The following is a 219,446-nucleotide window of genomic DNA, read 5'->3' as shown; positions in this document are numbered from 1 at the left end:
CCCGGCTTTTTGATTGCCGGAGGTCATGGACATATCGGAACCGGCTTCTGTATTATACTGATCGGATGAATTTTGCTGGTTTTTCTCGGATTGTGCTGATACGCCTTGTACACTGTTTTTCCCGGTTTTTTGAATACGGGAAGCAAAGGACATATCGAGGCCGGCTTCTGTCCCATATTGGTCAGTTGGATCTTTTTGTTTTTTCTCAGCTTTTGCGGCTTCGCCTTGTTTATTCTTTTTATTTTGCTCATCAGCCGGTTTAACAGAAATATCAGAGCCGGCTTCGGTTTGGTATCGGTCCACAGAAATGGTTTTCTTTTTCTGGTCCTGAATCACAGCGCCCTGCTGATCAATATTGGCTTTATTAATGGCAGGCCTAATCGCCATATCTGATCCCGCTTCAGTTTGGTATTTATAAGTAGAAACAGCGTTATTGGCATTTTTGTTGTCGTTTTGGCCGCCGGTGTTTTTCTTATTTTGCTGGGATTGTCCAGCCGGCCCCTGCTTCAGCATATACATATGGAAAAAGTACTCGCCAATTGCAATCACAACGGCGGATAAAAGAGCAGCTGACCATAACGAAATACGCGGTTCGAATAAAATGGATCCCAGCAGCCAAACACCAATCAATACAAGAACTAAATCTGCCGCAGCCGCAGTGGGATTACCGTAGCGTGGTAAAATAAATAAGTCCCCAAGAAGAAAGCCGGCGGCGGTCAGCACAACGCTTGTTGTAAGGATGTCACCTAAGGAAATACCAAACATTAAACCTAAAATAATCCAAAGAACAACGGTCACCATGACAAATTTTATTAACAATGCTGCTACATATTTCATCGTATTTGCTCCTCTCCCTCTTTAAAGTCGTTGCCATCGTGCTTTCTTTTGCTTGATAACGGATGAAAAATAAACGGATGACTCATCAGCTGATTTGTCATGCCTTTGAGTAGGATGTGAAGTTGAAAGCGAAAATATTTAAATTATTTTGCTTTTTGCTTTCCAGTAAGTTTAAACGGCAAAAATGCCGGCCCTTGTATTTGTAAAGGACCGGCATTTTGTATAGAGGGAATCCGTTTTACTAACAGCATAAAATCATTTTATTTGGAGGAAAATAACAAAAAATGCAGCTGTCTTTCTAAAGGGACGACAAAACAACTAAATGAACCGATTCTAAAGGAATGATGCGTTTTACTTTTTTGGGGGTGACAATAGTAACGGTTTCTTCGTTGACCTCATGAATGAAGCCGATTATACTTTTTTTGGATAAAACGATTTTTACCTTTTTATCGATACAGCCTAATAAAAAAATCGGAAGCGTTATTTTAAAAAAAAGATGAATCAATTCAGGAGAGGAAGCAACCGTTTCTCCGAATTTAAATGTAAGACATCGCCGGAGCAGGGGATCAATATCAATCAATGCCGGCTCCTTTACAAGTCCGGGGTGGCGTGTAAAAGACTTTATAGACTGTATTTTTGAAAAAGGAATGATTATTTCTTGTTCTTTCTTCTTTAAAACAACAAAGTCACGTCCAGCAATGTGGACACGTCCCGACTGCTTGTAAAGAAGAGCCCTGCTTGTTGGCCGTGTTTTTTTAAGAAGCTTTTTTCGGCTGGCATGTGCTTTCGACCATACAATGCCGCTTTTTTTCTGTTTTCTGGCTGCTCGTTTTCTCTTAAGTAAACCATCCTTACTGCTTTTTGTTTTTGTTCCTCTTTTAACGGCCGGCAGGTCTGCTTCACTTTCGCGTGTAAGAATGACCTCTGCCCACTGGCCTACCAAACCTTCAAATGATACTCTGCGTCCTTCCTCTGACTGTTCGTTCGATAAAGCAAGGTTAAGCAGAAGCGCGTTTGTTTCGTCAATTTTTGCTTCAAGCTCCTCCTGCTCTTGTTCCGGGAGACAGGAAGGCGGTGAAGGGAAAGCTGGTCTATTTTCGCCCTTTGAACAACATTCCTCCTGCTCAAAAGAACCTTCAAAATCTGAATGTTCCTGCATAGAATCACTTCCTTTTTAGCACAAGTAAAAACCACGTTATTCTTTCTTCATATCGTATGTAATGGATTTTTAGTGGTGACTTGAAAATGAATTCTATTTTTTTGCAGAAAAGGGCGGTAGTTTATTCGTGTTTACTAGTCAAGCATAAGATAATAGTAGGCTGTAAGAAGCAAAGCAGCTTTTATTCGATGCTTTTATCAGCTGACTTATAAAGAGAGAGGAGGAGAAAGATGACTATATCAAACTGTGGTTGTCACGATTTCGGAAAACATGATCACCATTCCTGTGGCTGCAAAAAAAACCATCATTTCGGCTGTTTTCACACACAAAACCATCATCAAGACCACCACTTCACGCATCAAGGCTTATGCAGCCGCTGTGGACATGGACACATGAATGATCATTTTAATAAATGTCTATGTGACAACCGATTCCGCATTCGCTTGAGCGGATTAAGAAGCAGCATGGCGTTTCGTCTGCGTCAGCTGATCGGCTGCCGTGTTAAGATTGGCCTTGAGGAAGAAACAGTCGTTCAAGGAAAAATTACCTTTGTAGGAAATGATTTTGTCGAGGTGGTTGTGAAAGTCAAAGAAGCGAAGCATAAGCATGAATTCAAGAAAAAAGTTTTTCTTGTCCAATTTGATAAAATCAAATGGGTAGAACAGTTAGACAAATTTTAAGCTTTCCGATGTGAAAATGTATGAAAAAGCGGTAATCCGTAAGGATTACCGCTTTTTTATGGGAAAACGAACCATTCGATGATTCTGCAAACATCAATGAGACAAAGGCGGCAAATGAGGCTGTACTTTACTGTGAACCCGAATAATTCCCCACATTCCCTGCTCAATATCCCAGCGAATGTTTCCGGCCCGGTACATATAATCTCCTGGGTAGTTATACGTTCCGCCAGCACCGCCGATTAAGAGGAGATCTTCCGTTACACCTACAACCATATGGCCTGTGTATGAATCAATACGGGATTCAATATCTCTCGGATCAAATTTCCAATTATGTCCATGGATGTGAAAAGTATGTGCTCTTCGACGTTCTGAAGGAGTGGTAAGCCGGACAACAATAGGATCACCGGGATACGCTTCAAAAACAGGTGTGGCCGGATCACCGTGTACCTCTGAACTAAATAAGTCACCTAAAACAGGGTGTTTTCGGAAGCGGTTAATAAGCCTTTCCGTCCGGTAATTAAAGCCGCGCGAACCAAAATCATAAGTGTCTACTTCATCATCTTCAGCTTCGTCGGGTTCTAGAAGGACACCATCCAGTGGATCGATAATCACTTTACCATGCTTATCCTCTAAACGAACACCGTCATGCATCACCAGCACAAATTCTCTAAACCTGTCGTTGAGTGGGTGTTGAAGCAGCACATTGGTGCCTGTTCGGACAGGCTCCAGCGTGTAAGGATCAAGGTACGTAGTGAAGCGCGGTTCTGCGATAAAGGCGCCAAATGTTCCAAAGGAGCGGTGGTTCCGTAAATCAGCCAGATCCCACATGGCGCAGGTGCCCATGGCGTCCTGCACATGCCAGCGGTACGTAATCGTTTCACCAGGACCTACCGTTTGATCAGGATTAAAACCGACAGTGCCGCCGCTCGAAGTGGTCACATCATAATCGAGCATATTGACGTGCAGGGAAATCCGCAGAGAAGGCGGATAAAAAGCCTGTTCTTTTACCGGCGGGTAAGGGTGGATGCCATCCGGAAACGGGAATAAATCAAACTTTAGTTTGCTGGTCAGGGTCACTTCCACAAGATCACCAGAATTTCCGCGAAGAACAAGCGGCTCTGGATTTTTTTTGCCCGACAGGATGTCGTCTACGTCTTCTTCTAAAGCAAACACGATACCATATGGATCATGGTCTCCGAACGAGTTGTATAAAATTGGCGTTTGAAAAGCGACGACACTGTATCGGCGAATCGGCGCATTGTGCGCCACTTCAGGCGGAAGGGTAGACTGCGGATCGGCAGGAGCCGGCGGCTTTCCGGTTACCTCAGGCAGCGGCCGTGTTCTTGGCTCCGGCAAGGGCTGGTCAGACAGCGGAATCAAGTCTTCTACTTCCTGGTCATAAGCGCGAATCAGTCCCCACGTACCGTTCCAGATATCTTCTTCTGTTTCAAAAGCCCACAAATAATCACCGGCTCTTGGAATATCCATTTCAAATGTAAAAGATTCTGAAATGCCGATATGCTGCTGCGAACGCATTTGTGAATCATTGCTCGGCCGTTCAGACTTCCACCTTAATCCATGCAAATTAAAACTGTGTGATTCTTCATGGGCACCCTGCAGCAGCCGAATGCGGATGGAATCTCCTTCATAAGCCCGAAAAACAGGGGTGAGGGGGTCTCCATTCACATAAGAGCTGAAGGAATAAGCAGGGTCACATTCTTTCCCGAGCCGGAACTGCAGCGGTTCATTTTTGTAATTGACCGCAAAAATACCGGGATCGTCCTGTGAACCGGGAAACTGCGGCGGCTGAATCGGACAGCCGTCTTTATCAAACAACAGGGCAAAATCCTGGACAAACAGGGTGAAGTCACGGTAATCAGCAATTAGCGGGTGATGGACAGTAATCTCGGCTCCTTGGTCGGTTTCTTCACCTGTTTTAGAATCCAAAAACTGAGAAAAGCGAGGCTGCACGACAATTGTTCCAAAAATCCCATGCTGCTGATGGGAAACAGGAAACAGGTGATCGTGAACGAAAAAGGCTTTTAATTCCGTATCGGCAAAATATTCATATCGAGCGGTTTCATTCGGAAGAACGGAGCTGTCATAATTCCAGCCTACGTTAGCACCATCACATACAAGAACATCGAATTTTACGAAATGAATGTGAAAACCGACCTCATAGGTCCGCGTCACCAGCTGAAAAGCGTCACCATCTAAAATATGGGGCAGCCGATTCGTAAAGTTGATTCGAATACAGGTGCCGGCGGGTACATGTAAAACAAGCGGTTCTGGTTCTTTTTTTCCGGACCGTACATCATCTAAATCTTCATCGAGTACATATAGTCTTCCTTTTGGGTCGTACCAGCCTTGTTTGTTATAAACGATCGGCATTTCAATGACCGATATATTAAACTCGACAACAACCGGATTATCCAGGCACGGATCTACAAACACGGCGCCTGGTCTTGCATTGGGTACCGCCGCATTTTTCTCAAGCTCGGTCATGTCCCGGCCACCGACAATGCCGAGAGGCGGCCGTGGCGCCTTGCAGCCGACTTTTCCGGGAATGAAGTTTGGAAATCCCGGTCTTTCTTTTGTCGGACGCGGCGGAAAAGGACGGTCGGGAAGCGGCTGAAGTGGTGCGATTGGTATGCCATTTGGATAGCACTGGCTCCCGTCCTGCAATGTGTCAAAAATGCGGTTCATCCCCCACATGCCGGCTTCAAAATGCGGGTATAAATGGCAGTGAATAATCACATCCCCGATCGTGCCAGGCAGACTTCCAAGTCCGTATAAAGGCTGTATGCTATAGTGAGACTGCGGGCTGATCGCCTGCGCATCCACAATTTCAGACTGAACGTTACCCGGATCTCTCAGCCATTGATGCGCATGGTAGTGAAAAACGTGTGTTTCTTTTGAAGCCGCATGAATAAGGCGGATAATAGCCGGGTCATCCCGGTATCCGCGCAGAATAGGTGTTGCCGGATCACCGAACATCCAGGAGTCATGATGAACCTCTTCGCCTTCAACCTCGGGAGAGACAACTCCTTCTTCCACCAGCCTTAAGCGGTTGTGAAGGGGTTCATACCGGTAGTTCACCCCGTGAAACGATTCGCTTTCCTGATTGGTCATCGGGTTCAGCGGACGGTTGCCCGTTAAATCATCGACCTCCATTTCGTCATGGAAAAACCATGCATACTCACGGAAGGAGGGAAGGAAAGGATTGTGAATATCCGCAAACGCGCCACTGTTGATCGGTCCGCCTGTTATGGGATCGGTCCACCAGGAGCCTCTTTTTTCAACGAGCAATGTGCCGAACAGGCCCTGGATACTGGAGCCTTTCTCTGTGCTCGATACATTGCCAACATCGGTGAAAAAACAAATTCCTTCAAACGTAGCGTCCAGCTTGTAAAGAAGCTGTTCACCGCATTCAGCCAGTGAGCTCGGGTTAAATCCGACATTGGCTCCATCTGATGTCAGCACGTTATAATCAAGATCTTGAAAGTGCATGCCTGCTGCAAAGGGAAGCTGATTTTCAAAGAGAATTTCAACAACATCACCTTCGTTCGCCCTGATCGTAAGCGGCTGCACCAGGTCTACGGGAGTAAAAGGATTTTTGCGGATCAGTTCTTTCACCTTTGACTCATTTTCCTTCAGCACATACATTTGTCCATCAGGGTTATGGTCGCCAAAATTGTTGACGACCATCCGGATGGGAATCGCGACTACATGGAAACGCCGTATCATCGTTTTCCCTCCTTGTTACACCATATCATTTAACTCTGGAATGCACGGTTCACCAGGAAATTCGATGTAAAACACCTCTATATTTTGTACGTTGATGATCCAGGTGCGGTTTTCCAGCTGCGCAAAATGTGTTGTTTCAACAAGCAGCTCAACATGGTTGTCAATTAAAGAAACGATTTGTCCAATAAACATAAATGGGTAGGAGGGTGTTAATATAAAGGCTTTCTGGCCAATACCTGCTGCAAAATGGTCGATGAGCGCTGCGTTATGAATACCGGCAAAGTCTACTGAATTTGGAAGAGAAAAGGTCATCTTGTTTACACACCCCTTATCTGTTTTTTTAAATAAGTGGGAATCGCTCTCCACAATCAAAACAAGGTGTCAGCTGAGCAATCTTTTCTATAGGAATAGACAACGGTGTTGGGAATTGAAAAAACGGAGCATTTAAAATTTTAATGGTAACCGGATCAATCGTCAGATGGCCTCCGTCAACTTCAACGATAGGCCCGCAAAAAATTGGCCTGAATGTCTGCCCAAGCAAATTTAGCTGAGAAGCCTCTGTCACAATCAAAACACTTTCGCCAATTAAACCAGTTAATTCTTCAATAAAATCGTCCTCGTCATCCTCTTCTTCCTCATCCTCTTCTTCCTCGTCATCCTCTTCTTCTTCTTCTTCCTCTTCTTCCTCTTCTTCCTCTTCTTCCTCTTCTTCCTCTTCTTCCTCTTCTTCTTCTATTTCCTCAACCTGTTCTTCGTCGTTTTCTTGCTCTTCTGGATGTTCTTTTTCTTCCGCGTTGTCCGCTGATCGTTCTAGTTCATCGCTCGTGCTTTCGCTTTCTAGCACTGCCGTTTCATTTTCCTCGGCAATCAGGTTTTCATCTCGTTTTTCTTTTTCATCCTGTTTTTTGCTCATTTTATTTCTCCTTTACTAAATGGTTTCGCCGACAAGCGTGCGATGGGAGAATGAAGACCACATTCACCTGGTAATTCTTTGAAATAGCCTTGATACAATTAATGGAAATAGGCTTATGTAACGTATGCTTCGGATTGAGACAATATGCGCAGCGTTAATTTCATATTTTTCCTTCCCAAAAGACAGTCGGAGGATCTGGCCGTCTGTATCCTCAATTTTTCCGAGTAAAGTTTTTTTCTCAGTCTCGACTTTTACCCAGAATGACTTCCAGGAATTCAAGTTGGTTAAAAGGGTTTCTTCATAAAACTGCTGAATGAGCACGTCTCTTGCGGCAACGGTCTCGCCAAAATTGGAAAGTAAACGCTGTTTGAGCTGGTTATCATAAATAACGTTTTGATGGGTGGTGGAATAAAGAGGAATGCCTGTTGGAATATTAGCAGATTCAATGGCTTGAAAAGGAATCCAGATCCGCTCTTTTATACTTGTGAGCATGACAAAATCACGGCCAACTGCATTCACCTTGCCTGTTATTTCAACAACTTGGTCATTCTTTTTCAAAAAAACAATAACCTGCTGATTCCGTCTCATTTTAAGAAACTTCTTAAGCATTAAGAACTTCTTTTTTTCGGGCGCTGATTTTGCGATTTGCAGCAGGTTTGCCTGTTCCTTGTATTCAGTAAACAAGCGTATTTCTTCTGTAGGCACTGATCCGGAAGGGGAGCTGAAGCTTACTTTTTTTTCAATTATTTTGCTTTCAGTCCGCGGTTCATGCTTTCTTTTTTCGAGTAAAACGGAAAGGTATTGGTCAAATCTCATACCGGTTTTCATTACATTCCCCCTTATGCCAGACTACAGAAAATTTATATGTACACCTGGAATGATTATGCTGATAAAAAAACAGCCTGAACAGCAGGTTGTTTTTTGCTTTGCGGGATAAGAACTTTAAAGAATAAAAGAAGATTGCTTAAAAAAGTTAGCAAAATTGGTTAGACGCATTATACGGGCGTGTTGGCAGGTTCATACGATGTAGAACCAAGAAAAAAACTTGGAATAAAAAAAGGAAGGAGGTTAGCGCACACATGCATACCTGGAAATGCAACCACTGCCGATACAAGAATAATCCTAAGGCAAAAAATTGCAAACGTTGTAATGCGTATCATTACAAAAAAAATCTTGATCATTATAAAAAGGAGGAAAAGAAAATGGAATGTAAAGATAAAAAACACAAGAGAGTGTATACGTCAGGACCTATTTCAAATGCAACATCCGCAGCTGCTCAAGCTGCCCAAGAACTATGGGTATCTGTTACAAACTTTGATAAAAATGCAGTTGAGGTGAAAGTAGAGGTGTTAAACTGGGGTGACCCTGCTATTTCTGCTGGACTTGCAACTACACCTGTTGGTATGGCCGTTCCAATGAAAGCGATGGCTGTACCGGTCATGCCTGCAGAAAAAACAAAAATTCCGTGCCATCAGACACAGCACTTTTTTGGGGACTTACTAACAGGCGGTCCTTTGGCAACACCAGTTCTTTCATTTGAAATTCGCATCACAGTACTGAGTAAGGATGATGATGCAAAAGTTGTTTTCAATGCTGTTTCCTACAGCGCAGAAGCAGCAGAGCCGGAAGAAGAGGAAGTCGACGTGCTAGGGCTGGAAGAAGAAGAGGAAGAGCCGGAAGCAGCCGCAACAGTAACAGCCGCTATGTTCACATTCAAAGATTTTGTTTTGCTGGAAAAGAAATAAAGCAGCCCCTTTAAGGTTTGGTAAGACCCCTGAGCTGAAAGGGGTCTTATTTATATTTATGACCAAAAGAGATATCTGCTTAACAACACGCATAGCTATAAAAAGCAAAAATGGCACAGCAGCTGTTTTTATTAACTTATTCAGCCAGTGAACGTGAGGTGCGAAAATGAAGGAAATTACCCTGGCATACCTTTTGGCGATAGACTTATTACTATACAGCATTTTATTTGTTTATGTATTCCGCCGGAAAAAGTTGATTGGTATTCAGCTCGGAATGAATATCAGTCAGGTAATGGGCGGAGTTGCAGCCCTGCTGGCTGGGATTGTTTTTATTTTATTGTTTCCCTTTCACTTTACACTGATTACGATCATTTCCGCAGCAATTGGTGTGGCGGCAGGCGCAGCATTCGGGCTGCTTTTTGATTATCAAACCTGTTTGGCCGGGTTAACAAATGGCTTTATTGTCGGCCTGATGGCTCCCATGCTGGGGTCAGTACTGGATATGCCGGGACAACTAATTTGGTTTATTCACGGTCTTTTTTTGTTCTGTATTCTTTTTATCGTTATTTCTATTCAAAGGTCGTGAAGGAATTGATGTTTACTTTGCTTTTAAGCGGTTGGAGCGGAATTGGATTATACCGGGTTTATCATTTGTTAAGGAAAAAGCGGCTGCTTTTCGATGATCATTTTACGCTGGTCATTTGTATGTCCATCACCATGCTTGCGTCTTTTCTTTTTAGCATGTACACCATTCTGCTTTTTCCGGATCTATATGCTGCTTCTTTGCTTCTTGGTATATGGATTGGCTGGAAATTCGGTGCTTTGCTGCGAACACCGGCCCAATTAACGGGATTGTACAATGGAGCGATGGGCGGAGCAATGGGTACAATGTTTGGAGCTGTGCTGCAAAATCCAGCTTTATGCAGAATTCCTGTCGAATCAGCGGCTGCTGTCGATTTGTACAGTATCCCATTTGTGGCTGCTTGCTTTTATTCGTGCGTATTACTGTCCATTCGTCATTCATTGCGGTTGTAGAAAGGGGAATCAGGAAGTGAAGCAGGTCATCGTTTCGGCTGCTGCATTAGCAGGCTGCTTGTTCATTTTTTACGTGTGGACCTCTTTATCAGACTTGCCGAAGCTTGGAAAAGTGGAAGGAGCCTCCTTGCAGGAAGTGAGTGGAAGTGATTTTTCACTAGAAGGAAAGCCCATGCTGGTAGCTTTTTTTTACACGAAGTGCCCGGATATCTGTCCGTTTACAATGCAGGATTTAAAAAAGCTGCAGCAGGCATTGGCTGAAAAAGGAATATCAGAAAATCAATATGGTATTTTATCGGTCACGCTTGACCCGGCATTCGATACAGCTCCAGTCATTTTGCAATATAAGGAAGCGTTTGGGATTACTTCACCTAACTGGCTGTTTTTGAGAGGCTCCGAACAGGAAACAGAAAATTACGCCAGGCAGTTTAATATGGTATATGAAAAAAGCGAAGAAGGCGTGATTACTCATTCAACATCCATGTATATTGTAGATGCGGGCGGCCAGATTAGAGCGGTGCATGAGATGGCATCAGGAACGGAAAGAGTGGATATTGAAAAAACGACCGAGCATCTTATCCAGCTAATAAAATGAAAAGTCAGCCCAAACGCATTTGGGGCTGACCGGGATATTTATTATGCTTTTACCCATTCTGTTTCTAATTCAACGCCGGCTGCTCTCAACAGTGTCAGGACAGGGCAGCGGGCATCTGTTTTTTCTTTTAATTCTGCCAGTCGCTCTTCGGACTCATTTGTTGAAACTTTTGCTTTAAACCAGACTTTCTCAAAAAACACCTGGACTTCCGGCTCTCCACGCATGCCGAGTGGGTCCAGCTGCCCTTTTGCATCTATTTCCATAGACTGAAGGTCAAAATTCATTTCCTGCGCTACCATGTAAGCGACAATATTTTCACAGCCGGCTAAAGAAGCAAGAAGATACGAAAGGGGATCGGGCCCCTTATCACCGCCGCCAACTGCTGGTGGTTCATCCAATATGATTGTGTGCTGCTTTGATTGAATAGTCGTTCTTAATTTTTCCGTTGTACCGGTTACATGAAAAGTCATTTTGTCTTTTAAATCCATGTATCGATCCTCCTGTTGTATGGCATGCTCGTATAGCTTGCCGCAGTTCAGAAAAATTAAACACGAAATGGGCTGCGGAGAAACCGCCTAGCGAGAAGTTGTTTTCAGACCGGCTGCCCAGTTTTCCGCTGCCAAATCCCCGTTTATTTTTACGGCGGCTTCATAGCCCTGACTCGCAGCACCGACCAGGCTTGTAAATGTGTTTTTAGCATCTCCGATAATAAACAAATCCTTTAATTCTGTTTGTCCATGCTGTCCGGTTACGTATTCATTTTTATCATTGAGCGGGATGCCAAGCCGGGCTGGAAGAATAGAGCTCTGGCGTTCTCCAGTGGAAGCCATAAATCCACCACTGCGATGGATACTTTCTCCGCTCTGTAAAATTACTTTTTTTAATTGGCCGTCTGTAGACTTCAGCTCGGCGATAGGTGTTTCAATCAGTGGAATGCCGTAGTGCTCAAGCTGTTCTCTTTCCTCTGCTGTTATGCCGGCAGGTCCGTTTGAAAAAATCATTAAGTCATGGCTCCAATTGAAAATAAGCTTCACAAAAGGAAGGAGTGCTTTTCCTTGAGCAAAAAGTGCAATAGGATCATGCTGCCGTTCCCAGCCGTCACAGTACGGGCAGTGAAAAACTGTTTTTCCATAGACTTCTTTTAAACCCGGAATATTGGGCAGATGGTCCTTCATTCCGGTGGCAAAAATCATTTTTTTGCCGGACGCTGTTTTTCCATTTTTCGTTTTTACATAAAAAAGACCGTTTTTTCGTTCAACGTCTTCTATAACATCCATCATAAAAGTGACATTTGGATACGTTTTTAATTGCTGTCTGGCAATTTCTCTGATCTCGTTCGGGCTCGAGCCGTCTCTTGTTAAAAAACCGTGCGATACCAGTGTAGCGCTGTTTCTTGGCTCGCCCTCATCAATAACCAGCACTTTTTTCAACGACCTGCCCAAAACGAGCGCTGCATTTAACCCGCCCGGTCCACCGCCTGCAATGACGACGTCCAATTGCTCATTATCCATGTTTATGGCCCCCGTTTAGTCTTATTATCGTTTCGCCTGTTCCCTTAATAACGCGAAATCAAACGTTAAAACAACAGTATTGGTCACACTCATTTTGGTCATACTAAAGTCCAGGAGGTGTAAACCAATGGCGAAAGACGTTCTTTGCGAAGTGAATAACTGTAAGTACTGGAATTCCGGAAACAAGTGCGGCGCAGAGTCTATTTACGTAGTGAGTCATAAAGGCAAGCAAGCCTCCAAACAGGAAGAAACCGATTGTAAAACATTTGTACCAGAAGTGTAAGTTGTAAAAATGGAGGGGCAGCCATCGGGCTGTCCTCTTTTTTAGTATTGATAATTCCTTCCTTTTCATACATGGGTACAATTTATTTTGGGGTGTTTGTTTTGAAGAGAAGATAAACTTTTGCTTTTGTTGGTTGATTCACATGCGGAAGTGGTATGATACTAGAAAGAGCTAGAAATGAAAGGGGAATTCTTGTATCATGCGTGAATTACAAAAAGAAATCATTGAAGAACTGCAAGTGCAGCCGCAAATCGATCCACAAAAAGAGATTCGCCGAAGCATTGATTTTCTCAAAGACTATCTCCGGCAGCATTCTTTCTTGAAAGGATTTGTTCTTGGTATTTCTGGCGGACAGGATTCAACACTTGCTGGACGTCTCGCGCAGCTGGCAGTCGAGGAACTTCGTGAAGAAACGAACAAGGATTATACGTTTTATGCAGTACGCCTTCCATACGGTGTTCAAAAAGACGAGCCGGACGCTCAGGATGCTATGGACTTTATCGGCGCGGATGAGCGTCTGACAGTTAATATCAAAGGAGCAGTGGATGCAAGCGAAGCAGCAATTGAAGCTGCCGGCATTGAAATTTCCGACTTTGTTAAAGGAAACGATAAAGCACGTGAACGGATGAAAGTTCAATTTGCGATTGCAGCAGCAAAGGGCGCAGTTGTAATTGGCACGGATCATGCAGCAGAAGCGGTCACTGGCTTTTATACAAAGTTTGGCGACGGGGCAGCAGACATTGTGCCTTTGTTCCGTTTAAATAAACGCCAGGGGCGGTCAATGCTGAAGGAGCTGGGAGCGCCAGAGCACCTGTATATGAAAGTGCCGACGGCTGACCTTGAGGACAATAAACCGCTTATTCCTGATGAAACGGCACTGGGTGTCACGTATGAGCAAATCGATGATTACCTTGAAGGAAAAGAAATTCCAGTTGAAGCCGCCGAAAAAATCGAAGCTCATTTTACAAAAACACGTCACAAACGTCATTTGCCGATTACTATTTTTGATGACTTTTGGAAAAACTAACGCTTTCCGGCATAGGCCGGAAAGCTTTTTTATGGAGAAAAGAAAATGATGTAAACGGTATCCGTCGCAGAGCTGTGCACCTTATTACTTTTTGAATTTTCAATAAACAGAACAATGCCTTGACCGTCTCCTTTGAACCATATAAAATGAGGTCAAAATGTGTGAACACGAACAAAAAATAGATAAGTGTTTCCGATAATACGGAATTGAAGGGAAGAGAGTAAAATCATGACAGGGAAATCAGAATTGCAGCACCAGGAAATGATTCTTGTACTTGACTTTGGAAGCCAGTACAACCAGTTGATCACACGTCGTATTCGCGAATTTGGCGTATACAGCGAGCTTCATCCGCACACAATTACAGTTGAAGAAGTTAAAGAAATGAATCCAAAAGGGATTATTTTCTCAGGCGGCCCAAACAGCGTATATGCAGATGACGCCTTTCATTGCGATGAGCGCATCTTTGACTTGAATGTGCCGATTTTCGGTATTTGCTATGGTATGCAGCTGATGACAAAACACTTTGGCGGTACGGTTTCAAAAGCGTCGCACCGTGAATACGGAAAAGCTGCTATTACCGTTCAAAATGAGTCTGCTCTATTTACAGATCTTCCGAACGAACAGGTGGTGTGGATGAGCCACAGTGACCTTGTAACAGAAGCGCCAGCTGGTTTCACAGTTGATGCGGTGAGCCCGTCGTGCCCTATTGCTGCAATGAGCAATAAAGCTGAAAACCTGTACGCAGTTCAATTCCACCCAGAAGTAAAGCATTCTGTATACGGAAACGAGCTTTTAAAGAACTTTGTATTCGGTGTATGCAGCTGTACAGGCGACTGGTCTATGGAAAACTACGTTGAAATTGAAGTGGAAAAAATCCGCCAGATCGTCGGCGATAAAAAAGTGCTTTGCGCGATGTCCGGCGGTGTAGATTCATCTGTTGTAGCGGTTCTGATCCATAAAGCAATTGGTGATCAGTTAACATGTATTTTTGTTGACCACGGCCTTCTTCGTAAAGGGGAAGCTGAGCAGGTTATGGATACATTTGCTAACGGCTTTAACATTAATATTATTAAAGTCGATGCGAAAGAGCGCTTCATGAACAAGCTGGCAGGCGTATCAGATCCAGAACAAAAACGTAAAATTATCGGCAACGAGTTTATTTACGTATTTGATGATGAAGCATCAAAACTTCAAGGGATTGAATTCCTGGCCCAAGGAACACTTTACACGGATATCATCGAAAGCGGTACAGCTACGGCGCAGACGATCAAATCGCATCACAATGTAGGTGGACTGCCGGAAGATATGCAGTTTAAGCTGATTGAGCCGCTTAGCACGCTGTTTAAAGATGAAGTGCGCGCGCTTGGAACAGAGCTTGGTATTCCAGACCACATCGTTTGGCGTCAGCCGTTCCCGGGTCCTGGACTAGGTATCCGTGTGCTTGGAGCCATTTCAGAAGAAAAATTAGAAATCGTTCGTGAATCTGATGCGATTTTGCGCGAGGAAATTGCCAATCACGGTCTTGAGCGTGAAATTTGGCAGTACTTCACTGTCCTTCCAGATATCCGCAGTGTAGGGGTCATGGGAGATGCTCGCACATATGATTACACAGTCGGTATCCGTGCTGTTACATCCATTGACGGTATGACATCGGATTGGGCGCGTATTCCATGGGATGTGCTTGAAGTGATTTCTACGCGTATTGTCAATGAAGTCGCACACGTAAACCGCGTTGTGTATGACATTACGAGCAAGCCGCCTGCAACAATCGAATGGGAATAAGCGAACAAAAACAATAAAAAAATAATTTTTGTTCGTGTTTTGTATTGACGAACAAATAGTATATCAGTAAAATGAAAGAGTACATTTATTACTTTTACATGCATCGTATATCGTCGAGAATAAGGCTTGACAGTTTCTACCGGACTGCCGTAAATGGTCCGACTACGAATGAATGGAAAGAGAATGTCTCTTTCTATATTCTTTTGTTAGTCGTACCCGGAGCATCCATTGCTCCGGGTATTTTTCGTTCGTATATAAGATCGAAGGGAGAAAAAAGAATGAGAAAGTTTTTCCATATGGATGAACTTGGAACAACGTACCGCCGCGAGATCATTGGCGGCTTGACGACGTTTTTATCTATGGCGTACATTTTGGTGGTCAATCCGCTGACATTATCGCTGCAGTCTATACCGGACCTTCCGGATGCGATGAGAATGGATCATGGGGCGGTCTTTACAGCTACGGCATTGGCTGCCGCAATTGGATCGATTATTATGGGACTGCTTGCCAAGTATCCGATTGGCCTTGCGCCAGGCATGGGGTTAAATGCATTTTTTGCATATACAGTTATCTTAACGTATGAAATTCCTTGGCAGACAGCGCTGACCGGTGTTTTATTCTCGGGTATTATTTTCATTATTTTAACGATGACAGGCTTGCGGGAAACGATTATTAACTCGATTCCGCTCGAGCTTAAATATGCGGTTGGAGCAGGGATTGGTTTATTTATCACATTTGTCGGCTTTCAAAATGCGGGCATTATCGTCAATGACGACGCTGTGCTTGTTGGACTTGGGGATTTGAGTTCTGGCCCGACACTTCTGACGATTTTTGGTTTGATTATTACGGTTATTATGATGACTAAAGGAGTCAACGGCGGCATTTTTTACGGTATGCTGATCACAGCAGTAGTCGGCATGATTTTTGGCCTTGTGGAGCTGCCGGCTAAAATTGTTTCAGCGGCACCGAGTGTAGCACCGACATTCGGCGTAGCACTTGAAAACATTTTCCAAACGCCGGGCGACATTTTCACACTGCAAATGCTTGTAATTGTTTTAACGTTTTTGTTTGTTGATTTTTTTGATACAGCAGGAACACTTGTCGCAGTTGCTACTCAAGCAGGCTTGATGAAAGACAATAAGCTGCCGCGGGCAGGAAAAGCGCTGTTAGCTGATTCTTGCGCAACCGTAGCAGGAGCACTTCTTGGAACATCAACTACAACGTCGTATATTGAATCATCTGCTGGTGTAGCTGCTGGAGCGCGAACAGGTCTTGCGGCTGTAGTAACAGGTGTATTGTTCCTTTTATCTATTTTCTTCTTCCCGCTATTATCCGTTATCACATCACACGTAACAGCACCGGCGATCATTATTGTCGGCGTGTTGATGGTATCGTCTTTAGGGCTAATTGACTGGAAGAAGTTTGAAATTGCCGTTCCGGCGTTTTTAACGATTATCGCAATGCCTCTTTCTTACAGTATTGCAACTGGGATTGCAATGGGCTTTATTTTCTATCCGATTACAATGCTTGTAAAAGGACGCGGAAAAGAAATCCATCCAATTATGTATTTCTTATTTATTGTATTTGTGCTTTATTTTGTATTTTTAAAATAGTTCTCTAACACCTCTCTTCTAAACAGAGAGGTGTTTTTTTGCGTCGTCCTCATGCTATACTGTAAAAAACAAAACAACGGGGATGTGCTATGGAAAAATTTTTTGTGAAAAAAGTACTAAATAACAATGTGCTGATTGCAGCCGCAGATGATGAGACAGAGGTTGTATTAATTGGCAGGGGGATCGGTTTCGGACGGCAGCAGGGGGATAGCATCGTGCGAAGCTCAGTGGAAAAGCTGTTTGTATTAACAGATAGAAACGAACAGGAACAGTATAAAAAGCTGCTGCCTCATTTAGATGATGAAACACTAAAAGTGATTATTGCGGCAGTAGAACTCATTCGTGAGCGGGTAGGGAAAACGCTGAACGAACACATCCACGTTGGCTTAACGGATCACTTGTTGTTTGCCGTCAACCGTATGATGCGCGGTATGGGCATTCGCAATCCTTTTTTACTGGAAACGAAAGCGCTCTATCCGTTCGAATACGAGGTAGCTGAGGAAGTGACCAGGCTGATTAACAGTAAGCTGACAGTAAGCCTGCCCGAAGGAGAAACCGGGTTTATTGCCCTTCATATACACAGTGCTATTGCAAACAAGGATGTCAGAGATTTGAGCCGCCATTCCGAGCTGATTTCCACACTGATTGAAATGATTGAACAAAGACTCGAAGTGCAGTTGGACAAAGAAAGCATCGACTATATGCGGCTTGTACGTCATATCCGCTATACCATTGAGCGGGTCGTCCGTGGGGAAAAGGTCGAAGAACCAGAAAAAATTGCAAACCTATTGAAAGCGGAATATCCGGTGTGTTATAATCTGTCGTGGAAGCTAATCAAAGTAATGCAGCAGACTTTAAAACATCCCGTGTATGATGCAGAAGCGGTTTATTTAACGATGCATCTGCAGCGGATACAGACAAAAATGAAATAATTACATTGTTCTTTACGTGTTACTGATACGATCAGGCATGAGTAAGGAAGATACAGGGAAAATAGGGGTTTTAGAACTTCTATTTCCTAATGTCTTCTTTTCTCATGCCTTTTTTCGTGTTGTCTGTCTGATTCACCTTTGAGATGCACATACTAATCAATATAGAGGAGGAAACACACATGTTTAAAAAGCTTTTCGGTGTGCTTCAGAAAATCGGTAAAGCACTTATGCTGCCTGTAGCAATTTTGCCGGCTGCCGGACTTTTGCTTGCTTTTGGTAATGCGTTGCAAAATCCAGCCCTAACTGATTTGGCACCGTTTTTAACAGCTGACTGGGTTGTTACAGTCGCATCTGTTATGGAAAACTCAGGTGACATTGTTTTCGGAAACTTACCGATACTCTTTGCGGTCGGTGTAGCGATTGGTCTTGCCGGCGGAGACGGAGTTGCCGGTCTTGCTGCAATTGTCGGATATTTAATTATGAACGCGACAATGGGTACAGCGCTTGGGCTTGAAAGAATTGCTGTTCTAGAAGCAGGGGATCCTGCTCACGCACTGATTCTTGGCATTCCATCCCTGCAAACAGGTGTATTCGGCGGGATTATCATGGGGGCTATTGCTGCCTACATGTATAACAAATTCTTTAACATTGAATTGCCGTCTTACCTGGGCTTCTTTGCGGGCAAACGGTTCGTCCCAATTGCCACAGCGGCTTCAGCAGTAATCCTTGGTCTTCTTATGATCGTAATATGGCCTCCAATTCAAAGTGGTTTAAATGCTTTCTCGCATGTGTTATTAGGAGGCAATCTTGCTATATCGGCTTTTATTTTCGGTGTAATTGAACGGAGCTTGATTCCATTCGGTCTTCATCACATTTTCTACTCACCATTCTGGTATGAATTTGGTCAGTATACAACAGCAGCGGGTGAGATTGTTCGTGGTGACCAGCCAATGTTTATGGCGCAAATTAGAGACGGTGTAGAAAACTTAACAGCGGGTACATTTATGACAGGTAAATATCCGTTTATGATGTTCGGTCTTCCGGCAGCAGCGCTTGCGATTTACCATGAAGCGCGTCCGGAGCGTAAAAAAGTAGTGGCGGGTCTTATGGGTTCTGCTGCACTAACGTCTTTCTTAACAGGGATTACAGAGCCGCTTGAGTTCTCATTCTTGTTCGTAGCGCCTGTTCTTTTCGGTGTTCATGCGATTTTTGCGGGTCTATCATTTATGACAATGAGCTTGTTGGATGTAAAAATTGGTATGACATTCTCCGGCGGTTTGATTGACTATACATTATTCGGTCTTTTGAATCCGCAGACAAATGCATGGATTGTTATTCCAGTTGGTCTTGTACTTGCTGTTATTTATTACTTCGGTTTCCGCTTTGCGATCCGCAAATTTAACCTGGCAACACCAGGGCGTGAAACGGAAGATGAGGATAGTGAAGAGAGGCCAGCAGTTGTAGCAGGCGACCTTCCATATGAAATTTTGGATGCAATGGGCGGAAAAGAAAACATTGCCAATCTTGATGCATGTATTACACGTCTTCGTGTATCGGTAAATGATATTGGCAACGTAGATAAAAAACGTTTAAAACAGCTTGGAGCGGCAGGTGTTCTTGAAGTGGGGAACAACATCCAGGCGATCTTCGGGCCAAAATCAGATGGTCTTCGCCACCAGATGGCTGATATTATGAAAGGCAACAATCCTCGTCCGACAGCAACAGTAAAACCGGATCAGGAAGTGCAAAAAGAAGTAGAAAATGCGGCTCCAGCTGCAATCCGTAATGATGTAGAAGATAAATTTGTTGCACCTATATCAGGTGAGCTTCTGCCAATTACAGAAGTGCCAGATCCTGTTTTCTCAGGGAAAATGATGGGCGACGGCTTTGCGATCAAACCAAATGACGGTACAGTTGTATCTCCGGTAAACGGTAAGATCATTAATGTCTTCCCGACAAAGCATGCGATCGGTATTACTGCGGACAGTGGACGCGAAATTCTGATCCACTTCGGTATCGATACAGTAAAATTGAACGGAGAAGGCTTTGAAGCTCTTGTATCAGAGGGTGATGAAGTCAAAGCAGGCCAGCCTCTTCTTAAAGTGGATCTGGACTACATTGCGAAAAATGCCACATCGACGATCACGCCGATTATTTTCACAAACCTTGCAGAAGGTCAATCTGTAACGGTTGAAAAGCCGGGAACTGTGACAAATGGCGACGAGAATATTATCACTATTAAATAAGAAGCAACCCGCCCCAGCCGAATATTCGGCCGGGGCTTTTTTAATGAGCGTCGATATGGTAAACTGCCGTGGAAGAGGAGTGGATAATTGTGATGGATAATGCGTTATTAATGGTTGTCATTATTTTGCTGATCAATATTGTATACGTTTCATTTTTTACGATCCGCATGATTTTGACACTGAAAGGCTACCGGTATACAGCAGCTTTTGTAAGTATGATTGAGGTTGTTATTTATGTTGTAGGTCTTGGACTTGTACTCGATAACTTAAACGAAATACAAAACCTGATTGCTTATGCGGTCGGCTACGGTATAGGCGTGATTGTCGGCATGAAGATCGAGGAAAAGCTGGCGCTCGGATATATCACGGTAAATGTGATTACAAAGGAGTATGACAAAGATCTGCCGAAGCAATTGCGCCAGGAAGGCTATGGCGTGACCAGCTGGGCAGCAAACGGTCTTGAAGGCGAACGGATGGCCCTGCAGATTTTGACACCGCGTAAATATGAGCTGAAGCTGTATCAGAAAATTAAAGACCTCGATCCAAAAGCATTTATTATTGCTTATGAACCGAAAACCATTCATGGCGGCTTCTGGGTAAAACAAGTGCGAAGAGGAAAATTGATGCCATGAGCAAAAAAAAGAATTTTTACGTGGAAGAAAATGAAACAATTGACGAATGCCTGGAACGAATGAAGCGTGAAGGCTACGTGCCGGTTCGGCGGATAGAAAAGCCGCTCTTCGAAGAACGGAAGGAAAACGGGGAAACAATTCATGTGCCGATTGGCCGTGAAATCGTCTTTGAAGGAAAAATAATGACTTAAATACGAACATTAAAATATAAGTAATAAATATCGTTCGATTTTTTATTGACAACCCCTTCGATCGGTTGTTAATATGTAGAGGACAAATAAAGCACCTCATATAATAGCGGGAATATGGCCCGCGAGTTTCTACCGGCCGCCGTAAACGAGCCGACTATGGGGAAAGCATTCGTACTCTCGATCGACTACGGGCGAATCGCTTTCTCCTTTTTACCGGAGAAGCGGTCTGCCCGTTTTTTTATGGCTAGCTCCGGACACCATCAGTTTAAAGTCATAAGCCAATCCCTTATGGAGGCACAAAACGCCTTCAACAGGGATTATCTTATGCTCATCACTTAAAGCTGGGCGTCCTGCGCTTTTCTTTTGTAAACAAATCTCACAATGGAGGATCAAGATGACGATTGAAGTTGGCGTTATTATGGGAAGCACATCAGATTGGGAAACAATGAAGCACGCATGTGACGTACTCGATGAACTTGACATTCCCTATGAAAAAAAAGTGGTGTCCGCACACCGCACTCCTGATTTGATGTTTGAATATGCCGAAACGGCACGGGAGCGAGGCATTAAAGTAATCATTGCAGGAGCAGGAGGGGCTGCTCATTTGCCAGGTATGACAGCAGCTAAAACGACTCTGCCGGTTATCGGCGTCCCTGTTCAGTCAAAAGCGTTAAATGGACTTGATTCTCTTCTTTCTATCGTTCAAATGCCAGGCGGCGTGCCTGTTGCTACAACAGCGATTGGCAAAGCTGGTGCAACCAATGCCGGTCTGCTGGCAGCGCAAATTTTGTCGATCGCAGACGCAGGTGTAGCAGCGCGATTGGACAAGCGCCGAAAGGAAACCCAAAAAACGGTCCTCGAAAGCAGTGATCAGCTTGGCTAGAAAAATCATTGAACCGGGAAAAACGATTGGCATTATCGGCGGCGGACAATTAGGACGTATGATGGCACTGGCCGCTAAAGAAGCGGGCTTTCGCATCGCCGTTCTTGAACCGGCAGAAGGAGCTCCGTGCACGCAGACAGCGGATATCGTCATCCAGGCGCCTTACAATGACCAGGACGCACTTCAGCGCCTGGCACAAGTAAGTGACGTGATTACCTATGAATTTGAAAATATTGACTATGAAGGTTTAAAAGAGCTGATGAAAACGGCCCATATTCCGCAGGGAGCAGAGCTGATCCGTATTACGCAAAACCGTGTTTACGAAAAAGAAGCGATCTCGAATGCAGGCGTACCGGTTGCCCCTTACCGGGTGATTCAGTCTGAATCTGATCTGCACAAAGGGATCGAGGCGCTCGGCCTGCCGGCTGTATTGAAAACCGCAACCGGCGGATATGACGGCAAAGGGCAGTTTGTGTTAAGAGAAGTGAACCAGGCAGCCCAAGCAGCCAAGCTGCTTACGCACGGTGAGTGTGTACTTGAACAATGGATTCCATTCCAAAAAGAAATATCGGTCATTGTAACACGCAATCCAGAAGGGGAAACAACATTTTTCCCGGTGGCAGAAAACATCCACGTAGAGAACATTTTGCACGAATCAATTGTACCGGCTCGTATTTCAAAAGAAACCGATCGAGCAGCACACGAGGCAGCAGAAAAAATTGCTTCCGCTCTATCGCTTGTCGGCACCCTGGCTGTTGAAATGTTTGTAACAGAAGAAGGCGGCATTTACATTAATGAGTTGGCACCACGGCCGCATAACTCCGGGCATTATACGATCGAAGCGTGTGGAATCTCTCAGTTTGGCCAGCACATCCGTGCTGTTTGCAACTGGCCGCTGAAAAGCACAGCGCTTTTAAAGCCAGCTGTCATGGTCAACGTGCTCGGTGAACATGTAGAAGGTGTTGTGAGCGCCATTGTGGACAAGCCGGAATGGTCCATCCACTTATACGGAAAAGATGAAGCAAAAGAAAAACGGAAAATGGGGCATGTAACCATTTTGACAGACAATATTGATGAAACCTTAACCGAAATCCAGGAAAGCCGGATTTGGACAAAATAAACGACGATTAATCGGAGGATGACAACTAATGATCGAACGCTATACACGACCTGAAATGGGCAGCATTTGGACAGAAGAAAACAAATTCAAAGCATGGCTTGAAGTAGAAATCTTAGCTTGCGAGGCATGGTCTGAGCTTGGTGAAATCCCAAAAGAAGATGTTCAAAAACTTCGTTCAAACGCAAGCTTTGATATCGATCGCATTAACGAAATTGAACTGGAAACACGCCATGACGTAGTGGCATTTACCCGCGCTGTATCCGAAACACTTGGAGAAGAGCGCAAATGGGTGCATTACGGATTAACGTCAACAGATGTAGTCGATACAGCCCTTTCTTATCTATTAAAGCAGGCGAACGACATTTTACGTAAAGACATTGAGAACTTTATCGACATCCTTCGCGACAAAGCAATTGAACATAAACACACGGTAATGATGGGCCGCACACATGGTGTTCATGCAGAGCCGACAACATTTGGTCTTAAGATGGCCCTTTGGTATGAAGAAATGAAACGGAACCTTGAGCGCTTTAACGATGCAGCTGACGGGGTTCAGTACGGAAAAATCTCGGGCGCAGTCGGTACGTATGCAAACATCGATCCATTCGTTGAGCAATATGTATGTGAAAAACTTGGAACGAAGCCAGCGCCGGTTTCAACGCAGACGCTTCAGCGTGACCGCCATGCGCATTATATGGCCACTCTTGCACTTGTAGCTGCATCAATCGAAAAATTCGCTACGGAAATTCGCGGCCTGCAAAAGTCGGAAACACGCGAAGTAGAAGAAGCATTTGCAAAAGGACAAAAAGGTTCATCAGCAATGCCGCATAAACGTAATCCAATCGGATCTGAAAACATGGTTGGCCTTGCGCGTGTGATTCGCGGCCACATGGTTACAGCATATGAAAATGTATCGCTTTGGCATGAGCGTGATATCTCCCATTCATCTGCGGAGCGCGTAATTCTGCCGGATGCAACGATTGCCTTGAATTACATGCTGAACCGTTTCGGCAACATTGTAAAGAATTTGACGGTATTCCCGGAAAACATGAAACGCAATATGGACCGTACGCTTGGTCTTATTTACTCACAGCGTATTCTTCTTGCCCTGATAGACAAAGGCATGGCGCGTGAAGCAGCTTATGACACTGTACAGCCGCGGGCGATGGAAGCATGGGATAAGCAAGTTCAGTTCCGTTCACTTGTGGAAGCAGATGAAACGATCACATCGAAATTAACACCGGAAGAAATTGCTGACTGCTTTGACTACAACTACCATATCAAACATGTCGACACGATTTTTGACCGCATCGGCCTTTAATTAAACCGGAACCTGGGAGGATCACATCATGCAAAAAGGCAAGCAGCTCTACGAAGGAAAAGCAAAACGCATTTATGCAACAGACCAGGAAGATATCGTCTGGATCGAATATAAAAACTCGGCTACCGCATTTAACGGGGAAAAAAAAGCTGAAATTGACGGAAAAGGACGCTTAAACAACTTAATTACAGGGCTGTTGTTTGAAAAACTCGCCGAAAAAGGCATTGAGTCTCATTTTGTTAAGCAGCTGTCCCAAAATGAGCAGCTCGTGAAGCATGTTGATATTATCCCACTCGAGGTTGTCGTACGCAATGTTGCCGCTGGCAGCATTGCCAAGCGCCTCGGCTTTGAAGAAGGCGTGCCGTTTGGGGAGCCAATCGTTGAGTTTTATTACAAAAATGATGATCTGGGTGATCCGCTCCTAACAGAAGATCATATCCGTCTGCTAGAAGTGGCAGCACCTGAAGAAGTGCAAATTTTGAAAAAAGAAGCTCTTCGTGTAAACGACGTATTGATTCCGCTGTTTAGCGAAATGGGTGTAGACCTCGTTGACTTTAAAATCGAATTTGGCCGTCAAAAGGATGGCAGCATTTTGCTGGCCGATGAAATTTCGCCGGATACATGCCGCCTATGGGAAAAAGGCACAAACCGTAAACTCGATAAAGACTTGTTCCGCCGGGATCTTGGCGGACTGACAGAAGCATATACCGAAATCTACAATCGACTTGGAGGAACTAATAATGTATAAAGTGAAAGTTTACGTAACACTTCGTGAAAGTGTATTAGACCCGCAAGGAAAAGCAGTACAGCAATCTCTGTCAAACCTTGGCTACCAGGGAGTAGAAGAAGTGCGCATCGGCAAATACATGGAGCTTCAATTCGATGATTCTGTCCGTGACGTAGAAGGTACAGTCAAAGAAGTATGTGAAAAACTTTTGTCAAACCCGGTTATTGAAGATTACCGATATGAAATCGAGGAGAGTGCGAAACAGTGAAATTTGCAGTCATCGTATTTCCAGGATCCAACTGTGATGTGGACATGTACCATGCAGTAAAAGACGAATTAGGCGAGCAGGTTGATCTTGTCTGGCATGATGCGGACAACCTTGATGAATATGACGGTATTTTGCTTCCAGGAGGCTTTTCATACGGCGACTACCTGCGTTCAGGCGCGATCGCTCACATGTCAAACGTAATGGCCGCAGTTAAACGTGCTGCGGAAGCAGGCAAGCCGATTCTTGGCGTCTGCAATGGATTTCAAATTTTGCTTGAATCCGGCCTTCTTCCAGGAGCTATGCTTCGCAACAAAAACTTGAAATTTATTTGCCGGACGGTAGAGCTGTCTGTTGAAAATAATGAAACGATGTTTACTTCTTTATACGACAAAGGCGAAAAAATCAGCGTCCCAGTTGCACACGGTGAAGGAAACTACTACTGTGATGAAGCAACACTTGCCAAGCTGAAGGAAAACAACCAAATTGCCTTCACATATGCAAGCGATGTAAATGGAAGCCTTTCTGATATTGCAGGTATTACAAACGAAAAAGGCAACGTACTTGGCATGATGCCGCATCCGGAGCGGGCTGTTGATGAGCTTCTTGGCAGCGCGGATGGCCTTAAACTTTTCCAATCAATTGTAAAGCACTGGAGGAATTCTCATGTCGTTAATGCTTGAACCAAATCCACAGCAAATTAAAGACGAAAAACTATACAGCACAATGGGCTTAACGGATGAAGAATTTGCGAAAGTAGAAAAAATTCTTGGCCGTCTGCCAAACTACGCAGAAACAGGTCTTTTCTCGGTTATGTGGTCAGAGCATTGCAGCTATAAAAATTCCAAGCCTGTGTTAAGCCGTTTCCCTACAAAAGGCGAGCACGTTTTGCAGGGACCGGGTGAAGGCGCTGGTATCGTGGATATCGGTGACGGCCAGGCTGTTGTGTTTAAAATTGAAAGTCATAACCACCCATCTGCTATTGAGCCATACCAGGGCGCAGCAACAGGTGTCGGCGGTATCATCCGTGATGTATTCTCAATGGGTGCCCGTCCAGTTGCGATTTTAAACTCACTTCGTTTCGGTGAACTTGAAACAGCACGTGTAAAGTATTTGTTTGAAGAAGTTGTTGCCGGTATTGCTGGTTACGGAAACTGCATCGGGATCCCAACAGTCGGCGGTGAAATCGGCTTTGATCCGTCTTATGACGGCAATCCGCTTGTGAACGCAATGTGTGTGGGACTGATTGATCATAAAGATATTCAAAAAGGCCAGGCAAAAGGCGTTGGCAACACTGTAATGTATGTAGGAGCGAAAACAGGCCGCGATGGTATTCACGGTGCAACATTCGCTTCAGAAGAACTAAGCGAAAGCTCAGATGAAAAACGCCCAGCGGTACAGGTTGGCGACCCGTTCATGGAAAAATTGCTTTTAGAAGCATGCCTTGAGCTTATTTATAACCATCAGGACGTTCTTGTCGGGATTCAGGATATGGGTGCAGCCGGCTTAACAAGCTCGTCAGCAGAAATGGCGTCAAAATCCGGATCAGGAATCGAAATGAACCTTGATTTGATTCCGCAGCGCGAAACAGGCATGACACCGTATGAAATGATGCTGTCTGAATCACAGGAGCGCATGCTGATCGTTGTGAAAAAAGGACATGAAAAAGAAATCGAAGATCTTTTTGCGAAATACGGTCTTGAAGCGGCATCTGTTGGTGTCGTAACAGACGACAAAATGCTTCGTTTGATTCATAAAGGTGAAGTAGCAGCAGAAGTACCGGTTGATGCGCTGGCAGAAGATGCACCAGTGTACCACAAGCCATCTGCAGAGCCGGAATACTTCCGTACGTTCCAGGCAATGGAAGACGTAACACCGGACGTTACAGATTACAAAGAAACACTTGTGAAATTGCTTCAGCAGCCGACAGTTGCAAGCAAAGAGTGGGTGTATGACCAATACGATTACCAGGTTCGTACAAATACAGTGGTAGCACCAGGATCAGACGCAGCGGTAATCCGCCTGCGCGGCACAAACAAAGCACTTGCGATGACAACAGACTGTAATGCACGCTACATTTACCTTGATCCGAAAACAGGCGGTAAAATTGCCGTGGCAGAAGCGGCTCGTAATATCGTAGCTTCTGGTGCCCGTCCACTTGCGATTACAGACGGCTTAAACTACGGAAGCCCTGAGAATCCAGGCGTATTCTGGCAGCTTGAGCAATCAGCAGACGGAATTAGTGAAGCATGCCTTGCGCTTCAATCACCAGTTATCGGCGGAAACGTATCTCTTTATAATGAAACAAACGGTACAGCTATCTACCCGACACCAATTATCGGCATGGTCGGATTGATTGAAGATGTGAACCATATTACGACACAAGCAGCGAAGCGGGCTGGCGATCTCGTATACGTAATCGGGGACGCAGCAAGTGAATTTGGCGGCAGCGAGCTGCAAAAATTGATGAACGGCGGCGAAATTTCCGGTAAATCACCAGCCATTGATCTGGAAGTGGAAAAAGCACGCCAGGATGCGCTTCTTGCAGCGATTCAATCGGGCCTTGTTCAATCAGCTCATGACATTTCAGAAGGTGGATTTGCGGTAGCACTTGTGGAAAAATTATTTGGCACAGGCCTGGGTGCAAGCGTTTCTCTTCAAGGTGAAGCAACAGCTGCCCTGTTCGCAGAAACACAGTCACGCTTTGTGGTCACAGTAAAACCAGAAAACAAAGAAACGTTTGAGGCAGCTGTGCAGGATGCAAAACAAATTGGTGAAGTAACAGCTCAGCCAGTGGCATCAATTAGAATTAACGGAGAAGAAGTGGTACAGGCACCGGTTAGTGAACTGGAGGATGCCTGGAAAGGAGCTATTCCATGCTTGCTGAACTCAGAGGCTTAAATGAAGAGTGTGGCGTCTTCGGAGTTTTCGGACACGAAAATGCATCACAAATCACCTATTATGGCTTGCAAAGCTTACAGCACCGCGGACAAGAAGGCGCCGGCGTCGTAATGAGCGACGGTGAACGCCTTCGCGGCCATAAAGGTGAAGGACTTGTTACAGAAATTTTCAACCAGGACATTATCAACGGCTTAACAGGATCAGCAGCAATTGGGCATGTTCGTTACCAAACAGCAGGGGGCGGCGGCTATCAAAACGTACAGCCGCTCCTGTTCCACTTTCAAACAGGCAGTCTCGCACTTGCTCATAATGGCAACCTAGTGAATGCAACATCGCTGAAGCGCGAGCTGGAAGCACAGGGTAGTATTTTTCAGACAACATCTGATACAGAAGTGCTGGCCCACTTAATCCGCCGCAGCACATATGGCACGATCAAAGACCGTTTAAAAACAGCTCTTTCCATGGTCAAAGGGGCGTATGCGTTTTTGATCATGACGGAAAATGAAATGCATGTGGCACTTGATCCGCAGGGGCTGCGTCCGCTTTCAATCGGAAAGCTTGGCGATGCTTATGTGGTTGCCTCGGAAACATGTGCATTTGACATTATTGGTGCGGAGTTTTTACGTGATGTAGAGCCGGGCGAACTGATTACCATTAATGAAGACGGTCTTCATTCCGAGCAGTTTGCCGCAGCAATCAGCGACGCCATGTGCACAATGGAATACGTTTATTTTTCCCGTCCAGACAGCGATATTCATGGCGTGAATGTTCACAGCGCCCGCAAGCGTCTCGGCAAAATGCTAGCAAAAGAAGTAGACCCGGCTGTGCTTGACGCAGACGTTGTAACGGGTGTGCCCGATTCCAGTATTTCAGCAGCTATCGGCTTTGCGGAAGCGACAGGCATTCCATATGAGCTTGGTTTAATTAAAAACCGCTACGTTGGTCGCACATTCATTCAGCCGTCCCAGTCTCTTCGTGAGCAGGGAGTGAAAATGAAGCTTTCTCCGGTACGCGGTGTTGTTGAGGGGAAAAAAGTAGTTATGGTTGATGACTCGATCGTCCGCGGCACAACGAGCAGACGGATCGTTACGATGCTCAAAGAAGCCGGGGCAAAAGAAGTACACGTTGTCATCAGCTCACCAGCGATTAAGCATCCGTGCTTTTACGGCATTGATACATCTGAAAAAGGTGAATTGATTGCCGCGCACCATACAAACGAAGAATTGCGCGAATTGATCGGAGCTGATTCGCTTACGTATTTAAGCGTAGAAGGTACAATTGAAGCAATTGGCCACCGCAAAAGAGAGCTTGGCGAATGCGGCCAGTGTATGGCCTGCTTTACAGGGGAATACCCGACGGAGATTTACCCAGATACACAGCACCCGCATGACAAAGAAATCATGTGCTAACAGGAGGAACAAAAATGGCAAAATCGTATGAAGCAGCCGGTGTAAACATCGAGGCAGGGTACGAAGCAGTAGAACGGATGAAAAAACATGTGGAGCGGACAAAGCGCGCCGGTGTAATGGGAGCGCTTGGCAGCTTCGGCGGCATGTTTGATCTGTCTGCACTGCAGTTAAAGGAGCCGGTTCTTGTTTCCGGGACAGACGGCGTTGGCACAAAATTAAAGCTTGCGTTTATGATGGACAAGCACGATACGATTGGCATCGACTGTGTAGCGATGTGCGTGAATGATGTTGTGGTACAGGGAGCAGAGCCGCTGTTTTTCCTTGATTACATTGCATGCGGAAAAGCGGTGCCTGAAAAAATTGAACAAATCGTTAAAGGCGTAGCGGACGGCTGCGAGCAGGCGGGCTGTGCCCTCATTGGCGGAGAAACAGCAGAAATGCCGGGACTTTACGATGAGGAAGAATACGATATGGCCGGGTTTACGGTTGGCGCTGTTGAAAAGAGCAACGTTGTAACAGGTGAAAATGTAAAAGAAGGCGACGTGCTGATCGGTCTTGCCTCAAGCGGGATTCACAGCAATGGCTATTCACTCGTTCGCAAAATTTTCTTTGACACACATAACCTTGATGTAAACGCGCAGGTAGAAGGCCTTTCCGTGCCGCTTGGAGAAGCGCTTCTTGAACCAACACGTATTTATGTGAAGCCGGTTCTATCCGTACTAAAGCAAGCGGCTGTAAATGGGATGGCGCACATTACAGGTGGCGGATTTGTGGAAAATATTCCGCGTGCTCTGCCAAAAGGTCTTGGAGCTGCCATTGAAGCTGGTTCATGGCCGGTACCGGACATTTTTAATGTACTTGAGACGTATGGAAAGCTTGACCGCCAGGAAATGTACAATATTTTCAATATGGGCATCGGCTTTGTATTGATTGTATCGAAAGAAGAAGAAGCAAACGTAAAAGCAGCACTCGAAGCAGCTGGTGAAACAGCTTATACAATTGGACGTGTTGTGAGCGGCGAAGGAGTTACCGTTCAATGACGAAAATTGCTCTGTTTGCATCCGGTAGCGGAAGCAACGTGCAGGCAATTGCCGAGGCGGTGGCAGCAGGAACGGTTCCTGCTGAAATCGCCCTGCTCGTCTGCGATAAACCGGATGCATACGTACTTGAACGCGCAAAAGCACTCGATATTCCGGCGTTTTCATTCCAGCCGAAACAATACGAATCAAAAGCAGCGTTTGAGAGTGAAATTGTGGACCGCTTGCAGGAGGCAGGAGTCGAATTTATTTTTCTGGCCGGCTATATGCGTTTGATCGGCCCTGTTTTACTGAATGCATACCGGAACCGGATCGTAAACATTCACCCGTCTCTTCTCCCCGCGTTTCCAGGGAAAGATGCAATTGGGCAGGCATTTGATGCCGGAGTGAAGATTTCCGGCGTTACGGTTCATTTTGTCGATGAAGGTATGGATACCGGCCCGATTATTGACCAGGAGTGTGTACGAATCGATTCTGGCATGACACGCAATGATGTACAAAAAGCGATCCAGCGAATTGAACACAATCTTTATCCGAACGTAATTACCAAACTTTTGAATGGATTTAGGGAGGAACAAACACGATGACGAAACGCGCATTAATCAGCGTATCAGATAAAAGCGGCGTAACTGAATTTGCGAGAGAAATTGCGGCGCTTGGCTATGAAATTGTGTCAACAGGCGGCACGAAAAAAATGCTTGCAGAAGCAGGTGTACCGGTAAAAGGTGTAACCGATGTAACTGGATTTCCGGAGATTTTAGAAGGTCGTGTGAAAACGCTGAACCCGCTTATTCACGGCGGTCTGCTTGCGAAACATGGCGAGCCGGATCATCAAAAGCAGCTTCAAGAGCACAATATCCAGCCAATCGATATCGTCTGTGTGAATTTGTATCCTTTTCAACAAACGATCGCAAAGCCGGATGTGACAACAGAAGATGCGATTGAAAACATCGACATCGGCGGCCCGGCGATGCTTCGTGCGTCTGCGAAAAACCACGAGTATGTAACTGTAATTGTGGATTCAAATGATTACGATCAAGTATTGTCCGAGCTGAAAGGCGAAGGGAAAACAACGCTCGAAACGCGCCGGAAGCTTGCAGCAAAAGTGTTCCGCCATACAGCGGCTTATGACGCGATGATTGCCGGCTTTATGACAGATCTTGCCGGGGAAGAAAACCCTGAAAAGCTGACCGTTACGTATGAATTGAAGCAGTCACTTCGCTATGGTGAGAATCCGCATCAAAAAGCAGCGTTTTATTCACAGCCGCTTGGCTCTTCTTTCTCTGTGGCACAAGCTAAGCAGCTGCATGGAAAAGAGCTGTCGTACAACAACATCCGCGATACTGACGCTGCACTTCAAATCGTCAAAGAGTTCGATGAGCCGGCTGCAGTAGCCGTGAAGCATATGAACCCTTGCGGTGTCGGTGCAGGAGCAACAATTGAAGAAGCGTATGCTCGCGCCTATGAAGCAGATCCAACTTCTATTTTTGGCGGCATTGTGGCACTGAACCGTCCGGTATCGAAAGAGCTTGCCGAAAACCTGCATGAAATTTTTCTTGAAATCATTGTTGCACCATCTTTTGATGCTGACGCGATTGACATATTGTCGCAAAAGAAAAACATTCGTCTTTTGACACTTGATTTTGCAAACGGCAAAAAAGGTGAAAAAGTGTTAACATCTGTGGAAGGCGGCTTGCTCGCGCAGGATCTGGATGAACTGTCTCTTGCAGATGCAGATGTGAAAGTTGCGACAAAACGTCAGCCGACAGAAGAAGAATGGACAGCTATGAAGCTTGGCTGGAAAGTTGTGAAGCATGTTAAGTCAAACGCCATTGTTGTTACAGATGACAAAATGACTCTTGGCGTTGGCGCCGGGCAGATGAACCGCGTCGGTGCTGCGAAAATTGCGCTTGAACAGGCCGCTGAAAAAGCAAAAGGGGCTGCTCTTGCGTCAGATGCATTTTTCCCAATGGATGACACAGTCGAAGCAGCTGCTAAAGCGGGCATTACAGCAATCATTCAGCCGGGTGGATCAATCCGGGATGAAGATTCCATTAAAAAAGCGGACGAATATGGTATTACAATGGTAATGACAGGCGTTCGTCACTTTAAACATTAAGAGGGGGCTTTTCTCATGAACGTACTCGTTGTAGGACGTGGCGGACGCGAGCACGCCATTTGTAAAAAAGTGGCGGAAAGCCCGCTTGTTCAAACTGTTTTTTGTGCGCCGGGAAATGCCGGTATCGCGCAGGATGCAAGAATTGTTGATATTGATGAAATGAATTTTGCCGATCTTGCTGCTTTTGCAAAAGAGCAGGGGATTGACCTTGTCATTGTTGGTCCGGAAAATCCGCTTTCTGCTGGTATTACGGATTATTTAGAAGGCGAAGGACTAAAAGTATTCGGTCCTAAACAAAATGCGGCTATTTTAGAAGGCAGTAAATCCTTCTCGAAAATGATGATGGAAAAGTACAATATTCCAACGGCACGCTATCAGTCTTTTGAAGATTACGAAGCAGCCAAAGCATATATCCAGCAGGAGGGTGCACCGATCGTTTTGAAAGCGGATGGCCTGGCTGCCGGAAAAGGCGTTACCGTTGCGATGACGATGAACGAAGCGCTTGCGGCGCTGGATGATATGATGCTCGATAAAAAATTCGGTGATGCTTCTGCACGCGTTGTTGTAGAGCAATTTTTGCAGGGAGAAGAATATTCTCTTATGGCATTTGTTCACGGCGAAAATGTATATCCGATGGAAGCAGCACAGGATCATAAGCGTGCATTCGATAATGACGAAGGTCCAAACACAGGCGGCATGGGTGCTTATTCACCGGTTCCGCATATTTCGCAGGCCATTCATGACCAGTCGGTAGAAGAGATTCTCCGTCCGATCGCAAAAGGCATGGTTGCGGAAGGCCGTCCGTTTACGGGAATTATCTTTGCCGGTTTAATGTTAACAGAAGAAGGACCAAAAACGATTGAATTCAATGCCCGCTTTGGTGATCCGGAAACGCAGGTGGTACTGCCGCGTCTTCAAAATGACCTCGTTCAGGTGATGCTTGATGTGCTTGATGGCAAAAATCCTGAACTAGCCTGGAAAGAAGAATCCGTTCTCGGTATTGTTCTGGCAGCGAAGGGTTACCCGGAAGCATACGAGAAAGGCAATGAGCTTAAAGGGCTCCAGGCTATTGATGCAGGATCGGTTATCCATGCTGGCACGTATGCAGATGGAGGCGTGATCCGTGCGAATGGCGGCCGTGTACTTCTTGTTGCTGGAAGTGGGGCAAACCCGGTGGAAGCTCAGCAAAACGCGTATGAAAAAATACAACATATCGATACGGAACATTTCTTTTTCCGTAAGGATATCGGCAGCCGCGCTATTGCGAAAGCCCGTTTATAAAAGAAAGCAGGGGGAGTTTCCTCCTGCTTTTTAATCTATAGACAAATTATATGGATGACCGTGTAAATGAAGGGAATGGAGCAACGGCGTCGAGGTAGCTCCGCTTTCCATGGGACAGGCGCTGAGCCCGACTTCGCCTAGCGGCTCTACCGGTCTCCGCTGCCCTCCCGCCGCCAAGTGGCTTGCGACAAGATGGTATAAAGCTAATAAGGTCGTATTTTTCTGTTTAAAAAAGAGAAAACGTCTACTCGATCCTTGCTTATGGATCTTCTCCACCACTTATCGGCTCTTTTTTAAAAGCGAAAGATTTTGTCTGCATACAAAAAGCAGGGGGGAGTTTCCCTCTGCTTTTTGTGCTAAATCGGGACAAAAAAAGAAGGGAATTTACCTGTTTTGTCCCGAAAATCAGACTAATGCAAGTTTCTTGCCAAAAGTTCGAACTTTTTTCACAAAATCGATGATTCTTTAATGCTTTACTGTGTGATCTATGTTACGATGGAGTTCAATCGCATAGTTGAAAGCGATCTCATTTTGAAAGGAACGATTGGTATGTCTGATTTAACACATAGATGGAGAAACAAAAAAATACGTGAACAGGTTGCCGTAGTAGACCGGAAAAAAGCGCCGACACTTGTTTTGAAAAATGCACGGTATCTACACTCGGCGATGAAGCGGTGGCTGCAGGGGAACATCTGGATTTATGAAAACCGTATTGTCTACATCGGTGACGAACTGCCGGACCAAGCGGATGAGATCGTTGACTGCACAGGAAAAACAATCGTGCCCGGCTATATTGAGCCGCACGTTCATCCATTTTTGATTTATAATCCAAAAACATTTTCTGAATATGCGGCAAAGCGCGGAACAACTACTCTTATTAATGACAACTTGATGATGCTGCTGGCTCTTACAAAAAAGAAAGCGTTTTCTTTGATAGAGGAACTAAACAAACAGCCGGTTTCGACGTACTGGTGGTGCCGGTATGATGCCCAGACGGAACTTGATAATGAAGATGATGTATTTGCAAATGGTAATGTCAGCGCATGGCTGAAACATGATTGTGTCATTCAAGGCGGCGAGCTGACTGGCTGGCCGAAGCTATTAAATGGCGATGATATGATGCTGTACTGGATGCAGGAAACGAAAGCGGCGAATAAACGAATTGAAGGTCATTTTCCTGGCGCCTCTGAAAAAACCCTTACAAAAATGACTCTGTTTGGGGCGGACGGTGATCACGAATCCATGACTGGAGAAGATGTAAGAAAGCGCCTGATGAACGGTATGATGGTGACGCTACGCCATTCATCCATCCGTCCAGATCTTGAAAAGCTGCTGACCGAAATGAAGGAACTCGGGCTGGATCAGTATGATATGATGATGCTGACAACAGATGGACCGTCTCCTGCTTTTTGCGCAGATGGATTAACGGACAAATTAATCCGCATTGCCATCGAAAATGGCGTACCGCCGATTGAGGCCTATCATATGGCATCATATAACGCTGCTCGGTATTATCGAATGGAACATATACATGGTATGATCGCACCCGGCCGCCTGGCAAGTGTAAACATTTTAACAAGTGAATTTGATCCAACACCCGAAGCAGTACTGTCAAGAGGCATTTGGGTGAAAAAAAGCGGATTGGAAGCGAGCCCATTCCCATCTGTTGCCTGGCAGAGGTTCGGTCATACAAAAATGAGGATGGACTGGGAGCTGCAAGAAGATGATTTGCAATTTTCAATGCCATTCGGTATTGAAATGGTTAACAACGTGATCACCAAGCCGTGCAGTGTCGTGAAAGACGTGGCCGGTGAGCATTTTTATATGGAGGATGATCAGAATTACCTCGTTCTTCTTGATTACGAAGGCAAGTGGCGGGTAAATACAACTATCAAAGGGTTCGCAACAAACGTACAGGGGTTTGCTTCCTCGTTTTCAAGCACAGAGGATATTGTTTTAATTGGTTCATCTAAAGAAGAAATGAAGCGGGCGTTTAACCGGGTGAAAGAGCTTGGCGGAGGTATTGTTCTTGCAGAGAATGGGAAAATCATCCATGAAATCCCGCTGACACTGTCCGGCATCATGTCTGACCAGCCATTTGAAACGGTAATGAAACAGGAAGCCAAGCTGCGGGAACTCTTATCAGCACGCGGCTATCCATATGAAGATCCGATTTATTCCCTGCTTTTTTTAACGTCTACTCACTTGCCTTATATTCGTCTTACTTCACAGGGGATATATGACGTCATGAAGAAAACGATACTCTTTCCAACGATAATGCGTTAAAATAGTAAAGTAAAACTATTTTCGGAGTGTCGATATGAAAAAAAAATGGATGGCAATGGCTGCAGCAGCCGTTTTAATTAGCGGTTGTTCAAGCGCCGAGCCTGCCAGTACGAATGAACAGCGTAAACTCAATCCTTTAACAGGGATCCAATCGCCTAATAATGCACACCGGGCTGTAGCGGTTGTTATTAGTAATCATCCGTCAGCCCGTCCACAGACAGCGCTTGAAAAAGCAGATATTGTATACGAAATTTTAACAGAAGGCGGCATTACTCGTTTTTTAGCCATCTACCAAAGTGAATATCCGGATAAAGCCGGCCCGGTCCGAAGTGCACGTGATTACTTTGTAGAGCTTTCACAAGGATATGATGCGTTATTTTTAGCCCATGGCTATAGCCCGGAAGCGCAGGATATGCTGCTTTCGGGTGAAGTCGATCAGATCAACGGCATTCAACATGACGGCGATGTATTTAAACGGGATGCATCGCGAAAATCACCTCACAACTCATACGTAGATATGAAAGAGGCGTTTCATGCTGCCGAGGAAAAAGGCTATAGTTTAGATGATGCACCGCCGCGGCTGTCTTTTTTATCGGATGGAGAAGCGGAGAAGTTAACCGGTGATTCGGCAGCTGTGTTTTCCATTCGTCCGTCAGCAAATGACTTGTTTCAATCGAGATACGAGTACGATGGTCATACATACCACCGTAAAATAGACCAAATCGATATTGAAGCAGAGAATGTTTTTGTTATTGAAGCAGACCACCGGGTAGTCGATGCAAAAGGGCGCCTCGATATTGACTTAGCATCTGGCGGTGATGCGTTTCTTTTTCAAGAAGGTGTGATGAATCTGGTGAAGTGGCGCAGCCAAAACGGGCGGATTGTGCCCAATACAGAAAGCGGCCCAGCCTTCGTGCCGGGAAAAACATGGATTCACGTTGTACCGGCTTCAACAGGTTTAAATAAAGCAGTAAATGTAGAAATAGATGGTGAAGGGAATGGAAGTTAATTATGCAGATAGATAAGTTGCGGGGAAAGGAGCTGGATCAGCTGTTTCAAGCGGTCCTCTCGCTGAATGATCTAGAAGAATGCTACCGTTTTTTTGATGATCTGTGTACAGTAAATGAAATTCAATCACTGGCCCAGCGTCTTGAAGTGGCACGTATGCTTCAGGAAGGTAAAACTTACCATAAAATTGAAACGGAAACGGGTGCGTCAACCGCTACCATTTCTCGTGTAAAACGATGCTTAAACTATGGAAATGACGGCTATGAATTTGTGCTGAAACGTGTTTATGATAAAGAGTAAAGCAAAAAGCAGCTCCCTATAGGGCTGCTTTTTTTTATTCAAAGGATGCTTTTTTCAAAAGTCGACGAACAATAAAGGCATGTTGGACAAATGAAGCGCGCGCTGTTTCATGATATAATACGAAGTTGTAGTTGAATGAATGGAGGAAGTACACATGTATGATGTTCGCGAGTGGCGGCATGTGTTTAAGTTAGATCCAAATAAACAGATAGATGATGAATTGCTCGAGCTTGTATGCGAATCTGGAACAGATGCTATTGTAGTAGGCGGTTCTGATGGCGTGACATTAGATAATGTGCTGGACTTAATGGTGCGGGTGCGTCGGTATCCACTACCATGCGTGCTGGAAGTTTCATCTCTTGAAATCGTGACGCCCGGCTTTGACCTGTACCTAATTCCGACAGTTCTCAATACAGATAACGCAGATTGGATTACGGGCCTGCACGTAGAAGCGATGAAAGAATACGGTGATTTAATGGACCCGAACGAGTTGATCGTGGAGGGTTATTGCATTGCTAACCCCGATTGCAAGGCGGCGAAACTAACCGGTGTTTCAAAAAAGCCGGATACAGATGAAATCATTGCCTGTGCGCGGCTGGCCGGGCACTTATGGAGGCTGCCTATTTTTTATTTAGAATACAGCGGCACCTATGGTGATCTCGAAGTCGTGCAGAAAGCAGCCGACGTATTAAAAGAAACTGAAACGGTATTTTTCTATGGAGGCGGTATTCAAACAGCCCATCAGGCGAAAGAAATCGGACAGTTTGCAGATGTAGTTGTTGTCGGAAATGCGGTGTACGAGAAACCGGAAGAGGCATTAAAAACCGTCGCGGCGGTTCAAAAATAGTGTATAATAAAGAACAAACGTTCCGAATGGTGGTGGCAGGATGCAATTTTTAACAGATCGATTATTAAACGGCTTAAATCCAGAGCAGCAGGAAGCCGTCAAAACAACAGAAGGGCCGCTTCTTATTATGGCCGGCGCAGGATCAGGCAAGACGCGTGTGCTGACACACCGGATTGCTTATTTAATTGTTGAGAAAGAAGTAAATCCGTATAATATTCTGGCGCTTACATTTACCAATAAAGCGGCGCGCGAAATGAAGGACCGAATTGGGGTACTGCTTGGCGGCGCAGCTGAAGAAATCTGGATGTCAACATTCCACTCGATGTGCGTGCGTATTTTGAGGCGGGATATTGACCGGATCGGCTACAGCCGGAATTTTACGATTTTAGATACGGCGGATCAATTATCCGTCATTAAAGCGATTTTAAAAGATTTAAACATTGATCCGAAAAAGTTTGACCCGAGAGCACTGCTGGGCGCGATCAGCTCTTCTAAAAACATTTTAGTTGATGCGGCAGCATTTGCGCGTCAGCAGGGCGGCTATATGGATAAAGTAACATCTGATGTATATACGGAATATGAAAAGCGGTTAAAGAAAAACAATGCACTTGATTTTGACGATTTGATTATGTTGACGATTCGCTTGTTTGAACGGGTGCCGGAAGTGCTGGAGTTTTATCAGCGCAAGTTTCAGTACATCCACGTGGACGAGTATCAGGATACAAACAAGTCCCAGTATACCCTTGTCAAACAGCTGGCGAGCCGGTTCCAAAATTTATGTGTAGTCGGCGACAGTGATCAAAGTATCTACCGGTGGCGCGGTGCAGATATTGCCAATATATTATCTTTTGAAAAAGACTATCCACAGGCAAGGGCTATTTTTCTTGAACAAAACTACCGGTCAACAGGGCGTATTCTGCAGGCTGCCAATGAAGTGATTGAAAACAATTCAAATCGGAAGCCGAAAAAGCTCTGGACAGAAAATGCAGATGGAAAGAAGATTGCATACTTCCGGGCTGATAGTGAACGAACAGAAGCCGAGTTTATCGCCGGCAAAATAAAAGAGCTTTCCGCCTCGGGAAGAAAGCCCTCTGATTTTGCGGTTTTATACCGAACCAATGCTCAGTCACGTTTAATTGAAGAAACGCTTATGAAGTCAAACATTGACTATACAATTGTCGGCGGGATTAAGTTCTATGATCGGAAGGAAATCAAAGACCTTCTTGCGTATTTGCGCTTGATTGCCAATCCGGATGATGATATCAGTTTATCGCGTGTCATTAATGTACCAAAGCGGGGACTTGGTTCCACATCTCTGGATAAAATTGCCCGCTATGCGCAGGAGCATGACATTTCTATGTTTAGAGCTCTTGCAGAAGTGGATTTTATTGGTTTAAGCGGTAAAGCTGCAAATGCTGCGGCCGATTTTCGTGATCTCATTAACATTTACACACAGCAGCAGGAATATTTGTCTGTTTCAGAGCTTGTGGAAGAAGTGATTGACCGGACAGGATATGTCGATATGCTTGCAGCGGAAAAAACGATTGAATCACAAACGCGAATTGAAAATATCGAAGAGTTTTTATCGGTAACCAAGTCATTTGAAGAATCGAGTGAAGACAAAACACTCATTGCTTTCTTAACCGATCTGGCACTTGTAGCGGACATCGATCAGCTTGGCAAAGAGGAAGGACCGACAGAATCGGTCGTTCTTATGACACTGCATTCCGCCAAAGGACTTGAATTCCCTGTGGTGTTCTTGATCGGATTGGAGGAAGGTGTCTTTCCACACAGCCGCTCGCTTATGGATGATGAAGAAATGGAAGAAGAACGCCGTCTCGCATATGTCGGCATTACTCGTGCGGAAAACGAGCTGTATATAACGAATGCTGAAATGCGGACACTGTACGGGAAAACAAATATGAATCCCGTTTCGCGCTTTATCAGCGAAATTCCGGAGGACCTGCTTGAATCGGAGAATCCAAAACGTCAGCCGAGAAAAGCGATGCCGTTCGGCCAAAAAACACGTCCCGCTGTTATGCGTCCGCAAACAAGCGCAGCAGCAGGACTGAATTGGACGGTTGGTGATAAAGCAGCGCATAAAAAGTGGGGTACTGGAACGGTTGTGGCCGTAAAGGGAAGCGGCGACAGCACAGAGCTTGATATTGCTTTTCCAAGTCCGACCGGTATTAAAAGGCTTCTTGCGCAATTTGCGCCGATTGAAAAGGTATAAAGGATCAAAAGCTAAACAAGCCGCGTTCTGCGGCAGCGCTTTTGTAACCACAGCTTGTGGACCTGGGGAAGGAGATTGTATATGGATATAAAAACAGCCGAACAGCGTGTAAAGGAGCTGCATGACACGCTGAATAAATACAGCTATGAATATTATGTGATGGACCAGCCTTCTGTGCCTGATTCAGAATACGACCGGCTGTTAAAAGAGCTGAATGACATTGAAGCACAATTTCCGCAGCTGCAGACACCGGACTCACCGACGCAGCGTGTCGGCGGTGCTGTTCTCGATGCTTTTCAAAAAGTCCGTCATGATACACCGATGCTTAGTCTCGGGAATGCGTTTAACGAAGCAGATTTATATGATTTTGACCGCCGTGTCGGGCAGCTTGTCGGCCACACGGACTACTCCTATGTATGTGAGCTGAAAATTGATGGACTGGCTGTGGCACTTAAATATGAGAATGGCATGTTTGTACAGGGAGCTACACGCGGCGATGGCACGACAGGCGAAGATATTACGGCAAATTTAAAAACGATTCATTCGATACCGCTTCGGCTGTCCAGGTCGCTTACCATGGAAGTACGCGGTGAAGCTTTTATGCCGAAGCAGTCGTTTATCGCCCTTAATGCGATTCGCGATGAAAAAGGGGAAGAGCCGTTTGCGAACCCGCGCAATGCGGCGGCCGGTTCTCTTCGTCAGTTGGATCCGCGCATTGCGGCTTCACGGAATTTGGACATTTTCCTATACGGTATTGCCAATCCAGGGCCGCTCGGCATCAGCGCACATAGCGAAGGGCTGGACCTGCTGGATACACTTGGTTTTAAAACAAATAAAGAACGGCGCGTCTGCAAAACGATTGAAGAAGTTATTTCTTATGTGAAGGAACAATCCGAAAAAAGGAATCAGCTTCCATATGAAATTGACGGAATCGTGATTAAGGTTAATTCGCTTGATCAGCAGGACGAGCTTGGATTTACGGCGAAAAGTCCGCGCTGGGCTACTGCTTTTAAATTTCCGGCAGAGGAAGTTGTCACAAAGCTTGTTGACATTACACTGAGTGTAGGACGCACCGGAGTGGTGACGCCAACAGCGATTTTGCAGCCAGTTCGAGTAGCGGGAACGACAGTTGGACGTGCTTCTCTTCATAATGAAGATTTGATTCGGGAAAAAGACATTCGAATCGGCGATATGGTGGTCGTGAAAAAAGCGGGCGATATTATTCCGGAGGTTGTTAGTGTGCTGGCCGACCGCCGTACCGGTGAGGAGAAGGAATTTCGCATGCCGGATACATGCCCAGAATGCAGCAGTGAGCTGGTCCGTCTTGAAGAAGAAGTAGCACTTCGCTGTATGAACCCACAGTGCCCGGCACAAATTCGCGAGGGGCTGACGCACTTTGTGTCACGCAATGCAATGAATATTGATGGGCTTGGAGAAAAAGTAATTGCACAGCTATACCGGGAAAAGCTGATTAAAGATGTGGCCGATTTATATACGCTGAAGCGTGAGGACTTACTTGAGCTTGAGCGAATGGGAGAAAAATCGGTGGATAACCTACTGTCTGCCATTGAAGCTTCTAAAAGCCGTTCACTTGAGCGCTTGTTGTTTGGCCTTGGCATTCGTCATGTGGGTGCAAAAGCTGCGAGAACACTGGCAATGGAATTTAGTACGATGGATCGCTTGAAAAAAGTGTCAGAAGAAGAATTAACAGCGGTTCACGAAATTGGAAGTAAGATGGCTGATGCGGTTGTGCTTTATTTCAAGCAGCCGGAAGTAGCAGAGCTTATGAAAAAACTAGAAGCTGCAGGCGTTAACATGTCATATGAAGGTCCGGTCCAACCGGTAATCGCAAAAGGAGAGTCACCATTTGCGGGTAAAACAGTTGTGCTGACCGGGAAGCTGACACAGCTGACACGCAATGAAGCAAAAGAGCGGATTGAAGCGCTCGGCGGCAGTGTGACCGGCAGTGTAAGTAAAAAAACAGATCTTGTTATTGCAGGGGAAGAAGCAGGGTCCAAGCTTGAAAAAGCAGAAAAACTCAGTATTGACGTTTGGGATGAGCAACGATTCATGGATGAACTTACAAAATAAGAGGTGGCTTTTTTGAAAAAGAAATGGGTTCTGGCGGCGGTATCCGCCATGCTGCTTGTAGGCGGGTGTGCACCGGCGCTGCAGAACAATGATGAAGTAACGCAGGAAAATGGGGATGAAAAAACAGCGGTTATTCCAACGTACCAAATCTCAGAAAACTTTTATCGGACAATCGTACCGTTCGAGCCGGGCAAGGCACGCGGCCTTGTCGTATCTAACTTAAACACGCGCTATGATATCGTTGAATTTGAAACGGGGCTGATGCGTATTGCCCAGGAAAGCTTTTCGCCAGAGAAGTTTCTCTTTCAAGAGGGACAGGTGCTCGAGGAAGATGTGATCAGATCGTGGCTGAGCCGAAAGTATACAGATGCACAGCTGAAAGAAAATGAACTAACAGCAGATAAAAACCTTGGCTTGAATCCAATTGATACAGGAGAAGGTTCAGTTGATGAACGAAATGAAAGAGCACCGATTTATCTGGCACATATTATGGAGCAGGATTATTTAACAAAAAAAGAAGATAATTCACTGCAGCTTGATGGCATGGTCATTGGGCTTGCGCTGAATTCTGTTCATTATTATCAAAAAGAAGAGTACGGTGCACAGTATGAATTTAAAATGAAAGATGAAACGATTGAAAAAGAGGGAAAAAGAATCGCCGCAGAGGTAGCTGCCCGGCTTCGCGAGATGGATAAAACCAAAAATATTCCGATCACCATTGCCCTGTTCAAGCAGGCACCACAAAACTCAGTGACGGCGGGCAATTTTATTGCTTATACGCATCTGGACCCAGGAGATGCAGACACGTCTGACTGGAAAGCTATGAATGAAAAGTATGTCTTGTTCCCATCCAGCTCGGCGGAAGAAGACCACCGTGAGGATTCTACGTATTTTGCGAACTTTAAACAGGATATTGAATCGTATTTTGACAGCACAAATGGTGTGATTGGACGTGGGCTTTACAGCGGGGAAGAGCTTACAAGCTTGAAAGTTGAGATTCCCATTCAGTTTTACGGAAAAGCGGAAGCAATTGGCTTTACGCAGTATGTAACCGGCCTTGTGATGGAACATTTTCCAGCTTATATTCCGGTAGAAGTAAGCATTACTTCTACGGGCGGTCCGGAAGCACTTATTGTGAAGGAAGCGAATGCGGAAGAGCCTTATGTTCATATTTACGAATAAAAAAAGCTTGAATTCATCCACATGGTTGAATTCAAGCTTTTTTATTTGCCTAAACAAAAAAAGTTGCATATAAGCAACTTCTGTCATACACTAATAAAAAAAACAAAGGAGGGCGCATATGGACGGGAATGTATGGCTCGCGTTCAGCTTAACACTGTTGGCTGGTCTCGCAACGGGTATTGGAAGTGCGCTGGCATTTTTTACATCGCGTACAAACACAAAGTTTCTCGCTTGGGCGCTCGGATTTTCAGCTGGGGTTATGATTTATGTATCGATGATTGAAATTTTTGTGAAAGCGAAAGACGCACTTGTTTTAGAACATGGAGACAAGACGGGCTATTGGCTGACAGTGATCGGCTTTTTTGGTGGTATCCTTTTGATCGCTGTTATCGACAAGTTTATTCCTTCAACAGAAAATCCTCATGAAACCAAAACGGTAGAAGAATTTCACCGGGAGCCGGAGCGGGATGAATACGCGAAACTAAAAAAGATGGGGATGTTTACAGCACTAGCAATTGCTATTCATAATTTTCCGGAAGGGATCGCCACATTTACTTCCGCTCTTCAAGATCCAAGTCTCGGCATTGCCATTGCAGCAGCAGTTGCCATTCACAATATCCCTGAAGGTATTGCGGTCGCTGTTCCGCTTTATTTTGCAACAGGGAATCGGAAAAAAGCTTTTCAATGGTCTTTTTTATCAGGCTTATCAGAGCCGGTCGGCGCATTGGTCGCCTGGGTTATCCTAATGCCTTATTTAACAGATACGATGTTCGGCATTATTTTTGCCGGTGTCGCTGGTATCATGGTTTTTATTTCGCTGGATGAATTGCTGCCAGCCGCCCAAAAGTACGATCAAACCCATATGGCTATTTATGGATTAGTAGCAGGGATGGCAGTTATGGCTTTGAGTTTGCTGCTTCTTTTATAAAATGAAAAACCGGAGGAGTTTATTCTTCCGGTTTTATTTTTTGAATTTTTTAAAAAGTAGTTGGCAACCTGGAAAATCTGTTATATAATACAAAGTGTATTAAACAATCTGTTTTATAACAAAGGGGATGTTTTAAAATGGGGAAAACGGATCAAGAACGGGTAAATCAACTTCAGCAATTATGGCAAGACGAAGCAAGATGGAAAGGCATTGAACGTCCGTATTCAGCAGAAGAAGTAATCAAGCTTCGCGGCTCTATTGATATTGAGCATACACTGGCTAAACGCGGTGCTGACAAACTATGGAGTCTGATTAACGAAGAGGGATTTGTAAACGCACTCGGTGCCTTGACTGGAAATCAGGCAGTACAACAAGTAAAAGCTGGATTGAAAGCGATTTATTTAAGTGGCTGGCAGGTTGCAGCTGATGCCAATCTTTCTGGCCATATGTATCCGGATCAAAGCTTATACCCGGCAAACAGCGTGCCGAGTGTAGTCAAACGAATTAACCAGGCACTTCAGCGCGCGGATCAGATTGCTCATATGGAAGGGGATGAGTCAATCGATTATTTCGCGCCAATCGTAGCCGATGCAGAAGCTGGATTTGGGGGACAGCTAAACGTATTTGAGCTTATGAAAGGCATGATTGAATCGGGTGCCTCCGCCGTACACTTTGAAGATCAGCTTTCTTCTGAGAAAAAATGCGGTCATTTGGGCGGGAAAGTATTGCTTCCTACTCAAGTAGCAGTGAAAAACTTGATTGCAGCCCGTCTTGCAGCTGATGTTATGGGAACACCGACCATCATTATTGCCCGTACAGATGCGGACACGGCTGACTTAATCACCAGCGACATTGATCCTGTAGATGCCAGGTTCCTAACTGGTGAACGTACGTCAGAAGGTTTCTTCCGGACAAAGGCAGGGCTCAATCAGGCGATTGCAAGGGGCCTGGCGTACGCGCCATACGCGGATATGATTTGGTGCGAAACATCTGAGCCGAATTTGGAGGATGCACAGCGTTTTGCGGATGCGATTCATGAAAAATTCCCTGGCAAATTGCTTGCGTACAACTGCTCACCTTCCTTTAATTGGAAAGCGAAACTCGATGATAAAACAATTGAAAAATACCAAGTGGAACTGGGAAAGATGGGTTACAAATTCCAATTTGTTACACTTGCAGGCTTTCATACGTTAAATTACAGTATGTTCCAGCTTGCGAATGAATACAAGACGCGCGGTATGGGTGCTTACTCGGAGCTTCAGCAGGCAGAATTTGCTGCCGAAAAGAAAGGCTACACAGCAACTCGTCATCAGCGTGAAGTAGGGACAGGCTATTTTGATGCCGTGTCGATGACCGTAACAGGAGGCCAGTCTTCAACGACTGCACTGAAAGGGTCAACAGAAGAAGAACAATTCCAGATAAACTAACCGGATACGAACAAAGGGATCTGTCTTGCATTGGGGGATGCGAAATAGATGAGGGCCGTCTTCATTTTGAAGGGCGGTTCTTCTTTTTGTTCACGCAGACTGAAATCGTGGTAAAATAAACTTTGTGCAATTAACAGCGTACAAATTTTTTACGGAGGTGGATTCCATTGACGCGAATTTCAGAAGAACAAGTCCGGCACGTGGCCCATTTGGCACGCCTTGCCGTTACAGATGAAGAAGTGCATACATTTACAGAACAGCTCGATGCAATCATTACATTTGCCGAGCAGCTGAATGAACTCGATACATCAAACGTGCAGCCGACATCACACGTTTTAAATATGAAGAATGTATTGCGAAAAGACGAATCAGCACCGGGACTTGACCGGGAAGAAGTATTGAAAAATGCACCGGATCAGCAGGACGGCCAAATTCGGGTTCCGTCTATTATTGAGTAAGGAGGAGAGACCGTGTCATTATTTGATCACAAATTAACCGAGATTCAATCGATGATCGAAAGAAAAGAAGTATCAATTCCGGATCTCGTGGATGAATCATTCAAGCGCATCGCCGCTGTAGACGGAGATGTAAAAGCATTTCTTGCATTAGATGAAGAGCATGCCCGCAAGCAGGCGGAAGAAGCGCAGGCTGCAGGGAAAACCGGTATTTTATCAGGGATTCCGATTGGCGTAAAAGACAATATTGTGACAAAAGGCCTCCGCACAACTGCTGCCAGCCAAATCCTTCACAATTTTGACCCGATTTACGACGCGACTGTGGTCAATAAGCTTCGCGAAGCAGGAACGATCACTGTCGGCAAATTGAACATGGATGAATTTGCAATGGGGTCATCAACTGAAAACTCAAGCTTCCAAAAAACACGCAACCCATGGAATTTAGCTCACGTGCCAGGCGGTTCATCAGGCGGCTCGGCTGCGGCTGTTGCAGCAGGCGAAGTACCGTTTTCACTTGGCTCGGATACAGGCGGCTCGATTCGCCAGCCGGCTTCTTTCTGTGGTGTAGTCGGCATGAAACCTACATACGGACGTGTATCCCGCTTTGGTTTGATTGCTTTTGCATCGTCTCTTGACCAGATTGGGCCGATTACACGCAACGTAGAAGACAATGCACACCTTTTAGAAGCGATTGTCGGGGTTGATCCGTACGATTCAACCTCTGCGAATGTGCCGGCTGAAAACTTTGCTGCCGGGTTAACAGGCGACATTAAAGGCCTGCGCATTGCGGTACCGAAAGAATACCTTGGAGAAGGTGTTTCAGAAGAGGTAAGACAGTCTGTTCTTGCAGCGCTGAAAGTGTTGGAAGGTCTCGGTGCTACGTGGGAAGAAGTATCTCTTCCGCATTCAAAATACGGTGTGGCCACGTACTACCTGCTGGCGTCATCAGAAGCATCATCCAACCTGGCCCGTTTTGACGGTATCCGCTACGGTTACCGCGCAGAAGGTGCAGAAAACTTAATCGATTTGTACAAAAAAACACGTGCAGAAGGATTCGGTGACGAAGTAAAACGCCGTATCATGCTTGGTACATTTGCGTTAAGCTCAGGCTATTATGATGCGTACTATAAGAAAGCGCAGCAGGTTCGCACGCTGATTAAAAAAGATTTTGAAGATGTGCTTGAAAACTACGACGTCATCATTGGCCCAACAACACCAACACCGGCGTTTAAAATCGGGGAAATCATTGATGATCCGTTAACAATGTATGCAAATGATATTTTAACGATCCCAGTAAACCTTGCAGGGGTGCCGGGTATTTCTGTTCCTTGCGGATTTGCAGAAAACGGTTTGCCGCTTGGCCTGCAGATTATTGGACGCCACTTTGATGAAAAGAACGTATACCGTGTTGCCCATGCGTACGAGCAGGCAACTGATTTCCATAAAGAAAAGCCGAAGCTGTAAAGGAGGGACCACCTGTGCAATTTGAAACGGTAATCGGACTTGAAGTCCACGTTGAATTAAAAACAAACTCGAAAATCTTTTCATCGGCCCCGGCCCATTTCGGTGCGGAGCCAAATACAAATACAACAGTGATTGACCTTGGATATCCGGGCGTTTTACCGGTGATGAATAACAAAGCGGTTGAATTTGCCATGAAAGCGGCTATGGCCATCAATTGCGAAATCGCTGAGGAATCCATTTGGGACCGGAAAAATTATTTTTATCCAGACAATCCGAAAGCGTACCAGATATCACAAAATGATAAGCCGATCGGCGAACACGGCTGGGTCGAAATCGAAGTAAACGGTGAAACGAAACGCATCGGCATCACGCGTCTTCATTTAGAAGAAGATGCGGGTAAGCTGACGCATGCCGGCAAGCATTCCCTTTGCGATTACAACCGTCAGGGAACACCGCTTGTAGAAATCGTATCAGAGCCGGATATCCGCACGCCAGAAGAAGCGTATGCATTCTTGGAAAAATTAAAAGCGATCATCCAGTACACAGAAGTATCCGACTGTAAAATGGAAGAGGGATCGCTTCGCTGTGACGCGAACATTTCAATCCGCCCATTTGGACAGGATGAATTTGGAACCAGAACAGAATTGAAAAACTTAAACTCTTTTAACTTTGTGCGCAAAGGGCTTGAGTATGAAGAAAAACGCCAGGCAGAGGTTATATCTTCAGGCGGAAAAGTAGAGCAGGAAACACGCCGCTTTGATGAATCAACAGGCAAAACCATTTTGATGCGTGTAAAAGAAGGATCAGATGACTACCGTTACTTCCCAGAACCGGATCTGCTTCCAGTTTACATTGACGACGAATGGAAAGAACGTGTCCGCGCATCGATTCCAGAGCTTCCAGATGCACGCAAAAAGCGTTATATGGAAGAGCTTGGACTGCCAGCACATGACGCGAAAATTTTGACGATGTCAAAGGAAATTGCTGATTTCTTTGAAGCAACAGTAGCAGCCGGTGCAGCCGCAAAACTTGCTTCCAACTGGATGATGGGCGAAGTGCCGGCGTACTTGAATGCAGAGAACAAAGAGCTGGCTCAAACGAAGCTGACACCAGAGAACCTTGCTGGCATGATCAAATTGCTTGAAGAAGGAACCATCTCTTCTAAAATTGCTAAAACCGTATTTAAAGAAATTATTGAAAACGGCGGCGATGCCGAAGCGATTGTAAAAGAAAAAGGCCTTGTGCAAATTTCTGACGAATCAGCGCTTTTAAAATTTGTAAACGACGCTTTAGACGCGAACCCGCAGTCTATTGCTGACTTTAAAGAAGGCAAGAAAAAAGCGATCGGCTTCCTTGTTGGACAAATTATGAAAGCGTCCAAAGGACAGGCGAATCCGCAGGCGATCAATAAGCTGCTTGCAGAAGAAATTCAAAAAAGATAATAATTGATCAGACAGAATGGCGCGATTGGAGTTCAATCGCGCCATTTTTATATGGAATTTAGCTGTATTTTCAAAAGAATGGCTTTCTTTTTGGGTTAATTCCAACTTGACTTGTCGGATAAGATCCTTTAAAGTATATATATCTTATAAAAATAATCGGAATTAAACGGAGGCCGGATCATGAGCGAAGAATATACTGTTATCCCAGGTGCTGAATCATTTTATTTAGAAGGAAACGAAATCGGTATCGTTCTTTCCCATGGATTTATTGGTACGCCGCAAAGTGTCCAGGCGGTAGCAGAAGCGTTGAACCAAAAAGGTTTTTCGGTTATTGCTCCACGGCTGAAGGGGCATGGCACGCACCAGGAGGAAATGGAAGCATGTACACGTGAAGATTGGTATCATAGCTATTCAAATGCTTATCGTTTTTTGAAAAAGCGCGGCAAGCGTATTTTCTTAATGGGCCAGTCCATGGGCGGTACACTGACGCTTAAATTTGCGGCCGCTCATCAGGATATTGAGGGTATTATTACGATTAATGCAGCTCTTACATTGCCGTCACTTGATTACTTGCAGCATGATCCGGCTCCTCGTTTTATCCCGGAAGGAGCGCCGGATATAAAAAAAGACGGTGTCCATGAAATCACGTACGAGGAAGCGCCTGTTGCTTCTGTCCGCGAGCTTCAAAAGCTGATGAAAGAGGTGCCGGGCGTACTGCACCGTGTCCGCGTTCCGGCGCTTTGCATTAAATCAGCAATAGATCACGTCGTGCCGCCGGAGAATACATCGTTTATTTACCAGGCGATTTCATCCAAGCAAAAGAAAATCGTCACGCTGCCGAATTCTTACCATGTAGCCACCATGGATCATGATGCGGGACGCATTGTAGAAGAAGCCGCTGCATTTATTGAAGAAACTATCCGAAAACAGTCGGCATTTCGAAAGGTATTGTAAAAAGCGGTCTCCGGATGGAGACCGCTTCAGACTGTAGGCAAATTATATAGATGACCGTGCACATAAATGGAGTGGATCAGCGGCGTTCAGGCAGCTCCGCTTTCCATGGGGCAGGCGCTGAGCCCGACTCCGCCTGCGGCTCCACCGGTCTCAGCTGCCCGCTCGTCCCATAGGAGTCTGCGCTGCCCTCCCGCCGCCAAGTCGCTTGCGACAAGATTGTATGGAGCGAGCAATGTCGTATCTTTCAGTTTAAAAAAGAGAAAAGGTCTAATCAGTCCTTGCTTGTTGATCTGCAACACCACTTAGTGAAGTCCGACAGGCTTCACTTATCGGCTCTCTTTTAAAAGCAAAAGACTTTGTCTATACACTAAAGCGGTCTCCGGATGGAGACCGCTTTTTTAATTGGTTAAAATATTGGCAATCACGTTCACAGCTGTTTTAATTTCATCCTCTGTTACGGTAAGAGGCGGAAGAAGGCGGATTACGTGGGTTCCGGCTGTTAAAATAAGCAGGTTTTGTTCACGCGCTTTGGCTAAAAACGGCCCCGCTTCTTCATTCAGCTCAATACCTACCATTAAGCCGCGTCCCTTTAGCTTTTTAAAAGCAGGATTCTCTTCCAGTGCTTCTTGTAGCAGCGAGTGAATCAGTTCGCCTTTTTTCATCACGTCGGCTAAAAAGGATTCATCGAAAATGGTGTTCAATGTTTCTTTGGCCGCTGCAAGCGCGACCGGGTTGCCGCCGAATGTCGAGCCGTGTGAACCAGCAGAGAACGCTTCGGCAAGGGACGCTTTACCGATAATCGCACCGAGAGGGAAGCCGCTTGCAATTCCTTTTGCAACCGAGATAATATCCGGGTTCAAGCCGATATGCTGAAAAGCAAAGGGCTTTCCGGTACGGCCGATTCCTGTCTGGATTTCATCAATAATCACAAGAGAGCCGTTTTGATGAGCCAGTTCTTCGGCTTTCTTTAAAAAGTCTGCATTTCCTTCATTAATACCGCCTTCACCTTGAATCACTTCAAACATAACAGCTGCTGTATTGTTATCAAGGGCAGCTGTCAAGGAATCAAGATCATTCATCGTCACATACTCAAATGATTCGAGCATCGGGCCGAAGCCGGTTTTAATTTTGTCCTGTCCGGTCGCCGCCATCGTGGCAAAAGTGCGGCCATGGAATGAATCAACGAATGTAATCACTTTTGTCCGGCCAGTTGATTTGCGAGCGAGCTTTATAGCTGCTTCATTTGCTTCAGCGCCGCTGTTTCCGAAAAACACAAGATCAAGCCCGGATGCATCTGCCAGCTGCTTTGCTACTTCTTCCTGCAGCTCAATTTGAAACAAATTTGACGTATGCCAGAACTGGTTTAACTGCTCTTCAACTGCTGTTTTGACATTATCCGGTGCATGGCCAAGGTTGCATACGCTGATGCCAGATGTAAAATCTAAATAGTCCTTGCCGTCTTTTGCTGTTAAATAAGAGCCTTTTGCTTTGACGGGTGTAACATCCCATCTCGCGTATGTAGGAAATAAATGACTCATACCGTTTCCTCCTTTTGAAATAAAGTGCCATGCCAAGTTTCGTTTTCGTAGAACGGCTTCTTGCCGGAGACAATATGAACATGTCCGCAGCTTTCGAGTGCTTTCAAGGCGGTATGAACCTTTGGAATCATCCCGCCGCTGATAACACCAGAATCAATGAGCTCATTTGTCTGGGAAGCAGTGAGAGATGGAATTAGTTCACCATCTTTTAAAACACCGGGCACGTCTGTCACCATAAGAAGGTGGTCAGCTGCAAGAGCATAAGCAGCCGCACCTGCCGCATGGTCTGCATTTACATTCAGCACCGTTCCGTCCGGTCCCTTCGCAATCGGTGTCAGAACGGGAAGAAGGCCAGCTCCAAGGAACAGCTGGAGCACTTCTTTGTTAACAGCTGTCACGTCGCCGACAAAACCGAGCTCTTCCTGGTTGATAAAGTCGGCCTCAAGAATCCCCTGATCGCTTGACTGTACACCGATAGCTGGAATACCTTGTGATGCAAGCATACGAACCAGCTTCCGATTCATGCTTCCAGAAAGAACAAGCTCTGCCGCCTGAAGCACTTCCTCTGATGTAACGCGCAGGCCGTTTTTAAATTCACTTTTTACATCCATTTTTTCCAGCATAGCATTAATTTCCGGACCGCCCCCATGAACAAATACAATTTTGTATCCGTCTGCAATCAACGCCTTCATGCTGTCAAAAAAGCTTTGCGACAATTCTTTTAAAACACTGCCGCCGCACTTTACGACTACGGTTTTCATTGTTCTCCTCCTTTATGGATACATCGGGAGGCCTTTAAGCCCGGCCGTTTCCTCAAATCCAAACATAATATTTGCATTTTGAACGGCTTGTCCCGCTGCCCCTTTTACTAAATTGTCGATCACGGATACAATCACAAGGCGATTTGTCCGTGTATCCACATCAACGGAAATATCACAGAAATTCGAACCAGCAACTTCTTTAATGCCAGGGAACTGCTTTACTGGACGGACGCGCACAAACGGGTCGTTTTTGTACGTGTCGGCATAAAGAGCGTGTGCTTCTTCTGTTGTCATACTACGTGTGAGCGGTGCATACATCGTTGCCATGATGCCGCGTGAGACTGGCAGAAGATGTGTAGAAAATGTAATAGGAGCGGCAGCGTCGTTCCACCAGGAAAGCTGCTGTTCGATTTCAGGAATATGCTGATGTTCATTTACTTTGTAAATACGGAAGTTATCATTCATTTCCGCAAAATGAACAAGAGGAGACAGGCCGCGTCCAGCACCCGATACACCGGATTTAGCATCAATAATAATATTTTTCATATCAATTACACCGTTTTGCACAGCGGGAGCAAGCCCTAAAAGCGTCGCAGTCGGGTAACAGCCTGGATTGGATAAAACCTTCGCTGCTTTAATATTTTCACGGTTCCATTCTGTCAGACCGTATACGGCATCTGCGATAAAATCTTTTGGTGCCGGTTCTTTCTTGTACCATTTTTTATAATCTTCTGTTTCTTTTAAACGAAGATCGCCCGATAAATCAACTACTTTAGCCCGTCCGCCTGCAAGCTTCGGAGCAAGTGAGGCTGCAGCGCCGGATGGCACAGCTAAAAATACAACGTCTGACTCCTGCTTGATTGCTTCTGTATCGATCTTTGTTAATGGAAGCGGGCAAATCTCGGCAAGATGCGGATATTCTTCTGTGACGGGGACACCATCTTTACTGGATGAATAAACAGCATGAAGCTCAAATTGTGGATGATTGGATAAAAGACGTATAAGTTCAATTCCTCCGTAGCCGGAAGCGCCAATAACTGATGCTTTCATAGGAAAACTCCTTTGTATTTTTATTTATATTTATTAATAATTATAAGTTCATTCTTTTTTATTATAGAATTGTACCTGTATGAAATCAACCGATTTTGTCAAATCGGTAGTTTTTGTGCATAATGGAGGGTAGGATGTTTTGAAAATCCGCAACGGAGGAACGAAAAATGAATCTGCAGGAATGGTTTGAAAAAGGACTGACACCTGAAGAATATATAAACAATATGTCGAAGCATAAAGAAAATCTTCTTTATGTATTAAAAAATTTTCATTTATCCAGTGAAGAAGCTTCTCTTATTCATAAAGTAAAAGAAGCTAACTGGCGTGTTATTGTCCTGACGGAAGACTGGTGCGGTGATGCCATGGTAAATATACCAATTTTGCTTGCCATGACAAAAGCAGCGGACATGGACGTCAGGATGCTGCATCGTGATGAAAACCTGGAACTAATGGACCAATATTTAACAAACGGTACATCGCGGGCAATTCCCATTTTTATTTTCATAGATGAAGAAGGAACGGAACAGGCGGTATGGGGACCGCGTGCTCCCGCTGTACAGGAGATGGTGACGCAATACCGTTCATCACTTCCACCGCGTGATCATGAAGATTTCGAGAAAAAAAGCCGCGATATGATCGAAGCGCTGACTGAAACCTACCGGACGGATGAGGCCATCTGGCAGGAGATATACCGCAGCCTTAAAACGACACTTGCGGAACGATTATATTAAGCAGAAAGACTGGGATAATGATGACGAAACGAGCACGAATTATTTACAATCCAACCTCCGGACGCGAGCTCTTCCGCAAGCATTTGCCGGAAGCGCTCGAAAAGCTTGAAAGAGCCGGGTATGAAACATCTGCGCATGCAACGACAGGGGAAGGGGATGCGACCGAAGCGGCGCGAATTGCCTCGGAACGGAAATTTGATGTCGTGATTGCCGCAGGTGGTGATGGAACATTAAATGAAGTGGTGAACGGCCTTGCCGGACAAGAACATCGCCCGAAATTTGGCGTTATTCCCATGGGTACAACAAACGACTTTGCCCGTGCATTGCATATACCGCGTGACATTCAAGGCGCCATTGACGTCATCACAGCGGGTGAAACGATTCCGGTAGACGTTGGGCGCATGAATGATCGTTATTTCATTAATATTGCGGGTGGCGGACGTTTAACGGAGCTTACGTATGAAGTACCCAGCAAGCTGAAGACAATGCTTGGGCAGCTCGCTTATTATTTAAAAGGCATCGAGATGCTTCCTTCGATCAAGCCAACGGATCTCAGAATTGAATATGACGGTGAAGTGTTTGAAGGGGAGTCTCTTCTTTTCCTGATTGGGCTCACGAATTCTGTCGGCGGTTTTGAGAAGCTGGCCCCTGATTCATCGGTTAACGATGGATTGTTTACACTCATTATTTTAAAGAAAACCAATCTGGCAGAATTTATCCGGATTGCAAGTCTGGCCCTTCGAGGAGATCATTTAAATGATCCTCATGTTATTTATACAAAAGCAAAGCGGATTCACGTTCAGTCTGCGGATCCGCTGCTTATTAATCTTGACGGAGAGCTCGGTGGGGAAATCCCGGCTGACTTCGAAAACTTGTACCGTCATCTTGATGTATTTGCACCTATTGAAAAGCTTCGTCCGCAAGATCGAATTTATTAATGAAAGCTGCTTCGGTATCACCGAAGCAGCTTTTTTTTATGTAATATATTTCGTGTGCCGAAAAGGTATGATACAATTAGTTACCTAAGTAACTAATTGGAGGATTGCATGGAAACACACGGATTATTTCATACGATTCATCAGCTGTCGCGCTTGCTGACCAAGCTGGTAAATGAAACCTTGCAGCCGTTCGGGCTTTACAGTGCGCAATGGGCGGTTTTATTTGTATTGAAAACAAAAGGAGCAATGCCGCAGTCAGCGCTGTGTGAGTATCTTGCCGTTGAAGCACCGCCTATGACACGGACGATCCAGCGCCTTGCCAAGCAAGGGTATATCCGGCAGGTGCCGGGTGAAGATAAGCGGATAAAAGTGATTCACTTAACCGAGAAAGCACGTGAGGCCTATCCGGAGTGGGAGCAGGCTGTTTTGTCAATGAATGACCGTCTGCTTGAGCGGGTGCCGGAAGAACAGCGTACGCTTGTACAACTGGCACTTTACGATTGGCTTGGGAAATTGAAAGGGGATTTGCATGAATAAACCAGCACTATGGACAAAAAGTTTTATCGGTATTTCATTAACAAATTTTTTCTTATTTATGACGTTTTATTTTTTGCTTGTAACATTGCCCGTTTATGTACTCCATGAATTGAAGGGTTCAGAAACCGAGGCAGGGCTGGCAACGACTGTTTTTTTAATTTCAGCCATTTTGATTCGATTCGTTTCTGGACAATGGGTGGAGCACTTTGGTAAAAAAAAGGTGCTGATCGCTTCATTGGTTATTTTTTTTATCGCATCTATTTTATATCCATTCACGAATGGATTAGCTGCCCTGCTTGTGCTCCGCTTTTTCCACGGTATCGGCTTTGGGATGGCGACTACTGCCGCTGGCGCTGTTGTAGCAGATATTATTCCAAACTCGCGCCGTGGAGAGGGAATGGGCTACTATGTGATGTCCATGAATTTAGCGATGGCTATCGGTCCATTCACCGGCCTTGCGATTATGAACAAGTGGGATATTCAAGCGGGCTTTACAGTGTGCGCTGCCGTTGCATTGATTGCGCTGTTAATCGGCTTTTCGATGAAAAAGGATACGGTGGACAGCAGACAGCCGGCCAGCCGGTTTAAGCTGGATCTTTCACCAGGGAATTTAATTGAAAAATCCTCCCTGCCGATTGCTCTAACCGGCACATTTTTTGCTGTTGTTTATTCAGCTATTTTATCATTTGTTTCGGTTTATGCCGAGGAGCTACAGATTGGTGCTGTATCCGGGTTCTTTTTTGTGGTGTACGCGATTGTGATTGTACTGTCACGTCCATTCACCGGCCGCTGGTTTGACCGGTACGGGGCGAATGCTATTGTATACCCGTCAATTGTTTTATTTGCAGCAGGACTTCTTTTGCTGAGCCAGGCAGGCGGAGCCGGGCTTTTCCTCGTTGCAGCAGGAGTGATCGGGCTTGGCTGGGGTACTTTATTTCCCGGATTCCAAACGATCGCCATATCGAAGGCGCGCCCCGAGAAAAAAGCGCTGGCGACTGCTACGTTTCTGTCACTCTTTGATCTTGGGATCGGCTTCGGTTCCTTTATTATGGGCATTGCCGCCTCGGGCCTTGGCTTTAAAATGCTTTATGCGGCAAGTGCGGTTTATGTGCTGGCTGGTGTGATCGTTTACTATTTCGTACAAAAAAGCAAAAAAGACCCGGATCATTTTCCGCAATTATAAGCTTTCAGCCTGCCTGCATCGTTTTATTCGATGATGGCAGGCTGTTTTATTTATAAAAAGGGAAAATCGGAAATTAATGCTTTGGATACAAACAGTTTGCAAAAACCAATCGGCCAAGTAAAATATCGGGCACTTCACAAAATGTATATGCTCATTTTTACATGTGGGCCGACGGGTGGATGATGCAACAGGTAAAGATTCGACTTAACCGGCGGTTGTTTACAAAAATTAGCCAGGATAAAAAATGGGCTTTCACCTCTTATCAAAAAAGAAATAAGCTATATATAAAGGGGCTGGAGGAGGAGAGGGAATGACCTGTAGAAGGGGGCTTGGCTTTTTTCTTAAAATATTGAAAGAACAGCAGGATCAATTAAAAGGAATGAAGACAGACATTTGCAGCAGCTTGCTGGCGAAAATATTTGATGCGGATACTATTCCGATTATGCTGAAAACAGGGGATGAGTACTTTGAAGCTGTCGGATCGAAGGATGATCGTCCGTTTACAACAAATTACTTCCGTATTGAACATCTAGATGAAAAGCGAAAAACGGTGACTCTTTCGCTGCTCCAGCCATTGGACGTGAGCTGCGGTACAGCTGTTTGCTTTCACCAACTTTCTTTTTTAGAGCGAACTGATTTATGCGTAACCGTCTGCATTGAAGGAATCAGCGCGATTCAATGTTTGGACATGGAACTGATGATTTAAAAAAACTTTATTGAACCGAAACGGTAAAGAGTTTCTCCGGCTGTTCATTAAACGGGCTGGAGGTTTCTTTTTTCATTAGCCGGACAAGCACAACGGATGCTCCTTGAAAGGAGCGATTTTTTTTTATGTTTGCTACACTAAAGGAAACAAAGAATTGGAAGAAGGAATGGGGATGAATCATGTTTGGGCTTTGTTAGTGCCGTATCGTCTGAGAATGGCCGCTGCCTGGGGATTAATGCTGCTTGAGCTCGCAGTTGAGCTTGTGCTGCCAATTTTAATGGCGAAAATGATCGATGACGGTATTGTGGCAGGAGAAGTGAATTCGATTTTGTTTTGGGGCAGCATTATGATCGGTCTATCACTGTTTTCCTTTGCAGCCGGCATTACCAATTCATTTATTGCCGCCCGGATTGGTCAAAATTATGGATTTGACATCCGGAAAAAATTAATTGAAAAAGTGCAGTCTTTTTCATTTGGCCAATATGGCCACTTTGACACATCTACTTTAATTACGCGAATGACAAACGATGTAACCCAGCTGCAAAATGCCGTGTTTATGAGTCTGCGCATTATGCTGCGTGCACCGCTTATGATCATTTTTGGTACAGCAATGGCACTGTTCGTTCATTTTAAATTAGCGCTTGTACTGCTTGTAACGGTGCCGTTCATGACCTTTTTTATGCTGTTTATGATGCGCAGGGGTGCAGGAATGTTCCGCCGTGTACAGATCAAGCTTGATAAAGTAAACAGTGTCATGCGCGAAAACCTAACGGGCATCCGGCTGATCAGGGCATTTGTCCGCAGCCGGTACGAAACATCCCGGTTTGAGCGGGCCGGCAAGGCGCTAATGGAAGATACAATTGGCGTCATCCGCACATTTGAAAGCATTGTGCCCATTTTAATGCTTGTTATGAATGGCGGTCTTCTTTTTATTTTATGGCTTGGCTTTATGGAGATGCAAAATGGCACGGCTACCACCGGTGAAATTGTCGCGGTCATTAACTACGCGGCTCGGATTATTATTTCATTATCCATATTCACATTTATTACACTTGCTTTTGCGCGCGGAAAGGCATCGGCTGTTCGCATAAACGAAGTGCTCGCAGTGGATCAGGAGCAGCTCCCGGCTGTAACAGAGTCCTATCCGGCAGAAGGGGATCTTTTCTTAGAAAACGTCACTTTCACATATCCAGGCGGTAAAACACCTGTACTCCATTCGCTTTCAATGCGAGTTGAGCGCGGCAGTATAGCCGCTATTTTAGGAGAAACGGGCTCGGGGAAATCAGCGCTGCTTTCCTTGATTCCGCGCTTGTACGAGCCCTCAGAAGGCCGCGTGGCCATTGGCGGGCGGGATGTGAGCCAAATGGATGTCAGGCAGCTCCGGCGTCAAATTGGCTTTGTGCCGCAGGAGTCCCATTTGTTTACAGGATCAATTATTGACAATATCCGCTGGGGAAAAAAGGATGCTACTGATGAAGAGGTAGTCGAAGCCGCACAAAAAGCCCAAATACATGATACAGTCCTTTCACTGCCAGACGGGTACAACACTGTTATTGGCCAAAAGGGTGTCACACTGTCAGGCGGGCAGAAGCAGCGCTTGTCCATTGCCCGGGCCCTGGTCCGCCAGCCGGATATTTTACTGCTGGATGACAGTACGAGTGCACTGGATGTAAAAACGGAAGCAGCGCTAATCAACGCGATTACTTCGCAAAACTGCACGGTGCTGATTGTCACGCAAAAAGTGTCGACCGCCGAACAGGCGGATTGCATTTTTATGATTGAAGACGGCCAAATTGCTGCTTCCGGTACCCACCGGGAACTGGCACGTAAAAACAGCTTATACAGACGCCTGCTGGAGTCACAGGGCAGAGGAGGTGGTATTCATGAAGCATCCGGGTCATAATAATGGAGACGTAAAGCCGCAAATTGGCAACATGTCTCTCACACTAAAGCGGATCGGCCATTATCTGTTGAAGCGAAAAGGAAAGCTGCTGCTGACAATGGTAATGGTGGCGCTCAGCTCTCTACTTGCTCTTGCCGGCCCTTTTTTAACTGGAAAGGCCATTGATGATTATATTGCATCAGGAGATGAGCGTGGGCTGATTGGGCTGCTCGCCGGTTTGGCGCTCGTGTATATCGGCTATTCGGCGGTCAGCTTTTTGCAAAACTACTGGATGGTGGAAATTGCACAAAAAACGGTTTATGAGCTTCGTGATGATTTGTTTCGTCATTTTCATAAGCTGCCGATTTCTTTTTTTGATAAACGCCGCCATGGCGAGCTGATGAGTCGTGTGACGAACGATATTGATAACATAAGCAGTACACTAAACAGCTCGATTATTCAGATAGCATCCGGACTTTTAACACTGGCTGGGTCTATCGCAGTCATGCTTTACTTAAGCCCGCTGCTGACTGCTGTTACCCTGCTTATTATTCCGCTAATGTTTTATGGAATGAAATGGATCACCAGCCGGACGGGACCGAAATTTAAAGAGCAGCAGCGCCATCTCGGTGATTTAAATGGATTTATTGAAGAAGCTATTTCAAGCCGGCATATTGTTAAAATGTTTTCACGGGAAGAAGAAATGATTCATGAGTTTATGGAAAAAAATGAACGGCTGCGTGAAGCGGGCTATATGGCACAGGCGTACTCTGGCTTTATTCCAAAATTAATGAATGTATTAAATAACACCGGTTTTGCAGTCATTGCGCTTGTCGGAGGTATTTTGGCACTGAATGGGCAGGCGACGGTCGGAACCATTGTTATTTTTACTGAATATGCCCGCCAGTTTACGCGTCCGCTTAATGATCTTGCCAATCAATACAATACGATGCTGTCAGCGGTCGCCGGTGCGGAGCGGGTGTTTGATATTATGGATACGGATGAAGCTGTAGACAGAGGAGAAGGAAAGATTCCGCCTCTGGCGGGAGAAGTCACCTTTGACAATGTATCATTTTCCTATGATACGGATAAAAAAATACTATCCAATGTTTCGTTTCATGCTTCACCAGGAGACATGATTGCCTTGATCGGGCCAACCGGGTCCGGTAAAACCACCATCATGAACCTGCTTGCCCGGTTTTATGAGCCAAATGAGGGCCGTATTTTATTTGACGGTATAAACAGCCGGGAGATAAGTGGAAACGCGCTTCGCAGTCAAATGGGGTTTGTACTGCAGGATACGGTCCTGTTTGAGGAAACCGTCATGGAAAATATCCGCTACGGTAGACTGGATGCGACAGACGAAGAAGTAATAGAAGCTGCCAGACAGGCAAATGCCCATTCATTCATTGAAAGAATGCCAGAGGGATATCAGTCTATGCTGCGGCAGGATGGATCAGGAATCAGCCAGGGACAGCGTCAGCTTCTGGCCATCGCCCGGGCGATTTTGGCCGATCCGGTTCTGCTCATTTTAGATGAAGCTACCAGCAGTATCGATACTATTACAGAGCTGCACATTCAAGAAGCACTGGGCCGGCTGATGAAGGGCCGGACCAGCTTTGTCATTGCCCACCGGCTAAATACAATCCGCCGCGCTGACCAGGTAATCCGGCTGAAAAATGGCTGTATTGAGGCTATCGGTTCGTACGAAGAAGTAGCAGCTGCTCAATAAAAAGCACCGCCTTTTTAGAAGGCGGTGCTTTTGGGTTTGGGTCACAGCTCCAATGTTTGTGGAGGCTGTCCTTTTTTGTTCATTAAACGGATTTGCTCGGGTGTGATCTTCAAAATCAATAATTTTGGATCTTCCGGTCCATCAAACCACGATTCTAAATGTTCGTTCCATACTTTTTGTTTTAAGCTTTCGTCATCGGATTCTTGCACTTTTCCTTCAATTTCCACATACTCATCGCCGATCCCTTCGCCATTATAGCCAAGTAAGATATGTGTATACGGATTTTGCTCTACATCTTCTGTTTTATGGGTGTCTTTGCTTGTTGCTGTATACAGCGTTAAATTGTCATTAAAAAAAGTCATATAGCGTGAACGTGGCTTGTTATCATGAATAGTAGCCATCGTCCCCACAAGGTTGTTGTCGATAATGGATACAATTTGATCTTTTAATGAACTCATTTTTATCACTCCTTATGTAAAGTACTATTCCACTTTACAGCAGTTCTAAACAAAAAAAGCACATCCGTGGCGGATGTGCTTACTTTTGTTTAAGATTCAGAATGCAATTTAACTAAAATTTCAACTGTTTTTTTCCTTCATCAACGCTTCGAACCCTTCTGTTACTACATCATCAAGTGAAATAAGTTTTATTACAAGCTTTTCCTCTTGAAAGTAACCTAGCTCCATAACGGCCAGGAAAATATAACGGTATGCAATAATGCCTTTTACAGTCCGTTCCTGCAAAACAACATTTAGTATTTATAATACAAACTATACCAAAAAAGACGAAACTAAAAACGTTTGCCTTGTAAAACTATCATTCACCCCACCGTTTATTTCTGGTGCTGCGCTCTTGACGAAATGGAAGCGAGGGTACTTTTTCAGTTCAATCTAATAGAAGATGATTGCACCAAAAGTCATACACGTTTTTACCGATTAAGGAGACGGTCACAATAATAAACAAAAGCCTTACGTACGAGGTACCTTTTTGAATCGCAAATTTTGATCCGGCCAATGCGCCGAGGACCATGCCACCGCCCATTACAAGGCCGTGACCGACATATACCATGTCGGTCAGCAGGAAAAGCAGGAGAGCCGCAATGTTGCTGCCGAAGTTCAAAAGCTTCGCATTGCCGGCAGACTGCATAAAGTCAAAACCAAGCAGCAAAAAAGCAAACAGCATAAAAGAACCGGTGCCGGCGCCAAGAAAGCCATCGTAAAAACCGATCACCAAAATTGCTGACGCAAACAGAATCGCTCTTTTTCCGCTTCCTTTTTGATAAGTGGAAACGCTGCCCCAGTCCTTTTTGAAAACTGTATAAATCGCTACCACAGTCAGCAGAATAAGAATGAGCGGCTTCAACAAATCTGGTGAAACATGCTGAACGGTTAGCGCCCCGAAAATGGAGCCGATAAACGCAAGTGGAAACAACCGGCCTGCGAGCCGGAAATCCACTTTTCCTGCCCGCACAAATGCAATTGTGCTTGTGAGCGCCCCCATTGTGCTGGCCAGTTTATTCGTGGCGACTGCTGTGGCCGGTGGAAGCCCTGCCGCGAGCAAAGCGGGAATCGAAATCAAGCCGCCGCCTCCGACGACTGCATCGATAAAGGCGGCTAAAAAGCCAAAAAAGAAAAGCATGATCATAACGGACTCGTCCAATCATCTCATCTCCTGTTAGATAGTTACTACTATAATAGTAACTAATATTTTTTCGGTTGTAAACATGATATGATGGAATCAAGAAGAGGCCATGGAGGAGAACATGAACGGAATGATCGAGAAAATACAGGAGATGGGCTTTAATCAGTATGAATCCCAGGCGTATGTGACGCTTGTAAAATGCGGTACCTCAACAGCGTATCAGGTCAGTAAAGAATCCGGTATTCCGCGGGCGCGGGTATATGACGTATTAAAAAGTTTAGCCGCACGAGGAGTCGTCATTCAGGAGAAGAGTGGCAAAAGTACGCTCTATTCACCGCTTCCGGTAGATGTATTTTTGGCTTCCATTCAATCAAAATGGGAAGCGACGTTTTCATCGGTCGGTGAATCATTAAAAGCACTAGAAATTGTGCAGCCAGAGCCGGACAAACGGGTTGCTTCCATTCATGGGGAAGAACCGATTTTGGCATTTTGTGAAACAATGCTGCAAAAAGCTGAACGAAAAGTGATTCTTTCCATGTGGAGCGGGATGTACAAAATGCTCCAACCGCTCTTGAAGAAAGCCGCACATCGTTGTAAGATGAAGGGTATCGTTTTTCAAGTAGAGCAGCCAATCAGGGGACTCGATGTACATCGCCAGACAAGCTTCGTTGAAGAAATCGGACAGGACAAATGGTTTATTCTGTCGATTGACGGTAAGGAAATGCTGTATGGACCGTCTGTTGAGCAGCGGGCTACCGCATTTTATACGGATGATCCGGTTCATATTTATTTGTTGGAAAATTACGTCTGGCATGATATTTTAGTGAATCGTCTTGTAAAGGAAAAAGAAATGGAAAAATGGATTTCGGCTGAGCGGGAATCGTTTTTCAAATAGAAAGAGGAGAGTAATTGTGGCAAAGATTCAAGCTCCGGTTCAAAAAGGTGATATCGTTCATGTAACGGTGGCCGATTTGACACATGAAGGAAAAGGGGTAGCCAAAGTTGACGGCTATCCATTATTTATAGAAGGTGTTCTGCCAGGGGAAACAGGAGAAATTCAAGTAACAAAATTAAACAAAGGGTACGGATTCGCCAGGCTGATCCGACTGGACAAGGCGTCACAGGAGCGGGTTGAGCCGCCTTGTCCCGTATATGATGAATGCGGCGGCTGCCAGGTGCAGCACTTATCCTATGCAGGACAAATGGATATGAAATACAACCAGGTGCGCAATGTGATCGATCGGATCGCCAAGCTGCCGGACGTGCCTGTGCATCCAGTGCTTGGCTTAGAGGACCCGTGGCGCTACCGAAACAAAGCACAGGTCCCGGTGGGGCTGTCGGCTGAAGGCCGGATTGTCGCTGGCTTCTTCAAAAAGCGCTCACACGACATTATTGATATGACAGAATGCTTGATTCAGCACACGGAAAGCGATGTTATCATTCAAAAAGTAAAAGACGTCTGTGCCGCTAATGGGGTTATGCCTTATGACGAAGGCCGCCATAAAGGCGTGCTTCGTCATGTGATGGCACGGATCGGCTATCAAACCGGCGAAAAAATGGCTGTGCTGATCACACGCACCAATGAAATTCCAAATAGGGAGGCTATTATTGAAGGCATCCGTCAGGCCATTCCGGACATTACCTCTATCGTCCAAAATGTGAATGCAGAAAAAACGAATGTTGTTTTTGGCAATGTGACCCGTACTTTGTTTGGAGAAGATGTAATTTACGATACAATCGGCGATATCAAGTTTGCGATTTCGGCCCGGTCGTTTTATCAGGTTAATCCGGTCCAGACGGAAGTGCTGTACAATAAAGCGCTCGAGTATGCCCAATTAACTGGTGAGGAAACCGTGATCGACGCTTATTGCGGCATTGGTACCATTTCTCTGTTTCTTGCGCGAAAAGCAAAGCAGGTGTACGGAGTCGAAATTGTACCGCAGGCTATTGAAGACGCAAGGAAAAATGCGGAGCTCAACGGCATTAAGAACGCTTATTTTGAGGCGGGAAAAGCAGAGGAAGTCATTCCAGCCTGGTACAAGCAGGGCATCAAGCCGGATGTGATCATGGTGGACCCGCCGCGCAAAGGCTGTGACGAAGCATTGCTGGAAACGATTTTGAAAATGAAACCGAGCCGGGTTGTATATGTATCATGTAATCCAGGTACGCTTGCCCGTGATCTTCGTGTTTTAGAAGACGGTGGATATAAAACGCGTGAGGTGCAGCCGGTGGATATGTTTCCGCAGACGGTGCATGTAGAGGCAGTAGCTGTTTTAGACTTATTGTAACAGGGTTTTGAAGCAGGGAAGGACAGTTAACCTCATTCCCTGCTTTTTTATTTTGTTTATGAAGCGCTATCTAAATGTAGAGCGATTAAAGGGTATAGGCAGCTTTAAATATGCTGTTTTAAAAAAGAAAAAGGTTCTACATTGGACAGGTTTTTCGGCAAAAACTATAATGGGTATACTGTGTATAAAAAGTACTTATTCAACATAAAGGGGCATGCATAAATGGCAGTAAATTCACATATCACAATTGGCGGGCTTACATTTGAATGGGATTTAGAGAAAGGGAAATTTTTGTTTGAACAACAAGATGCAGTCCTTTTTTGGATTTCTTCTGCCATGAAAACTTTTTTTGACACGATCGAAGAAATTTCCGGAGAAGAAGCCTCCAACCTTGTATTTGAAACAACAGGTTTCCGCCAGGGGTTGGTTGTAGGACAATACTTTGAAAAAATAAAAGATGTAGACGCTGCGCAGGCAGCGGAGCTTATTACGAATACTTATGCCTCCGCAGGCTGGGGCCGCACAACGATCAAGAATTTGGATTTTGGAGCAAAAACACTTACCGCTCATATAAAAGACAGCTGGGAGTTTAAAATCAACCAGGCACAGGGCAAAAAGCAGGGTGGAAATTATCTTCCCGCTCATTATGCGGGTATTTTCAGCGGGCTGTTTGGACAAAACATGTGGTACAAAGTCGTACAGGATCAGCTTGCTGGACATGAGTACAGCATCATTGAATATTTCCCGTCAGATGTGACAATTTCAAATAACATTCATCAATTAGCGCGTAAGAAAGAAGCGGAAGAAATCCTGCGGCTGGAAACAATTGTAGAGGAAAAAACAAAAGAGCTGAAAGAATTAGTCAGACAGCTTTCCTCGCCCATTATTCCTGTACTCGAAGGAATTGTCGTCGTTCCGCTGATTGGAAAATACGATGAAGACCGCTCGGAAGAACTTGTCGTGAAAACGCTGAATAATCTTCCGGCGCACAAAGCCAATTATCTAGTGCTTGATTTAACGGGTCTCGACAGGGATATTAGCGGTCATACCGTCAGCTTAATTGAAAAAATTGGTTCCGCTGCTTCCTTAATTGGAACGGAAACCATTCTTGTCGGTATTTCTCCAGAGCTTAGTTTGATTATTTCACAATCAAATATTAACCTGTCTAAATTCGACTGCTTTCAAACGCTGCAGCATGGTATCTATTTTGCTTTGGGTCAGCATGGAAGAACGATTGTTTAAAAAATCAAGCGGTGCTTTTGCAAAAGCGCCGCTTTTTGTTTTGCTCAAAAAAGGAAAGAGGCATAAAAGAACCGGAACAGGGCACAATTTTGATAATGAGTTTTTTGGGGAGGAAGACACGATGAATGCACAGGAAAACACATTATCTATCTTTGCTTTAGGCGGCGTAAATGAAATCGGAAAGAATATGTATGCCGTGCAGTATGCGGATGATATTGTTCTGATTGACTGCGGCTCAAAGTTCCCGGACGAAAGTTTATTAGGCATTGATTTAATTATTCCAGATATTACGTACCTGCGTGAAAATGAAGAAAAAATCAGGGCGCTCGTTGTCACACACGGACATGAGGATCACATTGGAGGCATTCCTTATTTTCTTAAACAGCTTAACGTGCCTATTTACGCAACGCGGCTGACAATCGGCTTGATCGAAATTAAGCTGAGAGAGCATGGATTGCTCGGCGATACAAAGCTGACACCGATACATTCCGATTCGGTCATTGAGCTTGGAACGATCCGTCTTACGTTTTTTAAAACAAATCACAGCATCCCGGACTGTTTAGGAGCCGCGTTTCATACACCGGAAGGAACGGTTGTACATACGGGTGACTTTAAATTTGATTTAACACCGGTTAACGATCAATATCCGGATATTCACAAAATGGCCGGGCTTGGTGAGAATGGGGTGCTTGCCCTTCTTTCAGAAAGTACCAACGCGGAGCGGCCTGGATTTACCCCGTCTGAAAAACACGTCGGACGGCATATCGAAGAAGCGTTCAGCAAAGCGCAGGGCAAAGTGTTTATCGCCACATTTGCTTCGAATGTTCACCGCGTTCAACAGGTCGTTGATGCAGCAAGAAAAACAAATCGAAAGCTTGCCCTATTAGGACGGAGTATGGTGAATGTAGTATCGGTGGCGATCGAGCTTGGCTATTTGGATATCCCGGATGAGATGCTGATTGATGCGGAGGAAATCAGTGACCAGGATCCAGAGAGCGTTGCGATTCTTTGTACGGGAAGCCAGGGAGAACCAATGGCCGCCTTGTCCCGCTTATCAAACTCAAAATATCGGCAGGTGGAAATTTATCCTGGTGATACCGTCATCCTGTCTTCATCGCCTATTCCAGGAAATGAACGAAATGTAGCACGTATTATCGATAATTTATTTCGTCTTGGCGCCCATGTCATTTATGGATCAGGGGCTGCTACCGGTATGCACGTGTCCGGTCATGGCTGTCAGGAGGAGCTGAAGCTTATGCTTACCTTGATGAAGCCGAAATACTTTATTCCGATCCATGGAGAATTTAGAATGCTGCAGCAGCACCGGCTGCTGGCAGAGTCTGTTGGCGTTCAGCCGGAGAACATTTTCGTTGTAGGAAATGGGGATGTAGTCGACATCCGTCAATCTGAAGCCCGGCAGACACGAAAAATCCCGGCTGGAAATATATTTGTGGACGGACTCGGAATTGGAGATGTGGGCGATATTGTGCTTCGTGATCGCAAACAGCTTTCCGAAGATGGGATGCTTGTGATTGTCATTACTTTAAGTAAATCAGAAAACAAAATCGTTTCCGGACCTGATACGATTTCACGAGGGTTTGTCTATGCCCGCCAGTCAGAAGAGCTGTTGAATGATGTTAATCAAATTGCCGCTTCTACGATTCAGAAATTACAGGAAGCGCATGTAACTCAATGGAAAGTGATGAAGCAGCATTTGAAAGAATCCGTTGGGAAATTTTTATACGCCCAAACGAAAAGGCGCCCAATGATTGTTCCTATTATCATTGAAGTGTAAGAAAATCAAAAACCATCCCCGTCAGAGAGTACGGGGATGGTTTTTTTACAAGGCTTTACTGAATGTAACGGCGTGCGCCTGCGTATTCCTGTTTGTAAGCCGCGGTATTCATCGAAATAATCTCTACCCGCTTACCGGCTTTTGGTGCATGAATCATCTGGCCATTGCCAGCATACATAGCTACATGATGGACACGGCCTTTGCCTTTATTGTAAGCGAAAAATAAAAGGTCACCCGGCTGTAGGGCAGATTTTGCGACTGCTTTGCCTGCTTTTGCCTGTTCAGAAGCATCACGCGGGATACTAATGCCGTGATAGCGGTAAACAGAGGAAGTAAAGCCTGAACAGTCAAAGCCGTAAGCCGACATGCCCGACCATAAATAAGGAAGACCGAGAAACTGTTTTCCGGTTGCTAAAAGCGCAGAGCCGGTTGGTTTTGGAATGTTCGGTATCGCAGCAAGCACACGGATATCACTTTTTTTGATCCATTTGGCTCCGTTTGATGGTGTCATGACCTGTACCCAATTCGTTTCTGATTTAATAATGGGCAGTTCCGTATTAAAGCTGATTTCCATAAACGATTTTTTCTTGTCATGAAAAAGGTACGCTGTCTTGGATTTTACCCAGGCTGTCCCACAGTTTTCATAAGAAGCAGGCTGCGTGGTGATCTGCGATTTAGGCAGCCAGCCTGGATAGCCTTTTTTGTTTTTGGACGTAATTTGATCCTTGACAGCCACTTGTGCCCAGCTGCCGCTGGTTTTTAAAATGACGACTTCCTGCCCATAAAGTGCCTGTGTTTCTGCTCTTCCAGTCAGCCAAATACGGTCTTTTACAGTTGCCATTTTGGATGTCCAGGCTTTTATATTCACAGGGTTTGAGAGAGATGGCTGATCGATTTTCCGTTTTGCACTCGTGTCTTTCCACAGAGTGGCGACAGACACATTAATATATGTTTTATTAGCGGCTTTTTTAGGAGAACAAGCAGCAGTGGATTCAGCGGCTTTTGCAGCGGGAGACAGGAGTGATAAAGCCATTACGCAAAGCATGATCGCTATCATCACCTTTTTAAAGGTCATATCTTAAAGCTCCTCTATTCATATGGTATTTGTTGTCATGACTATACCATGATTTAAGAGTATTGTTAATAGAATTTTTGTGTCCATATGCCTACGGCAGAGCATTTAAGATGTATTTATAGTATATGTGTGGCGCATAAAGAGGTTGAATGGAAATTGACTGATAGGCGCCTGCATCATGTATAATAGAGGAAATTGAAAAGGAGGCGTTTGTATGGGAAGACAATTACCAGTAGCAGAACAGGTGCTTCTTGCTTATTATGTACAATATTATTTGGAAAACAAACCGGATGTAATGTATGAACTTCATGAACGGATCAGTGAAAATATGAAGCCGGCAGTTTATGAGATTGCCATGAATGACTTGTTTGACCAGGGGCTTATTAATGGGCTCCAAAAAATCCGCCATTATAATGAAACAGACGGACATGTGATCAAACCGATGATTACAAATGAAGGCATTTTATATATTAATAACATCCTTAATATTCAATCGTATGCAAGTGACGACAACAAGCTTCAGTATGTGCAAAACAGCTTATCAACAAGCGGTCTGGAGCTTTCGGTTCCAGTGATTGCCGACTATATTCAAGAAGCAGCTGCAAAAAAATAAACCTTCTTCTAAAAGAGAGTGGAAAACGTCGGTACGTCGGGAAAGCAAGCGTATGCCGACAGCTTGATACCTCTTTTAAAGAGGTTTTTTTATATGGATGTTCAAGAGGAAAGAAAAGAGGATTAAAACGTGAAAAGAAGGGTGACACTGATTCTATGTGCAACTGCAGCTTTGTTTCTGTCAGCTTGCAGCTTAGAAGAAGTGAGCGATGTTTTAGAAGTAACAGAAGATGTGTTAACAGCAATCGAAAAAGAAAACCAGCAAACAGAAAAAGGCTCGAATAAAGCAGAGGAGCCAGTCGATGAAGCGGGAAGCATCTTAAAAACAAAAGGAGTGATAGAACCTATTCCGGCGAAGCTTGTGCGCCCGGTTGACGGTGACACCGCTGTTTTTGCTTTTGATGCGGATAATGATGGAAAAGCAGAAGAATTTAGTGCTCGCTTCCTGCTTATTGATACACCTGAAACCCGCCATCCACAGCTGGGCAGGCAGCCGCTCGGTGAAGAAGCAAAGGAACGAACAGCAGAACTGCTTCAAGGTGGAGATATTACAATTGAATTTGATATTGGCCAGCGCCTGGACAAGTATAGCCGCATATTGGTGTATGTGTATGTGAACGGGAAAAGTGTGCAGGAAACTCTTTTAGAGGAAGGTTTTGCGCGGGTTGCTTATGTATATCCGCCTAATACGCGCTACTTGAACGAGTTTGAAACAAAAGAGGGAATTGCCAAGAAGAAGAAAAAAGGTATTTGGTCAATGGAAGGGTATGTAACCGACCGGGGGTTCAACTCAAAATAAGGGGGAAGCAGAATGATTCACTTATGGGAAGATGAGGTTCCTTTTAAACTTGATGGGGAAGAAACACCCTATATGACATTTTACCCTGCTGGTTCTGAAACAGCACCAGCTATGCTGATTTTTCCGGGAGGAGGCTATGCGAGACGGGCTTTTCATGAAGGAGAACCTGTCGCGAAATGGCTGAACCGTCTTGGCACTCATGCATTTGTTGTCCAGTATCGCACAGCGCCTTACCGGCATCCGGTTCCGCTTTTGGATGCTTCCCGTGCCATTCGTCTTGTCCGGCATCATGCGCCGTCGTGGAAGGTAGATTCAGAACGGGTCGGAGTACTCGGTTTTTCAGCAGGAGGCCATCTTGCATCAACGCTTGCAACCAAATACGACCAGGGAATGAAGGGTGCTGCTGATCCGGTGGAACAACAGCCATCTCGTCCGGATTTGCTTGTTTTGGGGTACCCGGTCATTACCTTTGGGGAGCATCGGCATGACGGCTCAATGGAAAACCTGCTTGGAGCTGGTTCGTCTGGGGAGCAGCGGCTGTTTTTGTCCAATGAGCGGCATGTAACGAAAGAAACGCCCCCTTCTTTTTTATGGCATACAGCAGATGATGAGCCGGTTCCAGTTGAAAATAGCTTACTGTTTGCGGCTGCTCTGAGCCGTGCTTCTGTTCCGTTTGACCTGCACATTTTTGAGAGCGGCCGGCATGGGCTTGGACTTGCCACTGATCATAAAGAAGCGTCTAAATGGACGTCTGTATGTGAGAATTGGCTTCGCAAACAGGGGTTTTAGGAAGCTCCTGGCCTACAAAAAAGATAAAAACCAAACCGCATGACGCTGCTCATCGGCAGCCGCCCGGGCAAACACTTTCTTCACGTAAGGAAGATGAGAGGAATCGGCTGTTTCCTGATAAAACTCGGATGTCTCCTGCTCATCCTGAAAAGCCTGCAGAATGCCCTGTTTGAACGTTTTCGGGGAGGATTCAGTAAGGACAGGAGAAGGAGCGTTGCCGGTTAATGCATGATAAAGAGCGGAAAATGTTTCAAAGTGTCTGAGTTCATCAGCGCGAATGGCTAAGAGCCGCGATTTTTGGGAAGGTGTAGAAGCCATGTCCGCCAGTTTCTCATAAACATGAATGGATGTATATTCTCCATTGATCGCTTTCATCAGTTTCTCGGTCAACATCACAAGCACATCCTTTTTGGCATCATAATGCTATATCGTATGCAGAGGCATGTTTTCTTGTTAAAATGAACGGGTAAACGCAGAAAAATGTCGAACAAAGGAGGAGAAGGTAATGAAAGCGATGCTATTGCAGGAAACAGGCGGACCGAACGCAGTAAAGCGTACAGAAATGGAAAAACCGGCTGCGGGCAGCTGGGAAATTATTGTGAAGCTAAAAAACGCGTCCCTAAATCGGCGCGATGTTTTCATTACATATGGAATGTATCCCGGTATGAAGCTGCCAGCTGTTCTTGGAGCAGATGGAGCGGGAATTGTAGAGTCGGTGGGAGACGGGGTAGAAAGTTTGCGGGCAGGGGATGAGGTTGTGATTAATCCAGGTCTTCAATGGGGAGAAGACATTCGGTTCAACCATCCGGACTTTCATATTCTTGGCATGCCTACAGACGGAACTTATGCCGAATACGTAAAGATTTCATGTGAGAATGTATATAAAAAGCCGTCTTATTTGACATGGCCGGAAGCAGCGGCACTTCCTCTTTCTGCTCTTACGGCTTACCGGGCACTGATAACCCGTGGTGAACTAAAAAAAGGGGATACTGTGTTTATTCCAGGTATTGGCGGCGGTGTGGCTCTGTTTGCTTTGCAAATTGCTGTTGCAAAAGGAGCACATGTATTTGTTTCATCAAGCAGTGATGAAAAATTAGAGCGGGCCAGGCAAATGGGTGCAGCCGGCGGCATCAATTACCGGGCCGATAAATGGGCTAAAAAGCTAAAAAGCGAAATGGGCGGTGCTGATCTTATTATTGATGGAGTCGGTGGAGAAACCTTTAACCGTTTAATTGACCTTGCCAAGCCGGGAGGACGAATTGTAAGCTTTGGCGCGACAACAGGACCGGTACCTGAGCTAGTGCTGCCACGCGCATTCTTCAAGCATCTGGATATACGCGGGACAACCATGGGCAGTCCGCAAGAATTTGCAGACATGCTGACGCTATTTGAACAAGAAAAAATCCGTCCGGTTATTGACAGGCATTTCCCGCTTGAAGAGGCGGCGGAGGCTCTTCAGTACATGGAACATGGTGACTCATTCGGAAAAATTGTACTCGATATTTAATGTAGTACCCCCGGTACACTCGGAAGCAAAAGTGGGCAGCTCCTTAAGAAGGACTGTCTATTTTTTCGTTAAAAATATACAGAACCGGCTTATGCGTATGATCGAGGACAAATGCGTCCGGCTTTACACGGCGCAGTTGTTTGTACATGGAGAAATCACCGGCTGCTCCCCCAATCAAAGAAGCACCTACAATAATCAAAAGCACGCTGTTTAGCCAGATGCCTGCTGCGAACGGAAGCAGCCCGGTTATCCAGAAGGGCAGCAGCAGCGCTCTTCTCATCGCATGGACGGGAAGTATTTTTTTTGTCCCGGCATAAGCAATACCAAGCTCCCGGTTAACTCCATATAGCAAATCTTCTTTTTTGCATTTTCCCCAAACGATAAATCCGATCAAATGGCATATTTCATGAAGAATAATGAGCAGGATGTATAAAACTCCCCATAGCAATACATCAAGCAGAGAAAAGGAAAAGCGGCTTTCTCCGTAAAAAAGAATAGTGAAAAAACCGCCTGCTAAAATCAATAAGAGAGTAAGCACGATCGACCAAATATGAATACTCTTCATGTTGAGTTGAATCGTATAGTCAGGTTTGCGCGGAAGATTCATAACCGGCCTCCTATGATCGTTTGCTGTCTGTTATGCTACGTGCTCACGCAGCTCACGTTCTTTTAGCTTCTTCGTATACCAGCTGTGCAAAATCATACCAATAATAATCAGTGCCAGGCCAACCGATGCTGACAAACCAGGAAGCGCAGCACCGAAAAGCAGCACTTCACCGATTAATGTAAAAAGCACCTGGGCAGATTGAGTGGCTTCAACGGAAGCAAGCCGGCCAGGATTGTTTCGTGAACGGTCAGTTGCAATAAAAAACAGTGTAGTGGCAATGACTCCGGATGACAAGCCGACAATAAATGTTTGTGTCAGCTGGCTTGATGAAGGAGCTCCGTCCATTCCCCACCCCAACGCGCTAAGCAGGAGCCAAAATGGAAGACTTGCCAGAATCATCCCGAGAATGCGTGAAAACGTATCAATCCGTCCACCGCACAGCTCCATCATTTTCCGGTTGCCAAGCGGGTAGGCAAAAGCGGCAATTAAAACGGGCAGGACGCCGGTAAGAAAGCCAGACAGGGTTAAGCCATCGGACTTTTCCAGCTGCAGCATAGCAATCCCGACTAAAATCACACAGGAGATTGCCAGCGCACCGAGAGGAATTTTATGACGAACCATTTGTCCATTTTTTCTTTCTCCAAAAAGCGGTGTTAATAAAACACCAGCTACAATCGTCAGCTGCCATGTACCGCCAATTAGCCAGCCGGGACCTGACGCGGCTGCGTACGTAATCGGTGCATAAAAAAGTACAAAGCCGAAAAAACTCCATACGATCCAGGCGGCGGGGTGCTGCTTCATTTCAGAAAGCAGCTGCCGTAATGTACCGCGCATGGCAACAATTACAACAAAGAAAGGCAGCATAAATAAAAAGCGAAGAGATGCACTCCACATCCAGCTGCCGCCGGACAGCTCCATCGAACGGTTTAACACGAAGGTAACCGCGAAAAAAACAGAAGCTAAAAGACCAATTGCTATTTCTTTCATCGTATCGCCTCATTTTGAAGCCTTCCGGTTTTTAGCAGATTGCAAGAACACGGAATTCCAGGCTTTGTCTATATGTATGTTAAAATCATAACATATTGACAGAATAAAGGGGGAATTTCATGAAAGCGATCCTGCATAAAGGCGCGCCAGGACTTTTAGGCGTTTGGGCCGGACAGGTCGAAAAGCCGGCAACCGGTCCGGGGGAAGTGCGAGTGCGGTTAAAAGCAGCTGGATTAAATCATCGCGACCTTTTTGTGCTGCACCGCCATAAGGAAACAGAGCCGCCGCTCGTGATCGGATCAGACGGCGCTGGCATTGTTGAGGAAGTCGGTGCTGGTGTAACAACGATCCAAAAGGGAGACGAAGTAATCATCAATCCGGGTCTGGGATGGCCAGATAAAAGCGATGCTCCGCCGGAGGGCTTTGAAATTGTTGGTCTTCCTTTTCATGGAACATTTGCTGAGTTTATTACGGTGCCGGCAGAAAATGCGATGCCAAAGCCGGCTCACTTATCGTGGGAGGAAGCCGGTGTTCTGTCGCTTGCTGCCCTGACCGCTTACCGGGCTCTTTTTACAAGAGGAAAAGTAAAGCCGGGCATGACTGTTTTGATTCCCGGGATTGGAAGCGGAGTAGCCACTTTCTTGCTGCAGTTTGCCAAAGCAGCCGGTGCTACAGTGTATGTAACATCCCGGTCAGAGGAAAAGCGCCAAAGAGCACTGGAACTCGGTGCGGATAAAGCAATTGATTCAGCTGCTGATTGGCGCGAAGCACTTGACGGAGAAAAAGTCGATCTCGTCATCGAGTCTGTCGGAGCAGCCACATTTAACCGGTCACTTGAGCAGTTAAAAACAGGCGGCACCATTGTGACATTTGGCGCCTCTGCCGGCGATGAAGTAATGATCAATTTGCGTACATTTTTCTACGGGCAGTTTAATATGTACGGCTCCACGCTTGGGAGCAGAGAAGAAATGAGAGAAATGCTTGCGTTTATTGAGACTCATAATCTGCGTCCGGTAATGGACCGGACCTACACGTTAGACCAATTTGAAGACGCATTCATCCGAATGGAAAGAGCCGAACAAATAGGTAAAATTGCATTTACTATTGAATGAGATGCTTTAGTGTGATAAAACTAGTATCAAGATCAAATTAAATAGAAATCACCGCTGGGGGTGCCCTTAACTGGGCTGAGAGAGGCGATCTGCCTTAACCCTTATAACTTGAACCGGTTCGTACCGGCGTAAGGAAGAGGTGTTTTGACGCTTTATTTCTACTTGTCATAACAGCCGTTTCTTCCATGCGAAGAAGCGGCTTTTTTACGTTCAAGAAAGGAAGAGTGCCTTGAAAGAAACGATCGAAGAAATACATACACAAATTGACGGACGAAAAGAAGAGCTAATTGAACTGTTGAAGACGTTAATTTCATTCCGTACACCAGCACCGCCAGCACGTAATACGGAAGAAGCCCAGCAGTTTATCGCCCGGTTTTTGGGCGAAAAGGGCTTTGAAATTGACAAATGGGATGTATATCCGAATGACCCCAATGTGGTGGGGACGTTAAAGGGCACAAACAGCGAAGGTCATAAAAGTCTTATTATTAACGGTCATGTGGACGTGGCAGAAGTAACGCCCGATGAGAAATGGGAAACAGACCCATTCACACCGACCGTGAAGGAAAATGCAATTGTCGGACGTGGAGCCGCAGATATGAAGGGAGGGCTGGCTGGAGCTCTGTTTGCGATTCAGCTTTTTCATGAAGCGGGAATCAAGCTCCCGGGTGATGTAATCTTTGAATCGGTTATCGGTGAAGAAGTCGGCGAGGCAGGCACGTTGGAGTGCTGCAGACGCGGCTATCGTGCTGATTTCGCTCTTGTAGCCGATACGAGTGAACTGCACATTCAAGGGCAGGGCGGTGTCATTACCGGCTGGATTACGTTAAAAAGTGAGCAGACCTTCCATGATGCTACGCGCCGGCAGATGATTCATGCAGGGGGCCGGCTGATGGGTGCCAGTGCGATCGAAAAAATGACAAAGATTATTCATGGTCTGCAGGAGCTTGAGCGGCACTGGGCGGTAATGAAGAGCTACCCGGGCTTTCCGCCGGGAACAACAACCATTAATCCTGCGGTGATCGAGGGCGGACGCCATGCGGCTTTTATTGCGGATGAATGCCGTCTATGGATCACGGTTCATTTTTATCCGGATGAAACATACGAAAGTGTGGCAAAGGAAGTGGAAGAATTTATTAGAAATATTGCTAAAGGAGATTTATGGATGCAAAAGAACCCGCCGCAGTTTGAATGGGGCGGTACGTCTATGATTGAAGACCGGGGCGAAATCTTTCCTTCATTTGAGGTGGATCCTCATTGTACGGCTGTACATACATTGATGAACGCCCATCAAGCTGTACTGGGGGAAAAACCTGTCTTAGATGTGTCTCCTTCTGTGACGGACGGCGGCTGGCTTGCAGATGCCGGCATTCCAACAGCTATTTACGGACCAGGCGCTCTTCGTCATGCACATGCGGTGAACGAGCAGCTCGACATTGATGAACTTGTTCACTATACAAAAGTGATGGCAGCTTTTATTTACAATTGGACGCATCAAAAGAAAGGAGAATACTAAGATGAAATTTAGTGATCATTTGCGGGAGAAATGCCTGCCGATCTGGCAGCAAAACCACCAGCATCCATTTGTGCAGGGAATGGGAGATGGAACGCTTCATCCCGACCGGTTTCGTTTTTACATGGTGCAGGATTACTTGTACTTGATTCAATATGCGAAAGTGTTTGCGATTGGAGCAGTAAAAGCGGATGATGTGGCGACGATGGGCCGGTTTGCTGCGCTTTTAGACGGAACGTTAAACGAAGAAATGGCTCTGCACCGGCAGTATGCGGCACGCTTTGGTATTACAGAAGAAGAGCTTAAAGCAGCAAAGCCGTCGCCGGTTACACTTGCTTATACGCATTACATGCTGCACGCGGCTCAAAATGGAACGCTGGCGGATGTAATGGCGGCCGTGCTTCCATGTGCCTGGAGCTACTGGGAAATTGGCAAGGAATTAAGTAAACGGCCGGGCGCTGCGGACCATAAGCTGTATGGCGAGTGGATTCGGATGTATGCCTCAGAAGAATTTGGCCAGCTTGCCCAGTGGTGCATTGATTTAATGGACGAGCAGGCGGAAGGAAAGTCAGAGCGGGAGCGTGCGCGGCTTGAAGACATTTTCTTAAACACAACCCGGTTTGAATACATGTTTTGGGACATGGCATACAACGGAGAAATGTGGCCTGGCGATGCGTAAGCCGGTTCTCCAGTTTCAGGATGTGTCGTTTTCGTACGGCGGCAAAAAACTAATCCTTGATCAGTTGAATATGACGGTGTACGACCGTGAATTTGTCACGATTATTGGAGCGAGCGGTTCCGGAAAAAGCACCCTGTTTCGGCTGATTACCGGACTGGAACAGGAGGAGGCGGGTGCTGTTTGGTTAAATGGAGAGCAGTTCGAAAGCCGGCATGGCCGTACCGGCTACATGCCGCAGCAGGACTTGTTAATGCCGTGGCGGACAGTGCTTGAAAATGCGTCTGTTCCGCTTGAGCTGGCCGGCATATCTAAAAGAGAAGCAGCCAAACGCATTATACCGCTGCTGGATGAGTTTGGACTTGAAGGATCAGCGGACAAATACCCGTCTGAACTTTCCGGCGGCATGCGCCAGCGTGTATCCTTTTTACGCTCTGTTTTGACCGGTTCCAATATTCTGCTTCTTGATGAACCGTTCAGTGCATTGGATGCCATTACACGTTTGTCCATGCAGGAATGGCTGTTGGATCAATGGGAAAAGCGGGAAAAGACGATCCTGTTTATTACTCACGACGTGAACGAAGCGCTATTTTTGTCAGACCGTATTTTCATTTTTCAGGATACACCGGTCCGTACACTCCAGGAGGTAGCCGTTCCACTTGATCGTCCGAGGTCGCAGCGGGACTTGAATGATTCGGCCGTCTTAAAACTGAAAAATGATTTGATTGACCAGCTGCGGAGCGGAGTGAAAAAGCCATGATGAAGAAGTATGGGCCTGCCCTGCTGATTGTGCTTCTCCTATTCGGCTTATGGGAGCTGGCCGCCCGCCTGGTGAATCTTCCGTTTATTTTTCCATCTCCGTCTGGTGTAGCGGTTCGTTTTTGGGAGCTCCGGGAAACACTTTTTCTAGAGCATCTGCCGTCTACACTGTCGATCATTTTAATCGGGCTTGCCATCTCGATTGTGCTTGGCGTGGCGCTGGCGGTCTGGATGGCAGCAAGTGAAACGGCAGAACGGGCTTTTTATCCGATTGTGATTTCATCGCAAATGATTCCAACCATTGCGCTGGCGCCTATTTTTATTTTGTTTTTCGGCTATGGGATTTGGAGCAAGGTTGTCGTAACGGTGCTTATTACATTTTTTCCGATCACGGTCAATACATTTGACGGGTTAAAATCGAGCAGTAAAGAACTGCGTGAATTGATGCTCACAATGGGCGGAACAAAAAAGGATATTTTCTTTAAAGTGCAGGTGCCTTCTGCAAAGCCGCACTTTTATTCAGGATTAAAGGTCGCTGTCACATTAAGCGTCATTGGTGCAGCAATTGGGGAATGGCTCGGAGCACAGGCCGGGCTTGGTTATTTCAGCCGCCGCATGATGACCCAGTTTGATGGAGCGGCTGTTTTTGCACCTGTTGTGCTGCTCTCGATTGTAGGCATTGTGTTATTTGTAATGGTTAAACTGCTTGAAAAGCGGTCAATGAAATGGAGGAAAAACGAATGAAAAAATGGATAGCGGGGGCACTCGCTGCGGCTATGCTCGCAGGATGCGGAGCCAATGAAGAAAAACCAACGGAAACAGCAGAAGAGGGCGGCAAAAAGGAGATGCAGGATGTCAGCATTATGCTGGACTGGTATCCAAATGCCGTACACAGCTTTTTATATGTAGCGAAGGAAAAGGGCTACTTTGAAGATGAAGGCATTAACCTGGACATTCAATTCCCGGCAAATGTGACAGACCCGATTGGAATGGCCGCGTCTGATCAAGTAACAATGGCCATTACGTATCAGCCGGACGTGATTGTGGCACGTACTGAGCAAAATGTTGGCGTGAAATCAGTCGGCGCCATTGTACGAGAGCCGCTGAACCGGGTTGTGTCGCTTGCAGAAAGCAATATTAAATCGCCGAAAGATTTAGAAGGAAAAACAGTTGGCTACACAGGAATTCCATTGAATGAATCGATTGTAAAAACGATGGTGGAGAAAGACGGCGGCGATCCGTCGAAAGTAGAATTGGTAGATGTCGGCTTTGAATTAAACGCATCTCTTATCAGCAAAAAAGCGGATGCAGTTGTAGGGGCTTATATTAATCATGAAGTTCCGCTTCTGGAATTTGAAGGATACAAAACCGCTCATTTTGATTTGACTGAATATGGTGTACCGCCTTTTTATGAATTAATTGCGGTCACAAGCGACAAAACATGGAAAGAAAATCCGGAACTGATCGAGGCATTCTGGCGTGCAGCCGACAAAGGATTTGAAGATGTAAAAAAGGATCCGGACGGCGCATTGGATATTTTAATGGCGAACCAGGAGCAGGAAAACTTCCCGCTTGAAGAAAAAGTGGAAAAAGAAAGCCTGGATATTTTGCTGCCGCTTATGGAATCAGAACAGGGCTTTGGCTATCAGGAAGAAGAAACATGGCAAAAAACAGCCGATTGGATGGAGCAGGCAGGATTGGTTAAAGGAAAACCGGCTGTAGACGAAATGTTTGTTAATATGCCGAAATAAGAAAAGAAGAGCTGTCCGGAAAAACGGGCAGCTCAGACTGTAGACAAATTGTATGGATGACTGTGCACATGAATGGAATGGATCGGCGGCGTCCAGGCAGCTCCGCTTTCCATGGGGCAGGCGCTGAGCCCGACTTCGCCTGACGGCTTCTCCGGTCTCAGCTGCCCGCTAGTCCCATACGAGTCTGCGCTGCCCTCCCGCCGCCAAGTGGCTTGCAACAAGAGTGTAGAGAGCTTATAAGGTCATATCTTTCTGTTAAAAAAGAAGAAAGTTTTGTTTAGTCCTTGCTTATTGATCTTTAACACTTTAGTGAAGCCTGCCGGACGAAGACTTCTGTGAGAAGTACAGTGAGTCGGGAGACCCCGCAGGCGCAGCCGAGGGAGCTCCCGCACTGCCCGCGGAAAGCGTAGTCCGGCCGGCTTCACTTATCGGCTCTTTTTTTAAAGCGAAAGAATTTGTCTACACACTAAGCTGTCCGGAAAACCGGGCAGCTTTTTCTATTCTTTTTTTGCATATTTGGGCAGTGGAGGGGAATGAAAAAAGAGACGAAGAAACAGTCGAGAAAAGGAGTGAAGAAGGTGGATACATATGAATGGACGAAGCGGCCCATTGGGGTAAATGGGATCAACCTTTACACCGAAATGGCGGGGCCGGAGAATGGAGAGCTTGTTTTATTGCTGCATGGATTCCCGGAATGCTCTTATGGCTGGAAGAAGCAGGCTGATGCTTTAGTGGAACAAGGCTATCGGGTGGTCGTACCCAATATGCGGGGCTACTCAAAAAGCAGCAAGCCGGAGCCGCTTGAGGCTTATACACTCGATGTAATTGCGAAAGATATCATAAGCCTTATTCAATCTTTCGGCTTTGAAAAAGCTCTTGTGGTGGGTCATGACTGGGGAGGCATTGTCGGCTGGTTTTTAGCTTCTGTTCATCCTGATTTTGTCCAAAAGCTGGTCATTTTGAACGTTCCGCATCCAGCTGTTTTTGCCAAAACCGCTCCGTTTTATCCCCTTCAATGGCTCAAAAGCGCTTATATTTTCTTTTTTCAGCTTCCGTTTTTGCCGGAATGGCTGCTCAAGCGAAATGAGTACAGCCTGCTCGAAAAGCTGATGAAAGCAACTGCCCAGCCAGGAACCTTTGATGAGAAGGATATGCGGGTGTACAAAGAAGCATGGGCGAAAAAAGGATCGGTCACCGCTATGCTCAATTGGTACAGAGCGATGCGGCAGCAGGCACTTTTCGAAATTCCCACTCCTGGTCCGGCTGTACCCGTGCGTATGCTATGGGGCCGAAGAGACGCCGCGTTGTCTCTTATACTGGCCAAAAAAAGTGTCGAGCAATGTGGAAATGGACAGCTTGTACTAATAGATGAAGCAACTCATTGGCTTCATCATGAATATCCTGAAATTGTAAGTGCATGGATCAGCCGATTTTTAAAAGAAGAAGCATCCCAATCATGAACAATATGAACAAAAAAAATAAAATGGCAATAACCTGTTTTTGAATAAGCCTCTATGGTACGCTTGTTTTATCCCCTGATGTGAACAGAAGTGTCTCACATCCCCAGGGAAAACGGAGCGCCGCGCTCCGTTTTCTTTTTTTGACTATATGGAGGCGTTTTCACCATGATTGTGTTTGCTAGTGTGTTCCTTCAAATAATTTTACCTATGTTTTTACTGATTGCTGCCGGCGCTTTCCTGCATCGGAAGTATACGCTGCATATGCCGACTTTGTCAGGGCTGACCATTAACTTTTTTCTGCCAATGGTTTGCTTTGTCAATATATATGAAACTGAATTATCAGGCAAAACAGCTGGTATTGTATTCGTTTATTTACTTTTGTTTAATGGACTTTTAATTATCGCAGCCCTTTTTATTTCTAAACTGGCTGGTTTTGACCGAAAGCTGTCCTCGAGCTACCAGAACAGCGGGGTTTTAAGCAACTCGGGCAATTACGGCTTGCCGGTAAGCGGCCTTGTTTTTGCCGCGAATCCGCTGGGCCTGTCGGTGCAGATTATTATCTCGATTTTTCAAAATCTCCTAACATATACGTGGGGGTTTTACAATTCCGTTTCTGCGTCTGCTGACAGTGACAAAGTGTTGAAAAAAGTATTAAAACTGCCGGTGCTTCATGCTCTTATAGTGGCAGTGATCCTTAAAGCGGCTGGTGTTGGAATTCCTTCTTTTTTATGGACGCCAATCGAAAATGCATCAAATGCATTTTTAGCAGTGGCGCTGATTACATTGGGCGCCCAGTGTGCATATATGAAGATTACGTCCTTTTCAAAGCCGCTCGTACTGGCTGTTGTAACCCGGCTTTTTCTTTCTCCCGCGATTGGCCTGCTGGTCATTATCATGCTTAATGTGCATGGCACGCTGGCACAGGCAATGTTTATTGCCAGCTCGTTTCCAACCTCACGGAACAGTGCATTATTGGCATTAGAATATGATAATTATCCAGAATTCGCTTCACAGGCGGTCATCGTTACCACAATATTAAGCAGTGTAACGGTCGCCGTTGTTATTTATCTTGCCCAAATATGGTTCCCTGCGTAAGCGCTGTTTTTTCAAACCGCGCTCTTTTTTGTTGTGGTAAAATAAAAGGGACGAGGGAGGGGTAGGGATGATTGAAAACTGGATGGCTGAAGTGCAAAAAACGCGCCGGGCACTTCGCTGTACGATGCTTGAAACGGTGCTGAATGAGTTTGACTCGCGGATTACCGGTCTGAGTCAGGAAAAACGAAAACAAAAATACCGTCAAATGGCGGAAAATCCATTCCGTTTTTTTCGGGGAAGCGCTTATTTATTTTACTATGATATAGCGAAAATTCCATTTTCTTTTCATACACCGGAAAATAAACCAACGTGGATTCAAGGTGATATGCATGTGGAAAACTTCGGAGCGTTTCAAAACAGCGAAGGGGACCTTGTTTATGACGTGAATGATTTTGATGAAGGCTATATGGGTTCGTATGTATATGATTTGCTTCGAATGACAGTCAGCATTGCCCTTTACTGTGAACAATACGGATTTAATGACTCTGAAGAAAGAATGCGTACGTTTCTGCAAGCTTATTATAAGCAGCTGAAAAAGTTTGTAAAAGGAAAAGAAGATCCTGTGACGCTTTTTTTCACGGAAGAAAACACAAAAGGACCGATCCGGAAAGTGCTGAAAAAGCTTGAGAAGCGTGACTCTTCCAGACTGCTTGACCGCTGGACGGTAAAAGAGGAAAGCAAGCGGATATTTGCGCTTTCCGAGGAACTTTCGTCTGTTACACAAAAAGAGCAGGAAAAAATAGAGGCAGCCTGGCAGGACTACGTGCAAAGCCTCGATGAAGAAGACCGCAAGCGTAGCGAATTTTATGAAATCAAACACATTGTTCGTAAAAAAGGGTCCGGAACAGCTTCGATTGGCCTCGACCGCTTTTACATTTTAATAGAAGGAAAAGAAGAATGCGAACAAGAGCTTGATGATATTATTTTAGAAATGAAGGAAGTACGGGCGCCGGTTCCCGCTTACTTTATGCCGTATGATGAAGAATTCTGGCTGAGATATGGCCATCAGGGGGAACGGGTGGTGACGACCCAAAAAGCGATGCATCACCATGACGATCCGTTTTTAGGTTTTGTCACGATTGACAACCGCCACTTTTACGTGCGGGAACGTTCGCCATACAAAAAAAGAATCAAGCCGGAAGATATCGAGAATAACCAGGAGTTTGATAAAGTACTTGAAGTGTTCGGCGGCATTGCGGCAAAAATTCATGCTCGTGCAGACCGTGACATTGAACATTTATTGCTTGACTACCACAGTGAGGAAGAAATTTTAAAAGCCATTGGGGATGAATATGACGCATTTGAAACACAGCTTATTTTTATGTCTATGGCGTACAAGGAGCGTGTAAAAAGCGATTACGTCCTGTTTTGCGGCTGGCTTAATACGAAGTTCACATAAAAAAACTGCCAGTTCAGGCAGTTTTTTTTTACGAAACAAGTTTTAAGCCAATGACTGAACCAATAATCATGGAGATAAACAGAATCCGTCGGGTATCCCGGGACTCTTTATAAACAATCATGCCGACCAGCGCGCTGCCGACGGTTCCGATACCTGTCCAGACACTGTATGCTGTTCCCATTGGAAGGGAGCTCATCGCAAGGGTGAGAAGAAGAAAGCTTAAGCCAAAGCCGCCGAACATAATGAGAAAAGAACGGACTGTTTTTCGCTCGCTGACCATGGTCATTCCGGCAACGCCAACTATTTCTAAAAAACCGGCTGAAATTAACAATATCCAGCTCATGAAGTACTCACGTCTCTTTCAACCGTAACCGTTTTTAATCCGATTATCCCAACGAGAAGTACGGCAATCAGGCCAATTTTTATCCAACTGAAGGGCTCGTCAAAAAGTGTCATTTCAAGCAGAACGGTACCAGCAGAACCAAGGCCGACAAAAGCGGCGTAAACCGTCGTGGCCGGCAGCTGGCTTGAGCAATACAGCAGAAGAAGGAAACTAATCATAATCGCTGCTACGGTCAGTATCCATTCAAACAGCGAATCGGCATGCTTTAATCCCGACGCCCATCCAACTTCAAAAAATCCCGCTACGAGAACGAGAAACCATTTTACATTCATCTTTTTTTCTGTCCTTTCATAAAAGCCTGTTCATACACACGCCATGCTGTATCGAGCCGCTTCTGCGAGCGTTCCCGCGTTCCATAGCACAGCTCAACCAACAAACTGTCTAAAATAATCGTATACATAATGGCCGCGTCTTCTGTATGAACAGAATCAGACGGCAGCACCATTTTTACTTTTTCTTCGAGCGACTGAAGATATTCATCATACTTTTTTAAAATACGCTTCTTTAAAAAATCAGGCGGAAAAAAAGAACTGGTCAGCAAAAAACGAAACAGCGCATCTTCTTCATAAAGGAAAAGATACGACTCGAGAAGCTTGTATAAATCGTCGGCTGCTTCCACTCGTTTTGTTTCTGCGTCAAAAGCATCTTGAATGATGCACTCAAACAGATGGTCCTTGCTTTTAAAATGAGCATAAAGGGACGGCTTTTTAATGCCGACTTTTTCACTGATCTGTGCCAATGACGTTCCCGCATATCCATGCTCGGCGAAAAGAGCCGCTGCGGCTTTTTTTATGGTTTCTTTCATATCTTTCCCTTCCTACCGGTCGTTAGTTAAAAGAATAACACAGATATTTAAAAAAAGCAAAAAAGCCCGCCTGTATAAGGCGGGTGCAGACTATAAAAAAATGATTCATGACCGTCATATGAATGGGATAGATCGGCGGCGTCCGGGTAGCTCTACTTTCCATGGGCAGGCGCTGACCCGGGCGCCGCCAAGTGGCTTGCCACAAGATTGTATAGAGTGAATAAGGTCGTATCTTTCTGTGTAAAAAAAAGAAAAAGTCTATTAAATCCTTGCTTATAGATTTTGAACATCACTTATCGGCTCTTTTTTGAAAGAGACAGACTTTGTCTACAAACTGAGCCCGCCTGTACGAGGCGGGCGGACATCACGTTGTATATTCACCATTAATTTTTACATAATCGTAGGAAAGATCACAGCCCCATACGGTAGCAGCGCCTGTTCCTGTTCCAAGTGATACTTGAATAAGTACTTCATCTGTTTTTAAATATTCTTCCAGTTCAGCACGTTTGTCGTCTGTCGGTGCGCCGTTTTGGAACACATACACGTCAGCAAAAGCAACGGAAACAGAAGAGGTATCGACCGGATCCTCCGAATTTCCAATGGTAGACATGATTCTGCCCCAGTTTGGATCTTCACCGAAAAGAGCTGTTTTCACAAGCGGTGAGTTGATAAGCGACTTGCCGATTTTCTTCGCTACGGTATCACTGTCAGCACCCGTGACCTGTACTTCTATAAGCTTTGTCGCACCTTCTCCATCCCGGGCAATTTCTTTCGCCAGTTCAATGCAAAGCTCCGTTAAGACCGCTTCAAATTGGACCAGGTCCACTTCACCTGCCAGACCGTTCGCCATAATCGCTACTGTATCGCTTGTGCTTGTATCACCATCTACAGATACACTGTTGAACGATACGTTTACGGCATTTTGAAGCATTGTTTTTAAATCATCGGCTTCTATTCTGGCATCCGTTAAAATATAACTAAGCATTGTCGCCATATTCGGCTCAATCATGCCAGATCCTTTTGCCATCGCGGCAAGGGTGACATTCCCGATTTTGCGAGTTCTGAATTTCGGGTAAGTATCAGTGGTCATAATCGCTTTTGCCGACTGCTCAAGCCCGTCTGCACGCAGCTGCCCTTTTAAACCTGGAACAGCCGAGACAATTTTGTCAATGGGCAGTGGAACACCAATGATTCCTGTAGAAGAAGGAAGCACATCAGAAGGATCAATCTCAAGCTCAGCTGCTACCGCTTCCGTTATTGAACGGGCATCTTGAAGGCCTTTGTCGCCTGTCGCCACATTTGCATTTTTACTGTTCACAGCAATAGCCTGCAGATAGCCGTCTTTTATATGCTCTCTGCCAATGACGATCGGCGCGCCGCAAAATTGGTTTTTTGTAAACATCGCCGCTGCTGCTGCGCGGATCTCTGAGTAAATAATAGTAAAATCGAGTGTCTCGTCTTTGATTCCTGCATTAATAGAGCAGGATGAAAATCCTTTTGGAAAGTGAGTCAAAGAAAATCCTCCTATATGTTTATGTCAATGTTTTTATTATACAATGAAACGAGCAGCTTCGTGAAGAATATTTGAATAATTATTCAAATAATATGAATATGTAACCTTGACTTCTCCATAAAATCCAGTAAGATAAAAGGATAATAGAATGGCAGAAAGGGTGAGAAATCATGATCGAAGTACGCAAAGCTGTGCTGGGTGACGTGGAGCAAATATTTGAACTTGTGAATCATTATGCAAAAGAAGGGCTGATGCTGCCACGAACGAAAGAGTCACTTGTTCTAAATTTGCAATCGATTTTTGTTGCGGAAGAACAGGGGGAGGTCCTTGGCGTTGCAAGCCTTGCGATACTTGGTCACGATCTCGCTGAAGTACGTTCGCTCGGTGTAAAAGAAAATGCTAAAGGACGCGGAATTGGAAAGCTATTAGTGAAACGTATTATAGAAGAAACAGAATTAATCGGTATTCCCAAGTTGATTTCCTTAACTTATCAAGTCACTTTTTTTGAAAAATGCGGATTTGAAATTATTTCAAAATCAGAAATGCCTCAAAAAGTATGGACTGATTGTGTACACTGTCCGAAATTCCCGAGCTGTGATGAGATTGCTATGGCAATTAAAACTGCTTAACTTAACAGGCTGAAGACAAGTACGTGCTTTCTAACTTTGTCTGCATTTTTAAAGCTGCTCATTCCGGGCAGCTTATTTATTTTTTTTAAAGCTGATGATTTTCCTTTGAAAATGGGTATAAAGAGTTTATACAGTTTTTCACAAGGAGAAGACAGGAGAGATGAAGATGGAGCGAAATCGTACAATGATGCAGTTTTTTGAATGGCATTTGCCGGCCGATCAAAAGCATTGGAAAAGGCTTGCTGAGCGGGCAAAAGAATTAAAGGAAGCAGGCATCGGCGCTGTTTGGGTTCCGCCGGTTACAAAAGGGCAGTCGGCAGAGGACCAGGGGTATGGCGTGTACGATTTATTTGATCTGGGTGAGTTTGATCAAAAAGGAACAATTCCTACAAAATACGGGACAAAAGAAGAGCTTCAACAAGCGATCAAAGCATGCCACGAAGCCGGTATTCATGTTTACGTTGATGTGGTGATGAACCACAAAGCGGGAGCGGATGAAACCGAAACATTTGCGGTTGTGGAAGTGGACGAGCTTGATCGAAAAAAAGTCATTTCAAAAGCGCCATTCGATATTGAAGGGTGGACTAAATTCACATTCCCCGGGCGAAAAGGAAAGTATTCTGATTTTATTTGGACATTTGATCATTTTAATGGCACTGATTATGATGCTAAAGAGGATCGGACCGGTATTTTCCGAATTGAAGGCGAGCATAAGAAGTGGAATGAAAATGTAGATGACGAATTCGGCAATTATGATTATTTAATGTTCGCTAATATTGATTATCGCCACCCGGCAGTACGGGAAGAAATGATCAAATGGGGAAAATGGCTGGCAGAAGAACTGGATTGCGACGGATATCGGCTTGACGCAATCAAACATATCGATCATAAATTTATCGATCAATTCACAAAAGAAGTAGAAGAAGAACACAATGGAGATTTCTTTTTTGTCGGTGAATTTTGGGTACCCGATTTGGAGTCATGCGCCCATATGATCGAGGCAACCAACGGCCGTATTCACTTGTTTGATGTGCCGTTAAAGTATAATTTATACAGTGCCTCGCATGAAGGCGCCAAGTATGATTTATCTAAAATTTTTGAAGGTACAGTAGTAGAAAATTTTCCGCAAAATGCGGTGACATTTGTAGATAACCATGACACACAGCCGGGAGAATCACTTGAATCGTTTCTCGCAGACTGGTTTAAGCAAAGCGCTTATGCCCTCACGCTGCTTCGCCATGATGGATACCCATGCGTCTTTTATGGTGATTATTATGGAATTGGCGGGGAGCATCCAGTAGAGCCTAAAAAAGACGCGATTGATCCTCTTTTGTATTGCCGCTTACATAAAGCATACGGCGATCAGAAAGATTATTTTGATCATCCGAATACAATTGGCTGGGTACGTCGGGGAGTCAAAGAAATCGAGCGATCCGGCTGTGCGATTGTCATTAATAATAGCGAAGAAGGCGGAGAAAAGCACATGTGTGTCGGAGAAGAACGTGCCGGCGAAAAGTGGGTAGATATGCTGAATTCCCGCGATGATATTATTGAAATTGGCGCAGACGGCTGTGCAACGTTTCCTGTTAATGCAGGCTCTGTTGCTGTTTGGGCCCTTCCAGAAACAGATGTAGAAGAACCAGATCATAAAGAAGACCGAAAGCATGAATTGCTCAAAGACTTTATGCAGGAAGTAAAGCAGGAAATCAAGCAGGAAATCAAGCAGGAGCTAAAAGAAGAAGTAGAACAGAAAGTAAAACAAGAAGTAAAAGAAGAGCTAAAAGAAGAAGTGAAAGAAGAAGTAGGGCAGGAGATCAAGCAGGAAGTAAAAGAAGAAATTGAAGAGGAAACAATTAAGGAAGCAAAGCAGGAAATAAAAGAAGAGTTGAGTAAGGAAGCAAAATGGAACCAGGGAGAAACAAAAAAAGTAAGACCAGGCAAAGGAAGCAAAAAATCAACAGGAAAAAACAATAAAAAATAAACGAACAACCCGCCTTTTTCCCTAAGGCGGGTTGTTTATGATTACAATCTAAATGAGCTTTTTAAAGAAACAATTCGGTTGAAAACAGGATTGCCAGGTGTTGAATGCTTCGGATCTACATTAAAGTAACCATGGCGGAAAAACTGTAGTTTTTCCTGTACATCTACATCTTTCAAGTTTGGCTCGATAAATCCGCTTAATGTTTCAAGCGAGTTTTTATTCACATAATCGAGGAACGTTTTGCCTTCTGTATCCTCGCCCTCTTCGCTGTCCATAATGAGTGGCTCATACAAGCGGAACTCAGCAGGCACTGCGTGTGTTGCATCTACCCAGTGAATGGTTCCTTTTACTTTCCGTTCATTAAAGTCAGAACCGCTTTTCGTCCGCGGATCGTACGTGCAATGAATTTCAACTACATTGCCGTTCTCATCTTTAATGAAGTCTTCGCATTTTACAAAGTAAGCATGTTTTAAGCGAACTTCATTGCCAGGGAAAAGGCGGAAGTATTTTTTCGGCGGGTTTTCCATGAAGTCTTCTTGTTCAATATAAATCTCACGTGAGAATGGAATTTTCCGCATTCCCATTTCCGGGTTTTCCGGATTGATTTCCGCATCGAGCCATTCCACTTGTCCTTCCGGATAGTTCGTAATCACAAGCTTCAACGGGCGCAGAACACCCATCGTACGAGGTGCTTTCAGCTTCAAGTCTTCTCGAACAAAATGATCCAGCATCGCTGCATCTACAACCCCAGAGCCCTTTGATACACCCGTTTCCTTTACAAACTCACGAATAGCGTCTGGCGTAAATCCGCGGCGTCTCATGCCGGAGATAGTTGGAAGGCGTGGGTCATCCCAGCCGTCTACATGCTTTTCATCAACAAGCTGCTTTAACTTCCGTTTGCTCATAACCGTATTCGTGATGCCCAAACGGCCGAATTCGATTTGCTGCGGCTGCATATCCATTTCACATTCACGCACAACCCATTCATAAAGAGGGCGGTGGTCCTCAAATTCTGTGGTGCAAAGAGAATGTGTTACGCCCTCGATCGCATCTTCAAGCGGATGAGCAAAATCATACATCGGATAAATGCACCATGCATCGCCCGTATTGTGATGGGACGCATGAGAAACGCGGTATAAAACAGGATCACGTAAATTTACGTTTGGCGATGCCATATCAATTTTGGCCCGAAGCACTTTGGCTCCGTCTTCGAATTCGCCTTTTTTCATCTGTTCAAACAGATCCAGATTTTCTTCTACAGTCCGGCTGCGGTATGGACTTTCTTTTCCTGGCTCTGTGAGAGTACCGCGATATTCTCGAATCTCCTCAGCAGACAAATCGTCTACGTAAGCCAGCCCTTTCTTAATGAGAAGCACAGCACGTTCATACATTTCGTCAAAATAATCGGACGCATAGCGGAGTTCATCCCACTCGTAGCCAAGCCAGGCTACGTCCTCTTTAATTGAATCTACGTATTCCTGATCCTCTTTTAATGGGTTTGTGTCGTCGAAGCGCAAATTTGTTTTACCGCCAAAATCGTCAGCCAGCCCAAAATTGATGACAATTGATTTCGCGTGTCCGATATGCAGATAGCCGTTCGGCTCAGGCGGGAAACGGGTAATCACGTGATCCCGTTTGCCTGACTCCAGGTCCTGTTTAATGATCGTGCGAATAAAATTAGATGATTGTTCCAAGTGAATCCAGCCTTTCTCTGTTAAGGTCATGTATGCCTATTATATTTCACTGACCGCACGAAAGAAAGGGCTGGCCCTTATTCTTTCATTTTCGCGGTAAATTGGTCGAATCGTTCCTCCGTTTTGCCCTCTGTTTTTGTCAGCAGACTGACGATGACAATCGCTGCTAAAGAGATGAGGAATCCTGGAATTAATTCGTAAAGAAAATTCGCAAGCACCGGTACTTCTGACCAGACAATCACCGTAACTGAACCTGCAAGCATCCCGATAAGGGCACCCCATTTTGTCATTCGTTTCCAGTACAAGCTGAGCAGAATCGCCGGCCCAAATGCAGCACCGAATCCGGCCCACGCATAGCTGACAAGTCCCAAAATCGTATCATTTTTCTCCCAGCCAAGCGCAAGCGCGATAACCGAAACAGCCAGCACAGCTGCACGGCCGAGAAAAACAAGCTCTTTATCAGAGGCATTGCGGCGGAAAAATGTTTTGTACAAGTCTTCCACAAGCGAACTTGATGTAACAAGAAGCTGTGAAGAAATGGTGCTCATAACAGCCGCTAAAATAGCTGACAGGATAAAGCCTGTAATCACTGGGTGGAATAAAATTTCACCCAGTTTAATGAAAATGGTTTCCGGATCTTCAATCGTAAGACCATTCATTGAGTAATAAGCGATTCCAAGGAAACCAGTAAGCATTGCTCCAACGATAGAGAAAATCATCCAGCTCATGCCGATCCGGCGCGCTGTTTTCACATCTTTTTTGGACGTGATCGCCATGAAACGGACGATGATGTGCGGCTGTCCGAAGTAGCCGAGTCCCCATGCAATCAATGAAACAATACCCAGCGCACTTTGTCCCTGAAATACATCCAGCATTTTTGGATCAATGGAGCGTACTTCTGACACGGCTGTGCCAAGTCCGCCCATTTCAATCAGCGTGACAATTGGTACAAGAAGAAGTGCCAAAACCATAATAATTCCCTGTACAAAATCTGTCCAGCTAACTGCGAGAAAGCCGCCGAACAGTGTATATGCGACAACAATGACCGTTACAAGAACGAGTCCGACATGGTAATCAAGTCCAAACGTTGTATCAAACAATACGCCGCCGGAGACCATACCGGAAGATACATAAAACGTAAAAAACACTAAAATGACAATCCCGGAAACAAGACGCAGCATTTTTGAACGGTCATCGAAGCGATTCTCCAAATAACCAGGAATGGTAATGGAATCGTTCGCTACTTCCGTATAAACGCGAAGCCGCGGTGCTACATAAAGCCAGTTTGCCCAGGCGCCAAACGTTAATCCAAAAACAATCCAGGAAGAACTGATCCCTGACATGTACATCGCACCTGGCAGGCCCATAAGAAGCCAGCTGCTCATATCGGATGCGCCGGCAGAAAGTGCCGTAACAGCAGGACCTAACCCACGGCCGCCAAGCATGTAGTCGGTTAAGTTAGACGTTTTTCGATACGCTAACCATCCGATCAGCAGCATAACAGCCATATAAATACCAATTGAAAACAACAACCAAAAATTCATTGAAACATCCTTTCTTCATTTTGCGTAACGGTAACCATTATAACGGACTAAACAAAAATGTAAAAAAAAACAGGCCCTCCGGCACTGGTCCGAAAAGCCTTTCATTCCTATTACACTATGCTTTGGCAGTTTTTTTATTTTTTATTGGATCCACCGCTGTTTTGGCAAAAAATTTCGCGTTTTGCGGAATTTGTTTTGCTTCATTTACAGTTAATGTAACCGCCTGTTTTGCATGATCCACATCTGCCATAATGTGTTCCTGATGAACCTTCAATTCATCCGTTTCGCCTTTGATCTTATCCGTTTCGGTTTGAATACGCTGCTGCGCAGCTTTTAAATGATCCACTTTTGGTTTGATCGATTTAAACGCTTTGACCGCTGAAACGGCCAGATAAATAAGTGCAGCCACAAAAATAGCAAGGCTGATCCAGCCAATCCATTCCATAAACATAACCTCCTGAAATTCGAGCTTTCTTTTACTGTACCCTGAATATGCGGAAAAGTAACAGAAAATGTTTTGAAAAACAGTGAAAACGGAAAAAAGAAGGAAGAGGTGGTTTTATGATCAAAGACCGGACAAGATTAAATTTATCAAGGCACATCTGGATTGTCCCCGGAATATACAGCATCGGCGCTCTTCTTTTGGCCAGTTTAGTGGTTTGGATGGATATTTCACATTACGTAGAGCTTAAAAGGTGGGTGCCGGACCGGCTTTTAACCAGCACTTCTTTGTCTGAGACCATTCTCGGCTCTATTGCAGGCTCTCTTTTGACGATGACCTCGATTACTTTTTCTACACTGATGGTTGTATTAACCACTTATTCAGGACAATTTTCACCGCGTATTTTACAAAACTTTATTCATGATAAAGTCACGCTTCGGGTGCTCGGTGTATTTATGGGCGGGTTTGTTTACTCCATGTTTTCTCTGTTGTTTATCCGCGAAGTAAATGAAGATGACCCGGTTATTTCCGCGGCAGTAGGAGTATTTATTGCGCTTGTTTGTCTTGGTTTTTTTGCTCATTTCCTGCAGCACGTGGCTGATTCTATTCAAGTAACCAAATTAATTGACCGCCTGGCAGATGATGCAGTGGAAACCATTGAAAAAGTGGAAGTTGCAGGAAGGCGGGTGGATGAGCATCCTCCTGTGCCAGAGGGAGAACCGGAAGTGCTGGTCTCCGGTAAAAAAGGCTACATTCAATTGTATGAATGGGAAAAGCTTTTAGAGACGGCAAAAAAATACGATTGTGTAATCCAATTTCTGGAACCGATCGGGGCTTTTGTAACAAAAAAAACGCCTCTCGTTAAGCTGTACCGCTCTCGTTCGTTTCATCAGGATGTGCGCGATTACGTAAAAGTCGGCGAAGAGCGAACGCCGGTACAGGATGTGGAGTTTGCTGTTCAAAAGCTCGCTGAAATTACGCTGCGGGCCCTGGCTCCGGGAGCGAACGATCCGAATACAGCCATTGACGGCATTCGCCATATTGGGCTGGCGCTTGATGAAGCAAGCCGGCTTGATGGAAAGTATACTGTTTTTGAAGACAGAGTCATCATCCCTCGACGTCCGTTTGAAAAGATTTTATATGAAACGTTTTACGAAATTTGTTATTCAGGGCGAGATCGTGTGTCTGTTCTTTTAGCTGTATTTGAAGCATTAGAGATGATTTCGGATAACAATACCCCGGCCATTCAAGAAAAGGTGCGCGATTTCGGCAGCTATGTCCGGGCAAAAGTAGAGGAGGATATCTTAAATGAAGCAGACCGGCAAAACATTACAAAACGGTTTGAACAGCTATAAGCCGGTTAGTGACGCGTTTTTTCATGCACCGACGCTGTCTCTGGCCCGCGATTTACTCGGCTGCCTGCTGGTGAAGGAAACAGAAGAAGGCACAGCCTCGGGTTTTATCGTGGAAACGGAAGCATACCGGGGGCCATTAGACCGTGCAGCGCACAGCTATAACAATAGAAGAACAAAGCGCACAGAAGTCATGTTCGCGGAGCCCGGGCGCGTGTATACATATTTGATGCATACACATTGTCTGGTCAATGTGGTGAGCGGCGAAGAAGGCACACCGGAAGCTGTATTGATCCGGGCAGTGGAACCGTATGATGGGATCGATTTAATGATGGAGCGGCGGGGAGAAATGCCGATGAAAAATTTAACGAGCGGTCCCGGCAAGCTCACAAAAGCACTTGGCATTCATATGATCGATTATGGGCGTCGCTTTGATGAACCGCCCCTGTTTATTGCTCATGGCTTTACACCGGAAAAAATCGCCGTCGGTCCAAGAATCGGCATTCCAAACAGCGGAGAAGCAAAGGATTATCCATGGCGTTTTTGGGTGGGGGGGAATCCATACGTTTCCAGATAAAAAGCAGCGGCCAGGCAGCCGCTGCTTTTAATCCGGATATTTTTCTTCGCTTGAAGAAGAGTCCTTTGTTTTATGCTTGTCCTTTTCTTCGCGCTGTTCCATTTTCAAATCTTCCAGCGGGATGGCATCTACATTTTGCTCTTCTTCAAATTTATCGTACAGGCTTTCTTTTTCAGTATCGATTTGCTCTGGATTGTCCATTTTACCTTGATCAAGCTTTTTATCCATTTGCTTCATCTCCTAAAAAATCGTTTTTTGTACTGTAACCTTATTTTGTCATTGTTAAACATGAGAAAAAAATGGATAATAAACAAAAAAACATTGAAGGAGCTTTTATGTCAACAAAACCCGCTTTTTTATCATCACTGCAGCCATTTTTACAGGAATCCTGGGAGAAAGCCGGCTTCAAGCAGGCTATGCCGGTTCAGGAAGAAGCGATCCCGCTTTTACTCGATGGACGAGATGTGATTGCTGAATCACCAACTGGAACCGGAAAAACACTGGCTTATGTTTTACCGATGCTGGAAAAAATCGATCCGAAGCGCAATCAAGTCCAGGCTCTTGTTATGGCATCGTCACGTGAGCTGATTATGCAGATACAAGAAGAGATCCGTACATTCGGAGGCGGTGTTATTACATCCGCCGGCATGATTGGCGGTGCCAATATTAAACGTCAGACGGACCGATTAAAAAAGCCGCCTCATATTATTTGTGGAACACCGGGACGGCTTTTAGAACTCATTCAAATGAAAAAGCTGAAAATGCATGAAGTAAAATTGATTGTACTGGATGAAGGGGATGAATTATTTACAACTGCCCTTTTTGAGCCGGTTCAATCCATTATTAAAGCAACCCAAAAGGATCGCCAGCTCGCCCTGTTCTCGGCTACACTGCCCGCTGCGGCGGAACAGAAAGCAAAAGAGCTGATGAATGATCCAGAAACGATTCACGTAAAAAAAAGCAGCCTGCCTCAAGAAGGAACGGTCCGCCATCTGTATTTTACCTGCGCATGGAAAGAGAAGCAGCAGATGATCGAGAAGGTCATGCGCGTATTTGAACCGGAGCGGATGCTTGCTTTTGTAAAAGATATAACAGATGTAAATGTTATGTCAGAGAAGCTTGCATATAAAGGGCTTAAAAATGGTGTGCTGCACAGCGAGTTACGCAAAGAGGAGCGAGTAAAAGCAATCCGGGATTTTCGAAGCGGCAAAGCACCGCTTCTGTTTGCTACAGATGTTGCCGCACGCGGACTTGATGTGAAGGGACTGACTCACGTGCTTCATTTTGAAGCGCCGCATAACGTGCGTGAGTATACACACCGTTCAGGACGTACGGGGCGCGCCGGGGAAGACGGCACGATTATTACACTGATCACGAGTGAGTTTCAAGAAAAAGAACTGAAAAAAATGGCACGCCAGATGGGTGTAGAGCTCGAAAAATACGAATTTTTCAAAGGAAAAGCATTTCCATCCCGAAAATAAGCCGGATGGCCGGACTATTCTTTTTTAGTCCATGCTTCATCAAATAAAATCTAAATGTAAATAGAAAAAGGGAAACAGCCGCGGCTGTTTCCCTTTTTCTTATATAAATAATTCCAGGCGGCAGGAAAGATCTGATTCTACAATATCTCCTATCCGAATCGGAATCGGATTTTGAAACAGCGGTCCATCGTAAACAAATGTATGAAACTCGCCATTCTCGCCCATTGGACAGCAATCTGTCTGCGCGATATCCGCCGCAAAAGAGGCATCGAGTGTCCGGCCGAGGAATTCCTGGCTGATCACGCCTTTACGAGTACGGATGATTACGGCTTTATATTGTGTATCAAGAAATTCTTCAAGCATGCGGAAAGCTTGTTCCGGCTCCGCACGAAGGGGGAAAAGGGCGGAAAGTCCTGCGGAAGCCGCTGTGTTTTCTCCCCATTCAAAGTGAGCATCCGTGTAAATATCCCCATATGCAATGCCGTCTAATTGAAAGAATTCTTTCAAGGTGTTCAAATCATGTATAAAGTCTTCCGTGTAATGGTCGTAGCGGCACCGGATAAAATGAACCGGAAGACCGAGCATTTTACTTTGTGCTTCAATCAGTTCCGTTTTTTCGTCGTGTCCGAATGTGCGGCCGGTTTCAATCGGTACTGTTGTAATCAGGCAGGCAATATCGACCTGCTGCTTTTTTAACGTATGAAGGACCATCATACAGTCTTTGCCGCCGCTCCATGAAAGTGCATACCGTTTAACCACTTATTTTTCTCCCGTGTTTTCTTCATATTGTGTGTCGATTTCTTTGCGAACCGATTCGTAATCATTTTCTATCTGCTCGCGTTTTTTCTCATAATCTTCTTCAGCCATGCTTCTTACTAATTCGTAATAGTCTTCCAGGTCTTTACGGACTCCATCATATACGTCAGGGTCCAGGCTGTACTCATTATTTGCTTCGATAAGTGTGTTCACAGATGTGTTTTTAAAACTAATCATCCGGTTGGTAAATTTATTTTTCAGGTTAATTAAATCAGTGGTATCATTGTTTTTCTGGTAGATCGCGTCTACCGTATGGGAATTGCGCCAGTAGATCCATTCCACCATCGCATCATTTGATTTTTGAAACTCTGCTTTGAGTTCCTGCTCGTCATCCGCTTCAATAAATTCTCCATCTGCCGCGTCTGCAATGGCTTTTAAAGCGGCCTGATCGGCGTCTTCAATTGAGAAGCCAATAACGTTAATAATGGGTTCAATATCAGAGGCAGCCAGCCCTTTTGCCGTTTCCGCCGGGTTGCCGTCACAGGTTTCTTTACCGTCTGAGACAATATAAATAACATTTGTCGCCTCTTGACCGGCTGATGCCGCCTTTAAGGAATCACCTGCCTTGGCAAGAGCCGCTGAGATAGGAGTCCAGCCGCTTGCCTGCACAGATTCTACCGCCTGGGTAAATGAGCTTTGGTTGTAAGTGCCGAGCGGATATACTTCCTCAATAGCACTGCACGAAAGACCTTTATCGGAATCGGCACTTGTTCCCTTATGTCCGTAAATAGAAAGAGATACGCTTGTGCTCTCCGGCAGGTTAGCTGCAAATTCAGAAATCGCTTCCTTCGCAATGTCCATTCGGCTTTTTCCGTCGATTTCTGCTTTCATAGAACCGGAGGCGTCAAGGATCAAAGCGACATTTACATGTTCTTTTACTTCACGGCCGTTTAACTTGATGTTAGAACCGGTATCCAGCTCCTCCAAAGAGATTTTTTCCTGCGGAGTAAATTCATTGATCGCTGGAAGTTCAGGGTGAAAGGTATCAAAGAGCAGCTTGCTCACCGCCGCCTGCCGGGATTCTTCACTCGTTTCCGCTTTATCAATTTCTCCGATTTGCTGTACGATATCTTGTTTATCTTGCTCTGTCAGTTCATCATCTTCAATTTTTTCCCACCATTTTCCTTGCTTGGCTACTGCTTTTTCAAGTGTATCCGGATAAGAAAAAGTTGTTTCTTCTGTTACTGCAGCTTGTTCTGCCGCTGACTCTGCGGCTTCTTTTGTTTCCGTCTCCTGTGAGCCGCAGCCGGCCAAAAAAGCAGCAAAAACAAAAGGGAGTAATCCAGTCCTCTTCACAAGTTATCCTCCTTATCACATTTTCCTTTAGTGTAGCGAAAAGAAAAATCGAAATGTGTCGAATATTGTCAGGAGAATGGAAAATGATAGAAAAGACCTGTTTGTTAAAAGACTTTAGTCGTCCACGATTCACCGTTCCAAATGTCTGTAACTACATCACGGTAAAATTCAGGCTCGTGAGAAATCAGCAGAACGCTTCCTTTGTAATCTTTTAATGCCCGTTTTAATTCATCTTTTGCATCCACGTCCAGGTGGTTGGTTGGCTCATCGAGTACAAGAATATTGGATTCCTGATTAATCAGTTTACATAAGCGAACTTTCGCTTTTTCACCGCCGCTCAGTACCGAAACTTTGCTTTCGATATGTTTGGTTGTCAGGCCGCATTTCGCCAGAGCTGCCCGAATTTCGTATTGGGTGAACGACGGGAATTCTGTCCAAAGCTCTTCGATGCACGTATTGCCGGTATCTGTTTTTATTTCCTGCTGGAAGTAGCCGATCAGCAAGTTTTCGCCGCGCTCAACTGTACCGGAAACCGGCTTGATTTCGCCAAGCAGACTTTTTAGCAGTGTCGTTTTTCCAATTCCGTTTGCACCGGTTAATGCTATTTTCTGCCCGCGCTCCATGCGTAAGTTTAAAGGGCGTGACAACGGCTCATCGTATCCAATGACAAGATCGCGTGCTTCAAAAATCAGCTTGCTTGGTGTCCGGCCTTCTTTAAAGCGGAATTCCGGTTTTGGACGTTCTGCCGCAAGCTCGATCACATCCATTTTATCGAGCTTTTTCTGGCGTGACATCGCCATATTTCGTGTGGATACACGCGCTTTATTGCGAGCTACGAAATCCTTCAAACCAGCGATTTCCTGCTGCTGTTTTTTGTAAGCCGCTTCAAGCTGCTGTTTTTTCATTTCATATACTTTCATAAATTCATCGTACGTGCCGGCATAGCGGTTCAACTCTTGATTTTCCATATGGTAAATCAAGTTGACGACGCTGTTTAAAAATGGAATATCATGCGAAATAAGTACAAATGCATTTTCATATTCCTGAAGGTAGCGCTTCAGCCATTCGATATGCTGTTCATCAAGGTAGTTGGTCGGCTCATCCAGCAGTAGAATTTCCGGCTTTTCGAGCAGTAATTTAGCCAGAAGAACTTTTGTCCGCTGTCCGCCGCTCAAATCATGTACATCACGCTCAAGGCCGATGTCGTCTAAACCAAGGCCGCGCGCCGTTTCTTCAATTTTTGCATCAATCACATAAAAGTCATTGTTCGTCAGCAAATCCTGCATCGTTCCGGTTTCTTCAAGCAGCTTCTCAAGCTCTTCCGGTGTAACATCGGCCATTTGGCCAAACAGCTCATTCATTTTTGTTTCGATATCAAATAAATATTGAAATGCCGTGCGAAGTACATCGCGAATCGTCATGCCCTGTTTGAGCACAGCATGCTGGTCAAGATAGCCGACACGGACATTTTTAGCCCATTCTACTTTTCCCTCATCCGGCTGCAATTGTCCGGTAATAATATTCATAAAGGTCGATTTTCCTTCGCCGTTTGCTCCGATCAGGCCAATATGTTCTCCTTTAAGCAGGCGGAATGACACATCATTGAAAATAGCACGGTCGCCAAAGCCATGGCTCAGGCGGCTTACTGATAAAATACTCATCTATATAAACTCCTTGTTCTTTTTTGATCATTATATCATTTTCCGAAAAAATCGGGAGAAAACTGTTAAACAGCGGATACTCATTGTAAAATGACTGTATGAGAAAATGCGGGAGGGATGACGGATGCAGGAAAAACAGCAAATCGACATCAACGGAACGAGCCTTCGCTGGGACCGGGCAGAGGGGTTATTCCAGTTTGAGGGAGCAGATGTAGTCCTTTTTTGGACAAAAACAGCGCTCAAAACGTTCATTGATACGATTGAGGAAGTAACAGGTGCAGAATCCGCCCGGGTTGTCATGGAAACCGCAGGATACCGGACAGGAAAAATTGTCAGCAATTTTTATAAAGAAAATTGGAGTGTGGAAGAAGCACTGGAGCTGCTGCCGAATCTTTATGCAGCAGCCGGCTGGGGAGCGACAGCATTCAAGCGGCTCTGCTTAACAGAACGCCGTGCTGTTTTGTCGATTCGCAATGATTGGGAAAGCAAAGTTGTGCAGGCACAGGGGAAAGAAAGTCCGGGCACATTCCTGGGAGGCCATTGGGCCGGTGTGTTCAGCGGACTGCTAGGTGAAACCGTTTGGTATAAAATAAACGAGTATACATCAATAGATGAAAGTTCATATAAGGAAATTGAATTGTTTCCGTCTCCAAAAACACCATCTGAAAATGTTCGCGAACATATTCAAACGCAGGAGCAGCAGGTGATCACTCAGCTTGAAGCGATGGTGGAAAACCGGACGATTGAGCTGCGCAAGCTGATCCGTGAGCTTTCATCACCGGTCATTCCGGTTCTTGATGGTATTTTAGTCACACCAGTTATGGGCCGCTTTGACCAGGAGCGGTCTGATGATTTTACCGAAAAAGCGCTTCAGGCTATCGTTGAACACAAAGCAGGCATGTTGATTTTAGACGTAACGGGTATTAGAGCGATGGATAATTTAATTTTAAGCACGCTCGAAAAAGTTACGCAATCCGTTCAGCTGATTGGCGCGGTGCCGATTGTGGCCGGTATTTCACCGGAGCTGGGGATGGAAATGGCATCGAAAGGTATTTATTTAAACGATTTAAAGTGCTTTGCGACCTTAAAGCATGCGATTCATTATGCGATTGCGCTTGAAGGTATGCAAATTGTGAAAAAGGAAGACGAATTATTATAAGAAACCCTTTGCTATTTGGTATGATGAAAGAAAATACGGTGATAGAAAAAATTATTTTTTGCCTCGGGAGGTGAGAGGGAAGGGTGGCAGGACTGCTCTTCCCGCATTTTGATAGACGGAGAAATTGCGATTAAATTATTAGCGTTCGCGCTGCTCATTGTGTTAACTGGCTTTTTTGTAGCAACTGAATTTGCCATTATTCGTGTGCGCCAGTCACGCATCAATCAGCTCGTCGAAGAAGGAAACAAACGGGCCATTGCTGCACAAAAGGTCACGGGGAACCTGGATGAATATTTATCTGCCTGCCAGCTCGGCATTACTATTACGGCGCTGGGGCTTGGATGGCTCGGTGAACCAACAGTAGAAGCCATCTTGCATCCGCTATTCGAACACTTTGAAGTCGGTGCATCGGCGGCAAGTGTCTTATCGTTTATTATTGCGTTTTCAGTGGTCACATTTTTGCACGTAGTAGTAGGGGAGCTTGCGCCAAAAACGGTTGCGATTCAAAAAGCAGAACTGGTAACATTAACATTTTCGCCGCTTATTATTATTTTTGATAAATTGATGTATCCGTTTATTAAAGCGCTAAATGGTTCTGCGCGCGGACTTGTCGGTATTTTCGGACTAAAGCCGGCATCCGAGCATGAAATGGCACATTCAGAGGAAGAGCTGCGAATTATTTTATCGGAAAGCTTTAAAAGTGGAGAAATTAACCAGTCGGAGTACAAATATGTGGACCGTATTTTTGAATTTGATGAGCGCGTTGCAAAAGAAATTATGGTTCCGCGCACCGATATGGTTACCCTTTCGAAGGATTTAACGTGGAATGAAATCACATCCATTATTGAACTGGAAAAGTATACACGCTATCCGGTGGATGATGGGGATAAAGACAATATTCTCGGCATGGTTAATATGAAGGAACTGCTTTCTTATTATTTGAACCGCAACAGTGATCGGAGCCGGCCGCTTGAAGAATTTGTCAAGCCAGTGATTCGTGTTATTGAGACCATTCCCATTCATGACTTGCTGTTGAAAATGCAAAAAGAGCGTATCCACATGGCTGTGCTGATGGATGAGTACGGCGGCACGTCAGGACTGGTTACGGTTGAAGATATTTTAGAAGAAATTGTCGGGGAAATCCGGGATGAGTTTGATACCGATGAAAAACCAGACGTTCAAAAGCTTGGAGAAAAGCATTATTTATTAAATGCCCGTCTGCTTATTTCGGAAGTAAATGACCTGTTAGGCACCGATCTTTCAGATGAAGAAGTGGATACGCTGGGCGGCTGGGCACTAACAGAAAATATTGACGTAAAGCTTGGCGATTCCATTAAGCAGGATGGCTACGAATTCATTATCCGCGATGCGGACGGTCATCATATTCATGCAATCGAAGTAAAAAGAGCCAAGCCAATGGAAACTGAAGCTGCATCGGCTGAATAAAAAAAGAGTCTGCGATTTTTCGCAGACTCTTTTTTTAAAAGGCGAAACTGGGCAACAATGCTATTGAGTTTACTGGCCATCAAGCTTGTTTGAACAGAGCGATCGGCTACCGATTCAATGGCGGAAAAGGTTTGCTGGGCGGCTGCTGATATGTCTGCCGTTCGGTCTTCAATATCCCGTACAGAAGCAGCCAGCCGGCTGATCAACTGAACCACGCCCGCGGAATGAACCGCTTCTTCATTGGTCAAGCGGGATACCTCGCCGATTTCAGCCATCGCTTGGGGAACGGCTGCGAGTCTGTCAGCGCCCGGGCAGTAAAATGGACCATCTGGTTTCCGGCTTCAACAAAACCTGTATTTTCACTCATCGCGTTTACTACATGATCCGTATGCCCGATAATATCCTGGACCAGCTTTTCAACCTGGAGCACTTCTTCATTGGACTGTTCGGCCAGCTTGCAGACTTCCTCGCCGACAACGGCAAATCCTTTTCCATGCTCACCTGCCCGTGCCGCTTCGATCGAAGCATTCAAGGCCAGCAGGTTTGTTTGAGCAGCAATTCCCGCAATTGTTCCGGCAATTTGATTGATTTTTGCCGTAGATTCGCTTAGCTGCTGAATCTTTTTATCGCCTGGTTTCATATTGGCTCATGACAAAAACAGCCCAGTATAATTGCTGGGCTGTTCAGACCGTAGACAAATAATTGATAACCGTGTACATGAATGGGATAGATCGGCGGCGTCCGGGCAGCTCCGCTTTCCATGGTTCAGGCGCTGAGCCCGATTTCGCCTGACGGCTCCACCGGTCTCATCTGCGCGCTTGTCCCATAGGAGTCTGCGCTGCCCTCCCGCCTCCAAGTGGCTTGCACCAAGGGTGTATAGAGCTAAAAAGGTCGTATTGTTTCTTTTTTTAAAAAAGAAACATATCTATCCAGTCACTGGCTGATGGGTCTTCAACACCACTTAGAGAAGCCGGCCGGACGGGGACGTACAGTGAGTCGGGAGATCCCGCAGGCGTAAGCCGAGAAAGCTCCCGCACTGCCCGTGGAATGCGAAGTCCGGCAGGCTTCTCTTATCGGCTCTTTTTTTGAAAGAGAAAGACTCTGTCTACACACTAAACAGCCCAGCATGCCTGCTGGGCTGTTTTTAGCGAAGTGTCTCTAAAAGTGCATCTCCGTTTTTGGCGACGCGGACAATAGCATGGGTTTTTTGTTCCCACTGCGTACCCGTGTTTTCAGGGATAAAGAAATGCTCAATGCCGAGCGTCAATGTTCCATACTCGCCCGATCCTTTTATAAACAGGCCGTTTGGTTTCTGGTGCGTAAATTCACCTGCTTTAAAAACAGGAATTTGTTTTCCATCATAAGAAATAGAGTCAGCTGATGGTTCCAGAGAAACATGAATCCTTCCTTCCGGCGGCGCAGCAGAGCTATTGAAAAACTGATCGTTATAAGCTGTTCCTATTGCATAGCCAAGCTGAACGTAGTCTCCTTGAATAAGCGAGCGAGGATCAACCGGTGCAAGTTCCAATGCGACCATTTCTCCGTTTTGAAGAAGCTGTTCTTTCTGCCAGGCAGTTATGATCACAAAGCCAGTTTGCAAAACAAGCACAACTGCGAACAAACCCGTACTCCATTTTTTTGCAACAACAGGGGTGGTATGATTTCTTCCCCAAAGAAACCAGAGAGCGAAGAAAAGCAGGCTTATTAGTAAAAACGATAGTGATTTATGCAGGAGCAGCCAGGCGTATTCGTAGTATTTCCATATAAAAAAGCCGACGAACGCTGCCCACACTGGCCAGTTGTACAGTCTTGTTTCCAAAGCAGGCTTGAATAGGTGCCAGAAAATATACAACAGAAACGCTGCATGAAGAAAAAGAGAATCCCATCCTTCTTCAGTGAGTGAATAAAGCATAAAGACGAGTGACAACCAAAAACCAGCTAAGCCGACAGGCCATTCTTTAAGAGAAAGAAAGACAACTGCATTTCCTACAGCAGCTGAGAATAAAACCCATGTGCTGACAGAAAGGGAAACATCATTTTCAGCAAGCAGGCGCAAAATACCATATAGAAGTGCAGCATTGGCCGCTATATAATAGAGGATTGATTCCTTTCGTTTAAACAGCAGAACAGTCAGGAGAACGAGCGGAACGGCAAGGAAAAATGCAGTCCAGATAACCTCCCATTCAACTGCCAGATAAGAAAATGAGAAAATAAGGCCGGTAATTTGCAGTGTGAGGCGGACAACCTGCCATGATTCTTTCTTGATGGCTAAACCTGTAGCGGTGCAAACAATGGCTAACATGATAAAGCTAAGTGAGAAATTTCCGCTGAACCCAAAAATCATACCGACGAAAGAGCTAAGAGAAAAAACGGCAATGAGCGTACCGATTAACGCCAGAGCTCCCGTAAAAAACGTAACGGTATACCGTCTCCATTTTTGATCGTGTGAGCTGCCTGAAGCGGCAATTTTGCGAAGGCCGATAATGCTAAATGCAAAAAGTAAAAGCAGCATCGGAAAACCTGTGTAAAAAATAAATTCACCAAGCAGCTGGTAGGTCATATAAAACACATTTGGAACCGCATACAACCCGAAAAACAAAAGATGAGCGCCTAATTCAAATGGATGGCTTTTTTGTGAGCCGATAAATGCTCTCCAAAACAAAACGATGAATACAATATATGCAGCATGAAGCAGCAGAAAAACGGCCCGGTAATCCATATTGCCGGCAAGCACATCATAAAGCATATGCGTATCGAGCAAATAAACAGCACACCCCTGCATGATGGCCAGAGAAATAAACGAAAGCTTTTCTTCCTGGAGTCTGCGCCAGAAAACGTAAATCACTCCGTGCAAAAGAATGGCCCCTACATAAATAAGCAACTGCTCGCCATCCGTATAGGTAATAAAGACACCGGTCGGATACAGCTTCAGCCAGAAGGTAAGCTCAAATAATAAAAATACCAGCCAGTACAGCGGCCGATATCGTGTAAAAGCGGCCAGCAGCACAGCAGGAATAAGCGTGACTAAAAACAGGATATATGAATCCGCATGTGAGTTGTACATTTGGCCTATAAGAGCCACGGCAACTCCAAAAGCAACAACCGACAGCAGCAGCCACCAGTTGCTAAGATAAGCAAAAGTACGGCTTTTTCGGTAGATAAGAGCCAGCAGCGCACATAGAAGCAGAATGGATACACTTAAACCGATTTTTACTGGACGCTCAAGCCCGGGCCAATTGGAGGCAAAAAAATAAATAATGGCAGCAAAGAAAAAAATGAGGCCAAGTAAATAAGGAATATCGCCCTTTTTTTGTGCAAACATGTATGGTCCCCCTCTTCTTTTTCTTTTAGTATACTATTTTTTTGCGGGAGAAGAGAGCAGAGAGAAAAACAAACAAAGCTGCTGCGACTGCTGTATAAGCAATGAAAGGTTCAGCTGTCCAATTCCGGACAGCAATACCAGCAAGGGCCCACACAAATACAAGCGGATACACGCGGTCCCTGTATGAAAAGCGGAATGTAACAGCCAGCACTGAAGCTGCTATGAGCAGTATAAACGTCCAGACAACAGCCGAAAGACCAAAGCCATTCCATTCATAATAGGTTAAGGTATAGCTGATATTGGCCATTACAGCCACGCTGACCCAGCCGAGATAAATAGAAAACGGAAATCGATCCCAGAATGAAAAGCGTTCCCTTTCCACACGTGTGTAAATGATGATAAGTGACACGAGCAGAGTAAGGATCACCATTGTACTGAGTGCGAAAAATTCATAGTGCCAGAGAAAAATCCATGTGGCATTAAAAATGCAGCTCAATAGGAATGGCACATGAACTTTCCGGTCAATGTGGGATGGTTTGTAGCCTCGAAGCAGCCAGACAAGAAGCAGTAAATAAATCAGTCCCCAGATGGAAAAAACGTAACCTGCCGGTGTAAAAAGGACGGTTATTTTGTCGGAGATGTCACCTGTCGTCTGGCCGTTAAGAGGGAGAGCATTTGCCAGGCTGTTCACAGCGACAACGACAAGAAAACCAATTAAATTAAGCCAAAAAATTCGCACAAAACCGCCTCCTTTTTTCGTTCTATTCCCTTTCACATATATGCGCTAACCCTTGTCCTTTTTCTGGTTGCTATTTTAAAATAACTTTTAGTCGTGTGATATAATAGAAGCAGTGCACCAATAGGAAGGATGGTTATATGAGCAAAACTGTTGTACTCGCAGAAAAACCATCCGTTGCCCGTGATATTGCCCGCGTTCTAGGATGCAGCAAAAAAGGGAACGGATTTTTGGAAGGAAATCAATATATTGTCACGTGGGCACTTGGCCATCTTGTGACGCATGCAGACCCTGAGAGCTACGGTGATCAATACAAAACATGGAATATAGCGGATCTGCCGCTTATGCCAAATAACTTGAAAACGGTGGTCATCCGTCAGACGAGCAAGCAGTTTCATGCAGTCAAAGCACAGCTTGTACGAAAAGATGTCTCCACTATCGTCATTGCGACCGACGCAGGGCGCGAAGGAGAGCTGGTTGCGCGCTGGATTATCGATAAAGCACATGCGAAAAAGCCAGTGAAACGCTTATGGATTTCATCAGTGACGGATAAAGCGATCAAGGAAGGGTTTCAAAAACTTCGCGATGGCCGTGAATACGAAAACCTGTATCGATCTGCCGTCGCCCGGGCTGAAGCCGACTGGCTTGTTGGGATCAACGCGACACGAGCTTTGACAACAAAGTACAATGCGCAGCTTTCATGCGGACGGGTGCAGACACCAACGCTTGCCATTATTGCCAAACGGGAAGAGGAGATCAAGAATTTCCAGCCGAAGAGCTACTATGGCATTCAAGCATCAGCAGGCGGTATGAAACTGACGTGGCAGGATGTAAAAGGAAACAGCCGGACGTTTTCAAAAGAAAAGCGTGATGAGCGGATAGAGACAATCGAAGGTGCCAGGGCAGTGATTACGAATGTGAAAAAAACAGCAAAAAAATCATATGCACCAGAGCTGTATGATTTAACAGAGTTGCAGCGTGACGGACATAAGCTGTTTGGCTACTCAGCAAAGGAAACACTGAATGCCATGCAAAATTTGTATGAGCGCCATAAGCTTGTCACGTATCCACGTACAGACTCACGCTACCTGCCGCAGGATATGGTGTCCACTTTAAAAGAGCGGGTAGAAGCGGTAGAGGTGCGCCCTTATACACCGTTTGCGGCAAAAGTACTGCGCCGCGGTATTCAGCCAGGAAAATCGGTTATTAACGACGCAAAAGTGAGTGATCACCATGCCATTGTACCAACCGAGCAGCCGCCGATGCTGAATGAGCTAAGCGATAAGGAACGGAAAATTTATGATTTGATCGTCAAGCGTTTTTTAGCTGTTCTTCTCCCGCCGTATGAATACGAGCAGACCATAATTGAAGCCAATATTGGTGGAGAGACATTTACCGTTAAAGGCAATGTAGTCAAATCTGCCGGCTGGAAGGAAGTATATGGACAGGATGAAGACGCGGAGCCGTCACTACCGGTTGTCGAAAAAAATCAGGAGCTTCCAGTGAGTAAGCTGATTCCAACAGAAGGCGAAACAACGCCGCCGCCGTTTTTTAACGAAGGCACCCTTCTGTCCGCTATGGAAAATCCGGCAAAATTTATGAGTGTGGACCAGGACGTGAAGAAAACTTTAACCGAAACGGGTGGACTTGGAACGGTTGCGACCCGTGCGGATGTGATCGATAAATTGTTTAATACGTTCTTAATCGAAAAGCAAGGACAAAATATTCGTGTTACTTCTAAAGGAAAACAGCTGCTTGATCTTGTTCCTGAAGACCTGCAGACGCCGGCGCTGACAGGGGACTGGGAGCAAAAGCTTGAGAAAATCGCGAAAGGAAAGCTGAAATTTGAGACGTTTATGGCGGAAATCCGCACTTATGCAAAAAGCGTCACAAATGAAATTAAAAACAGCGATGCGAAATTCAAGCATGATAATGTGACCGGAAAGCAATGTCCTGAATGCGGCAAGCTGCTGCTTGAAGTAAATGGGAAAAAGGGTAAAATGCACGTGTGCCAGGACCGCGAATGCGGCTATCGCAAGCAGATTGCCCGTGTAACAAATGCCCGCTGCCCGAACTGCCATAAAAAGATGGAAATGCGTGGAGAAGGAGAGGGGCGCCTATTTGTCTGCAAATGCGGCCACCGGGAAAAACTATCTGCGTTTGAGAAAAGAAAACAAAACAGTGGCAAGGGTGCAGCAAATAAGCGCGATGTGAATCAGTACCTGAAAAAACAAAATCAGGATGAGCCGATTAACACGGCGCTGGCAGACGCTTTGAAAAACTTAAAGTTATAATCGAACAACCGCTTTGGATTATTATTTGAAAATAATAATTTGAAGCGGTTGTTTTTTTCAGAAAAAGGTGTCTATAATGATTTGAGAAACAAGAGCAGGGAACACCCACTCGGGTACTGCTTTTATTGATTGCTTGTCCATTCTGACTTGTAGGGAGGAACATTATGCCGATTAATATACCGCATCAGCTGCCAGCACGCGAGGTGCTGGAAAAAGAAAATATATTCGTCATGGACGCGGATCGTGCCAGAATGCAGGATATTCGTCCCCTTAATATTTTAATTCTGAACCTGATGCCGGAAAAAGAAAAAACAGAAGCACATCTTTTGCGTCTGCTTGGAAATACACCGCTTCAGGTAAATGTCTCATTTTTATATACGGCCACATACGAATCGAAAAATGTAAGTAAGTCCCATTTGGAGCAATTTTACATTACGCTTGAAGAAGCGAAAAGCCGCCGTTATGACGGTTTAATTATTACCGGTGCCCCGATTGAATTAATGGAGTTTGAAACGGTCAGCTACTGGCCGGAGCTGCAGGACATTATGAACTGGGCAAAAACAAATGTCACGTCTACCCTGCATATTTGCTGGGGGGCACAGGCAGCGCTTTATCACCATTACGGCATTGGCAAGTTTGAACTGCCGAGAAAGTGCTCTGGTGTATATGCGCACACGATCACTGATCCGACTGTGAAACTGCTGCGCGGCTTCGACGATGAATTTTGGGCACCGGTTTCCCGTTACACAGATGTCAGCCAGGAAGCGATCGAAGCGAACGATGAGCTGATTTTGCTTGCTTCTTCACCAGAAGCAGGTCCGCTGCTCGTCATGTCAAAAGATGCGCGGAATATTATGATAACGGGTCATCTTGAATACGATGCAACGACACTGGCAGAAGAGTACGAGCGTGACTGCGCGAAAGGCGTGGAAGTGGATATGCCGGAAAACTACTTTCCAGGTAATAACCCTGCTCAACGGCCGCCGAACAAATGGCGCTCTCATGCTCATTTGTTGTATTCAAACTGGCTCAATTACTACGTTTACCAGGAAACACCGTACGAATGGAAATGAAAGAGCAAGACCGTCCATGCATAATGGGCGGGTTTTTTACGTTCAGGGAATACAGCCGGTTACATAAAAAAGCGCTGCCAGCTTAAATCGGCAGCGCTTTTGCTTTTAATAAAATGACGTTCTTCGATCTTCAAAAACAGGGATACGGCTGCGGATTTCATCGATCGCATCAAAATCCACTTCACCGACCAGCATTTCTTCTGCTTCACCTGCTTCGGCAATTACTTCGCCCCACGGACCAATGATAATAGAATGACCGGCAAATTGATTGGCAGGATCAGAACCAGCACGATTGCAGGCGACTACATAAGCCTGGTTTTCAATGGCGCGTGCCATAAGCAGTGTGCGCCAGTGATCCAAACGGGCAAGCGGCCACTCCGCCGGAACAAACAAAACGCGAGCGCCATTTACAACCTGTTTGCGAAACCACTCCGGGAATCGAATATCGTAGCAGATAAAGCCGGCCATCGTTTCACCGGCAAGCTCGAACAGGCCATCTCCATCTCCGTCGATTAAATATTTTTCTTCCTGCATCAGCCGGAAGAGATGCAGCTTGCTGTATTCATGAACGAGGCGTCCATCCTTATCAACAATGATCATTGTATTTTTAACGCCGCTGCCCGTATCGTTCGCTACCGATCCGCCGACAATGTGCATGCCGTATTTTTGAGCAGCCTCTGTTAAAAACTGCTTGGCCCGCTCGGCTCCGCGGTCCGCAATTTCATCCAGCCGTGTTAAATCATAGCCGGTTGTCCAAAGCTCCGGCAGCACAGCCAGCTCGCAGCCAGCCTCACTTGCTTCTGTTAAAAAGTCTGCCGCCCGGCGGTAATTTGCTTCCGGGTCGCCAAACACGATATCCATTTGCAGACAGGCAATTTTCATTCTTTTCATCTCCGTTATCTTTTTAGAAATTGTAACATGGTTGACAGGGAAAATGAAACATGGCATAATCCTCCTTAACAAATAAACGGACAACTATATACATCTTATCAAGAGCAGGTGGAGGGACAAGCCCTATGACACCCGGCAACCGACCTATAGCAGGCACGGTGCTAATTCTTGCAGCGAAAGCTGAGAGATAAGAAGATTCAATGAAAAACCTTTCTTCTTATTTCGTGAAGAAAGGTTTTTTTATTTTAAAAAGGAGGCGTCGGTCATGACCGTCAAAAATAAAACAGACAAGCTATTAAAGATTGAACAAGGAAATTTGTACACTACTATCCAACCCCAGCAGGGAGAACGGGTCATGATTATCGGCGGCTCCGAGACACTCACAGCAAGATGTTCAGATGCCGGTGCATCTGTTTTGCCAGCCGCTTCTTTTTCACAGGTGAAACAAGGTGAATTTGATACAGTCGCAGCACCGCTTTCTATTCACCCTTATGCAGATGGTGCGCAGTGGACAGCTAAAGCATATGAAGCACTCAAAGAAGGTGGACGGTTTGTTGCTGATTTTGCTGAATCAAGTTCGCTTCCGGCATCGTCAGATTATCCATATGCAGAATCGCTTGCTGGTTACTGGGAAAGAATAAAGGCAGCCGGCTTTTCCACGATTCTCTTTCAGCAGCTGTCTGCCCAGACAGCGCAGGAAGCTGTATTAAACGGCTGGACAGAGCTGGTGTCTTCCCAGTACCCGGTCAAAGTGAACCGTTTCGTGGCGGTAAAATAACATTTTCAAAATGAGAGCCGCCGTATTATGATAAGGGCAACAATATGCGAAGGGTGGCACCACGTGAACATTTTTTACCGAAAAACGTCATACACACATGAACAATTTTTTTACCAATATACAGCACTTTCGAATAACGAACCCTATCATGCGCTGCTTGAAAGCGGCCGGGGCGGCCGGTACAGCTTTGCCGGCATTAAGCCTTCTGCTGTAGCGGTTTCAGATAAAGAAGGACTTACGTTAAAAAAAGGAGGAAAAGTGCAGCGAATAGCTGGCAACCCGGTTCATACGCTTGTTTCGCTTCTTGATGAACGTAAAGTGCCAAGGCAGGATGAGTTGCCGGATTTTCAAGGTGGTGCGATTGGCTGGATCAGCTACGATTACGTCCGGTTTATCGAGGAGCTTCCGAACTGCGCTCAAGATGACATTGGCCTTCCAGACACATGCTTCCTGTTTTTTGACCAGTGGGCAGCGTTTGATCATCAAACGAATGAGCTTTTTGTGATGCAGCTTGCCCAAACGGATGCAGGGCTGGATGACTGGTTTGGAAAATGGCTCGATCCAGCCGATCAGATCGATTGGAAAAACGGGCATAGAACCGATAAAACGGATGTTTCTTTTCCAGAGGATCAGTTTAAAGAAGCGGTTGAACGGATTCGTGAATATATTGCAGCGGGAGACGTATTTCAGGTGAATTTGTCTGTTCGCCGGGCCCGTCCGCTTACGGTGCCGCCGCTTGCTGTGTATACGGCGCTCCGTACATTCAATCCTTCTCCCTATATGGCTTACATTCAAACACCGGACTTTCAAGTAGTATCCGGATCACCTGAGCTGCTTGTAAAAAAAAGCGGACAAAAGCTGTCAACTCGTCCCATTGCCGGAACACGATCACGTGGAAGAGATGATGCCGAGGATGAGCGTCTGGCCGCTGAATTGATTAACAACGAAAAAGAACGGGCTGAGCATGTGATGCTTGTTGATTTAGAGCGCAATGATCTGGGGCGGGTTTCCCGTTATGGATCGGTGCATGTCGATGAATTTATGGTTATTGAAAAGTATTCACATGTTATGCACATTGTATCTAACGTATGCGGGGAGCTGGCAGACGGTAAAACGAATGCAGACGTAATTGATGCGGTTTTCCCGGGCGGTACCATTACGGGAGCGCCGAAAGTTCGGACAATGGAAATTATCGAAGAGCTCGAACCGGTGAGACGGGGAATTTATACAGGATCCATTGGCTGGATCGGCTATAACGGGGACATGGAATTAAATATTGTGATTCGCACAATGCTCAGTACGGATGGTTACGGGTATGTACAGGCCGGTGCTGGTATTGTGATTGACTCAAAGCCGGAATATGAGTATAAAGAGTCGCTGAAAAAAGCAGCTGCCATGTTAAAAGCGATGGAACTTGCGGAGGATGCGCTATGATTTTAATGATTGATAATTATGATTCATTTACGTATAATCTCGTTCAATATCTGGGGGAGCTTGGTGAAGACCTTGTTGTCCGGAGAAATGATGAAGTAACGGTTGCCGGAATCGAAGAAATGAAGCCGGATTTCGTCATGATCAGTCCGGGACCGTGCACACCGAACGAAGCGGGTATCAGTCTGGAGACCGTTGAAAAATTGTCCGGCCGCATTCCGCTTTTTGGTGTTTGTCTCGGCCAGCAGTCGATTGCCCAGAGCTTCGGCGGTGATGTTGTACGAGCTGAGCGGCTTATGCACGGTAAAACGTCGCCTGTTTTTCATGACGGCAAAACCATTTTTAAAGGCCTGCCAAGCCCATTTCGGGCAACCCGTTATCATTCGCTTATTGTAAAAAAAGAAACCCTGCCTGACTGCTTTGAAATATCTGCTTGGACTGAAGAAGGCGAAGTCATGGCGATTCGCCATAAAACATGGGCGGTAGAAGCAGTACAGTTTCATCCTGAATCAATTATGACAGAATACGGGAAAGAAATGCTGCAGAACTTTATGGACACGTATAAGGAAACAACATGTTCACGTACGTAAATGGCCAAATTGTTCCTAATAGCGAAGTGCGTATTTCTCCGTTTGATCACGGCTTTTTATATGGCATTGGTGTATTTGAAACGTTTCGTACATACAACGGAACACCTTTTTTACTCGATGAGCATTTGAACCGGTTAAATAAAAGCTTACAGGAGCTTCAGATTGATCTTTACATTTCACGGGATGAAGTGCTTGATATTTTAATGCAGTTGAAAAGGGCGAATGGCTGGAGTGATGCGTATATTCGATTTAACGTATCAGCCGGTGAAGGAGATATCGGGCTGCAAACTGTTCCATATCAAAAACCGAATGTAATTGTTTTTCAGAAAGAACTGGCGCCGGCCGGACCAATGACTGAAAAACGGGGGATCTGGCTCGAAACGCGGCGCAATCGCCCGGAAGGAAAAAGCCGGCTCAAATCACACCATTACTTAAATAATATCTTCGGCAAAAGAGAAGCCGGAAGCGATCCTGCTATAGAAGGATTGTTTTTGACCGAAAATGGTTTTGTGGCAGAAGGTGTTGTATCCAACGTGTTTTGGACAAAAGAGGGAACGCTGTACACACCAGCGCTCCAAACAGGCATTTTAAATGGTATTACCCGTGAGTTTGTCATGGATATAGCCCGGGATACAAACCTTCAGGTAGAAGAAGGGCTGTATACAAGAGCTGAAGCAGAAGCAGCTGACGAAGTATTTGTGACCAATTCGATTCAGGAAATTGTACCTCTGCAGGCGCTTGGAGGGCGAGTGTTTCCTGGTGCTGCCGGCGAAGTGGTCCAGCGCTTATTTACACAGTACCGGTGTGCTGTTCGTCTGTGACGAGCAGCACTTTTTCTTTTGCAAGCTCCTCATGATATTTTTCCGCATCTTCTTCAGACAAACCAAAATCAATAAGCGCGTCTTTCACCGGCTTTTCCCGGGTAAAAATCGACTTTACTTTTTCTTTTAAGGAAGGGCCCGCGGTTTCTACATTTGCTTCCGTACGGTTTTGGATGGTTAAATATACATCCGCATCCTTCGTAAGAGCTGTCATCTTAGATGGGTCATACCCCTCCACTTTTAAATCTTCTATCTGACGGATAACATCAATTTCTCCATCAAATAAGCCAAGTACATATTTCATAATAAGCCTCCCTGCAAAGTGAATTATCATTCTTTTCCCTGTGATTTCTACGTGAAAACCTGAAGGGAATCACCCGGTATTTATCGAACCTAAATAAAAAGGGAGATGATAAAATTGGTTAAAACAGCTGATTTATGTGATGAATATGCAGAAGAACTAACGCTCGTCGGACTTGAGCTGAAATCGTACGGGGGCAGGAAACAATTTCATGGGCCTATTTCGACGGTACAAGTATTTGAAGACAATGTACTCGTAAAAGAGGCGCTTCAAACCATTCCGTCCGGGCATGTTCTTGTTGTGGACGGAGGCGGCTCGAGAAATTGCGCACTCGTCGGGGATTTGCTCGGTGCCATTGCGGAAGAAAGAAAACTTGCCGGTATGATTATCAATGGATGTGTACGTGATACGGCGGAGCTTGCCGAACAAACTATTGGTGTTTTAGCTCTTGGCAGTAATCCGTTTAAAAGTGTGAAAAAAGGTGAAGGAGAAAGGGATATTTCCGTCACATTTGGCGGAGCTGAATTTGTACCGGGACAATATGTTTATGTAGATGAAGACGGTGTTCTGCTCGCTGAAAAACCGGTACATGAAAAGTAAGAGTTAAAAAGTCCGCTTTTCTTCCTTATTATCATTTTTTAAAACGTGCAGATATAAAGACGGCCTGACTATCTTTTTTTACGGTCGAGCCGTCTTTTTCTCGTTAAAGTTTGTCATCATGTGAAGGGTCACGATGATTAATAAATTGTTCATCTTCCTCCGGTGCCCTTTCAGCGCGGGGCGTATCTGCAGGTTTCGATGAACCGCGGATAAAGCGAATCAGGATAAAACCAACAATGATTAAAACAGTGAAAAGCAGAAAAGCTGTTAATCCGTCCATTGAACCCGCCTCCTTTCTTCCTCTTCTTCCACCTATTTTGAACAATAAACCTTTGTCTCACTCTTCCAAACGGAATCTTTAAAAAGTATTCAGTTTGGCGCCTTCTTCGGGTATAATGAGCGATGACGGAAAACATATATGAAATGAGTAAGGTGAAGCCGCTACGTGCGGATTCTGAAAAGGGAAGCTGGTGAAAATCCAGCGCGGTCCCGCCACTGTAAATGGGAGCAGCCGGTAAATACGTCACTATGCTTTAAGCATGGGAAGGCGCCGGCTGTGATGAACATAAGCCAGGAGACCTGCCTTAGTCATGCACCAAAGACCTGCGCGGATAGGTGGTGTGATGAACGGCAAGTTCCTGTTCTTCATGCACCTTTCTCCCCGTAGAGGTGCTTTTTTTGTGTGTTAAAAAAGGAGGAAATACAGTATGAAAAAAACATGGATCACACTTGGCTTATCAGCAGCACTATTGGCAGGCTGCGGCGGCGGAGAAGAAAAAACATCTGACACAGCCAAAGAAAACAACGCTGCAAAAGAAACAGCTGCTTTTCCGGTGACTGTAACAGGGGCAGACGACCAGAAAGTAGAAATCGATGCAGCGCCGAAACGTATCGTCACACTGGCGCCGAGCAATACAGAGATTGTATATGAGCTGGGGCTGGGTGAAGAAGTTGTAGGGGTCTCGGACAATGATACATATCCAGAAGATGTGAAAACGAAAGAAAAAGTTGGTGGAATGGAATTTAACGTGGAAAAAATCATCAGCTTAAAGCCGGATTTAGTACTGGCGCACGATTCTGCTGGTGCTGCTGCAGAAACAGGCATTCAACAGCTTCGTGACGCGGGGATTGATGTACTTGTGATCAACAATGCAGCCAGTATTGACGAAATGTATCAATCGTTTGAGCTGATTGGTGAAGCAACAGGAACAACGGCAGAAGCGGAAACAGAAATAAAAGAATTAAAAGCAGGATTTGCAGATCTTGAAGAAAAAGCTGCTTCTATTAAAGAAGACGACGAAAAAAGCGTATTTTTTGAAGTGGACCCAACACTGTATACAGCAGGAAATGGCACATTTTTAAATGAAATCTTCGACATGCTCCATATTAATAATACTATGGCCGATCAAGAAGGCTGGCCGCAGGCAACAGAGGAAGCAGTTATTGAAAAAAATCCAGATGTCATCCTACTGAACTATGGAGGCTACGTTGAAAATGCGGTGGATGGTGTGTTAAAGCGTGAAGGCTGGAGCAATGTAAATGCAGTGAAAAACAAAGAAGTGGTCGAAGTAAATGCAGATATTACAAGCCGGACTGGCCCGCGCCTTGTAGAAGGAGCTGAAGCCATTGCGGAAGCGGTCTACCCGGACGTTTTTGCTCAATAAAAAAACGGCTTATACCTTTGCACTGCTTTTTCTTGCGGCTGCTGTATTTGCTGGAACAGCAGCTGGCACTATTCAAGTGCCATTTCATCAAATTGGAGCTATTTTAGCCCATCATATAATAGGAACGGAAGCAATGATAGATACATCTATCGACAACATTGTATGGGAAATACGATTTCCTCGTGTTGTACTGGCCGGGCTGATTGGGGCATCGCTGGCCATTGCAGGAGCGGCTTTTCAAGGTCTGCTTCGTAACCCGCTGGCAGATCCCTATACGCTTGGTGTGTCGTCAGGGGCATCAGTAGGGGCAGTTCTTGTACTGTTTTTTCACGTATCTATTCCGTTTCTTGGCAGATTTACACTCCCGGTTGTGAGTGTTACAACAGCTGTATTGACGATTTTTTGTGTGCTGCTGTTTGCACAGGCGATTGAACGATCCATGAAGCTTGAAACCATTATTTTAACTGGAATTATTTTCAGCTCGTTTTTAGGCTCATTTATTTCGCTTATGATTGCACTTACAGGAGAAGAGCTCCGCCAGATTATCAACTGGCTGCTTGGGAGCGTTTCGATGCGCGGCTGGCCTTATGTTCAGCTTATGCTGCCGTTTTTTGTCGGAGGCTCGCTGCTTCTGCTATACCTGGCGCCAGAGCTGAATGCCATGTCATTTGGGGAAGAGAAAGCGAAGCATCTCGGCGTAAATGTTCAGAGAAAAAAAATGATGGTACTGATTGCGGGTTCTGTTTTAACAGGGGCAGCAGTGGCGGTATCTGGCACAATTGGTTTTGTTGGACTTGTTGTTCCGCATTTTATACGGATTTTAATAGGCCCTGACCATCGGCATTTGCTCCCGTTGTCTATGATCGCAGGCGGTGGTTTTTTGATTATCGCAGATCTTGCCGCCCGCACGGTTATTTCACCGACTGAGCTGCCCATTGGCGTGATTACCTCACTCATTGGAGCACCGGTGTTTGCACTTATTTTAATCAATCGAAAAAGAAAAGGAGGCGTCGCGTGATGCTGCAAGTGAATGAGCTTTCAGGAGGATACGGAAGCGGGCTTATTGTCCGCGGCGTATCCTTTTCTGTTAAACAGGGAGAATTGTTTGGCATTTTAGGGCCAAACGGGAGCGGGAAGTCCACGCTGCTGAACATGGTTAGCGGGCTTATAAAGCCGGCTACAGGAGAAGTTCTCATCAAGGGAAGACCGGCTGTTTCATATAGTCCAAAAGAGCTGGCACGCGTCGTGGCCGTTCTTCCGCAAATGACATCCAGCCAGTTTGCGTATACGGTAAAAGAAACGGTATCACTCGGGCGGTACGCGCATCAAACAGGTTTTTTCAAATCATGGACGGAGCGGGATGAAGAAATGGTACAAAAAGCGCTGGAGCGGACAGGAACAACAGCGTTTTCCGAAAAGCCGCTGTCTGCCCTGTCCGGCGGTGAACGGCAGCGTGTTTTTCTTGCACAGGCACTGGCCCAGGAGCCGGAAATCCTGCTGCTTGATGAACCAACGAATCATTTAGATCTGTCTTTTCAAAAAGAGCTGCTCGATTTGTTAAAAAGAATGACAGTCGACGGCCTCACTGTTATCTCCATTTTTCATGATTTAAATTTATCTTCCTTGTATTGCGACCGGCTCCTGCTTTTGGATAAAGGAAGCATTCATAAACTTGGCCAGCCGGCTGACATTATGATAGAGCAGCACATTCAACGTGTATACCAGACCGAGGTGCAAAAGCAGCCACATCCGGAAGTGCCAAAGCCGCAAATGAGCATTTTGCCGGAGAAGGGCCGGCAAAAGAAGATCGATATTGATGCTCATTTGCTTGAACACCATGGCAACTATCTGTCGCTTCGCCCGCCTGTGCCGCTTAAGTCCTTATCATCAGGTGTTATCGGTGCAGGCTGGGGATGGAGAAGTGCTTTTGTAAATCGTCACGTTGACCAGCATTACAATATGGAAAACTTTGAGCAGGAAGCGGCTGATTATTTTGTTCAAAACGGTTTTGATATCCAGGATACTGTGGGAATGATGACTGCTGTGCATATGGATGATGCAGCATGGAGAAAAGAAGTACAGGAAGATGTATCCGTTTTTGTTGTGGCAACAGCGGGTGCCGGCAATGCAATAGATGTCACGCAGCCGCGCAGCAGCTGGAAGCACCCTTCACCGGGGACGATCAACATTTGGGTCTTCGTGAACGGAAAATTATCCGAAGAAGCATTTGTACAAGGTATTATGACGGCCACCGAAGCAAAAACAAAAGCGCTGGCAGATCAGGGAGTTTATGATGCAGGCACGGGAACGATCGCGACAGGCACATCAACAGACAGTATTTTGCTCGCAGCTACACAGCGCGGCTCGTACCAGCAATTTGCCGGCTCCATTACGCCGCTTGGCATTGCAATTGGACGGGCAGTATATGAATCTGTGACAGCGTCCCTTCAAAAAACAGCCCTTAGAAAGGCCAGTTTATGATTGGGCACGCTGCGGCGATTGTGATCGCCCTGTTTCTGGACCGTCTCGTTGGTGACCCGCGCAACTGGCCGCATCCGGTCAAATGGTTTGGCGCGTTGATTGCTTTGTTGGATAGAAACTGGAATAAAGGAAACCGCCGTTTTGAAAAAGGACTGGCAATGCTGATCGTTGTTCTTTTCATTACCGGCATATGTTCATTTGGCGCACTGGCACTCGCCGCCCGCATTCATCCTTTCCTCTCTATTGGTTTGGAAGCCGTCATGATCTGGGCATCCATTGCACCGAGAAGCTTGAAAGAAGCGGGAATGGATGTATACCGTCCGCTGGTTGCAGGTGATATAAAGGAAGCGCGCCATAAGCTGTCATGGATTGTCGGACGTGATACAGAAGAGCTTGATGAAGAAGAAATTACGCGCGGAGCAGTGGAAACCGTTGCAGAAAATACGTCCGACGGCGTTATTGCTCCACTTTTTGGGGCGATGATTGGTGGAGGTGGAGCTGCTCTCCTGTACCGTGCCGTCAATACGTGTGATTCGATGGTTGGATATCGAAATGAACGCTATGGTCGCTTTGGCACAGCATCTGCCCGTTTTGATGATCTGGTCAATTTTATTCCTGCCCGCTTAACTGCTATCCTGCTTATTCTGGCTGCCCAAAAGCCGCCGGGAGGAAGAAGACACGCCTGGAGCATTGTTCGGCGCGATGCGAAAAAGCATCCGTCTCCAAATAGCGGGTGGTGTGAAGCGGCGGTGGCGGGCCTGCTTCACATTGAGCTTGGCGGATTAAATACATACAAAGGAATCGTATCAGACCGCGCGCGAATGGGAGATGCTATTTGTCCCCGTCGTGCAGAGCACATCATTGAAGCCGCTAAATTAATGGAACGAGCTACTTATTTATTTGTAGTGTTGTTTCTTGCAGGAGTGATTATGTATGAGGCTGCCATCACATGGGGCTAATCCTATTCATTTATACGAAGCATCAGGAATAAAAAAACCGGAACACACCATTGATTTTAGTGTTAATACAAATCCACACGGACCGCCCCGCTGGCTAAGAGAAGCATGGCCGTCTTTTTTCGAAGCAGTAGAGGGTTATCCGGACCCATCGGGGAAAGCAGCCAAAGAATCTATTGCTTCCCGGTTTTCGATTAGCACAGAAAATCTCTTGCTCGGCAATGGGGCGGCTGAAATTATTCATTTTATTGCACGCCGAGCAGCTGGCCGTAAAGCGGTCATTGTGACGCCGGCTTTTTCCGAATATGAAGATGCCTGCCGGGCTTATGACTGTGCGATCCAGCACGTACCAGTAGCCCCGGAGAACTGGGTGCTGCCGGTGGAAGAATTGGTGGAACAGGCGAAGGAAGCGGCCGTCCTTTTTCTTTGCACGCCCAACAATCCCACAGGTCAGGTGTTTCAAAAAAAAGAGCTGCTTGCACTGCTCCAGCAGACTCGGACGCTTGGTACGCTGATAGTTATAGACGAAGCTTTTTATGATTTTAATAGCAGCGAGTCTTTTATTTCGGAATTGGCTTCATTTCCTCACCTGGCTGTTTTGCATTCTATGACGAAAATGTACGCAGTCGCCGGGCTTCGCATTGGTTATGTGGCCGCTTCACAGGAGACGATTCGTGAGCTGTCGCGGTATCAGCCTCATTGGAATGTGAACGCCATTGCTCTTCAAACCGCCGAAAAAATTGCCCGGGATACGGCCCATGCTGATAAAACAAGAAAATGGATGGAGAAGGAACGTCAGTGGGTCATTAATGAAATTGTACAGGCAGGCTACACTGTTCTTCCATCTGCCGTCAACTTTTACTTGATGAAGGACCCCGCCATCGACGATCAAACGCCACTTCTTCACTTTTTGCTTGAGCGCGGTATCGTGCTGCGGCATACCGAAAACTTTCATGGGCTGGATGGGAAATGGCTTCGTTCTGCTGTGAAAGGAAAAGTAGAAAATGAGCAGCTTCTGATGGCACTAACGGAGTGGAAGAAGCCATGATCATTTTTATTACCGGGGGTGTGCGAAGCGGAAAAAGTGGTTTGGCGGAAGAGCTGGCGATGCAGCAGACTTATAAGGATGGCCGCCTCGTTTATATAGCATGCGGCCGGCGGACTGACAGTGAGATGGATGCCCGTATCGGGCACCATCAGGAGCGCCGGGCAAGGTCTGGCGCCACATGGATAACGGTCGAACAGTCCGTTGACCTGGGGCAAATACATACAACAGCGTCTGATATATTGCTGATCGATTGTGTGACCACGCTTTTGGCTGGTGAATTTTTTCGTGAAGACAAGCCGTCCTGCGGGGCGGACGAACGCGTTGTAAGAGACTTGCTTGCACTGGCCGGGCGGGTGCGTGCGGTCATACTCGTTTCAAACGAGCTGTCGTTCGAGCCGATGTCCGGCAGTATGACAGTACAATACGCAAAAAAGCTCGGCTTGATTCACCAGCGGCTTGTACAGGAATGCGAGATCGCTATTTTAGTAGAGCACGGCATTCCAGTTGTAAAGAAAGGAAGGATTTCATGCGTGGAATTATGATTCAGGGCACGTCTTCCGATGCAGGAAAAAGCTTCGTTGCGACTGCTCTTTGCCGTCTTTTATTGAAGAAGGGGTACCGGCCTGTTCCATTTAAACCGCAGAATGTGTCCAATAATTCGTATGTGACAGCGGATGGGAAAGAAATCGGACGGGCACAGGGGCTGCAGGCGGAAGCCGCGGGTCTTGAAGCGAGCCCGTTTATGAATCCACTCCTTTTAAAGCCTTCAGGAAACGGTGCATCGGAAATCGTGCTGTTTGGAGAGCGGCTTGAAGTAATGTCCGGTATGGCATATAGAAAATCATATTACAAGCAGGCTATCGCAGCTATTCAAACGGGTTTGAAGGAAGTGGAAAAGCTCGGTGATACCCTTGTAATCGAAGGGGCGGGCAGCCCGGTTGAAATGAACCTGAAGAAGCGGGAAGTCGTCAATATGAAAACAGCGGAGCTTGCTGATGTACCAGTTGTTTTAACGGCGGATATCGACCGGGGCGGTTTGTTTGCTTCAATTGTCGGAACACTCGCTCTTTTAAACGAAGGGGAGCGCAAAAGGGTAAAAGGGTTGATCGTCAACCGGTTTCACGGTGATCCGGCTTACTTTGAAGAAGGAAAAAAGTGGCTTGAAGACTATACAGGTCTGCCTGTTCTGGCGGTTCTACCGTTTTTGCCGGGTCATGCGCTCGAAGGGGAGGACTCTTTGTCAATTCGCAACGTGCGCCGGGAAGGCCCCGGGATAGAGATAGCGGTTATACGTCTTCCGTATGTATCGAATGGAAGTGATATAGAGCCCCTTGCTTTTGAAAAAGATGTGAGTATACGCTGGATTAGCAGTCCGGATGAATTCAGGAATCCGGACGCTGTGATTATTCCAGGAACAAAAAGCGCATTTGCAGACCTTTCTTTTTTAAAAGAAACAGGCCTGGCCGACAAAATCTGCTTCTTTGCCGGAAATGGGGGGACAGTTATCGGCTTGTGCGGCGGTTTTCAGCTGATGGGAAGACAGCTCGCCGACCCCGCGGGGCGTGACACCGGTGTGCCGGGTTCAACCGAACAGGCACTTGGTCTTATTCCTGCCGACACAGTATTTGCAAATGAAAAAACAATCGTTCGGACAAAAGGAGAGGCAAATGGAATTCCGTTGTCGGGCTATGAAATTCATTTTGGGCAAACAAAAGTAGACGGCCCTCCGTTTTTAACATCGGCTTCTCATACGGAGGGTTATCGTTCTGATGACGGGCGGCTCTCTGGCACGTATTTGCACCATTTGTTTTATAATGATGCTTTTCGGGCCGAATGGCTGAACAAGCTTCGTCTGGCAAAAGGCCTGTCGGTAAGGCTGCCGGCAGATATCAACCGGGACGATACTTATGACCGAATCGCTGCTCACCTTGAGGAGTATCTTGATTGGGCAGCGTTCGAAGCTATTTTGGAGGGGCAGCAATGAAATCTTATCTTTATGCTGCGGGAATCCTCGTACAATTTTTCACGGTTTTTCCGCTGCATCGGACTCTCCCAATGGAACAGGCAGAGCGGAGAGCGGTTCTTCATCTGCTGCCACTGCTTGGTCTGATCAAAGGAACGATCTATGCGGGCGCTTTTTGGGTGCTGCTGGAATGGAGTCCATTTTCAACGCTGTCGATCGCATTCCTCGTCTGGCTTCTGCCCATCGTCCTGACAGGCGGCCTGCATCTGGATGGCTGGATGGACTGGGCCGATGCTCATTTTTCCTTTCGTGATAAAGAAAAGCGGCTCGCTATCTTAAAAGATCCTCATATGGGTGCGTTTGGAGTGCTTGCTCTAATTGTGCTTTTAGCGTCCAAGTTTTTATTTATTTATGAAACGGTGCATGCCGGGAGCCGACACACATCCACTATTGTATTAATTCCTTTTTTTGCACAGACGCTGACCGGTTTACTGCTCCAGTATGCACCGTCTGCGAAGCAAGAAGGTTTAGCTGCTTTTTTTCAAAAAGGGCGTTCGGGCTCTCTGCCGGCTATATACAGTATTTTTTTCGTAATGATGATGAGCGTTTATGCACTGCATCTACTATTTTGGATTATGGCCGGCGTTTTCTTCTTATATTTTATATGGGTGAAAGCGACAGCGGCAAAAGAATTTGGTGGTATTACGGGTGATTTACTCGGTGCCTCTCAGGAAGGAGCGGAACTGCTGTTATGGATGATTGTGTGGCTGTCGGTCTTTTTCGGCACGGGATAACAGAAGCAAACCTTAAAAAGCAGTTTTGTGGCTGGACCAATGTGCCGCTCAGCAGCACAGGGAGCGCGGCGCTCCGCCAGCCGATGGCGGATTATGAGTGGATTGTAACGAGTGATTTGGTGCGGTGCAGGCAAACCGCCTCTGCTTTTTGGCCGCATCCGCAAACAGTATCCCACAAGCTGCGTGAGTTTCATTTTGGAGAGTGGGAAGGGAAAACGCATATTGAGCTGGAACACGAACCTGCTTATCAGCGCTGGCTCGAAGATTACTCTCTTCCAGTGCCAGGCGGCGATTCGTATGCTTCCTTCGCGGAACGGGTAGAAGAAGGATTTCACGATGTATTAAACCAGATGGCTGAGCGGAATATTCAACGCGCAGCAATTGTCACCCATGGCGGTGTCATCCGTCATTTGCTGTCGGTCTGGGCGCCAGAAGCGAAAGGGTTTGGTGACTGGACATCAGAAAATGGACATGGATTTGAGCTTTCGGGAAGCCTGGCCCATATGAGGAGGGAAAAGCGATGCATTTCGTTACAGGCGGTGCCTTTAATGGCAAGAAAAAATGGGTAATTGATTTTTATGGGCTGGAAAAAACACCGCACCAGTGGCATTCCTTTTATAAGAAAACAGAAGCACCGGCCTTCACAGAGGAAATTGTGGTACTGGAAGGAATAGAGCGGTATGTGCGTATTCTGCTGGAGCGATTTGAAACACCGGAGAAGGCCCGGCTGCTGTTTCGAAAAGAACTCGAAAAATGGAAAAAAGAAGATCGGACAGTAATTTTAATTGGAACTGATATAACCAAAGGCATTGTGCCAATGAATGCTTTCGACCGTTTTTTTCGTGATACAGCGGGCTGGTGTTTTCAAGATGTGGCAGCTGCTTCTGGGCGAGTAGACACCGTTTGGTACGGCATTGGGGAAACAATAAAGGAGGAAGCAAAATGAGACTTTATACACGAACAGGCGACAAAGGAGAAACAAGCATTATTGGAGGACGGGTCGGAAAAGATGATGTTCGGGTAGACGCGTATGGCACAGTGGACGAGTTAAATTCCGTCGTGGGCATGGCGATGACGGAGCTTGATCGGGTGAAATTCCGTGACATTTTAGCGGATTTAGAGACCATTCAGCATGAGTTGTTCGACTGCGGTGGCGATCTGGCCACGATTAATGGAAAGCGTGGCTTTAAGCTGCAGCAGGAATCGATTGATAATATGGAAGCGAAAATCGACACTTATATTCAAGAGGCGCCGGAGCTTGAACGGTTTATCCTGCCGGGCGGCTCAAAAGGCTCTGCCCATATCCATTTGGCGAGAACAGTAGCGCGCCGGGCGGAACGTCTTGTTGTAGCCCTTATGCGGACGGGTGAAGAAGTGCATCCGGTAACGCTTAAATATTTAAACCGTTTATCAGATTACTTTTTTGCTATTGCCCGTGTCATTAACTTTCGTGAAGGTGTGAAAGACGTGGAGTATGTCCGGAGTGCCAATGTTTTCCGCAAAGGAAAACGGAAAGAGGATAAATAATGAAAGCGGGAAAAGTGAGCTGGCTGGCGCTGTTTATTGCGCTGTCTGCAGCAGGCGGTATGATGAAAGTGCCGGCACCCGTTTCGAGTGTGGCACTTGATTCATTTCCGGCACTGATTGGTGCGGCTTTGCTGGGTCCGGCCGCAGGTGCCTTGATCGGTGCTTTTGGTCATATCGTCTCAGCGCTGTTTGCCGGCTTTCCGATGGGCCCGCTGCACGCTGTTGTTGCCGCGGAAATGGCAGCTGTGATGTGGGTATTTGGCAAGATGTACCGGTCGGGCTGGAAACGAAGTGCCCTGCCGATCTTTATTCTTTTAAATGGACTCATGCTGCCGGCACTATTTATTCCCTTTATGGGTATGGCTTTTTACATAAGCGCGATGCCCGCCATTGGAATGGCAGCTACGATAAATGCTATGACCGCTTATGTATTGCTTCCACGCCTCGTGCCTTTATTTAAAAAGAGGTATGGTCGTTTTTATGCGTGATGTGATTCGGACAAACGGGCTTGTTATCGCGGCAGATAACAGCGGCGCTATTGGACAAAAGGAGCAGGATGCTGTAGAGGCTCCTTATGAAGTAGTCGGCTACTTTTCTGCACGGGTCGCGTTAATGGAATGTATCGCTGCTGGTGGGGAACCATTTGCGGCGGTTCTTCATAATTTTTCCGGGGATACGGCATGGACGCCTCTTCAAGAAGGGGTTCAGCGGGCAGCCGCAGAGCTTGGCTGTAAGCTGGAGGTGACCGGGAGCACTGAATCGAATTTCAGCATGCTTCAATCAGCCGCCGGCATGGTGATCATCGGCCGGCATGTTCGAGATACCGACCGGGTAGAAGGGAGCAGGGTGCAGTACGGTATAGTCGGCAAGCCGCTTGTTGGCAGTGAGGTATTGGAATATCCAAAAGACGTAGCCTCTCTTTCTGTTTTTCATAAAGTCGTTAAAATGGAAGGCGTGCGGGCGGTTTTGCCGGTCGGGTCAAAAGGTATTTCCTACGAGCTGCGTCAGCTTTCCGGCAAGGAAGGCTGCTGTGAGCTGGATATGGAAAAATCAGCGGGGCCGTCCACCTGTTTTTTGGTAGCATTTGAAGAAAAAGCAGCTCAGCGGATAGAACGAGCAGCGGGCCAGCTTTACCGGCTGAACATCTTTGAATAAATCTATTCTTCATCGGTTTCGCGCCGGTGAAGTTTTTTTATGAAAAAGTGAATCTATTTGCTTCTGTTTTTCGTATAGTAGAGAACGAAAGAACAGGAGGAAATAAGATGATCCTAAAATGGGCTGCAGCGGCCGGGCTGTCTGCTGTTTTATTAAGTGGATGCGGACTGCTGGAGCAAGCCAATGACACGTTAACATATGCCAGTGATATGACAAACTTTTTAAATGAAACACAGCAGTTTGCCAGTGAGGTTCCTGCATTGCTTGAAGAAGCTGCCTCGAATCCAAATCTGGTCGGGGACGCGCAGGCACAGCTTGAAAACATGCAGCAGGAGATTGATCAAGTGCAGCAGCTGGAAGCGCCCGCTATTGCGGAAGGGGTCCATGAAAAGCTCCTTGACTACAGTGGTCAGCTTGAGTCAGGTTTAAGTGAAATAAACAATAAAATAGAAAATGGCATGCTCGATCCAACGGTACTTTTAGAGGATACAGAATTGCTGAAAACCGTCCAGGAACTTCAAGAGCTTCGGACAAATATTGAAAAACTAGGCCAATAAACAAGCGTACAGCAGCTGCGCTTGTTTTTTTATTTTCCTTTATGCCTCTATTTTTCATGTAAGGAAATATAACATGAAAAGAGAAAGCGAGACGCTAATTTGCTAACTTAGAAAAATAGAGAGTGAGAGCAGAAGGAGGAAAGGTTATGGGAAAACAAGGTAAAGCAGCTGCACTATTTGCAGCAAGTATCACGATGGGGCTAAGTGTATTTGCTACAACAGCAGGAGCACAGTTTTCAGACATAGAAGGCCGCCTGGCAAAAGAAGTAACAGAAGCAAAAGAACGTGGTTTAGTCAGTGGATACAAGGATGGCTCCTTTAAGCCGAAGCAAGCTGTTACAAGGGGAGAGTTTGCGCGATTAGTCGTTGCTACATATGAATCAGCCAGTGGTGAAGGGCTGCCTCAGGGGTCGTCGAAAACGTTTAAAGATGTTCCGGCTGCAAGCACATTGGGGCCTGCTATTTTAAAAGCAGCAGAGCAGGGCTGGATTGCCGGATTCAGTGACGGAACATTCCGGCCGAATGAACCGGTTTCACGTGAGCAGGCCGCAAGAATTTTAGCCGAAACAGCCGAACTTGCTCCTGCAGCGGAATCATTTGCTGACGTGAAAAATGATGGGACATTTGCTGGTTCAATCGGTGCAGCTGAAACGGCTGGGCTGATGTATGGTGATACAAGTGGGAAATTCAACCCGGGATCACAGATTACACGTGAGCAATCTGCCGCAACCATTTTACGGCTGTTCCATTTTCTCCAAAAAGAACTGGTTGAGCAGTTTGATATAGAAGAGGCCACAATCTCTGAAATGAGCGCCGCGATGGAGGAAGGGAAATTGACCTCAGAAGAGCTTGTACGCTTTTATTTGGACCGTATCGAAAAGTTCGATCAGCAGGGTCCAAAAATCAATTCAATGATTTCATTGAATGAACAAGCGATCGAAACAGCGCAACAGCTTGATAGGGAACGGGAAGAGGGGAAAATTCGTGGAGCGCTTCATGGCATTCCCATTGTGTTAAAAGACAATTATGACACTGTCGATATGCCAACTACGGCCGGCTCTTTATCACTGGAGGGATCCATGGCGCCGGATGACGCATTTCAGACGGCCAAACTGCGCGAGGAAGGTGCGATTATAATCGGTAAAGCCAACCTGCATGAGTTTGCTTTTGGCTTTAATACATACAGTTCATTGGGCGGGCAGACTTTGAATCCGTATGACTTGACGCGTTATCCAGGCGGCTCAAGCGGTGGAACCGGCGCTGCCGTTGCTTCAAATTTTGCTGCAGCAGGGCTGGGAACAGATACGGGAGGGTCCATAAGGATACCAGCAACATTTAATAGTCTCGTGGGCATTAGGCCAACTATGGGCCTTGCCAGCCGGGATGGCATTATCCCACTTGCCTTAACACAGGATGTAGGCGGACCGCTGGCTAGAACCGTAGAGGACGCAGCGCTTGTACTTGATGCTATTGCTGGCTACGATGAAGCAGATCCTGTTACCGAGAAAGGAAATGGCCACATTCCAGACAGCTACACAGATTATCTAGATAAAGACGGATTAGACGGGGCGCGTATCGGGGTAGTCAGAGCGCTGTTTGGAGAAGATGAGCAGGTGATTAAAGCAACCGAGCAGGCGATTGATGATATGGAAGCGCTCGGAGCAGAAGTAATAAATGTGGAAATTCCAAACCTGGACAAAATTATGGCATATCCGAGCTTAAGCTCTTATGAGTTTAAGTTCCAGCTAAACGATTATTTAGCTTCACTTGGAGAAAAAGCACCGGTAAAGTCATTGAGTGAAGTAATCGCAAGCGGTAAATATCACCCGAGTTTAGAAGAAGCTTTAAAAGCACGTGAAGCCAAAGTATCGCTGGACGATCCTGCTTATGTAGATATCGTGACGAACCGTCCTAAAGTAACAACTGAAAACCTAATGACCGTTTACAGCAGTCAAGATGTAGATGCATTAATGTATCCGACTTCTACAATGCTGCCGCAAAAAATTGGTTCAGATCAGGGGGCAGGAACAAATAACCGCCTGAGCCCATTCTCTGGATATCCGGCGATGTCCGTTCCGATCGGCTTCAGTAAAGAAGGACTGCCGATTGGCATGGAGCTTTTGGGAACAGCTTTTAGTGAACCGACGCTTATTAAGCTCGCTTATTCTTATCAAGAAGGAACCCACCACAGAGAAAAACCAGACTTTAAATAATACAGCAAAACCACGGACCAAAAGATCCGTGGTTTTGTTTTATTAAAGAACATAAATAAAAATACTCCAAAAGTGAGCGAGACTGCCAAGTAAAATAAAAATGTGGAAGATTTCATGGAAGCCCATCTGCCCAAATTGCATCCAGGACGGCTTCAGCCCATAGATGATGCCGCCGATTGTATAAAAAATACCGCCGCTTATAAGCAGGACAAGCCCGCCTGTTTCCATGCTTGAAGCAAGCGGGGAAAACACAAACACAGCCATCCAGCCCATGAATATATACAGAGCGGTTGACAGCCATCTTGGGCAGGTGAACCAAATCAATTTAAACAAAATACCTAAAACAGCTGCCGCTGAGACGATCCAAAATAAAATCAACCCGGTCCGACTATGTAGGCTGATCAAGCAAAAGGGTGCATAAGAGCCGGCGATAAGTACAAAAATCATCGAATGATCCAGGCGTCTGAAAAGGGCGATCACCGCGTCAGACGCGATAACGGAGTGATAAAGCGCAGAAGCTGTGTACAAAAGAATTAAGCTGATGCCAAAGGCCGATACAGCTAAAAGAGCCAGTGCAGAGCCGGTTGTAGAAGCCTTGAGCAGCATCGCAGCAAGAGCAGCTACCGATAAAATCGCTCCAAACCAGTGGGTAATGGCATTAATTGGTTCGCGAATAAAAGAGGTCATGAATGTTCCTCCTGTTATATGTAGTTTTAATAACTATATATTATAATATTACTATTATGTTATATAGTCAAGTTTTACATATAAGGAATATTCCCTTATAATAAAAGAAATATAACGATCTAAAAAGCAGGTGTTTATGTGGGAAAACTGACAGACATATTAAATGAACTTCATCTTGATAACCAGTTGACACCGGATAAGATACCGAGTATTGACCTATACATGGATCAGGTTATTCAATTATTTGAGCGAACATTTGAAAGCTCGACTCGGAATGAAGAAGAAAAAGTATTAACTAAAACGATGATTAACAATTACGCAAAAGGAAAATTGCTGTTTCCGATTCAACAAAAAAAGTATTCGAAAGAGCATCTTTTGTTGATCAGCCTCATTTACCAGCTTAAAGGCACGCTTTCGATCAATGATATTAAAATGACGCTTTCCGGCATTAATGAGCGGATCGATGACATTGATCTGGATGCTTTTTATGAAGAATTTTTAACAGTTGCAGCTGATAACGTAGAATATGGAAGGGCGGATATTGCTGGACGTATGGAAGAAATTACCACGCACACTGGCGAGCTTGGCCAGATTATGCAAATCCTGTCGCTTGTTCATATGAGCAACATGTACCGCAAAACAGCAGAAAAGCTGGTGGATCAGCTGGCAGAAAAAAAGAATCTCTCTTAAAAAGGAGATTCTTATTGTGTAGACAAAGTCTTTTTCTTTCAAAAAAGAACCGATAAGTGGTGTTGAAGATCAATCAGTCAGGGACCAGATAGAGATTTTCTCTTCTTTATAAAAAGAAAAAATACGACCTTATAGCCCTATACAATCTTGTTGCAAGCCACTTGGCGGCGTCTGGGCAGCGCCTGCCCCATGGAAAGCGGAGCTGCTCGGATGCCGACGATCTCTCCCATTCATGTGACGGTTATCAATCATTTGTCTACGGTCTAAGAATCTCTCATAAAAAGGAGGTTCTTTTTTCTTTTTGCATACAAGCCTGCTGAAAAACAAAAAACCAGGAGGGGACTCCTGGTTCAGGTTATTTTATACTTGATGCGCCGATAAGGGATTCAGGTGAACGGCCCAGCGCAAGCAAGCTGATTTTTGCGTAGCCGGTTTCTTTGAATGACTGGAAAAGCTCTTTCAAAGCTCCAATATGCTCATCATTTTTCAACATCTTAACCTCTCTTTTATAAAGACGAAGAACAGAACTGTATGGGATGTTCGGAAGGCAGTCATCAGAATTCTCATCCATAATCAAGCAGCCCATATACTGATATTTCAGCTGTAATGAACGTGTCAGGCCGGCCACATGAACAAATTTTTCACAAAGGATAGGATAAGAATCCTGCAAGTCAGCAAGAGCTTTTTTCGCTTCTTTTAGTTCATCAATGCTGCGTAATGTCGTAATCATTCTCATTCCTCCTTTATCTGTCCCAGGGTTTTTTTAGCGTCATATATTCTGCGAGTTCTTTGCTTTTTGTTCTGCGGATTTTACGCATTTCCGCACGGTCTTTTGCTGTTTCGAACAAAAACTTTTCTTCCTCGGTTTCGGGAATAACATCCGGTACTTCAACTGGTTTTTTGTCTTCGCCAATGGCTACAAAGGTTAAAAAAGCAGTGGCTGCAATACGGCGTTCGCCTGTGCCGATATCTTCGGCAATTACTTTACAGAATACTTCCATTGATGTCCGTCCTGTGTAAGTGACAAACGATTCAACGCAAACCGAATCGGTTTCGCGAATGGAATCTAAAAAGTCAATCGAATCGGTTGAAGCAGTTACGCATTGCTTTACGCGAGAATGGCGTCTTGCAGATAGGCAGGCAGCACTGTCGATTTTTTTCATCAGCACGCCGCCGAATAACGTTTGATAATTATTTAAATCGCATGATAATACCTGGTCAGTGTGTACAATGCGGCTTTCACGTGTTTTGATCGCTTCTTTTACTGCGCTCATGATTTTCAATCCTTCCATGTTGGAATCACGCTCTCAGTGTACGCCCGTTTACAATGTAAGTAAAATGGTTCTTTTTCATTTGTAGTATAGCTTTTGTCTATGTAAATGTTTTCATTCATAAACAAAAGGCATGAAAAAAGCAGCTTCAATGGGAAGAAGCCGCTTTTGAAAGCTCTTTCTTGGTAAATGAAAGCCATTCCTTGGCCGCATAGGATAAATATTGATTTTTTCTCCAAATAATAGCCAAATTCCAACTGATCGATGGGTTTACTACTCTCACTGTACAAACGTGATCGCTCAAATGCCGGCATATGCTTTCTGGAAGAAGAGAAATGCCAAGCTTTGAAGCAACCATTTCTTCAATAAATGACCATTGCGAGCTTTCCGAAATCACGCGGGGCTGAAATCCGGCATCGTTGCAGGAGGAAATGATCCGATCGTTCAACGCAAAGTCTTTATTAAATAAAATAAAGGATTCAGATGAAAGTGATGCCAGGTCAATTTCCGCACGTCCGGCAAGAGGGTGGGATATTGGCAGGATCAGCATTAAATCTTCTTCCATGAAAGCAAAATGATCAAAAAGCTCATTTTGTGTGGGGAGGACAACCACTCCGACATCCAGCTCGTTTTGCTCCACGGCCTCTTCAATAGATTTTGACCCCTCTTCTTTCAGCTGAAATGTAATGCCAGGGTGCTTTTCGTGAAACAATCCGACGACCTTTAAAAAAAAGTGCGCATCAAAAATGGGCGGCAGGCCGATTCGAATGTGTCCGGTTTTCAGCTCCAGTAGATTATCGAGCTCGGTTTCCAGGTTATGAAATGCTTTGCTGACGAGCTTTGCCTGCTCCAATAAAATGTTGCCCGCATCGGTGAGTATCAGCTTTTTGCGGGAACGGTCAAACAGTTCCACGCCAAGCTCCGCTTCCAGATTTTTAATCATTTTACTGATCGTCGGCTGCGTGATAAACAAGTGATCAGCGGCTTTTGAAAAGCTATTGAAATTTGAAACCTCGATAAAATACTGTAGGTGTTTAATATCCATTTGTTATTCATCCATTTCTTCCGTAGTCGCTCCATTTTCAAACAAAAAGTGAGCAGTGATTGCGATGGACCGTACACATCTCGAACTTGAGCTTGTGCATGCACCCAATGATAATATTATTGTAACGGATGAAAATGCTATTGTGTTGTGTGCTATCAAAAATAGTCATGAAATTTTCGGTAACTCATTCAAGTTAATAATTGGCCGATCTGTACATGAATTAAATCCAAAAATATCTTTCGTGTTGTCAGACGTATCTTACATTTGTGCATCGGCTCTGTCATGCTTAAAATCAGTCCTGCGCACCAGCTCCAGTAGTATTCAATAGATTCCTCGAAGTCACAGCTATGTTTTAAATTTGCTCAATACTGGCGGAGAGAAACCATGTAAAGCACCAGAGCGAAAAATCTTACATTCGTAACAGCTCTATTTTCTTTTTTCTGCTATACTGACAGAGTATTCAGAACCGAATGGAGGAATAAAGATGGCTTATTACGCAGCCCTGTTGCACATGATCGATCCAGAGAAAAACAAGGAAGTACGCCCGCTTCACCTTGATTATTTGGCGGAGCTTGAAAAAGAAAATAAAGTGTTTGCAAAAGGACCTTTTGCTGACGGATCCGGTGGGATGGTCGTATACGTAGCCGATACATATGAAGAAGCACTCCAGCTGGCCGAAAATGATCCGGCTGTTACCCATCAAGTACGCCGCCTTGAATTAAAAGAATGGATAAAAAATTAAAAGAAAGACACCTGCGCACATGCCAGGTGTCTTTTTTATGTTTAATAGTACTAAATAACTGAAAAAAGGGTATAAGACAGAGGAATATGTAGAGTCAGGACTAATATATCGATTCTAAAGAATCATTTGTTTGGACTGTCAAAGAAGCCTCTTATAAAAAGAGCAGTTTGTAATCAGAAGAGACGGCAGAGGCATCACAAACCGTTTAAAAAGCACTTACAGCAATGACACAAAGAAAGATGGGGAAACGGTATGATGAATATGAAAGAATTTATCACGAACGCATCAATATTAATGGCCATCATTACGATGGCAGGCTTGTTGTACAAACAATTTTTAGTAAGCGCCGGAACAAAGCTGAAAAACGCTCTTCTTTTGGCAATGGTCATTTTTTCGGGATGGGCTTCCATGTTGCTTGGCATTCAATTAGATGATCAGGTTATTTTTGATCTTCGATTTGTGCCGATTATTGTAGCGGTATTGCTTATGCAGAAAAAGAGGCTTATTTTACTGGCTGGATTGGGCATTGGACTGGCCCGGTTATCTTTTGGTGTAAGCGAAGCAGCTGTCTCAGGCTTTTGGACGGTAATAGCTGTTTCGGCAGCAGGTGCTGTGCTGCATATTATGTTTTCAAAATGGACTTCACGAAAAAAAGTGATTTGGACGGTTTTGTTCTTAAATAGTGTAAATGTTTTATTTATTGCTTTTTTGGGTGTGACACCCGCGCGTATATATTTAGTTGAAATAACACCGATTGCTTTGCCAACGAGCCTCCTGCTAAGCTTTTTAATTGTTTGGATGATTAGCGATCTGCGCCGCGAGTTCCTGTCCAAGCAGCACTTACTTGAGTCGGCCAGAAGAGATCCATTGACGAAGCTGTATAATCGCCGGGCGTTTATGGCTTATTTCCAGCAGTTTTCTGACGGAAAGCGAGGAAAAAAGCCATTTGTTTTGGTTTTTATTGATATCGATCACTTTAAGCAGGTAAATGACACATATGGACACATTGTCGGTGACTGCGTGCTGAAGGCAGTGAGCGGAAGACTGCTAAATAATTTGCGTAGTATCGATATTATAGCCAGGTATGGAGGAGAAGAGTTTGTTGTGATTCTGCCTGACTGCACGAAAGAAAATGCGCTGTTGGCCATTGAACGAATCCGTGAGATAATTGCCCGCCAGCCGGTCTTTGTGAATAACGTCCAGGTGTCCGTTACGTTTTCAGCAGGACTGGCTTCCTCGGTTGAGTTTGCCTCCGACCAGCTGCTGAAAAAAGCGGACCATGCACTTTATGAAGCGAAGCAGGCTGGCCGCAACCGAACCATCTGTGCAGAGCCGGCAGCAGCCTGCTCTTAACTTATTGATTGATTTTCACATAGCCGGTCTCCTCAATCAATTGCTGTCCCTGCTCACTTTGCATCCACTGGAGAAAAGGAGCAACGGACGGTTTTTTATTTTCTTTTAGCGTGATAGCGTAAAGAGTAGCGGTAAAAGGATAGCTTCCATTTGCTATATTTTGTGGAGCAGGTGCGACACCATCAATGGACAAAAAGCGAAGCTGCTCGTAGCTTTGCATGCCGGAAGCAAAAAAACGAAAAGAAAAGCCAATTGCTCCTTTGTAATTGCGGTAGTCAGCGACTTCTTCTAAAATGCCGCCCATCCCTTCTGGCACCTCTTCTTTTACAGGAGTCATAAGCGGTTTGCCCGCCATGATTTTCTGCAGCCACGTCTGGCTCCCCGAATTTTCAGGGCGTTGAAAAGCAAGAATATGCTGGCTGTTTCCGCCTGCTTCTTTCCAGTTTCTCGTCTTACCGCTGTAAATGGATTGAATTTGTTCGGTCGAAAGGTTTTGAACCGGATTGTGCTGATTAACAAAAAACACAAACGCCTCTTTGCCAATCGGAGTCATTATTAACTCGACCCCGGCATCACTGGCCATTTTCAGCTGAGCTTTAGACGGTTCGGCACCAAAATAAATATCTGCCTCCCCTTGAAGCAGCCGTTCATAGGCATGGATTGTATTGGTAAACGTAATAAAATTGCTGTTTTGATTGGCGTTTTTATAAACGGCCTGTGCAAAAGCAGAGTAAACAGGAAACGCCGCTTCTGCACCGTCGAGTACAAGCATATTCTGCCGCTTATCGATCCAAAAGGAAGACTTTTCATTCAGTTTGGGAAGAATGTTGTCTGGATTGGTCACGTTATAAGGAGTTAAATCTGTACTCGAATTGCCTCCTTCATACTCAAATCCATGAGAAGGAAGGACCGTTTTAGCACGCTCCCATGTAATAAACAAGCCTGTTCCGGCAAACATGACGATCGCTGCTGCTGTCAGAACCGTTTTTTTCACAGCTTGAATATTCAGCTTTCGATTTCTGACCAAAAAACCCATAAAAAAAGCGAGTTCATACAGTACAGGAATCAGAATAAATAAATAGCCAATTCCATAAAGCGAAGAGAAAAAGTATGCAGGCCCAAGCGGAAGATGCAGCAGAGCAAACAGGGACCATGCATCGGCTCCGTAAAAGCCTTCGCTTATGATCATACACGCTGCCCATAATCCAAGTGTGTAGAGAAGCGGATAAAGAAAGGTGTCCAGCGGCCTGACGATTGCTTTTTTGCCTGAACATATGCCGGCAGCAAAACCGCCAATTGTAAAGACGGCACCACAAACCACTGTTAACTGCTCAAAAATCAAAAGTCCTCCAGCAGCAAAAAAAGCAAGTGAAAATGGAACCAATCCATAATTAATAAAATAAAAAGCCCCTTTGTTTGTATTCATCCGTATTTACCCTTTCATTTTAATACATCTAACATCCTATCATTTTGCATTTCGTATATTTTCACTTTTGATAAAAATAAATTCATTTAGTGTAATAATACACTATTTGTGTTTTAGCAGCAATAGGGATGTAAAGTAAGACAGAGGTTAGAAAAACAGGAAATTGAAATATTTGTTATAATGAAAAAAGTTTGTAGAAAGAAGGGTGGTTAAGATGAATCCATATACAAAAGCTGCTTCCGGCTTGTATGTAAATTATTTGTTGCTTGGCATGGTCAATATTATTCTCTCGTCTAATATGACCTCCTTATCTGAGCAATGGGATACAGACAAGGCGGGGATCAGCTATATTATCAGTGCAATCGGGATCGGCAAGCTGCTTACTTACGCATTATCCGGCCATCTTTCGGACCGGTTTGGGCGGAAGCCGCTTGTGATTTTTGCGGCGCTGGCGATGGGGATTTTTCTTGTCGGCATTCCACTGTCGCCCGTTTATGAAGTAGCCTTTATGTTTGCGCTTTTAGCAGGAGTCGCAAACTCAGCCATGGATGCAGGCTCGTATCCTGGCCTGGTGGAAATTTTTCCGCGTTCGAGTGGCTCTGCCAATGTAATGGTGAAGGCGTTTATCTCTCTCGGGGCGGCACTGCTTCCATTTATGATTTTGTTTTTTGCCAATCAAGGCGCATCATACAGCTATGCGTTTTTTGTGCCGGCAGCTATTTTCTTTGTAAATATGCTGTTTCTCATGACCGTTACATTTCCGAATCACCGGGCTATTGTGGCCAGCCAGGCAGCCGAGAATGCCGGAAAGTCGAAGTTTTTATCAGAACCGAAATTTTCACGTGAAGGAATTGCGCTTGTAATCATCGGGTTTACGTCGACAGGATTGTTTACAGTCGCGCAAATCTGGCTGCCAAGCTTCGGGGAGGAAGTGCTCGGAATGGCCGCAGACAGTGCGGTGAAATTGTTGAGCTACTACAGCATCGGGGCGCTTATTTCAGTTCTCTTATTATCTATTTTGTTGAAAAAAATAGTACGTCCGGTTACTGTGATTGTTGTTTACCCGATTATAACCTTTATTGCGATCACAACGATTTTAACGGTGAAAATTCCAGCGGTCGCCGTTATAACAGCTTTTTTTATCGGCTTTTCGACAGCGGGTATTTTCCAGCTGGCGATTACCATTATGACAGAGCTTTTCTGGCAGAAAAAAGGCACCGTTACCGGCATTGTCGCAACAGCAGGAGGACTGGCAGCTATTGTCATGCCGCTCGTGACTGGACTTTTATCCGAAACCGGCAACATCGCAATTATTTTTATTTTTGATGCTTTTTTAGCTGTGATCGGCTTTGTATCCGCAGCGTTTGTTTACTATCGATATGGAAAAGTCGTCAGAAAATCAAAGAACGCAGATATGGAGCAAAGAGCGCTCTCTTAATCTAGCTATAAAGATTCATTTTTGAAAACAGGATTGACTGAATAGAAGTTCATTTACTATACTTTCTTTGAAAGGAAGGAATGAGCTTCTTTTTTTGCTCCAAAATGCAAACGTTTGCACAAAACGAAGGGGGTTGTGTTAAATGAAGAAAGTGTTGTATGGATGGATGCTGTTCAATGTATTGTTTGTTTCTGGGGTTCTGGGCATACAGCCGGCTCAAGCGGATGTACAGAAAGAGTACAAGCTTTATGTAATGGCACCGTTAACCGAAATTACCGACTGGGAAGCATTTGAAGAAAAACTTAAGACAATGAAGGAAAACGGTGTTTATGCACTAACCACGGACATTTGGTGGGGAATGGTAGAAGGTGAAGGAGATAACCAATTCGACTGGTCCTACTATGAGAAATACGCACAGACTGTCGAAGCGTCCGGGTTAAAGTGGGTGCCAATTATGTCCACTCATCAATGCGGAGGCAATGTCGGGGATGATTGCAATTATCCTATTCCGTCATGGCTGTGGAAAAAAGACAGCGCTGAAAATATGGCATTCAAAAGTGAAAGCGGTTACGTAAATAAAGAAGCGCTGGCCCCATGGTGGAAAGGGACGGCTAAACAGTATGAGGAATTTTACCGTGCTTTTGCGAAGCAGTTTGCCGATGAGGAAGACTTGATTGTTAAAATATACTTGAGCGGCGGACCGGCCGGCGAACTTCGGTATCCGTCTTATCAATTTGCAGACAACTGGAAATGGCCTGAGCGCGGGCAGCTGCAGGCTTATACAGAAGGAGCCAAGAAAAGCTTTCAAGAAGCAATGCAAAAAAAATACAAAAATATTAAGAAGCTGAATGCAGCCTGGGGTACAAGCTATAAAAAATGGAGCGATATTCAGTCTCCAGCCTCGGGAGATACATTTTTCACAAGCGGACAGGCGTATAATACAGCATATGGGCAGGATTTTATGAACTGGTATCAGGGTGCTCTTGAAACCCATATGGCTTCTATCTCAAAAGCCGCCCATAAGCAGTTCGACCGGGTATTTGACGTACCGATCGGCGTGAAAATTTCAGGCGTTCATTGGAAAATGAATGATCCAGAAATGCCGCATGCAGCTGAATACAGTACGGGCTATTACAGTTATGAGCGTTTGCTGGACAAGGTGAAGGAAGCGAACCTGGCCCTGACATTTACATGCTTAGAGATGGATGATGCGAACGCCCAGGCTGCGCCGTACTACAGCGCTCCTAAAACGCTCGTAACCCAAATCGCCACACTGGCAAATGAGCGGGGCATTTCTTTAAACGGGGAAAATGCACTGGCAATGATTAATAATGAATGGGGTTTTGACAATTCTGCTGAAATGACATTTAATTACGGGTTTGATGGTTTTACATTGCTTCGCATGAATTATTTGTTTGATAATGTAACAGGCAATCCTACAAAAGAATTCCATATGATGGTTGATAAGCTGGCTCTAACACAAATGCCAGTGACTTTTACAGTCTCAAAAGTTCCAGAAGATGCCAAGCATGTATATGTGATTGGGAACCGTGGAGAAATCGGCCGCTGGCATCCGGACCAGTATAAATATGAGCTGACTAAAAATACGGATGGCAGCTGGAGCGGTTCCGTAAATCTTGCAGCAGACCGTTCATATTCATTTAAGTTTTTGTATGAAAATGCAGATGGTAAACGGTTTTGGCAGAACGGCGAAAACAATAAATATACAACACCTTCCGCTGGAGAAGCGTTTTTTAACGGCGAATGGTAATACTAAGAGCGATCAGAATTTTTTCTGGTCGCTCTTAATTTTTCTTGCATTCCATTTTTCTGATAATTATAATGATTCTATATTCCGAAAATAAGAATTATGATTCCGATATTTGGAACAAAGGTGGTGAGAAAGATTCAAACGATGAAAAAAAACCTAGAAGAGATTCAAATGAAGCCGTTAGGAGAGTCGGCTTTGACCGTTCAATTTGGAACAGAAATCAGTTCGTTCATTAATAAAAAAGTGAAAGCGCTAGCAACAAAACTTCATTCTGAATCATTCTCTGGATTCATTGAATGTACGCCTGCTTTTGCCAGTGTAACAGTTTTTTTTGACCCATTTATTGTGAAACGGACATACGGAGAAAATGAGAAATCTTCTTTTCAAATTGTCCGTGCCATTCTTGAGCAGATTTTGGAGACACTTGTTGAGGAAGTAGAAAGCACTCCGCGAATTGTGGACATTCCGGTATGCTATGGAGGCGATTTTGGACCGGATCTCGATTTCGTCGCGGCACACAATCAGCTTTCGGCCGATGAAGTGATTCATTTGCATGCATCAGCCCAGTATCCCGTTTACATGATCGGGTTCGCACCAGGCTTTCCTTACCTTGGCGGCCTTTCAGAAAAAATAAATGCCCCACGCCGCCCGTCCCCGCGTACGTCTATTCCGGCTGGAAGTGTTGGAATAGCAGGCAGCCAAACAGGCGTATATCCGATCTCTACACCGGGCGGATGGCAGCTGATCGGACGGACACCGATGGCTCTTTTCCGTCCGGACCGTGATCAGCCAAGTGTACTGTCGGCGGGTGACATCGTGAAATTTGTGCCGATCACCAAGGAAGAATATGACCAGTATCAGGAGAGATGGCAATGAGTGTACAAATCATCCGCCCGGGACTCTTGGCGACAATTCAAGATTTAGGGCGATATGGATTCCAACAATACGGAGTCGTGGTTGGCGGCGCAATGGATTCGCTTTCGCTTCGTCTCGCAAATGTATTAGTCGGAAATGAAGAGGGAGAAGCAGCCATTGAAGTAACGATGATGGGTACATCTCTTCAGTTTAACGAAGACACATTGATTTCCATTACGGGCGGAAGCTTAAACCCGGTCATCGATGGAAATCCCGTTCCTTTATGGAGACCTGTTTTTGTACAAAAGAATACGGTTCTTTCGTTCACCGGCTGTAAAGCTGGATGCCGCGCGTACGTTGCTGTCGCAGGTGGCTTTTCCATTCCAAATGTGATGAACAGCAAAAGTACGTATATACGCGGGGAAATTGGCGGCTTTAAAGGGCGCGCTCTCCAGGAAGGCGATTTGATTCCGCTGGGAGAGGAAAGCAGCTTTTCTCGTAAAATAAAAAAAGTCCTTCAAAGCAAGCTGAAACAGGGGTCATTTGCGTCAGTTGACTGGTATGTGCCGTTTGAACGTTATATTAATAAAAGTGTGGTCCGTGTCTTAAAAGGAGCCGAATTTGAGAAGTTTTCGGAATCTGCCCAAAAGAAGTTTTTCGAACAGGAATTTCAAATTACCCCGCAGTCGGACCGGATGGGATACCGTCTTTCAGGTGCTTCTCTCGGGCTAAAACAGCCGTTTGAATTATTGTCTGAAGCGGTAGCCAATGGAACGATTCAAGTGCCGAGCGATGGCAACCCAATTGTACTGCTTGCAGACCGTCAGACAACCGGCGGCTACCCGAGAATTGGACAAATTGCAGCGGCCGATTTACCGGTCGTCGCTCAAATGAAGCCGGGAGACCGCGTCCGCTTTCAAGAAATTTCGCTTTATGAAGCAGAACAGCTTTACATGAAACGCGAAAAGGAAATCAAACAAATTCGTACCGCTCTTTTGTTAAAGAAATGGTCATTTGAATGAATGTATAAGGAGACAGCCATGATTAAAATGAGTGACTTTCAGGAAATGGTGAATATTATTGACCGGTCGAGTGTCAATGTCTTCACGTTTGAATATGACGGAATGAAAATGAAGCTTGAAAAACAGCCAGTCTTTCAAGACAAGGTTCAAAAGGAAGAAGTCAATGCAGCAGTGCCTGATCAGCTGCTATCAAATGAACAAACAGATAAAGCAGCGAAGGATGAAGCTGTATCGAAGGATGAAGTCATTACTTCTCCCATGGTGGGCACCTTTTACACACGTGCTAACGAAGGCGAAGAACCGCTTGTTCAAATAGGAGACATTGTCCAAAAAGGACAAGTTGTCTGCATTGTAGAAGCGATGAAGCTGTTTAATGAAGTTCAGGCGGATGTAGATGGTGAAATTGTTGAAGTGCTGGTGGAAGATGGAGACGTAGTGGAGTATGGGCAGCCGCTTTTTAAGCTGAAGAAGCGATCGTAAAAGGAGCATTTACATGTTTAAAAAAGTATTGATTGCAAACAGAGGGGAAATCGCGGTACGTATTATTCGCGCCTGCAAAGAGATGGGCATCCAGACGGTTGCCATTTTTTCCGAAGCAGACCGTGAGTCGCTGCATGTAAAGCTTGCGGACGAAGCGCTTTGTATCGGGAAAACACCTGCTAAAGACAGTTATTTGAATATGCATAATATCATGAGTGCTGCTATGGTGACGCAGGCAGATGCGATTCATCCGGGGTATGGGTTTTTGGCCGAAAATGCAGATTTTGCGGAAATGTGTCGTGCATGCAATGTCGTGTTTATTGGACCTGAACCGGAAGCGATCCGCAAAATGGGTGAAAAAGCGGTAGCGCGCTCAACGATGAAAGAAGCGGGAGTGCCAACGGTGCCAGGAACAGAAGGCATCATCCAAAGTCAGGATGAAGCCTTAAAGGTGGCAAAAGAAATCGGCTATCCGGTTATTGTCAAAGCGACAGCAGGAGGCGGCGGCAAAGGGATGCGCCTGGCGGAAACAGAGAAGGACCTGCAGCAGGCGATTCATCAGGCGCAGTCTGAAGCGGAAAAAGCCTTTGGCAATGCTGCTGTTTACCTTGAAAAATATATCGAGGAACCGCGCCATATTGAAATTCAAGTGCTGGCAGACCGCTTCGGACAGGTGATTCACCTGGGCGAACGAGACTGTTCCATTCAAAGAAGGCACCAAAAGCTGGTAGAAGAAGCACCCTCACCAGCGCTAAGTGAACAGCTTCGCCGCCAAATGGGTGAAGCAGCTGTAAAAGCAGCTCAAGCAGTTCAATATCACAGTGCGGGAACCATTGAATTTTTGCTTGATAAGCATGGCCAGTTTTATTTTATGGAAATGAACACTCGCATTCAGGTCGAACATCCTGTAACGGAACTTGTGACTACAGTAGATATTATTAAAGAACAAATAAAGATTGCAGCCGGCCTGCCGCTTTCGCATAAACAAGAAGATATCCGGATAACGGGCTGGGCTATTGAATGCCGGATCAATGCGGAAAGCCCCGAGCATGACTTTCGGCCGTCTCCGGGGCGCGTAGTGGAATACCTCCCGCCAGGCGGTTTTGGGGTAAGGGTGGACAGTGCCGTTTATACCGGGTATGCTATCCCTCCTTTTTATGATTCAATGGCTGCAAAAGTGATTGTGTGGGGAGAAACAAGGGAAGAAGCGCTGCAAAAAATGAAACGGTCATTAAATGAAATGGTCATCACAGGAATTGAAACGACGATTCCCTTTCACTTGCGGCTGCTTGACCAAGAACTGTTTAAGAAAGGAACATTCACTACACGTTTTTTAGAAGAGGTTAATCTTTTTTCAAGAGAATAAAGGGAGGCATAAAAATGGAAACGTCTTTGGAATGGGTTCGTAAGCAGATTCGGGAAAACAAATGGACAACGCCAACAGCTGGCCTGGCCCCTGGGTACACGCAAGCTAATCTTGTGATTTTGCCGAAAGAACAGGCATATGACTTTTTGCTGTTTTGCCAGCGGAATCCAAAAGCATGCCCGCTTCTTGAAGTAACGGATGCAGGTTCGCCGGTTCCGCGATTAACGGCACCAACGGCTGATTTGCGGTACGACACACCAAAATACCGGATTTACCGTCACGGGGAGCTTGTTGAAGAAGTAACGAGTATTGAAGCTTACTGGCAGGACGATTTTGTTTCCTTTTTAATTGGATGCAGCTTTACATTTGAACATGCCTTGCTTGACAATGGCCTTTCGATCCGCCACATTGATGAACAACGGAATGTACCGATGTATATTACAAATCAGCCATGTGAACCGGCTGGTGTGTTTCATGGGAACCTCGTGGTCAGCATGCGTCCATTTCAATCGAAAGATGTGGTACGTGCGGTGGAAGTAACGTCCCGCTTCCCGTCGGTGCACGGTTCACCTGTACATATCGGCATGCCGGAACAAATGGGCATTGCCCGGCTAGACAAGCCGGATTTTGGCGATGCTGTAACCGTAAAAGAAGGTGAGACGCCTGTTTTCTGGGCATGCGGTGCAACCCCGCAATCTATTGCGATGTCAAGCAAGCCGGCATTGATGATTACCCATGCGCCTGGACATATGTTTATTACTGATCAAAAAGACAGCCAGTACTCCGTTTTATAAATTTGGCTGCGCCTCTGTCCACTGTTTCATATATAATGGAGCAAAACAATAAATGGAGAGGCTATTCCATTTATCGGAACAGGGAGAGAGAAGAAAATGAATAAAACTGTCCTTAAATCAATGGAAATCATTCAATTGTTTTTTACAGAAGAAAAATTAACACTGCTGGAAATGATAGACAAAACAGGGCTGCCGAAAACGTCTGTTTATCGAATGGCAGAGTCATTGCTTGAACTTGGATTTTTGGAGAAAGACGAGGAAGGTGCCTACCGTTTAGGTTTAATTTTTCTGGCGCTCGGTAACCTTGTCGCTGAACGGCTGGATATCCGCTCCATTGCATTACCCTACATGCAAAAACTCCGGAAAGAAACAGGGGAAGCTGTGAATCTTGTGATACGGGACGGAGATGAAGCGGTTTACATTGAGAAGGTTGATACGCAGGAACGTGTCCGCGTTTACACACAAATTGGCCGTCGTGCTCCGCTGTATGGAGGAGCATGCCCTCGTATACTGCTGTCTTTTATGGAGCAGGCCGAACAAGAGTGGTTAATTGAATCATTCCAGATTGTACGGTACGCAAAAGGAACACCGGAAAACAAAGAAGAACTGCGTCAGCTGATTGAGGAAACGCGGAAGAATGGCTGGTCGATCAGCCATTCTGAATTAGAAGATCATTCTTCCGCTATTGCTGCTCCTATTTTTAATCATAAAGGAGATGTAGTAGCCGGGATTAGCCTGGTAGGTCCTGAAGTCCGCTTTCAAGATGAAGCACATGCAAAAGAAATGATTGAAAAGCTGACAGAAGCATCACGGCAGATCTCCGCTGAACTCGGTGCCGTAGATCGCTGATTTTGGAGGTGCATTTTATGAAAATAGATATTAACTGTGATATGGGAGAAAGCTTTGGAGCATACTCCATCGGCCATGATCAGGACATCATGCCATACATTACATCGGCGAATATTGCCTGTGGATTTCATGCGGGTGATCCAGATGTAATGAAAAAAACGGTTCATTTAGCGATAGAGCACGGCGTCAAAATGGGCGCCCATCCAGGCTTTCTAGATTTAGCCGGTTTTGGACGCCGGAACATGGCGCTTTCGCCAGAAGAAGTATACTCACTTGTTGTGTATCAAATCGGCGCCCTTCAGGCGTTCGTGCAAATAGAAGGAGCTGCCCTGCATCATGTGAAGCCGCATGGTGCACTTTATAATATGGCAGCTTCAAATGAAGAGATGGCGTCTGCTATTGCCGCAGCTGTTAAAGATGTGGATACATCTCTTATTCTATACGGTCTGGCGGGAAGCAAGCTGGTTGAAGCCGGCCAAAAAGCAGGACTAAAAACAGCCAGTGAAGTTTTTGCGGACCGTACTTATACCCGGGAAGGGATGCTGACGCCGCGGCGTTTGCCCCATGCATTAATTGAGGATTCGGAAGAAGCGGTATCTCAGGTTATCCGTATGGCGAAAGAAAAGAAAGTACGGGCAGCAGACGGGACAGAGGTCGATATTCAAGCGGACACGGTCTGTATACATGGCGACGGACCTCACGCGCTTTCATTTGCCCGGCTGATCCGGACAAAGCTGCAGGAAGAAGGGATTGACGTGCGTTCAATCGCCAGGGAGGAATAAACATGTCAAAACAAAAACAGCTTCAACAGCAGGAAAAATCAAATTGGAGTATATTATTAGGCGCTGCCTTTTTAATGGCAACTTCCGCCATTGGACCTGGCTTTTTAACGCAGACAACGGTTTTTACCGAGCAGCTCGCCGCAAGCTTCGGTTTCGTTATTCTTGTTTCTATTTTGCTCGATATCGGGGCACAGACAAATATTTGGCGTATTTTAGTTGTCTCAGAAAAAAGAGCGCAGGAAATTGCAAACATGGTACTGCCTGGGCTCGGTTATGTTTTAGCCGCACTTATTGTACTTGGCGGCATTGCATTTAACATTGGAAATATTGGCGGTGCGGGGTTAGGTGCAAATGTCATTTTTGGTGTGTCACCTGTTACAGGTGCCATTATCAGTGCTGTTATCGCCGTTGCGATTTTTCTTGTAAAAGAAGCAGGCGTATTAATGGATAAATTCACCCAGCTAATGGGTTTTGTTATGATTTTACTCGTGCTTTTTGTTGTATTTCAAGCAAACCCACCGGTAGGAGAGGCTGTTGTAAAAACATTTGTACCGGATACAATTGATACATTAGCCATTGTAACGCTTGTGGGCGGTACAGTTGGCGGGTACATTACGTTTGCCGGGGGGCATCGTTTGCTTGATGCGGGTATAAAAGGAGAAGCCGCGGTTCCACAGGTAACAAAAAGTTCCGTTTCTGCGATCGGCATCGCTTCGATTATGCGGATCTTTTTATTTTTGGCCGCACTTGGCGTCGTGGCACAAGGACTCGCGATTGATCCTGAAAATCCGCCGGCTTCTGTGTTCCAGCTGGCCGCTGGCGATATCGGTTATCGCTTGTTCGGTGTTGTGATGTGGTCTGCAGCTATTACATCGGTGATAGGAGCAGCGTATACATCGGTTTCTTTTATCCGTACATTCCACCCTGCTATTGAAAAAAATCACAAAGCGATTATTGTTTTATTTATTATTGTATCTACGATCATTTTTGCCACAATTGGAAGGCCGGTTAAAATGCTGATTCTTGCGGGAGCATTAAATGGACTCATTTTACCGATCGCTCTTGGCGTAATGCTGATCGCAGCGTATAGAAAAAATATTGTCGGATCATACCGCCATCCGATTTGGATGACAATCGCGGGGGCTATTGTCGTTATACTTATGGCTTTTATGGGCGGCTACACATTAATCAACCAGCTCCCAACATTATTTGAATAAAACATCCCAAAAAGTCAGCCGGCCAAGGCTGACTTTTTGCTGTTTCATCGTTATACTGAAATGAATGATTGCATGGATGAAAGAAGGTGAAGAAGTGGAAACAGACTGGCTGGAAACAGCAGCATTTTCCCGCGTCTTTGCGGATATTTTATCAATAGCCAACGATTTAATCGGAGATGAAACGTTTTATATCAGCTTGATTGAAAGGGATCGCCTGAAGGTATTACAGACCCTTTCTAGAAGTGATATTTTGGTTCAAGAAGGAGAAACTGTCCGCCTGCAGGATACGTATTGCCAAATACCTTATGCAAGCAGGCAGCCGATGCTGATTGGAAATGCTAAGGAAGACGAGCGTACAAAGCGTAATGATTTTACGTACTCACTGAATATCGGTTCGTACGCAGGGGTACCTATCTCTTTGGGAGACGGCAGCACATTCGGTACCCTTTGCTCAATGAATACATGCTTAAACCGATACGATAGTAAAACAGTTCAAATTCTGAAGAAGCTTGCTTCCTTCCTGTCTTACGCGATTGATACCGAGCGGCTGCTTATCCAGGACGGATTAACAGGATTGTATAATCGTGTTTACTGGAAGCGTGCCATGGCGTCTGATTGGATTGAAAAAGGGACACATGCTCTTTTAATGATCGATCTGGATAAATTTAAACAAGTGAATGACCGGTTTGGACACGAAGCCGGAGACCATGTTTTAATGGAGGTTGCTTCAGTTATCAAGCAAATTATTCCTGAGGATGCATACGGCTTTCGATTTGGCGGTGATGAATTTGGTGTGCTCTTTTTGAACCGGTCAGCAGAGGAAGCAGCCCTGTTCGCTCGGGAAATAATCAATGAAAGCAAGCGGAATCAAGAATTCCGTACATATGGCGTTCTTTTATCGGCTGGGATCGCTGACACAAAACGAGTACCAGTTCAGTTTTTAATGAAAGAAGCAGATGGACTGTTGTATCAATCGAAGCGAAGCGGTGGCTGCCGTGTATCTATCTGAGAAAGCACCTGAAAAAGGATACTTCTCAGTGTGTGAGCAAAGTCTTTCGCTTTTAAAAAAAGAGCCGACCAGTGAAGCCGGCCGGACTTCGCGTTCCTCGGGCAGTGCGGAAGTTCCCTCGGCTGCAACTGCGGGATCTCCCGGCTCACTGTACTTCCAGCAGGAGTCTTCGTCCGACAGGCTTCGCTAAGTGCTGTGGAAGACAAGTAAGCAGAGACCGAATAGACATTTTCTCTTTTTTAAACAGAAAGATACGACCTTATTCGTTCTATATAATCTTGTCGCAAGCCACTTGGCGGCGTCCAGGTCAGCGCAGACTCCTATGGGACGAGCGGGCAGCTGAGACCGGTAGAGCCGTCAGGCGAAGTCGGGCTCGGTGCCTGCTCCATGGAAAGCGGAGCTACCTGGACGCCGCCGATCCCTCCCATTCATATGCACGGTCATCCATATAATTTGTCTATGCACTGAAGCACCTAAAAAAGGGTGCTTTTTTTGTTCTGCTGTATGCTTCGCTTAACTGGCAGAAAAGAAAGCTAAGCAGGGAGGTATGGGTTTATTCGTTCTGTTTTCATTGCTGCTTACCCAAAAGGGCTGATGAACCAAAAAAATACCAGTTTTCGCGAAAATAAAAAACGGGAATGAATAGGGGAAACGAAAGCAGAGGGAGGGAGAAAAAATGACAGCAAAAGAAAGCATGCGATCAAAAGTACATGAAGCCAAACCGTGGATTCGGAGATTCGGGCGGATCGGTCATATGGCAAAAGGCAGTGTTTATGCACTGGTTGGTATCTTTGCCCTGATGGCAGCAGCAGGCGCCGGCGGAGGAACGACCGATACAAGCGGCGCTCTAGCAACTGTAGCTGACGAACCATTTGGCCAGATACTGCTCTGGCTTATTGGCATTGGTCTGATTGGATACGTGATATGGGAACTCATCAAGTCGATAAAAGATGTCCAGCACGAAGGCACTAGAGCTAAAGGAATGGCAAAACGGATTGGTTACATGGTTAGTGCTGTTATTTATGGAAGCCTGGCTCTCACTGCGATCCGGCTTGCTATCCATGCCGGCGGAGGAGGGAACTCGGAAAAGACGATTTCCGCAAAGCTTCTGGCTCAGCCGTTTGGTCAGTGGGTCGTCGGCTGTATTGGACTTATCATTATTGTATATGGATGTATAGAATTATACCGGGGCCTTAAAGGGAAATTTATGAAGTATTTTAAAACACATGAAATGAATGAAAAAGAAATAGGCCTTGCCCGAAGAGCAGGAAAAGCCGGACTCCTTGCACGGGGAATAGTCCTTGCGATGACCGGTTTTTTCTTTATTAAAACGGCTGTCACTGCTGACCCCAATGAAACAAAAGGCATTGACGGCGCGTTAGCAGAGCTTGCTTCGCAGCCGTACGGACAGTTTTTGCTCGGTCTTGCTGCAGCAGGGCTACTATTATATGGCATATACGAAATGATTCGCGGCCGTTACCAGCGCATGAATTTCGGCAGAGAATAAAGCATCCGAAAATCGGGTGCTTTTTCTTTGAGAAAGAATCTCATTGTGCTACATTTGAACTAAAATACTCGGAGGTGCACGATGCTTTTTATTGATAATAAAGGAATTACCGACCCGCGCATTAATTTGGCGATTGAAGAATATGCCGTTAAACACCTGGATATTGAAGAGTCTTATCTGCTTTTTTACATTAACGAACCTTCTATCATTATCGGTAAAAACCAGAATACGATTGAAGAAATAAATGTAGATTATGTCGAAGAAAACGGTATTCACATTGTCCGCCGTCTGTCCGGCGGCGGAGCAGTTTACCACGACCTCGGCAATTTAAATTTCAGCTTTATTACAAAAGACGATGGGGACAGCTTTCATAATTTTCGCAAGTTTACCGAGCCGGTTGTAGCAGCATTGAATAAACTCGGCTTGAATGCGGAAATGAGCGGGCGCAATGATTTAACAGCTAACGGGTTTAAGATTTCAGGGAACGCCCAGTTTGCTACAAAAGGACGTATGTTTACACATGGTACGCTCCTATTTGATACGAATATGAATGATGTCGTGGCTGCCCTTAAGGTGCGTAAAGACAAAATCGAATCTAAAGGCATTAAATCGATTCGCAGCCGTGTGGCGAACATATCTGACTTGATCGAGGAAAAAATGTCTATTACCCAATTTAAGCAATTTATTTTAACGCAAATTTTTAACGGTGAAGAGCAAGTAAAGGAATACGTGCTGACAGAAGAAGACTGGAAAGTCATTCACCAGATTTCAGCTGAACGCTACGGAAACTGGGATTGGAACTATGGTAAATCACCGGCGTTTAATATCGAACGCTCTCACCGCTTTCCGGTTGGTCTTATTGATATACGCCTTCATGTAAAAGGAGGAAACATTCAAACAGCCCGTGTTTTTGGCGACTTTTTTGGCGCGGGGGATGTAGCGGAAGTGGAGGAAGCGCTCCTTGGAACAAAGTATGAAAAGGGTGCTATTCGTCAGGCACTTGAGCCTCTGGATATGAAGCATTACTTCGGAAATGTTACGATTGATGACCTTGTGGACTTAATTTATTGATTTGAAAACAGCGCCCGGCAAAAAGCCGGGCGCTGTTTGTGCTGTTAATGAGAAAAATAAGAGGCCAGGCCGTCTCGAATTCCGGCTGCTGCCTGCTGCTGGTACGCAGCTGAAACGATTGATGATTCTTCAGCCGGATTTGTTAAATAACCGAGCTCAAGCAAAGCGGCCGGCCGCTGGTTTTCGCGAAGAACAAAATAGTCACCATGCTGTGTTCCACGGTTTGCATTCGGAAGCGTTCCGTTTAGCCCTTCGCTCAAAGAACGGGCAAGCTTTTGATGAGTCCTGTGGTAATAATAAGACGTAAAGCCGGCTGCCTGCTGGCTCTGTGCCCCATCAAAATGGAGGCTGATAAATGCATCTGCCCCGTGTTGACGCGCGTCCGCTGTCCGGGATGGAAGCGGCACATATTGATCACCGGTCCGGGTTAACACCACTTTTGCTCCGCTAGCGGTTAATGCATCACGCAGCTTCCAGGCTGTTTGAAGTGTCACATTTTTTTCGATGGTGCCGTGTAAACCAGACGTTCCGCCGTCCACTCCCCCGTGTCCGGGATCCAGCACAATCACTTTGCCCTGTAAAGAAGAAGCAGAGGAATGGTTTTCCGGGCTTTGACCAGACACGACCCAGCCGGCTACATAAGCTTCATTCCCGCTTGCCAGGCGGATGCGAATCCAATCTCCACTTCGGCCTGTAACTGGATAACGCTCTCCAACAGATCCCTGCACGATGACAGACGAGGAAGTAGAAGGACCGCTCCGCAAATTGGTTCCTTCTGTTTGAATGCGGACAAATTCCCCCGAGGAAGCCGTTTTTTGGGCTGTTCCTCTGACGTATTGTCCGCTAACCCAGGCTTTTTGGTTTCTAAAGGAGATCTGTACCCAGCCATTTTGGAATGAAAGAATAGAGACACGGTCTCCTGTATGTACCTGTCCAAGAACAGAAGCCGATAGAGAAGGACTTTCTCTTATATTCACACGATCTCCTGTGATGGAGCCTGTTTGGGACTGAGCCAAAGCAGGCTGTCCGGCCAGCCCGGTAAGGCCGAGTAAAAAAAGAAGTAAAATACCAAGTCTTACTTTTTCCATAATACACCGCCTATTCGTTCATTTCGCTTCCATCGTAACATTTGGCAGAAAGCGTCACATCCGCAAAAATAATGATTCATTTTGTAAGAAAATTGGTCTGAATAAAAGAAAAATTTTCCTGTTAAGGCAGGATATTTTGGAAGGTTTTCTTGAAAAAAGAAAGAAAAAGCACAACCTTTGCCTAGTTTGAATAAATATGTCGAATTTTTTTGTTTGTTCTCTTTAAAAAGTGGTACGGATAATAAGTAAAGAACTTTTAATGAATAAATCAATAAGGGGGCTAAAGCATGGCGATTAACGAAAACAGCAAAAATAAACAGCTTGATGGATTCCGTGTAAAGGATCAGGGAGAAAAATTAACAACGAATCAGGGACTTCGTGTGTCAGAAGATGAACATTCGTTGAAAGCAGGGGACCGTGGGCCTACATTAATGGAGGATTTTCATTTCCGTGAAAAAATGACCCATTTTGACCATGAGCGTATTCCGGAACGAGTTGTTCATGCGCGCGGGTTTGCGGCACATGGGTACTTTCAAGTGTACGAGTCTATGAAAGAATATACAAAAGCCGGCTTCCTGCAGGATCCATCGAAGAAAACACCGGTTTTTGTCCGGTATTCGACTGTGGCGGGCTCCCGTGGTTCAGGAGATACGGTTCGTGACGTGCGCGGCTTCTCAACGAAGTTTTATACGGAGGAAGGAAACTACGACCTTGTCGGTAATAATATCCCGGTCTTTTTTATTCAGGATGCGATCAAGTTTCCAGACCTGATTCATGCCGTCAAGCCAGAGCCTCACAATGAAATGCCTCAGGCAGCGAGTGCCCATGATACCTTCTGGGATTTTATTGCCAACAATCAGGAATCGGCCCATATGATTATGTGGCATTTGTCTGACCGTGCCATCCCGCGCAGCTACCGGATGATGGAAGGATTCGGTGTTCACACATTCCGTTTTGTAAACGAAGAGGGAAAAGCGCGGTTTGTAAAGTTCCACTGGAAGCCGGTTCTCGGTATTAAATCACTTGTATGGGACGAAGCACAGAAAATTGCCGGAAAAGATCCGGATTTCCACCGCCGTGACCTGTGGGAATCTATCGAAATGGGTGATTATCCGGAATTTGAGTTTGGCGTGCAGATGATTGATGAAGAAGACGAGTTTACATTTGATTTTGATGTGCTTGATCCGACGAAAATCTGGCCAGAAGAGGACGTACCGGTAAAAATCATCGGGAAAATGACGCTGAACCGTAACGTCGATAATGTATTCGCTGAAACGGAGCAGGCAGCCTTTCATCCGGGCCATGTAGTCCCGGGAATCGACTTTACCAATGATCCGCTCCTGCAGGGACGGCTTTTCTCTTATACCGATACACAGCTAATCCGCCTTGGCGGGCCAAACTTCCATGAGCTGCCGATTAACCGTCCTGTCTGCCCGTTTTTTAATAACCAGCGTGATGGATACGGGCGCCAGACGATTAACGTCGGACAGGTGAGCTACCATCAAAACTCGTTGGCTCAGAACACGCCGGTACCGGCTAGGGAAGAAGAAGGCGGCTACGCGCATTATCAGGAAAAAGTGGAAGGTCGTAAAGTGGCCCGCCGCAGTGATAGCTTCAAAGACCATTTTTCACAGGCGACTTTGTTCTGGAACAGTATGACAGAAGTGGAAAAGCAACATATTATCGAAGCATTCAGCTTTGAGCTTGGCAAAGTAAAAAGCAAGGATATTCGCCAGCAGGTTGTGAATATGTTTGCGAATGTCAATGCAGGCCTGGCGGCGCAGGTAGCCGATGCCATTGGTGTGCAGGCACCATCTGATGTAGAGGAATCAGCCATTACCAAATCTTCGCCAGCACTAAGCCAGGAAGCAAACCCGGTAAAAGGGGTGGCCACTCGCAAAATTGCGATCTTAGCAGGCGAAGGCTTCTCAGGCAAAACAATGACTGATATTTACAAAGCCTTTGAAAAAGCCGGCACTCGTCCCGAAGTGGTGAGTACAAAGCAGGGAACAATCAAAGGCGACGACGGAGCGGAGCTGGAAGTAGATCATACTTTCCTTACTGCCGACTCGGTTTTATTTGATGCCGTTTACGCGGCAGGCGGATTGAGCGCCGATCCAAAAGCGAAAAAGCAGGCAAAAGCTTTCTTAAAGGAAGCATACGAACACTTTAAAACCGTGGGAGCAACAGACGATGGAGTAGATTTAATCGCGGATTTGCCTGGTGATCCGGGCGTAGTAGCAGAAGCATCGCCATCTGAGGGTTATGCAGACACCTTCCTCGCTGCTCTTGCTGAACACCGCCACTGGAACCGCTCTGTATAAAGAAAGAAATAAAAACTGCCGAATGTGCTGTCGGCAGTTTTTTTATCGTTTTAAAGCTGAATAAAAGCCTTGTTTATTGCTAATAAAGCAGACTTTGTCGTTCAAAGTTTTTTAAAAACGATTAATTCATACAGTTCCAGAAACCTGTGCTGCCTTAAATGATTCCTCGTATTTTGCGGCTCGATCAAGCCAAAAAAGGCTATGAATTGTTTGATACAAAAACGGATGACTGCATAAAAGTCGTGTTAAAACCGTAAAAAGAAGCGGCTTATAGGGCCGCTTCTTTTTTGTATCCATCCACAACAAGATCGAGCTTGCCAGTTGCCGGGTCGATCACCAGTCCGTGAACCGGGATGGTATCTACCATTAATGGATGTGTTTTAACCATTTTCACACTGTGTGCTACACTTTCTTCGACGCTGCTGAAACCGCTCAGCCATTTATCTACTTCAATTCCAGAGTTGCGAAGTGTATCCACTACTTCCTGCTGGATGCCCCGTTCCTTCATTGCATCAATAATGACCTCGCTTGAGAGAGAACCCATACCGCAATCATGATGCCCTACGATCAATACTTCGTCCGCTTGAAGCTGATACACAGCAACCAGCAGGCTTCGCATAATCGATCCGAACGGATGATTGACGATCGCGCCGGCGTTACGAACGATTTTTACATCTCCATTTTTAAAATTCATTGCTTCGGTTACAAGTTCAACAAGGCGTGTATCCATGCACGTTAAAATGACGACGCGCTTATCCGGGAACTTTGTTGTCTCAAATTTTTCATATTCTTTGTTTTCTACAAATGTTTCGTTAAACGCCAAAATGTCTTTTAATAATGTCACTGTATTCTCTCCTTTCAATCCTCACTCTTTATTGTGAAGTATTTCATAATTTTTTGTCAAATTATTTTTAAAGCATTAGTAATACTTTCTCTTAATCCTCCGATTGGAACAAAACGCACAACGCGGAATCGTTCCCTGCTTTTTAAAAAGAAAAGAACAGCTGGCACAGAAAAAACAGTAAGCTGGCCGGCAATATCTGGGGCGATTCCTGTATTTGCGTAAACCATTTTGACGTATGGAAACTCCTGCATAAGCGCTTTGACCTGCGGAAGCAAAGCATGACAAACAGAGCAGCCGGGGCTTGAAACATAAAGCAGCACGGCTTCGCTGGATAAAAGAATATCTGAAAATTCCGTGTATGAGGTTACATGCTGCATTTGTACCACTCCTTTTTCTCATTGTAAACTGTCTCTGTTATAATAAAAAAGAATATGATTTATAAGGAGGCTCCGGCATGGCTGGACGAAAAGAAGAAGAACTAAAAGATATTACATTGCTTGGCAACCAGGGAACAAAATATGTTTTCGATTACGATCCGTCTGTTTTAGAGACGTTTGATAATAAGCATCAAAACCGTGATTATTTTGTAAAGTTCAACTGCCCGGAATTTACATCGCTATGCCCGATGACGGGTCAGCCGGATTTTGCGACCATTTACATCAGCTACATTCCCGATGTGAAAATGGTTGAAAGTAAATCTTTGAAGCTGTATTTGTTCAGCTTCCGTAATCATGGCGATTTTCATGAGGACTGCATGAACATTATCATGAATGACCTGATTGAACTGATGGATCCACGCTACATTGAAGTATGGGGCAAATTCACGCCTCGTGGCGGGATTTCCATTGACCCGTACACAAACTACGGGAAGCCTGGCACGAAATACGAGAAAATAGCGGAGTACCGCATGATGAACCATGACCTATATCCAGAAACGGTGGATAACCGATAAGAGGTGAAAAGAGGACGTGATCACACCAAATGTGACCACGCATTATACGTAAAAAAGAGATGTCTCCATTTGGAGATGTCTTTTTTTTATAAACAAATGCTTTTGTGCATAAGCTTTTACTAAGATACGGGGTGGTTGATACGGTTTCGGTTTTCAAAAAATCTTATATCTTAGAAATTGATAGAATGGCACCACGAACTTGTGCCTTCCGTCGGGATTTAAGTTGACATTTATTATTTTGAACCAATAAATAATATAATAAGAATAAACAAAAATGCTTTTGGAGAGATGGAAAGAGTAGCGGAGTGGTGCCAATATCGAATTTATCCAAACAAAGCACAAGTAAAATCCATGTAGTCATTACGAAGATGAAAATGAACAAAACAAGATTTGTTTATGTTTAATATTTTTTTCACTCAAAGGGCTTATTTTCTTTTTTAAAATACAGGAAAATTTGGAAGCGAGTGAGTGGATTTTATGAAAAATTTATTCAATAAAGATGTGCAGTCACTCGGAATTTCTGGGATCATAAAAATGTCTGAAATTATTAAAACATACGATGATGTCGTGGCATTAACAATAGGCGAACCTGATTTTCAAACGCCCTTTTTAATAAAAGAAGCAGGGAAAGCTGCCATAGACAACAATCGTACGTTTTATGCACCAACGGCGGGGGAACCGGTACTGCGAAAAGCAGTGTCATCATTTATGGAACGGAGATACCATTTATCGTATAACCCCGACAATGAAATTATTGTCACAAATGGGACAACGGAAGCCGTGTTTCTTACGTTGAAGACCCTTTTGTCACCAGGTGATGAAGTGATCCTCGCAACACCTGCTTATCCAGGGTATGAGCCGGTTATAAAGTTGTGCGGCGGTGTACTCGTGCCTATTGATGTTAGCGGTACTCGTTTTAAGTTAACAAAAGAACAACTGGAGCAAGCCATTACTCCTAAAACAAAAGCAATTATTCTAACGTTCCCCTCCAATCCAACAGGCGCCATCCTAACAAAAGATGAGTTAATGGATTTGGCGAAAGTCATCGAAAAACATAATATTTTCGTCATTTCAGATGAATTGTACAGTGAATTGGTTTTTGATCAACCTCATCAATCCATCGCTTCATTTCCTTCTATAAGAGAAAAAGTAATTGTTATTAATGGTGTGTCCAAGTCTCATGCGATGACGGGATGGAGAATCGGATGTACGCTTGCGCCTTCCTATATCACCAATGAACTGTTTAAAGTTCATGAATACCTCAATACAAGTATTTCTTCTATCTCACAGGAAGCCGCCGCCTATGCCCTCAATCACGGAGAAAAAGAAGTGGAACAAATGAAGCTTGAATATCAAAAACGGAGAGATTACTTGTGTAAACGATTAAATACCCTGGGATTCGATACAATTGTGCCTGATGGAACGTTTTATGCGTTTCCAAGTATAACAAGATTTCATCATGATTCGTATGCATTCAGCATGGAGCTGTTGGAGCAAGCGAAAGTAGGTCTTCTGCCCAGTACTGTTTTTACAAAAGGAGGATCGGATCGACTGCGTATCTCCTTTGCTTATTCGATGGAAAAATTGAATGAAGCGATGAATAGAATCGAGCAATACTTAAAAATAAATAAAAAAGGTATTTAACAGGACTCATTGACCCGTACATGAATACAGGAAGCCTGGCACGAAATATGAGAAAATGGCCGAATACCGTATGATGAACCATGATCTGTATCCAGAAACGATGGATAACCGATAAGGAAGAGGTATCAAAAAAACGTTGATAATTATTCCGTTAACGTGATCAAAGGAGTAACCATGAAAACAAAATTATGGTGATATGTAATCACAGTAATCTGTACAGGAAAAAGGTGTCTTTATTAGGCACTTTTTTATTTGATCAATTTGAAGGTAGGATTACCTTTCGGGGTTTTTTTAAGAAGAAAGGTTTACTGGCTGTATCAATGCTCACAGCGGTACTTTCGGTTTTACAAGCTGTTAAAGAGAATAAATGTAAAGAAATAAGGAATGCTTCTTAACAATAGAGAAATTGCCTGCCCCGTTAGTTTAAAGCGATAAGAAAATAGGGTAAAGAAAGGCACTATTACTACAAAAGGCAGGTTACAAACGATGCGTATGTCTTGTATGGGAAGTATACTTATTTCAATTATTTTGTCGATTGTTTTAACGATCGTATTAAACCTGCTTTTCTTTTAAGCTCCTATACCCTGCTGTAACATGAAGATAAATGATTAAACAATTTATGGAAGGAATATAGGGATTCAATAAGGAAAGGCGATGCTCCGGCATTATTCTTTTATTAAGTCTTACGAAAGTTGGTGGACTTTGTTACTGAATGATAAAATAAAGAAATGAAACAAGATGACAATCTTTTCATATTTATGAAATAAGTCAATAAAGAAGGTGGAGCAATGACAATCAGCCAGGCGGTGTTGTTCATTGGGGCGGCCGTTTTGTTAACGTGTGTTCCTGTAGCAGGAAAGTATTTTCGTGTGTTAAACACGCTTTTGCATGAAATTGGGCACGTTTTAGCCAGTTTATTGTTTGGCGGCGGCATTCATCATGTCCGGCTGTTTTGGGACACAAGTGGTGTAGCCTACACCTCTAATGCCAACAGACTCGCTGTGATTGTCACTTCGCTGGCCGGCTATCCTTTTGCATCGGCGATAGCGTGTTTGGTTGCCTGGGCATCCTTGAATGGTTATACCGAATGGTTGTATTACGGACTATTTATGATTTTAGCCATAAGCCTGGTGCTCTGGATACGTAATTGGTTTGGCTTTTTTTGGCTTGTAGCCTTTTTTGCTGGTACTGCAGCAGTGTATATGTACGCTTCCGGCACTATTCAGCAAACCTATATGCATGTGATTACAGGAGTTCTGCTTGTTGAATCTGTTCGTAGCAGCTGGGTTATTTTTTATTTAAGTCTTGTTTCTCCCCAAAAAGCAGGTGACGCCGCCGCCTTAAAACGTACGACCGGTATTTCAAGCCGTTTTTGGGGCCTGCTTTTTTTCGTTCAGGCTTTATACTTTGGCATTTATTTACCCGGCAAGCTGCTTGCCGGGTAGGGAATTCTTATTGTTTTAAAGTAAGTTATGAAAAAAGTGAGGCGACAAAGCGTGTGTTTTATCAATATGAATAAACGCATCGTAGCGCTCAGAAAGACGTGAGGGAACATAATTTCCAAAGCGCTCTCGTCCCGGGTGGTAAACGACGCCGATAGCCCGATGTCCAATGGTTTCTCGAAACAAATCCTGGTTTTCAGGCCCAAACATTATATATTGATTAAAAGCGCCCGCTTGATGAAGCATATCCTCCCAGCTTCCGGGCATTGCTTCCGGAACTGGCATAACTTCCATTTCCTCGCCCCATCTGTCAGCTGCAATCACTGTGCCACGGTGCGTACCGAAGCCGACCGCATATACCTGCTCGGGTCCGTATATTTCACGAGTAAGCTGTCCGACGTTTACCATATTTTCCTCTGCCATATCGGTAGCACGTGCATCTCCAATATGAGTATTGTGCTCCCAGATCACACCTTTTGATCCCGCTCCGTAATAGGCGGAAATAAACCCAAGTGCTTCGACCATATGACGATCGCGGATATTCCACGATTCATTTCCATTTGTCACCATAGCGTGGTAGTACGCCTCTGCATTTCTTGCAACCAGCGCATTGATCTGCATGTTAAGGGATGCTTCCGGATCACGGGTATAGGTTTTCCGGTTTTGCTGAATTGTTTTTAACAAATCCATTACTTCCGCCATACAGCTTTCGCCATAAAAAGCAGCAGAAATGCCGTATTGCTCAGCTTGTCGGTGAAAGGGCTCAAAGCATTCAAATGCTTTTTTCGCTTTTGCCACGTCCGGTGACTGAATGTCTTCCAGATACTGAACAATAGCTTCCATCGACTCCCATAAACTGTATACATCCATTCCATAAAATCCAATTTGTTTTTCATGTGTCCGGTTAAAATTATATAGCCATTCTACTAGATCTATTATTTCGTCGTTTGCCCACATCCAGGACGGCCAGCGTCGGAATGAACGGAGCACTTCTTCTGCGTTCGCATACTCGGGCGCCTGTCCTTTTATATAGCGGTTTACTTCAAAGCAGGCAGGCCAGTCTCCTTCTACCGCAATAAACGAAAAGTTATGTTTTGTGATCAGCTGTTTTGTTAGGTCAGCCCGTGTAGTGTAAAATTCAGATGTTCCATGTGAGGCTTCGCCAAGCAGCACATACTTTGCACTTTTAGCGGCTTGAACGATCGGTGCCAGTTCTTCAGTATGCGTAAAGCGGACAGCATGCTGTTTAATACGGTCTACATACTGTTGGGTTTGAATCATGCTTTCACTCCTCACGTTTTTTTTAGTATGACCGTAACCGGATGTTTCATTGCGATGTTAAACAATTTATTTATAGCCAGATTTTGTTTTTTTTAAAACTTTTTTGCATTCTATGTTTCATAATGAGGGATAACGGCAATACTGATTATAACGATGTGAAAGGAGGTGCAGAAAAGTGAAGGCTCTTGATTCCATTGCACTCATTTTGTTAATTGTTGGCGGTATTAACTGGCTTCTTGTCGGCTTGCTGCAATTTGACTTAGTGGCTTCCATTTTTGGTGGACAGGATGCTCTTCTAGCGAGAATTGTTTATATTCTTGTTGGATTGTCTGCATTGTATTCACTAAAATTCTTGCCACTTATCAACCGCGACAATGCTCGCCACACAACTCACTAAAATTAATGGACTGATTATAAAAAGCTGTTTTAAACGCCAGATCGGTGCGGTGTTTAAAACAGCTTTTTTGCTTAAATATACAAGGGCCTAGCCCGCATCTAAATAAATAAAAAGCAAAAAGATGACAAACATGATACACTAAAAAAAACAAGCATGGAGGAAATAAGGATGGCTGAAAAGAAAATGACGCTTCAAGAAGCAATGATGAAGAAGCTGGAAGAGAAAAAAGCGCAAAATGCGGGCGGCAAAGCAAACGGAAACTTTAACACGTCAACAAAAAAAATGCAAAGTCAGCAAACAAAAAAAGTAAGCAACTCTCGCCGGAAAATGGGTGTGTAATACACATCTTGAAAATAAAAGCATCAGGAAAAAGATTTTGTGGTATACTCAATATACCATTTAACAATCCATGTTGATGTTGACGCAGCCCTCTGTTTATTTCAAACAGAGGGCTTTCCGTTTTCAAATAGAAAAAGCAGACTTTCAGAAGAAAGTCTGCTGCATATAACGAAGTGAAATTACGCTTTTTGTACGTTTGTTGCTTGTGGTCCGCGTTGCCCTGCTTCAACATCAAATGTTACAGCTTGGCCTTCGTCTAAAGATTTGTAGCCATCGCCTTGAATAGCTGAGAAATGAACGAATACGTCATCTCCAGATTCGCGTTCGATGAAACCGAAACCTTTTTCTGCGTTAAACCATTTTACTTTCCCTTGTTCCATGTGTGTTTCCTCCTCGTGTGCTGTGCACACATTGTGTTACTATCCTTGCTCACTACATTCAGATGGAAAGTGTATCACTTAACAGCTTTTTCCGAACAAAAATAATTCTTTTTCATAATAGCAGAAAAACGAAAATAAAGCAATTTCCTTATTGGAACAAAATTATCTAAATAGTCTGTTAATATTTCTGACAAATGCCAAGACAATTTTTGTTATTCCTTATATAGTAAAGGCAGAAAGAAAGAAACAAAACTTTCGAGAAAGGAAGATGGAAATGGACACCGCTGCAATCACAAGCCAACAAGCCGGTGCTGTGACATTGGAAACGGATATCTGTATTGCAGGAGACGGGCCGGCCGGGATGATTATGGGACTTTTTTTAGCAAAGCAGGGTATGAATGTAGTCGTGCTGGAGAGAGGCCCAGATTTCCATCAGCCACAACAAAATGAAACATCTTTTACACAGCTTATGTACGAGCTTCGGCTGTTTGATCATGTCGATCAGCATATCAAGCCGGCGATACAAGAGCTCTACGTTTTTCTGGAAGAAGAGAAAGTACAGCAGCTGCTGATGAAACCTTTATATAAACACAATGGACATATGAATCGAATGGTGCTGATGGCATTGTACCGGCAGGCCGAGTCGTTTTCGAATTTAAAACTGCTCAAGGGTGCTTCAATAAAAGCAGTTTTATTCGATGAAGACATACTTGCCGGCGTATATGCTGAAACAGAAAAACAAAAATATTTTATTCATTCAAAAATTACCATTGGAACAGATGGGGAGCCGCATCAGCAAATCGAAAAATCGGCATTGGCAGATGCAAGCCTTCTTTGGATGACAGAAAGTATGGAATCTGTACCTGAAGCGATGTAAGACAAAAGAGCCTGCTTAAAAAAAGCAGGCTCAGGCTGTTGACAAACGCCCGCTTTCAGCGTCACTTGCCGTCTGTGAATGCTCATGACCCATAAAAGGTCACTCCGCTTCCCAGCCGGCGGCGTTCCTGGAAAGACAAGCGTTTTCAATCAGCCTGCTTTCTTACTTTGTCTACACTCTCGAGCCTGCTAAAAAAAGCAGGCTCTTTTGTATGGGCTCCGCCGTATATGGAACAAATGGGCGCCTCATGATAAACTGGTGGAAACAATCGGATTAAAGGGGCGGTCGCCATGGGGCGAAAACGGGCATTTACAGAAGATGAACTGCTGGATACGGCAGAAGCGCTTATTGTGCAGCATGGCTACAGCAGCTTTCATTTAAAACTGTTGGCCGGTCACCTGCCGGGAGCGCGCAGTACCATTTATCAATACTATGCAAACAAGGAAGAAGTGGCTGCAGCTGTAATGAAGCGGGCAATGGTAAGAGCTCTTATTAAAGCAGGGAATGTAGATGAAACTGATCCGATTCAGGCGCTGAAGCAACTGCTGCGTGTGTACATGGAGGAAGCAGATCTTCATTATTTTTTGGGAGATGCGCGAAAGGTAGATGTAACGCAATCAGAAAAAGCCGCACAGCAGGTGAATGATGTTCTTGTGATGCTTACACATTTACGCGGACAGCTGGATCGTATCTTTGATGCAGCACAAAAACAGGGAACAATCCGTACAGATATCCCTATTCAGGTATTAGCGGGCTTGTTTTTTCAGTTGATCAATACACCTAATACCTTACAGCTGCCGCCGTATGAATGGGCAGATTATTTGTTTGCATTATGGTATGAAGGAAGCGGGGCGCATTGAAGCGCCCTTTTTTACACTTTTAATTTGACAGTTGTGTCAGAAATAGAATTTAATAGAGGTATTATAGCTGCTTAAGGAGGAACTGACATGAAAAAAGCGCTCCAACCGCTGACGGATTGGGTGGCAACAAAAAAAGGAATGTGGACCGTGCTGGCTGTCTGGCTGCTGGCTATTGTTCTGCTGAGCGTGTTTGCGCCGGCAGCACGAGATTATACAGCTGATTCATTTGAATCGTTGCCGGAAGATGCAGCATCTATTCAAGCAGCAAAGAAGGTGGAAGAGTATTTTCCAAATGACAGCGGCACGCCAGCTATTCTCGTATTTAACCGGGAAAATGGAAAAGTAAATGAGGAAAAGGTTGCTGAAGCACTGGCCTCAATCGAAAAGGAAGTAGATGGCATTACCAGCATTGCGCCATTTGCCCAGCTGCCACCGCAGGCACAGGCCGAATTTTTATCTCAAGACGCATCCGCTGCTGCTATTCCGTTCGTATTTCAAGAAGGCTTTACAAATGAAGAATTTGAACCCCGTATTGAACAAATAACAAAGATTGCCGGAGAGCAATCGGGCAATAAAGTGTATGTAACCGGTCCAGCCGGTATTGCCACTGACACCACTGCTCTGTTTTCAAGAGCAGATATTGTTCTGCTGCTGTCAACCGTGGTGTTGATTTTAGTGCTTCTGATCATTATTTACCGTTCCCCTTTGCTGGCTTTTATTCCCCTGCTGGCTTCAGGGCTTGTCTACGCAGTAACAGATCGTATTTTAGGGCTTTACGGAGCTGCTGGACTTGAAATGAGCAGCCAGGCGTTGTCTATTATGACCATTCTGCTGTTTGCGGCCGTAACAGACTACTCATTATTTGTTTTAGCGCGCTTTCGTGAAGAGCTGCAGCATCATGAAAGTAAATTTGATGCGATGAAGCGGGCGATGAGGGAAACGGGAGAACCGGTTTTTTTCTCAGGAGGTACGGTGCTTGCGGCTATGCTGGTGCTGTTTTTTGCCCATATTCGTGATTATCAGAACTTTGCGCCGCTGTTTGCTACCGTAATGGCGGTTATTATGATCGCCTCTATTACACTTGTCCCAGCCCTATTTGAATTGTTTGGCCGCCGCTCATTCTGGCCAAAGGTACCGAAAGTGGGAGAAGAAAAAAGAAATAAAGGCGGTCTGTGGAGCAGCATAGCTCGTTTTGTAACGAATAAGCCTGCGCTCTCCGGAGGAATTGTACTGGCGTTTCTTATCGTGTCGGCATGTAACGTGCTAAATATAAAATATGAATTTGATACATTAAAATCCTTCCCGGATGATATGCCGTCGCTTGTCGGCTATAACATTATTAATGATAAATTTTCGGCAGGTGATTTGTCGCCAGCAACCGTCGTGTATGAAGGAAAGGGAGACCCGGCTGTTTTAGCAGCAAAGCTGGAAGAACAGGAGGGCATTGTTTCAGCAGTGCCGCAAACATCTGAAGCAGCTGGAAATGCACACGAGCTATCGCTGGCCTTTAAAGCAAGTCCTTACAGCGAAGAAGCACTTGATACATTGTCCGATTTAAGAGAGGGTGAGCAAAAGATACTCCAGGAGGCAGGCGTAGAGGGCCAGCTGTTTTTTGCCGGGGAAACGGCTGAAAAGCTGGATGATCGGGAACTAAATGACCGGGATTTAATTCTCGTTGTGGCACTTGAAATTGTCCTGCTTTTTGTGCTGCTCATTGTACTGACACGTTCTTGGAAAATGCCGCTTTACATGGTAGGAACCATTGTGCTGTCATTTCTATCAGCGCTTGGGCTGGGACTGTTTTTAACGAATACATTGTTTGGCATCGACGCAATTAGTACAAGAGTACCGCTGTATTCGTTTGTGTTCCTGGTCGCGCTCGGCATTGATTATAATATCATTCTTATTTCACGCTACATGGAAGAGAGAAAAAAGCATTCGTTGAAGGAAGCGGTTGAAAGGGCGGTAGCAAAAACAGGCGGTGTTATTTCATCCGCCGGCATTATTTTGGCCGCAACATTTGCCGTGCTGATGACACAGCCAATTGAAGTGCTGTTTGTATTTGGTTTTATTGTGGCAGTTGGTATTCTGATTGATACCTTTTTTGTAAGGGGGCTTTTGCTGCCATCATTGATTTTGTTTTTTGAAAAAAAGAAGTAAGAGCATGCCGAATTTTAAAGAGAAATGATTAAAAAAGCAGCCCTGCTTATCGCAGCGGCTGCTTTTTGATTTAATGAACATTAAAGTAACGGGCGTCTGGATGAGCAAAGACGATGGCGGAAACAGAAGCTTCCGGCTCCATCATAAAGCCCTCTGTTAAACGGACGCCTATTTCTTCAGGATGAATCAGACCAAACAGCTTTTCCTGGTCTTCAAGATTCGGACAGGCTGGATAGCCGAATGAAAAGCGCTGGCCCTGGTATTTGGCCGCGAATCGTTCACGCATTGTAAAGTCAACAGGATCCGGGCAGCCCCATTGATCGCGCATTTCCTGGTGAATTCGTTCAGCAAAGCCTTCTGCCAGCTCAAGCGCCGTGGACTGAAGGGCATGGCTGTCTAAAAACCGGCCTTCCTCACGCAGTTTAACCGCGGCATCCCGGACACCGAAGCCGGCAGTTACAACGAAAAAGCCTACATAATCCATTTCGCCGCTTTCGACTGATTTTACGTAGTCAGCCAGGCAGAGGAATGGCTCTTTTTCCTGACGCGGGAAAGTGAAACGTTCGATTTCTGTTTTCCCATCAGCAGGGTCGTACACAATCACATCGTCACCTTGAGACTGGGCCGGGAAAAATTGATACACGGCAGCTGTTTTTAACATGCCTTCATTTAAAAAGCCTGTTACCGTTTCATGAAGCTGAACCGCTTTTTCATTTTTTTCCTCGAGGAGCTTTTTTACATTGCCTTTCATGCCAAGGTGATGGCCGATTAAGGTCTGCATGTTCACATACGGCTTCAAGTGTGAAATCGCATAGTCTTTCAGCACACGGCGGCGTGTATCACGAGGAACAAAAACAGGAACGTCTTCACGAACGGTTTTTACCGGTTTCGGTGCTACGGCAACAGCCTGCTCTTTTCGTTCATCACGGTACGCCTCAACTGCTTTTCGTTTTTCTTTTTTGTCTTCAAGCTCCTGCAAAAGCATTACTTTTTGTTCGGCATTTTGCAGGCGATTGGCAATATTGAGTCCGTCCATCGCATCTTTGGCGTACAAAACCGGACCGGTATATTCCGGAGAAATTTTCGTTTCGGTAAACCGGCGTGACAGGGCGGCGCCACCGACTAAAATAGGGATATCAATATCCGCTGATTTAAAGTCCTGTGCAGTAATCACCATCTGCTGGGCAGATTTAACCAGCAGACCGGACAGGCCGACCATATCGGGCTTTTCTTTGCGAATTACGTCGATCAGTGCCTGCGGTGTTACTTTAATGCCGACATCAACCACTTTAAATCCGTTATTGCTTAAAATGATATCAACGAGGTTTTTACCGATGTCATGCACATCACCTTTGACCGTTGCCAAAATAACTTTGCCTTTTCCGGTGTCGTCTTCTTTTTTCTCCATAAACTGTTCCAGGTAAGCAACTGATGCTTTCATGACTTCCGCACTTTGCAGAACCTCGGCGACAATCAGCTGGTTGTCGTTAAACAGCCGGCCGACTTCAGCCATTCCTTCCATGAGCGGACCGTTAATAATGTCAAGCGGATCATCATACATGCCACGTGCTGCTTCCAGGTCAGGCAGAAGACCTTCTTTTGTGCCTTCAACGACGTAGTAGCTCAAGCGCTCTGGCACGGTTTTAGGAATATCCTCTTCTTTCTTCTCTTTTTTCTTGTCCCGGTAAAAGTCGGTGAATACAGCGAGCGTTTCATCCGTTGTTGTAAACAGCAAATCATCGGCCAGCTTGATTTCTTCTTCTGGAATTGATGCGTACCGTTCGAGCTTTTCCGTATTGACAATCGCGTAATCAAGGCCTGCCTGTGTACAGTGATACAAGTACACGGCATTCAGCACTTCACGTCCGACAGGAGGAAGGCCGAATGAGACGTTACTCACGCCAAGAACGGTTAAGCACTTCGGCAGCCGTTCTTTAATCAGCCGGATGCCCTCAATGGTTTCAACAGCAGAGCCGATATACTGCTCGTCACCCGTGCCGACAGGGAATACAAGTGGGTCAAAAATAATATCCTCTGGTGCAAGGCCCCATTTTTCTACAAGCAAATCATGTGAGCGAATGGCGATCTCCAGCTTGCGCTCGCGTGTAACGGCCATTCCTTCTTCATCAATTGTTCCAACCACTACTGACGCACCATACTTTTTCACAAGCGGCATCACCGCGTCAAAGCGTTCTTCACCGTCTTCTAAGTTAATCGAGTTAATAATGGCTTTACCCTGTGAAAATTTCAATGCTTCTTCAATGACTTTTTCATCGGTTGAGTCGATGACAAGAGGCACTTTTACTTTTTTAACGACCTCCTGCATAAAAGCTTTCATATCATCCAACTCTTCACGATCCGGATTGGCCAGGCAAATATCAATTACATGGGCACCACCTTTTACCTGAGCCCGTGCAATTTCGGATGCTTCCTCAAATTTGCCCTCGACAATCAATCGCTTAAATTTACGAGAGCCAATGACGTTTGTGCGCTCTCCAATGAAAAGGGGACGCATAGAGTCGTCATACAAAAGCGGTTCGATGCCCGAAACCGCATGTCCGTGTGGATGCTCAGGCGATATACGCGGCTGTTTGTCCTTGACCGCTTCCCGCATAACCCGGATATGTTCAGGTGTTGTACCGCAGCAGCCGCCGACAATATTCAGCCAGCCTTTATCAGCAAATGCTGACAATTTTTGCGCCAGTGAGTCTGGTGACTCATGATAATGTCCTTCTTCATCGGGAAGACCGGCGTTTGGATAGCAGCTTACATAGCTTGTCGCAAGGTCCGATAGAGAACGAATATGATCGGTCATAAACTCAGGGCCAGTAGCGCAATTTAAGCCGACAGAAAGGGGCTTAATATGCTCGATGGAAATGTAAAAAGCTTCAATGTTCTGCCCGGCAAGCGTCGTACCCATTGGTTCGATCGTGCCTGAAATCATCACCGGAAGCTCGACACCTGCTGCCTCAAAGGCGCGGCGGATACCAAGGGTGCCCGCTTTTACATTCAGCATGTCCTGGCTCGTTTCCATCAGGATCAAATCAGCGCCACCTTCAATCAGCGCTTTTGCCTGCAGCTCAAAGTTATCAACGAGCGCATCAAAGGTAATGCCGCCGGTGACAGATAATGTTTTCGTTGTCGGTCCTATTGCGCCGGCAACAAAGCGGGGCCAGTCCGGCGTTGAAAATTCGTCTACGACTTTCCGGGCGATTTGTACGGCGCGCAGGTTGATTTCATATGCTTGATCACCGAGATCGTACTCATCTAATACGACCGGAGTGCCTCCGAATGTATTCGTGGCAATAATATCAGCGCCTGCTTCTAAATATTCTCGGTGAATCCGTTCGATTACGTCCGGTCTTGTCAGGACAAGATTTTCATTGCAGCCATCGTACTCTTCGCCACCAAAGTCCTCCGGTGTTAAATTCGCATTTTGAAGCATCGTCCCCATTGCACCATCAATGAGGAGGATGCGCTTTTTCAGCTCTTGTTCAATGAGATGTGTGGTCATAAACAGCCCCGCTTTCTTTCTGTGCATCAAGTGCTTTTATAAAGTGAATCAGTTCAATCGACATGTCGTAGCGTAAAAATGGCGTAATCAAGTACAAGCCATTAAACAAGCCGGCTGCTGTCTCAATCAGTTCCTTGGCAATTTGAACACCTTCTTTTGCAGATGCTTCGCGGTCTTCACCGCAGGCACGCATACGTTCAAGCGTTTCGTCCGACAGCTTGATTCCCGGCACTTCATGATGTAAAAATTCGGCGTTCCGCATATTGGTCAGCGGCATAATACCGATAAATACCGGTGTTGATAAGTGCTTGGTTGCCTCATACACTTCAACAATTTTTTCTTTTGTAAACACCGGCTGTGTAATAAAGTAGTCTGCACCACATTCAATTTTTCTCTCCATCCGCTTAACAGCACGGTCCAGTACACGGACGTTCGGGTTAAACGCAGCGGCAACCGAGAAGTTGGCTTTCTTTTTCAGTGGCTTTCCGGAAAAAGAAATGCCTTCGTTTAATTGTTTAATAAGCTGAATGAGCTCCAGGCTTGAAACATCGTATACACTGGTCGCACCAGGGAAGTCGCCGACTTTTGTCGGATCACCTGTAATCGCCAGCACGTCATGAAGGCCGAGCGCATCGAGACCCATCAGGTGGGACTGCAGACCGATTAAATTGCGGTCACGGCATGTAATGTGAACGAGGGAGCGGACATCATGCTTCATTTTTAACGTAGCTCCCATCGCCATGTTGCTGACACGTGGAGAAGCAAGTGAATTATCCGCCATTGTGACAGCATCAATGCCTGTCGCATAAAGTGCGTTGGCCCCTTCAATAAACTTGTCCGCTACGAGTGTTTTTGGTGTATCAAGCTCAACGATAATGGTGCGCTCTGTTTTCGCTTTTTCACAAATAGAGACATCTGTTACCGGAGCCGCTTCTTGAATAACAATGGGTTTTTTCGCTTGAACTTTTTTCTCCTTCAAAGGAGGAAGACCGGCAAGGCGTTTTTTCGCCGCTTCAATATGCTTCGGCGTTGTGCCGCAGCAGCCGCCGATCAAGCGGACCCCTTCATTGCGAAGAAGAACGGCCGCCCGTCCGAAATAGTCGGCTTCTGATTCGTAAACAATCCGGCCGTCTTCTACATCTAGCAGGCTCGCATTCGGATAAGCGGAAAGAAAAGCTTTACCTGGAAGTATCACTTCTTCAAACGCCTGAATCGTATGGTAGGGACCAAGACGGCAGTTGACACCAACCACATCCGCTCCGATGCCTTCAAGCTGAGAAAGAGCATTATTTAAAGTTAATCCATTTTGCAGAACACCTGGCTCGTGCATAGATACTTGGGCAATGATCGGCACATTGCTCATTTGACGAAGAAGCTTTACAGAAGCGGTCAGTTCCTCAAAATCATAATAGGTTTCAAGCAGAAGTCCGTCCGGGTCTCCGGCTAATAAGCTTTCAGCCTGCTCACGTACAGAAGCGAGAATTTCATCGTTGGTCGCTGTACTTTTCCGGATGCCGCGAATGCCGCCGATTGTGCCAAGGACAAACTGGCCGCCCGGAGCCGCCGCCCGTTTCGCAATACGCAGCGCCGCTTCGTTCAACTCCTGTACACGGTTTTCCATTCCATACCGGGAAAGCTTTAGGGTATTCGCGCCATATGTATTCGTTTGAATAACATCCGCTCCGGCTTGAATGTAGTCACTGTGGATTTTTTCAATGACTTCCGGCTTTTCCGTGTTCAATTCTTCATAGCAAAAATCAATTCCATAAGAGTACAACAGGGTACCCATTGCTCCGTCGGCAGTCAGCACGCTTGTTTTCAACTTGTCGAGCAGTGTCATGGCGTAGCATCCTTTCTCCTAATAAAATAAAAAAAGCCTTCCTAAATGGCAAGAAGGCTTTTCAACATGTATGTGTTGTCCGTTCCTTCTCATCTTCCAGACCGTTTCAGTCTGCTGGATTTAGCACCTGACCGTTCCGGCTGGTTGCTGAAGCGTCATCGGGCCAGTACCCTCGGCTTCTCTTGATAAGAATGAGTTTATAAAATTGCAAGAATAATTAAAAATATCATATCGTCTCTATGCGATCCAGTCAAGAACAATTTTCACTAAGCGGGACTGGTTAATGATGGCTTTTCTTGAATAAAAGATATGACTGAAGATAGGGGATAGAGGTAATCAAAATGACTACACTAATCAGTGTCGGTATTTTTACAGCAGCCGGCAAAAGAGCCGATGCCATCAGCACAAGCCCGCCTCCAACAAACAGCCATCCGCCGGTACGGTGAGTTTTGGTCCAAATACGATCGTCTGCAAGCGTCCAGGGTGTCCGGATGCCGACAAAATAGCTGGGACGCATACGGGGCATGTAGTTTCCAATAATCATAAAAAGAGCGCCAATCAAAAGAGAAACAGCGGTATCCATGTGCACTTCATAGCCAAGCCCATTTGTGAGCAGCAGGAGATGAATAACGAAAATAAGAGTCAGTGAGGCATTGGCGATAATGGAGTAGCTGCTTAGAAACTTACTATAATTTTGCCGGCGCGGATCTATTTTGGGAAGAAGCTTAAAAAGGCCGCCAATCAAAAGAATCATCGCGGGACCGAAAAGGGCGCCAAACCATTTTGAAGAATAGCCATCGGCTTCTCCGCCAGGCCCCCAATGGGTTGCAATTTGCTCCGGCAGGGAGGGCAGGGCAGCAATACTGGCCAAAAAAGCAAGCGATACGATTATCCAAAAAAAACGATTCTTCATTTTTCCTTCTCCTTTCCAGATACCGTCAGCATCCAGGCGACAATATCCTGAAAAACGGTTGTATTAAGTGAATAAATAATGTGCTGGCCCTTACGTTCAGACAAAACTAGTCCGGCATTTTGCAGTGTATGAAGGTGGTGAGAAATACTTGGTTTTGTCATTTGAAACTGTTCAGCAATGTCCCCGGCTGTTCTATCTCGTTCCTTCAACAAATCGATAATTGCCCGCCGGGTAGGATCAGATAACGCTTTAAAAACAAGTGTGGCGGACATAAGCAGCCTCCTTATTTAGATAATTGTCTAACTATCTAAATTATACAAGGCCGACACGAAATGTTCAAGGTCATTCAGCCCATACATTGATATACTTTTTATAAAAGAGGAGGAAAGCATGGATAAAACAAGGTGGCAGAAAGCAAAAGAATTTATCATTGATTTTTATCAGGAAACAGGTCAACCCGGTGAGGAAGCGAAAGCGAAGCTGGAGCAGATTCAATGTGAAATAAAGGAGTCAGATACATACATGCATACATTTGAAGAATTGGAGTACGGCGCGAGACTGGCATGGCGAAACAGTAACAGCTGCATTGGACGGCTGTTTTAGCAGACGCTTCATGTATTTGATGAACGAGCCGCCCAATCAGAGACGGATGTATTCCGGGCGCTTGAGCGGCATATTGATTTTGCTCATAACGGCGGTAAAATTCGTCCAGCGATTACGGTTTTTCGTCCGGACCAGCAAGAACAAGAAATACGAATCTGGAATCACCAGCTGCTTCGATATGCAGGATATGGAGCACACTGGCGACCCACATTCCCATGTACTGACCGAAAAATGTGAGTCGCTTGGCTGGCAGGGGCGGGGCGGTGACTTTGATTTGCTGCCGTAGGTTGTTCAAATAGGAAGCAGACCGCCCGTCTGGCAGAGTGTTCCGAAAGAATGCAGGTTCGAAGTGGACATTACGCATCCAGACCTTCCGTCTTTTAAAAAATTGGAGCTGAAATGGTACCGGATTCCAGTTATTTCAGACATGCGGCTTGGGATCGGCGGGATTGATTATACAGCTGCTCCATTTAACGGCTGGTATATGGGGACAGAAATAGGAGCATGTAATTTGGCGGATGAAAAACGGTATAATCGGCTGACAGCTGTAGCGAAAGTGATTGGCCTGGATACGCGGCATGCCTCTTCCTTATGGAAAGCGGGCTCTTGTAGAGCTGAATGTTGCAGTTCTTCATTCATTCAAACAGGCAGTCGTGACCATTGTTGATCATCATACGGTGGCCAGAGAGCATCACGTGTTTGAGCAAAATGAAGAAGCGGCCGGCAGAAAAGCGACGGGAGATTAGACATGGCTAATCCCGCCTGTGTCTCCTGCATCTACACACATTTTTCATCGATCGTATGACAGTACAATCACCCAACTTTTTTTATCAAAATGCTCCTTATTAATAGAAGTCTAAAGCTGGTAAATCATTTTTTTAACCTGACACACTCAAAAACGATTCCTTTAAAACACTAAAACAGGCTGCCCTTCTTGGCAGCCTGTTTTGGTTATGATGTTACTTTTTGAAGTTTTTTCATTACATGAAGCGAGCGGCCTGTCCCGATCGCCACAGATTCGAGTGGGTTCGGCGCCAAATGAACAGGCACAATGATTACCTGTGCAAGCCACTCTTGAAGGCCGTTTAAAAGCGCTCCACCGCCGCTGATCACAACGCCACGGTCTACGATATCGCCGCTCAATTCTGGCGGGGAGGATTCAAGTGTCACACGAATTGTTTCCAGGATAGCCATCAGTGACTCACGCAGGGCGTTTTGAATTTCAAAAGAGCTGACATTCACTGTTTTCGGCAGACCGGTTACCAGATCACGACCTCTTACATCCATATGCAATTCATTATGCTCAATCGGCGCATAGCCAATTTGCATTTTTACTTTTTCCGCTGTCCGTTCGCCGATTAACAAGTTATATTCCTTGCGAATATATTGGATAATGTCTTCGTCAAGTTTGTCGCCGGCAAGGCGGATAGAATTACAGGTTACAACGCCGCCATACGAAATAATTGCTACCTCTGTTGTTCCGCCGCCAATATCAACGATTAAATTTGCAATAGGCTCTTCTACGGGCAGATCCGCACCAATCGCGGCTGCGACAGGTTCTTCAATTAAATGCACTGTTTTGGCACCGCTAGATTTGATCGCATCCTGAATTGCCCGGCGCTCTACACTAGTAGCACCAGATGGTGTGCACACCACAACAGTCGGCTTGCGGATTGTAAATCCGGCTGCTTTTCCAGCTTTTTTCATGAGTTCTTTTAACATTTCAGAAGTCACATCAAAGTCCGCAATAACGCCGTCCTTCATTGGCCGTACAGCAGTAATTCGCCCGGGAGTTTTTCCGATCATTTCTTTGGCGTCTGTGCCAACCGCAAGTACTTTTTTCGTATTCATATCAAGGGCTACAACAGAAGGTTCGTTTAAAATAATGCCTTTGTCTTTACTGTAAACGAGCAAATTTGCTGTGCCCAAATCAATTCCGATCTCAGCTTGTCCCAACATAGTATTCATTCCTCCAAACGGCATTTTTTCGCCTGCGCTTATTATAAGAAGAAGGGAAACACCCCGTACATGGGACAAAAAGATGAATCTTTTTATGTTACATTTCCAGTAAAGAAAAAAAGCCGCCCTTTCAAGAAAAAAGAGCGTACTTGTCACAAAAACTTAAATTTTGTCATGAAAACGAGGGTACAAAGGTCATGCTTTTTTAAAAAAGGAAGCTAGTTCTTTACTATGATCTTTTCTGGCCTTTCGGTGCGCAGCCCGGGCAGGTGCCGTTTCAAACAGCCATTTTTCTTCTTCGGTTTCCGGTACAACTTCACCGACTTCAACTGGTTTGCCATTTTGATCAATCGCAACGAAGGTTAAAAAAGAAAGAGCAGCTGTTTCCTTGGCGCCCGTAATGAGATTTTCAGCCACTACTCGGACGAAAACCTCCATACTTGAACGGCCTGTGTACGTAACCATTGCCGTTAAGGTAACCGTATCGCCCACTTTAATCGGCCGGATAAAATCAACAGAGTCTGTAGAGGCCGTGACAGTCGGGTTGCGGGCAAAGCGGGTGGCAGAAATAGAAGCAACATCATCAATATGAGCCATTAATTTACCGCCAAACAGCGTACCATAGTAATTGGTATCCGGAGGAAATACTTGAGCGGATTTTACTGCGATTGTTTCTTGCATGGGCGTTTTTTTTCTCATTCTAATATCACCTTTTCCTTCCGTAAAGAGTATACATGAAGAGACCGTTTTAAGAAAGAAAAGTAAAAAAAATTGGCAAAATGGTTGTATTTTAATTCTAATTAGTGTATAAATATAAATATACTTACGGTGACGGCACGTCGGGGTGACTTTTATGATCACGATAGAACAAGTAAAAGAACTCGATTTAAAAGGAAAAGACTTCTTAAAACTACTTGATTTCAGTGCAGAAGAAATAGAAGCGCTTATCGTTCTGGCTGACGATATGAAAAAACGAAAAGAAGCTTATTTTGATGCTCTAAAAGGCCAGATTCTCGGTATGATTTTCGAGAAAAATTCTACTAGAACGCGCGTCTCATTTGAAGCAGCGATTCTTCAACTTGGCGGCAATGGCATGTTTTTAAGCTCAGACCAGCTGCAAATTGGCCGCGGTGAAACCATTGAAGATACAGGCAAAGTATTATCAGGATACCTGGATGGAATTATGATTCGTACGCACGGTCATGCCCGCATTGAAACGCTGGCAGAAGCAGCGTCCATTCCGGTTATTAACGGGCTGACTGACTTATATCATCCATGCCAGGCGTTGGCTGATCTGTTAACGGTATATGAGCATAAAGGAAGTTTTAAAGGCAGTAAAATGGTTTATGTTGGAGATGGCAATAACGTTGCTCACTCTCTTATGATCGGTGCTGTAATGATGGGCATGGACTTTGCTTTAGCAGCACCAAAAGGGTACGAAGCAGACAGTACAGTCGTTCAAAAAACAAAGGAAATTGCGGCTCAAACAGGCGCCGTCGTTACCTTTACAGACGACCCTGTTGAAGCTGTACAGGGAGCCGACTTTATTTACACAGATGTTTGGACCAGTATGGGACAGGAAGAAGAGTCTGCTCTTCGCTTAAAAGCTTTTGCACCATACCAGGTAAATGAAACATTGCTTGCCGCGGCAAATGCAGATTGCAAATTTATGCACTGTCTGCCAGCGCATCGCGGAGAAGAAGTTTCTGCCGGCGTGATGGACGGAGAAGCGTCTGTTGTGTTCCAGCAGGCTGAAAACCGCATGCATGCTCAAAAAGCCGTTTTGTACAGTTTAATGAAAAAGTAAACAAATCTCTTGTTCAGCGGTTATTGGAGAACGGCTGGACGCAACGAGATACTTATTTTCAGCTGTTATTGGAGAATAGCTGATCCTTACTCAAACAAAATAAAGCATTCAGGTGTCATTGGAGGATGCCTGAATGCTTTTTGTTGTGTTCTTTAAAGACGAAACCCCTTTTCCCTCATCAATCGTGCTAAAATAGAAGCAGCTATATAAAAAGAAAAGCAATCATGTATAATGGTGGGCGAATATGGAACAAAAATTAAAAGTTTTTTTAACTGTCGTAAAGCATATGAACTTTTCCAGGGCAGCAGAAGAGCTGTTTATCACACAACCGGCCGTGAGCCAGTATATTAAATCATTTGAAGAAGAACTTGGCATCAAATTAATTGACCGAACAAACAAAAAAATCCGTTTAACAAAAGCAGGCAGCCTGGTTGCATATTACGGCGGGGAAATTTCTACGTTAAATGATAAAATGAAGCAGGCAGTAGAAGATTTGGCTGGTGAAGTAAAAGGGAAGCTGGCAGTCGGCGCAAGCTATTCATTTGGCGAATACATTCTTCCGCATATTGTAGCGGATTTTCTCAATAAGTTTCCTGCTGTTGATCCTTATATTACTATTGGGAATACACAGGAAATTGCTGAAAAAGTCATTCACAATGAAATTGATCTTGGCGTTGTAGAAGGGACAGTTGCTTCTGACAAGCTGATCGCAGAAAAAATTGCTTCTGATAAAATGTACGTGATCAAGGGGAAAAAAGAAAACAGTGAAAAGCGCGTTCATTTAAATGAAGAAACATGGATTGTCAGAGAGCAGGGATCCGGTACAAGAGAAGCGTTTGACTGGTTTGCAGCGAAAAATGGTATTCGCCCCGCTAAAATTCTTGAATTCGGCAGCACCCAGATTATTAAAGAAGCAGTAGAAGCGGGGCTGGGAGTAGCCCTGTTATCTGAATGGACGATTCGCAACGAATTGGAGCTTGAAAAGCTAAAAATTGTAGGCGGCGGAAACTTGTATTATGAGCGTAATTTTTATGCGATTATTCCTGATGCTCCTTTTATGACAAAAACAGCAGAAACCTTTTTACATTATTTAAGACGGGACTAGCGGCAGCTGGTTCTTTTTTTATGCACTTACGGCTCATATAATCGCTGTGACAGTGTAAAGAAGGTCCCTTTATTCTATATGAAAAAAAGCTGCCTCTAGGTAAGAGGCAGCTTGGAGAGCTGATTAAGGAAGCTTTGTTTCGCCCATAAGGAAGCGGTCTGTTTCACGTGCAGCTTCGCGTCCTTCATGAATCGCCCAAACAACAAGGCTTTGTCCACGGCGCATATCACCGGCCGCAAAAATACCTTCTTCGTTTGTTGTGTATTTTCCGTATTTAGCAATCACCGTGTTACGTGCTGACGTATCAACACCAAAGTGGGAAGCAAGTGGCATGTCGGTTCCGCTGAAGCCAATGGCAACTAGCACAAGCTCAACCGGCCAGATCTGTTCGCTGCCAGGAATTTCTTCCATTGTATAGCTTCCGTCTTCAAGATACGTTTTTTCCATACGAACGGTGTGAAGTTCTTTTAGTTTACCATGTTCATCGGCTACAAACTTAGTTGTCGCGATCAAGTATTCACGAGGGTCTTCGCCATAAACAGCGGCTGCCTCTGCGTACGCGTAATCTAATTCAAATACATTTGGATATTGAGGCCATGGGTTGTTTCCGCTGCGTCTCATTGGCTGAGCTTCGTGCTTGCCGAATTGAACAACGCTTTTAGCGCCCTGGCGAATCGCTGTTGCCACACAGTCAGCGCCTGTGTCGCCGCCGCCGATTACGATAACGTTTTTGCCTTCTGCAGAGATTACACCTTCGTCTGACTCATTCAACAAGCCTTTAATGCTTCTTGTTAAATAATCCATCGCAAGATAAATACCTTCTGAGTCACGGCCTTCAATTACGATATCACGATGTGTTTGCGCGCCCGCACAAAGAATGACTGCATCGTATTCTTCTTTCAACTGTTCTTTTGTAATATCTTGGCCGATCGTTGTGTTTACAACAAATTCAATACCTTCATTTTTGAGCAGGTTAACGCGGCGTTCAACCGTTTCTTTTTCAAGTTTCATAGAAGGAATACCGTACATAAGTAAACCGCCGATCCGATCATCGCGCTCAAATACTGTTACCAGATGGCCGGCTTTGTTTAACTGGTCTGCTGCAGCAAGGCCGGCAGGGCCGGAGCCAACGACAGCTACACGTTTGCCAGTGCGGCGTTTTGGCGGATTAGGAGTAATCCAGCCTTCTTCAAACCCTTTATCAATAATCGCTTTTTCGATTGATTTAATCGCGACAGCAGGATCTGTAATCGCAACGGTACACGATCCTTCACAAGGAGCAGGGCAGACACGGCCCGTAAACTCTGGAAAGTTATTTGTTTTAACCAGACGATCCAGCGCTTCTTTCCAGCGTCCTCGGTATACAAGGTCATTCCATTCCGGAATCAAATTGTAAAGAGGGCATCCAGAAGGTGTTCCTCCAATCATCTGTCCAGTGTGGCAGAAAGGAGTCCCGCAATCCATGCAGCGGGCTCCTTGAATTTGTAGTTCTTTTTCCGGAAGCTTTGTCGTATATTCTTTCCAGTCTTTTACCCGTTCAGCCGGGTTACGCCCTGGAGCTGTTTTACGTTCATATTCGATAAAACCGGTAGCTTTCCCCATCAATTCATTCTCCTTTCTTACGCGTTCTCAACGACTGGCATTTTTTTCTCTGTAAATGCGGCGTACTTCGCATCAGCCGTTTTCATTCCTTGCTGCTCATAGTAAGAAATGGATTTCATCATTTCTTTGTATTCGTATGGGATGACGCGGATAAAGTGATGCTTTTCCGTTTCCCAATTTTCAAGAATGGAAGAGGCAATTGGACTGCCTGTCCATTGTAGATGACGTGTAATCAATGTTTTTAACTCGTTTTCTTCCTCTAAGCCGTCCAATGATTCTGTCAGAACCATTTCACGATTGACGAGGCTTTCGGCACGATCATGCTCTGGCGCGTACAGGTAAGCAATACCACCGGACATACCAGCTGCAAAGTTGCGGCCAGTTGGACCAAGAATTACAACACGTCCGCCTGTCATGTACTCACAGCCGTGATCTGTTACGCCTTCAACGACAATATCGGCACCGCTGTTACGAACCGCAAAACGTGTTCCGGCACGGCCATTAATAAAGGCTTCACCGCTTGTTGCACCGTATAAGTTTACGTTTCCGCAAATAGCGTGTTCATGCGGTACAAGGTTTGCATCACTATGCGGACGAACAACAAGGCGCCCGCCTGAAAGGCCTTTACCGAAGTAATCGTTCGCGTCTCCATTTACTGTAAACGTCAAACCTTTTGGAAGGAAAGCACCAAAGCTTTGTCCAGCTGATCCATTAAAGGTAAATTGCACTGTATTATCTGGAAGACCTTCTGCACCATGTGCCAGTGTAATAGCCGAACCAGTAATTGTACCGGCCGCACGATCAGTATTGATGATATCAAATTCAGCATTAACGGCTTCTTTGTTCTCAAGAGCTGGACGAACAGCGTCTAATAGGAGACGACGGTCAATCGTACGCTCAAGTTTGTAATCTTGATCTGTTGTTTTATATTGTTTTTGGCCCGGTTTAAGCGGCGTCATGTATAGAAGAGGGAACAGATCCAAATATTTTGCTTTCGGATGCTGATCTTTTCTTGCATGCGGCTTTAATACTTGTTTTTGGCCAATCATTTCATCAATTGTACGGAAGCCAAGCTCAGCCATCAATTCGCGGATTTCGCGTCCCACGAACGTCAAGTAGTTCACGACATGATCGGCATCACCCATGAATTTTTCGCGCAGTGCCGGGTTTTGTGTTGCAACCCCAACTGGGCATGTATCCATGTGGCATACGCGCATCATTACACAGCCAAGAACTACAAGTGGAGCTGTAGCAAAACCAAATTCTTCGGCACCAAGAAGGGCAGCAATGACCACGTCACGGCCGTTCATAAGTTTTCCGTCTGTTTCAAGCGTTACTTTTTCACGCAGGCCGTTCATTAAAAGTGTCTGGTGTGTTTCAGCCAAGCCGATTTCCCAAGGAAGACCGGTATGCTTAATACTTGTTTTCGGTGAAGCACCTGTGCCGCCTTCATAGCCGCTGACAAGAATAACGTCTGCCAGACCTTTTGCTACACCGGCTGCAATCGTACCGACACCTGTTTTGGCCACCAGCTTCACATTGATACGGGCTTTATGATTGGCATTTTTCAAGTCGTAAACAAGCTGCGCCAGATCCTCAATTGAATAAATATCATGGTGAGGAGGAGGAGAGATCAAGCCGACACCTGGTGTTGAACCGCGTGTTTCTGCGATCCACGGATATACCTTTTTACCAGGCAAGTGGCCTCCTTCACCCGGCTTCGCGCCTTGTGCCATTTTAATTTGAATTTCTGTTGCTGTATTTAAATATTCGCTTGTAACGCCGAATCGTCCGGATGCAACCTGCTTGATTGCGCTTGAACGTACGTCTCCGTTTGCATCTGGAGTGTAGCGACTTGAATCCTCACCGCCTTCACCGCTGTTGCTCTTGCCACCGAGGCGGTTCAGGGCAATAGCCAGTGATTCATGCGCTTCTTTACTGATGGAGCCATATGACATCGCGCCAGATTTAAAGCGTTTAAAGATGCTTTCAAGCGGCTCAACCTCATCGAGTGGAATCGATGGACGGGCAGAGAAATCCAAGTCCAGTAAGCCGCGAAGGAACATAATATTTTCCTCATTAATAAGCGATGAATATTCTTTGTAAAGCTCGTAGTTATTTGTGCGTGAAGCATGCTGGAGCATGTGGATCGTTTTTGGGTTAAAGGCATGCTTTTCACCTGTTCGTCTCCACTGGAACTCACCGCTTGAATCAAGTGTTGGATCTGTGAATTCACCTTTTCCGAATGCTTCATGATGGCGGGCAAGTGTTTCTTGAAGGACAACATCAAGTGTAATGCCGCTTAGCGCCGTAGTAGTACCTGTAAAGTATGTTTCGATTACATCGTGTCCAATACCGACTGCTTCAAAAATCTGTGCACCACGGTAACTTTGAACAGTTGAAATACCCATTTTCGCCATTACTTTAATGATGCCGCTTGTTGCTGCATAACTATAGTTTTTCTCTGCTTCTTCTGTTGTCATGCCAGGAATTGTTCCGTCTGCTACCATTGCGCGAAGGGAAGCAATCGCCAGGTATGGATAGATCGCATCTGCTCCATAGCCGATCAAGCAGCAGAACTGATGCACATCGCGTGCTTCCGCTGTGTCAAGTACAAGACTAACATTTGTACGGCTTCCTTTTTTAATTAAATGCTGATGAATACCGCTCACAGCTAGAAGGGCAGGAACTGCGGCTTTTTTACTTGTTACGCCTCTATCCGACAAAATAAGAATGGATGCGCCATTTTCAATTGCTGCGTCTGCCTGTTCATACAATGCTGTCATCGTATCAGCTAAATCTTCTTTTTCTTTTGTACTAAATAAAAGAGAAAGGGTAGCTGTTTTGAATGCCGGTCTTTGGTTATGGGCAATTTTATTCCATTCTTTTTCACCAAGAATTGGTGTTTCTAAACGAATACGACGGCTGTTTTCGGCAGAAGGGGCCAAAATGTTTCCTTCGTTTCCAAGAAGCGTCATCATGGACACAACATTGTCTTCACGAATCGCATCGATCGGAGGATTTGTTACTTGCGCAAACAGCTGTTTAAAGTAGTTGTATAAAAGCTGTGGACGCTCAGACAAAACCGCAAGCGGTGAGTCGTAACCCATTGAGCCAATTGGATCAATTTTTTCAGTAGCCATCGGCGCGATTTGTTTTGTTAGTTCATCAAATGTGTAGCCAAATGCTTTGTGAAGGTTTAGCATTTCTTTTTCATTAAATGCTTCTTCTTTTACATCAGATGCCTCTTCAAGGTCTGTAATGTGTACCAGGTTGTTGTCAAGCCATTCACGGTAAGGCTCAGCTGTTGTGATTTCCTGCTTGATTTCTTCATCGGATACAATGCGTCCTTCTTCTAAATCAACAAGCAGCATTTCGCCGGCGCTAACGGTTTCTTTTTTCACTATGCGCTTTTCATCTACTTCAATTGTTCCTACTTCAGATGAGTAGATGATATGATCATCATCTGTTACATAATAGCGAGCCGGGCGCAGGCCATTACGGTCAAGGATTGTACCGATTTTGCGTCCATCTGTGAAAGAAATAGACGTTGGTCCGTCCCATGGCTCCATCAAGCAGCTATGATACTCATAAAAAGCCAGTTTCGGGTCAGCCATATGTGGATCACGGTCCCATGGCTCCGGAATCAGCATCATCGCTGCATGTGGAAGAGAGCGTCCAGACAGCGTTAAAAATTCAATGGCGTTATCAAGCATTGCCGAGTCACTGCCGTTTGTATCGATAATTGGCAGAAGGTCTTTGTACTGATCCCCAAACAGTTTAGAATAACCTGCTTGCTCACGCGACTGCATCCAGCTGACATTCCCGCGATTTGTGTTGATTTCACCATTGTGAATCAAATAGCGGTACGGATGCGCACGTTCCCAGCTTGGGAAGGTATTTGTACTAAAACGCGAGTGAACAAGGGAAAAAGCAGATTGATAGTCTTCTTTTGCAAGATCCATATAATATTGATCGATTTGTTCAGGCGTCAGCATTCCTTTATAAATAATCGTACGTGTTGAAAAGCTCGGAATGTAGAAGGAGCCTTTTACATCTGGATTATTTCCGATTTCGTTTTCAATACGTTTTCTCATAATATAAAGTGCACGTTCAAAATCTTTTTCTGTTTCGTGCTTTTTGCTTTTCTCGACAAATAATTGCATCACATATGGTGCAATAACAAGTGCTTCTGGTCCAGCTGCTTCCGGATTTACCGGAACATCACGCCAGCCAAGCAGCTTTAATCCCTCTTCATGAAGAATTAATTCTGTTTCTACTTGAATTTGTTCACGTTCTTTTTCGTTTTTTGGCAGAAAAAACATGCCCACTGCATACTCATACGGAGCGGGTAATATAATATTTAAATTTTCGCACTCTTTACGGAAAAAATCATCGCAGATTTGCAGCATAATGCCTGCACCGTCGCCTGTTGTTCCGTTTAAGTTTCCGCCGCGGTGTTCTAAGCGGCAAAGCATATGAATACCATCCTGCACAATTTTGTGGGATGGACGACCTTTTATATTTGCAATAAAACCGATGCCGCACGCATCATGTTCATTTTTTGGATCATATAAGCCCTGTTTTTCTGGGTAACCGTATAGATTCATGTTGTTGTGCACCTCCGCGTTCAAATCATCTTTCTCTGTTATATTTATTGTAGAGTTCAGAAATGATACAATCAATATATTATTAACCAGTTATTGATCTCAAAATGATATAAGTCTGGAGTGTGGATGAAAATGGAAATGAGGCAATTAAAATATTTCATGGAAGTAGCGCGCCAAGAGCATATGACAGAAGCTGCTTTTCATCTGCATGTTGCGCAGTCTGCGGTCAGCCGTCAAATTGCCAAGCTTGAAGATGAACTGGGTGTTGAGCTGTTTTTACGGGAAGGTCGCAGCGTCCGCTTGACCCATGCTGGACGTATTTTTTACGATCACGCTTTAATAGCAATGGAAGCGATGGATAAAGCAGTCCAGGCGATTGAAGATTATTTAAATCCAGAAGCAGGGAAAATCCGTCTCGGATTTCCAAATTCACTCGCAACGAAAACGTTACCGAGGGTGATTTCAGCTTTTCGACATCAATATTCAGATGTTGGCTTTGACTTTAAACAAGGGTCAAATCGGGAATTGCGCGACCGAGTGGAAAAAGGAGAAATCGATCTTGCATTTGTGTCTCCCGTTCCGGAACCAACTGCTGAAATTAATACACATGTTTTTTTCTCTGAACATATGAGAGCCCTTATTCCTACTCATCATCGTTTAGCCAAACAGGTATCCATTAATCTTCGTGACTTGATGGATGACCAATTTGTTCTGTTCCGGACCGGGTATGATATGCGAACACTCGTGCTTGATGCATGCAGAAAAGTAAACTTTGAACCATCGGTGGCGTTTGAAAGTGAGGATATTTACACGATTAAAGGGTTAGTAGAAGCCGGGCTTGGTGTCAGCCTGCTTCCAGAAACATTATTAATCGATCAGACCCCGGTAGGCACGGTAAGTATTCCAGTCAGTGTGCCGCGCGTTACGCGGACAGTTGGGGTTATCATGACGAAATCTCGGGCGCTGCCGCCGTCTGAAAAAATGTTTTATGAATTTCTTATTAAGTATTATAACCGATTAAATGAATTTAGCTTTTAAAAAAGATCCCGAGAAAAGTCGGGATCTTTTTCTGTTATTATGCCCAGTTGCCGTTGCGGAAAATGGCTTCGCGTGTGCCATCTTTTTTAATGCCGTCAATATTCATATCGGCGGAGCCAATCATAAAGTCAACGTGAGTGATACTTGTGTTTAAGCCGTTTTGATCCAGCTCTTCCTGTGACATTTCTTTGCCGCCTTCAATACAAAATGCATACGCGCTGCCAATAGCCAGGTGATTAGAGGCATTTTCATCAAAAAGCGTATTGAAAAACAGGATGCCTGCATTTGAAATAGGAGAATCATGTGGAACTAGTGCCACTTCTCCCAGGTAGTGGGAGCCTTCATCTGTGTCGACAAGCTGCTTCAGTACTTCTTCACCCTGCTCAGCAGAAACGTCTACAATACGTCCGTTCTCAAATGTAACAGTAAAGCCGTCAATAATATTTCCAGCGTAGCTGAGCGGCTTCGTTGCCTTAACGTATCCGTTGACCCCCGTTTTAAGAGGAACAGTGAATACTTCCTCGGTCGGCATATTCGCCATAAAGCTGTGTCCCTGTTCATTCGTGCTGCCTGCACCTACCCAGAGATGCGTATCCGGAAGATCAATTGTTAAATCTGTACCCGGCGCTGTGTAGTGGAGCGTTTTAAAATGCTGCTTGTTTAACACAGCAACCTTCTCGATCAAACGGGCATCATGCTCTTTCCAGGCTTGAACAGGGTCTGCATGATCTGCTCGGACCGCTTTGAAAATGGCGTCCCAAAGAGCCGGTACCCGTTCCGCTTCTGGAAGATTTTCAAATACTTTATCTGCCCAATCCTGTGATGGCGCTGCGATCACTGTCCAGCTTACTTTGTCAGACTGGATGTATTCACGGTACTTTTTCATCGCTGTCCCAGCTGCTTTTTGATAAGCAGCAATCCGTTTTCCATCTACGCCTTTTAACAAATCCGGCCCCGATGAAACAATCGACATAAAAGCAGCGCCTTCATCTGCAAGTGATTCCATCATTTGCTTGTTCCACGCTGGAAACTCGTGAAAGGCTTCTTCCGGTGCAAGCGTATACTTTAATCTGGAAACAGCGTCGTCACTCCAGTCTACGTATACATGCTTGGCGCCTGCCTGGTATGCTTTTTCAACGATCAGGCGAACCAGCAGGGCTGAATCAATAGCCGCACGTACAACAAGCGTTTGACCGGACTGAATATTAACACCCGTTGTAACTGCAAGCTGTGCGTAATTTTGGAGCTGTTCTTCGAAAGTTTTCATCGATATTCTCCTTTACTTATGTAATATAGCCAGTGTATCAAAAAAGGCGGCTCTTTACATAATGGAAGAATCGGATTCCAAAAAGATGCGAAGCATATCCTTGTCTGCCAGAAAATCATTTAACGTATAACGATCCAGTACAGCAAGAAACGCCTGCAGTGCTTCGGCGAATACGTGGCGTAGCCCGCAAATCGGAGTGATTGAGCAGCGGCCGGGATCAACAAAGCATTCAACAATGTGAAAATCATCCTCGGTTTTCCGGACAACTTCACCGATATTAATATCAGAAGGGTTTTTTGCCAGCCGAATACCGCCATTTCGTCCTCGAATGGTTTCAATGTAACCAAGCTTGCCGAGTTCGTGCGTAACCTTCATTAAATGGTTTTTTGAAATATTATATGCATCTGCAATTTCCTTTATATTGGATAATTCACCTTCAGCTTTTGCCCCTAAAAAAACAAGCATGCGAAGCGAGTAGTCTGTATAAAGAGTTAGTTTCATTTTTTTCACCTGTCCTATACAGCTATTATGGCATGTGACTAGAAATTTGTGCAATTGTGAACATTTTTTTAAACATATATTCTATATATTGTTTTTGGAGAAAAGGTGGCGTATAAATAAGATGTATTAAAAATGCATCTTTTAAAAAGATCCAGGGGGAATTATTGTGCTATCACAAAAAACAATCGATATTGTAAAATCAACTGCTCCTATCTTAGAAACACATGGTGTTGAAATCACAACTTATTTCTATAGAACAATGTTTGAAGCTCATCCCGAACTGCTCAATATTTTTAACCATGCAAATCAATCTAAAGGGCGGCAGCAAACAGCCCTGGCAAACACGGTTTATGCAGCAGCCAAGTACATTGACCAGCTGGAAGTGCTGCTTCCGGCTGTTAAGCAAATTGCTCATAAACACCGCAGCCTTGCAATCAAGGCGGAGCATTATCCAATTGTAGGAGAGTACTTACTAAAGGCTATTAAAGGCGTGCTCGGTGAAGCGGCAACAGATGACATCATTAACGCATGGGCAGAAGCATACGGTGTAATTGCTCAAGTATTTATTGATGTAGAAAAAGAAATGTATGCTCAAGCAGAGCAGCAGCAAAATGGCTGGAAAGATTTTAAAGGGTTTATTATTGAGAGAAAAGTAAAGGAAAGCTCATTGATCACTTCCTTCTATTTAAAAGCAAAAGATGGCGAGCCTGTACCTGCTTATTTACCAGGTCAGTATATTACGATTCGTACATCGATTCCTGGTGAAGAATTTTTAGTGAACCGCCAGTACAGCTTGTCACAAGCACCTGGATCCGACTCCTTCCGTATTTCTGTGAAGCGGGAAGCAGATCATAATCCAGAAGGAAAAGTATCTGTTTACCTTCATGACCAGCTTCAAGAAGGAGATACATTAGAAGTAAGTGCGCCAGCCGGTGATTTTTATTTGGAACAAGGCACACAGCCGGTAGCGCTTATTGCAGGCGGAGTCGGTGTAACACCAATGATGGCCATGCTTGGCTCGATTGTACAAAATGAGCCGGAGCGGAAAACAGTTTTTATTCAAGCAGCGCGAAACAAAGAAGCAAGAGCTTTTGAAAAAGAGGCAGCAGAAAAAATAAGCCAGCTTCCGAACGGAAAAATGTATGTGGCTTATGAAGAAACAAAAAGTGAATCAGATCTATGTGATGTAACAGGTTATATCAACAAAAGCTTCCTGAAGGACGTTATTGATTCAAACAGTATTTGTTACGTATGCGGACCTGTACCGTTTATGCAGGCGATTGTTAAATATTTAACAGAGCTTGGCTTTAACGAACAAAATGTAAAGTATGAATTTTTTGGGCCGGCAATGGCCTTGCAGGCATAATAAAAAAACCGCGGCTTCCAAAATGGAGGCGGCGGATTTTTTTGTTAGCCGAATCTTTGCTTTTTATAATACACTTCAAGCACATCGGGAAGCTCGGGTCGGCTGACCAGGTAGCCTTGAATGAAGTCACAGCCCAATTTTTTCAGTACATTGAGCTGCTCTTGTTTTTCTACTCCTTCCGCGACAACCGATAATCCGAACAAATTGGCCAGCTGAATAATCATTTCAACAAGTGCTTTGTCTTCAAATGAAGTATGAATTTCATTAATAAAGGATTTATCTATTTTTAATGTATCAATCGGAAGGTTTTTTAAATATGTCAACGATGAAACGCCAGTGCCAAAGTCATCAAGTGAAATCGTAATCCCTTCTTTTTTCAGCAGGCTGATAATGCGGCAGGCATTCTGAAAGTCGGTCATAACGGCTGTTTCCGTAATTTCTAATTCGAGAAACCGGGCCTCCAGCTGATGCTCCTGAAGAATGTCACGAATCATTTCCGGCAGACGGTCTGATAAAAATAGAGGAGCGGATATGTTCACAGCGACTTTTTGGAAAGAATGATCTCTTTCCGACCACTGTTTCATCTGGCGGCATGCCTCATTCAAAATCCATCTTGTTAAGTCAAAAATAAACCCGTTTTTTTCGGCAATTGGTACAAATAGGGAAGGTGAAATACTGCCATGAATGGGACTGTTCCAGCGGACCAACGCTTCAACAGAATCGACTGTTCCGCTGCGAACATCCAATTTAGGCTGATAACACAGAAAGAACTCTCCGTTTTGAAGAGCGCTTTGAAAGGTCATGGCCAGCTGGCGTTCAAGGTCATGACGCTGAAATGATGTATTGTACAAAAGCAGGTTGTTTTTTCCGTGATGTTTTACGTGACGAAGGGCCCGCTCAGCATGAAGCAGCAGCGTATGTCCGCTTTTTCCATCTTCAGGTGCCAGGGCTACGCCGGCTGAAAAAGTAAGATGGACGGGTGCGCCGAAAATATAAAATGGACTTTGAAGCGACTGAAATTGCTCAGCAAGCATCATTTGAATTTCTTTCCGGCTGTATGTGCCGGGTATGGCCAGCGCAAATTTGTTTCCTTCAATTCGTGCAGCCAGACTGTGATTGGGCGCGGAAAAAGCAAGGCGCTGTGAAAATTCAACTAGCACGCTGTCGCCGCTTTCGTAACCGTATTTTTCGTTGATCCAGTTGAAATTGTCAAAATCGATAACGACAACCGCAATAGGCAGGTTAAGTGGTGTAGTTCGAGCTTCTATGAATTGCTCAAGGCTGCGGCGGTTTGGAAGATTTGTTAACAAATCCGTCCGATTCCAGTAAGAAGCCCGTTTTTTTCGCTGACGAAGGAACAAGATGGTCAAAATAATTAAAAAAAATAAAAGAAGATATACTAATAGCTTCATAGGTGAAAACCTCGTCTATATAAGATTACATTCATTTTATCAAAAAGATGTAAAGCTAGTGCTAAAGTTTTATTAAGTTTATCGCGATAAATAATCAAAATGTAACAGTTCCGCCATTCTTTTTCTTTGTCGAAACGTGTAAAATATGGCTGAACCTGCCGATATAAAGATAAAAGTCTATGGAGTAAGGAGCTAATGTATTTTGGATAAAACATCACTAGTTGGAATTATTTTGGCGATTATTGCGGTTGGAGTAGGGATGGTCGCCAAAGGAGTTAGTCCTGTGGTTTTGCTTAACCCGGCTGCATGGTTAATTATCGTTCTTGGAACAGTGGCCGCAGTAACGATCGCTTTTCCAGGTTCTGAGCTAAAAAAAGTGCCAAAGCTGTTCGGTATTTTATTTAAAGATCAAAAAAGAATGACGCCGCAGGAAGTCATCAGCTTGTTTACTGGCTGGGCTGAGCTTGCCCGTAAAGAAGGTTTGCTGTCGTTAGAAACAAAAATGAATGATATTGAAGACGAATTTTTAAAAAATGGCATGAGCCTTGCAGTAGATGGGCAAAGCGCCGATTACATTCGTGATGTATTAAGTGAGGAAATTGCCGCGATGGAGGACCGCCATACAGCAGGTGCCGCTATTTTTACACAAGCTGGAACGTACGCACCGACACTCGGTGTGCTTGGAGCGGTTGTCGGCTTGATTGCAGCTCTTGGAAACATGAGTGACACGGAAGCGCTGGGTCATGCGATTTCCGCTGCTTTTGTGGCGACGCTACTCGGTATTTTTACCGGGTATGTGCTATGGCATCCGTTTGCTAATAAGCTAAAACGAAAATCGTCCCTTGAAGCAAAAACAAAGGAAATGATGATTGAAGGCATTCTTTCCATATTGGAAGGGGAAGCGCCACGCGTTCTTGAACAAAAGCTTGCTTCTTATCTGCCTGCAGATGAAAAGAAAAAACTATTAAATGCTGATGGAGGAGGACAGGGAGATGGCCAAGCGTAAGCGGCATAAAAAACACGAAGACCATGTAGATGAGTCATGGCTGATCCCCTACGCCGATTTATTAACACTTCTTCTCGCCCTCTTTATCGTTTTGTTTGCAAGCAGCTCGATTGACGCCCAAAAGTTTCAAGCGATTGCCTCCGCTTTTAATAATGAGCTTGAAGGGGGAAGCGGCGTACTTGATTTTCCAAGTCCTGTTTCGGATCCATCAATGTCTGAAACTGAAGAGCAGGAAAACAATTTAAAAGCCGCCGATAAAGAAGAATTAGAAGAAATGCAGAAAAAAATGACCATGTATATTAAAGAAAACAATTTGGAGAACAAAGTAGAAACGACACTTAGTGGAGAAGGGCTGCTGCTTCGTATTCGAGACAATGTTTTATTTAGTTCCGGTAAAGCTGAAATCGAGCCGGATCAGCTAGCAAGCGCACATGATATTTCCAAGCTGCTTGTGATGGATACGCCACGGAGTATTATTATCAGCGGTCATACAGATAATATGCCAATTAAAACCGCCCAGTTTGACTCTAACTGGGAGTTAAGCGCCATGCGGGCCGTTAATTTTATGAAAGAAATTCTAAAAAATAATCAGCTTGATCCGCGCTTGTTCAGTGCCAAAGGGTACGGAGAATATCAACCAATTGTCTCGAATGACACGGCCGAGGGGCGTGCGCAAAACCGCCGGGTAGAAATTTTAATTTTACCGCAGGGAGAAACAGAGCAATCCATACATTCTTCAGCAAATTAACAGAAAGAGGAAGCCTCTTTCTGTTTTTTGTGTTTAAAGTAAAATCTCCAGGGTAAACCTTAACCGTAGACAAATTGAACCATTGTAACAAGAAAGGAGCACGTAATGAGTAAAAAAGTTGCCGTATTAATTACAGATATGTTTGAGGATGTAGAATACACAGAGCCTGCTAAAGCATTCCAGGAAGCTGGACATGAACTGGTAACGATTGAAAAAGAAGCAGGCAAAACAGTGAAAGGAAAACAGGGCGAAGCAACGGTTTCGATTGATAAAGGAATCGACGAAGTAAATTCAGACCAATTTGATGCCCTGCTGCTGCCGGGAGGTTTTTCACCAGACCAGCTGCGTGCCGATGACCGCTTTGTTCAATTCACAAAAGAATTTATGGATGCAAAAAAACCGGTTTTTGCTATTTGCCATGGACCACAGCTACTTATTACAGCAAAGTCGCTCGAAGGTCGAGATGCAACAGGGTATAAATCCATTCAGGTAGATATGGAATATGCCGGTGCCAACCTGCATGACAAAGAAGTGGTTGTCTGCCAAAACCAGCTGGTAACAAGCCGTCAGCCAGATGATATCCCGGCATTTAATCGTGAATCATTAAAAGTTTTATCATTATAAAAACGAAAAGTCGCTTAGGCGGCTTTTTTTTTTGTAAAAAATGTCGGATTTTCGAATTGGAAAATGTATAATAGGTTATAAGGACTATTCTATTTTACTTATCTTCAAGAGGGGTGACAAAAATGAAAAGCTTGCGCGCAAAGCTTTTAATGGGTTTTGGTTTTATCATCATACTGGCGCTTATCATCTCGGCTGTAAACTTTATATCCATTTCAAGCTTGAATAAAAACACAGAAAACCTCCTTTCTGAAACGCTGCCGCCGCTGCTTGAAGAGGGAGAGGTTTCATCCGAAAGCTTAAAGCAAATAGCCGCAGAAAGCGAAAGCGTTGTCGCCTTCGGACAGCGATCTATGGCTATCAGCTTGATTTTAGGAATTTCGGCTCTTCTAATCGGCGTGATTTTGGCATTAAGCAGCATTCGAGCTATTATCCATCCTTTAAGGGAGGCATCTCAACGAATGAGGGAAATGGTGTCCGGTCGTATTCATGGGGAGCCGCTTCAAGTATCATCAAATGATGAGGTCGGTCAGCTTGTAATGTCCATTAACGAAATGAATAATCAGATTGGCTCAGTTTTTCTGCAGATCAAACAGGTGTCCAAAAAGGTAGAAGATGAAAGTGCGATCCTGCATGAGCAATCAGGCCGGGTACAGCAGGAAACAAGCCAGATCGCGGCTATGATGGAGCAAATGTCTGCAGGAGCAGAGGAGCAGGCGCGTTCTGCTGCCACTTTAACAGACATGTTCGGAAAGTTTATGGAAGACATTTCTATGGCAGCAATGGGTGGTGAGGATGTTAAGCAGGGAGCATCCGATATGGTTTCCTTGACAGATGAAGGAGAACAGGAAATGCGGCAGTCGGTTGATCAAATGAATACAATCTACAGTAACATGACCGATGCACTTCAAAAAGTAAAAGGGCTTGATGCCCGGATGAAAGATATTACAGAGCTTGTCAGCATTATCCGCCAAGTAGCGGAACAAACAAATCTGCTTGCCTTAAATGCAGCGATCGAAGCCGCACGGGCAGGTGAACACGGCCGAGGATTTGCGATTGTAGCGGACGAAGTGAGGAAGCTTGCTGAGCAGGTAGCCCAGTCTATTAGCGGCATCAATTCGATTATCGCCAGTGTTCAGCAGGAATCTGCACAGGCAGTTGTCACGCTTGAAAACGGCTACAAGCTCCTCGCGGAAGGGACAAGCCAGGTTACCAGCACGGGTGATAAATTCACGGCTATGAAAGAGCGCATTAGCCAGGTAAGTACAAATATTGCGTCTATTTCAGATTCTTTATATGTCATTATGGATCACACAGTGAAAGTGAATCAATCTATTTCTAACATTGCGGCTGTTTCCCAGGAATCAGCTGCTGGAATTGAAGAAGCTGCCGCAAGTGTGCAGCAGACCAATCATTCTGTAGAAGCAATTTCATTGATCGCAGCGCAGCTGGATGAACATTCCAATGAACTTGGAGAATCCATCAAACAATTTCAGTCCGACGAAAGCAAGGAGCAAAAAGAGAAAAAAGAATAATAAAACACCTGCTGCCCAGGCAGCAGGTGTTTTATTATTTGCGCAAGTTTCCAAGCTCTTCAGCAATTGCTTGCATTTCACTTGGGCTAAACGACTGTTTGCGGAGGACCAGGTCATAGATATCTTTTAAATCGTCATACGAAGAGGTGCTGAAATGCTCAGGGCTGATCGCACCCGTATTTACCATTCGCAGCTTTGTTGTAATTTCATCAACCATGTATTGAATATTTTCTGCTGATTTTTTGTTTAAATCCAAGACGCTGTCACCTTTTTCATTTTTAACCATCATTCCACGTTTCTGCAGGCTTGTCAATAAAGGAAATGAAATTAAACAATATCCTTTTCCTCGCGTATTTTCTTCCGAATAATCCGAGTTTCTGAAACCACAACACCGGACAGAGCAAGAACACCAATCAAGTTAGGTAGAGCCATTAAACCATTCATGATATCGGCAAACGTCCAGACAATGTCCAGACTTGCTATAGTTCCAACAAATACGGCAAGCACAAAAGCAGTACGATAATAAGGAATAATTTTTTTGCTGAATAAATAGGAACAGCATTTTTCGCCGTAATAGGACCAGCCTACAATCGTTGCGGAAGCAAAAAACAGCAGGCCGACTGCTACTACGTATGAGCCGGCAGGCCCGAGAAACACATTAAATGAAGCGGTCGTGAGTTCGCTGCCATGAAGCCCCTTATTGTACTGGCCTGCCAAAACAATCGTCAACCCGGTAATAGAACAAATGACAATCGTATCAATGAATACTTGTGTCATGGATACAAGCGCCTGACGGGCGGGCAAATCGGTTTTAGCAGCAGCAGCGGCGATAGAGGCAGAGCCCAATCCCGCTTCATTCGAGAAAACACCCCGCGCCACACCATAACGTATAACCGTGCCGAGAGCCCCTCCTGCAGCTGCATCTCCTGTAAAGGCATCCCTAACAATCAGAGCAAGTGCTGATGGAACTTCTGCTGCATTCATTACCAAAACGATCAAACCAGCAAGTACATAAAAAACAGCCATAAGCGGAATGAAAAAAGCCGTAACCCGGCCGATGCTTTGAATTCCGCCAAGAAGAACCAGTCCGGTAAAAAGAGTCAATAAAATGCCGGTTCCCCAATTCGGTATGTGGAAAACAGACCGGACTACTCCTGACACCGAGTTTGCCTGAACAAGGTTGCCAATGCCGAAAGCGGCCACAGCACCGAAAGCAGCAAACAAAGTACCCAGCCATTTTTGGCGAAGGCCATGTTCAAGGTAGTACATGGGGCCTCCTGACATCTCACCATCTTCGTCCTGAACCCGGTATTTAACAGCCAGCACCGCTTCTGCATATTTAGTAGCCATTCCGAAAAAAGCACTGACCCACATCCAAAAAAGAGCACCGGGACCGCCTATTAAGATCGCGCTGGCTACTCCGACAATGTTGCCAGTTCCAATCGTAGCCGCAAGAGCGGTCATTAAAGCCTGAAAATGAGAAATGTCGCCTTCTGAATGGGTATCCTGACTTTTACTAAAAGCGAGCTTAAGGGAATAGGGAAGCAGCCGGATTTGCAGAAAGCCAATGCGTAGTGTAAGGAAAATGCCGGTAAGGGTGATTAAAATTAACAGAGGCAGTCCCCATATAAATGAACTGATGCTGCTGAATACAGCTAAAAGTCGATCTTGTCCCATTTTAGTCCTCCATTTCTCATTCTAGTAGCGTCATGTAAGTGTAGATTTGCGGAAAAAACGGATTTATTTTTTATGAATATGCGTTTTAATCTATTTTATTAAGGGAAAAGCTTGAACATCTGAAAAGGTAAATCGGCCTGGTAAGCCGAATAATATACCGTACTGAGATAAAGAAAGGATGATCATTCAATGGGTAAAAGTAAATTTTTTGTTAGCGTAGCAGCTGGTGCTGCAATCGGAGGAGCTATTGCACTATTAGACAGCAGAACACGCCAGGAAATGTCTTCCTGGGCAAGCTATGTGATTGCACTGGCGAAAGATCCAGAACAGCTGACCAATTCATCACGCGAGCTGATCGACCGCGCGACGGAAACGGCACAGAAAATTAATGAAGACGTTTCTTTTATTAAAGGCAAAGTAGATGATTTAAAAGAGCTGACGCCAGAGGTAAAAGATCTTGTGGAAGAAACAAAATCTACTTTTGTACCGGAAGAGCAAGGTCCAGCCGCCTCATCACCGAGCGCAACCAACCCGTCGTTATAACGGAGGAGAGTTCTATTGGCCGATCAAACAGACAAAAAATCAGCATTTCGAATTTTTATTAAACATCTGCTCAGACGTATTAAAGCGTCCGATGTACCGGGTGTCGCTGCGCAAATGGCTTACTTTTTCCTGCTGGCGCTGTTTCCATTGCTGATCTTTATGGTAACGCTGCTTGGATACCTGCCCATTGACCCAAACGAAGTATTTAACGTAATCAAAGATTTTGCACCTTCTGATTCGTTAAGTCTCGTACAGGACACATTGCAGGAAGTAACGTCTAATCAAAACGGCGGCTTATTATCTGTCGGTATTTTAGGGACTATCTGGTCAGCGTCTAATGCGATGAACGCGGTTATCAAAGGGTTGAACCACGCGTATGACGTAAAAGAAACAAGAGCTTTTTATGTTGCACGTGGGCTATCCATTTTATTAACTTTCGCTTTCATTTTTGTAATTGCCGTTATGCTGATTCTGCAAGTATTTGGTGCTCAGATTGGTGAATTGGCATTTGAGTTCTTCGGTATGGGCGATGAGTTTTTAGTCCTGTGGACATGGATTCGTTTCCTGCTTCCGCCGGTTGTTTTGTTTTTAGTGTTTGCCGGCTTATATTACCTGGCACCAAATTTAAAGGTCAAGTATGTGACTGTACTGCCCGGAGCGATTTTTGCTACGATAGGCTGGATTATCGTTTCGCTCGGTTTTTCATTTTATGTGAATAACTTCGGTAATTATTCAGCTACTTATGGAAGTATCGGGGGCGTCATCATTTTAATGATCTGGCTTTACTTGTCGGCCATGATTATTCTTGCCGGCGGTGAAATCAACGCCCTTCGGAACGATCAAAAACGTGGAGCCGTATAAAAAACCCTGCTTGAGATTCCTCAAGCAGGGTTCTTTTAACTTTGTTTTAGTAATCTCAATCCATTTAAAATAACGAGGATAGTGCTTCCTTCGTGGCCAATCACGCCAAATGGCAAATCAAGCACTTGAAAAAAGTTCGAAATGATTAAGAGAATAATAACGGAAATGGAAAAGACAATATTCTGTTTCACAATTTTTTGCATTTTGTTAGACAGCTTAATGGCATCCGCAATTTTAGGAAGGTCGTTTTTCATTAAAACAATATCCGCTGTTTCAAGAGCCACATCTGACCCCTCACCCATGGCAATGCCAACAGAAGCCGAAGCCAGAGCGGGCGCGTCGTTGATGCCGTCACCAACCATTGCAACTGTGCCATATGTTTCGAGCAGTTTTTTAATTTGGTCTACTTTATGCGCTGGAAGACACTCGGCAATATAGGCATCAAGAGAGGCCTCGGCGGCTATTGCCTGTGCTGTTTTTTCGCTGTCGCCGGTCAGCATCACAGTGAAAATGCCTTGTTCCTGCAACGTTTTAAGCGCTTGTTTTGTTTCTTCGCGGATAATATCCTGCAGGGCAATAAGGCCAGCAATACCTTTTTCATCTGCAACGTAAATGGTTGTTTTACCCTCTTCCGCAAATTGAAGAGAGGCGCCTTCTGCAAAAGCAGCGGCTTTTTCTCCTCCTACAAAGTCGGCTTTTCCAATTTTCCATTTCTTAGCACCGACTGTTCCTGTTACGCCCCAGCCTGCCGTATCTTCAACTTGCTCGGAAGGAGTGAAGAAGATGTTTTCCTGTGTTACATAACGTACAACGGCGTGGGCAAGAGGGTGATTCGAACGGCTTTCAATGGAAGCAGCCGCTTCAAGCAGTTCTGCACGCGTAATATCCTCACGAACAATCACATTCGTTACCTCGGGTTTACCGCGTGTTAGTGTACCGGTTTTATCAAAAGCAATAGCTTTTATATGACTTAAATTTTCAAGGTGAGCCCCGCCCTTAAACAGAATGCCGTGACGAGCGCCTGTAGAGATAGCTGACAGTGTAGCCGGCATAATAGAGGCTACCAGAGCACAAGGGGATGCTACCACAAGGAGAACCATTGCCCGGTAAAATGTTTCTGTCCAGCTCCAGCCGAGCAAGTAGTGCGGCAGAAACATCATAAGTGCTACAACGGCAAGCACTACTTTAACATACATACCCTCAAACCGTTCAATAAATTGCTGGGAAGGTGATTTTTCACTTTGGGCTGACTGTACCAGATCGATAATTTTTTGGAACAATGTTTCATCTGCTTTTTTTGTCACCTCAACGTAAACAGATCCAGTCATATTAACGGTTCCGGCAAATACATCCTCTCCCGCTTCTTTTGAAACAGGCATGGATTCACCGGTAATAGCAGCTTCATCAATAGTGGTATAGCCCTTTGAAATGCGGCCATCTGCCGGCATACGTTCACCCGGCTTTACAACAATGATGTCACCCCGTCTTAATTCGGAAACATGAATATGCTCCTCAAATCCATCCCGAACAACAAGAGCGGTATCCGGCTGGATCTCCATAAGCGCGGAAATTTCCCGCTGGCTTTTATTCATTGTGTACGTTTCAAGAGCCCCGCTTACTGCAAAAATAAAAATTAAAATAGCACCTTCTGTCCAATAGCCGATTGCGGCTGAACCAGCTGCGGCCAAAATCATCAGCATTTCTACGTTTAATTCCCGGTCTTCAATGGTAGCTTCTATGCCTTCTTTTGCTTTTGCATACCCGCCGATCAGAAAAGCGGACAGGTAAAAAACAACGGAAACAGTATCAGCGCCGCTTCGGTCCAGTAGCCATCCTGCTAAAATAAGCAGGCCGCTGAACAGGGCAGCAATTAATTCCATATGCTGGGTAAGCTCTCCGAACCATTTTTTTGCTGTCGGCTGATTCTCAATATATGTAGTCATTAAATCCTCCTCCTTATCTAATTGAGAATAAAGATCATCCTGTTGATGATGATTATCATTACCAAAACCTTTAATGATAAGGGATTTCAATTAGAATAAATTAATTTTTATTTTATAATAATTATAATGTATAAGTATCATAACATAATTAACAAAAGATGCAAGAGCCAATAAAAGCGGCTGATTGAAGGAAATGTTTTGTGCAAAAGAATTAAAGCGAATTTTCGGTTAGAAAAGAGGGAAAATAATTCAGGCTGTTGTGTTAAGGAGCGGAAAGAGCGGGTATGATGACTAAGTATTAAGTGGTTTATTTTGACGTATTGGAGTGTGGGATTATGGGAAAAGTGTTTGCTGTTATGATTGCTGCGGGTTTACCGCTGGCAGTTGCAGGGTCACTTTTACACTGGCCGAGTGTGGTCATGTTTGTTATTTGCAGTGCAACGGTGATTGCACTGTCCAGCTATATGGGAAGAGCGACTGAGAGCCTGGCTATTGTTGTTGGACCACGTGTAGGCGGGCTTTTAAATGCAACATTTGGCAATGCCGTTGAACTTATTATTTCTATTTTTGCTTTGAAAGCAGGACTGATCGGCGTTGTTCTTGCATCATTAACCGGTTCCGTTCTTGGAAATCTGCTTCTTGTAGGAGGACTTTCCTTTTTTATGGGTGGTTTAAAATATAAGCGCCAGACATTCAGTGTATATGACGCGCGCCATAATTCAGCACTGCTTATTTTTGCCGTTATAGTGGCTTTTGTGATTCCGGAAATTTTTTCTCTTTCAATGACTGAAGCCAAAACATTGAATTTAAGTGTAGGGATTTCGATCGTGATGATTGCTATTTATTTAGCTGGATTGTTCTTCAAGCTTGTCACCCACCGCGGCGTATATGCTACTGAGAACAATGAGTCACATCATGAAGAAGTACCAGAATGGGGAAAGAAAAAAGCGATTATTATTTTACTTGCAGCAACGGCTGCAGTCGCCTATGTAGCTGAAGGGCTGGTTCATACCTTTGAATCGGTTGGAGAACAGTTTGGCTGGTCTGAATTGTTTATCGGGGTCATCATCGTTGCCATTGTCGGGAACGCAGCCGAACACGCGTCTGCTATTTTGATGGCTATGAAAAACAAGATGGATGTAGCCGTTGAAATTGCGATTGGCTCAACGCTTCAAGTGGCCATGTTTGTGGCACCGGTGCTTGTGCTTGTGTCGCTTCTTTTTCCAACTCCAATGCCGCTTGTTTTCACCGTGCCGGAGCTTGTCTCCATGATTACCGCCGTGTTTTTAGCGATCAGCATTTCTAACGATGGGGAAACAAACTGGTTTGAAGGGTTGACACTTCTCGCCGCATACTTCATCATGGGCATTGGCTTTTACTTGCTGTAAGGAAAGAAAGGGAGAGCAGACTTGAAACCAATTCACGATAAAGAAAAGCAGGTTGTTTACTTAAAAGAACGGTTGAACATCTTTATGGAGGTACTGGATTCAATTGATCCGGAAGAAACAGAAGTGGAAGATATCGACCGTTTAATTGAAATGATTGATGATATCGAATTAAAATGTGAACAGTTTCGCGGGCGCGGCTGATAAAAAAGACGATCCTTACAAAAGGGTCGTCTTTTTTATTGGTACAACACGGTTTAAATTACATCTCTCTGAAACCGTTTGCGATTTTTTCTTTTAAACCTTTTGCCGCAGGCGTATAATAGGAATGGCAGCATCAGTTTTGTACATAAGGAAAATCCTGAGGGGGAACTGCATAATGAATTTAGAAACATTTCAGCAAAGCATGTATACGTTAATTGTCGAAACATCAACGAACCTTCCAAAAGATGTACGCCGGGCTGTAAAGCGGGCAAAAGAGCTTGAAAACGCCGGTACAAGGGCGGCGATGAGTCTTGACACGATTACAACAAATATTAAGATGGCGGACGATAATATTTCACCTATCTGCCAGGACACGGGAATGCCGACATTTAAAGTGAAAACACCGGTCGGCGCCAACCAAATACATATTCAAAAAGCTATTTATACAGCGATTGAACAGGCAACAAAGGACGGAAAGCTTCGTCCGAATTCCGTTGATTCACTGGATGGTTCAAACAGCGGCAACAACCTTGGTCCGGGAACGCCAGTTATTAAATTTGAACAATGGGAAGAGGACTACATTGACGCGCGCCTTATTTTAAAAGGAGGCGGCTGTGAAAATAAAAATATTCAGTACAGCCTTCCATGTGAACTTGAAGGGCTTGGCAAAGCCGGGCGTGATTTGGACGGTATTCGAAAATGCATTATGCATTCTGTTTATCAGGCACAGGGACAGGGCTGTTCGGCCGGCTTTATCGGTGTTGGGATTGGCGGGGATCGTTCATCTGGATACGATTTAGCAAAAGCACAGCTGTTCCGCGGCGTAGACGATGTAAATGAAAATGAAGAGCTGCGCAAGCTTGAGGAGTATGTATTAAAGCATGCCAATGAGCTTGGTATTGGTACAATGGGCTTCGGCGGCGAAACAACGCTGCTTGGCTGTAAAATTGGTGTAATGAACCGGCTGCCGGCCAGCTTCTTCGTTTCTGTTGCTTACAACTGCTGGGCGTATCGCCGTTTAGGGGTAGCGGTGAATGCGGAAACAGGTGAAATCAAGGAATGGTTCTACCAGGACGGAGCCGATGTATCATTTGATTCAGCACAGCCTGAAGAGCAGGAAGTAAAATCAGAAAGCCGGGTTGTCACACTGGAGGCGCCGATTACTGAAGAACAAATTCGTGAGTTGAAAGTCGGCGACGTCGTTCAAATTAATGGAATGATGTATACAGGCCGTGATGCGATCCATAAACATTTAAGCACTGCTGACAGTGCGCCGGTTGATTTGAACGGCCAGGTGATTTATCACTGCGGCCCGGTCATGCTTAAGGATGAAGACGGACAGTGGCACGTGAAAGCAGCCGGTCCAACAACGTCTATTCGCGAGGAACCGTATCAGGGGGATATTATGAAGCGTTTTGGTATTCGCGCCGTTATCGGAAAAGGTGGCATGGGGCCAAAAACACTTCAGGCGCTTGGTGAGCACGGAGGCGTTTATTTAAATGCGATTGGTGGTGCCGCGCAGTATTACGCTGATTGCATTAAAGGGGTAGAAGGCGTCGATTTAATGCAGTTCGGTATTCCAGAAGCTATGTGGCATCTGCGTGTAGAAGGATTCACAGCTGTTGTAACAATGGATTCACACGGAAACAGCCTGCATGAAGAAGTAGATAAATCATCTCTTGAAAAATTAGCGAAATTTAAAGAACCTGTTTTTGCTTAAGAAAAGCCGGCCCTGTGCCGGTTTTTTTGTTTGAAATATCTTTCCACGGATGAATAGTTCTTATCCGGCACATCTTATTTTTAAAAGGATGGTGCTAAGATGAGACAATTTATTATGTTTGTCGTTTTTCTTTTTATGCTGCCCGTTATTGCGGTGTCGTCAGAAGCCGTTCACTGGGGATTTCAAAAATCGTCGGACGGCCGCCCCGCGGAAGCAGGCGCTCAGCTCGATGACATGCTTGCGAAATACGATTCTTTTTATAAGGGAAGCCCAAAGAAAAAAGTTGTTTATTTAACATTTGATAACGGATATGAAAATGGCCACACAAAAAGTATTTTAAACACGCTTAAAAAAGAAAAGGTACCAGCTGCTTTTTTCGTAACCGGCCACTATGTGGATAGTGCGCCTGATTTGCTTAAGCGGATGGTGAAAGAAGGACACATCATTGGCAACCACTCATGGCATCATTATGACTTAACAACGGTACCAAGCAGTACAGTGGTGGAGGAATTTAAGTCGGTTGAGAAAAAAGTAGCCAAGCTGACAGGACAGAAGAAAACAAAGTATGTACGGCCTCCACGCGGCATTTTTTCGGAAAATGTACTGAAAACTGCGCAAAAAGCGGGCTACACACACGTAATGTGGTCACTGGCTTATGTGGACTGGTACGCAGATCAGCCGAAGGGGAAACAGCATGCATATGATGAAATCATGAAGCAGATGCACCCAGGTGCAGTTATTATGCTGCACAGCGTATCCAAGGATAATGCAGAGGCATTGCCAGATGTTATTCGTGATTTAAAAAAGAAAGGCTATACATTCAAGTCACTTGACCAGTTTGCCGGTGCTTAACGCCCGGCTTCTTTTGATTGGCAGGGTTCTGTGATACAGTTAAACGTGAGGTGACGAAATGAATAATGGGATTGACATGAAACCGGGACAAACGTTCCCGCTTACAATAAAACGATTAGGGATTAACGGAGAGGGCGTCGGTTATTTTAAACGCAAAGCTGTTTTTGTTCCAGGAGCGCTTCCGGGAGAAGAGATTACAGCAGAAGCAGTAAAGGTGATGCCAAAGTTTACAGAAGCAGTTGTTAAAAAATTGCGCAAGCCTTCATCGGACCGTGTAACCCCGCCGTGCGATATTTATGAAGAATGCGGCGGCTGCCAGCTGCAGCACCTTAGTTATGAAGGGCAGCTGCGGGAGAAAAAAGAGCTGGTTATCCAGGCGCTTGAGCGCTATACCTCTTTTAATATAGATAAGCTGCCAATCGGGGATACGATCGGCATGGACGATCCCTGGCGTTATCGAAACAAAGCCCAGTTTCAAACAGGTATACAAAAAGGAAAAATGATCGCCGGCTTGTACAGCACCAATTCAAACCAGCTTGTAAATATTGAAGAGTGTATTGTTCAGCACAAGGTGATCGATGAAACAATCCGTCTTGCCAGAAAATTAATGAATAAGCTGTCCATTCCGGTATATAGCACCAAAAACAAGCAGGGTGTTAAAACGATTGTGGTTCGGTATGGCTTCGAGACAGGGGAAGTACAAGCTGTTATCGTAACAGGAGATAAAGCATTCCCGAAAGCAGCGGAGCTTGCCCGGCAGCTGATGGCACAGAAGCCGCGTGTAAAATCGGTTGTACACAATGTAAATCCGGGTAACACCCATCTTGTTATGGGGGATGTTTCCAAAACAATCGCAGGAAAAGACACGATTTCAGAAGAGCTGGGCGAATTTGAATATGAATTGTCTGCACGTGCTTTTTTTCAGTTAAACCCGGTGCAGACGAAAAAATTGTACGATGAAGTGAAAAGAGCTGCTAATGTGCAGCCGGCAGATAAAGTCGCAGATGCTTACTGCGGTTCGGGCACAATCGGTCTCTGGATCGGAAAGAACGCGGCAGAAGTGCGTGGAATGGATACAATCGCAGCATCGATTAAAGATGCACGTGCCAATGCCGAAAAGTACGGTGTTAAAGCAACATATGAAGTCGGTGCTGCAGAAAAATGGCTGCCAATCTGGAAGGAAAAAGGCTGGCTGCCGGATGTGCTTGTGACCGATCCTCCGCGGACAGGACTGGATCCGAAACTGATTCGAACGATTAAGCAAATCAAGCCGTCTGTATTTGTTTACGTATCCTGCAACCCGTCTACACTGGCAAAAGATTTAACAGAGCTTGCCTCTGTTTATAAAATTGAAAGCATTCAGCCGGTCGATATGTTTCCGCAGACGGCTCAGGTAGAGACAGTAGTGAAGCTTGTTGCAAAAACGAAATCATGATCAGCAGTCTGTTGGTTTTTACAGCGGTTTATTTGGAAAAACGCATGGTTATATAAGCTGGAATGAACAGTTTATGTAAGAGAGGAAAGCACGAAACAACATACGTTTCGTGCTTCAGTCTGTTGATAAACGCTCGCTTTCGGCGTCACTTGCCAGCTGTGAATGCTCATGACCCACAAAAGGTCACTCCGCTTCCCAGCCGGCCGCGTTCCTTGAAAGCCAAACGTTTTCAATCAGCCTGCTTTCTAACTTTGTCTATATTTTCAAGCACGAAACAAAATACGTTTCGTGCTTTTTTCTTTAATTTGGATATAGATCATTCAGTGCTCCGCGAATGAGAGGAAATTGAAAAACAAAGCCAGCATTCGTGAGTTTTTGTGGCAGCACGCGCTGACCGTCCAGGACAACGGTGCTCATTTCACCAAGCGCCATTTTCAGCACCGATTCAGGAACGAGTAGCCAGTGCGGGCGGCCAAGCACCTTTGAAAGTGTTTTGCCAAGGTCGTTCATCCTCACGGGAGTTGGTGCCACTACATTCATTGGTCCTTCTATTGTTTCATGCTCTGCTGCAAATCGAATGGCTCTGGCAACATCCCATACGTGAATCCAGGACATCCACTGGCGGCCCGAGCCGATTTTGCCGCCTGCACCTATTTTATAAGGAGCGGCCATACGGGGGAGTGCCCCGTCTTCTGTACCTAATACGACACCAAACCGGGCCAGTACCGTTCGAATTCCGGCTTTGTCCGCTTCGATAGCTTCACGCTCCCATCTGTTGACAACATGGCTTAAAAACCCGCTGCCGGCTACATTGGATGATTCAGTAAAAATATCCGTGTCAGACACCGGATAAATACCGATCGCACTCGCATTAATAAAAGCTGCAGGTTTTTGCTTGAGCGTCTTCATAATTCGGATCATTTCACGGGTAGCGGTTATACGGCTGTTCAATATTCTTTTTTTTCTTTCTTCAGTCCAGCGCCCGCTATTAATAGATTCACCGGCCAGATTAATAAATACGTCTGTTCCTTCTAGCGCAGCTTCCGGGTTTGCCCCGTCTACGAGCCATTTTACATAGTGCAGGTGTTCTTCTTCCTTCTTATTTCCGGGATTTCGCGTTAAAATAGTAACATCGTATCCGTGGCGGATCAGCTCGTTTGTCAGCTCTTTGCCGACAAATCCTGTTCCGCCTGCGATCACTGCTTTCATTATGAAGACCTCCAGTCTTTTGCTATATAGTATTTTACCTTTTCATCTGGAAAAACAAACTAAATGAATGTGCCAAGGAGGCTGTAAATGGGCGTAGTAACGAAAGTAGCGGTACAGCAAAAGCGCATCGACCGCTATAATATAGATATTGACGGCAATTATGCATTCAGCGCTGATGAAGCGGTCCTGATAGAATTTAATTTGAAAAAAGGACTCGTACTGACCGAAGCAGACATTGAAACAATTACTGTGCGCGATGGTGTTTATCGCGGCGTCAACACAGCCATTCAATTTTTATCTCTTCGCATGCGGTCAAAAAAAGAAGTGATCGATTATTTGAAAAAAAAAGAAATCGATCCGGGTGCCTGGGAAGAAATTATGGGGCGACTGGAGTCGATGGGTTATTTGAATGATGAACAGTTTGCAGATGCCTATATTAAGACGCAGATTCAAACAACAGAAAAAGGGCCAAAGCTAATCCTGCGCGAGCTGAAGGAAAAAGGCATCGACGATCATACGGCGTCCCTTTTAATCGGGCAGTATACCGAAGAAGATCAGCTGGAGAAAGCAGCTGCCCTGTTTGAAAAGCAGCTCAAAAAATTCAAGCGGGATTCTGCTTTTTTGCAGCAAAAAAAAGCAGAGCAGTACCTGGTGACAAAAGGATACTCTATTGATATTGTGAAAAGGGCTGCAACAGCTGCCGAGCCGGACAAGGAAGTGGAAATGGAGGCATTAATGCACCAGGCGGAAAGAGCGCATCGGCGCTATCGGTCGCTTGAAGAGAGAGAGTATCGTCATAAGATGAAGGCGGCACTTTATCGAAAAGGATTTGATTTATCAGACATAGATCAGGCGATTGACCGCCTGTTAGAAGAACAATAAAAGGGGACGAGCGAGCATGGAACAGGAAAAACGATATAGCGGTATGAATGAAACGGAATTAAAGCAGGAAATTGCCCGGCTTCGGGAAAAAGCACGGAAAGCAGAGCAGCTTGGTATTGTAAATGAATTTGCCGTGTATGACCGAAGAGTAACAATGGCGCAGGCCTATTTGATGAATCCAGATGATTTTGAACCGGGAAGACTGTATGAGTTAACGACTGATCCAGGCCAATACTTTAAAGTGGAGTACATGAATGGTGTTTTTGCCTGGGGGTACCGTTTAAACGGAGATGGAAGAGAAGAAGGCATCCCTATTTCGCTATTAAATAAAGGAGTGTAATCAGAATGGAAGAAACATTTCAAGCATTAACAAAGCGGCTGCTTGAGAAAAACAGCCGCCTGTCTACTGCCCGTGCTAGAACGTGGGTCGAACTTTTATGGGAAGATTTTGAAGCGACCTACGCCAAGGCGGGCTATGAGTATCAAGGAAAAGAACGGACTGAGAAAATGGTTGCTCAGCTGATCGACAGCTACGGTGCAAACCTGCATGAGTTTGCTGCCCGCAACCCGAAATATAAACATTTACTGGATGACTCTAATGATGTCACTCATTAATCACCGGGTAAGAAGGTTAATTTCTTGCGAAGCTTTTCTTCACTGAAAATCCAGCCTGTATACGAACCGATAATGTTGTAATCCATATCAAGCTTCACAACCGCGACAAACGGATAGTACTCTTTACTGCGATAGCGAAGATCAATAAATTTTACCTCGTAGCAGTCATCGTATTCAGACATTTCCCACCGGTAAACAGGTGAGAAGTGAAGGAAGGCATCTAAATTTTTATCCCTTTTGGCCGCCTGGAACAATGGTGTATCCGGCACAGGAACACGTTTATATTTATCAAGAATCGTTACTGAACGGCGGTAGCCTCTCGCCACATAAAAGTGCTGTGGTGATTTTACGGCAATCCGCCATTGATTAAAGCGCATGGTGGGTGCGATAATAATTTCTTCCGCATCTGGAATCAAACGGCGGACGGACTCGCGTATCGCTCCCTGCATTTGAAAGCGGAGCACGTAATAAACAAATAAAACCGCATATACAACGACGAACGTGAAGGCGGGGTCAAAACCGGCCAACCACCAGAGCAAAAGTCCAATTACATGCATGGTAAAAATAAACGAATCAAATGTGTTGATGACACCAAGAGCCACCCAGCGAGAGGAAAACGGGCGAAGTGCCTGTGTACCATACGCATTAAAGATATCAACAAATACATGCAGGAAAACTGCGATTTGTGCCCAGAGCCAGAGGTGGAATACATCGGCTTCTCTAAAAAGCAAAAACAGTACACCTGTAATGAGAAGGGGCCACATTAAAACCGCTGGAATAGAATGGGTAGCGCCCCTATGGTTTCGAATGTAAACCGCGTTATTGCGGAGTTTTAAAACAGTGTCAATATCAGGGGCCTGCGAACCGATGACAGCGGCTGTCATAACGGCGTATTTAGTGGCAGGATCTGCGGCAACGACTGGATCAAGTGTTGCAAGACCGCCGAGTGCAAAGCCCATGACGATATGCGTGCCAGTATCCAATAAGGACAGCCTCCTTTTTAAAAAAGTCTCATACAAGTGGTATTCCCGAATTCAAGTCTATTGTAACATGGAGAAAGCAGAGGGAGGATTAATTTGCTGGAAAACCGTACATTAGAGCAAATGAACATCAAGAAATTTCAACAGGATTTAGTCAACTGGTACGAAGCAGAAAAGCGTGATTTGCCATGGCGGCATGAACGCGATCCATATAAAATTTGGGTTTCCGAAATTATGCTTCAGCAGACGCGAGTGGAAACCGTTATTCCCTATTTTAACCGGTTTATGGACCAGTTCCCGACGGTTGAATCATTAGCAGCGGCCGATGAAGAAGCTGTAATGAAAGCGTGGGAGGGCCTCGGATATTATTCGCGTGTCCGTAATTTGCAGTCGGCTGTTCAGGAGGTCTCAGAGCGTTATGGCGGCACCGTACCGTCTGACAGAGATGCTTTTCTGGCCCTTAAAGGAGTAGGACCTTATACAGGCGGAGCAGTGCTGAGCATCGCTTATGGGCTGCCTGAGCCGGCAGTAGATGGCAATGTTATGCGTGTTTTGTCCCGTATTTTAACAATATGGGACGATATCGCCAGGCCATCTACGCGCAAAGTATTTGAAGAAGCGGTTCGCCGCTTGATTTATACAGAAGACCCGTCCTCGTTCAATCAGGCTTTGATGGAGCTGGGAGCCATAATCTGCACACCGACATCACCATCCTGTTTATTGTGCCCGGTTCAAAATCATTGCCAGGCATTTGAGGAAGGTGTCCAGCGTGAATTACCGGTGAAAACAAGAAAAAAATCAGATAAAAAATGTCGAATGGCTGCTGTTGTTTTGGAGGCAGCAGACGGAACAGTCCTGATTGAAAAAAGACCGGAAACCGGTTTGTTAGCAAAGCTATGGCAATTTCCTAATATGGAGCTGCCTGCAGGAACAAACCCGCGCGGTGCTTTAACCTCGTACATGGAAACAGAATACGGTATGACGGTTCATATTGGATCGGAAAAAGTAACAGATATCACACATGTTTTTACTCATTTAACGTGGGAAATTGATGTTTACGTCGGGACAGTTGATGTAAAGGTACAAAAAGACCGGACGGCATTTGTGCCGGTTCAGGAAGTAGAAACCTATGCGTTTCCGGTTTCCCATCAAAAAATTTGGAAGCATGTGAAAGGAATGGGCAAATGAAAACAGCACTTGTAACAGGATCAAGCCGAGGCATCGGCAAAGCCATTGCTATTGCGCTTGCAAAGCAGGGATATGACATCGTTATAAATTATGCACGCAGCAAAACAGCGGCCGACGAAACGGCAAAAGAAATTGAAGCACTTGGCCGCCGCGCTTTAGTTGTTAAAGCAAACGTTGGTGACACGACAAAGATCAAAGCGATGTTTGAGATCATTCGCCAGGAATTTGGCCGCCTCGATCTTTTTATTAATAACGCAGCCTCAGGCGTGCAGCGTCCAATTATGGAGCTTGAAGAAAAGCACTGGGATTGGACGATGGATATTAACAGCAAGGCTCTTTTATTTTGTGCACAGGAAGCGGCAGCATTAATGGAAAAAAACGGCGGAGGCTCCATTATCAGCATTAGCTCGCTCGGTTCGATTCGTTACTTGAAAAACTATACAGCAGTTGGTGTGTCAAAAGCAGCTGTGGAAGCATTGACCCGTTATTTATCGGTAGAACTGGCATCGAAAAACATTGTAGTAAATGCTGTATCAGGCGGAGCCATCGACACAGAGGCGCTGAAGCACTTTTCAAATCGTAATGAAATTTTGGCGGATGCCAGGGAAAATACGCCGGCTGGCCGCATTGTGGAAATCGATGATATTGTACAGACCGTCCTGTTTTTAGCGTCACCAGGTGCATTCATGATTCGCGGACAGACGATTATTGTGGACGGTGGGCGTTCACTTCTTGTTTAATTTTTTGTGCATAACCTCTCCTCTTTTTGGTCAATATAATCAACGTGGAGCAGGCAAGGGCCACAAATAAACTGCAGAGGTGAAGAACATGCCAAACAATCGTAACAAAACAACAGCCGGCACAGACGTAAACGTAGTGAAAAAGCAAAATGCTGCATCTGCTCAAGGCCAAGGCCAGAACTATGCAGAAGAATTTGCTTCTGAAACAAATGTGCAGGAAGTGCAACAACAAAACGCGAAATCTGCAGCACGTAAGAAAAACTCCACAACAAACGGCTAAAAAGCCAAACAAACGAAGCTCCGGCAATGATGCCGGGGCTTCATTTGTTTTCATTTGTCCTTTTAACCGGTATAATAAAAAAGAAACGTTTTACCGTCCGTGCAAGAAGGGAATAAAAAAAAGCATGTGACGCTGGAAAGTAGGGGACAACGATGGAGATTCCTGCAGAAGGTGAATCGGTTCAGATTCACAGCTACAAGCATAATGGCCACATTCATCGGGTGTGGGAAGAAACAGTTGTCGTAAAAGCAACTGAAAATATTGTAATTGGCGGTAATGATCGGACAATTGTAACAGAATCAGACGGACGTACGTGGGTAACACGCGAGCCGGCGATCTGCTACTTTCACACACGCAAATGGTTTAATGTGATTGGCATGCTGCGTGCAGATGGCATTCACTATTATTGCAACATCAGTTCACCATTCGTGTTTGACCAGGGAGCGCTCAAGTATATTGACTATGATCTTGACGTAAAAGTTTTTCCTGATATGACGTACATTCTGCTGGACGAAGACGAGTACCGACAGCACAGCCGTGAAATGAATTACCCGGAAGTGATTGATAAAATCCTGAGGCGAAATATGGATCATCTGCTTCATTTAATCGAGCAGAAAAAAGGGCCATTTTCTCCCGGTTTTATTGAACGCTGGTACGGAAAATATTCTCAGCTGTGCCGCTGAATGCCTGTTGAAGTTCTCAACAGGTTTTTTCGTTGTGGATAAGGGGGGTAAAAATGGATGTAATCAAACGGTATATGCAGTTTGTGAAACCATACAAATGGCAGATTGCTGGTACGCTGGCCATTGGGATTTTAAAATTTGGCATACCGCTTTTGCTGCCCATTTTAATTAAATATGTCATTGATGATATTATCGGCGGTTCCATGAGTGTGGCAGATAAAAAAGAGCAGCTGTATCTGGTTATTGGACTTATGCTCATTTTATTTATCATCATACGGTACCCTGTGGAATATTACAGGCAGTACTTTGCCCAATGGACGGGAAGCAAAATATTATATGATATCCGCGACCGGCTGTTTGCGCATATTCAGCAGCTCAGTTTTAAATATTATGCCAACACGCGTGCTGGTGAAGTGATTTCGCGTGTTATTAATGATGTAGAGCAAACGAAAAACTTTGTTATTACTGGACTGATGAATGTCTGGCTGGATGCTGCGACAATTGTGATCGCCGCTGTTATTATGATGACGATGGACGTGAAATTAACGCTTGTCGCCCTCATTGTGTTTCCTTTTTACGGACTGAGCGTCAAGTATTTCTTTGGCAACCTGCGCCGGCTCACACGTGTGCGCTCACAGGCACTGGCAGAGGTGCAAAGTCATTTGCATGAACGGGTGCAGGGAATGCCGGTCATTAAAAGCTTTGCTATTGAACCGGTGGAACAGGAGCGTTTTCAAAAGCATAACCGAAACTTTTTACAAAAAGCGCTTGATCAAACAGCCTGGAATGCCAAAGCATTTGCTGTAGTTAATACCTTGACCGATATTGCACCGCTTTTAGTCATCGGATATGCGGGTCTTCAAGTCATTGATGGAAACTTAACGGTTGGGACAATGGCGGCTTTTATTGCTTACATTGACCGCTTATATAATCCACTGCGCCGCCTTGTTAACTCATCCACTACGCTCACACAATCCATTGCATCAATGGACCGTGTATTTGAGCTCCTGGATGAAAAATACGATATTACCGATAAAGAAGACGCCGTGGAATGTCGAGATGTAAAAGGCGATATTGTATTTGAGCATGTGGATTTCCGGTACGATGAAAAAGAAGAGCTCGTTTTAAGTGATGTCCACCTGCACGTAAAAGCAGGGGAAACGGTTGCCCTCGTTGGCATGAGCGGCGGCGGCAAGTCATCTCTTGTCAGCCTGATTCCCCGCTTCTATGATGTAACAGACGGCCGCATTTTACTCGATGGTACAGATATCCGGGATTTTAAAGTACGCTCTCTTCGCGATAAAATCGGCATGGTACTGCAGGATAATATTCTCTTCAGCGATTCAGTTCGCGAAAACATTCTGCTTGGGCGCCCTGATGCGACGGAGGAAGAAGTTTTAGAAGCGGCTAAAGCGGCGAATGCACATGATTTTATTATGGCACTGCCGAATGGCTATGAAACAAAAGTTGGTGAACGTGGTGTAAAACTGTCTGGAGGTCAAAAGCAGCGTATTGCGATTGCGCGTGTGTTTTTAAAAAATCCGCCGCTGCTTATTTTGGATGAAGCGACATCCGCTCTTGATTTAGAAAGCGAGCATTTGATCCAGGAAGCGATTGAAGCACTGGCAAAAACAAGGACAACTTTTATTGTCGCGCACAGGTTATCGACAATTACCCATGCAGACCGCATTATTTTAATTGAGCATGGGGAAGTAATTGAAGATGGCTCGCACGATGAGCTAATGAAAAAACAAGGCGGTTACTGGAAGCTGTTTCAGGTCCAGCAATTGAACCAATAAAAAAGCAATGCCAAATACGGCATTGCTTTTTTATTCTTCCTCTTTGTATTCCGGTGCTTCATCATCTGTATGATACTTATAAAAACTTGTCATCAAATGATCCAGATGCTCAAGCTTCTCTCCATACTCTAAAACAGACGATACAATATGAAGAAGATGGATAGAGGAAATGATTTCTTCTTTGTTTTCTTTATAAATCTCATCAGTAAACATGTGCATAAATTCATCCCGGTTCATACACGGCTCAAACAATTCTTCGGAGGTTTCCGTCGTTTTTGCTTTGCCGACAAAGCGGAGAAGCAGGTGCTCATGATAGCTGACAAGGCAATCAAGATGATCCTGCATTGTACGCAGCAATTGAGGGTTTAAATGGTGAAGTTCATTTTCATATTGATTAAGCCGCTGTAGAATATCCATGCTTTTTTTCGTTGTTAAAATAAGCTTTCGATAAAGCACGATTTTCCGCTGTTTTGCTCGAAGATTTTTCTTTAACGGTGTCCGGTCTTCTTTGTAAAGAAGAAACATGTTGTCGATCTTTATTAGCTTTTCACGCTGCCGGACAATATCTTTTTTTAGCAAATAAGATTCAGACGCATTCCGAGAAGTAATACGAATCCACTTCAGGACATCTTCATTTAACTGGTTGATTGAAGAAAACAATTTTGTTTCATACTGCGGCGGCAGAAAAACCAGGTTTACTAAAAACGAAGACAAGACGCCGATTGAGATGTTAAACATGCGAATCATCGAAAATTGGACGAACTGGTCATTTTGTACTTCCATGATCGCGACGATTGTGACAAGGGCGATCGGAATTGATTTTTCAAGCTTGAATTTAAGCAATAAAATAATCGAAATGATCACAGCCATACCAACAATAATAATATGATTTCCAAACACAAGAACGAAAAGGATAGCTAAAACAGCTCCGATAACATTCGCTTGAATTTGTTCAATAACTGTTAAATAAGACCGATAAATATTTGGCTGTATGGCAAATATGGCAGCAATTCCTGCTAAAACTGGTGATGGCAGATTCAGCCACTCTGCAAGGTAAAGAGCCAGTACAATAGCAATTCCCGTTTTGAAAATGCGGGCTCCAAGCTTCATTTGATGAATAATTCCTTTCCTAAAGAATTGTATAAATACGTATTTACCGCAAATTTTTGCGAATCAAACAAACTGTACTATACAACGGAAAGAAAAGCATTGCAAGTAAAAGAAAAGTGAAAAAAAACGCCCTCAAATTGAAGACGTTTCCCTTATGTTAAGATAACGCAGCAAATGCTTCTTCCGCGGCTGTTATTGTTGTTTGAATATCTTCTTCTGTATGCGCCGTCGTCAGGAACCAGGCTTCATATTTAGATGGAGCAAGATTAATACCGCGATACAGCATTTCTTTAAAGAACCTGGCAAACTGCTCTCCGTCTGTTGCTTCTGCCTGCTCGTAATTTACCACTTTTTGATCAGTAAAATAAATCGTCAAGGCTCCTTTTAATCGGTTAATCGTTACAGGAATGTTTGATTTCGCCGCTGCTTGTAAAAGCCCTTCTTCAAGCATTGCTCCAAGCTGATCTAGCTTTTCGTATACACCTTCTTTTTCAATCACTTCCAGGCAGGCAATTCCAGACAGCATGGAAGCAGGATTTCCAGCCATCGTTCCAGCTTGATAAGCGGGTCCGAGAGGGGCAACTTCTTCCATAATATCTGCACGTCCGCCATAAGCGCCGATTGGAAGGCCGCCGCCAATAATTTTTCCAAGCGCTGTTAAGTCCGGTGTGACACCGAGTAAATCTTGAGCACCACCGTACATAAACCGGAAAGCGGAGATTACTTCATCAAAGATAAGTAACGCGCCGGCCGCGTGGGTAAGTCGTTTTACTTCTTCTAAAAAGCCTGGTTTCGGTTCAACGATGCCGAAGTTGCCGACGATCGGTTCGATCATAACTGCCGCTACGTTGTCACCCCATTTTTCGAGTGCTTCTTTTAATGGCTCGGTTTCATTAAACGGAACAGTAATAACTTCCTGGGCGATGCTTTTTGGTACACCGGCGGAATCAGGGGTACCGAGAGTAGAAGGCCCGCTCCCGGCAGCAACAAGCACTAAATCGGAGTGTCCATGGTAGCAGCCCGCAAACTTAATGATTTTATCTCGTTTTGTGTAGGCGCGCGCTACGCGAATCGTTGTCATAACTGCTTCTGTACCGCTGTTCACAAATCGCACTTTATCCAGTGCCGGCATTGCCTGCTTTAGCTTTTTGGCAAATGTAACTTCGTGCTCGGTGGGAGTGCCGAATAAAACACCATTTTGCGCTGCTTTTATGATCGCTTCTGTGATATGCGGATGTGCATGTCCCGTAATAATAGGTCCATATGCTGCCAGGTAATCAATGTATTCATTTCCGTCCACATCCCAAAAGCGAGCACCTGCACCACGTTCCATCGCAACAGGTGAGCCTCCGCCAACTGCTTTGTAGGAACGGGATGGGCTATTTACACCACCAACAATGTGCTTGATTGCTTCTTGGTGAAGCGCATCTGATTTTGAAAAATTCATAATGAAGAGCCTCCTGGTTTGTTTTCCTGTTCCATTGTAGACCTCTTGAGAAAAGGAATCAATGCTTCGCTTTCGAGTTGCCATTTTGGATTCGATTCGCTACGCTAAAAGAAAAAGGAGGAAAGAGCATGCTAGATTTAACAGGAAAACAGGCTCCGTTTTTTGCTTTGCCAGATCAAGAGGGCAGGACGGTCGACCTTACCAGTTTAAAAGGAAAAAACGTTGTTCTTTATTTTTATCCGAAAGATATGACGCCGGGCTGCACCACAGAAGCATGCGACTTTCGTGACCAGAACAGCATGTTTGCCGACTATGATACTGTTGTAATTGGCGTGAGTCCCGATCCAGTGTCGCGGCATCAAAAATTCATTCAAAAGCATGAACTGCCTTTTATATTATTGGCGGATGAGAAACAGGAAGCAGCAGAGGAATATGGTGTCTGGACGCTTAAAAAGAATTTTGGTAAGGAATACATGGGAATTGAACGGTCGACTTTTTTAATTAATAAAGAAGGAATCATTGTGAAAGAATGGCGGAAAGTACGTGTTAAAGGCCACGTAGATGATGTGCTGGCGGCTGTTAAAGAATTGAACTAAAGGAGGTTACACGTTGAACATTTTATTCACATTCCGTCCGCCTCGCGTAATTCAAGCGGACCTTCAAAAAAAATTTCCGAATGAAACTTTTTCATTTTATAAACATATTGATGAAGCACGTCCGCTTCACGAAGCGGAAATTATTGTTACATTTGGCAGAGACCTAACAAAGGAATTAATTGATGAGTGTGAGTCGCTGAAATGGATTATGGTTGTATCAGCTGGTATTGAGGAAATGCCGCTGCAGGCGATCAAGGAGCGGGATATTCTCCTTACGAACGCAAAAGGTATACATAAAACCCCAATGGCGGAATTTACAATCGGATTTATGCTGGATCATGTAAAACGTTTTGCCGAGCTAAGAAGGCTTGAACAAACGGAAACATGGAACAAGCAGCTGCCTCTCGGGGAATTGTACGGAAAAGAAGTCACCCTTCTTGGCACAGGTGCAATTGGCCAGGAGATCGCCCGCCTTGCCAAAGCCTTCCACATGACTACAGTGGGAGTGAATAAAAGCGGGCACCCAGCAGCTGGATTTGACCGCGTTTTTTCCATTGAAGAACTTACAGCAGCTGTCCATAAAGCGGATTTTGTTGTATCCGTGCTGCCGAGTACACCGGATACCGTGGGCGCTTTGCAGTCAGAACACTTTCAAGCGATGAAGAACTCTGCTGTTTTTATTAACATTGGACGCGGGGATCTCGTGTCAGAAACAGTGTTGCTTTCGGCTATCAATGATGAGGAAATTGCCCATGCCTACCTGGATGTATTTGTAGAAGAGCCTCTCTCTGAAGGTCATCCATTCTGGAGGCATCCGGGTATTACAGTCACCCCGCATATTTCCAGTGTGACAGAAAGATATGTTCCACGGGCGATAGAAATTTTTGAACATAATCTTCATTGCTTTATAGACGGCGGTGAGTATGCAAACATTATCGATGTATCAAAAGGATATTAAACCGGCGGTCAGCCGGTTTTTTGTTTGGCATTGACAATATGCCTTAGTTAGCTGTACACTATTTATAAAGATTATAAAGTAATAATCCTTTTCAGAAAGAAAAGAGGTGTCTGTCTTTGTCACATACACATGTACATGAATCTCAAGATCAGCTGAAGGAAGCACTTGATACTTTGAAGCAAACGGGTGTCCGCATTACTCCTCAGCGACATGCGATTCTTGAATTTCTAGTGGAGTCGATGACACATCCAACGGCTGACGATATTTATAAAGCACTTGAAGGGAAATTTCCCAATATGAGCGTGGCCACTGTATACAATAATTTAAGAGTGTTTCGTGAAGTAGGCCTCGTAAAAGAATTAACATATGGTGATACATCGAGTCGTTTTGATTTTGTTACGACCGATCATTATCACGTTATTTGTGAGGATTGCGGTAAAATTGTGGATTTCCACTATCCAGGACTCAATGAGGTTGAGCAGCTTGCAGCTCACGTAACAGGCTTTAAAATTAGTCATCACCGCATGGAAGTATACGGAACGTGTGCAGAATGCAGCCATAAAGATCTTCATTAAAAAACCTCCATCCCATAAGGGTATGGAGGTTTTTTAGCATCCGTTTACTCAAAGCGTTTCTTTTGATTGTATTTTTCATCAAATTCTTTTCCTTCTAAGGAAGCATCAAGCGTTAACGGTTCGCTGCAATGCATACACATGTCTACGCGGCCAAGCACCTTTGTTGGCTTCTGGCAGCTTGGGCAAACTACTTGTACCGCCTTGGTGGACAACATGCCAATCCAAAAATAAACAACGGTGCTGGCCACAATACATAAAAGGCCAAGCAGCATGAAAAGCGTCATGACAAGGGCGCTTTCCCGAAAGAAAATGCCGCCGTACATCACAACAAATCCAATGAAGATCAAGCTTAGGGCAAAGGTGCGAATCTTATTAATTTTGCTGGAATATTTTTTGGCCATGTCTCATCCCCCTATAAATCACTATATCACATAATCATTGTTGGCTTCTGGAAGGAATTCGACATTTTATGTCGAAATTAATCAAAACGAAATTTAAATGTCTGGAGGAAAAGAAGTGGAAGATCTCTTGCGTCCTTTATATCAAGAGCGGACAAGTCAGCAAAACACACTCGGGGTGCTGGCTGTTCAAAAAAATGAACAAAACCGGGCGTTTACGGAAAATTTTGATTCTATTCTGCTTATCATCGTAAAAGAAGCAGAAGAACCTGTATTTATTAAACATTACGTAGATAGAAATGAAGAAACAGCTTCTATGTATATTGTTACAGAAGCACAATTAAAGGAATGGCTTCTTTTAGGCTCAAATCGGAAAGTTATTGAATGGCTATACCATGGACGGATTTTATTTGATCGTAACGAATATGTGCAGGAATTAAAAACAGAAATGCGCGATTTTCCATTTTACGGACGTAAAATTAAAATGACAATCGAATTTGCTAAGCTAATTAAGCGTTATATAGATGGTAAAGCTTTTTTTAATGATGGACATTTTTTAGATGCTTATAATCACGTGCTTCATTCTTTACACCATCTTGCCCGGCTTTCTATTATTGAAAATGGGTTTTACCCGGAACTGACAGTATGGAATCAAGTCCGGCATATTGAACCAGAAATTTATAAGCTTTATGAAGAACTTTTGACAAGCGATGAAAATTTACAAAAAAGATTAGAGCTTCTTTTTTTAGCAAGCGAATTTTTAATTCATTCCCGAACGGAACGTGGAGCTGACCACTTGCTTTCTTTAATGAGAGAAAAAGAATGGTGGACGATCAATGAATTGCTCAATCAAGAAGAAGTGATGCATTATGCAGTCGATCTTGTTACGCTGGTAGAATATTTAATTGACCGGCAGCTTGTCCAAGTTATCTCTGTTCAAACAAAAGGACAGGGTGTATTTCACCGGTACTATCAAGTGAAAAAATAATCGATCTTTTTTTTATAAAAGTGATTGACTTGCAGACCTGTCTAATGGTATATTAATTAGCGTCGCTGATAGGTAAAACAAAAGCGGTCGACAAAATGAAAAATAATGATTGACGCAAGAAAGGCGTCGTGATATTATTTAAAAGTCGCTGTTTGAAGTTTTAAGCGCAACGACGCTAAGTAATATTGAACATTGAAAACTGAA

At 45.0% G+C, this 219,446-nt stretch carries 208 protein-coding genes, 4 pseudogenes and 6 riboswitches; of the genes and pseudogenes, 146 read left to right on the top strand and 66 right to left on the bottom strand.

Going from position 1 to position 219,446, the window contains the following annotated elements:
- Both VP97_RS11330 and VP97_RS11325 read right to left on the bottom strand, forming a co-directional pair.
- On the bottom strand, positions 1-837 hold an 837-nt coding region (locus VP97_RS11330; RefSeq protein WP_050181968.1), incomplete at its 3' end, for a YndM family protein.
- A gap of 298 nt (positions 838-1,135) precedes the next feature.
- On the bottom strand, positions 1,136-1,996 hold the full coding sequence (locus VP97_RS11325) for a hypothetical protein (protein ID WP_050181967.1): 861 nt from the start codon (positions 1,994-1,996) through the stop codon (positions 1,136-1,138).
- Between the two features lie 230 nt (positions 1,997-2,226).
- Between VP97_RS11325 and VP97_RS23815 the strand changes: the two genes are divergently transcribed.
- Positions 2,227-2,676 (top strand): hypothetical protein, encoded by a 450-nt coding sequence (locus tag VP97_RS23815; RefSeq protein WP_156153469.1) that lies wholly within the window; start codon positions 2,227-2,229, stop codon positions 2,674-2,676.
- 93 nt (positions 2,677-2,769) lie between these two features.
- Here the strand turns inward: VP97_RS23815 and VP97_RS11315 are convergent, their stop codons facing one another.
- From VP97_RS11315 to VP97_RS11300, 4 genes are all read right to left on the bottom strand, one after another.
- A complete protein-coding gene (locus VP97_RS11315; RefSeq protein ID WP_050181965.1) occupies positions 2,770-6,423 on the bottom strand; it encodes a multicopper oxidase domain-containing protein in 3,654 nt (1,217 codons plus the stop codon).
- 15 nt (positions 6,424-6,438) lie between these two features.
- A complete protein-coding gene (locus tag VP97_RS11310; protein ID WP_050181964.1) occupies positions 6,439-6,735 on the bottom strand; it encodes a hypothetical protein in 297 nt (98 codons plus the stop codon).
- Between the two features lie 28 nt (positions 6,736-6,763).
- The gene (locus VP97_RS24845) at positions 6,764-7,336 is read right to left on the bottom strand and encodes a hypothetical protein (protein ID WP_342667318.1); all 573 of its coding nucleotides are present in this window, start codon (positions 7,334-7,336) and stop codon (positions 6,764-6,766) included.
- A 63-nt stretch (positions 7,337-7,399) separates the two neighbouring features.
- On the bottom strand, positions 7,400-8,164 hold the full coding sequence (locus VP97_RS11300) for a hypothetical protein (protein WP_082220327.1): 765 nt from the start codon (positions 8,162-8,164) through the stop codon (positions 7,400-7,402).
- 374 nt (positions 8,165-8,538) lie between these two features.
- Here VP97_RS11300 and VP97_RS11295 point away from each other — a divergent pair, with 374 nt between their 5' ends.
- From VP97_RS11295 to VP97_RS11280, 4 genes are all read left to right on the top strand, one after another.
- The gene (locus VP97_RS11295) at positions 8,539-9,081 is read left to right on the top strand and encodes a hypothetical protein (protein WP_050181963.1); all 543 of its coding nucleotides are present in this window, start codon (positions 8,539-8,541) and stop codon (positions 9,079-9,081) included.
- A 166-nt stretch (positions 9,082-9,247) separates the two neighbouring features.
- Complete coding sequence (locus tag VP97_RS11290) at positions 9,248-9,667, top strand: hypothetical protein (RefSeq protein WP_050181962.1); 420 nt, start codon at positions 9,248-9,250, stop codon at positions 9,665-9,667.
- An 8-nt stretch (positions 9,668-9,675) separates the two neighbouring features.
- A complete protein-coding gene (locus tag VP97_RS24510) occupies positions 9,676-10,116 on the top strand; it encodes a hypothetical protein (protein WP_050181961.1) in 441 nt (146 codons plus the stop codon).
- A 16-nt stretch (positions 10,117-10,132) separates the two neighbouring features.
- Positions 10,133-10,711: an SCO family protein gene (locus VP97_RS11280; protein ID WP_050181960.1), complete on the top strand. Its 579-nt coding sequence runs from the start codon at positions 10,133-10,135 to the stop codon at positions 10,709-10,711.
- A 41-nt stretch (positions 10,712-10,752) separates the two neighbouring features.
- On the opposite strand, the gene VP97_RS11275 is transcribed toward VP97_RS11280, so the two are convergent.
- Positions 10,753-11,199 carry an OsmC family protein gene (locus VP97_RS11275; RefSeq protein WP_050181959.1) on the bottom strand — a complete coding sequence of 149 codons (447 nt, stop codon included), beginning with the start codon at positions 11,197-11,199 and terminating at the stop codon, positions 10,753-10,755.
- 87 nt (positions 11,200-11,286) lie between these two features.
- Positions 11,287-12,222 carry an NAD(P)/FAD-dependent oxidoreductase gene (locus VP97_RS11270; protein ID WP_050181958.1) on the bottom strand — a complete coding sequence of 312 codons (936 nt, stop codon included), beginning with the start codon at positions 12,220-12,222 and terminating at the stop codon, positions 11,287-11,289.
- A 127-nt stretch (positions 12,223-12,349) separates the two neighbouring features.
- On the opposite strand from VP97_RS11270, the gene VP97_RS23270 reads away from it, so the two are divergent.
- The 33 genes from VP97_RS23270 to VP97_RS11105 all read left to right on the top strand — a co-directional run bounded on the left by VP97_RS23270 (position 12,350) and on the right by VP97_RS11105 (position 50,608).
- Complete coding sequence (locus VP97_RS23270; protein ID WP_082220325.1) at positions 12,350-12,505, top strand: DUF1540 domain-containing protein; 156 nt, start codon at positions 12,350-12,352, stop codon at positions 12,503-12,505.
- 199 nt (positions 12,506-12,704) lie between these two features.
- Positions 12,705-13,532 carry an ammonia-dependent NAD(+) synthetase gene (nadE, locus tag VP97_RS11265; RefSeq protein ID WP_050181957.1) on the top strand — a complete coding sequence of 276 codons (828 nt, stop codon included), beginning with the start codon at positions 12,705-12,707 and terminating at the stop codon, positions 13,530-13,532.
- A gap of 228 nt (positions 13,533-13,760) precedes the next feature.
- Positions 13,761-15,314: a glutamine-hydrolyzing GMP synthase gene (gene guaA, locus VP97_RS11260; protein ID WP_050181956.1), complete on the top strand. Its 1,554-nt coding sequence runs from the start codon at positions 13,761-13,763 to the stop codon at positions 15,312-15,314.
- Between the two features lie 83 nt (positions 15,315-15,397).
- Positions 15,398-15,499, top strand: a riboswitch (purine riboswitch).
- A gap of 93 nt (positions 15,500-15,592) precedes the next feature.
- Positions 15,593-16,927: an NCS2 family permease gene (locus VP97_RS11255; RefSeq protein WP_050181955.1), complete on the top strand. Its 1,335-nt coding sequence runs from the start codon at positions 15,593-15,595 to the stop codon at positions 16,925-16,927.
- Between the two features lie 89 nt (positions 16,928-17,016).
- On the top strand, positions 17,017-17,859 hold the full coding sequence (gene glcT, locus VP97_RS11250; RefSeq protein ID WP_050181954.1) for a glucose PTS transporter transcription antiterminator GlcT: 843 nt from the start codon (positions 17,017-17,019) through the stop codon (positions 17,857-17,859).
- Between the two features lie 179 nt (positions 17,860-18,038).
- Complete coding sequence (ptsG, locus tag VP97_RS11245; protein WP_050181953.1) at positions 18,039-20,105, top strand: glucose-specific PTS transporter subunit IIBC; 2,067 nt, start codon at positions 18,039-18,041, stop codon at positions 20,103-20,105.
- 92 nt (positions 20,106-20,197) lie between these two features.
- Positions 20,198-20,737, top strand: coding sequence for a DUF2179 domain-containing protein (locus tag VP97_RS11240; RefSeq protein ID WP_425388458.1), 540 nt, complete (start codon positions 20,198-20,200; stop codon positions 20,735-20,737).
- Positions 20,734-20,928 (top strand): NETI motif-containing protein, encoded by a 195-nt coding sequence (locus tag VP97_RS11235; protein ID WP_050181951.1) that lies wholly within the window; start codon positions 20,734-20,736, stop codon positions 20,926-20,928. The genes VP97_RS11240 and VP97_RS11235 overlap by 4 nt, the downstream gene beginning before the upstream one ends.
- A gap of 76 nt (positions 20,929-21,004) precedes the next feature.
- Positions 21,005-21,105, top strand: a riboswitch (purine riboswitch).
- Between the two features lie 217 nt (positions 21,106-21,322).
- Positions 21,323-21,811: a 5-(carboxyamino)imidazole ribonucleotide mutase gene (gene purE / locus VP97_RS11225; protein ID WP_050181949.1), complete on the top strand. Its 489-nt coding sequence runs from the start codon at positions 21,323-21,325 to the stop codon at positions 21,809-21,811.
- A complete protein-coding gene (gene purK, locus VP97_RS11220; RefSeq protein ID WP_050181948.1) occupies positions 21,804-22,931 on the top strand; it encodes a 5-(carboxyamino)imidazole ribonucleotide synthase in 1,128 nt (375 codons plus the stop codon). The genes purE and purK overlap by 8 nt, the downstream gene beginning before the upstream one ends.
- A 28-nt stretch (positions 22,932-22,959) precedes the next feature.
- The gene (purB, locus tag VP97_RS11215; protein ID WP_050181947.1) at positions 22,960-24,252 is read left to right on the top strand and encodes an adenylosuccinate lyase; all 1,293 of its coding nucleotides are present in this window, start codon (positions 22,960-22,962) and stop codon (positions 24,250-24,252) included.
- A 28-nt stretch (positions 24,253-24,280) separates the two neighbouring features.
- Positions 24,281-25,000, top strand: coding sequence for a phosphoribosylaminoimidazolesuccinocarboxamide synthase (gene purC / locus VP97_RS11210; RefSeq protein ID WP_050181946.1), 720 nt, complete (start codon positions 24,281-24,283; stop codon positions 24,998-25,000).
- A complete protein-coding gene (gene purS, locus VP97_RS11205; protein WP_050181945.1) occupies positions 24,993-25,247 on the top strand; it encodes a phosphoribosylformylglycinamidine synthase subunit PurS in 255 nt (84 codons plus the stop codon). Before purC ends, purS begins: the two co-directional genes overlap by 8 nt.
- Positions 25,244-25,927 (top strand): phosphoribosylformylglycinamidine synthase subunit PurQ, encoded by a 684-nt coding sequence (gene purQ / locus VP97_RS11200; RefSeq protein ID WP_050181944.1) that lies wholly within the window; start codon positions 25,244-25,246, stop codon positions 25,925-25,927. The genes purS and purQ overlap by 4 nt, the downstream gene beginning before the upstream one ends.
- Complete coding sequence (purL, locus tag VP97_RS11195) at positions 25,911-28,145, top strand: phosphoribosylformylglycinamidine synthase subunit PurL (protein ID WP_050181943.1); 2,235 nt, start codon at positions 25,911-25,913, stop codon at positions 28,143-28,145. The genes purQ and purL overlap by 17 nt, the downstream gene beginning before the upstream one ends.
- Entirely contained in the window at positions 28,121-29,554 is a 1,434-nt protein-coding gene (gene purF, locus VP97_RS11190; RefSeq protein ID WP_050181942.1) for an amidophosphoribosyltransferase, read from the top strand. The genes purL and purF overlap by 25 nt, the downstream gene beginning before the upstream one ends.
- Positions 29,555-29,568: 14 nt before the next feature.
- Complete coding sequence (gene purM, locus VP97_RS11185; RefSeq protein ID WP_050181941.1) at positions 29,569-30,594, top strand: phosphoribosylformylglycinamidine cyclo-ligase; 1,026 nt, start codon at positions 29,569-29,571, stop codon at positions 30,592-30,594.
- A complete protein-coding gene (gene purN, locus VP97_RS11180) occupies positions 30,591-31,178 on the top strand; it encodes a phosphoribosylglycinamide formyltransferase (RefSeq protein WP_050181940.1) in 588 nt (195 codons plus the stop codon). The genes purM and purN overlap by 4 nt, the downstream gene beginning before the upstream one ends.
- Positions 31,175-32,710 (top strand): bifunctional phosphoribosylaminoimidazolecarboxamide formyltransferase/IMP cyclohydrolase, encoded by a 1,536-nt coding sequence (gene purH / locus VP97_RS11175; protein ID WP_050181938.1) that lies wholly within the window; start codon positions 31,175-31,177, stop codon positions 32,708-32,710. The genes purN and purH overlap by 4 nt, the downstream gene beginning before the upstream one ends.
- A 15-nt stretch (positions 32,711-32,725) precedes the next feature.
- Positions 32,726-33,991 carry a phosphoribosylamine--glycine ligase gene (gene purD, locus VP97_RS11170; RefSeq protein ID WP_050181936.1) on the top strand — a complete coding sequence of 422 codons (1,266 nt, stop codon included), beginning with the start codon at positions 32,726-32,728 and terminating at the stop codon, positions 33,989-33,991.
- A 549-nt stretch (positions 33,992-34,540) separates the two neighbouring features.
- Positions 34,541-36,277, top strand: a complete 1,737-nt coding sequence (locus VP97_RS11165; protein WP_050181934.1) for an adenine deaminase C-terminal domain-containing protein — start codon at positions 34,541-34,543, stop codon at positions 36,275-36,277.
- 34 nt (positions 36,278-36,311) lie between these two features.
- Complete coding sequence (locus VP97_RS11160; protein WP_050181932.1) at positions 36,312-37,286, top strand: DUF3048 domain-containing protein; 975 nt, start codon at positions 36,312-36,314, stop codon at positions 37,284-37,286.
- A 2-nt stretch (positions 37,287-37,288) separates the two neighbouring features.
- Positions 37,289-37,585: a YerC/YecD family TrpR-related protein gene (locus VP97_RS11155; RefSeq protein WP_050181930.1), complete on the top strand. Its 297-nt coding sequence runs from the start codon at positions 37,289-37,291 to the stop codon at positions 37,583-37,585.
- Between the two features lie 154 nt (positions 37,586-37,739).
- Positions 37,740-38,432: a heptaprenylglyceryl phosphate synthase gene (gene pcrB, locus VP97_RS11150; RefSeq protein WP_050181928.1), complete on the top strand. Its 693-nt coding sequence runs from the start codon at positions 37,740-37,742 to the stop codon at positions 38,430-38,432.
- A 40-nt stretch (positions 38,433-38,472) separates the two neighbouring features.
- On the top strand, positions 38,473-40,665 hold the full coding sequence (pcrA, locus tag VP97_RS11145; protein WP_050181926.1) for a DNA helicase PcrA: 2,193 nt from the start codon (positions 38,473-38,475) through the stop codon (positions 40,663-40,665).
- A gap of 81 nt (positions 40,666-40,746) precedes the next feature.
- Complete coding sequence (gene ligA / locus VP97_RS11140) at positions 40,747-42,756, top strand: NAD-dependent DNA ligase LigA (protein ID WP_050181924.1); 2,010 nt, start codon at positions 40,747-40,749, stop codon at positions 42,754-42,756.
- A gap of 12 nt (positions 42,757-42,768) precedes the next feature.
- Entirely contained in the window at positions 42,769-43,938 is a 1,170-nt protein-coding gene (locus VP97_RS11135; RefSeq protein WP_245629876.1) for a CamS family sex pheromone protein, read from the top strand.
- Between the two features lie 118 nt (positions 43,939-44,056).
- The gene (gene zupT / locus VP97_RS11130; RefSeq protein WP_050181921.1) at positions 44,057-44,866 is read left to right on the top strand and encodes a zinc transporter ZupT; all 810 of its coding nucleotides are present in this window, start codon (positions 44,057-44,059) and stop codon (positions 44,864-44,866) included.
- 137 nt (positions 44,867-45,003) lie between these two features.
- A complete protein-coding gene (gene aceA, locus VP97_RS11125; RefSeq protein WP_050181918.1) occupies positions 45,004-46,293 on the top strand; it encodes an isocitrate lyase in 1,290 nt (429 codons plus the stop codon).
- Positions 46,294-46,460: 167 nt separating this feature from the next.
- Entirely contained in the window at positions 46,461-46,751 is a 291-nt protein-coding gene (gene gatC, locus VP97_RS11120) for an Asp-tRNA(Asn)/Glu-tRNA(Gln) amidotransferase subunit GatC (RefSeq protein ID WP_050181916.1), read from the top strand.
- Positions 46,752-46,763: 12 nt separating this feature from the next.
- Positions 46,764-48,212, top strand: coding sequence for an Asp-tRNA(Asn)/Glu-tRNA(Gln) amidotransferase subunit GatA (gene gatA / locus VP97_RS11115; protein WP_050181914.1), 1,449 nt, complete (start codon positions 46,764-46,766; stop codon positions 48,210-48,212).
- Positions 48,213-48,226: 14 nt separating this feature from the next.
- Positions 48,227-49,654: an Asp-tRNA(Asn)/Glu-tRNA(Gln) amidotransferase subunit GatB gene (gatB, locus tag VP97_RS11110; RefSeq protein WP_050181912.1), complete on the top strand. Its 1,428-nt coding sequence runs from the start codon at positions 48,227-48,229 to the stop codon at positions 49,652-49,654.
- Positions 49,655-49,834: 180 nt separating this feature from the next.
- Positions 49,835-50,608 carry an alpha/beta hydrolase gene (locus VP97_RS11105; RefSeq protein WP_050181910.1) on the top strand — a complete coding sequence of 258 codons (774 nt, stop codon included), beginning with the start codon at positions 49,835-49,837 and terminating at the stop codon, positions 50,606-50,608.
- Between the two features lie 86 nt (positions 50,609-50,694).
- On the opposite strand, the gene VP97_RS11100 is transcribed toward VP97_RS11105, so the two are convergent.
- The 4 genes from VP97_RS11100 to argC all read right to left on the bottom strand — a co-directional run bounded on the left by VP97_RS11100 (position 50,695) and on the right by argC (position 53,957).
- Positions 50,695-50,910, bottom strand: a complete 216-nt coding sequence (locus VP97_RS11100; RefSeq protein ID WP_050181909.1) for a hypothetical protein — start codon at positions 50,908-50,910, stop codon at positions 50,695-50,697.
- Between the two features lie 96 nt (positions 50,911-51,006).
- Positions 51,007-52,146, bottom strand: a complete 1,140-nt coding sequence (locus VP97_RS11095; RefSeq protein WP_050181908.1) for an acetylornithine transaminase — start codon at positions 52,144-52,146, stop codon at positions 51,007-51,009.
- A complete protein-coding gene (gene argB, locus VP97_RS11090; RefSeq protein ID WP_050181907.1) occupies positions 52,143-52,907 on the bottom strand; it encodes an acetylglutamate kinase in 765 nt (254 codons plus the stop codon). Before argB ends, VP97_RS11095 begins: the two co-directional genes overlap by 4 nt.
- A gap of 12 nt (positions 52,908-52,919) precedes the next feature.
- Entirely contained in the window at positions 52,920-53,957 is a 1,038-nt protein-coding gene (argC, locus tag VP97_RS11085; protein WP_050181906.1) for an N-acetyl-gamma-glutamyl-phosphate reductase, read from the bottom strand.
- A 167-nt stretch (positions 53,958-54,124) separates the two neighbouring features.
- On the opposite strand from argC, the gene VP97_RS11080 reads away from it, so the two are divergent.
- The 7 genes from VP97_RS11080 to VP97_RS11050 all read left to right on the top strand — a co-directional run bounded on the left by VP97_RS11080 (position 54,125) and on the right by VP97_RS11050 (position 61,666).
- Positions 54,125-54,688 carry a thioredoxin family protein gene (locus VP97_RS11080; protein WP_050181905.1) on the top strand — a complete coding sequence of 188 codons (564 nt, stop codon included), beginning with the start codon at positions 54,125-54,127 and terminating at the stop codon, positions 54,686-54,688.
- 20 nt (positions 54,689-54,708) lie between these two features.
- A complete protein-coding gene (locus VP97_RS11075) occupies positions 54,709-55,626 on the top strand; it encodes a diacylglycerol kinase (protein WP_050181983.1) in 918 nt (305 codons plus the stop codon).
- A gap of 108 nt (positions 55,627-55,734) precedes the next feature.
- On the top strand, positions 55,735-56,163 hold the full coding sequence (locus VP97_RS11070) for a MarR family winged helix-turn-helix transcriptional regulator (protein ID WP_050181904.1): 429 nt from the start codon (positions 55,735-55,737) through the stop codon (positions 56,161-56,163).
- Entirely contained in the window at positions 56,156-57,346 is a 1,191-nt protein-coding gene (locus VP97_RS11065) for an MFS transporter (RefSeq protein ID WP_050181903.1), read from the top strand. Before VP97_RS11070 ends, VP97_RS11065 begins: the two co-directional genes overlap by 8 nt.
- Positions 57,347-57,656: 310 nt before the next feature.
- On the top strand, positions 57,657-58,052 hold the full coding sequence (locus tag VP97_RS11060; protein ID WP_050181902.1) for a CotY/CotZ family spore coat protein: 396 nt from the start codon (positions 57,657-57,659) through the stop codon (positions 58,050-58,052).
- A 172-nt stretch (positions 58,053-58,224) separates the two neighbouring features.
- Positions 58,225-59,955 (top strand): ABC transporter ATP-binding protein, encoded by a 1,731-nt coding sequence (locus VP97_RS11055; protein ID WP_050181982.1) that lies wholly within the window; start codon positions 58,225-58,227, stop codon positions 59,953-59,955.
- Positions 59,936-61,666 (top strand): ABC transporter ATP-binding protein, encoded by a 1,731-nt coding sequence (locus VP97_RS11050; protein ID WP_050181901.1) that lies wholly within the window; start codon positions 59,936-59,938, stop codon positions 61,664-61,666. Before VP97_RS11055 ends, VP97_RS11050 begins: the two co-directional genes overlap by 20 nt.
- Before the next feature lie 41 nt (positions 61,667-61,707).
- On the opposite strand, the gene VP97_RS11045 is transcribed toward VP97_RS11050, so the two are convergent.
- From VP97_RS11045 to VP97_RS11040, 3 genes and pseudogenes are all read right to left on the bottom strand, one after another.
- Positions 61,708-62,124, bottom strand: coding sequence for a pyridoxamine 5'-phosphate oxidase family protein (locus tag VP97_RS11045; protein WP_050181900.1), 417 nt, complete (start codon positions 62,122-62,124; stop codon positions 61,708-61,710).
- 89 nt (positions 62,125-62,213) lie between these two features.
- Positions 62,214-62,418, bottom strand: a pseudogene (locus VP97_RS24505) (butanediol dehydrogenase); the annotation flags it as partial.
- Positions 62,419-62,551: 133 nt separating this feature from the next.
- Complete coding sequence (locus tag VP97_RS11040; protein ID WP_050181981.1) at positions 62,552-63,310, bottom strand: TSUP family transporter; 759 nt, start codon at positions 63,308-63,310, stop codon at positions 62,552-62,554.
- A 118-nt stretch (positions 63,311-63,428) separates the two neighbouring features.
- On the opposite strand from VP97_RS11040, the gene VP97_RS11035 reads away from it, so the two are divergent.
- The 4 genes from VP97_RS11035 to VP97_RS11020 all read left to right on the top strand — a co-directional run bounded on the left by VP97_RS11035 (position 63,429) and on the right by VP97_RS11020 (position 68,632).
- Positions 63,429-64,202 (top strand): TrmB family transcriptional regulator, encoded by a 774-nt coding sequence (locus tag VP97_RS11035; RefSeq protein ID WP_050181899.1) that lies wholly within the window; start codon positions 63,429-63,431, stop codon positions 64,200-64,202.
- A 16-nt stretch (positions 64,203-64,218) separates the two neighbouring features.
- Positions 64,219-65,595: a 23S rRNA (uracil(1939)-C(5))-methyltransferase RlmD gene (gene rlmD, locus VP97_RS11030; protein WP_050181898.1), complete on the top strand. Its 1,377-nt coding sequence runs from the start codon at positions 64,219-64,221 to the stop codon at positions 65,593-65,595.
- Between the two features lie 222 nt (positions 65,596-65,817).
- Positions 65,818-66,837 (top strand): STAS domain-containing protein, encoded by a 1,020-nt coding sequence (locus VP97_RS11025; RefSeq protein WP_050181897.1) that lies wholly within the window; start codon positions 65,818-65,820, stop codon positions 66,835-66,837.
- A 121-nt stretch (positions 66,838-66,958) separates the two neighbouring features.
- Positions 66,959-68,632, top strand: a complete 1,674-nt coding sequence (locus VP97_RS11020) for a ribonuclease J (protein WP_050181980.1) — start codon at positions 66,959-66,961, stop codon at positions 68,630-68,632.
- Positions 68,633-68,687: 55 nt separating this feature from the next.
- Here the strand turns inward: VP97_RS11020 and VP97_RS11015 are convergent, their stop codons facing one another.
- Complete coding sequence (locus tag VP97_RS11015; protein ID WP_050181896.1) at positions 68,688-69,707, bottom strand: C40 family peptidase; 1,020 nt, start codon at positions 69,705-69,707, stop codon at positions 68,688-68,690.
- Between the two features lie 214 nt (positions 69,708-69,921).
- On the opposite strand from VP97_RS11015, the gene VP97_RS11010 reads away from it, so the two are divergent.
- From VP97_RS11010 to VP97_RS11000, 3 genes are all read left to right on the top strand, one after another.
- Complete coding sequence (locus tag VP97_RS11010) at positions 69,922-70,320, top strand: hypothetical protein (RefSeq protein WP_050181895.1); 399 nt, start codon at positions 69,922-69,924, stop codon at positions 70,318-70,320.
- 129 nt (positions 70,321-70,449) lie between these two features.
- Complete coding sequence (locus tag VP97_RS11005) at positions 70,450-71,118, top strand: thermonuclease family protein (protein ID WP_050181891.1); 669 nt, start codon at positions 70,450-70,452, stop codon at positions 71,116-71,118.
- A 12-nt stretch (positions 71,119-71,130) separates the two neighbouring features.
- A complete protein-coding gene (locus tag VP97_RS11000; RefSeq protein WP_050181889.1) occupies positions 71,131-71,907 on the top strand; it encodes an alpha/beta hydrolase in 777 nt (258 codons plus the stop codon).
- 12 nt (positions 71,908-71,919) lie between these two features.
- Here VP97_RS11000 and VP97_RS10995 read toward each other — a convergent pair whose 3' ends face one another.
- Positions 71,920-72,300 carry a ferritin-like domain-containing protein gene (locus tag VP97_RS10995; RefSeq protein WP_050181888.1) on the bottom strand — a complete coding sequence of 127 codons (381 nt, stop codon included), beginning with the start codon at positions 72,298-72,300 and terminating at the stop codon, positions 71,920-71,922.
- Between the two features lie 112 nt (positions 72,301-72,412).
- Here VP97_RS10995 and VP97_RS10990 point away from each other — a divergent pair, with 112 nt between their 5' ends.
- Entirely contained in the window at positions 72,413-73,414 is a 1,002-nt protein-coding gene (locus VP97_RS10990) for a quinone oxidoreductase family protein (protein ID WP_050181887.1), read from the top strand.
- Between the two features lie 43 nt (positions 73,415-73,457).
- Here VP97_RS10990 and VP97_RS10985 read toward each other — a convergent pair whose 3' ends face one another.
- Together VP97_RS10985 and VP97_RS10980 are read right to left on the bottom strand one after the other, a co-directional pair.
- Positions 73,458-74,021, bottom strand: coding sequence for a DUF3267 domain-containing protein (locus tag VP97_RS10985; protein ID WP_050181886.1), 564 nt, complete (start codon positions 74,019-74,021; stop codon positions 73,458-73,460).
- 30 nt (positions 74,022-74,051) lie between these two features.
- Positions 74,052-75,008, bottom strand: a complete 957-nt coding sequence (locus tag VP97_RS10980; RefSeq protein ID WP_050181885.1) for a DMT family transporter — start codon at positions 75,006-75,008, stop codon at positions 74,052-74,054.
- Positions 75,009-75,127: 119 nt separating this feature from the next.
- Between VP97_RS10980 and VP97_RS10975 the strand changes: the two genes are divergently transcribed.
- The 9 genes from VP97_RS10975 to VP97_RS10935 all read left to right on the top strand — a co-directional run bounded on the left by VP97_RS10975 (position 75,128) and on the right by VP97_RS10935 (position 84,770).
- The gene (locus VP97_RS10975) at positions 75,128-76,120 is read left to right on the top strand and encodes a zinc-binding dehydrogenase (protein WP_050181884.1); all 993 of its coding nucleotides are present in this window, start codon (positions 75,128-75,130) and stop codon (positions 76,118-76,120) included.
- Positions 76,121-76,166: 46 nt separating this feature from the next.
- Positions 76,167-76,272, top strand: a riboswitch (TPP riboswitch).
- Between the two features lie 77 nt (positions 76,273-76,349).
- A complete protein-coding gene (locus VP97_RS10970) occupies positions 76,350-77,633 on the top strand; it encodes an acetylornithine deacetylase (protein ID WP_050181883.1) in 1,284 nt (427 codons plus the stop codon).
- Position 77,634: 1 nt separating this feature from the next.
- Positions 77,635-78,309, top strand: coding sequence for a thiaminase II (gene tenA, locus VP97_RS10965; protein WP_050181882.1), 675 nt, complete (start codon positions 77,635-77,637; stop codon positions 78,307-78,309).
- Positions 78,302-79,066: an ABC transporter ATP-binding protein gene (locus tag VP97_RS10960; protein ID WP_050181879.1), complete on the top strand. Its 765-nt coding sequence runs from the start codon at positions 78,302-78,304 to the stop codon at positions 79,064-79,066. Before tenA ends, VP97_RS10960 begins: the two co-directional genes overlap by 8 nt.
- The gene (locus VP97_RS10955) at positions 79,066-79,809 is read left to right on the top strand and encodes an ABC transporter permease (protein WP_050181979.1); all 744 of its coding nucleotides are present in this window, start codon (positions 79,066-79,068) and stop codon (positions 79,807-79,809) included. Before VP97_RS10960 ends, VP97_RS10955 begins: the two co-directional genes overlap by 1 nt.
- Positions 79,806-80,816 (top strand): ABC transporter substrate-binding protein, encoded by a 1,011-nt coding sequence (locus tag VP97_RS10950; RefSeq protein WP_050181877.1) that lies wholly within the window; start codon positions 79,806-79,808, stop codon positions 80,814-80,816. The genes VP97_RS10955 and VP97_RS10950 overlap by 4 nt, the downstream gene beginning before the upstream one ends.
- A gap of 578 nt (positions 80,817-81,394) precedes the next feature.
- A complete protein-coding gene (locus VP97_RS10945) occupies positions 81,395-82,276 on the top strand; it encodes an alpha/beta fold hydrolase (protein WP_050181978.1) in 882 nt (293 codons plus the stop codon).
- Positions 82,277-82,441: 165 nt separating this feature from the next.
- Positions 82,442-83,371 (top strand): AEC family transporter, encoded by a 930-nt coding sequence (locus VP97_RS10940; RefSeq protein WP_050181875.1) that lies wholly within the window; start codon positions 82,442-82,444, stop codon positions 83,369-83,371.
- Between the two features lie 67 nt (positions 83,372-83,438).
- Positions 83,439-84,770, top strand: coding sequence for a DUF2252 domain-containing protein (locus VP97_RS10935; protein WP_050181873.1), 1,332 nt, complete (start codon positions 83,439-83,441; stop codon positions 84,768-84,770).
- A 28-nt stretch (positions 84,771-84,798) separates the two neighbouring features.
- Here VP97_RS10935 and VP97_RS10930 read toward each other — a convergent pair whose 3' ends face one another.
- The 4 genes from VP97_RS10930 to argJ form a co-directional block, all read right to left on the bottom strand.
- Positions 84,799-85,113 (bottom strand): DMT family transporter, encoded by a 315-nt coding sequence (locus VP97_RS10930; RefSeq protein ID WP_050181870.1) that lies wholly within the window; start codon positions 85,111-85,113, stop codon positions 84,799-84,801.
- Positions 85,110-85,445: a DMT family transporter gene (locus VP97_RS10925; protein ID WP_050181868.1), complete on the bottom strand. Its 336-nt coding sequence runs from the start codon at positions 85,443-85,445 to the stop codon at positions 85,110-85,112. The genes VP97_RS10930 and VP97_RS10925 overlap by 4 nt, the downstream gene beginning before the upstream one ends.
- Positions 85,442-85,978 carry a TetR/AcrR family transcriptional regulator gene (locus VP97_RS10920; RefSeq protein WP_050181866.1) on the bottom strand — a complete coding sequence of 179 codons (537 nt, stop codon included), beginning with the start codon at positions 85,976-85,978 and terminating at the stop codon, positions 85,442-85,444. Before VP97_RS10920 ends, VP97_RS10925 begins: the two co-directional genes overlap by 4 nt.
- A 364-nt stretch (positions 85,979-86,342) precedes the next feature.
- The gene (gene argJ, locus VP97_RS10915; protein ID WP_050181863.1) at positions 86,343-87,491 is read right to left on the bottom strand and encodes a bifunctional glutamate N-acetyltransferase/amino-acid acetyltransferase ArgJ; all 1,149 of its coding nucleotides are present in this window, start codon (positions 87,489-87,491) and stop codon (positions 86,343-86,345) included.
- A gap of 170 nt (positions 87,492-87,661) precedes the next feature.
- Between argJ and VP97_RS10910 the strand changes: the two genes are divergently transcribed.
- Together VP97_RS10910 and VP97_RS10905 are read left to right on the top strand one after the other, a co-directional pair.
- Positions 87,662-88,120: an N-acetyltransferase gene (locus tag VP97_RS10910; RefSeq protein ID WP_050181861.1), complete on the top strand. Its 459-nt coding sequence runs from the start codon at positions 87,662-87,664 to the stop codon at positions 88,118-88,120.
- Between the two features lie 166 nt (positions 88,121-88,286).
- Positions 88,287-89,741 (top strand): annotated as a pseudogene (locus tag VP97_RS10905) (alpha-amylase); the annotation flags it as partial.
- 401 nt (positions 89,742-90,142) lie between these two features.
- Here VP97_RS10905 and VP97_RS10900 read toward each other — a convergent pair.
- The 3 genes from VP97_RS10900 to VP97_RS10890 all read right to left on the bottom strand — a co-directional run bounded on the left by VP97_RS10900 (position 90,143) and on the right by VP97_RS10890 (position 93,784).
- Positions 90,143-91,795, bottom strand: a complete 1,653-nt coding sequence (locus VP97_RS10900; protein ID WP_050181977.1) for a glutamine--tRNA ligase/YqeY domain fusion protein — start codon at positions 91,793-91,795, stop codon at positions 90,143-90,145.
- 77 nt (positions 91,796-91,872) lie between these two features.
- Positions 91,873-93,339: a sodium/proline symporter PutP gene (putP, locus tag VP97_RS10895; protein ID WP_050181859.1), complete on the bottom strand. Its 1,467-nt coding sequence runs from the start codon at positions 93,337-93,339 to the stop codon at positions 91,873-91,875.
- Between the two features lie 115 nt (positions 93,340-93,454).
- On the bottom strand, positions 93,455-93,784 hold the full coding sequence (locus tag VP97_RS10890) for a DUF948 domain-containing protein (protein ID WP_050181857.1): 330 nt from the start codon (positions 93,782-93,784) through the stop codon (positions 93,455-93,457).
- A 116-nt stretch (positions 93,785-93,900) separates the two neighbouring features.
- Here VP97_RS10890 and VP97_RS10885 point away from each other — a divergent pair, with 116 nt between their 5' ends.
- Both VP97_RS10885 and VP97_RS10880 read left to right on the top strand, forming a co-directional pair.
- Entirely contained in the window at positions 93,901-95,136 is a 1,236-nt protein-coding gene (locus VP97_RS10885; protein ID WP_050181854.1) for a DUF2254 domain-containing protein, read from the top strand.
- On the top strand, positions 95,090-95,710 hold the full coding sequence (locus VP97_RS10880) for a DNA-3-methyladenine glycosylase (protein WP_050181851.1): 621 nt from the start codon (positions 95,090-95,092) through the stop codon (positions 95,708-95,710). The genes VP97_RS10885 and VP97_RS10880 overlap by 47 nt, the downstream gene beginning before the upstream one ends.
- Positions 95,711-95,737: 27 nt before the next feature.
- Here VP97_RS10880 and VP97_RS10875 read toward each other — a convergent pair whose 3' ends face one another.
- Entirely contained in the window at positions 95,738-95,938 is a 201-nt protein-coding gene (locus VP97_RS10875) for a hypothetical protein (RefSeq protein WP_050181848.1), read from the bottom strand.
- A 71-nt stretch (positions 95,939-96,009) separates the two neighbouring features.
- Between VP97_RS10875 and VP97_RS10870 the strand changes: the two genes are divergently transcribed.
- A complete protein-coding gene (locus VP97_RS10870; protein WP_245629875.1) occupies positions 96,010-97,191 on the top strand; it encodes a DEAD/DEAH box helicase in 1,182 nt (393 codons plus the stop codon).
- Positions 97,192-97,290: 99 nt separating this feature from the next.
- Here VP97_RS10870 and VP97_RS10865 read toward each other — a convergent pair whose 3' ends face one another.
- From VP97_RS10865 to VP97_RS10855, 3 genes are all read right to left on the bottom strand, one after another.
- A complete protein-coding gene (locus tag VP97_RS10865) occupies positions 97,291-97,950 on the bottom strand; it encodes a Dph6-related ATP pyrophosphatase (RefSeq protein WP_050181845.1) in 660 nt (219 codons plus the stop codon).
- Positions 97,951-99,303: a vWA domain-containing protein gene (locus VP97_RS10860; RefSeq protein WP_050181843.1), complete on the bottom strand. Its 1,353-nt coding sequence runs from the start codon at positions 99,301-99,303 to the stop codon at positions 97,951-97,953.
- Between the two features lie 104 nt (positions 99,304-99,407).
- Positions 99,408-100,964: an ABC-F family ATP-binding cassette domain-containing protein gene (locus VP97_RS10855; protein ID WP_050181840.1), complete on the bottom strand. Its 1,557-nt coding sequence runs from the start codon at positions 100,962-100,964 to the stop codon at positions 99,408-99,410.
- A gap of 124 nt (positions 100,965-101,088) precedes the next feature.
- On the opposite strand from VP97_RS10855, the gene VP97_RS10850 reads away from it, so the two are divergent.
- Complete coding sequence (locus VP97_RS10850) at positions 101,089-102,123, top strand: STAS domain-containing protein (RefSeq protein ID WP_050181838.1); 1,035 nt, start codon at positions 101,089-101,091, stop codon at positions 102,121-102,123.
- Between the two features lie 108 nt (positions 102,124-102,231).
- Positions 102,232-103,569 (top strand): hemolysin family protein, encoded by a 1,338-nt coding sequence (locus tag VP97_RS10845; protein WP_245629874.1) that lies wholly within the window; start codon positions 102,232-102,234, stop codon positions 103,567-103,569.
- Here the strand turns inward: VP97_RS10845 and VP97_RS10840 are convergent.
- From VP97_RS10840 to VP97_RS10825, 4 genes are all read right to left on the bottom strand, one after another.
- Positions 103,509-103,844 (bottom strand): hypothetical protein, encoded by a 336-nt coding sequence (locus VP97_RS10840; protein WP_156153467.1) that lies wholly within the window; start codon positions 103,842-103,844, stop codon positions 103,509-103,511. The two genes, VP97_RS10845 and VP97_RS10840, sit on opposite strands and share 61 nt — an antisense overlap.
- Entirely contained in the window at positions 103,814-104,209 is a 396-nt protein-coding gene (locus tag VP97_RS10835) for a methyl-accepting chemotaxis protein (RefSeq protein ID WP_050181831.1), read from the bottom strand. Before VP97_RS10835 ends, VP97_RS10840 begins: the two co-directional genes overlap by 31 nt.
- 504 nt (positions 104,210-104,713) lie before the next feature.
- Positions 104,714-106,891, bottom strand: a complete 2,178-nt coding sequence (locus tag VP97_RS10830; RefSeq protein WP_050181829.1) for a GDYXXLXY domain-containing protein — start codon at positions 106,889-106,891, stop codon at positions 104,714-104,716.
- A gap of 25 nt (positions 106,892-106,916) precedes the next feature.
- The gene (locus VP97_RS10825; RefSeq protein ID WP_050181827.1) at positions 106,917-107,630 is read right to left on the bottom strand and encodes a hypothetical protein; all 714 of its coding nucleotides are present in this window, start codon (positions 107,628-107,630) and stop codon (positions 106,917-106,919) included.
- Positions 107,631-107,767: 137 nt separating this feature from the next.
- On the opposite strand from VP97_RS10825, the gene VP97_RS10820 reads away from it, so the two are divergent.
- The gene (locus VP97_RS10820) at positions 107,768-109,921 is read left to right on the top strand and encodes a DNA topoisomerase III (RefSeq protein ID WP_050181825.1); all 2,154 of its coding nucleotides are present in this window, start codon (positions 107,768-107,770) and stop codon (positions 109,919-109,921) included.
- A 164-nt stretch (positions 109,922-110,085) separates the two neighbouring features.
- Complete coding sequence (metA, locus tag VP97_RS10815; RefSeq protein WP_050181823.1) at positions 110,086-110,994, top strand: homoserine O-acetyltransferase MetA; 909 nt, start codon at positions 110,086-110,088, stop codon at positions 110,992-110,994.
- Between the two features lie 105 nt (positions 110,995-111,099).
- Here metA and VP97_RS10810 read toward each other — a convergent pair whose 3' ends face one another.
- Complete coding sequence (locus VP97_RS10810) at positions 111,100-111,876, bottom strand: carbon-nitrogen family hydrolase (protein WP_050181975.1); 777 nt, start codon at positions 111,874-111,876, stop codon at positions 111,100-111,102.
- 101 nt (positions 111,877-111,977) lie between these two features.
- A riboswitch (SAM riboswitch) is annotated at positions 111,978-112,079 on the top strand.
- Between the two features lie 71 nt (positions 112,080-112,150).
- Between VP97_RS10810 and VP97_RS10805 the strand changes: the two genes are divergently transcribed.
- The 4 genes from VP97_RS10805 (at position 112,151) to pabC (ending at position 115,505) form a co-directional block, all read left to right on the top strand.
- Positions 112,151-112,663, top strand: a complete 513-nt coding sequence (locus VP97_RS10805; protein ID WP_050181822.1) for a class I SAM-dependent methyltransferase — start codon at positions 112,151-112,153, stop codon at positions 112,661-112,663.
- A 63-nt stretch (positions 112,664-112,726) separates the two neighbouring features.
- The gene (locus VP97_RS10800; RefSeq protein WP_245629873.1) at positions 112,727-114,097 is read left to right on the top strand and encodes an anthranilate synthase component I family protein; all 1,371 of its coding nucleotides are present in this window, start codon (positions 112,727-112,729) and stop codon (positions 114,095-114,097) included.
- A complete protein-coding gene (gene pabA / locus VP97_RS10795) occupies positions 114,094-114,684 on the top strand; it encodes an aminodeoxychorismate/anthranilate synthase component II (protein ID WP_050181820.1) in 591 nt (196 codons plus the stop codon). Before VP97_RS10800 ends, pabA begins: the two co-directional genes overlap by 4 nt.
- A complete protein-coding gene (gene pabC / locus VP97_RS10790; protein WP_050181819.1) occupies positions 114,669-115,505 on the top strand; it encodes an aminodeoxychorismate lyase in 837 nt (278 codons plus the stop codon). The genes pabA and pabC overlap by 16 nt, the downstream gene beginning before the upstream one ends.
- Here the strand turns inward: pabC and VP97_RS10785 are convergent.
- Positions 115,474-115,809 (bottom strand): YflT domain-containing protein, encoded by a 336-nt coding sequence (locus tag VP97_RS10785; RefSeq protein WP_050181818.1) that lies wholly within the window; start codon positions 115,807-115,809, stop codon positions 115,474-115,476. The genes pabC and VP97_RS10785 overlap by 32 nt on opposite strands.
- Positions 115,810-115,923: 114 nt before the next feature.
- Between VP97_RS10785 and rraA the strand changes: the two genes are divergently transcribed.
- On the top strand, positions 115,924-116,406 hold the full coding sequence (rraA, locus tag VP97_RS10780) for a ribonuclease E activity regulator RraA (RefSeq protein WP_425388457.1): 483 nt from the start codon (positions 115,924-115,926) through the stop codon (positions 116,404-116,406).
- Between the two features lie 103 nt (positions 116,407-116,509).
- Here rraA and VP97_RS23805 read toward each other — a convergent pair whose 3' ends face one another.
- The gene (locus tag VP97_RS23805; RefSeq protein ID WP_156153466.1) at positions 116,510-116,686 is read right to left on the bottom strand and encodes a hypothetical protein; all 177 of its coding nucleotides are present in this window, start codon (positions 116,684-116,686) and stop codon (positions 116,510-116,512) included.
- A 133-nt stretch (positions 116,687-116,819) separates the two neighbouring features.
- Positions 116,820-117,007: riboswitch (cobalamin riboswitch) on the top strand.
- A 106-nt stretch (positions 117,008-117,113) separates the two neighbouring features.
- On the opposite strand from VP97_RS23805, the gene VP97_RS10775 reads away from it, so the two are divergent.
- From VP97_RS10775 to VP97_RS10705, 15 genes are all read left to right on the top strand, one after another.
- Positions 117,114-118,070: an ABC transporter substrate-binding protein gene (locus VP97_RS10775; RefSeq protein WP_050181816.1), complete on the top strand. Its 957-nt coding sequence runs from the start codon at positions 117,114-117,116 to the stop codon at positions 118,068-118,070.
- Positions 118,033-119,088, top strand: coding sequence for a FecCD family ABC transporter permease (locus VP97_RS10770; RefSeq protein ID WP_050181815.1), 1,056 nt, complete (start codon positions 118,033-118,035; stop codon positions 119,086-119,088). The genes VP97_RS10775 and VP97_RS10770 overlap by 38 nt, the downstream gene beginning before the upstream one ends.
- Positions 119,088-120,551, top strand: a complete 1,464-nt coding sequence (locus VP97_RS10765; protein ID WP_050181814.1) for an adenosylcobinamide amidohydrolase — start codon at positions 119,088-119,090, stop codon at positions 120,549-120,551. The genes VP97_RS10770 and VP97_RS10765 overlap by 1 nt, the downstream gene beginning before the upstream one ends.
- A complete protein-coding gene (gene cbiB / locus VP97_RS10760) occupies positions 120,548-121,510 on the top strand; it encodes an adenosylcobinamide-phosphate synthase CbiB (protein ID WP_050181813.1) in 963 nt (320 codons plus the stop codon). The genes VP97_RS10765 and cbiB overlap by 4 nt, the downstream gene beginning before the upstream one ends.
- Positions 121,485-122,555 (top strand): threonine-phosphate decarboxylase CobD, encoded by a 1,071-nt coding sequence (gene cobD / locus VP97_RS10755; protein ID WP_050181811.1) that lies wholly within the window; start codon positions 121,485-121,487, stop codon positions 122,553-122,555. Before cbiB ends, cobD begins: the two co-directional genes overlap by 26 nt.
- Positions 122,552-123,097 carry a bifunctional adenosylcobinamide kinase/adenosylcobinamide-phosphate guanylyltransferase gene (locus VP97_RS10750; protein WP_050181809.1) on the top strand — a complete coding sequence of 182 codons (546 nt, stop codon included), beginning with the start codon at positions 122,552-122,554 and terminating at the stop codon, positions 123,095-123,097. The genes cobD and VP97_RS10750 overlap by 4 nt, the downstream gene beginning before the upstream one ends.
- Positions 123,082-124,539, top strand: coding sequence for a cobyric acid synthase (locus VP97_RS10745; RefSeq protein ID WP_050181807.1), 1,458 nt, complete (start codon positions 123,082-123,084; stop codon positions 124,537-124,539). Before VP97_RS10750 ends, VP97_RS10745 begins: the two co-directional genes overlap by 16 nt.
- Positions 124,536-125,312: an adenosylcobinamide-GDP ribazoletransferase gene (locus VP97_RS10740; protein WP_050181804.1), complete on the top strand. Its 777-nt coding sequence runs from the start codon at positions 124,536-124,538 to the stop codon at positions 125,310-125,312. The genes VP97_RS10745 and VP97_RS10740 overlap by 4 nt, the downstream gene beginning before the upstream one ends.
- The gene (locus tag VP97_RS10735) at positions 125,270-125,881 is read left to right on the top strand and encodes a histidine phosphatase family protein (RefSeq protein ID WP_050181802.1); all 612 of its coding nucleotides are present in this window, start codon (positions 125,270-125,272) and stop codon (positions 125,879-125,881) included. The genes VP97_RS10740 and VP97_RS10735 overlap by 43 nt, the downstream gene beginning before the upstream one ends.
- Positions 125,833-126,258, top strand: a complete 426-nt coding sequence (locus tag VP97_RS10730) for a bifunctional adenosylcobinamide kinase/adenosylcobinamide-phosphate guanylyltransferase (protein ID WP_050181800.1) — start codon at positions 125,833-125,835, stop codon at positions 126,256-126,258. The genes VP97_RS10735 and VP97_RS10730 overlap by 49 nt, the downstream gene beginning before the upstream one ends.
- Positions 126,255-126,839 carry a cob(I)yrinic acid a,c-diamide adenosyltransferase gene (locus tag VP97_RS10725; protein WP_050181798.1) on the top strand — a complete coding sequence of 195 codons (585 nt, stop codon included), beginning with the start codon at positions 126,255-126,257 and terminating at the stop codon, positions 126,837-126,839. The genes VP97_RS10730 and VP97_RS10725 overlap by 4 nt, the downstream gene beginning before the upstream one ends.
- Positions 126,839-127,327, top strand: a complete 489-nt coding sequence (locus VP97_RS10720) for an ECF transporter S component (RefSeq protein WP_050181796.1) — start codon at positions 126,839-126,841, stop codon at positions 127,325-127,327. Before VP97_RS10725 ends, VP97_RS10720 begins: the two co-directional genes overlap by 1 nt.
- Positions 127,320-127,994, top strand: coding sequence for a hypothetical protein (locus VP97_RS10715; RefSeq protein ID WP_050181794.1), 675 nt, complete (start codon positions 127,320-127,322; stop codon positions 127,992-127,994). The genes VP97_RS10720 and VP97_RS10715 overlap by 8 nt, the downstream gene beginning before the upstream one ends.
- Positions 127,995-128,101: 107 nt before the next feature.
- On the top strand, positions 128,102-128,551 hold the full coding sequence (locus tag VP97_RS10710; protein ID WP_050181793.1) for a DUF6376 family protein: 450 nt from the start codon (positions 128,102-128,104) through the stop codon (positions 128,549-128,551).
- A gap of 146 nt (positions 128,552-128,697) precedes the next feature.
- The gene (locus tag VP97_RS10705) at positions 128,698-130,764 is read left to right on the top strand and encodes an amidase family protein (RefSeq protein ID WP_082220320.1); all 2,067 of its coding nucleotides are present in this window, start codon (positions 128,698-128,700) and stop codon (positions 130,762-130,764) included.
- 42 nt (positions 130,765-130,806) lie between these two features.
- Here the strand turns inward: VP97_RS10705 and trhA are convergent, their stop codons facing one another.
- Positions 130,807-131,451 carry a PAQR family membrane homeostasis protein TrhA gene (gene trhA, locus VP97_RS10700; RefSeq protein WP_050181791.1) on the bottom strand — a complete coding sequence of 215 codons (645 nt, stop codon included), beginning with the start codon at positions 131,449-131,451 and terminating at the stop codon, positions 130,807-130,809.
- A 138-nt stretch (positions 131,452-131,589) separates the two neighbouring features.
- Here trhA and VP97_RS10695 point away from each other — a divergent pair, with 138 nt between their 5' ends.
- Positions 131,590-132,141 carry a DUF1836 domain-containing protein gene (locus tag VP97_RS10695; RefSeq protein WP_050181789.1) on the top strand — a complete coding sequence of 184 codons (552 nt, stop codon included), beginning with the start codon at positions 131,590-131,592 and terminating at the stop codon, positions 132,139-132,141.
- Positions 132,142-132,496: 355 nt separating this feature from the next.
- Here VP97_RS10695 and VP97_RS10690 read toward each other — a convergent pair whose 3' ends face one another.
- The 3 genes from VP97_RS10690 to cidR all read right to left on the bottom strand — a co-directional run bounded on the left by VP97_RS10690 (position 132,497) and on the right by cidR (position 134,457).
- Positions 132,497-132,871, bottom strand: a complete 375-nt coding sequence (locus VP97_RS10690) for a hypothetical protein (RefSeq protein ID WP_050181788.1) — start codon at positions 132,869-132,871, stop codon at positions 132,497-132,499.
- 13 nt (positions 132,872-132,884) lie between these two features.
- Positions 132,885-133,415, bottom strand: a complete 531-nt coding sequence (locus VP97_RS10685) for an acyl-CoA thioesterase (RefSeq protein WP_050181973.1) — start codon at positions 133,413-133,415, stop codon at positions 132,885-132,887.
- 145 nt (positions 133,416-133,560) lie between these two features.
- Entirely contained in the window at positions 133,561-134,457 is an 897-nt protein-coding gene (cidR, locus tag VP97_RS10680) for a cidABC operon transcriptional activator CidR (RefSeq protein ID WP_050181786.1), read from the bottom strand.
- 484 nt (positions 134,458-134,941) lie between these two features.
- Between cidR and VP97_RS10670 the strand changes: the two genes are divergently transcribed.
- Both VP97_RS10670 and VP97_RS10665 read left to right on the top strand, forming a co-directional pair.
- Complete coding sequence (locus VP97_RS10670) at positions 134,942-135,199, top strand: YciI family protein (protein WP_050181782.1); 258 nt, start codon at positions 134,942-134,944, stop codon at positions 135,197-135,199.
- 252 nt (positions 135,200-135,451) lie between these two features.
- Positions 135,452-136,552: a GGDEF domain-containing protein gene (locus VP97_RS10665; RefSeq protein WP_050181780.1), complete on the top strand. Its 1,101-nt coding sequence runs from the start codon at positions 135,452-135,454 to the stop codon at positions 136,550-136,552.
- Position 136,553: 1 nt separating this feature from the next.
- Here the strand turns inward: VP97_RS10665 and VP97_RS10660 are convergent, their stop codons facing one another.
- Positions 136,554-137,978 (bottom strand): PstS family phosphate ABC transporter substrate-binding protein, encoded by a 1,425-nt coding sequence (locus VP97_RS10660; protein ID WP_050181779.1) that lies wholly within the window; start codon positions 137,976-137,978, stop codon positions 136,554-136,556.
- Between the two features lie 214 nt (positions 137,979-138,192).
- Here VP97_RS10660 and VP97_RS10655 point away from each other — a divergent pair, with 214 nt between their 5' ends.
- From VP97_RS10655 to lplA, 14 genes are all read left to right on the top strand, one after another.
- Complete coding sequence (locus VP97_RS10655) at positions 138,193-139,416, top strand: MFS transporter (protein ID WP_050181777.1); 1,224 nt, start codon at positions 138,193-138,195, stop codon at positions 139,414-139,416.
- 142 nt (positions 139,417-139,558) lie between these two features.
- Positions 139,559-141,187, top strand: coding sequence for a family 14 glycosylhydrolase (locus VP97_RS10650; RefSeq protein WP_050181775.1), 1,629 nt, complete (start codon positions 139,559-139,561; stop codon positions 141,185-141,187).
- A gap of 171 nt (positions 141,188-141,358) precedes the next feature.
- Positions 141,359-142,063, top strand: a complete 705-nt coding sequence (gene pxpB, locus VP97_RS10645; protein WP_082220328.1) for a 5-oxoprolinase subunit PxpB — start codon at positions 141,359-141,361, stop codon at positions 142,061-142,063.
- Positions 142,060-143,064, top strand: coding sequence for a 5-oxoprolinase subunit C family protein (locus tag VP97_RS10640; RefSeq protein WP_050181771.1), 1,005 nt, complete (start codon positions 142,060-142,062; stop codon positions 143,062-143,064). Before pxpB ends, VP97_RS10640 begins: the two co-directional genes overlap by 4 nt.
- Positions 143,065-143,082: 18 nt before the next feature.
- Positions 143,083-143,544 (top strand): acetyl-CoA carboxylase biotin carboxyl carrier protein, encoded by a 462-nt coding sequence (accB, locus tag VP97_RS10635; protein WP_050181769.1) that lies wholly within the window; start codon positions 143,083-143,085, stop codon positions 143,542-143,544.
- A 13-nt stretch (positions 143,545-143,557) separates the two neighbouring features.
- A complete protein-coding gene (gene accC / locus VP97_RS10630; RefSeq protein WP_050181768.1) occupies positions 143,558-144,910 on the top strand; it encodes an acetyl-CoA carboxylase biotin carboxylase subunit in 1,353 nt (450 codons plus the stop codon).
- 14 nt (positions 144,911-144,924) lie between these two features.
- Positions 144,925-145,704 carry a putative hydro-lyase gene (locus VP97_RS10625; RefSeq protein ID WP_050181767.1) on the top strand — a complete coding sequence of 260 codons (780 nt, stop codon included), beginning with the start codon at positions 144,925-144,927 and terminating at the stop codon, positions 145,702-145,704.
- Between the two features lie 96 nt (positions 145,705-145,800).
- Positions 145,801-146,553, top strand: coding sequence for an IclR family transcriptional regulator (locus tag VP97_RS10620; protein ID WP_050181766.1), 753 nt, complete (start codon positions 145,801-145,803; stop codon positions 146,551-146,553).
- Between the two features lie 17 nt (positions 146,554-146,570).
- Entirely contained in the window at positions 146,571-147,335 is a 765-nt protein-coding gene (locus VP97_RS10615) for a LamB/YcsF family protein (protein ID WP_050181765.1), read from the top strand.
- Positions 147,336-147,337: 2 nt separating this feature from the next.
- Entirely contained in the window at positions 147,338-148,552 is a 1,215-nt protein-coding gene (locus tag VP97_RS10610; protein WP_050181764.1) for an NRAMP family divalent metal transporter, read from the top strand.
- A 76-nt stretch (positions 148,553-148,628) separates the two neighbouring features.
- The gene (locus tag VP97_RS10605; protein WP_172656759.1) at positions 148,629-149,561 is read left to right on the top strand and encodes a sensor domain-containing diguanylate cyclase; all 933 of its coding nucleotides are present in this window, start codon (positions 148,629-148,631) and stop codon (positions 149,559-149,561) included.
- A gap of 28 nt (positions 149,562-149,589) precedes the next feature.
- Positions 149,590-149,751, top strand: a complete 162-nt coding sequence (locus VP97_RS10600) for a hypothetical protein (RefSeq protein ID WP_156153464.1) — start codon at positions 149,590-149,592, stop codon at positions 149,749-149,751.
- Between the two features lie 486 nt (positions 149,752-150,237).
- Entirely contained in the window at positions 150,238-151,068 is an 831-nt protein-coding gene (locus VP97_RS10595) for a DUF1206 domain-containing protein (RefSeq protein WP_050181761.1), read from the top strand.
- A gap of 81 nt (positions 151,069-151,149) precedes the next feature.
- Positions 151,150-152,139, top strand: coding sequence for a lipoate--protein ligase (gene lplA / locus VP97_RS10590; protein ID WP_050181760.1), 990 nt, complete (start codon positions 151,150-151,152; stop codon positions 152,137-152,139).
- Positions 152,140-152,183: 44 nt separating this feature from the next.
- Here lplA and VP97_RS10585 read toward each other — a convergent pair whose 3' ends face one another.
- Entirely contained in the window at positions 152,184-153,227 is a 1,044-nt protein-coding gene (locus VP97_RS10585) for an N-acetylmuramoyl-L-alanine amidase family protein (RefSeq protein WP_050181759.1), read from the bottom strand.
- 287 nt (positions 153,228-153,514) lie between these two features.
- Here VP97_RS10585 and VP97_RS10580 point away from each other — a divergent pair, with 287 nt between their 5' ends.
- A complete protein-coding gene (locus VP97_RS10580) occupies positions 153,515-155,551 on the top strand; it encodes a catalase (RefSeq protein WP_050181758.1) in 2,037 nt (678 codons plus the stop codon).
- A gap of 268 nt (positions 155,552-155,819) precedes the next feature.
- Here the strand turns inward: VP97_RS10580 and VP97_RS10575 are convergent, their stop codons facing one another.
- Both VP97_RS10575 and VP97_RS10570 read right to left on the bottom strand, forming a co-directional pair.
- Complete coding sequence (locus VP97_RS10575; protein ID WP_050181757.1) at positions 155,820-156,395, bottom strand: beta-class carbonic anhydrase; 576 nt, start codon at positions 156,393-156,395, stop codon at positions 155,820-155,822.
- Positions 156,396-156,451: 56 nt separating this feature from the next.
- Entirely contained in the window at positions 156,452-156,772 is a 321-nt protein-coding gene (locus tag VP97_RS10570; RefSeq protein ID WP_050181756.1) for a thioredoxin family protein, read from the bottom strand.
- A gap of 77 nt (positions 156,773-156,849) precedes the next feature.
- On the opposite strand from VP97_RS10570, the gene queF reads away from it, so the two are divergent.
- From queF to VP97_RS10550, 4 genes and pseudogenes are all read left to right on the top strand, one after another.
- Positions 156,850-157,347, top strand: coding sequence for a preQ(1) synthase (queF, locus tag VP97_RS10565; RefSeq protein WP_050181755.1), 498 nt, complete (start codon positions 156,850-156,852; stop codon positions 157,345-157,347).
- A gap of 477 nt (positions 157,348-157,824) precedes the next feature.
- Positions 157,825-158,991 carry an aminotransferase class I/II-fold pyridoxal phosphate-dependent enzyme gene (locus VP97_RS10560; RefSeq protein ID WP_050181972.1) on the top strand — a complete coding sequence of 389 codons (1,167 nt, stop codon included), beginning with the start codon at positions 157,825-157,827 and terminating at the stop codon, positions 158,989-158,991.
- Positions 158,992-159,004: 13 nt separating this feature from the next.
- Positions 159,005-159,106 (top strand): annotated as a pseudogene (locus VP97_RS23265) (preQ(1) synthase); the annotation flags it as partial.
- 673 nt (positions 159,107-159,779) lie between these two features.
- Complete coding sequence (locus VP97_RS10550) at positions 159,780-160,436, top strand: M50 family metallopeptidase (protein WP_050181753.1); 657 nt, start codon at positions 159,780-159,782, stop codon at positions 160,434-160,436.
- A gap of 15 nt (positions 160,437-160,451) precedes the next feature.
- Here VP97_RS10550 and VP97_RS10545 read toward each other — a convergent pair whose 3' ends face one another.
- A complete protein-coding gene (locus VP97_RS10545) occupies positions 160,452-161,714 on the bottom strand; it encodes an erythromycin esterase family protein (RefSeq protein WP_050181752.1) in 1,263 nt (420 codons plus the stop codon).
- A 175-nt stretch (positions 161,715-161,889) separates the two neighbouring features.
- On the opposite strand from VP97_RS10545, the gene VP97_RS10540 reads away from it, so the two are divergent.
- Together VP97_RS10540 and VP97_RS10535 are read left to right on the top strand one after the other, a co-directional pair.
- The gene (locus VP97_RS10540) at positions 161,890-162,111 is read left to right on the top strand and encodes a DUF378 domain-containing protein (RefSeq protein ID WP_050181751.1); all 222 of its coding nucleotides are present in this window, start codon (positions 161,890-161,892) and stop codon (positions 162,109-162,111) included.
- Positions 162,112-162,279: 168 nt separating this feature from the next.
- Positions 162,280-162,450, top strand: a complete 171-nt coding sequence (locus VP97_RS10535; protein ID WP_245629872.1) for a hypothetical protein — start codon at positions 162,280-162,282, stop codon at positions 162,448-162,450.
- Positions 162,451-162,629: 179 nt separating this feature from the next.
- On the opposite strand, the gene VP97_RS10530 is transcribed toward VP97_RS10535, so the two are convergent.
- On the bottom strand, positions 162,630-162,830 hold the full coding sequence (locus VP97_RS10530; protein WP_050181749.1) for a cold-shock protein: 201 nt from the start codon (positions 162,828-162,830) through the stop codon (positions 162,630-162,632).
- 274 nt (positions 162,831-163,104) lie between these two features.
- Between VP97_RS10530 and VP97_RS10525 the strand changes: the two genes are divergently transcribed.
- The 3 genes from VP97_RS10525 (at position 163,105) to VP97_RS10515 (ending at position 166,727) form a co-directional block, all read left to right on the top strand.
- Complete coding sequence (locus VP97_RS10525; protein ID WP_050181748.1) at positions 163,105-163,707, top strand: FAD-dependent monooxygenase; 603 nt, start codon at positions 163,105-163,107, stop codon at positions 163,705-163,707.
- A gap of 290 nt (positions 163,708-163,997) precedes the next feature.
- Positions 163,998-164,567 carry a TetR/AcrR family transcriptional regulator gene (locus VP97_RS10520; RefSeq protein WP_050181747.1) on the top strand — a complete coding sequence of 190 codons (570 nt, stop codon included), beginning with the start codon at positions 163,998-164,000 and terminating at the stop codon, positions 164,565-164,567.
- Positions 164,568-164,654: 87 nt separating this feature from the next.
- A complete protein-coding gene (locus tag VP97_RS10515) occupies positions 164,655-166,727 on the top strand; it encodes an MMPL family transporter (RefSeq protein WP_050181746.1) in 2,073 nt (690 codons plus the stop codon).
- Between the two features lie 70 nt (positions 166,728-166,797).
- Here the strand turns inward: VP97_RS10515 and metH are convergent, their stop codons facing one another.
- From metH to VP97_RS10495, 4 genes are all read right to left on the bottom strand, one after another.
- Positions 166,798-170,241 carry a methionine synthase gene (gene metH, locus VP97_RS10510; RefSeq protein ID WP_050181745.1) on the bottom strand — a complete coding sequence of 1,148 codons (3,444 nt, stop codon included), beginning with the start codon at positions 170,239-170,241 and terminating at the stop codon, positions 166,798-166,800.
- Positions 170,222-172,081: a bifunctional homocysteine S-methyltransferase/methylenetetrahydrofolate reductase gene (locus tag VP97_RS10505; RefSeq protein ID WP_050181744.1), complete on the bottom strand. Its 1,860-nt coding sequence runs from the start codon at positions 172,079-172,081 to the stop codon at positions 170,222-170,224. Before VP97_RS10505 ends, metH begins: the two co-directional genes overlap by 20 nt.
- Positions 172,082-172,167: 86 nt before the next feature.
- Positions 172,168-172,273, bottom strand: a riboswitch (SAM riboswitch).
- Positions 172,274-172,361: 88 nt separating this feature from the next.
- The gene (locus tag VP97_RS10500) at positions 172,362-172,994 is read right to left on the bottom strand and encodes an SdpI family protein (protein ID WP_050181743.1); all 633 of its coding nucleotides are present in this window, start codon (positions 172,992-172,994) and stop codon (positions 172,362-172,364) included.
- On the bottom strand, positions 172,991-173,266 hold the full coding sequence (locus VP97_RS10495) for an autorepressor SdpR family transcription factor (protein WP_050181742.1): 276 nt from the start codon (positions 173,264-173,266) through the stop codon (positions 172,991-172,993). The genes VP97_RS10500 and VP97_RS10495 overlap by 4 nt, the downstream gene beginning before the upstream one ends.
- A gap of 118 nt (positions 173,267-173,384) precedes the next feature.
- Between VP97_RS10495 and VP97_RS10490 the strand changes: the two are divergent.
- A pseudogene (locus VP97_RS10490) lies at positions 173,385-174,446 on the top strand (nitric oxide synthase oxygenase).
- A gap of 102 nt (positions 174,447-174,548) precedes the next feature.
- Here the strand turns inward: VP97_RS10490 and mreBH are convergent.
- Together mreBH and VP97_RS10480 are read right to left on the bottom strand one after the other, a co-directional pair.
- Complete coding sequence (gene mreBH, locus VP97_RS10485; RefSeq protein WP_050181741.1) at positions 174,549-175,556, bottom strand: rod-share determining protein MreBH; 1,008 nt, start codon at positions 175,554-175,556, stop codon at positions 174,549-174,551.
- Positions 175,557-175,751: 195 nt separating this feature from the next.
- Positions 175,752-176,255 carry an acyl-CoA thioesterase gene (locus tag VP97_RS10480; protein WP_050181740.1) on the bottom strand — a complete coding sequence of 168 codons (504 nt, stop codon included), beginning with the start codon at positions 176,253-176,255 and terminating at the stop codon, positions 175,752-175,754.
- 154 nt (positions 176,256-176,409) lie between these two features.
- On the opposite strand from VP97_RS10480, the gene argF reads away from it, so the two are divergent.
- Entirely contained in the window at positions 176,410-177,363 is a 954-nt protein-coding gene (gene argF / locus VP97_RS10475; RefSeq protein ID WP_050181739.1) for an ornithine carbamoyltransferase, read from the top strand.
- A gap of 244 nt (positions 177,364-177,607) precedes the next feature.
- Positions 177,608-178,468: a LysR family transcriptional regulator gene (locus tag VP97_RS10470; RefSeq protein ID WP_050181738.1), complete on the top strand. Its 861-nt coding sequence runs from the start codon at positions 177,608-177,610 to the stop codon at positions 178,466-178,468.
- A 123-nt stretch (positions 178,469-178,591) separates the two neighbouring features.
- Here the strand turns inward: VP97_RS10470 and VP97_RS10465 are convergent, their stop codons facing one another.
- Positions 178,592-180,070 (bottom strand): glutamate synthase subunit beta, encoded by a 1,479-nt coding sequence (locus VP97_RS10465; RefSeq protein WP_050181737.1) that lies wholly within the window; start codon positions 180,068-180,070, stop codon positions 178,592-178,594.
- A gap of 17 nt (positions 180,071-180,087) precedes the next feature.
- Positions 180,088-184,680 carry a glutamate synthase large subunit gene (gltB, locus tag VP97_RS10460; protein WP_050181736.1) on the bottom strand — a complete coding sequence of 1,531 codons (4,593 nt, stop codon included), beginning with the start codon at positions 184,678-184,680 and terminating at the stop codon, positions 180,088-180,090.
- Positions 184,681-184,812: 132 nt separating this feature from the next.
- On the opposite strand from gltB, the gene gltC reads away from it, so the two are divergent.
- Positions 184,813-185,718, top strand: a complete 906-nt coding sequence (gene gltC, locus VP97_RS10455) for a glutamate biosynthesis transcriptional regulator GltC (protein WP_050181971.1) — start codon at positions 184,813-184,815, stop codon at positions 185,716-185,718.
- A gap of 37 nt (positions 185,719-185,755) precedes the next feature.
- Here the strand turns inward: gltC and VP97_RS10450 are convergent, their stop codons facing one another.
- Both VP97_RS10450 and VP97_RS10445 read right to left on the bottom strand, forming a co-directional pair.
- Complete coding sequence (locus VP97_RS10450; protein WP_050181735.1) at positions 185,756-186,985, bottom strand: aminopeptidase; 1,230 nt, start codon at positions 186,983-186,985, stop codon at positions 185,756-185,758.
- Positions 186,986-187,039: 54 nt separating this feature from the next.
- Positions 187,040-187,486, bottom strand: a complete 447-nt coding sequence (locus VP97_RS10445) for an RrF2 family transcriptional regulator (RefSeq protein ID WP_050181734.1) — start codon at positions 187,484-187,486, stop codon at positions 187,040-187,042.
- Positions 187,487-187,652: 166 nt separating this feature from the next.
- On the opposite strand from VP97_RS10445, the gene hmpA reads away from it, so the two are divergent.
- Complete coding sequence (gene hmpA, locus VP97_RS10440) at positions 187,653-188,852, top strand: NO-inducible flavohemoprotein (RefSeq protein ID WP_050181733.1); 1,200 nt, start codon at positions 187,653-187,655, stop codon at positions 188,850-188,852.
- 44 nt (positions 188,853-188,896) lie between these two features.
- Here hmpA and VP97_RS10435 read toward each other — a convergent pair whose 3' ends face one another.
- Positions 188,897-190,264, bottom strand: coding sequence for a putative bifunctional diguanylate cyclase/phosphodiesterase (locus VP97_RS10435; protein WP_050181732.1), 1,368 nt, complete (start codon positions 190,262-190,264; stop codon positions 188,897-188,899).
- 202 nt (positions 190,265-190,466) lie between these two features.
- Between VP97_RS10435 and motA the strand changes: the two genes are divergently transcribed.
- From motA to VP97_RS10415, 4 genes are all read left to right on the top strand, one after another.
- Entirely contained in the window at positions 190,467-191,270 is an 804-nt protein-coding gene (gene motA / locus VP97_RS10430; RefSeq protein WP_050181731.1) for a flagellar motor stator protein MotA, read from the top strand.
- Positions 191,257-192,018, top strand: a complete 762-nt coding sequence (gene motB / locus VP97_RS10425) for a flagellar motor protein MotB (protein WP_050181730.1) — start codon at positions 191,257-191,259, stop codon at positions 192,016-192,018. Before motA ends, motB begins: the two co-directional genes overlap by 14 nt.
- 105 nt (positions 192,019-192,123) lie before the next feature.
- Positions 192,124-192,642: a type 1 glutamine amidotransferase domain-containing protein gene (locus VP97_RS10420; RefSeq protein ID WP_050181729.1), complete on the top strand. Its 519-nt coding sequence runs from the start codon at positions 192,124-192,126 to the stop codon at positions 192,640-192,642.
- Between the two features lie 122 nt (positions 192,643-192,764).
- The gene (locus VP97_RS10415; RefSeq protein WP_050181728.1) at positions 192,765-194,174 is read left to right on the top strand and encodes a methyl-accepting chemotaxis protein; all 1,410 of its coding nucleotides are present in this window, start codon (positions 192,765-192,767) and stop codon (positions 194,172-194,174) included.
- Between the two features lie 34 nt (positions 194,175-194,208).
- Here the strand turns inward: VP97_RS10415 and VP97_RS10410 are convergent, their stop codons facing one another.
- Positions 194,209-194,430, bottom strand: a complete 222-nt coding sequence (locus VP97_RS10410; RefSeq protein ID WP_050181970.1) for a DUF1128 domain-containing protein — start codon at positions 194,428-194,430, stop codon at positions 194,209-194,211.
- Positions 194,431-194,501: 71 nt separating this feature from the next.
- Positions 194,502-195,851 carry an alanine/glycine:cation symporter family protein gene (locus VP97_RS10405; protein ID WP_050181727.1) on the bottom strand — a complete coding sequence of 450 codons (1,350 nt, stop codon included), beginning with the start codon at positions 195,849-195,851 and terminating at the stop codon, positions 194,502-194,504.
- Positions 195,852-196,040: 189 nt separating this feature from the next.
- On the opposite strand from VP97_RS10405, the gene VP97_RS10400 reads away from it, so the two are divergent.
- Both VP97_RS10400 and VP97_RS10395 read left to right on the top strand, forming a co-directional pair.
- A complete protein-coding gene (locus VP97_RS10400; protein WP_050181726.1) occupies positions 196,041-196,394 on the top strand; it encodes a hypothetical protein in 354 nt (117 codons plus the stop codon).
- Positions 196,395-196,409: 15 nt separating this feature from the next.
- Positions 196,410-197,255 (top strand): YihY/virulence factor BrkB family protein, encoded by an 846-nt coding sequence (locus VP97_RS10395; RefSeq protein ID WP_050181725.1) that lies wholly within the window; start codon positions 196,410-196,412, stop codon positions 197,253-197,255.
- A gap of 35 nt (positions 197,256-197,290) precedes the next feature.
- Here VP97_RS10395 and VP97_RS10390 read toward each other — a convergent pair whose 3' ends face one another.
- The gene (locus VP97_RS10390) at positions 197,291-199,198 is read right to left on the bottom strand and encodes a heavy metal translocating P-type ATPase (protein WP_050181724.1); all 1,908 of its coding nucleotides are present in this window, start codon (positions 199,196-199,198) and stop codon (positions 197,291-197,293) included.
- 335 nt (positions 199,199-199,533) lie between these two features.
- Between VP97_RS10390 and cax the strand changes: the two genes are divergently transcribed.
- The 5 genes from cax (at position 199,534) to rlmD (VP97_RS10365) (ending at position 204,794) form a co-directional block, all read left to right on the top strand.
- On the top strand, positions 199,534-200,586 hold the full coding sequence (cax, locus tag VP97_RS10385; RefSeq protein ID WP_050181723.1) for a calcium/proton exchanger: 1,053 nt from the start codon (positions 199,534-199,536) through the stop codon (positions 200,584-200,586).
- Between the two features lie 21 nt (positions 200,587-200,607).
- Positions 200,608-200,787 (top strand): SE1561 family protein, encoded by a 180-nt coding sequence (locus VP97_RS10380; protein ID WP_050181722.1) that lies wholly within the window; start codon positions 200,608-200,610, stop codon positions 200,785-200,787.
- A 175-nt stretch (positions 200,788-200,962) separates the two neighbouring features.
- A complete protein-coding gene (locus VP97_RS10375) occupies positions 200,963-202,507 on the top strand; it encodes a fumarate hydratase (protein ID WP_050181721.1) in 1,545 nt (514 codons plus the stop codon).
- A 99-nt stretch (positions 202,508-202,606) separates the two neighbouring features.
- A complete protein-coding gene (gene pdaA / locus VP97_RS10370; protein ID WP_050181720.1) occupies positions 202,607-203,359 on the top strand; it encodes a delta-lactam-biosynthetic de-N-acetylase in 753 nt (250 codons plus the stop codon).
- 58 nt (positions 203,360-203,417) lie between these two features.
- Entirely contained in the window at positions 203,418-204,794 is a 1,377-nt protein-coding gene (rlmD, locus tag VP97_RS10365; RefSeq protein WP_050181719.1) for a 23S rRNA (uracil(1939)-C(5))-methyltransferase RlmD, read from the top strand.
- Between the two features lie 300 nt (positions 204,795-205,094).
- On the opposite strand, the gene VP97_RS10360 is transcribed toward rlmD (VP97_RS10365), so the two are convergent.
- Positions 205,095-206,003, bottom strand: coding sequence for a TIGR01777 family oxidoreductase (locus VP97_RS10360; protein ID WP_050181718.1), 909 nt, complete (start codon positions 206,001-206,003; stop codon positions 205,095-205,097).
- Positions 206,004-206,090: 87 nt separating this feature from the next.
- Between VP97_RS10360 and recX the strand changes: the two genes are divergently transcribed.
- The 3 genes from recX to VP97_RS10345 are packed head-to-tail and all read left to right on the top strand — an operon-like array spanning position 206,091 to position 207,500.
- A complete protein-coding gene (gene recX, locus VP97_RS10355; RefSeq protein WP_050181717.1) occupies positions 206,091-206,885 on the top strand; it encodes a recombination regulator RecX in 795 nt (264 codons plus the stop codon).
- Positions 206,886-206,901: 16 nt separating this feature from the next.
- The gene (locus tag VP97_RS10350) at positions 206,902-207,225 is read left to right on the top strand and encodes a YfhH family protein (protein ID WP_050181716.1); all 324 of its coding nucleotides are present in this window, start codon (positions 206,902-206,904) and stop codon (positions 207,223-207,225) included.
- 5 nt (positions 207,226-207,230) lie between these two features.
- On the top strand, positions 207,231-207,500 hold the full coding sequence (locus VP97_RS10345) for a YfhJ family protein (RefSeq protein WP_050181715.1): 270 nt from the start codon (positions 207,231-207,233) through the stop codon (positions 207,498-207,500).
- Here VP97_RS10345 and VP97_RS10340 read toward each other — a convergent pair.
- Entirely contained in the window at positions 207,497-208,483 is a 987-nt protein-coding gene (locus VP97_RS10340; RefSeq protein WP_050181714.1) for a metal-dependent hydrolase, read from the bottom strand. The genes VP97_RS10345 and VP97_RS10340 overlap by 4 nt on opposite strands.
- Before the next feature lie 120 nt (positions 208,484-208,603).
- Between VP97_RS10340 and mutY the strand changes: the two genes are divergently transcribed.
- The 5 genes from mutY (at position 208,604) to VP97_RS10315 (ending at position 213,170) form a co-directional block, all read left to right on the top strand.
- Complete coding sequence (mutY, locus tag VP97_RS10335) at positions 208,604-209,668, top strand: A/G-specific adenine glycosylase (RefSeq protein WP_156153470.1); 1,065 nt, start codon at positions 208,604-208,606, stop codon at positions 209,666-209,668.
- Positions 209,665-210,408: an enoyl-[acyl-carrier-protein] reductase FabL gene (fabL, locus tag VP97_RS10330; RefSeq protein WP_050181713.1), complete on the top strand. Its 744-nt coding sequence runs from the start codon at positions 209,665-209,667 to the stop codon at positions 210,406-210,408. The genes mutY and fabL overlap by 4 nt, the downstream gene beginning before the upstream one ends.
- A gap of 88 nt (positions 210,409-210,496) precedes the next feature.
- Positions 210,497-210,688, top strand: coding sequence for a gamma-type small acid-soluble spore protein (locus tag VP97_RS10325; protein ID WP_050181712.1), 192 nt, complete (start codon positions 210,497-210,499; stop codon positions 210,686-210,688).
- 152 nt (positions 210,689-210,840) lie between these two features.
- The gene (ntdP, locus tag VP97_RS10320; protein ID WP_050181711.1) at positions 210,841-211,371 is read left to right on the top strand and encodes a nucleoside tri-diphosphate phosphatase; all 531 of its coding nucleotides are present in this window, start codon (positions 210,841-210,843) and stop codon (positions 211,369-211,371) included.
- A gap of 53 nt (positions 211,372-211,424) precedes the next feature.
- Entirely contained in the window at positions 211,425-213,170 is a 1,746-nt protein-coding gene (locus VP97_RS10315) for an ABC transporter ATP-binding protein (RefSeq protein WP_050181710.1), read from the top strand.
- Between the two features lie 30 nt (positions 213,171-213,200).
- Here the strand turns inward: VP97_RS10315 and VP97_RS10310 are convergent, their stop codons facing one another.
- The gene (locus VP97_RS10310; RefSeq protein ID WP_050181709.1) at positions 213,201-214,280 is read right to left on the bottom strand and encodes an FUSC family protein; all 1,080 of its coding nucleotides are present in this window, start codon (positions 214,278-214,280) and stop codon (positions 213,201-213,203) included.
- 157 nt (positions 214,281-214,437) lie between these two features.
- Positions 214,438-215,727, bottom strand: a complete 1,290-nt coding sequence (locus tag VP97_RS10305; RefSeq protein ID WP_050181708.1) for a glutamate-1-semialdehyde 2,1-aminomutase — start codon at positions 215,725-215,727, stop codon at positions 214,438-214,440.
- A 128-nt stretch (positions 215,728-215,855) separates the two neighbouring features.
- On the opposite strand from VP97_RS10305, the gene bcp reads away from it, so the two are divergent.
- From bcp to perR, 3 genes are all read left to right on the top strand, one after another.
- Positions 215,856-216,323, top strand: a complete 468-nt coding sequence (gene bcp, locus VP97_RS10300) for a thioredoxin-dependent thiol peroxidase (RefSeq protein ID WP_050181707.1) — start codon at positions 215,856-215,858, stop codon at positions 216,321-216,323.
- A gap of 13 nt (positions 216,324-216,336) precedes the next feature.
- Positions 216,337-217,281, top strand: coding sequence for a D-2-hydroxyacid dehydrogenase (locus VP97_RS10295; RefSeq protein ID WP_050181706.1), 945 nt, complete (start codon positions 216,337-216,339; stop codon positions 217,279-217,281).
- Positions 217,282-217,397: 116 nt separating this feature from the next.
- A complete protein-coding gene (gene perR, locus VP97_RS10290; protein WP_156153462.1) occupies positions 217,398-217,856 on the top strand; it encodes a peroxide-responsive transcriptional repressor PerR in 459 nt (152 codons plus the stop codon).
- Positions 217,857-217,900: 44 nt separating this feature from the next.
- Here perR and VP97_RS10285 read toward each other — a convergent pair whose 3' ends face one another.
- Positions 217,901-218,257 carry a YgzB family protein gene (locus VP97_RS10285; protein WP_050181704.1) on the bottom strand — a complete coding sequence of 119 codons (357 nt, stop codon included), beginning with the start codon at positions 218,255-218,257 and terminating at the stop codon, positions 217,901-217,903.
- Positions 218,258-218,372: 115 nt separating this feature from the next.
- Here VP97_RS10285 and VP97_RS10280 point away from each other — a divergent pair, with 115 nt between their 5' ends.
- The gene (locus VP97_RS10280) at positions 218,373-219,242 is read left to right on the top strand and encodes a nucleotidyltransferase-like protein (RefSeq protein ID WP_050181703.1); all 870 of its coding nucleotides are present in this window, start codon (positions 218,373-218,375) and stop codon (positions 219,240-219,242) included.
- Positions 219,243-219,446: the final 204 nt, after the last annotated feature.

This window comes from Domibacillus robiginosus (assembly GCF_000966195.1).
GTDB classification, from domain to species: domain Bacteria; phylum Bacillota; class Bacilli; order Bacillales; family Domibacillaceae; genus Domibacillus; species Domibacillus robiginosus.
The sequence above is the reverse complement of the archived record's forward strand: the minus strand, read 5'-3'. Positions and strand labels throughout refer to the sequence as shown.

Excerpts from the sequence above, each read along its gene's own strand:
- VP97_RS11325 (WP_050181967.1), bottom strand. The coding sequence starts at position 1,996 with ATGCAGGAACATTCAGATTTTGAAGGTTCTTTTGAGCAGGAGGAATGT.
- VP97_RS23815 (WP_156153469.1), top strand. The coding sequence starts at position 2,227 with ATGACTATATCAAACTGTGGTTGTCACGATTTCGGAAAACATGATCAC.
- VP97_RS11315 (WP_050181965.1), bottom strand. The coding sequence starts at position 6,423 with ATGATACGGCGTTTCCATGTAGTCGCGATTCCCATCCGGATGGTCGTC.
- VP97_RS11310 (WP_050181964.1), bottom strand. The coding sequence starts at position 6,735 with ATGACCTTTTCTCTTCCAAATTCAGTAGACTTTGCCGGTATTCATAAC.
- VP97_RS24845 (WP_342667318.1), bottom strand. The coding sequence starts at position 7,336 with ATGAGCAAAAAACAGGATGAAAAAGAAAAACGAGATGAAAACCTGATT.
- VP97_RS11300 (WP_082220327.1), bottom strand. The coding sequence starts at position 8,164 with ATGAAAACCGGTATGAGATTTGACCAATACCTTTCCGTTTTACTCGAA.
- VP97_RS11295 (WP_050181963.1), top strand. The coding sequence starts at position 8,539 with ATGGAATGTAAAGATAAAAAACACAAGAGAGTGTATACGTCAGGACCT.
- VP97_RS11290 (WP_050181962.1), top strand. The coding sequence starts at position 9,248 with ATGAAGGAAATTACCCTGGCATACCTTTTGGCGATAGACTTATTACTA.
- VP97_RS24510 (WP_050181961.1), top strand. The coding sequence starts at position 9,676 with ATGTTTACTTTGCTTTTAAGCGGTTGGAGCGGAATTGGATTATACCGG.
- VP97_RS11275 (WP_050181959.1), bottom strand. The coding sequence starts at position 11,199 with ATGGATTTAAAAGACAAAATGACTTTTCATGTAACCGGTACAACGGAA.
- VP97_RS11270 (WP_050181958.1), bottom strand. The coding sequence starts at position 12,222 with ATGGATAATGAGCAATTGGACGTCGTCATTGCAGGCGGTGGACCGGGC.
- VP97_RS23270 (WP_082220325.1), top strand. The coding sequence starts at position 12,350 with ATGGCGAAAGACGTTCTTTGCGAAGTGAATAACTGTAAGTACTGGAAT.
- nadE (WP_050181957.1), top strand. The coding sequence starts at position 12,705 with ATGCGTGAATTACAAAAAGAAATCATTGAAGAACTGCAAGTGCAGCCG.
- guaA (WP_050181956.1), top strand. The coding sequence starts at position 13,761 with ATGACAGGGAAATCAGAATTGCAGCACCAGGAAATGATTCTTGTACTT.
- VP97_RS11255 (WP_050181955.1), top strand. The coding sequence starts at position 15,593 with ATGAGAAAGTTTTTCCATATGGATGAACTTGGAACAACGTACCGCCGC.
- glcT (WP_050181954.1), top strand. The coding sequence starts at position 17,017 with ATGGAAAAATTTTTTGTGAAAAAAGTACTAAATAACAATGTGCTGATT.
- ptsG (WP_050181953.1), top strand. The coding sequence starts at position 18,039 with ATGTTTAAAAAGCTTTTCGGTGTGCTTCAGAAAATCGGTAAAGCACTT.
- VP97_RS11240 (WP_425388458.1), top strand. The coding sequence starts at position 20,198 with ATGGATAATGCGTTATTAATGGTTGTCATTATTTTGCTGATCAATATT.
- VP97_RS11235 (WP_050181951.1), top strand. The coding sequence starts at position 20,734 with ATGAGCAAAAAAAAGAATTTTTACGTGGAAGAAAATGAAACAATTGAC.
- purE (WP_050181949.1), top strand. The coding sequence starts at position 21,323 with ATGACGATTGAAGTTGGCGTTATTATGGGAAGCACATCAGATTGGGAA.
- purB (WP_050181947.1), top strand. The coding sequence starts at position 22,960 with ATGATCGAACGCTATACACGACCTGAAATGGGCAGCATTTGGACAGAA.
- purC (WP_050181946.1), top strand. The coding sequence starts at position 24,281 with ATGCAAAAAGGCAAGCAGCTCTACGAAGGAAAAGCAAAACGCATTTAT.
- purS (WP_050181945.1), top strand. The coding sequence starts at position 24,993 with ATGTATAAAGTGAAAGTTTACGTAACACTTCGTGAAAGTGTATTAGAC.
- purL (WP_050181943.1), top strand. The coding sequence starts at position 25,911 with ATGTCGTTAATGCTTGAACCAAATCCACAGCAAATTAAAGACGAAAAA.
- purF (WP_050181942.1), top strand. The coding sequence starts at position 28,121 with ATGCTTGCTGAACTCAGAGGCTTAAATGAAGAGTGTGGCGTCTTCGGA.
- purM (WP_050181941.1), top strand. The coding sequence starts at position 29,569 with ATGGCAAAATCGTATGAAGCAGCCGGTGTAAACATCGAGGCAGGGTAC.
- purN (WP_050181940.1), top strand. The coding sequence starts at position 30,591 with ATGACGAAAATTGCTCTGTTTGCATCCGGTAGCGGAAGCAACGTGCAG.
- purH (WP_050181938.1), top strand. The coding sequence starts at position 31,175 with ATGACGAAACGCGCATTAATCAGCGTATCAGATAAAAGCGGCGTAACT.
- purD (WP_050181936.1), top strand. The coding sequence starts at position 32,726 with ATGAACGTACTCGTTGTAGGACGTGGCGGACGCGAGCACGCCATTTGT.
- VP97_RS11165 (WP_050181934.1), top strand. The coding sequence starts at position 34,541 with ATGTCTGATTTAACACATAGATGGAGAAACAAAAAAATACGTGAACAG.
- VP97_RS11160 (WP_050181932.1), top strand. The coding sequence starts at position 36,312 with ATGAAAAAAAAATGGATGGCAATGGCTGCAGCAGCCGTTTTAATTAGC.
- VP97_RS11155 (WP_050181930.1), top strand. The coding sequence starts at position 37,289 with ATGCAGATAGATAAGTTGCGGGGAAAGGAGCTGGATCAGCTGTTTCAA.
- pcrB (WP_050181928.1), top strand. The coding sequence starts at position 37,740 with ATGTATGATGTTCGCGAGTGGCGGCATGTGTTTAAGTTAGATCCAAAT.
- pcrA (WP_050181926.1), top strand. The coding sequence starts at position 38,473 with ATGCAATTTTTAACAGATCGATTATTAAACGGCTTAAATCCAGAGCAG.
- ligA (WP_050181924.1), top strand. The coding sequence starts at position 40,747 with ATGGATATAAAAACAGCCGAACAGCGTGTAAAGGAGCTGCATGACACG.
- zupT (WP_050181921.1), top strand. The coding sequence starts at position 44,057 with ATGGACGGGAATGTATGGCTCGCGTTCAGCTTAACACTGTTGGCTGGT.
- aceA (WP_050181918.1), top strand. The coding sequence starts at position 45,004 with ATGGGGAAAACGGATCAAGAACGGGTAAATCAACTTCAGCAATTATGG.
- VP97_RS11105 (WP_050181910.1), top strand. The coding sequence starts at position 49,835 with ATGAGCGAAGAATATACTGTTATCCCAGGTGCTGAATCATTTTATTTA.
- VP97_RS11095 (WP_050181908.1), bottom strand. The coding sequence starts at position 52,146 with ATGAGTCATTTATTTCCTACATACGCGAGATGGGATGTTACACCCGTC.
- argB (WP_050181907.1), bottom strand. The coding sequence starts at position 52,907 with ATGAAAACCGTAGTCGTAAAGTGCGGCGGCAGTGTTTTAAAAGAATTG.
- argC (WP_050181906.1), bottom strand. The coding sequence starts at position 53,957 with ATGAAAGCATCAGTTATTGGCGCTTCCGGCTACGGAGGAATTGAACTT.
- VP97_RS11080 (WP_050181905.1), top strand. The coding sequence starts at position 54,125 with ATGAATCTGCAGGAATGGTTTGAAAAAGGACTGACACCTGAAGAATAT.
- VP97_RS11075 (WP_050181983.1), top strand. The coding sequence starts at position 54,709 with ATGACGAAACGAGCACGAATTATTTACAATCCAACCTCCGGACGCGAG.
- VP97_RS11070 (WP_050181904.1), top strand. The coding sequence starts at position 55,735 with ATGGAAACACACGGATTATTTCATACGATTCATCAGCTGTCGCGCTTG.
- VP97_RS11065 (WP_050181903.1), top strand. The coding sequence starts at position 56,156 with ATGAATAAACCAGCACTATGGACAAAAAGTTTTATCGGTATTTCATTA.
- VP97_RS11060 (WP_050181902.1), top strand. The coding sequence starts at position 57,657 with ATGACCTGTAGAAGGGGGCTTGGCTTTTTTCTTAAAATATTGAAAGAA.
- VP97_RS11055 (WP_050181982.1), top strand. The coding sequence starts at position 58,225 with ATGAATCATGTTTGGGCTTTGTTAGTGCCGTATCGTCTGAGAATGGCC.
- VP97_RS11050 (WP_050181901.1), top strand. The coding sequence starts at position 59,936 with ATGAAGCATCCGGGTCATAATAATGGAGACGTAAAGCCGCAAATTGGC.
- VP97_RS11045 (WP_050181900.1), bottom strand. The coding sequence starts at position 62,124 with ATGAGTTCATTAAAAGATCAAATTGTATCCATTATCGACAACAACCTT.
- VP97_RS11040 (WP_050181981.1), bottom strand. The coding sequence starts at position 63,310 with ATGATCATGCTTTTCTTTTTTGGCTTTTTAGCCGCCTTTATCGATGCA.
- VP97_RS11035 (WP_050181899.1), top strand. The coding sequence starts at position 63,429 with ATGAACGGAATGATCGAGAAAATACAGGAGATGGGCTTTAATCAGTAT.
- VP97_RS11025 (WP_050181897.1), top strand. The coding sequence starts at position 65,818 with ATGGCAGTAAATTCACATATCACAATTGGCGGGCTTACATTTGAATGG.
- VP97_RS11020 (WP_050181980.1), top strand. The coding sequence starts at position 66,959 with ATGAATGCACAGGAAAACACATTATCTATCTTTGCTTTAGGCGGCGTA.
- VP97_RS11015 (WP_050181896.1), bottom strand. The coding sequence starts at position 69,707 with ATGACCTTTAAAAAGGTGATGATAGCGATCATGCTTTGCGTAATGGCT.
- VP97_RS11010 (WP_050181895.1), top strand. The coding sequence starts at position 69,922 with ATGGGAAGACAATTACCAGTAGCAGAACAGGTGCTTCTTGCTTATTAT.
- VP97_RS11000 (WP_050181889.1), top strand. The coding sequence starts at position 71,131 with ATGATTCACTTATGGGAAGATGAGGTTCCTTTTAAACTTGATGGGGAA.
- VP97_RS10995 (WP_050181888.1), bottom strand. The coding sequence starts at position 72,300 with ATGTTGACCGAGAAACTGATGAAAGCGATCAATGGAGAATATACATCC.
- VP97_RS10990 (WP_050181887.1), top strand. The coding sequence starts at position 72,413 with ATGAAAGCGATGCTATTGCAGGAAACAGGCGGACCGAACGCAGTAAAG.
- VP97_RS10985 (WP_050181886.1), bottom strand. The coding sequence starts at position 74,021 with ATGAATCTTCCGCGCAAACCTGACTATACGATTCAACTCAACATGAAG.
- VP97_RS10980 (WP_050181885.1), bottom strand. The coding sequence starts at position 75,008 with ATGAAAGAAATAGCAATTGGTCTTTTAGCTTCTGTTTTTTTCGCGGTT.
- VP97_RS10975 (WP_050181884.1), top strand. The coding sequence starts at position 75,128 with ATGAAAGCGATCCTGCATAAAGGCGCGCCAGGACTTTTAGGCGTTTGG.
- tenA (WP_050181882.1), top strand. The coding sequence starts at position 77,635 with ATGAAATTTAGTGATCATTTGCGGGAGAAATGCCTGCCGATCTGGCAG.
- VP97_RS10960 (WP_050181879.1), top strand. The coding sequence starts at position 78,302 with ATGCGTAAGCCGGTTCTCCAGTTTCAGGATGTGTCGTTTTCGTACGGC.
- VP97_RS10955 (WP_050181979.1), top strand. The coding sequence starts at position 79,066 with ATGAAGAAGTATGGGCCTGCCCTGCTGATTGTGCTTCTCCTATTCGGC.
- VP97_RS10950 (WP_050181877.1), top strand. The coding sequence starts at position 79,806 with ATGAAAAAATGGATAGCGGGGGCACTCGCTGCGGCTATGCTCGCAGGA.
- VP97_RS10940 (WP_050181875.1), top strand. The coding sequence starts at position 82,442 with ATGATTGTGTTTGCTAGTGTGTTCCTTCAAATAATTTTACCTATGTTT.
- VP97_RS10935 (WP_050181873.1), top strand. The coding sequence starts at position 83,439 with ATGATTGAAAACTGGATGGCTGAAGTGCAAAAAACGCGCCGGGCACTT.
- VP97_RS10930 (WP_050181870.1), bottom strand. The coding sequence starts at position 85,113 with ATGAGCTGGATATTGTTAATTTCAGCCGGTTTTTTAGAAATAGTTGGC.
- VP97_RS10925 (WP_050181868.1), bottom strand. The coding sequence starts at position 85,445 with ATGAATGTAAAATGGTTTCTCGTTCTCGTAGCGGGATTTTTTGAAGTT.
- VP97_RS10920 (WP_050181866.1), bottom strand. The coding sequence starts at position 85,978 with ATGAAAGAAACCATAAAAAAAGCCGCAGCGGCTCTTTTCGCCGAGCAT.
- VP97_RS10910 (WP_050181861.1), top strand. The coding sequence starts at position 87,662 with ATGATCGAAGTACGCAAAGCTGTGCTGGGTGACGTGGAGCAAATATTT.
- putP (WP_050181859.1), bottom strand. The coding sequence starts at position 93,339 with ATGAATTTTTGGTTGTTGTTTTCAATTGGTATTTATATGGCTGTTATG.
- VP97_RS10890 (WP_050181857.1), bottom strand. The coding sequence starts at position 93,784 with ATGGAATGGATTGGCTGGATCAGCCTTGCTATTTTTGTGGCTGCACTT.
- VP97_RS10885 (WP_050181854.1), top strand. The coding sequence starts at position 93,901 with ATGATCAAAGACCGGACAAGATTAAATTTATCAAGGCACATCTGGATT.
- VP97_RS10880 (WP_050181851.1), top strand. The coding sequence starts at position 95,090 with ATGAAGCAGACCGGCAAAACATTACAAAACGGTTTGAACAGCTATAAG.
- VP97_RS10875 (WP_050181848.1), bottom strand. The coding sequence starts at position 95,938 with ATGGATAAAAAGCTTGATCAAGGTAAAATGGACAATCCAGAGCAAATC.
- VP97_RS10870 (WP_245629875.1), top strand. The coding sequence starts at position 96,010 with ATGGATAATAAACAAAAAAACATTGAAGGAGCTTTTATGTCAACAAAA.
- VP97_RS10855 (WP_050181840.1), bottom strand. The coding sequence starts at position 100,964 with ATGAGTATTTTATCAGTAAGCCGCCTGAGCCATGGCTTTGGCGACCGT.
- VP97_RS10850 (WP_050181838.1), top strand. The coding sequence starts at position 101,089 with ATGCAGGAAAAACAGCAAATCGACATCAACGGAACGAGCCTTCGCTGG.
- VP97_RS10840 (WP_156153467.1), bottom strand. The coding sequence starts at position 103,844 with ATGGCTGAAATCGGCGAGGTATCCCGCTTGACCAATGAAGAAGCGGTT.
- VP97_RS10835 (WP_050181831.1), bottom strand. The coding sequence starts at position 104,209 with ATGAAACCAGGCGATAAAAAGATTCAGCAGCTAAGCGAATCTACGGCA.
- VP97_RS10830 (WP_050181829.1), bottom strand. The coding sequence starts at position 106,891 with ATGTTTGCACAAAAAAAGGGCGATATTCCTTATTTACTTGGCCTCATT.
- VP97_RS10820 (WP_050181825.1), top strand. The coding sequence starts at position 107,768 with ATGAGCAAAACTGTTGTACTCGCAGAAAAACCATCCGTTGCCCGTGAT.
- metA (WP_050181823.1), top strand. The coding sequence starts at position 110,086 with ATGCCGATTAATATACCGCATCAGCTGCCAGCACGCGAGGTGCTGGAA.
- VP97_RS10810 (WP_050181975.1), bottom strand. The coding sequence starts at position 111,876 with ATGAAAATTGCCTGTCTGCAAATGGATATCGTGTTTGGCGACCCGGAA.
- VP97_RS10805 (WP_050181822.1), top strand. The coding sequence starts at position 112,151 with ATGACCGTCAAAAATAAAACAGACAAGCTATTAAAGATTGAACAAGGA.
- pabA (WP_050181820.1), top strand. The coding sequence starts at position 114,094 with ATGATTTTAATGATTGATAATTATGATTCATTTACGTATAATCTCGTT.
- pabC (WP_050181819.1), top strand. The coding sequence starts at position 114,669 with ATGTTCACGTACGTAAATGGCCAAATTGTTCCTAATAGCGAAGTGCGT.
- VP97_RS10785 (WP_050181818.1), bottom strand. The coding sequence starts at position 115,809 with ATGAAATATGTACTTGGCTTATTTGATGGAGAAATTGATGTTATCCGT.
- VP97_RS23805 (WP_156153466.1), bottom strand. The coding sequence starts at position 116,686 with ATGGACGGATTAACAGCTTTTCTGCTTTTCACTGTTTTAATCATTGTT.
- VP97_RS10775 (WP_050181816.1), top strand. The coding sequence starts at position 117,114 with ATGAAAAAAACATGGATCACACTTGGCTTATCAGCAGCACTATTGGCA.
- VP97_RS10765 (WP_050181814.1), top strand. The coding sequence starts at position 119,088 with ATGCTGCAAGTGAATGAGCTTTCAGGAGGATACGGAAGCGGGCTTATT.
- cbiB (WP_050181813.1), top strand. The coding sequence starts at position 120,548 with ATGATTGGGCACGCTGCGGCGATTGTGATCGCCCTGTTTCTGGACCGT.
- cobD (WP_050181811.1), top strand. The coding sequence starts at position 121,485 with ATGAGGCTGCCATCACATGGGGCTAATCCTATTCATTTATACGAAGCA.
- VP97_RS10750 (WP_050181809.1), top strand. The coding sequence starts at position 122,552 with ATGATCATTTTTATTACCGGGGGTGTGCGAAGCGGAAAAAGTGGTTTG.
- VP97_RS10745 (WP_050181807.1), top strand. The coding sequence starts at position 123,082 with ATGCGTGGAATTATGATTCAGGGCACGTCTTCCGATGCAGGAAAAAGC.
- VP97_RS10740 (WP_050181804.1), top strand. The coding sequence starts at position 124,536 with ATGAAATCTTATCTTTATGCTGCGGGAATCCTCGTACAATTTTTCACG.
- VP97_RS10735 (WP_050181802.1), top strand. The coding sequence starts at position 125,270 with ATGGATGATTGTGTGGCTGTCGGTCTTTTTCGGCACGGGATAACAGAA.
- VP97_RS10730 (WP_050181800.1), top strand. The coding sequence starts at position 125,833 with ATGCATTTCGTTACAGGCGGTGCCTTTAATGGCAAGAAAAAATGGGTA.
- VP97_RS10725 (WP_050181798.1), top strand. The coding sequence starts at position 126,255 with ATGAGACTTTATACACGAACAGGCGACAAAGGAGAAACAAGCATTATT.
- VP97_RS10720 (WP_050181796.1), top strand. The coding sequence starts at position 126,839 with ATGAAAGCGGGAAAAGTGAGCTGGCTGGCGCTGTTTATTGCGCTGTCT.
- VP97_RS10715 (WP_050181794.1), top strand. The coding sequence starts at position 127,320 with ATGCGTGATGTGATTCGGACAAACGGGCTTGTTATCGCGGCAGATAAC.
- VP97_RS10710 (WP_050181793.1), top strand. The coding sequence starts at position 128,102 with ATGATCCTAAAATGGGCTGCAGCGGCCGGGCTGTCTGCTGTTTTATTA.
- VP97_RS10705 (WP_082220320.1), top strand. The coding sequence starts at position 128,698 with ATGGGAAAACAAGGTAAAGCAGCTGCACTATTTGCAGCAAGTATCACG.
- trhA (WP_050181791.1), bottom strand. The coding sequence starts at position 131,451 with ATGACCTCTTTTATTCGCGAACCAATTAATGCCATTACCCACTGGTTT.
- VP97_RS10690 (WP_050181788.1), bottom strand. The coding sequence starts at position 132,871 with ATGATTACGACATTACGCAGCATTGATGAACTAAAAGAAGCGAAAAAA.
- VP97_RS10685 (WP_050181973.1), bottom strand. The coding sequence starts at position 133,415 with ATGAGCGCAGTAAAAGAAGCGATCAAAACACGTGAAAGCCGCATTGTA.
- cidR (WP_050181786.1), bottom strand. The coding sequence starts at position 134,457 with ATGGATATTAAACACCTACAGTATTTTATCGAGGTTTCAAATTTCAAT.
- VP97_RS10670 (WP_050181782.1), top strand. The coding sequence starts at position 134,942 with ATGGCTTATTACGCAGCCCTGTTGCACATGATCGATCCAGAGAAAAAC.
- VP97_RS10665 (WP_050181780.1), top strand. The coding sequence starts at position 135,452 with ATGATGAATATGAAAGAATTTATCACGAACGCATCAATATTAATGGCC.
- VP97_RS10660 (WP_050181779.1), bottom strand. The coding sequence starts at position 137,978 with ATGAATACAAACAAAGGGGCTTTTTATTTTATTAATTATGGATTGGTT.
- VP97_RS10655 (WP_050181777.1), top strand. The coding sequence starts at position 138,193 with ATGAATCCATATACAAAAGCTGCTTCCGGCTTGTATGTAAATTATTTG.
- VP97_RS10650 (WP_050181775.1), top strand. The coding sequence starts at position 139,559 with ATGAAGAAAGTGTTGTATGGATGGATGCTGTTCAATGTATTGTTTGTT.
- pxpB (WP_082220328.1), top strand. The coding sequence starts at position 141,359 with ATGAAGCCGTTAGGAGAGTCGGCTTTGACCGTTCAATTTGGAACAGAA.
- VP97_RS10640 (WP_050181771.1), top strand. The coding sequence starts at position 142,060 with ATGAGTGTACAAATCATCCGCCCGGGACTCTTGGCGACAATTCAAGAT.
- accB (WP_050181769.1), top strand. The coding sequence starts at position 143,083 with ATGATTAAAATGAGTGACTTTCAGGAAATGGTGAATATTATTGACCGG.
- accC (WP_050181768.1), top strand. The coding sequence starts at position 143,558 with ATGTTTAAAAAAGTATTGATTGCAAACAGAGGGGAAATCGCGGTACGT.
- VP97_RS10625 (WP_050181767.1), top strand. The coding sequence starts at position 144,925 with ATGGAAACGTCTTTGGAATGGGTTCGTAAGCAGATTCGGGAAAACAAA.
- VP97_RS10620 (WP_050181766.1), top strand. The coding sequence starts at position 145,801 with ATGAATAAAACTGTCCTTAAATCAATGGAAATCATTCAATTGTTTTTT.
- VP97_RS10615 (WP_050181765.1), top strand. The coding sequence starts at position 146,571 with ATGAAAATAGATATTAACTGTGATATGGGAGAAAGCTTTGGAGCATAC.
- VP97_RS10610 (WP_050181764.1), top strand. The coding sequence starts at position 147,338 with ATGTCAAAACAAAAACAGCTTCAACAGCAGGAAAAATCAAATTGGAGT.
- VP97_RS10605 (WP_172656759.1), top strand. The coding sequence starts at position 148,629 with ATGAAAGAAGGTGAAGAAGTGGAAACAGACTGGCTGGAAACAGCAGCA.
- VP97_RS10595 (WP_050181761.1), top strand. The coding sequence starts at position 150,238 with ATGACAGCAAAAGAAAGCATGCGATCAAAAGTACATGAAGCCAAACCG.
- lplA (WP_050181760.1), top strand. The coding sequence starts at position 151,150 with ATGCTTTTTATTGATAATAAAGGAATTACCGACCCGCGCATTAATTTG.
- VP97_RS10585 (WP_050181759.1), bottom strand. The coding sequence starts at position 153,227 with ATGGAAAAAGTAAGACTTGGTATTTTACTTCTTTTTTTACTCGGCCTT.
- VP97_RS10580 (WP_050181758.1), top strand. The coding sequence starts at position 153,515 with ATGGCGATTAACGAAAACAGCAAAAATAAACAGCTTGATGGATTCCGT.
- VP97_RS10570 (WP_050181756.1), bottom strand. The coding sequence starts at position 156,772 with ATGCAGCATGTAACCTCATACACGGAATTTTCAGATATTCTTTTATCC.
- queF (WP_050181755.1), top strand. The coding sequence starts at position 156,850 with ATGGCTGGACGAAAAGAAGAAGAACTAAAAGATATTACATTGCTTGGC.
- VP97_RS10560 (WP_050181972.1), top strand. The coding sequence starts at position 157,825 with ATGAAAAATTTATTCAATAAAGATGTGCAGTCACTCGGAATTTCTGGG.
- VP97_RS10550 (WP_050181753.1), top strand. The coding sequence starts at position 159,780 with ATGACAATCAGCCAGGCGGTGTTGTTCATTGGGGCGGCCGTTTTGTTA.
- VP97_RS10545 (WP_050181752.1), bottom strand. The coding sequence starts at position 161,714 with ATGATTCAAACCCAACAGTATGTAGACCGTATTAAACAGCATGCTGTC.
- VP97_RS10535 (WP_245629872.1), top strand. The coding sequence starts at position 162,280 with ATGGCTGAAAAGAAAATGACGCTTCAAGAAGCAATGATGAAGAAGCTG.
- VP97_RS10530 (WP_050181749.1), bottom strand. The coding sequence starts at position 162,830 with ATGGAACAAGGGAAAGTAAAATGGTTTAACGCAGAAAAAGGTTTCGGT.
- VP97_RS10525 (WP_050181748.1), top strand. The coding sequence starts at position 163,105 with ATGGACACCGCTGCAATCACAAGCCAACAAGCCGGTGCTGTGACATTG.
- VP97_RS10520 (WP_050181747.1), top strand. The coding sequence starts at position 163,998 with ATGGGGCGAAAACGGGCATTTACAGAAGATGAACTGCTGGATACGGCA.
- VP97_RS10515 (WP_050181746.1), top strand. The coding sequence starts at position 164,655 with ATGAAAAAAGCGCTCCAACCGCTGACGGATTGGGTGGCAACAAAAAAA.
- metH (WP_050181745.1), bottom strand. The coding sequence starts at position 170,241 with ATGACCACACATCTCATTGAACAAGAGCTGAAAAAGCGCATCCTCCTC.
- VP97_RS10505 (WP_050181744.1), bottom strand. The coding sequence starts at position 172,081 with ATGACACTGCTCGACAAGTTGAAAACAAGCGTGCTGACTGCCGACGGA.
- VP97_RS10500 (WP_050181743.1), bottom strand. The coding sequence starts at position 172,994 with ATGAAGAATCGTTTTTTTTGGATAATCGTATCGCTTGCTTTTTTGGCC.
- VP97_RS10495 (WP_050181742.1), bottom strand. The coding sequence starts at position 173,266 with ATGTCCGCCACACTTGTTTTTAAAGCGTTATCTGATCCTACCCGGCGG.
- mreBH (WP_050181741.1), bottom strand. The coding sequence starts at position 175,556 with ATGTTGGGACAAGCTGAGATCGGAATTGATTTGGGCACAGCAAATTTG.
- VP97_RS10480 (WP_050181740.1), bottom strand. The coding sequence starts at position 176,255 with ATGAGAAAAAAAACGCCCATGCAAGAAACAATCGCAGTAAAATCCGCT.
- argF (WP_050181739.1), top strand. The coding sequence starts at position 176,410 with ATGATCACGATAGAACAAGTAAAAGAACTCGATTTAAAAGGAAAAGAC.
- VP97_RS10470 (WP_050181738.1), top strand. The coding sequence starts at position 177,608 with ATGGAACAAAAATTAAAAGTTTTTTTAACTGTCGTAAAGCATATGAAC.
- VP97_RS10465 (WP_050181737.1), bottom strand. The coding sequence starts at position 180,070 with ATGGGGAAAGCTACCGGTTTTATCGAATATGAACGTAAAACAGCTCCA.
- gltB (WP_050181736.1), bottom strand. The coding sequence starts at position 184,680 with ATGAATCTATACGGTTACCCAGAAAAACAGGGCTTATATGATCCAAAA.
- gltC (WP_050181971.1), top strand. The coding sequence starts at position 184,813 with ATGGAAATGAGGCAATTAAAATATTTCATGGAAGTAGCGCGCCAAGAG.
- VP97_RS10450 (WP_050181735.1), bottom strand. The coding sequence starts at position 186,985 with ATGAAAACTTTCGAAGAACAGCTCCAAAATTACGCACAGCTTGCAGTT.
- VP97_RS10445 (WP_050181734.1), bottom strand. The coding sequence starts at position 187,486 with ATGAAACTAACTCTTTATACAGACTACTCGCTTCGCATGCTTGTTTTT.
- VP97_RS10435 (WP_050181732.1), bottom strand. The coding sequence starts at position 190,264 with ATGAAGCTATTAGTATATCTTCTTTTATTTTTTTTAATTATTTTGACC.
- motB (WP_050181730.1), top strand. The coding sequence starts at position 191,257 with ATGGCCAAGCGTAAGCGGCATAAAAAACACGAAGACCATGTAGATGAG.
- VP97_RS10420 (WP_050181729.1), top strand. The coding sequence starts at position 192,124 with ATGAGTAAAAAAGTTGCCGTATTAATTACAGATATGTTTGAGGATGTA.
- VP97_RS10415 (WP_050181728.1), top strand. The coding sequence starts at position 192,765 with ATGAAAAGCTTGCGCGCAAAGCTTTTAATGGGTTTTGGTTTTATCATC.
- VP97_RS10405 (WP_050181727.1), bottom strand. The coding sequence starts at position 195,851 with ATGGGACAAGATCGACTTTTAGCTGTATTCAGCAGCATCAGTTCATTT.
- VP97_RS10400 (WP_050181726.1), top strand. The coding sequence starts at position 196,041 with ATGGGTAAAAGTAAATTTTTTGTTAGCGTAGCAGCTGGTGCTGCAATC.
- VP97_RS10390 (WP_050181724.1), bottom strand. The coding sequence starts at position 199,198 with ATGACTACATATATTGAGAATCAGCCGACAGCAAAAAAATGGTTCGGA.
- cax (WP_050181723.1), top strand. The coding sequence starts at position 199,534 with ATGGGAAAAGTGTTTGCTGTTATGATTGCTGCGGGTTTACCGCTGGCA.
- VP97_RS10375 (WP_050181721.1), top strand. The coding sequence starts at position 200,963 with ATGAATTTAGAAACATTTCAGCAAAGCATGTATACGTTAATTGTCGAA.
- pdaA (WP_050181720.1), top strand. The coding sequence starts at position 202,607 with ATGAGACAATTTATTATGTTTGTCGTTTTTCTTTTTATGCTGCCCGTT.
- rlmD (WP_050181719.1), top strand. The coding sequence starts at position 203,418 with ATGAATAATGGGATTGACATGAAACCGGGACAAACGTTCCCGCTTACA.
- VP97_RS10360 (WP_050181718.1), bottom strand. The coding sequence starts at position 206,003 with ATGAAAGCAGTGATCGCAGGCGGAACAGGATTTGTCGGCAAAGAGCTG.
- recX (WP_050181717.1), top strand. The coding sequence starts at position 206,091 with ATGGGCGTAGTAACGAAAGTAGCGGTACAGCAAAAGCGCATCGACCGC.
- VP97_RS10350 (WP_050181716.1), top strand. The coding sequence starts at position 206,902 with ATGGAACAGGAAAAACGATATAGCGGTATGAATGAAACGGAATTAAAG.
- VP97_RS10345 (WP_050181715.1), top strand. The coding sequence starts at position 207,231 with ATGGAAGAAACATTTCAAGCATTAACAAAGCGGCTGCTTGAGAAAAAC.
- mutY (WP_156153470.1), top strand. The coding sequence starts at position 208,604 with ATGAACATCAAGAAATTTCAACAGGATTTAGTCAACTGGTACGAAGCA.
- fabL (WP_050181713.1), top strand. The coding sequence starts at position 209,665 with ATGAAAACAGCACTTGTAACAGGATCAAGCCGAGGCATCGGCAAAGCC.
- VP97_RS10325 (WP_050181712.1), top strand. The coding sequence starts at position 210,497 with ATGCCAAACAATCGTAACAAAACAACAGCCGGCACAGACGTAAACGTA.
- ntdP (WP_050181711.1), top strand. The coding sequence starts at position 210,841 with ATGGAGATTCCTGCAGAAGGTGAATCGGTTCAGATTCACAGCTACAAG.
- VP97_RS10315 (WP_050181710.1), top strand. The coding sequence starts at position 211,425 with ATGGATGTAATCAAACGGTATATGCAGTTTGTGAAACCATACAAATGG.
- VP97_RS10310 (WP_050181709.1), bottom strand. The coding sequence starts at position 214,280 with ATGAAGCTTGGAGCCCGCATTTTCAAAACGGGAATTGCTATTGTACTG.
- VP97_RS10305 (WP_050181708.1), bottom strand. The coding sequence starts at position 215,727 with ATGAATTTTTCAAAATCAGATGCGCTTCACCAAGAAGCAATCAAGCAC.
- bcp (WP_050181707.1), top strand. The coding sequence starts at position 215,856 with ATGCTAGATTTAACAGGAAAACAGGCTCCGTTTTTTGCTTTGCCAGAT.
- VP97_RS10285 (WP_050181704.1), bottom strand. The coding sequence starts at position 218,257 with ATGGCCAAAAAATATTCCAGCAAAATTAATAAGATTCGCACCTTTGCC.